Raw genomic sequence first — 199,274 nt, forward strand, 5'->3', positions numbered from 1 at the left:
ACTCGGGTCGAGGCGACGGTCGACGATGCCGAGGAGATCACAGAAGCCCCGGCGGCGGCCACGCAACGATTCGCGGGAGCGCTGGCTGGTCGACTGGTCACCCGATTTCTCGATGGGGACGCTGCCCTCCTCGGGACGGTCACGGAACTCCCACATACGCAGCGCCGGTTCCTCCCCGTCCCGGGCTGTGACTGCAGTGAGACGCCGAGCCGTACCCTCAGCGACGGTCGCCAGACAGCCCCCGACAGCGAGGCGCTATCGCGGGCGGAACTGGGCCTCGACGACCGGGTCGGGATCGCCACGGAGGTCGGCGAAGTCGAGTCGTTCCCCGCCCCGTACTACCTGTCGACGCTTGCCGACACCGCCGGTTTCAGCGACGTGTCGGCCGCCGCCAAGGCTGCCGGTGTCGCTATCGACTGGGACACGGCGTTCATGAAAGCGCTTGGCGAGAACTACGAGCGGTACGCGGCCGGCGTCTACCGAGACGGGAATCTGCGGCACGGGACAGTCGGCGATGTTCCGGATGCCGTCGCACCCGACGCGTTCGTCAGGGACGAAGCCGAATGGGACGACTCGACGGCGCTTCCCTGGGTCCCGGCCGAAAATCTGCTGACCGACGAACGGCGGTCGCTTCCCGCCGAAACCGTCCACTATCCGCCGCCATCGGACGCCGTCAGACCGGCAACGACGACCGGGCTGGGGCTCGGAAACACCGTCACAGAGGCACTGCTGACCGGGCTGTACGAGGTCATCGAGCGCGACGCCGCGATGCTGTCGTGGTACTCGACGTTCGAGCCGCTTCGAGTTGCCGTCGACGACCACGAGCGGTACGACACGCTCCTGCGGCGCGCGGCGTCCGAGGGGCTCGACGTGACGGCGCTGTTACTGACACAGGACGTGGACGTGCCGGTCATCACCGTCGCACTGGAACAGGACGAGTGGCCTCGCTTCGCACTCGGCACCGATGCGGATCTGGACCCGGGTACGGCCGCCGTCGGTGCGCTGGAAGAGGCGCTCCAGAACTGGATGGAACTCGACAGCATGGGTCCCGAGGCGGCCATGGACGCACAGGGTGCAATCGGGCGCTACGCCGAATCACCCGGCGAGGGGGCCGACCTGACGGCCACCGAGACGGCGGTCCCGCTGGACTCGCTCGGCCCCGACGCAGACCTCTCCGGCGAGGCGGAGCTAGAGACGTTGTGTGACCGGGCAGCTGACGCAGGACTCACGCCCTACGGAGCGCGGCTGACGACGCGCGACCTCGAACAGCTCGGATTCGAGGCGGTCCGCGTCGTCTGTCCGTCGGCAGAGCCGCTGTTCTTCGGTGATTCGTTCTTCGGCGAGCGGGCCGAATCCGTGCCTGCTGACCTGGGCTTCGAGCCGCGGCTCGACAGGGAGCATCATCCGTTCCCGTAGCAACAGCCGACGAGCGAGAGTCAGATACCGGACAGTCCGTATTCAGATGCCGAACGTCGCCCGCAGCATGTCCCGCGTCCCCGGCCCGAGGCCGACTGCGGTAACAGCGATGAGCAACAGCAGTGCGTACCGCGGGCTGTCGTCGATAAACTCCTGGTTGAACAGCGAAACGACCAGCGAGGCGACGGCGAGCTTAACAATCAAGAACGGCCACGACGTGCCGATAGCAGCAGTCAGACCGGCAGACTGGAGAGATTCGGTGGCTTCAATGATGAATGCGTTGGCCGGGTGTTTCGGGTAGTACGTCAGCGGGACGTTGAGCGCATCGAGCCAGTCGGCCAGCAGGACGTTCGCGACGCCGTCGATGGCGTGGCCCCAGATGACCAGCAAGCCGATATAGCCGGTTCCGTCGTTCAGCGCCGGTCGATAGGACTCGAACAGGCGGTACAGACCGTACGACAACGCCGACGCCAGTGCGACAGTCGTGATGAGGACCGACGGGTACAGCGTCGCGTACTCGCGTGTGAGCGCGACAACCGTAAGATAGAGCAGCGTCACGGCGACGAAAATGCTACCAACAGCGCCGGTCGTCCGGTAGTAGCTGTCGACGACGCCGCGCTGTTCGAGGTCCACACAGACGACGAGGACGAGCAGCGTCAGCAGGAACACCGTGCCGTAAATAACGGGACTGATGATGAGTGAACTCAGCGGGTACTCGACGATAGGTGAGACGCCGGCATCGACCGCGCGGTCGGTTGCATCCTCGACAGTCCGCAACGCGCCGCCGAGCAGCATGAACGGCACGAACGCGAAGTAGAGCTTCGGGTCCTCGGCGATGTCCAGTCGCTCGAGGAGGAAGTAGACGCCGACGAGCATATACACCAGAATCAACATGTAGCCGATCTCGGAGACGATAGTGTATCCCGGCTCGGCGATGAGCCGTCCCTCCTGAATAGCCGCCCTACAGCCATCGTACAGCGGTTGTGGCCCGGATGCAGTCATCTCGGCACAGCTGGCCGCCTTGGCGTCCGCGTACACTGGCCCCCAGAAGTACTGCCAGAGGAACCGATCCCAGACAGCCTTTGGAGCAGCCATGACAGCTCCGACCGCAACGAGGAGGACGGCAACGAAAGAGCCCACCCAGAGCTGGCCGGGCCCGTACTCATCGACGGCTCGCTCGAACGTTTCCATGGCCGAGTGACCGGTGGCAGGCGGTTTTAGCGTTCCGGTCCCATGTGCGTGGAGCGGACTTCCGCGAGCCAGACGCGGCGCGGTTTGATGGCGAAACTGTGTTCAATCCTCAGCGAGTGCCTCGTTGCCGGCCGCCACGAAGGCCTCGTGTGCCTCGCCGTTGGAGGCGACGACGGAATCGCTGTCGTGGGTCCAGGGCTCGCCATCGAGGTCAGTGACCGTGCCGCCAGCCCGTCTGACCATATGGACGCCAGCGAGCGTGTCCCAGGGGGCCATCGGGCGCGTGCAAACGAGCCCTTCGAGCGCCCCGTCGGCAACGTGTGCCAGCGTGGCCTGGAACGAACCCAGACGCCGAATGTCGCCGAAGCGGTCGCCGACAGCGCTACACAGCCGACCGAACTCGTCCCTGTCGTCGCGGTCCCACCAGCCGACAGGAGCCACGGCGAACGTCTCCGGGTCGGTTCGACCACTTACCGACAGTTCGGTCCCGTCTCGTGTCACACTTTCGGGGCCGGCGGCGTAGAGGTCGCCATAGGAGGGGAGATAGGTCACCGATGCGACCGGCTCGCCGTCGACAACTGCGCTGACGACCGTTCCCCACAGACGCATCCCACGGACGTAGTTCGCCGTCCCGTCGATTGGGTCGATGACCCACACAGAGCCGCTATTTGGGATGCTATCGACCGCTTCAGGCTCGGAGTCAACGTCCGGGCCAGCTAACGTTGAGAGGTCTTCCTCACAGAGGAACCGGTCACGGGGGAACTCCGCTCGAATCGTGGCGACGACTTGCCGCTGGGCGTCGCGGTCCGTCTCCGTGACGAGATCGTTTTTGTTGGCCTTCGATTCGACACTGAGGTCGCCCCGGAACTGCTCCCGGGCCACGACACCGCCAGCACGGGCCGCTCGCTCGGCGACCGCCGCCCGGTGGCTTGCATCTGTCATACCTGACGCTGGACCTCCCTTGTTCAAACCATCTCGCCTTCCAGCAAAACAGGGCCGACGGCCAGCGATGGGTTACTCTTCTTCGACAGCCTCGTCAACAGCGTCGAGAATGGCTTCAGCGATGTCCCGCGCCTCATTGGGCGTGTACAGGACCTGGTTCCCCAGTGACTGTTCAATACGGACGTAGCCGTCGTCGTCCTCAATGGAGAAAAACGCTGTATTCTCCAGCGGTGGCACATGCAGGCTCGCCCCCTCGGACTGATCTGTGGCCATGTTATCGTTTAGCACATAGGACGGCTTAAATCTACGGCTCTGGACAACAGCGGCCGTCCAGTTACAAATATTAATAATCAGACCCCAACGGCTTATACTCAGTCCAGATATGTACGTATATGGCATCGATACGTGGGGCACTTCGGTTCAGCAAGGACATCTCGGTTATCATGCTTTTGGGAGTCGTCTACGTCCTTGGGCTGAGCGTCGCAACGCTGATCAGTGCATCGGAGGAGCGACTGCCTCGGATACACGCTGTTGGTGGCGAGATACGGAGTCGGCTTCGTCGCCCAGTGTGAGACGCTCAGCAACCATGACACCAAAGCCACCGACCGGCACATGGAATCAGGTGGCTGTACCCGCAGCGTGTCTACTTGAATTGACGCATTTTCCCGATTACAGACTATCCGAGACAGTTTCTCAGTGCCTGTCGTAGTAGTTTCCCGGTGTAGTTCGACATTCACAAACGTGGATTCCTGTTGACAGCCCCTGTTTTATCACCTTGCTTGAATTATCCGGCGGTGAACCCGCGGAGACATAGTCTACTAGTCTGATAGATATCTGCTTCACAACGTACATTAGTGCGTGAATAATGTGCTTTATTGATAGATGGCACGCCACACTGTGGTCATGGGTCGAAGAAATCGTGTACATTCAGAGGAGGAGAGGGGTTCTCATGAGAACTATTGTTATTAATGATGGATTATCCTACCCGACAGCTTTATTATACGCTGCTTTGACATGACACTCTGTGTGGAGGCCGTGCGGTACATATCAGAAATTCGGCATTGAACTCAGATAAAATGGGGCCTACTAGCCGTATTCATCGAAAGCCGCCCAGGGGAGTGGAGAGTGTATGCTACCAGACGCACCAGCGATAGCCGAGGTACGGGAATGACGATACAAGCAAATCAGGCAAATCAAGCGGGTCAGCAGGGGATCACGAAGACTGTAGACGAGTTTCTCGTCACGCCGGAGAGCGAAGTCACGCCGGTTTTGAGCGTCGTGATGCCCACCCTCAACGAGGAGAAAGGAATCGTCGAATGTATTGATCGGATCAAGACAGCGATCTCGGAGTTACGTGTGCCGACCGAGATCATCGTGAGCGACAGTTCGACCGACGCGACTCCGGAGTTAGCTCGCGAACGGGGTGCGACAGTCGTGACACCTGATGAACCGGGCTATGGCTATGCGTATCGCTACGCGTTCGACAAGGCACGGGGAGAGTACATTGCGATGGGCGATGCTGACACGACGTACGATTTCGAGATGATTCCCCAGCTCCTCGAACCGGTCCAGAACGGCGACGCGGACATCTGTATGGGGAGCCGACTGGAGGGCGAGATCCGGGACGGGTCGATGCCGCCACTCCACAAATACGTCGGAAACCCGCTGTTGACGCGGTTCCTGAACACGTTCTATGGAGCCGGTGTAAGCGATGCACACAGCGGCTTCCGTGTGTTCACCAAGGACGCGCTCGAAACGCTAGAGCTAGAGACGACCGGGATGGAGTTCGCCAGCGAGATGATTATGGAGGCCGGCGCGAACGACCTCACCATCGAAGAAGTCCCGATTATCTACCACGAGCGGGAAGGCGAGGAAACACTCGACAGTTTCAGTGACGGCTGGCGGCACGTCCGGTTCATGCTCGTGAACGCGCCGGACTACCTGTTTTCGTATCCGGCTCTGTTGCTAGTATCGGTCGGGGCAGTGTTGATGTCGCTATCAATCGCTCGGCTGTCGATCGGTGGCGTCAACTTCGGCATACAGACGATGGTCGGCGGGTCGTTGCTGGCAATCGTCGGGTATCAGGTCTGGACGCTCGCGCTGTTCAGTTCCATCGCCGCGAACCCGATAAACAAGCCCGAGGGTGTGCTTGTCGGCATGATACGGGAGCGGTTCCAGTTGGAGCACGGCGCGTCCATCGGCATTCTCGCGGCTGCAGTCGGCGTTCTGTACCTCGGGAGCGTGTTCGGACAGTGGCTGCTCGCCGGCGAGGCGGCGTTACCGTCAGCTACAGCGACCCTTCTGGCCTCGACAGTCGTGGTGCTGGGGCTACAGACAGTGTTCGGGTCGTTCTTCATGAGTATGCTAGCAGACAGCAGCTAACCGTTGACTGTCGCTTTAGCGGGATTGGTCAGTTCTGCGTACACCTGCTAGGGCACGTTCCGTTCTCGACGCAGTCGATGTCGGGCTGTGTTCGGTTCTCGGCAACGAACTGCCACTCGTTTCGGCCTACACTGTCGGTGCCGTTGGAATAGGAAAGTTGTCTGTACAGCCCGTTGTAGTTCATCACGCTGTCGTACTCTGTCTGGGAGTAGCGCTCCTCGTCGATACCGTCCTGATGGGCGTCGAGCCCCATCGCGTGCCCGAATTCGTGCATGAACAGCGAAGCGGTGATCTTCGGTGAATCGAACCGCTCCATCGCCGCGATTTCAGGTCGGCCCGCGCCGACGAAGTAGTCGTCTCCGTTGTAGGCGACGTCGTCGGTTAGCAGGACGTAGTAGTAGCCGTCAGCACGGTGCTCGGAGTGGTTGGCCCGGAAGTCATAGATGTCGTTCCCGGCACCAGTACGGGATTTCGAGTGTACTGTCCCGTTGGCCGAGAGGTTCGTATCGTCTGTGACGAGATGGATATCGATCCCGGTGGAGCCGTCGGGGTTCGAAACGGGTGCATTCTCAAACGTCTCGACAATGGATGTCCGGACCGGGTCGCTGAGCGTCGTTGACTGTGTGGAGTCGACTTCGACGTAGATGTCCGTTCGGAGCGGGTCTGCATCCGGAAGAGCCTGCTCACAGCGGACTTCCATGCCGTCCGGATAGCCGTCGCCGTCCGTGTCCGCGTCGGTCGGGTCAGTGCCGTAAACGGAGCGCTCTAGCGAATCCGACAGCCCGTCGCCGTCTGTATCAGTGGCGTTCGAAGCGGCCTGAGCCTGCTGTACGTCCGGAGTATCGGCCCCGCCACCGCTAGCAGTGTTCACCTGCGGCGACGTCCCGGCGACTGGAAACACGACACCGGCGAGAAGCAGCGTCACGAGGACGACGGCACCGACGCGAACCGTCGGCAGGCGACAGAACCAGTTGTTCGCGAGACGGCGGGCGCCAGCTGAGATGTCTGTGAGCATAGTTCTAATATTAATACTGATTCCAATAGCTACATTTAGCTGAGTTCCCGAATTCCGACACAACGTGAACTCAGACCATTCATGACTCAGAATTTTCGAGTGACGGTTAAGTAGATAATCCCCTAAATATCAATATCGATTTCGATACTAGGTGCGGACCTATCTCTGAAGGACTCGGCTGTGTCTGTCGGTATCTTCAATGGGCTCGGTTCAGTAACCGAAGCTAATGCGTGTCACCCGGCGGTTCTGGCTCACGATCACTGCTATCGGTAGTCTCGTCGTGGGTGGTGGGCTGCTCGATGCGCCCCTGTTAGTCGTCGGGGCCGTCGGGCTCGCAGGCTGGCTGCTCGCAATGCAGTTTGCGTTCGTCCGTGGCGTTTCACGACTCGAGGACGAACTCACCGTCAGCCAGTCGCTCGACCGGTCCCGAATACGGACCGACGCCGAAACGAAGTACACTCTCGAAGCATCAGTTGCCGCCGCCGGCGATCACCTGCCGCTCTCCGTCGAGGCAAGGATTCCACTCGCAGCGCGGATGGAAGCGGGTACCTCTCCGGATATCAATCTCGATGCGTCGATGCAGTCCTCGTCGGTGACGCTTCCGCTCACCTGGGAGACTGTTGGCAACTACACCGTTCCCGGAGCCACAGTAACCGTCAGTGACGGCACCGGGCTGTTTACCCAGTCGTTCACGACGGCTCCCGGCCCCGAACTAGCAGTCGAGTCGCCGTCGGTCGGTCCGATTCACGTTGGCCAGAGCGGGAAACAGTTGCTACGCGGTGTCGGCGAGCACGATGCCCGGGGGCGGACGGGTGGCCTGTCAGCTGAGGAGATTCGAAAATATGTCCCGGGTGACGCACTGAAATACGTCGACTGGAAGGCGACTGCCAGACTAGACGAGACGCACGTCCGCAACTACGAGGCTGAGAGTAACCGTAGCGTGGTTCTCGTCCTCGATCACCGGCAGACTCTGCGTGATGGGACACCTGGCGAAACGAAGCTAGATCACCTCAAAGCGGTCGCCGCAGCGTTCCAGCAGCGTGCCGAAACGATCCGTGATCCCCTGGGCTATCTCACTATTGACGACGCGGGCGTGACGGAATCGAGAATCCCTCTGGCGAGAACCGAGGCCTACAGGTCGTGCCGGCATCGGATCAACGACCTCGACACCGAAACTGAGACGTCGGCAACAGCTACCACGAAAGCGGCTCACACCGGCAGGATGACAGGGACGGTGAACCCGACGGCGGACACACAATCACCGATGGAAACGACGTTGCTCGCGTATCGAGATGCCGCCGGATCAAAACGACACCTTCCCAACCAGCCGCTGTACAACGGGCTCCAGGCGGCACCACACGAGATACGCAGCGCGAACCTGCTGGTCATCTGTACCGACGACAGCAACCCGAGTGAACTACGGAACGCGGTTGGACTGGCGAGACGCAACGCAACGGAGGTCGTCGTGTTTATGGCCCCATCAGTAGCCTTCGATACGGACCTCCTCACCGATCTCGATACCGCATACGAACGGTATCGAACCTTCGATCAGTTCCGGCGTGAACTGAACGAGGTCGATTCGGTGACAGCCTACGAGGTTGGGTCCCCGGACCAGATCTCGGCTATTCTGTCCGGCAGCCCAGCGAACACAGACCGGAGGGAGTACGCATGAGCGTCGCACTGAAAACGGCACGCTCGCGCCGATCACTACCCACCGTGCTCGGCCTGCTGGGCATCGTCGTGGCCACAGGCGGACTCGTCTGGGGCGGGTCGGTATGGCTTGGTTTCGTCGGTGTTGTCCTCGGCGGTCTCTACCTGTCCAGTACACCCGTTCTCGCGGTCGTGCTCGGACAGGTAGCGCTCGTCACAGTCGATACACCATCACTGCTACCGCTCGTCCTCGTCGAAGGTGGCCTGTTCCTTGCGTTGCTTTCGGTAACTATCGAGACACCCGACAGGCGAGTCGCCGGCAGCCTCGTCGCACTTGTCGTTCCGCTGCTCGGCAGTCTCGCCTGGCTGTCGCTCTGGCGCTGGGACTTGGCCCCCCTCAGCGTCGGGGCCACCGTGGTCATCGGAATTGCCATCGTCGGCTATCTCTTCCATCGCTATCTGCTGATAGAACTCGACATCGTGACTGAAGACGCAGCTTCGGACCGTGATTTCCTATGAGCCAACCCGAGCCTACGCAACTGGACGCATCAGCCGATGACAGCACCCAACAGACGGATATTGTACGGGACCGCCAGACACTCGAAGCAGAGTTGGAAGTGTTACGGGAGGAGAACCGCCGGTTGCGCGACTCCTACGCGCATGCGAAGCGGGCAACGTTCAGACGGACCGCAGTGGGCTTCTTTGCGGTCGGTGGACTATCCCTCATAGCAGCGTTCCTCTTTCCAGCCCTGCAGACCATCTTCGTCGCGTTCGCAGGAACCGGTGTGTTTGCCGGCATCGTCACGTTCTATCTCACTCCCGAGCGGTTCGTCTCGGCGTCGGTCAGTGACACGGTGTTCGACACGTTGGCCGATGTCGAACAGCACCTCGTCAGCGAACTGGAACTCCAGACCGAGACGGTGTATGTCCCAACGGCATCCCGTCCGGAGACGAATGCGCGCCTGTTCGTCCCCCAGCACGTCGAGTACGCGGTGCCCGATCCAGAGCAGGTGGGAGAACTGTTCGTTACGAGCGGTGCCGAGGCGGAACAGGGCATATCGCTTCCCCCGACTGGAGACCGTCTGTACACCGAGTTCGAACAAACGATATCCGGCAAATTCGGTAACGATCCCGATGCAATAGCGGCACAACTGACCGCAGCCCTGTCCGAGCAGTTCGAACTCGTCGAGGACACAACAATCGAAATCGATGGCGGGAACCGAACTGCTTCTATTGCCGTCGACAATCCCGCGTTCGGCGACATTCACCAGCTAGATCACCCAGTGGTGTCCTTGCTCGCGGTGGGGTTTGCCACGGGACTTGATCAACCGGTTACTGTCGATACGCGCGATGACGACCGGTTCAGCGGTGTCGTGACCGTTTCGTGGAACGCACTCGAACAACCATCGGCGCACTCCAATGGCGCGGCGACCCGAGAACGAGAGACGACACCAGCCCCGGAAAACAGCTAACTGCGGTCCAGTCGCTACTCGAACTTCCGTTTCGTTCCGCCGTCGCCGACCGCTGTCTCGACACCCGTACTGTGGTCGGTGTCGGACCCGGGCGGCGTAATCGACTGTAGGATTTCTTCGATAACCGTTTCGGCGCTGATCTGGCTTAGTTCGGCATCGCTGTTCATAATGAGACGATGCTGCAACACCGGCAGCGCCATCTCTTTGACGTCGTCCGGAATGACGTACTCCCGGCCGTTCAGACGAGCGACTGCTTTGGCCGTATTCTGCAGGGCGATTGTCGCCCGCGGTGAGGCCCCGTGAACGACGTTTCGGTGGTCCCGTGTCGCGCCGACGATAGCGAGAATGTACTCCTTGATGCTGTCTTCGATATGCGTCTCGGGGACGACTGACCGGGCGTCCAGAAGTTCGCTCCGGGAGATAACCTGCGAGATAGAGTCCGCGTCAAGCGTCGGGTTCGCGTCGAATCGGTCGAGGATCGCGCGCTCCTCCTCGGAGTTGGGAATCTCGGTGACGAGTTTCATCTGAAACCGGTCGCGCTGGGCCTCCGGGAGTTTGAACGTCCCTTCCATCTCAAGGGGGTTCATGGTCGCAACGACCGTAAACGGCGTCGGGAGTTCGAGCGTCGACCCTTCAATGGAAACCTGTCCCTCCTGCATCGCTTCGAGGAGTGCGCTCTGTGTTTTCGGCGGGGCGCGGTTGATCTCGTCGGCGATGACCAGATTGGTAAACACGGGGCCTTTCTGCAGCTCGAACTCGCCGTTTCGCTGGTGATACACCGTTGTTCCGGTGATATCCGCAGGGAGGAGGTCGGGCGTCATCTGGACCCGGGAGTGCTGGAGATCCGTCGCGTTGGCGACGAGCGTGGCGATCGTCGTTTTCGCGACACCGGGGACCCCCTCCAGAAGCACATGACCGCGTGTAAGCATGGCGACAGTAATGTGTCGGAGAACTTCCTCGTTACCGATAAGAACGGTCTCCGTCTCCTCCTTGAGACGGTCGTACAGCACCGACGGATCAGTCATTGCGTTGACGTTCGGCCCGCTGTTTAATAATGGCTTCCGTTACTCGCTCTACCTGTGCGGTCTCCCAGTCTGGATGGCGGGCTCTGAGATACTTCTCAACGCCATCCCGGGAGAGGTTCGGGTCCGACTCGCGGCCACTGTATTCCCGGAGGCGATCCCGGAGATGCTCGTCGAGACGGCGGTCGTACGCGAGCAGCGCCCCGACCAGCACGACGCCACAGAGCAGTAACAGCGCGTCTGACCGCTGGACGGCCAGGACGGCAGCGGCCACAGGCGGGACGCTACTGGCGTGTGAGTAGTCCAGCAGTGCGTCGTCGTGGCTGGCGACGAGGTTCCGAACGAACCGTCGGTTGTCACCGCGTTCGAGCATCGCGTTCACGAAGATGCTCGGATCACCGACGGCAATGACACGGCCGTCGCCGACCGATTCGCTCGTGACAACGGGTCGGGACGCTAACTGCTCCTCGCCGTCGAGTTCGCCGTTGCCGTTGGTGTCGAGGTAGGCGTATTCGGAGGTGTTGACGAGCGTCGTCGCGTTTCCGGCTCTGACAGTCGTCCCGTAGTTGAGGACGACAGTATCGACGCCGGCAGTCTCCGGATAGTCGCCGGCAGGCGTCGCTTCCGGGAGCGAGGAGTTACGGTAGTAATTTCGGTTGTCGTACACCGGGCGACCGTCAAAACGCGCGTCAGCACCGACGGCAGCGAGCAGGGCATTCCCTTGTGGGCGGTAATCCTCGGCAACGACGAGTGTCCCGCCGCTTCGGACGAACTCCGCGAGCCGTGTGCGCTCGCTCGACGAGTACGGCTCCGTCGGCGAGAGAACGACCGCAACAGTGCTGTTCGCACCGGTCATCGGATACTGACTCACGTTCGTTCCGACAGTCACGTTTGCACCGGCGTCAGCTGCGACGTTTCGGAGTTCACCTGCCCCGTCCCACTGGGAGTTGTACGCACCGAACGCTGCTGAGGACGTACTCGCGGCGTAGACGACTGCGATGATCGTGAGGGCGGTGTAGGCGGCCAGCAGGAGCTGCGGGAGAGTGAGCGACGGTAGCCAGGAGTCCTCGGAGAGCGGTGTCAGCGCCATCAGACCAGCCCCGGCGGTAGAATATCGAGGATCCGTTTGATGACCACGTAGGCAAAGCCCACCAGTCCGATCCCGATGAGCCACCAGAGCCGCCGTCGCCAGTGCGGCGACACGGCCTGCGGTGCGACCAGTTCGACAGTGACGAGAAACCCGATCAGCGAGACGACGAAAAACAGCTCCAACGTCAGCGCATCCAGGAGGGACAACACGAGGATGGTACCAAGCACCCACATGAGATGCCCGTAGATGAACTGCTGGCGCTGTCGGGTCGCCATGGTACGGCGTTCTGCTCGGTAGACAGTCAAAGTTCCGACCGACGGCTGCTGACTGAGCCATGAGGCAACGGCTAACATAGCAGTTCAGTCGTCGCTAGGCTGTCTCTCGTCGACCGACTCCTCGTCGGGCGTCCGCGTTCGGTCGCCGCTCGGGAGCAACGACACCGGCGACGCCGTCAGGTACGGCACCGTTGCGACGAGGGCACCGAACAGGGCGAGCGAGACGCCGCCGGCAAATATCGCTGCGAGGATGGTCGGCGGCGTCCGCGCGGAGAGGCGAAAACCGAAGAAGACGAGCCAGCCAGCCCGCTCCAGCAGCTGTAACGCGACGATCGACAGACCGAGAGCGAGGCCAGTCGCTGGGATCGCGATACGGGCAATATCGCCCAAAATCGTCCGCAGGACCCGCCACTGCGTCGCGCCGGTCGAGCGGTGGATGCCGATAGCCTGCCGACGCGCGTGGACTCCCTGTGCGAAGGTCGCCGTGGTACTGCCGACGGTACTCAGCGCCGAGAGGACGACGAGGACGCCGAGGATCAACTGGACGTTCCCGAACACGCCCTCGACGGAGCGCTCGATGGGCGTTCCGGACGCGTACGACCCGCTACTTGCTACCGCGGATGCCAGCCGACGGTCCCCGGTCACCTCGTACTCCGCTGTGGAGAGGGTGGTCCCGTTGGCCGTCACTCGGTAGGTGTACGTTCCGGGCTGGCTTCGTCCGCCGTCCGGGGAGAACCGCGTCTGTGTGACGTTGCCGGGCGGCATGTAGACGGTCCGGTTCCGGGAGACACCGGGGCCGACGACGCGCACGTCACGGGTGATCGGCTCCTGCCAGGGGTTTGCGAGCCCGATCCTGAGGGTTGGTGTCGTCAGGACCGACCCCGAAGACGGCGATATCGACAACTCCCCGTACAGTTCCCGCTCGGTACCACGGACGATCTGGATGTCGTGTGTCGCCGTCTGGTCGCCCGAACGAGCTGTTATCGTGTAGTTCCCCGGCTCGCGTGGCAGGGGAACGACAGCGACACCGCTCGATCCAGTTCTGAGCGACGGCCCGTTCACCGTGACGGTAGCGTTCGAAACGCGGTCTCCGGTTTTCGTGACGACAGGAACTGAGAGCCCCGACCCGGGCGGGGCCTGTGACGGTAGCTGGCTCGGAATCTCGATGGCGTCCGGCGAGACAACGGTCACAGAATGGGTGTACTCCCCGGCAGTGGCGTTTGCAGTCCCCAGTTCCGACGCGGTAAAGGAGACAGTCCCGGTCCGCTCTTGCCCCGGCGGGACTGCGACCGTCGTCGTTCGCTGTTCGCCCCGATACCGGACTGTGACCTCCCGGTCCGCCCGCTCGTTGCCGACGTTTCGGACGGCGACGGAGAGGTTGACAGCGTCACCTTTCGTGACACGTCCCGGACCCGATAGCCCCGTCACGACAGTGCCCGACTGGTTGGCAGCGACGCCGTCGGCGTCGTCGATCTCGGACACCGGCCCCTTCACGCGAATCATGTGGACCTGTCCCGGCCCGGTCGCCAGGTCGGCCGCGGAGTCGAGCGGCAGAACGAGCAGGTCATCGAGCGTTCTGGGGGCGTCGTACTGCCCGACGACGGTGACCCGGCGAACGCCGGGCTTGACGCTCCCGCTGACGGTCAGTTCGTCACCGACTTCGACATCGAGCGTCCGCGCGAGGTCGCTCCCGATGACGGCCTCGTCGTGCCGCTGTGGTCGCTGGCCTTCGACCAGCGTGGCCCCGGTGACGTTCGCGAAGGCGTCGTACTCCGCCCCGTGGGCCATGTACGGTTGGCCGTCCGAAACCTGGGCGTAGATGATTTCCGGGCTGGCCGGCGTCCCGTCGGCCCGCAGGGCTGCGGCGTACTCAGCGTCGAGGCGACTGTTCAGCGGATGGGGCGCGCCGGCTTCGGTGATAGTCCCGGAGCCGCCCGCCGCACCGCCGAGCGGGGACGCGAGGCCAGCCAGTGAGACGACGAGCAGGAACGTGATTCCGAAGACGGTCAGCGTCGCCGCCGTCGGCACGACCGAGCGCCACGACAGGAACGTCGGTGCGACCCAGTTTCGGACCCTCGCAAGCGTCGACTGCTCGGACTGGCCGGACCGGGCATGACGGCTCCCGAGCGAGGCCGGCGGGCGGGTCGCCGCGGGGTAGGCCGCGAGCGCGCCGGCAGCGAGGCCCATCAAGACGAAGATTCCGGCGACGCCACCGACGACGGTTGCGCTCTGGCCCGTGACGGTAACGTCGAGTGCGATGGGGAGACCGACGTAGATCGCGACGTTGACCAGCGCCTTGATGAGGATCAGTCCGACGGCGTAGCCCAGCACCACGCCGGTCGTCACGAGGAGGCCGGCTCGAAGCGTAAACAGGAGTCCCACGCGCCACCCTGGTGCGCCGGTCGAGCGGATGACCCGTATCGCGTCGAGGCGGTCGCGGACGCTCATCCGCGTGACGTTGTAGACGACGATGAGGACCAACAGCCCGCCGGCGGCCGCCGCGATGCCCAGCGCCCAGAGCACCTGCTCTAAACCGCCGAGGACGTACAGGAGCGCGCTGACCAGCGGTGCCCCTTCACTTGGGAGGCTTCCCAGCCCGGTCCCGCTCGGACTGTGGTCGATGACGAAGTAACCGGTGACGCCGACCTGCTGTGCGGTCGAGGCGTTCGTCGCGTACCACTGATTGGAGAGGAACGTCGTCCCCCGCTCCTGTGGGACAACGGTGAGCGAGACGGTACCGTCTGACCCGCTGACCGTTCGGGTCCGCTGCTGAGAGACCGGTCCCCGGCCGTCAACGCCGTCCGGAATCGTCGGTAATCGCCCCTCTTGCCACTGGGCCGACCCCTCGATGAGCACCCTGGGCGTATCGGGTGGTATACCGATAAGACGAACGTCAGTCTCGTTTACAGTCGCCGTCGCTGTCGGGAGCACGGTGACATCACCACCGGTCTCGGGCGGGCCGTTACCCGCGTCGTGATAGGTGACCGTCCCGGAGTTCGCGAGCGGCTCGGCGAACGTTTCCGAGTACGTGATTGCGGTGAACAACAGCAGAACCGTACCGATGAGAAACGCGGCCGTCACGGCGACGACGACGACGGTGAGCCGGTCCCGTCTGGACCAGCGAAACAGGAGGGCGTTTCTGTATCCCATCGGTTCGTTAGTTCGTCTCCGTGGACGGGCTCGCGTTCGGCGTCGAGGCGGTATCGGAGACGAGCGTGCCGCCGCGGATGAACAGCCGTTCGTCGAACCGCTGGGCCAGTTGCGGGTCGTGGCTGATGACGACGAGGGCGGTTTCCGTCGATTCCTTCATGCTGAACAGGAGGGTCAGCACCGACTCGGCGGTGTCCGGGTCTAGCTGTCCGGTCGGTTCGTCGGCGAGGACGATCTCGGGGCGGTTCGCGAGCGCCCGTGCGATGGCGACCCGCTGTTTCTCGCCCCCGCTCAGCGTCGCGGGGTACTGGTGTTCGAGCCCGGCGATACCGAGGCGGTCGAACAGCGTGTCCAGCCAGTCTGGGTCGCGGTCGCCTGCGTGTTCCTGCGGGAGCGACGCGTTCTCACGGGCGGTCAGGTCACCGATGAGCTGGAAGTCCTGGAAGACGAACCCGAGCGTCGTCCGCCGCAGGCTGGCGCGCTGGCGTTCGGACAGGGTACTCGCGTCCCGGCCGTCGATCTCCAGCCGGCCGCTAGACGGGGACTCTAGCAGCCCGAGGACGTTGAACAGCGTCGACTTGCCGGCCCCGCTAGGACCCTGAACGAGCATCGCCGCGTCGGACCCGACCGTGATCGAGACGCCGTCGAGAATCTTGGTGCCCCGTCGTGTGACACACAACTCCGAGCCGACGAGGACGGGGTCAGTCATTGTCGGCCTTTCTGCCGGCCCCGTATTGTATGCCACGGTTACATACCCGGGAGAAGTGAAGATTGGAGGGATCATCGAACCGGGTCCGTTCAGAACCCGTCAGCAACTCGTTCGGTTCCCGCCGGGCCGAACGAGGTACACGGAGTCGAGGCCGCGCGTGTCATAGACCACGTCGTTCTCGTAGCGCCACTCCGCCAGCGCCGCGGGCGTGGTCTTCTCGCTCGCTGCCGGGAACAGGTGCGCCCCTGTCGTCCCCCACGACGCCCGCGACAGCGTCGGGCAGTTGGGTTCCGTCCCACCACCGAGCCACCGGGCGGTCGGCTGGTACGTTCCGTTGGACGCGCCCGGATAGTACAGATCGACGATACGGCTGAACGGGTGGTCGGACGCCCACTGCTCGTCGACGTGGTCCGCGGTAAACGTCGCGGCCGCGAACTGCGATTCGGTCGCCCCGGTCGGGAACGCGAGCGTGTCGAGATTGACGAAGGCGATAGGCATCGTCGCAACTGCGGCGACCACGACGACGACGGTCAGGACTGTTGCGAGTCGGTGGCTGTGAGTCTTCGGCGTTCCAAGCCCGCCGTCCGGCGACGGCGACCACCGGTAGGCGACCGACGCGACGCCGATGCCGGCGAGGACGAACACGGGCAGGTGGACGAACGTCTGGCCCCGGAGCGCAGTCCCGTAGTACTCCGGCGTCAGCGAGGCGGTCAGCGAGAAGTACACGATGACAATCGGCGCCAGCAGCAACGCCAGTACGACCGGGCCGATCAGCCGGCGGTCGCGGCTCGCAAGCGGGAGGCCGACGACCGCAAACACCACCGGGACGGCGAAGGCCGCGACGAGCACCAAGAGGCCGGCCGGCGTGGTCTGTGTCCCGGGAAACACGGTCTGTACCGCGTTCGCACCCAGCGTCAGGAACCAGAGGCCGACCGCGCCGCCGATGGTCACCCGCTGCAGGCGACCGCTCGTCTGCTGGAACCAGACCAGTGTCGCCACCAGGACGACTACCCAGGCCAAGAAGAGCCCCGGATACGCGCTGACGCGGTCGACGTACGGGACCTCCAGAAGCGAGCGTTCTGCGATCCGGTAGTACCCCCACATGTACACCCAGAAGCCCGCGACGGCGACGAGCGCAGTGACGGCGTCACGACGCGACGGAATCCTGGCGAGATGGGCGGCTAGCACCCCCGTGAGTACCAGCGCAGCGATGAGCGAGCTGAACGTATGCAAGAGCGGGAAGGCAGCGAACAGCACGACCACAACTGCGCCCCATCGACGCCCGTATCGCTCCGTCGTGAGCAACCGATGGACGGCAATCGCAAACAGCGGCAGCAAGAGAAACGCCAGCGCTTCCTCATCCGTTTGTCCGGTCCGCCGGAGATAGATGCCTTCCACCGCGAGCCCCATCCCGACCACGCCCATCGCCAGCGTCGTCCGCGAGTGACGCCACCGACTCGACTGTGCGAGGCGTTTGACCAGCGCCATCGCCGTCAGGCAGGACGCTGCACCGGTGACCGCGACGACCGGCTGGGCGACGTACAGCGGCCGCTCACCGGTGAGTGCGCCGACGACCGTCAGGACAGCGGTAAACACGATGTTGTCCGCACGGAACCGCGTGAGGGGAAACGCCCCCGTTTCGAGCGTGTCCCTGGCCAGAGCGACGTAGCCGAATCCGTCTAGCGTCGAGGGCAGCGGTGTCCAGTGGAGCGTCGTCAACCGGGCCGCGACTGCCACGGCCAGCACAGCCACGATGAGCAGCAGTCGCCCCTTCCGGCCGTCACTCATTGGCGGGTCCTACAGCGGGTGGGTGTAAGATAGTTACCGCATTTCGACGGGCGACTCGGGAGCCCTGACAGTCTCTCGGTCTACTGCTAGCCCTGTTGGAAATCCGGGATTGCTGCCAGGCTCTAGACACACCCGGAGTGTCCATGACGATTAGCAGTCACTGGTCCCCGTTCGACTTGATCTTGCGGGCACGTTCGACGGCTGCCTCCGCGCGTGACGGATCAACCGATGTCGGTGCGAACGCCGCCGTCTCGAAGGCTTCGACCACCGTTTCGATATCCGCCATCCGTTCCTCGGGAACGCCGTGCTCCTGGCTCTGCTGGAGGAGTTCCCAGTGTGTCGCCCCCTCGTCAATACCGTTTTTCACCGCTAGCTCATCGTGGACTGCGGTGTACGCTACCATCGTTGCGGCATCGTAGTCCCCGCTATCCAGATACGTATCGACGCGGTCCGCAAACGTCGGACTCGTCGCGTTCGATGGCGTCGTCGCCTGGTCGGATCCACTCATCGATACCTCAGTTGCCTCCACCGAGGAAGTCGTGTTCACCTGGGATTGGCGGCGCCGCGACACGATAAACCAAGCCCCGACGACAACTGCAAGCGCTACCCCGCCGCCCAGGACGGGCAGCCAGCTGTATCCGATGATCCCGTTCCCAAAGGCTACTTCTGGGTTCTCGTCAGAGCCGAACAGTATCGCTACCAGGGTATCGATAAGCAGATCGCTATCCGAATCGGAGCCGACCGGTGGGTTGCCGCCGCCGGCTCCTGCGGCCAGCGTTGTCGTTGCGGTCGCGTTACCGAGGTTCGAACTCGGTTCGTCGTACGTGGCAGTAACGGTAACTGTCTCGTTGTTCTGCGGATATTCGAGGACGGTCTGGAACGACCCGTTCCGGTTCGTCTCGACGAGTTGGGTGCCGCCAGCACCGACCTGCAGGCGTACCGGGCGACCCGCGACAGGGTCCCCGGCAACGGTCTGGAGTTGCCCCCTGGCAAGGGCCCCATCATCCGTGCGTGACGCACTCACGGAGAGGGTCGTCTGAGTCTCGACGACGACAACAGGGGTCTCCGACTGGACGCCCGCAATCGCTCGGTTTTCGTACGGAACCCGAGCGACAACTACACGCTCACCGTCGTTTACCGACGCTGGGGCTCGGGTCGATGCTGTCGCCGTTCCGTTCGGTCCGGTCGTCGTTCGTGCAACGACAGTATCACCAACGGTGAACTCGACCGGTACCCCGTCGACACCTCTCGACTCGACTGTCACGGACGCCGTCGCGTTGAGTCGGTCGCCGTACCCTACCGTACCCGGTGCGATTTCGCTCGTCGCGTTCGGCGTCACCTGTTTCACGTCAATCGTGAACGTGGTGTCGTCGGACAGGTACACCGAGTCGGCATCCGGAACGTACTCGATCGGGATGGACTGTGACCCGAGTCTGGCTGAGCGTGGCCGGTACTGGGTTTCGAACACACCGCTGGAATCAGTTCGAACAGTTTGTGTCCGGTTCCCGACCCTGAGTTCGACCGCCTCGTCTGCGATGACCGAGCCGTTCTCAGTCCGTATCCGGCCGGAGACCGTTCCGGGATCGCTGAACGATGCAGTCGAGTCTATCGCCTGGACCGTGAGCGTCGTCCCGACGAGTGTCTCTTCGCGGATAACCGCCTGCGTCGTCGTAATGTTCTCTGTCGTCTCGTTGATCTCGGTCTGTCCCGAAGAGAGGTCGACAGACGTTGTGTTCTCTATCCGTTCGAAGTTCCGGTTCAGTTCTCGGCTCCTGTCGCTGATGTTCGACGCCGTTCGCTCCATCGCACGCGCAGTGATGCGAGCCTCGCGTTCGTTACCGCGCTCGCGTGCCGCCTGATACGCCGTATATTGCTGGCGGTACCGCTGTACCTCGTTCGTGAGATTCCGCTGGTTCTCGCGCGCGGCCTCGAACTCTCTCGCGGCGGTGTCGTCCGTATCCGACGACGTGTCACCGGCAACGTCGACGTACTGCTCCAGACGCTTGTCGTAGTCGTCGCCGAGGACGCTCTGCGCTTGCTCGTACTGTTCGTTCGATAGCGCGATGCTGCTGTTCTCCAGCCGCCCCCCCATCGTCCGAGCCAACCAGGCGGCCGTTTCATCGCCGTACTCGCCGTCCGACACCGAATCCGGGTTTTCCTGTTGCGTCTCGTTGTCGTCCGTCGGTGTCTCCACCTGCCGGTTCAGAGCCGGACCCCCATCGTCGGTCCCCATCGCTGCCACCCCACCAGCGCCCGCTGTAAGTCCAAGTATTGTCAGGGTGACGAACACGGCCCACGACTGGCTCCGGAACACACCGAGTTATTCCGCTGGGTTGATAAAATGCGTTCGGTTGGCTCATCGGAGACAGTTGCAGTCGTGTACTGAGACAGAAAGCGACGCAATCAGCTATTTTTTTACCGTGCCGACATGACTCATTGCCAATGGCTGAAACCCAGACGTGGAAACTACTCTTGCCACGTCAACTCCGCCACCTCCCGGCCGATCTGGCAGGCGTTATCGGCGTGGTGATTCTGACGAATCTGGCTGCCCTGCTGCCGGTCATCTCCGACACGCCGGTCCGCATCGTCATCGGGCTCGTGTTTGTCCTCTTCATTCCCGGCTATGCGTTCATCGCAGCGCTGTTTCCGGAGGCCGGGAGCGGCCCCACGGCCGACGACGAGACCGTTTCGGATCCCCGGGCCGACGGAATCGACGGTATCGAACGGGTCGCGCTCTCGTTCGGACTCAGTATCGCCCTCGTTCCCTTGGTCGGCCTGGTGTTGAATTTCACGCCGTGGGGCATCCGTCTGCTCCCGATTCTCGTGTCGCTCAGCGGGCTGACGCTCGTGTTGACCGCTGTCGCGGCTGTTCGACGCTGGGCGGTACCCGCTGACGAACGGTTTCGCGTCCCGTATCGCGCGTGGCTCAGTGCCGGCCGTGAAGAGTTGTTCTCGCCGGCCTCGCGGACGGACGCGGTCCTGAACGTGCTGTTGGTCCTGAGCATCCTGCTTGCGGCCGCCAGCGTCGGCTACGCGGTCACAGTACCAAAGGACGGCGAGCGGTTCAGCGAGTTCTACCTGCTGACCGAAGACGAAGACGGGGAACTCGTCGCTGACGGCTATCCGACGGAGTTTCAACAGGGCGAGGGTCGCTCGTTGATCATCGGTATCGGGAATCAGGAACACGAACGGAGTGAGTACACCGTAATCGCCGAGTTACAACGCGTCGAACGCGTCGGCAACGAGACCCGGGTTCGGGAACGATCGGAACTGCGGCGCTTCCAGCCGACGCTGGGACACAACGAGACCTGGCACCGTCAGCACGAGGTGACGCCCGAGATGACTGGGGAGGGGCTTCGGCTCCAGTACCTGCTGTACCGCGGGTCACCACCTGAGACCGTGGACCAATCGACTGCGTACCGGGAAGTCCACCTCTGGGTGAACGTAACCGGCTGACCCAGGTTCTCGTAGCGAGCAGCGCTCCCCCAGGTAAAACAGGGACCGACTTACTGCCCATTCTTTTGGGATCTAACCCGGCAAACAGCTTTTCCTTGCCTGGATCATTGGTTTCACCGTGTACCCCGCAGGCCACTTCCTCCTCGCAGCCGTTCCGCTGACGGTATACACGGTGGCTCGGTGGCATCACCTCCCGTCTGGGCCGATGGTACTGCTCTTGCTTGTTGCGACGCAACTCCCGGACGTAATCGACAAGCCGCTCGCGTGGACGTTCGCTATTCTTCCGAGCGGGCGCATGCTGGCCCATTCGCTGGTCGTCTCGCTACCCGTCCTCACCATCCTTGTACTGCTGGCTGCACGTCAGGGCTACGGGCGGTACGCAGTGGTGTTTTCCGCCGGCTACCTCTCACACATCGCCGGCGACTTCTATCCGATTGTGCGACTCGGGACGGACTACTACTTCTTTCCGAACCTGTTCTGGCCGCTGTTGTCGGCAACCCCCGATAGAACGCCGTCGTTTGCGGCGCATTCGCCCGACAGCCTGCTCTCGCTTGCCGTCCCCCTGGTCGTCTTCGGACTGGCCATCAGCTACAGCCTCGTGACGGTGTACCGGAGATACGAGCAGGTCCCAGCCGAAATACCACAACGGTAAGCCGTTCGCGGCCGACGGTCGTTGCCACTGAAGCAGTGGGTCTCAAGCGGCGGATTTCGGGCTCCCCGTCAGATATCGAAGCTACTGTTCCCGCCCATAGGGATCGCAGAGTGAAGCTGAAACGCCTGTCTCAAACCGGTGTCGCCGATTCGATCGGTGCTTCGCCGCAGCTGACACAGATATACTCTTCGTCGACGGTGAGCACGACCGGTGAGTTACACTTGATGCACTTGATTTTCGCCGCACGGGATGGCTTTGCGTAGTCCCCCATTGTATGTACCTTACATAGCAATGTTATATGTAAAATAACATAAAATTACCCCTTTCAGCAATATTGTATCCGCAGCCGCTAGGAGGGGATAACTCAGTTATGCAGGAAAGCTAGCTCCAGTTAGGTACACAACAGGAGAGAAATTCGTCAGAGAAAGAGATTCATCAGAGAATAGACAAATGCCGCGTAAACTGTGGAAGTTCCTCAGTCCCGACGTGCCAGGAATCCAGCGCCTAGCAATGCTAGCACCGCGACGAGGACGGTGAAACCGGGGCCGCTCGAACTCGTGGTCTCGACCGAGCCCTCCGTTCCGGTTGTGCCTGTCTCGTCGGGTTGCTGTGCCCCACCACCTGCGGTCGTGGCTGCTTCCGTTGGCACCTCTCCGTCTTCAGTCTCGACTGTCTCAGTGTCGTCGGTGTCGGTCGTAGCTTCGTCCTCAGTGTCTTCTTCAGTCCCCTCGGTATCGGAGTCGTCGTTCCCACTATCGTCATCGCTATCTCCGCTATCGCTGTCATCGCTCCCGTTATTGTTGTCGTCGTTGTCGTTGTTGTCGTTGTCGCCGTCACCGTTGTTGCCATCACTTCCGTCGTCGCCGCCGCCGTTGTTGCCATCACTCCCGTCGTCGCTATCGTCATCATCGTCGCCGGAATCGGTTTCGTTCGACTGTGATAGCGTGACTGTCCCGGTCGCGGAGTTGATATCGTTTGAGTCTTCGCCAACAGCGACGTGAACGTACGTGTACGTCCCGTTTGGCCAGGAGTCGAGTGTTTCGACGTCGACGGTGGTATCGGAGGCACCGGAGACCGTCGTCGACGAGGCGTGCATCACGTCATCACCGGTCGAATCCGGCGATGCTTCGGAGAGAACGAACCCGAACAGCCCGATCAGTCCCGCTGACGGCATCGCTCCTGCTGCCGTCGAGTCCTCACCGGTGAGGGTAGCGTCATCGTCGGCCGACGAGACGCCGTTGACGCCGTCGAAGGAGTTCTCGACCGTGACCTGGTCTTCCGAGAAATTCTCATCGATTTCGCCGGTCACACGGACGGTGCTCGTCCGCTGTTGGAGTTCGTCCTCGTCGAGTAGCAACACAGCGTGCGTGACAGAGTCGTCCTCCAGTTCGGTCTCGATATCGAGCGAGACGTTATCGCCAGCGGTGATATCGTCGGAGGTCGCATCGACCGTGGACGGGCTTTCCTGAACCAGCGTCTGTTCGACGCCGACGACGGTCACGTTCCCATCAGTCGAGACGTTGTTGTCCGAAACAGACAGGCCCTGTCCGTCATCGACAGTGACCAGAACGAAGCCGTAGGCACCACCCGAGGCAGGTGTGTACGACGTTTCGAGTACACCGTTGTCATCTATCGAACCGACACCCTCCGCGTCGTCTAGCAGTTCGACCGAGTTAGCGTTGGAGTCGTTCGTAAAGATACTAGCTAGATCAGTTCTGACGCTTCCCTCACTAAACCCGGCCGAAGATGGGTTTTCGGAGAGTCTGACAGCGAGTAGTTGCGCCTCGTCGCCGGCAAGTCCAGTCGTTCCGGCTCCGGTCGTTGATTCGAACGTCAGATCAACTGATTCGCCCGTTTCGTGAATCGTGTACTCCTCCCTGTTGAGGGGAACGTCACCGGTCTGAGCAGACTCGATGTTGATATACGTCTCCGGGGCTGCTATCGCCGTTGGGCCGCTGGAGGACGTCCGAAGCGGGAGCAGCGACCGTTCCCAGACATCCACGTTTTCCGTCACCGCTGTCGTTTGCCCTTCATCGACTGGCGTTGCCGCCGCCGACGTTACCGACAGGGGGGCGGCTAACACCAGCAGCACTGTCATCGCACAAATTACAGTGCGTTTTCCGTTTGTTGTTTTATACATTACTGAATTTTTTCGGAGGGGCGCGGTATAATTCTTATGCAGTGACATTCGACGCTACACAGTGTCATATGACGGTTACAAAACACGTACCCACTGTCTGGGGATTTTGCAGCGCGACTCGTGAGTCGTGTCTCGGCAAACTACCCTACTCGTATTTATGACAGGTCCCCGGTTTGACGCATTCCTTATAGTAAATGCTCGACAGCGGACCCGGGTTTAACAGCAATCGGCCAACAGTCGGCCGTGTCATCGAGTAGAATCTGCACACGTCGGCGCACAAAGAGGTGCTGTGTTCGGTGGACACCACCAGTAAAGGCCGCCCGATCAGTTACTCTACGTTCTCTTCGTCGTCCCCAGCATCACTCGGTCCGCCAGCGTTGTCCGGGGGACCGCCACCGTTGCCCGGGCCACCACCGTTATCAGGGCCGCCGCCCGGACTCACTGCCACCGTGCCGGTATCCGAGTTGAGAGTCCCGGTTTCGTTACCGACTGCGACGTGGACGTACTGATACGCACCGTTCGGCCAGGAATCCAGGGTCTGGACCGTCACGTTGGCGTCAGCGTCACCGCTGACAATCGTTGCAGAGGCATGGATAACGTCCCCGCCAGCGTCCGATTCGGCCTCGGAAACCACCGTGCCGAACAGCCCCTGCAACCCGATTGCAGGTATCGACTGGTTCTCGGAGAGGTTGAAACTCCCCAGTCCAGTGTTGCTCTCAACCGTCCCAACACCGCTGATGTTATCGAAAGAATTCTCGACGGTGATCTGGTCAGCCGAGAAGCTCTCGTTCAGCTCGCCCGACACAGTCACCGTGCTCGACTGCCGCTGGAGTTCGCCCTGTCGGACCAGCAGGACCGCGTGGGTGGCGTTTTCGTCTTCCATCTCAGTGTCGACAGCCAGCGTAACGTTGTCGCCGGGGTTGACCGGGTTCTGGGTCCGCTCGACGTTCGAGGCGTTGTCCTGCACCACGGCCTGTTCGACACCGACGACGGTCACGTTCCCGTTGACGGAGACGTTACCGTCCGATACCGATAGCCCCTCATCGCCCTCGTCGACAGTCACCAGAACGAAGCCGTATACGCCGCCCGATTCGGGGGTGTAGGACGCCTGCAGTTCGCCATCCTCGTCTATCGTGCCGACGTCTTCCGCGTCATCGAGTAGCTCCGACGACGTAGTGTCCGAGTTATTTGCGAAGACATCTTCGAGAGAAGCGCGGGAGATGTTACTGGCGTTTGCCCCTGCCGTAGTCGGTGCTTCATCCAACTTGACAGCCAGCAGTTGCGCCTCGTCGCCGGCAAGTGCTCTCGTTCCGGCACCGATTCTGGGTTCGAAGGACATATTTATCGACTCGTTGCGCTCGTGGATCGTCATCGTCTGCTTGTTGAGCGGCAAGTCGCCAGTCGCAGCTGATTCGACGTTGAGGAACGTCCGCGGTGCCACTATCGTGGTCGGCCCTTCTGACGTCGTTCTGAGCGTGAGCGGGGACCGGTCCCACACGTCGACGTTTTCGGTCACCGAGAGCGACTGGCTCTCAGCGACGGGGGTTGCCTCAACAGTGGTCGTCACTGATAACGGACCAGCGAGTATCAACGCGACTGCCATGACGAAGATGACAGTCGGCTTTATTATTGGTGTTTTTACCATTACTGAAATATTACTGAAGGCTGTGGTATATTTCTTGTGCAGTGATACTATTCTGAAGCCTTTAGAAGCCTTCTAGACCGATATAGTATATGAACTGAGATATAATTGGTTATTTTCTTGTAGTTATGAGTTTTTGATATATATCCACAAATAAGATGGTAACTAACCGATGCTAAAAGAGTCTAGATAATGTCTCAGTAACTGTAGCCCGCGTTTAGAGCGGTACTTACTGAACTGATCTGGGCAATTCACGGGAGAGCCAGCTTCATCGGGGAGGTGTCACAGGGTGCCGCATCGCTGAGACACGTCTCTAGCAGATCGGTTCGGAGAATTGCGAGGGAAGATCGCTCCGTGCGAGTCTTCCGGCACCGGTCGGCCGTCGTCTTCAGAGCGAGACACCATCGGGGTCGATGGCGTACTCGCGACCGTGACGATGGCCGCTCACTGTTTGCGAGGGACCGCGTCGGTCCAACAGTGCGAGGGAAGGGATTTGAACTACGCGGAGACGGGCAACCGCCCCGCCTTCTCTCGTTCAAACCCTTCCGTGTGCATCCTTCGGCGCCGCGTTGTGCGGCCCCTATACGATGCGAGGGAAGGGATTTGAACCCTTGGACCCCTACGGGAGCGGATCTTGAGTCCGCCGCCGTTTCCTGGCTTGGCTACCCTCGCACGCGTAGTGCATTCGGTACACATGGCGGTACGGTATAAATGTCGTACGGAAGCGACTCAGAGCCGGTGGGACACTGTGTCAGTAATTGAAAGCGTTTGCGTACTGGCCGCACTGCCGCCGCGCGATCAGGTGTGCATTGCGTTCCAATGGCGACTGTCGCCGATAGAACCGGTGGTTTGACCCACCGTGAACCAGTAGCGTAGGCATGGACGACCACACGCGCGACCCGACCGTCGAGGCCCCCGACGGGAACCCTTCGGGCTGGCGAACCGACGGTCAATGGGAACACGAGACGCTCAGGCGGGCCGTCGTCCACGGCGTCCGTCTGTACAACTCCGGGGAGTTCCACGAATCACACGACTGTTTCGAGGACGAATGGTACAACTACGGCCGCGGGAACACGGAGAGCAAATTCCTCCACGGGATGGTGCAGGTCGCCGCCGGCGCGTACAAGCACTTCGACTTCGAGGACGACGACGGGATGCGGTCGCTGTTTCGCACATCGCTGCAGTACTTCCGTGGCGTCCCTAACGACTACTACGGCGTCGACCTGTTAGATGTGCGGACGACGGTGACGAACGCGCTGTCGGACCCGTCAGCGCTCCAGGGCTGGCAGATCCGTCTCGACGGCGAGTGCCCGACGTGTCGCCCGGAGGACATCGAGTTCGCGGAGTCGCTCGAACATTGACCGAATCCGGATAATTCTAAAGGCTGGAAGCGTTAGCACGGACAGATGCGAATCGAGCAACTGGGAGACGGGGCTCCGGAGGTGGCCGTCGTGGGGAGCATCCACGGCGACGAACCGTGCGGTCGGGACGGCATCGAAGCCGTCCTTGCCGACCCGCCGGAGGTCGAGCGACCGGTCAAGTTCATCATCGCGAACGAGGCCGCCCTCGACGCAAACAAGCGATATCTCGATACGGACCTCAACCGATCGTTCCCAGGCGACGCTGACAGCGAGTCCCACGAGACACGGCTGGCCGCGGCTCTCGCCGCAGAACTCCACGACTGTACCGTGCTTTCGCTGCACTCCACACAGTCCTACGACGGAATGTTCGCCCTCGTCGACGATCTCACGCCGGAAATGGCGGCACTCTGTAGCGCCCTCTCCGTGGACGCCGTCGTTCAGACGAAAGGCGCAAACGAGGGGCGATTGTTCGCGACGGTGGACTCAGTCGTCGAAGTCGAATGTGGCTATCAGGGCTCCGCGGAAGCCGCCGAGAACGCGGAGCAGGTCATCCGGGAGTTCCTCGCTGCCACTGGAGTCACCACCGAGTCACCGCCACAACGGGAGACGCCACTGCCAGTGTTCCAGCTTGGCGAGCCGATTCCGAAGGCAGCAGCAGAACAGTACGAGGTGTTCGTCCGGAACTTCGAGCCAGTGCCAGAGGGGGACCCTGTGGCAGCAGCCGACGACGAAACTGTCGTCGCGGAGGAGGCCTTCCACCCGGTGTTGCTCTCAGCCTACGGCTACGAGGACGTGTTCGGCTTTACCGCGGATCGGATCGGGATGCTTGACTGAGACGGGTTTGCCGCGGGGTTTCGGTCCGGTCGTGACTTCACCGTCGGATTAGGCATCATTCTGGGCGACGACTTCGTACGAGGTGTACTCGATCTTGTCCGGGTCGAGTAGTTCGTCCTCACAGCATGAGAGATGCGGGAACAGCACGAACTGTTCTTAGAGGGGTATCTGTGGGGCGGTGGGTTCTGGGAGGAATCGTACTACGTTGGGACGGCAGGCGACGTTTCGACCGACACGATTGAGCTATCGTCCTGTTCGTCTTCGGCCCCGTTTTTACAGAGGAGGTGCACAGAGGAGGTATGCACGAACGCGCTGCGGAATTCGCGGACCGGGCCCGTGACCGATACGGAATCGACCTCGATGTCTCGGAGTTCGAGTCGGGAACGGAAACAGCCGCAGCGGCCGCCGAGGCCATCGGCTGCGAGACGGCCGCCATCGCGTCGACCATCGTCGTCGCACTCGCAGGCAGTAATCGCGACGGTGACCTCGTCGCCGCAATCACGAGCGGTGCGAACCGCCTTGACCTTGACGCGGTCGCGAACCACTACGGTGCAGAAACCGCGTCGATGGCCGACCCGGGCGACATTCGGAGCGTCGTCGGCTGGAGCATCGGCGGCGTCCCCCCGATCTGTCACGATACGGCCCTCCCGATCACGGTCGACCCGACGCTCGCCGAGTACGACGTCGTCCACGCTGCCGCCGGCACACCGAGCGCGGTGTTTGCAGTCGAACCGGACCGGTTGGTGGACCTCGCCAACGCCGACGTCGTCGACCTCACAGAGTAGCGCCGACGGTGCGGCCATCCATCGTGTCAGGCTTGTTGGCACTCAGACCGAGGATCGAGTCCTGGCCGTGGAACCGGCCGTCAGTACTCGGGGCAACGGCCGACAGACGGACGAAACATAGCAGGAGCGTTTGTATCGCCAGCTGCGATGACAGATCACGAACATACAGAAGAGGTTTACAACCGCAGATGAAACCGAGAAGACGCTACTATGCCCTCCAAGCAAGCCGTTAGTAGCCTCGGGAGTCTACTCGCCGTACTCGGACTCTCCGGGGTCGCAACAGCACAGCCTACAGCCCCGGGTGGAGGTCTTAGCCCGGCGCTCGAAGTCGTTCTCCGATTCGGTGTCGGGTTCGTCATTCTTGCAGTATTAGGTGCTGCAGCCGCCGCTATCGGCCCGAAGTATACGACTAACGCCGTGCGGGAGATTCAGAACGATCTCGGCGGCGCAATCGGCTGGGGAGTTCTCGTCGGCATTTTCCTCCCCATCGGGCTGGTGATACTCGCGCTGACGGTTATCGGCGCTCTGATCTCGATCCCCGGGCTGCTTCTCATCGGCATCCTGGGTATCATCGGTACCGGCATTACTGCCGTCTGGGTCGGGAACTCGGTTATCGGCGATGACGGGACAGTGAGCGCAACAGATGGCGTCGCTGGCGGACTGTTACTGGCCGTCCCGTTCGCAATTCCGGTCGTCGGTGGCCTCCTCCTCAACCTCATAACGCTCGTCGGCCTCGGTGTCGTCGGCCGCGGGCTGTACGAGGACTGGACGGACTGAGCGAGTTTCTCGCCCACCGTTCAGCGGTTTCTCTCTGTTGCTGACGAGTGGGTCAACTGGTACCGGGACAGCCGAGTTCGTAGGGGTCGTCGTACACCTCCGGTGGTACCGAGATTTTGGTCGGTTCGTCGAAGTCAGTGTATCTGAGCGTAATTGTCGCGGTTGCGGTCGCGCCTCGCTGTGAGATTTTTAGTCGGAGTTCCGATTTTACTGGCTGGTTCGTTTCCGGGTCGAGCCAGAGTCGCGCCGTCGCGTTCTCGAGCGAGCCGCGGTTGAGCGCCATGTCGCCAGCCTGTCGGCGATTCATCAGTGACTCGATAGTCTCGGCGCTCGGGGACGCCGTGACGAGGACAGTCCGGTTGCCGTCGAGCGTCTCGTTGCCCCGCCAGTAGACGTTCGAGCGTTCGAAGAGCAGTACTTGCCGATGGAGCGGTGTCGCGGTTGCCCACGGCTCGGAGCGCGAAACGTTCTCGACGCCGTAGCCGTCCCAGGGTTCCTGACAGCCCTGGTACGCTTTGTACCCGTCGACATAGGACTCAACCGTTTGGTCTTGTGTCCGCGTCGTCGCTTGCATCCGTTTTTCCGAGACGTTCACCGCACCCTCACCATCGACTCGCACGGTCCGTGACTGCTCACCGTCAGACGCAGTTACGTGCATATCCATTCCGAATCGGTACGCTTCGACGGCGGCGACAGTGCTGTTCGCCTCCTCGACGGCCGCGACGGCGCGTTCGTCGCTCGGCGGCGGACTATCACCCACGAATGTGCCACAGCCAGCGAAGAGGGCAACGAAGCAGACGGCGAGGACCAATCGTCGCATACGATACCGTCGTTCCCCGTCGGTCTAAAATATCATGGATCCGACTGGTGAGAGCCCTCAAAACAATCTGAAGTCGAGTTGGGTCTGCAGGTCCGCTACTAGAATGTACGCCGCCAGTGCGAGAACGAGCACGGAAAACCCGGTCCAGAGGTGGAGATTCACTGCACCCTCGCCGACCCACTGCGGGACTGCCGGGCGCATAACGGGCCGCTGGAGCGGCCAGAGCAAGTCCGACGACACGTACGGGTCCGGGCGAAGGAGCTGTCGGTTATCAGCCACCAGATGTGAGAGATGGGCGAACGCGAACGCCGCCCCAAGTCTAGTCCGATCCGTTCGGACCGCATAGGCGACGACGGCAATCGAGAGCGGAATCGCGAACGGAAGCGAGTGCATAAACACCCGTCCAGAGGGAATCAAATGGAGTTCGTACGCCAGTGGCTTGTCGATGAGATCCGGGAACTGGCTGCCGAAGAACGTCACTGCCAGTAAGTGAAGCGTTGGGAGCTGTCGATCGCGGAGAAGGGCGTATACTGCGACGGGAAGGAGGGCGATGATGAAATGTTCGATTGGGAGGACCATTCTCTGACTCGGTAGTAGTGCTACGTTGATGTGGGAGGAAATACCTTGTGTGGGAGAGAAGTCTGCGTGTCGCATGGCATTCTCTTAACGAACAGCCAGTGCGCCCGTGGTAGTGATTCCCCACCGTGTCGAGTGCGTTCCAATTGATTCATACGGACCTCGTGGGAAGCGGTACTCTATCGCTCTCCTACCCAGTCGCCGTCTCGTCGAGTGTCTCGAATGTCCCCTGTATTGGTATCTGAACCCGGGACACACGACGTAGCGTAGTACTGCAATCACAACCTTGTCGCAGAATAGCAGACCCCTCAGCCACCTCCACGACAGTACACAGTCGTCCGAATAGATATATTCACAGAAAGTCATACACAAATGCCGAGTAAAACAATTAATCTCAAAGAGGAAACGTACGAGCGGTTGCGTCGTAAGAAAGGCGAAGGTGAGAGCTTTAGCGACGTTATTGATCGTATCCTTACCGAAGAGGAACATCCACTGTATGGATTGGTCGGGTTGGCAGAAGATGACGAAGTAGCGCAGATTCAAGAGAAATCCCGCTCATTCCGTGATGATGTCGATAGACGCATCAACGATGAGAGCCAGATTGAACAGTGATTCTCGATGTATGCTTTTTGACTGATTTACTCGCTGAGGACGCCGGAGCAGTTGCAAAACTCGATGAGATCTCCGATGAACTACTTGTTGTCCAACCCTAGTCTATACCGACGTCGGGATCGGTATCGACCCAACGACAACGACTGGCCAACAGTTCGATGAGATTCTCGACGACAGTCCGTTAGTGCCATACGATAGTGAAGCTGCGCGTCGTGCCGTGGACGTTCAACGTGATCTTGCTCGCTCCGGGGAACAGATTGGTGCTGTCGAGGCAATGATCGCGGGGATTGCTGTTGGCCGTGATGAACCGGACGACCTCGTATCGAGGACAGCTCAGTGACTCCGATCAAGATGCTGTTGTACTTCCTTGAAAATACCCATGTGGCCTACCGTTTTGCTGATTGTCTCGATACAGGGAGTGGATTCGCAGCAAGAGCGTACTCGTAGTACCGTCCTCCAACGTCGTCTGTATCCTACTCAACCCAACTGGTGATTCCCAGCATGGCGAGCTCGTGTAGGTAACCTTGCATCCACCGAGGGAAGAGTGCACCTGTCACCGCCCGGTGGTGAATGACGTCGTACCGCGCTCGAATCGCTCGTGTCCGGACTGTCGTATCGCTTCCCTCGTGAGCTCTCATATGGACTACGCGGCTGCTGCCGTGGGTGGTGCTTTGGGGTGGATCTGCCGTTGGTACAGGTGTGCTGGTCCTGCCTGACTGGCGGAAAGCTTGTCCCGGACACACCTGATACCGAGTGTACTGGCTGGTTGTCATTGTCTGTCCGATAGATTCTCGTCTCAGACACACCCCACACCGAGTGAAAGATCGGATCTCCACAGCGTCTCTGATGAGCGGCAAGTAAGCGGGTTTCGGGACGAAAAGCGGACTGAGACAAAAGCCGTGAAGTTGCGGGTTGCATCGAATATGCAACCCGACTGCGTTTTATAATAGTCCACAAATGGATCTCGCAGGCACGCACCAAGTACCGAGTGTACTGACCGCTGATCGTCGTTGACAGAGAGATACTCGTCATGAGCGGATCATGAGCCGAACGTAAGCTGTGTATTCTCGGCCAGTCGTTCGGCGTTTACTGTAAGTAGACGCTGCGCCAGTGGTGAAATGAGGGTAAGGTACTCCGATCTAGATATAGTCCATCGTGGACTGCATGCCTTCCCGCGCGTGACTTCAAGTAGCCTAGTGTGGGCAGTAGGCGATTACACTCGGTAGTGGGTGTGTGAAACTCCACTCAGACATATATAAACATATGTGAAAAGCTACTAAAATGGTTTTAGACCGATTTTACTAAACTTCACTCGTTGCTTGGTCGCTACATTTATCATACAGGGACGGATTTGATAGAGTAAATAATGTCAGACTCAGATGAGGATGATAATATCTTCAAAACCGGCGGAATATTTGCTAACAGGGAACTGGTACGCGTCGGCCACGTCCCCGATCTGGAGCGAGTCGTTGGGCGGGACGACGAAGTCAGCGCTATCGGGCAAGCACTCGGTCCAGCAACGGTCGGCGGCCCACCGGAGAGTACGATCATATACGGCAAGACCGGAACCGGAAAGTCACTCGTTGCGAGGTGTGTGTCTCGTGAGGCTCACTTCGAGGCACAGGCAAACGATATCTCGTTTCAGCAGGCGTACGTCGACTGCTCCGATTATCAGACCGACGCAAAGGCAAGCCGGGAGATGGCACGCAAACTAGTGGCGAGCCTCGACGCAGATATCGACGTCCCGCGTGTCGGGATCGGAGCCGCCGACTACCGTGACATCACCTGGGACCTACTTGAGGAGTACAACATTAACTCACTGGTCGTCATTCTCGATGAAATCGACAAGTTAGACGATGATGAACTGTTACGCAGCCTCTCTCGGGCTCGCGAGAGCGGGAAGGCAGAGACACACGTCGGCGCCATCTGCATCAGTAACAAGATCGAATATCGCGAGCGCTTGAGCGAACGCATCGACTCAAGTCTGCAGGAGAACGAACTCGTCTTTGACCCCTACGATGCTGGTCAGTTACGAGCAATCTTGGACAACCGGACGGATGCCTTCGAACCGGACGTGTTGGAGCACGATGTGATCCCAAAGGTCGCTGCCCTCTCAGCCAAAGAACACGGGGATGCACGGAAAGCGATCGATACGCTATACGAAGCTGGTCGTCTCGCTGAGAAACAGGGGACGGAGACAGTCACAGTCTCGCACGTCGATGACGCCGTCCAACGAGCGGAGGTGAACCGCTTCGAGAAACTCGTGCGTGGGACGACGCCGCATGTGAAATACATCCTCCGAGCGCTGGCGCTACTTACCGTCGACAACCCAGCTCAGGAAGCTTTTCGAACTCATCAGATCTATACGCTTTATTTAAAGGTCGCTGAGCAGGCTGGAGCGGATCCACTCTCCGAGGATCGCGTGTACCGGCTGCTGAAAGAACAGTCGTTTCTCGGGGTGACTGAGTCGAATCACACAGGGGGTGGACAGGGTGAAGGGAGCTACCTGGAACATCGACTGCTTCGGGATCCAGAGGTTGTCATCCAAGCCATTGAGAGCTCAGCGAAGGGCGGGGACCCATGACGATGTTTCACTCGTTACGAGGTGTGTGGGTCGGCTTCGATATTAAACCGCAGAGGGGAGCCAAAGCGCAGTTCCGTTTCCGCTAGAGTTCATGTTACCACGACCCGTCAATAGCTCGCTGATAGACGGTTTCGGCCTGATCTGCAACCGCATCCCAGTCGTATTGCTGCGCACGTTCGACGGGATCCGTCGCTGGGCGGTCACCACCTAAAACATCGTCGAGTGTTTCTGTGAGGGAGTCAACAGTAGGATCAACGAGGAAGCCCGCACCATCGATGACTTCGTCCGCTGCCGAATCCGGGTGGTCAGCAGCAATCACGGTGCAGTCGGCGGCCATCGCCTCGACAAAGGTAATTCCGAATCCCTCTCTCGTTGAGGGAGACGCGAATATGTCTGCAGCCCGCATATGGCCGAGAACATCCTCGTACTCTTCAAGAAAGCCTAACATCGAAACGCGGTCGGCGTGTTCCAGTGATTCGCGTTTGGTATCCAGCCGGTCACGCTCCGGGCCGTCACCGATGATCCCCAGCGTGACGTCATGCCTGTCGGCGACTGCATCGAATGCCTCTAGCAGAATGTCGACGTTCTTGTGCTCGATCAGTCGACCTGCGAAGACGATGTCGTAGCCGGTGTCGGGGCGGGGGGCCGTCTGGACCTGCTCGGTATCGAGCCCGTTTGGCACGACCTCGATATGCTCGCGATTCGGGCCGATGTCAGCGAGGTTGTCCGCTGTGATGCCCGAGACCGCGATCGGATGCTGGGGCGTCTTGGCAGTGAGTTGTTCGACGAGTTTGCCACCCGGAGCGAGCGGGCCAAGGTACTCCTCCCAGTAGTCGCCCCAGACCTCGTGCCAGGTCGTGACCACTGGTGTGCTAGTCCCGAGGCTAGCAAGCTTCGTCGAGAGTACTGGAAAATACGGGAAGACGCTAGCGATCGCGAGGTCGTGTTCATCGTCGCTGAGACGGCGACGGAGCGGAGGGAGTGCGCGAGCCGCAAAGTCGATGGCTTCCGTGATGGACCGGCGATCGTCTTCGTAGAGCTCTGCTTCTGGGGCAACTGCACGGAGGGTCATTCCCTTGTGGGTGATCTCTGTTGGGCCGTCCCAGAAATGTCGGCCGTAGATGGTGATGTCGTGGCCCTCGTCGGCGAGGCGGGTGCCGATTTCGTGGATGCGTTTCTCAGCGCCGCCTTTCACATAGGGAAATATCACATTACTGATAAAAGCGACATCCATCGTAAGGTAGCCGTATCGTCACGGGGCGGCATCTTGAACGCAGCGTTTCAAGAGTGCCGTTCAGTTTGTCACATTCCGGTCTTGATAAGGGACAAGTAGAGTACTCTTTCCGAAACCACACAGTTGGTTGGATCAAACAACTAAACAAAGCCAGCCTACACGAGTGCTTTGCCGACCCACGGAACTGATGGTTTGTTTCGCTAATTGGTCACCTGATATTCAGGACACAATAACTACTAGCTTCGGAAGAATAAAATCATATCCGGAGAAAAGATCGGATACATGACTGCTTCCCCGCGGAATATCATCCTGCTTTCTGCGGATGCACTTCGTGCTGACCACCTCTCCTGTTATGGCTACCACCGTGAGACTTCACCTGTACTTGATGAGTTTGCTGAGGAGAGTATTCGGTTCACAAATGCTTATAGCGCTAGTTCACACACACGCGAAGCGGTCCCTGCACTGTTGACCGGGGAGTACCCCGATGTGGCAATCAACGATAGCTACCGGCTTGCAACGGAGACAATCGCTTCCCAGCTTTCGGAAGCTGGATTCGCTACTGGCGGATTCCATTCCAATCCATTCGTCTCGAGAGCATATGGATTCGATCAGGGCTTCGATACGTTTGACGACGATCTTCATTTCGGCCAGCACAAACTCGTCGCTCTGGCCCAACGCGCACTTGACAAACTACGAAATCGCCATTATGCTCGAGCCGAAGAGATCAACGAGCGGTCACTGTCGTGGATTGATTCGCTGGATTCTGACGAGCCGTTCTTCCTCTGGAACCACTACATGGACACCCATGGACCGTACGAGCCGCCAGGTGAGTACGCGACGCTGTATGCAGACAAGGAATTGTCTGGCCGCGACGCCCAGTCGCTGTATCAGCGTGCCATTGACGAGCCGGAATCGATCACCGAGGAAGAACGTCAGCTGTTGATTGATCTGTACGACGCTGAAATCCGTTACAACGACGAGTATATCGGTGAGTTCCTGAAGGAACTCCAAAGTCGGAGTTTGCTGGAGGAGTCGCTATTGGTGGTCACGGCTGATCACGGGGATGCGTTCGGTGAGCACGGGTACTACGAGCACCCACGGTACTTGCACGATGAGATAACGCACGTCCCACTGTTCGTTCGAGAACCCGAAGGAACTGATAAAACGGTAGAGACACCGGTAAGCACGTTAGATATTGTGAGTACATTCAAACGGATCGTCGGGCAAGATATTGATTCCAGGCGTGTCTCATTGCTAGACCAATTGGGTGTTGACCGAACGGTATTTCTCCAAGCCCGTGGTGAAGACGAACACAGCCACATTCGCCGATACGCGCTTCGGACACAGGAAGGTTCCTGCTTCTGTGAACGGGATCGGGGGAGTGGTTCGATTGAGTTCAGGGAGTGTTCGAACCGCTCACTCCGTGAGGATCTTGAAGCACACGTTACCGAACGAGTTCATCTCGAAAGTGACGGAAATGCGGCTAACGAAGACGAAGTAGATGAGGAAATTGAAAGGCGATTAGAAGCACTAGGATATAAAAAATAATATGAAGATACTTGTTCTATCTCGTGAATTCCCACCTTATGTTTTAGGAGGGATTTCATATCATCTACGAAGCCTATACAATGAAATTGTTAATAAAGGCCATGAAGTTACTGTTTTAACAGGAAAATGTCCTCAATCATGGGATTCCGCAGGGGATACCGTATCAAACACAATCAATACGGAATCAATTCAATTTGGATTACGAGAAGGATATTATGTATTATATCCCTTGGCTCTCAGAAAATATCTCATCTCTTATGACACAACCCGTTTTGACGTTGCTATTACTCATACTCCATTACCATACAAAATATCAAATATACCAATGATAACTAAATATCATGACTGTATTGCAGAAACAAGGCAATATATGAGATCAAATCTGTCACTGTCAGAAAAAGTAGGAGATTCGATTTTGCACCCTCTTAGAACATATATCAACCAAAAATCACTGAGTAAGACAAGACACGCTATCTTTAATAGTGAAATTAATAGAAAAGGTTGGGTAGAAAATTACAGATATGATGGTTCTTATTCAGTTATTCACAATGGTGTCGATACTAGCACCTTTTATCCAGAAGAGAATAATGATCATAAAGATTATGTACTGTTTGTTGGCACATCTGAACAAAAAGGATTAACTTCAGTCATAGAGTATGCTAATAGAGAGCACCGCCCAGTGCATGTTGTAGGAGATATTCAAATAAACCATTCAAATATTGTTTGTCACGGACGAGTATCACAAGAAGAGCTTCGAAAGATCTATTCTGGTGCTGTAACTACAATTCATCCGGCTAAATTCGAATCGTTTGGAAATGCGGTTTTAGAATCTTTGGCCTGCGGAACACCGGTTATTACCACACCCTTCTGTGGGGCTTCAGAAATAATAACTCCAGAGACGGGAGTCGTCACTGAAGATATTAAATCAGGGGTGGAAAAAAGTATTACATTTGATTCAAAAGATTGCATATCGGTAGCACATAAATATACTTGGAATTTTGTAGCAGACCGAACTATAAAAGCAGTCCAGAACGTTATATAGAATACATGAAATTATTAGTGGTCACACCAGATTTCCCACCAAATGGTGGCGGTATTGGTAACCTTGCATATAATTATGCTAAATTTTCTTCATTTGATGTGGACATACTAACTAACAAAGAGACAAAAAACTCACCAGACATTCCTGGCACTGATATTCACAGAGTTTCTTTAACAGGTATATCCGGTATCATTAGATGTCAGATATTTATTTATAATAACTCTGATAAGTACGATATGGTGTATTTTGTACATCCATTTCAGTCTATTTCCGGTGTAATACAAAATATGAAATACATCGTTCAGACACATGGAAATGAACTTTTAGCACCTAATCCAAGACAACAAATTATGAAACAGGTAATTAAGTTGGGACTTCAAGAGTCTTCCGGTATTATTTCTAACAGCCAATGGACACAAAAAAAAGTATCAGAATTAGGGATTTCACATCAAAAAGTAATTCAAATACCCCCAGGAGTCCCTCCAAACTATGATAGTATTTCCAACGAGTCGCAGATAAGATCCCAATATAATCTATCTGAAGAGGAACCAATATTACTAACAGTCGGCCGCTTAGTTGAACGAAAAGGACATGAAATCGTAATTGAGGCGATTAAAGATTTAGATGTGAATTATTTCATTTGTGGGTCAGGTAGAATGGAAAATCAACTTAAGCAATTAGTAGAATCGGAAGAGATGAATGATAAAGTGTATTTTGAGGGATATGTTCCCGAAGAGCAACTTCCAGAATACTATGCAGCTGCAGATCTTTTTGTTATGCCAAGCAAATATCTAGTTGAGACAGGTGCAGTAGAAGGATTTGGTATTGTGTTCCTTGAAGCCAATTCTTTTGGTCTACCAGTGATTGGAGCAGATACAGGAGGAATCCCCTCTGCTATTAATCATCGAGAAACGGGATTAGTGGTTCAACCAACAGCAACAGAAATAAACGAAGCGATCAAAACGTTGCTCAATGATAGTGCCTTTTACTCTGAGCTCTCTCAAAATGCAAAGAATTGGGCAAGGAAGCACCATTGGGATAAAATAGGAGAAACTATTGACCAGTTCATAATGAAGAATTATAACCCAAGCAACAATGATAAAATCATATCAGAACATGAATAAGTATGTGGATTCTTGGTTAACCCTTTTTAATGAAGAGTTAGAAATGAAGGTGAAATATGACTGATAGAGCGTTAGTATCAATAATAATACCAACATACAACAGCCAAAATACTATAGCGTTTTGTCTAGAATCTATAAAATCTCAAACCTACGAACCAATTGAGGTTATAGTTGTAGATGGTGGTAGTGAAGATAGAACAGTTGAAATTTGTGAAAATTATAGTGTTAGTGTCATTGAAACAGACTTAGGGATGGCAGCTTCTCGTGTCAAGGGGGCAGAGATCTCAAAAGGTGAGTTCTTATTACATGTGGATTCCGATATGGAGTTATCTCAACATGTAGTGCAAGAATGTGTTAATAGTATGGATTCTTATGATGCATTGATTATACCAGAGGTTAACACGGGAGAAACTTACTGGGCAAAATGCACAGATGTTGGAAAAAAAGTATCACGTCAAAAAAATGTAGGACATCTTAGATTTTTATCGAATGAATTATATTTTAAACTTGGCGGACATAATCCTAAATTATTATATAAAGAGGATTTAGAGTTTCATATGTTGGTAGAGTCTTCAGGTGAAAATATAGGACATATCTCAAGTGAAATTCAACATCATTTGGGTAAAACTAGGTTGATAGATTTATTCAATCATAGATTAAAATACATGAGATCAATCGACCAATATAAGAAGAATCGGAGGGTTGAATATACCCCTTCAAATGATGGAAATTGTTCAACATGGGAAGTTATCATTGAGGATATGAGAAATCGGCCTAAATTAGTAGTCGGATATATTTTTATATCGTTTATTACTGCAATTATAAGTAATTATTATAAATTTAAATTTAATTATTGGAATTATAGTTGATATTTGATTAGATCATAACGTACTGCAATGATTTCATATACTTTGAAGTATTGTTAGGAGGAAGTATAATTGAGATGGACATTAACCCCCGCAAAATCGAAGAGAAGCTACCAAAATTTGTGAGGGATAGAGTTACACCCTTTTATTTCAAATATAAATCTATAGAGGCAGACAGAGAATATACTCCACCTAGTCGTACCCTATCTCAGAAAGACAAGGCACCCGATCATATCCTACTCATTGTTGTTGACGCACTTCGACCAGAGCAAAAATTAGATATTGATTTAGAATTCACAACCGGTGTGACGGCTGGAACTTGGACGTTTCCTTCAGTAACAAGTATAGCTACAGGACTGCTACCGAATGAACATGGTTCTGTGGCCCACACTCATCCAAATGACGAAGAATATGCAATGCCAAAACAAACCACATCGCATCTAATACTCCCAAGAGATCTAGACGCTGCAGGCTATGATACTTATGCTGGCTGCTCATTCATGACACCATTCCTAGCACTACGTGGAGCATTCCAAACACATCACGTTTATGATGATGAGTCTGCTAAGAAAGTGCTTGATCAATACCGATATTGGCGAAGTTCACGTGATCAATCATTTGGATATATCCACTTAGGCGACTTGCACGCACCAATTGAACCCCCAAAAGAATATATTAAAGAGTATGATATCGATATGTCACTTCCCGGGCTTTCCAAAATTCATGCATATAAAACGGATTTTGACCCAAATGATGAGGAATGTAAATACTATCGAGATCATAAGCTTCGACTATATCGTGCAGCTGCCGATTATATTAGCGATCAACTTCGACCCCTCATTTCCGAATATAAAGACGATACTGCGATTATTCTCGTCGGAGACCACGGAGAAAGTCTTTGGGAACATCAGAAATATGACCGTCAAATCAGCGATTCACGACCTAATTACTGCTTTGGACACGGTGGTACACCCTTTGATAAACTAGCCAGAGTTCCTATTGGAGTGTCTGGTAAGGTACCTGCGCCGACAGGTGGTTGGGCCTCACTTATTGATATAGCTCCAACTATAACTAATTTAGCAGTTGACAATATTGAGTACTCTGGCTATAACTGGCAATCGCAGATCCCTGAAAACCGTGCTGTAATTTGTGAAGCCACTCGCTATGGTGTCGAACGAAAGGCTGTCTACATGGGAGAGAATAAAATCATCCGCTCAGAAGCAGATGATGTCTCACTTAAGGCGACGGTTTCCTCTGAAGGAGAGTCATTTGAAGAACTTAGTGATGAACTTACTACAAAACTCATTCAAAAGTTACCTACCGATTGGGATAATAGTAATCAAAAGGCCAATACAAGTACAATGGTCCAGCAACAATTAGAAGCACTCGGCTACCATTAGATTAATATTCTTTCGGAAGAGCATGGTGCATCACAAAGCTCTACTAGCTAATCCGATCAGTGTCATTTTTCAGTTATGAAAATTTCTCAATGCGATATATCTCCGCTTAATGAAATGGAACTTCGTTTTCGGCAGTAATTAGCCATCAATGTGATGGTTCAGCCACTAACCCCAAGCGTACTCAATTAATGCTATCAGTAGTACCGGTCTTCAAGTGACCAATTCGCCGGGATCGCCCGAAACACTGTGAGAAATATAGAATTTCACCGGTATATATACTGATGGCTTCTTTAAATGACCACAGCCAGCGGCAACGTTCGCCACAACCGGGCAGTAATATCGTAATTGGACTCATCTCTAGCAAACAGTCATCTCAATCAACTTTGTGTGGTACTGTGAATGTCCTGTGATACTCTAACAACAGTCTGCCCGGTAACGAAATCTATATCTCTTTTGAACCACGTTTGACAGATGGATTAGTATGGAGTATAGTTTTTATATTGGCCTTATCCTCACTACTACGGTACTGACATGCCTTTTTGCTGCTCGGGAGGAGTTTTTTCGTGCGGGGGTTGCTGGCTGCACAACACTCGCCTTCGCCCGCGCAGCACAACTCGCAGGAGCCGGGCTTGCGTACTGGCATGACTCACATTATTACTTAGCCTCAGCCCGAGCGGTTGCCATCACCGGCCACCTTGACCGTCCACAATCGTTACAGTGGATTGAATTAAAAGGTTATTTTGGCTGGCCAGATATCCAAATTCTCGCTACAACCATACACGAGATTACCACAATATCTATGCACACGCTACGCTATGTCATCCCAATCTTATTTGTTTGTCTTACGTTCCTCTTTCTCTGGTTTACATATGGCCAATTTGCTGGATGGGGTGCCGGGTGTATTGCATCACTGGGGACACTTATGCTTGATCCATTTTTCCGGTATTTTGTTCAGTTTCACGGCCAATCTATTGGGGTCACATTTGGCTCACTCTTCCTTGGGACAGTAATATTTGTGACGCTTCGCCAACAAATGTCACCAACCACTTATTTTCGGTATCTCATACTGTTCAGCGTAGTTTCGCTTGGCTTCCTATTCAGCCACCGGTTTTCGATCCTCATTATCGGCGTTGCATTGCTCGGGTCATACGTTACCGGGGATATTCTCACTCAACTTTCTGAACGTATCCTTGAGGATTCTCGTGGAGGGTATTATATTCCTGGAGCAGCTCTTCCTGCTGCTCTGTTATTTGGGGTTTACGTCATCTATCGTGGTGAGGAGTTTTTTGTGTGGGGCATAGCACAACTTACCCAAGTTACTGATGTCGGTGGAAGTGGACCTACACAAACAACTGGACGAAGTTGGATTGATTATCCACCACTTGTCCTTAAGGCGCTCGTCCCGGCACTGTCGCTTATCGGAGTCTGGGCCATAATTAAAGATCGTCTTACTGCCCGGCCGTGGTTAACACTGGCATGTACCTTCGGGGCAATTACCATCCCATTCACCATTGCTAACCCCCGTGGCGTCTCACGCATTATCTTATTCGTCTATATTTTCATCGGCGGCCTGTGCTCTGTTTCAGTCGCTGTGGCGTTAGACTCACAACGCGAGTGGGTTGAGTGGGGTATCCCTGCAATCATCACTTTGATTGTGTTGTTAGGGACACTTGGAGGGTCAGTCCCTGGTCTGGTCGACCACTCAACTAATCTTGGGAACGATCCGTTCCAGAATACTCCGCCAATCCAGAGTCAGGCCCCGGCTGCTGGAGAGTTCATTGACGAATACAAAATTGAGCGTATTGAAGCAGGGTTTTGGGGCCGCGTTGTAGCGACGCGATATGGCAAAGTCCCAATCCCGGTCGTTGATGGGGTGCGGTACAACAACGTCCCGTATTTCGTGTACGATAGCGCACGCGAAACTCCGCCAGATGGATCACTTGTGTATACGAACGGACGGATAGAAATTGTCCGTAGGAGTGGCAACAATGTCTGAACACAGCGTACTTCGTGACTATTGGCCAGTATATTTCACTGCATTACTGCTTGGCGGGAGTGCAGCCCTGTTGGAGTTCTTCATAGTACCAGAGTATACAGCTATTGTCGCCATTTTAATTGCAGGGTTACTTATGACGCTGCTTAGTGAGTTATTCTGAAGAGTCAGTGATGTAGGTATGTTGAGGAAACCGCAACAGGTGCAAGATCGACGGTTCTTAGGTAATTTTGTGATGCCCGTTCAAGATCAGTGAGAAAGGGATCAGCCGCGGCATCTCTTGACGACAGTCAATCGAGTTACGGTCAACAAGTGTATTCTGAAACTCTTGATCAATAAGACGATTACCGTTGGTATCCTGGTTGGTCCAACAAAGAGACCTAAATCAGTTATGTAGTGGCTGAACACATCAATTTCAAGAACCAACCATGGGTCAACAGTAAGTAGGGCTAGTTCTGTATGGCTATATCGACCTTATTTTGTCAACTCCGACCCGCGAGGTATACTATATTAGATATGGTAATCCAAAAGATTATTTTGGTATTACCTTACGTAATAATTTTTTATCATCCTCAGTCAAGTCTCCTGAAAAGAACAAAACTAAGAAGCTGATTGCTATCGAGAAAATTCCGATTGTAGATAAAAAGACAAATTCTATCACAAGTGAATAAACATTTGTTATATGGATAACAATACTCGTGAATGTCATTCCACCAACCATCATTTTTAATCCTGAATAGTTTACTACTGAAATATTATGGTAATAATAGAGATCTACAGACTTAATAATATTCATGATTAAGTAACCAACCAAAGAAGCGGTAGCAGCCCCGAGTAAACCATGAGAGGGTATCAAAACTATATTCAGCACAATATTTGCAATGACCGCAGTTGAATTATAATAGAGTACCTTCTTAGATTTTCCAAAACCCAAGAGAGCTTGGCCATTTGGGCCAACAATAGCATCTACAAAAAAACCAACACTTATTATAGCTAACATTGGGCGAATTGTTGAGACAGAATAATCAGTTCCAAATAATAGAATCAAGAAATTAGGCCTCATCAATAATATTAAAAAAGCAGGAGTTGTACAGGTGAGTATCCATTTTGTAGTTTGACCATACATTTGAGGTATTTTACTGTTCATATCTTGGGAATCGAGTTCTGATATTTTGGGAAAGAGCAAAAAAGAGAAAGCTGAGTGGAATAGCCCAAGTAGCATTGCTATTGTCATCCCTACTTCGTATACTCCTACAGAGTATGGAGACATGAAGTATCCAATTAAAACTCGATCTATTCTGGTCAAAAGAATATATACTGATGATGAAATTGCTAAGGGCAAACTGAAGGTAACCATACTTTTGATGTCAACGTCCCTAGTGTATGCAAATGATATTCCAGATTTGTATAATAATATAATTCCGAAAATAACTGTGAAAATGTATGCTAACAAAATTCCACCAATAACTGACTGACCACTCCCTATTACGAGTGCAGCACCAACCCCTAAAATCAACCGCGATAATGGCTGAAACACCTGTGAAAAGCCGGTATATCTTTTAGTATCCATTATACCATGAAGACCACCTTTGATTATTTTTGTTAGTGAATGGAAAGGAATACAAAAAAGGAATAAAATAAAGAAAACATTGGAAATTTTGTTGTCAAACAATAGTGTTCGAATTGGTTTGAGAAATAAAAGAAATATAAAAACGATCATCACAGAAGCTAAGCCTACCAAAATAACAGATATAAAGATATATGTTCCTTTCTCATCTGTATCGTTAGTTGCTGAAACATATTTTACTACCCCTTCATTCAGGCCGAGAACAGTTGGAATTGATAGAATTCCAAAGAGAGAGGTTGCAAGCATTATTGACCCAAATACGTTGCCTGGTAAATAGTTTGCAAGTGAGATCTTAAAAATAAAGCCAGATAACATACTCAGGGCAGTACCTACTAAAATAATAAGTCCAGAGCTACCTATTTCAGAAGCATCAGTTTCAGCCATTATTATCTATTTTTAAATATCGCAGCTAAACTGCTTCATTAAAATTGGTGGTCTCAATATCGGATAGTGAATATTTATAGACCCCCCGATTCTTGTAATATATATTTTCAAACAATTCTACATCCTGCTCTAACAGTGTGCTAAGTATCCCAACATGCAGACGGTCAGTATATACCTTTTCAGCATTTTCAACTAGTGTGATAAATTCTCTAAATGTATTTTCAGATTTGTCGCTGACATCACAGAATACGACATTATCACTGTTAGATGCTATATGTTCTTTCATTGATTCCGGAATGATTCCTTCACGATCACCACGAAAGGCTAAGAGAGTATATTCACTATCAAACTCTTCTACTGTCTTTTTATGATACTCCAATAGATCGTCTCTTGTTAGATAAAAAGCAGTATCTGATGATTTGTAAATGTTAATGTTATTTGGAAGATCGAAATTATTCAGCAAAGAATAGCTATAACTTTCACGACAAAATAGGTCGATTTTTTGATCAAGGTTATCACAGATATCATCAAAGTCTGTATCACTAAACCAGTATGTCTGTGGTCCAACAATCAGATGGGTGTTTGGATAGGTGTTTACAATATTTCTAAATAGATCAAGACTAATACCCCAAAGATCACTAAAATTACCTCCACCATGTATATATATGACATCTGGATCATCCAATGAAGTGATTTTTATGGGGTTCTGATCCAACTTATTAGTAATAATGTCTATTGCCCTTCGACCTTTGGCAGGCCAACTATTTCTTAATTCTTGAATATAATTCATAGAAGAATATTCAATATTAAAACTATCAAGCCTTTTTTTAGCCCCCATATAAATCAAAGTATCACCATGATTTCCGCCAGGTTCTATTAACTCAAGTTTATCTTCTGCGTGCTCCTCCAAGGCCTCATCTAGTTTTGAAGTTTTCACAGAATCTATTGTCATATGAACACTCGGTTTTCATTTTTTCTTCTAGCTACTTAATCTTCAATGTTTTGATGGTATCTAACTACAGTGTTTATTAAAGTACAATCAACTAAGGCAGCTAAATCTATCTATAGTTATAATGAATAGTTCAGATGTGACGGAAGATTATATATTCAGGGCGTTCAGAAGAATATCAGCTGTAATGGCTATATTCAGATGATTAGTACATATATCACATATGATGTTTTGTGGAAATATCCATTCAACTCTCCTTTGACGCCTCTGACTCTACCAACAGCAAATCACGAGCTAGCACACACACATCATCAAACTCAGCACCGGCGGGCTCACAGTAGGGATGGCTGGGACACTCAGTGTATGGAAAGTGGCATCAGTGACACCTTGCTCCCAGCATACGCGCCCTTCGACGGAACATTGGCCTGAATCGGCGCGGGCTGATCTCGACAGCCCGAACGCCGTCTTGATGCACAGCACAGTCTAGCGTTTGCCCGCTTTGTCTGACGTTGGTAATCCGGTACCGGGTGCCGGTGTTCTGATTGAGACACTGGTTCCAATACGGACAACAGATTTGGTCGGCAGACGAGTTCCTTCGACAAGCGGGGCCACTGAGTTGGGGATATCAGTCTGATGCAACCGGGTCAACGATTCTGTCGAGCGTGAACAACTGCAGATCAACACGGTCAGCCGCTGCGTCTCGAACAGATTGCGTAAAGCCGCTCCGTGCGAACAGCGCATACTCGTGTTCTGCTTCACCGCTATCAGGGCCCCATCGAATCTCATCTGTATGGCTTTCAAGCGAGGCGAGTGCACTGTAATCGAGAGGCGCAGACGTGAACTTACACTCACCTGTGACCATCGTTCCATCAGCATCGATCCCAACCACATCTACCTCGTACTCATTGTACCACCAACGGCCGATATCGGTGAACAGCAGATTGGGATAGAGATCTGGGAGGATGTCCTGGCAGCGATGTTCGAACACCTGACTCACGAAGTCTGCCAGTTCGGGTTCGATGACCGTCTCGTAGGCGTCGGCACCCAATCGCTCGTAGCGATCGTCGTTCCCATAGACGAACCGGAACCAGAACCTGAACAACGGATCGAGAATCCGGTACCGCCCGCGGCGTGACTTCGTTTTGTCCTCCGTCACCGGAACCTCACGTTCGACTAGGCGCAGTCGCTCCAGTTTCTGCGTGTACGTCGATATCTGTTTGCCATCAATCCCGACTGTCTGTGCAATCTCGTTCGATGTGGTGTTCCCGGCGGCAATCGCTTTCAGGATGGCGAAGTATCGATTCGGCTCCGTCAGCTCAGTGCGGAGCACGTACTCCGGCTCGTCGTGCAGGAATCCCTGTCGTGACAACAAGGACTTCCGAATGACTGTCCCGAGGTCATCATCGAGATCGATACCGTCCAGATAGTACGGTGTCCCGCCAAACACACCCCAGGCAAGCAGCGTTTGTTCAGGCGTATAGCTCTCAGGGAAAAACGTCCGTACGGCCGCTAAGTCAAGCTGTCGGAGATCGATCTTCTCGGTGAACCGGCCATACAGCGGACTGTTCCCGAGGAGGGTCGCTTCTTCCATCATACTGATCGAAGATCCCACGAGCACGACCGTCACGCCAGTGTCCCGTACCTCCTGGTCCCAGAGTCGCTGGATGACCGACGGGAGGCTCTCGTCGGCGTCAATCAGGTAGGGGAATTCATCCAGCACTATGACTGCATCCTGGGCAGCAAGATACGCGAGCAACGATTCCCACTCGCTCTCGATTCGGTCAATCCCCGGAAACGACTCAGACGCCACATCCACGAACGCGTCCAATTGTATCTGGCGAGTTGTTTCTGTAGCCTGGTACAGGACGGCGTCATCGCGATCTGTCAGTGACTCCCTGACGAGTTCGGTTTTTCCGAGTCGCCGACGTCCAAAAAGTACGACCATGTCAGCGTCGTCCGACTCGTAGCAATCTCGAAGCCGACTGAGTTCAGCCGCCCGGTCAACGAATCGTTCCATATCCTCTGACTGGCGTCCACCCAAGTAAAACTCTCGGATAGCCTAATCCAGAATAGCCTAATCCAGAATAGCCTAATTGGATTCTGAGATCCGTTCTGGAAATCTGGCCAACACGTCCAGAACTGCATCTCGTCTCGTCATAACGAGAATCTGACAGATCTTAAACGACAATAGGGCCTTCATCCTGTTTAGTAAGTATGGATAACACAATATGAATTGTACTCAAGGAGGTACTCAGCTATTCCCCGGGAGCTTCCAATTCAACCAGCGTCAAATCCCGATCTAGCATACAGTAATCATGCGGCGGGTCGCCGATAATCTCGTCAATCTGATATTCCTCGTCAAAATCAGCACCGGCAGGCTCACAGTAGGGATGGCTGGGACACTCGGTGTGTGGACAGGGACCCATCAGCGAGGCCTTGCTTCCAGCATACGCGCCCTTCGAGGGCACGTTCGCCTGAATCGGTGCGGGCTCAACCTCGACAGCGCGAACACCATCTTGGTGCACAGCACAGTCTAGCGTTTGGCCGCTCTGTCTGACGCTGGTAATCCGGTAGCGGTTCCCTGCCGTAAGATTCAGACATTGGTCGCGGTAGGGACAGCCCGCACAGCCGCTGGCTTCGCCGCGGTAGACGAACTCCTCGCCGGCCTCGGCGAGGCGCGTCCCGACGAGCGTGACAGTAGTCATGCGTGCCTATAGACGATGAGCACGGTAAAGCATCATGCTCGACCGGTCAGTTCGTCGAGTTTGTCCAGATACGCCTCGCGGGGTACCTGATACAGCGAGCGGTAGTCCAGTTCGCCGTCGGCAAACCGAGTTGCCAAATCGACAGCGCCCTCGACGGCAGCGTCGCGGCGCTCGTAGGAATCGGCGTCGCGCTCAACGTCGGGCTCAAGATAGAAGGTGACGTACCAGCTCTCTCCGGTCCGGTCAGCGCCGGGGCGGCGGGTCCGTTTCCCGCGCGTGAGATAGATGGTCGGGAGGCACGGCGCCGGGAACTGCTCGGAGTCGAAGATGTCCGGGCGGTACGCGAGGATGAGCTTGTCGTCGGTTTCGTTCCACACCGTCCAGTCTTCGGGAAGGGCCGACAGGTCCATACCGTCGAATTGGCGCGGACCGGCAAGAATCCGCTGGTCCGTCCCGAAATCCGCCGGGCCCGGATACCGACAATCGTGCTGACGGCAGCAGCGTCGATACGTCGAGCCGCAATATCGCGTGGGATGTTCTCAGTGGCCAATCAAACCAGCAACAGATTCACATCAATCCAGCGCTAAACACTGGCCGACACACCGAAGAGAACAGTTGACAACCGACACAGTATATAAACCCAACTCGAAATCAACGATGCACGGTAACATACATATGGCCCACCATCCCCGTGTTCGGCCTATCGCAGCGTCGGAATTTATCGGCGGTATACCCACAAGAGGGCAAAGTTCTTATACGAACAGAGTTCGTACGGTAAATAGTATCGGAAACAGTTCCACACTGTCTCCCGTTACCACAGCAGGTCGGAGCAGTCCCCGTGTTCCGCCCGGCAGGTCAGCCATGGAAGGGCACACGCGTCACCCTGCAGCGAAGGGTGATTCGGCGGCTGTACGCGGTCACATCTGCAGCGGACAGCACCGACGACGAGTAGCCACACAGCCCCGGGACCGTCCCGCAACAGTCGGTGGTCGCCTGCAGCCACGACGAACTACTGAGATAGCATGAGCAAGAACAAAGAGACACTCGAAGCGCTGAGCAAGGAGTACCGTGACACGATACCGGCGGACCTCCGGAAGACGAACACGTTCGACTGGTATCTACAACAGTTGTACGACGAACCGACGATCGCCCGCAACGCCCACCAGCGCGTGGCGGACATGTTCGACTACTACGGCAAGACCTACGACGAGGAGGCCGGCGTGGTCGAATACGAACTGGCGAGCGAGGACCCGCTCAACGACGGCGAGAACACCTTCTACGGGCGGGTCATCCACGAGGCAATCCACGAGTTCGTCAACAAGGTCAAATCCGGCGCTCGCGGCCTTGGCCCCGAGAAGCGCATCAAACTCCTCCTGGGGCCGGTCGGGTCGGGCAAGTCCGACTTCGACCGCCAGGTCCGGCGCTACTTCGAGGACTACACCAGCCGGGACGATGGGCGGATGTACACCTTCCGCTGGACGAACCTCTGTGACGTCATCCACGACCAGGACCCTGCCGACGACGTGGTCCGGTCGCCGATGAACCAGGACCCGCTCGTGCTCCTCCCACAGGAGCAGCGGGACAAGGTCATCAAGGACATCAACGAGGCCCTCGATGCGCCTTACACCATCCGGAACGAGCAGTCGCTTGACCCCGCCTCGGAGTTCTACATGGACCGGCTGCTGGCCGAGTACGACGACGACCTCCAGTCCGTTCTGGAGAACCACATCGAGATCATCCGCTTCGTCGCGGACGAGAACCAGCGCCGCGGTATCGAGACGTTCGAGCCCAAAGACAAGAAGAACCAGGACGAGACGGAGCTCACCGGCGACGTCAACTACTCGAAGATCGCCATCTACGGCGAGAGCGACCCGCGGGCGTTCGATTACTCCGGGGCGTTCTGTAACGCCAACCGCGGGATATTCTCCGGTGAGGAGCTGCTGAAGCTCCAGCGGGAGTTCCTCTATGACTTCCTCCATGCCAGTCAAGAACAGACAATCAAGCCCAAGAACAACCCCCGAATCGACATCGACCAGGTCATCGTCGGCCGGACGAACATGCCCGAGTACCGGGACAAGAAGGGTGACGAGAAGATGGAGGCGTTCAACGACCGGACCAAGCGCATCGACTTCCCGTACGTCCTCCAGTACGCGGCCGAAGCTCAGATCTATGAGAAGATGCTGCGCAACGCCGACCTGCCGGACATCCAGGTCGAGCCCCACACGCTAGAGATGGCAGGCCTGTTCGGCGTCCTCACCCGTATCGAAGAGCCGGACAACGAGTCCATCGACCTCGTCCAGAAGGCCAAGGCCTACAACGGCGAAATCGACGAAGCCGACGACGTCGACGTGAAGAAACTCCGCGAGGAGGCCGAGAAGATGGCCGACATCGGCGAGGGGATGGACGGCGTCTCCCCGCGGTTCATCGGCGACGAGATCGCCGAGGCCATCATGGACTCGATGCACCGGAGCCGGGACTTCCTCTCGCCGCTGACGACGTTCAACCACCTCGAAGGCAACCTCGAAAACCACGGCTCCATCGACGAGGAGTCGTTCAGCAAGTACTACCGCTTCCTCGAACTCGTCCGCGAGGAGTACAAGGAGCGGGCCATCGAGGACGTGCGCCACGCGCTGGCCTACGACATGGACGAGATCCAGCGCCAGGGCGAGAAGTACATGGACCACGTCATGGCCTACATCGACGACGCGACCGTCGAGGACGAACTCACCGGCCGCGAACAGGAGCCGGACGAGCAGTTCCTGCGCTCCGTCGAGGAGAAATTGAACCTCCCCGAGGACCGCAAGGACGACTTCCGGCAGGAAGTGTCGAACTGGGTGTCCCGGCGCGCCCGCGAGGGTGACACGTTCAATCCACAGGACAACGACCGCCTGCGCCGCGCCCTCGAACGCAAGCTCTGGGAAGACAAGAAACACAACATCAACTTCTCCGCGCTGGTCTCCAGCTCGGAGATGGACGACGAGGAGCGCAATCAGTGGGTCGACGCCCTCATCGAGCAGGGCTACTCCGAGGAGGGCGCCAAGGAAGTCCTCGAGTTCGCCGGCGCGGAGGTCGCCAAAAGCGAGATGGAAGAGTAATGACCGGCGAGGAGTACATCGACCGCGCGGACGAGTCACTCGACGCCGCCTACGAGGCCCCGATGAGCCTCGCGGAGTACGTCGACACCGTCCTCGAAACGCCCCAGGTCGCGGCGCATGCCTCGAAGTACCTGCTCGACGCCATCGAAGCGGCGGGCACGCGGATGGTCATCGAGGAAGGCGAGGAGAAGGAGCGCTACCGCTTCTTCGACGATCCGTACAACGACGGCGAGCACGCCATCCTCGGTAACACCGAGGTCCTGAACGCGTTCGTCGACGACCTCCGCTCTATCGCGGCGGGTCGCGGCAAAGACGAGAAGATCATCTGGCTCGAAGGGCCGACAGCCACGGGGAAATCCGAACTGAAGCGCTGTCTCATCAACGGCCTTCGGGAGTACTCGAAGACGCCCGAAGGCCGGCGCTACACCGTCGAGTGGAACGTCGCCGGGGCCGGCGGCAGCGCCACCAGCATGACCTACGGGAACGCAGCCGTCGAGGACGAGGACGACTGGTACGAGAGTCCCGTCCAGGCCCACCCGCTGACGGTGTTCCCCGACGACGTCCGTGCGGACCTGCTCGCCGAGGTCAATGAACGCCTCGACGACCACATCCCAATCCGCGTCGACGGCGAACTCGACCCGTTCTCCCGCGAGGCCTACGACTTCCTCGAAGAGCAGTACCGCCGACAGGGCGAGACGGACCTGTTCTCGGCGGTCACTCAGCCGTCCCACCTCCGGGTGAAGAACTTTGTCGTCGACGTGGGCCACGGCATCGGCATCCTCCACTCCGAGGACGAGGGGACGCCAAAGGAGCGACTCGTCGGCTCGTGGATGCACGGGATGCTCCGCGAACTCGATTCGCGGGGCCGGAAGAACCCGCAGGCGTTCAGCTACGACGGCGTCCTCTCGCAGGGCAACGGCCTGCTGACCGTCGTCGAGGACGCCGCCCAGCACGCCGACCTGCTCCAGAAGCTGCTGAACGTGCCCGACGAGTCCCACGTCAAACTCGACAAGGGAATCGGGATGGACGTGGACACGCAGCTCATCATCATCTCGAACCCGGACTTGGAGGCCCAGCTGAACAAGCACGCTGACCGCGAGGGCCAGGACCCGCTGAAGGCGCTCAAGCGGCGACTGGACAAACACGAGTTCACGTACCTGACGAACCTCTCGCTCGAAGCCCAGCTCCTGCGGCGGGAACTGACCAACGAGACGCAGGTGTGGGACCCCGAGACCTGGGACGAACTGGAGACGTGGATCCAGGAGCCCCTGACCATCTCGGTCCGTGACCAAGTCGAGACGGCGACCGACAAGGAGCTGGCCCCACACACAATCGAGTCCGCGGCGCTGTACGCCGTCGTCTCGCGGCTCGATAGCGCCGAAATCCCGACCGGGCTGGACCTCGTCGACAAGGCCCTGCTGTTCGACCGGGGCTACCTGATGGAGGGCGACGAGCGCGTCGACATCGAGGACTACGACCTGGAGACCACCGCCGAGGACGGCGACCACGGCATCCCGGTCACCTACGTCCGAGATATCGTCGCCGACCTGCTGCACGAACCACAGGACCGCCACCATCCCGACCTCCCGGTCGAACACGTTCTGATGCCCCGAGACGTGCTCAACGCCGTCGCCGAGGGACTGGTGGATGCCCCCGTGTTCTCCACTGGTGAGGCTACCGAGTACGAGGAGCGTGTTGTGACTGTCAAGAACTACATCTTCGGCCAGCAGGAACAGGACGTGCTCGACGCGATGATGCGGGACAAGCGCGTCGACGAGGCGACCGTCGAAGAGTACATCGAACAGGTCTACGCCTGGGAGTCCGACGACCAAATCGAAAACGAGCGGGGCGAACTCGTCGACCCGGACCCGCTGAAGATGAAGGTGTTCGAGATCGAACACCTGGGCCGCTTCGACGAGAAGAACTACGACGGCAACGAGCCCGACCACGCCGTCGAGCAGTTCCGCACCGACAAAATCATCACCGCCCTGAACCGCCACGCGTGGCAGCGCCGCGACGAGGAGTTCCGCGTCGGCGACGTCAACCCCAAGGAGATTCCGGTCATCAACACCGTCCTCGGGAGCTACGACTGGGACGACATCCAGCGGACCTACGCGGACTTCGAGCCCGGGCAGTGGGACAACCCCCCGTCCGGCACCGAGACGGCCCGCCTCAAGGACAAGACGCTGGATAACATGGTAGAGATGTTCGACTACACGCCGGCGTCGGCCGAACTGACGAGCCGTCACGTTATGAGCCAGGTGAGTTACAGATGGGACTGAAAGACGACCTCGAGCGGTACCGCGACGTGGGCGAGGAGCGCCGACAGGACCTCGCCGAGTTCATCCAGTACGGCGACCTCGGCCAGTCACGCGGGGACTCGGTCCGCATCCCGATCAAGATCGTCGATCTGCCCGAGTTCGAGTACGACCAGCGCGACCAGGGCGGCGTCGGCCAGGGCGAAGGCGCCGAACCGGGCGACCCGGTCGGCCAGCCACAACCCCAGCCCGGCGACGGCGACGGTGACGAGGACGGCGAACCCGGCGAGGAGGGCGGCGAACACGAGTACTACGAGATGGACCCCGAGGAGTTCGCCGAGGAACTCGACGAGCAACTGGGGCTCGACCTCGAACCGAAGGGCAAGAAAGTCATCGAGGAGAAGGAGGGCGACTTTACCGATATCACCCGAACCGGCCCCTCCTCGACACTCGACTTCGAGCGGCTGTTCAAGAAAGGGCTCAAGCGGAAGCTCGCGATGGACTTCGACGAGGACTACGTCCGCGAGGCGCTCAAAGTCGACGGCTGGGGCCCTGCCACCGTCTACGAGTGGACTCGCGAGCAGAATATGCCCGTCTCGAAGGCGTGGATCGACGACGCCTACGAGGAACTGCCCGACGACGAGAAAGGCGTCTGGGACTCCATCGAGGAGATGGAGGACAACGTCGAGAAGGTCGAGACGTCCCAGCGCATCCGCCGGGAGGGCGTCGACCAGATCCCCTTCCGCCGCGAGGACGAGCGCTACCGCTACCCCGAGATCGTCGAGGAGCGCGAGAAGAACGTCGTCGTCGTGAACATCCGGGACGTCTCCGGGTCGATGCGCCAGAAGAAGCGGGAACTCGTCGAGCGGACGTTCACGCCGCTTGACTGGTATCTCACGGGCAAGTACGACAACGCCGAGTTCGTCTACATTGCCCACGACGCCGACGCCTGGGAAGTCGAGCGCGACGAGTTCTTCGGCATCCGTTCGGGCGGGGGCACCCGCATCTCCAGCGCGTACGAACTCGCGGCGGAGATCTTAGAGGAGGAGTACCCCTGGAGCGAGTGGAACCGCTACGTGTTCGCGGCGGGCGACAGCGAGAACTCCTCGAACGACACCGAGGAGAAAGTCATCCCGCTGATGGAACAGATCCCGGCGAACCTCCACGCCTACGTGGAGACCCAGCCGAGCGGGAACGCAATCAACGCCACCCACGCCGAGGAGGTCGAACGCTCCTTCCGCGACGCCGACAACGTCGCGGTCGCGTACGTCTCCTCGCCGGAGGACGTGGTCGATGCCATCTACGACATACTCAGTACGGAGGACCAATGAACGACGACAGATTCGCGAAACAGCGCGTCGCCGACGAACTCGACGAACCGGTCGAAGAGGCCGGTAACCTCGCCAGAAAGCTCGGGCTGAAACCGTACCCGGTGAACTACTGGATCGTCGACTACGACGAGATGAACGAACTCATCGCCTACGGCGGGTTCCAGCAGCGGTACCCGCACTGGCGCTGGGGGATGCAGTACGACCGTCAGCAGAAGCAGGGCCAGTTCCTCGGCGGCAAAGCCTTCGAAATCGTCAACAACGACGACCCGGCCCACGCGTTCTTACAGGAGTCGAACACGCTGGCCGACCAGAAGGCCGTCATCACCCACGTCGAGGCCCACGCGGACTTCTTCGCCAACAACGAGTGGTTCCGGATGTTCACCGACGGCTCCTCCCGGACGACGACCGACGAATCCGGCGAGGACCGCCGCCGCGGGCCCGATGCCGCCGGGATGCTCGCCCGCCACGGCGACACCATTCAGGAGTACATGCAGGACCCCGACATCGAGCGGGCCGAGGTCGAGCGGTTCATCGACCACGTTCTCTGTCTGGAGGACAACATCGACCAGCACGTCCCGTACAGCCCGGTCGAGACGGTCCCCGAGGAGTTCCAAGACATCGAAGGGGCAGACGTGACCGACCAGCTGGAGGACCTGGACCTCTCCGAGGAGGTCAAGCGTCAGGTGTTCGACGACGAGTGGCTCGACGCCCAGCGCGACGACGACGAGAACGTCTCGTTCCCCGCCGAACCGGAGAAGGACGTGCTCGGCTTCCTCCGGAAACACGGCATGCAGTACGACGAAGACGCCGAACGCGCCACTGAGATGGACGACTGGCAGAAGGAGCTGCTGGAACTGCTTCGTCGGGAGGCCTACTACTTCGCGCCACAGAAAATGACGAAGGTGATGAACGAGGGGTGGGCCTCCTACTGGGAATCCATCATGATGACCGGCGAGCGGTTCGCCGGCGACGACGAGTTCATCCTCTACTCCGACCACATGTCGAAGGTGCTGGGGTCGGGCGGGCTCAACCCCTACAGCCTCGGCCTGGAGATCTGGGAGTACGTCGAGAACACGGAGAACCGCCGGGAGGTCATCGAGCGCCTGCTCCGCGTCGAGGGCATCACCTGGCGGAACTTCGACGAAAGCGTCGACTACGAGACGGTGCAGGACCACCTGCAACCGCCGGCGTGGCTCACCGACGTTCCGGGCCACCTCGACGACCTCGACCCCGAGGACCCCCGCGTCGATAGCGACGGGCTGGCGGCGGCCCGCGACGGCGAGTTCGACGTGGAACAGTACCCCTGGAAAGTCCTGACCTACGAGGGGCTGGCCCAGCGGCACTACTCGCTGGTCAAGCCCCAGTACCGCGGCTTCGTCTCCCGAGTCGGGCAGGAGGAACTGGAGCGGACCGCCCGCTACATGTTCGACGACTCGCGCTACGACAGCGTCGAAGACGCACTCGACGACGTGGACTACACCCGCGGCTGGGAGCGCATGCGCGAGATCCGGGAGAGCCACAACGACGTGACGTTCCTCGATGAGTTTCTCACCCAGGAGTTCGTCGACGACAACGACTACTTCACTTACGAGTACACGCACGCCTCCGGCGACTACCGCGTGACCTCGACGGACCACGAGGACGTCAAGAAGAAGCTGATGCTGCAGTTCACCAACTTCGGGAAGCCAACCGTCGTCGTCGAGGACGGTAACTACCAGAACCGAAACGAACTGCTGTTGGCCCACCAGTACAACGGCGTGATGCTCGACATCGGCCAAGCCAAGGAAGTCCTGAAGCGGACCTTCGAACTCTGGGGCCGCCCGGTGAACCTTCTGACCATCGTCAAGGAGTTCGACGACCACGACGTGGAGGTCGCCAAGCGCCGCGACCGCGAACCCGAACCAGAAGAGGTCGGCAAGCGCATCCGCTACGACGGCGACGAAGTGACTGTCACCGATGTCGACTGGTCCGAGGTCGAACACCTCACAGCAACTGACATCGACTACAACACCAAGCCGGACGAGTGGCTTGCCTGAAGCGCGGAGTTTGAACGAGGCCGGGTTTTCCGACCTGTGACGCTGAGCGTAGCGGTACGCTTGAGTCCCGTCCGCTCGTGGGCGGAGATATGCCAACGAATCGGTTCACTGTCGCGACTGACGACCAGCTCTCGGTAGTCGACATCACCGAGCGAGTCAGGGACGTGATTCCCGAAGACGCCGAGGGGACCTGCACCGTATTCGTCCGTCACACTACCACGGGCGTCACGGTCAACGAGGCCGAGCCGCGGCTACTCGGCGACCTCGGTGACGCACTCGGCGACCTCGTCCCGGACAGCGGATGGGACCACGACGAACTGGACGGCAACGCGGACGCACACGTCCGGGCGATGCTCGTCGGGCCGAGCGAGACGATTCCCGTCCGCGACGGAGGGCTCGATATGGGGACGTGGCAGTCCGTGCTGCTCGTCGACTGTGATGGTCCGCGCGAGCGGGCCGTTGACGTGGTCGTCACGGACTGAGGCGGCGACAGCAGTACTTGCGACCATCAGTCAGGCTACCTCGACCTGCTGCTCGCCGTATATCTCTGCGAGTTTCTCGCGGTACGCGCTGCGGATGTTGCGGCGCTTCTTTTTCATCGACGGCGTGAGCAAGTCGTTCTCGGCGGTCCACTCCCGGGAGACGAGCGCGAACGACTTGATCCGCTCGACGCGTTCGAGTTCCTCGTTGACCGCGTCGACGGCAGTCTGGACCCACGCGTGGACGCGTTCGTCCTCGACCAGCGCTTCGTGGTCGTCGGGGAGGTCGACGCCCTCGCGGTCGGCCCACCGGCGGAGTTCCTCGAAGTTCGGGACGATTATCGCGCCGACGAACTTCTGGTCGTCGCCGACGACCATGACCTGATCGACCCGGTCGCTCGTCGCGAACTGGTCTTCGATGGGCTGTGGCGCGACGTTTTTCCCCGTCGAGAGGACGAGCAGTTCCTTGAGGCGGTCGTGATAGATGAGGAAGTCGTCGTCGGTCCGTTCGACGATGTCGCCGGTGCGGAACCACTGGGTGCCGTCGATTTCGGTGAAGGCCCGCGTCGTCGCGTCGGGCGCGTTCCAGTACCCCTGCGTGACGTTCGGGCCGTCGACGAGTAGTTCGCCCACGTCGCCAGTGACGTCGTCGAACTCGCTGGCGTCGACGACGCCGGTATCGATGTGAACGTCGACCTCTGTCAGCGGAGCACCCAGGGTTCCGGGACGGACGTCCTCCGGCGGGTTCACCGTCAGAACCGGTGAGGTCTCAGTGAGACCGTACCCTTCGAGTATCGTCAGTCCCATCCCGAGGAACGTCTCACAGAGCGTTTTCGAGAGGCTCCCGCCGCCGCTGACCATGAACTCGATGTTCCCGCCGAGCCGTTCTTTGACAGTGCTGTAGACGAGGCGGTCAGCGAGCGAGTGTTTCGCAGTGAGTATCGGTCCCGGGTCGTCAGTCCGAGCGTAGTCGCGGGCCACGTCCATCGACCAGTCGAAAATCCGCTTTTTGAGCGGGGACTCGCTGGCCTGCGTTCGCATATTGTCGAAAATACGCTCGTAGACTCTGGGGACGCTCAGTCCGGTCATCGGCTCGACAGTCTGGAGGTCGTCGGCCAGCGTATCCGGGCTTTCGGCGTAGCTCACAGCCGCGCCGGAGGCGTACATGAAGAAGTGGCCCGCGAGGCGCTCGAAGACGTGCGCCAGGGGGAGGAACGCTATCGACCGCGTCTCGGCGGTGACGGTCGGCAGGTCCGAAGACTTGTCGGGCCGTGGCCCGATTCGCCTGCGGGCCTGATTGACGTTCGCTCGGAAGTTGCGGTGGGTGAGTTGGACCCCTTTCGGCTGGCCCGTCGTCCCGGAGGTGTAGATCAGACTCGCCAGATCGTCGGGGTCGCGGTCGTCCAGCCAGGACTGGTACGCCGACTCGCTGAACGTCTCCTCGCCGCGCCTGTACACTGTTTCGAGTGTGTACACGTCCTCGCGGTCCACGTCAGTGTCGTCCATGACGACGATGAACGAGAGCGACAGGTCGTCCTCGATAGCCAGGACACGGTCCAGCATCTCGGCGTTCTCCACGACGACGGCGCTCGCCTCCGGGTCCGAGAGGAGATACTGCACCTGTTTCGGCGAGGAATCCGTGTACACGGTCGTCACCACCCCGCCCGCAGACAGAACGGCAAAGTCGCTCAGCGCCCACTCCATCCGCGTGTCGGCCAGAATACCGACCCGGGCGTCCGGGCCGACACCGAGGTCACGGAACCCTGCGGCCAGGTATTTGACCAGGTGATGCATCCGCTCGTAGCTGATCTCGGCGTAGTCGCCGTCGGGAGCCGCCGGTATCACGTCGTCAGTCAGTGACCGATCGTAGACGCCACCCTTGTACAGTTGGGCGGTCGTGTCGGCGTTCCGGACCGCGCTTGCGGCAAACATTTCGCCCAGCGTGTCGTCGCCGATGACGTCATCAGTGTGCGCTTCCTCGGCCGTCCGCCAGTCAGAGTGATTGCCCGCAGTCATGTCATACCGCAGTGTTCACTAGGCCAGCCCAAATATGTGCAGGATGTTAACACTCAATTGGTTTGTCGGAGTTGATTCCGTCAACGGTTTTGGAAGAAGGGGCGACGAGTGGCAACCTGTCGCACCAAAGCTTTGTCATGAGAGCGAGATAGCCATCACATGGTCGTCTCGACGGAACCAGCCTGGGGTGATGCCGTGGAGCAGTTCGTCAAAGAGTACGAGAGCGCCATCGTGTACGCCGATATCGAGCAAGAGACAGTCCTGCACGAGGGAGCGGTTCGCGTCCTCGCAAACGGCTGGGTCGAACTACCCACGGGGCGACTCCTCTCACCAGACGCAGTCCACCACATCGATGCGCAGGTGGACTGAAAAGAGCGTGCGAGTTTGCCAGCGAAGGGATGCACCCGAACGGCCGGAGTCGCGGGTGCGCACCCGGAAAGCGGTACACCGTCCGGAAGACAGTTAGAACAGACGTGTTACTGCCACTCTAGTCGGCAGTCCTCGTTGCAAAAGTGGGCGGTTTCGACGCTGCCGTCTTCTATCCATGTGATGACGCGGTGTGTCACTTCGTTAGCGATAGCGTCGCCGCAGGTAGCACACACCGGTGCCTCGTCCTCGTCGATATTCTCGTGGTGATCTGATGTCGGGTCGACCATCTTAGTTGAGAGTGTCTTTCACGCCACTTAATCCCACATACTTGCACTGAACGTCACGAACGTACACGAATGTCGAATCGGTTACAGAAGGCTAGCTACACGTAGTTACCGCAAACAGACGCTCGATAGAAGATGCCCGCTATCGGTCTCGCGTGACGGATTCGCCGGGGATAGTCGTCGCGCCCGACGAGAGGACGACGCCGGCGTTCAGACTGGTGTTGATGGCCGTTTTCGCGCCGTCTCCCGCGACGACGCCGAACTTCCGCCGCCCCGTCGAGACGCGGTCGCCTTTCACCGTCATCCGGACCGGGTCGCCGTCGTGGCGGAGGTTCGCCACCTGCGTTCCCGCGCCGAAGTTGACCTCACGGCCGATGACGCTGTCACCGACATAGGAGACGTGGGGCACGTTCGAATCGGCCATCAACACCGTGTTCTTGAGTTCGACGCCGTGGCCGACGTGGGTATCCTCCCCCAGGAGGGTCGCCCCGCGGACGTAGGCGTTCGGGCCGACGTGTGCGCCCGAGCGGACCAGCGCCGGTCCCTCGATGACGACGCCGGGTTCGACGACTGCGCCCTCCTCGACGACGACTTCGCCACGCAGGTCGGCGTCGCCCCGCACCTCGCCGTCGAGTCGGCGGTCCAGTTGGCCCAGTTTCCACTCGTTGGCCGCAAGCAGTTCCCAGGGACGGCCCACATCCAGCCAGCGGTCGACCTCGACGGCGGTGACCGTCGATTCCTCGATGACTTTCGCGAGCACGTCCGTTATTTCACGCTCCCCGCGGTCGCTGAGCGGCACGTCCAGCCAGTCCCGCGCTTCCGCCGGGAAGACGTACGCCCCGGCGTTGGCCAGGTCCGTCGGCGGGTCGGCCGGTTTCTCGACGATGCCGGTGATGGTGTCGCCCTCGGTCGACAGCACGCCGTAGCTCGTCGGATCGTCGACGCGATAGGCGGCGACCGACGGCGCGGCGTCGAAGAGGCCGCTGAGACTCGCAGCGTCGTAGAGGTTGTCGCCGTTGAGGACTGCGAAGGGGCCGTCGAGGTGCTCCCTCGCAGCGGCCACCGCGTCGGCGGTCCCCAGTTGCTCCTCCTGAACGGCGAAGCTGACCGGGACGCCGTTGTACTCGTCGCCGAAGTACGAGCGGACCGCCTCGGCCTCGTAGCCGACGACGAAGATGAGTTCGTCGGCCCCCGCCTGGATTGCCGTGTCGGCGGTGTGTGCCACCAGCGGCCGGTCCGCGACCGGGAGCATCGGCTTCGGTGTGTGGTCTGTCAACGGCCGCATACGCGTCCCCTGGCCTGCCGCGAGTACGACTGCTTGCATGGTCGGTCCGTTGCTCGGACCCGAAAAATACCTACCGCTGTTGACTCGTTCGGGAGGCGGATTAGCGAGAAGTCACGCTGCTTCGGTCGTGGGGAAAACCGTATCTACACCTATTCCACGGCCTCGAACGTCCACTCCGCCCCGAATGGCGTCGTCCGGTAGTCCCACCGCCTGTCCGCGTCCGGTTCCGTCACCAGTTCGATGGTTCTGGTTTCCCCAGCGGGAATCCGCTGCGTGTAGGGGCCATCAGAGTCAATGTACCACGTATCTGCGGAATAGCCAGCAAGTATGCCTGGTTCCTCGGGTGTCTTGAACTCGAAGATGGACTTGAACATCCCTGCGCTGTCGCCCACGTTCTCGACCTCCATCTCGACTATCGCTTCATCGCCCGTGACGTCCTCCGGCGGAACGTCGATGTTCGCCAGTTCGAACTCGGGGAAGCCACCGGGCGACTGAAGCGGGATTTCGATATCAGCGACTGCACTCCCTTCTGCGAGATTTATGCCGAACGTGAGGTCGTCGATCTTGGCCTTCGGGACAGCGTAAATCAGATGGCCGCTGTAGGTCTGCCCTGGGTTGATGTTCTCCCCGGCTGCGTTCGTCCCGTCACGACCTGCGGCCGACTCGCTCACGAAGCTCGATTCGGGAACGACAAAGTCGTCTTTCGACACCGTCTTCGCCTCGCCAGTTCCGTTCTCGAACGTCACGCTCAGAATCAGGAGGATATTATCTGAGACCGTTTCGCGAATGGCATGGACAGTGTTATCGCCCAAAGCCCGTTCGCCAGAGGGGAGCTCGTAGGTGATCATCTGTTCGTAGGACATATCAGACACTGTGGCCTGAACGCCGCTCGCAAGCTCGATGGTTTCCCCAGTGCTCCCCCGCTTCGGGAGGACCGACACGGTTGATGTGACCGTATCGTCGACGGCGTAGAAGTCCGACGACGGTTCAAACGCCCACGCGCCGGCGTACTCGGCGTCGACACGATAGCTATGCGAGACTTCTTCGCCGGACGCCAGTCCGTCAGCGTTGACTGTGACTGTCTGTGGCTCAGTGTCAGCTGCTTCCGAATGGACGAACTCTATGGTTGCATTCCCGGATATCGGCTCACCACCGACGTTGACGGCAGTCACGTCACCCTCGATGGTGTCACCGAACGCGACCTCCTTTGGCCCATTCACGGAGAGCAGTTTCAGCCGTGCCGGTGCCTCCTGATCTACTTCATACGTTGGTTCCGGCGTTGGTGTCGACTCACTGGTTCCGTCTCCGCCGTCTCCGTCTCCCCCGTCGCTCCCACTACATCCTGCGAGGCTGAGTGCAGCGATGCTGCTTCCGATCGTACGTACGTATGTTCGCCGTTTCATATACTACTGGCTTCATATACATATATAAATATGTGTTCTTTTATCCACATAACTGTCAAATATTAATACACAGAGCGACGATACTGCGAAGCTCGGAGGTTGAATTCGCGGCTACGTACGGGCCGGTCAGAATATTGACGCGTCGAACAGCGGGCACAGCAGCCGCTCACTGGTTTGTTTACGACAGTAATGTGCTCGGTCAGGGATTTGAACCCTGGTCCTCGGCTCGAAAGGCCAAGATGATTGGCCGGACTACACCAACCGAGCGTACTCTTGCGTTCCGGGTGCACCAATTTAACCCCATCGAAATAGACGCTACCTGTGGATGCGTACCACTCACAGAGATACCCCGGTGTGGTGACAGGTGCCATCACACTTTATTCGGCCGACCGACTGTTCCCCTGATATGACCCTCAATTCGTTCATCAAGAGCAACTTTCTGGCTGGGCTCGTTCTCGTCGGGCCGCTCGTGGCAACCATCGCCATCGTCCGTATCATCCTGGGGTGGGTCGGTGGATTCCTTGACCCGCTCATCCGCGGGACGCGGCTGGCAACGGTGACGGCGAACAACGTTCTGCTCGCACAACTGCTGACGCTCTCGGTTATCGTCGCACTCATTACGGTTCTCGGATACCTCGCCCAACGGAGCGTCGGCCAGCACCTCTTCGGGAAGACGGGGCAGCTAGTCACGTTCGTACCCGTCGTCCGGACAATTTACGGAAGCATTCGACAGATGACCACCTCTGTGGTCAATCGGCAGTCGGACTTCGAGTCCGTCGTGTACGTGGAGTATCCCCGCGAAGGCGTCTACCAGTTGGGTCTGAAAACAGGGACGAGCCCCACAGACGTTTCCGAAGCGGCCGGCGAGAGCGCGTCGAGTGTGTTCATCCCCGGAAGTCCCAATCCCACGCAGGGGATGCTCGTGATGGTTCCCGAGAGTCAGACCTACGAGTCCGAACTCAGTGTCCGGGCGGCCATCCGCCTGCTGATGACGACCGGCATGGCCCAGTCCGACGACATCATCCGGCTCGACGAAACAGAGGTCGGCGGCGGAGCGACCGGCCAGCAGGTAGAGTAGTCCCAGCAGTAAAAACGGCCGACGGTCTGCGCGCTTACTTCCCTTCGAAGTTCGGCTCCCCGTCACCCATGAACGCGTTGATGCCCTCCATCACGTCGTCGGTCCCGATGAGATGACCGAAAGCCTGTGATTCGACTTCGAGGCCGGCATCGATGTCGTCGCGGCCGGCGAGCATCGCGCGCTTGGTGAGTTTCTGTGCGACCGGCGGGCCGGCGGCCATGTCTTTGGCCAGTTCGAGTGCGTGCTCGTGGAGGGCGTCGTTGTCGACGACCTCGTTGATGAAGCCGTATTCGGCCATCTCGTCGGCGTCGTAGCGGTCGCCCGTGAAGATAATCTCCTTGGCGCGGCCCTCGCCGACGATGCGGGCGAGGCGCTGCGTGCCGCCCCAGCCCGGCAGGAGGCCGAGGTTGTGTTCGGGCTGGCCCAGTTCGGAGCGCTCCGAGGCCACGCGGAGGTCGGCACAGGTCGCCAGTTCCATCCCGCCGCCCAGCGCGTAGCCATCGATCCCGGCGACGACCGGCATCGAGCACTCTTCGAGCTTCCCGAAGGTCTGCTGGCCCTTGCGGGAGAGTTCGATGGCGTCCAGCGGCGTCGCGTTCGAGGCCATCGCCTGCACGTCTGCCCCGGCGGAGAACGCCTTGTCGCCGGCCCCAGTTAGCAGAATGGCACGCACCTCGTCGTCGTCTTCGAGCAGGTCGACGGCGTCGGCGAGGTCGTCCATCAGCTCAGGGCTGACGGTGTTCATCCGGTGTGGGCGGTCGAGTTCGATGTGACCGACCATATCACCGGGATATTCGACGGTGACATTATCGAACTCGGCGTCGCCCTCGTCTTCGCTGCCGTAGAAGCCACCTTCCGCCGAGGCCTCTCGGAGGCCGTCAGAGACAGCATAGCGCTCCGCGCCGGCCTTCTCGTGGGTTTCTTCAAGTGTGTCGACAAGCGTCTCCAGACCAGTCTTGTCGGCTATCTTCGCGGGACCGTCCGGGAAGCCGCCGCCGAGCTGGACGGCCTGATCGATGTCCGCAACCGGGGCCACGTCGTTCTCGACGAGCTTCCCGACCTCGTTTGCCATCACGGCGACGAGGCGGTGCTCGACGTCTTCGCGGCCGGCGTCGGTCGGAATGTCGACGCCGCCGTTCTCGTAGTCGTAGAAGCCTTTGCCGGTCTTCTTCCCGAGTTCCTCGTTCTCGACTTTTTCCTCGAGCAGGGGACACGGGGCGTAGGGCTCGCCCAGCACTTCGTGCATATATTCGAGGACGTGGAGGCCGACGTCGTTACCCACCTGGTCGGAGAGCTCGAACGACCCCATCGGCAGGCCCATGTCGAACTTCGTCGTCGAGTCCACCTCGGCGATGGTCGCTTCCTCGCCGTGGACGAGCCACGCGGCCTCGTTCATCAGCGGGACGAGGATGCGGTTGACGATGAACCCCGGTGAGTCCTTGCGGACGCGGACCGGCGTTTTGTCGAAGTCTTCGGCGAGCGCCCCGATGGCGTCCAGCGTCTCGTCGCTGGAGTGTGCGCCGGAGATGACCTCGACCAGCTGCATCCGGACCGGCGGATTGAAGAAGTGCATCCCACAGAACTGCTCGGGGCGCTCGGTCACTTCCGACAGCTCCGTGATGGAGAGGCTGGACGTGTTCGTGGCGAAGATGGCGTCCTCGGGCGCGTGTTCTTCGACCTCCGTGTACACGTCCTTCTTGATCTCCATTTTCTCCGGCACGGCCTCGATGACCACGTCGACGTCGCTGACCGCTTCCTCGACGTCGACAAGCGGCGTCACGCGGTCCAGTGCCGCGTCGGCCTCGTCTTGCGTGAGCTGGTCTCGCTCGGCCAGCTTGTTCAGCGACCATTCGATGTTGTCGTAGCCGTCCTCGACGAACTCGTCTTTGATGTCCCGCATCCGCACGTCGTAGCCTGCGATGGCGGCCACTTCGGTGATTCCATGGCCCATGTTCCCGGCACCGAGCACGGCGATAGTGTCAATATCCTCGAAATCCATGACATATCGTTCCACTGCCGGCCGAGGCTTCAACGTTTCTCTCATTAGAAAACCACTCTCAAGTTTATTTCGGATTACAAACCATTAATGCATTTCACGTCAACACACCACATATGGACTTCGAACTGACAGAAGAGCAGCGACAGATACAGGACGAGATCGCCCGGTTCGCGGAAAACGAAATCAAGCCCGTCGCGACCGAGTACGACACGGAAGAGAAGTTCCCTCGAGAGATCGTCGAGAAGGCCGCTGAGATGGGGCTGACAGGCGCGAACATCCCGATGGAGTACGGTGGCGCAGGCTACGACACGCTGACCAACGCTATCATCGCCGAGGAGCTGTTCGCAGCCGACCCCGGTATCGGTCTGAGCATCCAGTCGGCCGCGTTCGGTGCTGACGCCCTCATCGGGTTCGGCTCAGAGGCCCAGAAAGAGGAGTACTTAGAGCCCGTTGCCACGGGCGACGCCATCATGGGTGCGGCCATCTCCGAACCCGACACCGGCTCGGACGTGTCGTCGGTGTCGACACAGGCGCGCAAGGAGGGCGACGAGTGGGTCATCAACGGCAACAAGATGTGGATCACCAACGGCTCGGTCGGCGACTACTTCGTCGTCCTCTGTGAGACCGACCCCGACGCGGAGGGGCGGTACAACGGCTTCTCCCAGATTCTCGTCGAATCCGACCGCGACGGGTTCGAGGCAGAGAAGATTACGGGGAAGCTCGGCATCCGTGCGTCGGACACGGCAGAACTCATCCTCAACGACGTGCGCGTCCCCGAGGACAACCTCGTCGGCACGCGCGGGGCCGGCTTCCTCCAGATAATGCAGTTCTTCGACGAGACCCGAACTGGCGTGGCCGCCCAGGGCGTCGGTATCGCCCGCGGAGCCGCCGAGCGCGCCCTGGCGTACGCCCAGGACCGCGAGCAGTTCGGCCAGTCCATCTCGGAGTTCCAGGCCATCCAGCACAAGCTCGCCGAGATGTTCACCGAGATCGAGGCGGCGCGCCAGCTCACGTACAAGTCCGCCTGGAGTGTCGACAACGCCGACGACCAGCTCACACAGCTCGCGTCGATGGCCAAGGAGAAGGCTTCCAGGGTCGCCGTCGAGACGGCCGACGAGGCCGTCCAGATTCACGGCGGCGCCGGCTACGTCAACGACTTCGACGTCGAGCGCTTCTACCGCGACGCCAAGATCACCCAGATCTACGAGGGGACGACCGAGATCCAGAAGAACATCATCGCTCGGGAGCTGCTCGGGAAAGGCATGACCTGAGCAGTAGTCGCAGCGGGAGCTCACCAGTGGACATTCCATTCATTCCAGCCGGTACGCCGGGTTCTCCAATCACTGCTTTTTAAGCTACCGAGCGACGTAGTTGGACCAACCATGGGCGACCGAGTCCCACGTCGCGCTACTCGCCCGCTTCGGACCGCGATCAGTTGCCGCTCTTCCCGTTGCTGTTGTCGTCCCCAGTAACTCCCGTCCAGTGGTTCGGACCGCGACCGACAGTCTCGTGCGCAGACGACACGCTCTCCCCACAACACACACCATGTTTGACCGACTGAAAGCGGATATCCGTACAGCACTCGCAAAGGACCCGGCAGCGACGAGCGCCGTGGAGGTCGCACTCACGTACCCCGGCCTGCATGCCATCTGGGCCTATCGCGTCGCCCACTGGCTCTGGGCGAACGACCGGACGCTGCTCGCCAGGCTCGTCTCCCACGTCACGCGGTTCCTGACCGGCGTCGAAATCCACCCCGCCGCAGACATCGGCGAGCGCGTGTTCATCGACCACGGGATGGGTATCGTCATCGGCGAGACGGCCGAGATCGGCGACGACGTGCTCCTGTACCACGGGGTGACGCTCGGCGGAACGTCAATGCGTCGGGAGAAGCGCCACCCGACAGTCGAGGACGGTGCGACCATCGGCGCTGACGCGTCGATAATGGGGCCGATAACCGTCGGCGAGAACGCCTCCGTCGGCGCTGGCGCTGTCGTCGTCGACGACGTGGCCCCGGACACGACAGTCGTCGGCAACCCGGCGGAGCCAGTCGGCGCGGCTGGTGTCGCCTCACCACCGCCCGACCCGATCATCGCCGACGGCTGACGGCGACAGACACGTTCTTTTCGGTCGAGCCAGTATCACAGCGCAATGAGTGACTCGCCACACGAGGCGTTACGTGCGGACCCAGACATCGGGCCGCTGGTCGAGACACACGGCGAACTCACGCTCGACCCGTCGTCGGACCTGTTCGAACGGCTCGTCGTCTCGATTCTCCGCCAGCAGGTGTCCATGGCCTCGGCCGCCGCGACACGAGAACGGCTGTTCGACGCCGTCACCGTGACGCCCGAGGGCATCAGGGATGCTGACAACGACCTCCTCCGGGACGCCGGCCTCTCCAGACAGAAGACCCGCTACGTCAACGAGGTCGCCGACGCGTTTCTGGAACACGGCTACTCGCTGGAAACGTTCGAGGACGCCGCCGACGAGGAAATCCACGAGGAACTGACCGCCATCACGGGCGTCGGCGACTGGACCGCGAACATGCAACTCCTGTTTGCCTTCGGCCGCGAGGACGTGTTCCCGGTCGGCGACCTCGGCATCCGCAAGGGATTCGAGGCCGTCGTCGGCGACGGGTACAGCCGCGCGGAGATGCGGGAGTACGCCGAGCGCTGGTCACCGTACCGCAGTTACGCGAGCCTGTATCTGTGGCGGGCCAGCGAGGACATCGCCGAGAGCGTCGCGGAAGTGAGTGAGGACTGAGCCGGTTCGGAAGCTGGTACCGGCTCGTCGCTACTCTTCGCTCTGTTCCTCTTCCTCGGTGTCCACTTCCGATTCGTCGTCCGCGCGGCGATTCACGTCGACCTGGTAGTGTTTGAGGATGTCCCGCCCGAGCAAGAGTGGGTAGTCCATGTGCCCGCGGTCTTCGACGCTGGCCGTGACGGTGTGCTGGGTCCCGCCGACGCCGACGACGAGGTCGACGACCGGGCGTGACCGACCGGACTTGAGACTCCCGGATTTGATCTTCACGATGTCGAGAATCGGCCCCGTTCCGATTTCCGCGGCGAGCTTGGCGTCGATACTGGTCCGGGTCGCGCCGGTGTCTGACTTCGCGAGGACGGACTTGGTCCCCTGCGTTCCGGTGACGACGACTTCCTCGATGTAGCCGACGACGACGTTCTCCTGTGCTTTCGGCTGTGGCTTCTTCGGCGTGCACGCGGGCTTTGAGTCGTCGAGCCGGTCGGAGAGCCGTTCGACGGTTTCCTCGTCGACGCTTCCGCCGGCCCGCTCGATAGCGAGCTGAGCGATGTAGGGGGCGGGACTGACGCCGCTGGCCTTGAACAGGCCGCGGAACCCGGCGGTGGGGTTCACTTCGAGCACGTAGTAGCCGTCGTCGCTCTGGACGATGTCGACGCCGGCGTAGTCCAGGCCGATGGCCTCGACCGAATCGAGCGCGATCTCCCTGACGCGCTCGGGGAGTTCGCCGGTCATGTCTTCGACCTCGCCGCCGAGCGCGACGTTCGTCCGCCACTCGCCTTCGGGCGCGTAGCGGTTCATCGCGCCGACGATCTGGTCACCGACGACGTACACGCGGAGGTCGTGGTGGCGCTTCTCGTCGTGTTCCATGTACTCCTGTAAGAAGGCGTAGCGGCCGCCGACCTGTGCGTTGACCTGGTTTTCCAGATCGACCATCCACGTCCCGCCGCCGTGGGTACCAATGGCCGTCTTGTACACTGCGCGGTCACCGAACCGGTCCCGCTCCTCGTTCAGCAGGTCGCTCGACAGGGCGAGCAGCGCGTCCGGGACCGGGACGCCGGCGTCGGCCAGCGCGGCGGCGCTGGCGAACTTGTGCAGGGCCGTCGTCGCCGCCATCGGTTCGTTCAACGTCGGTGCGAGCCGACTGATAGTCATCCCGAGCCCGATCCCTTCCGCGGGGTGTTCGTTGCTGGAGAGCAACAGACGGTTCGCGACCACGTCGACATTGGGTTCGAGTGTCATCTCGCCGTCGGTAACGCTGATCGCGGTGTTTTCGGTGCGAAGCCACTCCGTGTCGTAGCCCATCTCGTCGACCGCGTTCAGGATGGCCTTCGACTCCTTGCTGGAGTGGAGGCTGAGAACGCCAACTGTGATATCCTGGTCGCTCATGCTGTCGTCTTCTGTCGGGCACAGTATAGATGTACGGATACTCGCTTGTCCCGGAGGGGTTTTAGCCGCCGACTCTCGTTGTGATGGCATGGAAGAGGCCAAGCCGTTCACCTTCGACGGCGGCCGCGTCAAGCCGGGGGAAACCCGCAACGTTCGCTACACGGTCAGCGAGACGTATCTGGGGGACGCCGTCCGGATGCCGGTTACCATCGTCAACGGCAAGCGGCCCGGTCCGACAGTGTTTCTCACCGCGGCTGCACACGGCGACGAACTCAACGGTATCGAGGTCGTCCGGGAGGTGGCCCACGAATGGAACCACGACGGACTCGCGGGGACGCTGATCTGTCTGCCGGTGCTGAACGTCCCAGCGTTTCTGGCACAGGAGCGATATCTGCCGATCTACGACCGGGACCTGAACCGTTCGTTCCCCGGCAACCCCGAATCGACGAGCGCGAAACGGATGGCCCACGAGATCTTCCGGAACTTCCTGGCCCCGTGTGACGTGGGCCTCGACTTCCACACGTCCACGCGCGGGCGGACGAACATGCTCCACGTCCGGGCGAACATGGACGACCCCGAGGTCGCGCGGGTCGCGAACGCCTTCTCGTCGAACGTCATCATCTCCTCGGAGGGTCCGTCGGGGTCGCTCCGACGGGAGCTGAGCGATGCGGGCGTCCCGACGATCACGATAGAGATGGGCGAAGCCCACCGTTTCCAGCGGCCGCTCATCGACTCGGCCCTGGAGAGCGTTCGGTCGGTGCTCGCGGAGTTCGGCCTCCGAGACTCTGATACGGTCCGGTGGCCGGGCTGGCGGACAGTCATCGACGACAGCGGCGAGAAAACCTGGATCCGTGCGGACTCGGGCGGCCTGGTAGAGATGCACTACGACCGCGGCGACCTGGTGTACGAAGACGACGTGATATGTACGATCACGAACCCGTTCAAGACGGAGAACACGCTGATGCGTGCGCCGTTTACCGGCCTGTTGGTCGGCATCCTCGAGAACCCACTGGTGTACCCCGGCAACCCCCTCTGCCATCTGGTCCGACTTGACGACCGGACACAGCGGGCTATCGAGTGGAACCGACGATTGGACGACGACGATTGGTAACTGTGGAGTAGTCAATTGACGAACGTCTTCGGGCGGGATTCCGGCGATACGCGTCCGCTGTAGAAACTACTATCTGTCCCCGGACTAACCCCCCAGTGTATGAGTCAGTCTTACAATCGCGGCACCGTCGAGGACTTCGGACGGTGGCGGGAGTTCACGGCCGGGATGTGGGCCTGGATCTTCCACAAGTTCACCGGCTGGGTACTCGTGGGCTACCTGTTCACCCACATCGCGGTGCTGAGCACTGCAGTCGGCGTCGATCCGGCGAGCGCGCAGGCAGGCAGCGACCTCTACACCAGCACGATCAGCGGCCTCGAATCGCTGCTTATCGTCCGGTTCCTCGAAGTCGGTCTGCTGGCCGTCGCCGTCTTCCACATCCTCAACGGCATCCGATTGCTGATGGTTGACCTGGGTGTGGGGCTGGAATCGCAAGACAAGAGCTTCTACGCGTCGCTCCTGTTGACGGGCGCTATCGTCGTCGCCAGCGTGCCGACGTTCCTCGGGGGGAAGCTAGCCTGATGGCTGAACACTACTCCTCCTTCGACCGTGGCGGGCGTCGCTGGCTGTTCCAGCGGCTGACGGCAGTGTTCCTCGTCGGCGTGCTCGCGTTCCACTTCATGCTGTTGCACTTCGTGAACCACGCCGCCGACCTCACCTTCCTGGGTACGCAGGCCCGAATGAACCGACCCTGGTATCTCATCACGATGTGGCTGTTCCTCGTCACCGCCACGTTCCACGGCGTCAACGGCGTGTACAACGCGCTGGTCAACCAGGGGCTCACCGGCTCCCGGAAGAACGCAGTCAAGTACCTGCTCGGCATCGCCGGCATCCTGCTCATCGTGCAGGGGACCCGCGTGTCGCTGGCCATGACAACCCTCGTCTGAACTATGAGTACGCAAATCGAACAACAGGAGACCGAGACGGAGGCCGACGAAGAGACAGAGCCCGAGGTCGAATCCCCGGGCGACCGTCGGCGCGCACAGCGAGACGAACGACAGGCACAGGAGCAGGCCCAGCGGGAAGTCGAAGAGGAGACGCTCGACGACGAGGACACGATTACGCTGAAAGTGTTCCGTTACGACCCCGAAGTCGAGGGGAAGCAGGAACCTCGCTTCGACGACTTCCGCGTGCCGTTCCACAAGGGGATGACCATCCTCGATGCGCTCATCTACGCGCGGGACCACTACGACTCCTCGCTGACCTTCCGACACTCCTGCCGGCAGGCCGTCTGTGGCTCGGACGCGCTGTTCGTCAACGGGCGACAGCGCCTCGGCTGTAAGACGCAGATATCGGAGCTTGACGACCCCATCCGCATCGAGCCGCTGCCCCACCAGGAGGTCGTGAAGGACCTCGTCGTCGACATGGAGCACTTCTACGACCAGATGGAGGCCGTTGAGCCGTACTTCGACGCCGACGAGACGCCCGACGACAAGCTCGAAGAGCAGCGCCAGACCCGGGAGAACCGCGAGAAGGTCAAGATGTCCACGCGGTGTATCTGGTGTGGTGCGTGCATGTCCTCGTGTAACATCGCCGCCGGCGACAACGAGTACCTCGGCCCCGCCGCCATCAACAAGGCCTACCGCTTCGCGATGGACGAGCGCGAGGGCGAGAACCGCAAGCAGGAGCGCCTGCGCATCATCGAACAGGAACACGGCGTCTGGCGCTGCCAGACCCAGTTCTCCTGTACCGAAGTGTGTCCGAAGGACATCCCGCTAACCGAACATATCCAGGAGCTCAAGCGGGAAGCGGTCAAGAACAACCTGAAGTTTTGGTAACGCGATTCGACTGGCTAGTTTTCAGGTTCGCGTTCGGAGTCCGACAGCGGCAGCGAATGTGAGTCGAGCCGAATAGCTACAGCGGTCTATACCCGCGCGCGGAACTGGGTGAGATGGGTTTTGGAGGGGATCACAGGCACGAGCGCAGAACTCAGTTCAGCTATCGCGGCAGATGAACTCGAATCGCGCACCGCCGCTTTCGCTGTCAGTCGCGATGACCTCCCAGTTGTGTGCGTCGACGATCTGTTCGACGATGCAGAGGCCGAATCCGGTCCCCTCATCGGCCGTCGAGTAGCCGGGTTCGAACAGGTCCGCGGTGCCGTCGGAAAAGCCCGTCCCGTCGTCCGTGACGTAGAACCCCCACGATTCCGTCCCGACAGTGACAGTCACGTCGTCGCCACCGTGTTCGATAGCGTTCCGAAAGAGGTTCTCGAGTAGTTCCAGCATCGCCCCCTCGTCGGCTTTGATGCTGTCGGCGGCCTCAGTTTCCAGCGTCGCGTCCTGTGTGTCGACCATCGACCAGGCCCGTTGCGAGAGGGTGCTGAGGTCGACTGTCTCGATCTCCTCCGGGTCGACGCCCTGTTTGGCGAGCACGAGCAAGTCGTCGATGAGCGTGTACATCCGGTCGATGCTCCGTTCGGCGCGCTCGAAGTGCGCGTCTTCCCCTGTCTCACGCGCGAGTTCGAGCGAGCCATCGAGGACGTCCAGCGGGTTCCGTAGGTCGTGACTAATCGCGTCCGAGAACCGCTCGAGGCGCTGGTTCTGTCGCTCGAGTTCCTGTTCGCGCTGTTTCCGCTCGGAGATGTCGCGAGTCGTCACGACGACGTGGTCTTCCAGCGGGCCGCTCTCGACCTGCTGGCCGCGGGACTCCGCCCAGATCCAGTCGCCGTCTGCGTGGCGATAGCGGTGTTCGATGACGGCGATATACCCCGGGTCGTCTATCATCTGGCCGAACTCGGTGAGCGCGTTCGAGAGGTCGTCCGGATGCACGTACTCGAAGAGGTCCGAGTCCTGCATTTCGTCTTGGTCGTAGCCGAGGACGCGTTCCACGGACGGACTGATGTACTCGACATTGCCTTGCTCGTCGAACACAGTGAGCACGTCGGAGGTGTGGGTGACGAACTGGTGAAACCGGGCCTCGAAGCGCGGTCGGTCGCTGACGTCGCGGGAGGTGAACACCAGGCAATCGCGGTCTGTCTCGGTGTCCGATGAGACGATGGTTTCGAGCCAGACCCAGTCGCCATCGGCGTTCCGGAACCGGTACTCGGCCCCGTCGTCGTCCCGTTCGCCCGCAAGCGTGGCAAGAACGCGATCCGTGTCCTCCGGGTGGACGAGATCCAGCCAGTTCGTGCCGACGAGCGACGCCATATCGTACCCTAACACGCGTTCGATCGCTGGGCTCACAAACCGTATTATCAGTTCGCCATCAGTAACTGTCAGTACTGATGGTGCCTCGGCTAACACCGCTTCGAAGTCATCAGTTGACGTGAGATACTGGTCTGGCATCAGGTTTGAGACGGGTCAGCGCCCGTAGTGGGACTATCCGTCGGGTCTAGTATCAGTAGTTGGTTCCTAAGTATTCACAGCGCGTGATATAATTCCATCGGATAGGTCAAGAATGCAGTCTCCCTGACAAGACGTCCCGATATCAGGAGCGAGATGCAACCCACTAGTGGAGCCATACTCGGTAACGCAACAGGGAGGCTTAAGTTTGGCTAATCCTAAGCCGAAACCACGCCAAGAGACACTCTCACAATGTACGAACACGATGTCATCGTGGTCGGCGCGGGTGGCGCTGGCCTCAGGGCGGCTATTGCAGCGGACGAAGAGGGTGCAGATGTGGCCCTCGTGACCAAGCTCCATCCAGTTCGGAGCCACACTGGTGCCGCGGAGGGTGGAATCAACGCCGCCCTTCAGGAAGGGGACTCCTGGGACCTCCACGCGTACGACACGATGAAGGGGTCAGACTATCTCGGCGACGCCCCTGCCATCGACACCTTCGCCAAGGACGCCCCGGAAGAGGTCATCCAGCTCGAACACTGGGGGATGCCCTTCTCCCGCGAGGACGACGGCCGCGTCTCCCAGCGGCCGTTCGGTGGCCTCTCCTATCCGCGGACGACGTACGCCGGTGCCGAGACCGGTCACCACCTGCTGCACACGATGTACGAGCAGGCGGTCAAGCGCGGCATCGAGGTGTACGACGAGTGGTACGTGACCCAGCTCGCGGTCACTGACCACGACGACCCCGAGGACCGCGTCTGTCACGGCTGTGTCGCCTACGACATCAAGTCCGGCGAGATTCAGGGCTTCCGCGCGAACAACGGCGTGATTCTCGCAACCGGCGGACTGGGCCAGGCCTTCGACCACACCACGAACGCCGTCGCCAACACCGGCGACGGCTGTGCGATGGCCTACCGCGCCGGCGTCCCGATGGAGGACATGGAGATGATCCAGTTCCACCCGACCACGCTGCCATCGACGGGCGTCCTCATCTCCGAAGGGGTCCGCGGCGAGGGTGGGATCCTCTACAACGACGACGAGGAGCGGTTCATGTTCGAGCACGGCTACGCCAACAACGAGGGGGAACTGGCCTCCCGTGACGTGGTCGCGCGTGCCGAACTGACTGAAGTCAACGAGGGCCGCGGCGTCGAGGACGAGTACGTCGATCTCGACATGCGCCACCTCGGCGAAGAGCGCATTCTCGACCGCCTGGAGAACATCCTCCACCTCGCGGAGGACTTCGAGGGCGTCGACGGCCTCGACGAGCCGATGCCGGTCAAGCCCGGCCAGCACTACGCCATGGGCGGCATCGAGTGCGACGAGAACGGCGAGACGTGCATCGACGGCCTCTACGCGGCCGGCGAGACGGCGTGTGTCTCGCTACACGGCGCGAACCGGCTCGGGGGTAACGCCCTGCCGGAACTGCTCGTGTTCGGGGCCCGCGCCGGCCACCACGCCGCCGGCAAGGACATGAAGACCGCCGAGATCCAGACCGGCCCCTCCGCCAAGAGCGAGCCCGGCGACGTGCAACCGCCGGTCGAACCCGGTGCCATCGACGCCAGCAGCGACGACGTCGCCGCCGACGGGGCGGCTGTCGAGCCAAAGGCGGTCCTCGAAAGCACCGTCGAGCAGGAGCGCCAGCGCGTCGAGACCCTCATCGAATCCGACGGCATCAACCACGCCGAGGTCCGGGCCGACGTCCAGGAGACGATGACCGAGAACGTCAACGTGTTCCGGACCGAAGCGGGTCTGGAGAAGGCCCTTCAGGACCTCCGGACGGCGCGCAAGGAGTACGAGAACGTCGCCGTCGAAGACCCGTCCCGGACCTACAACACGGACCTCATCCACACTATCGAGACCCGCAACATCCTCGACGTGGCAGAGGCCATCACGCTCGGCGCGCTCGCACGCGAGGAGTTCCGTGGCGCACACTGGCGTGCGGAGCACCAAGAACGCAAGGACGACGAGTGGATCAAGCACACGATGCTCGCCTGGAACGAGGGTACCCCCGAACTCTACTACAAGCCCGTCATCCTCGAAGGCGACGAGGAGACCTACGAGCCGAAAGTCCGGTCGTACTGACGACCTGACCACCGGCGACGATATCTGTTTCTGCGAGTTTCAGGGTGCGCCGACGAGGACGAACGTGCTCTCTGTGTCGCCGTTGTGAATCGTTCGCTCCGCTTCCGGCGGGAGACTGATCGCATCGCCAGCAGCGAGGGCCACATCTTCGCCGTCAACCTCGACAGTCGCTTCTCCCTCGATAAGGACGTACACCTCCTCGTGGCCCTCGTCGGCGTGGTCGTGCGGTTTGCCGGTCCAGCCGGGGTCACAGTCCAGCACAGTGACGCCGACCTGCTCACAGTCCAGCGGGTCCCGGAGGAAGTGCATCGCATCGGCGACCGGTTCCACGTCGGTATAGTTGACTTTCGTGTAGCTCACAGACACGGGTGTCGCCGGCCAACGCAAAATAAGTTGTTGTTACCCCAACAGGACACAGTGACGTACGCGAAACCCGATCCGTCCGGAAGCCGCTGCTGGGGACATGGAGACCGGCGCAAGCGCAGCCAGCGGGAGGCGTCGGCTCGCGGAAACACCCGGAATCATCACTTACTTGGTTGTCAGGAGCGTATTATAGATAGCTTGGAAGGGTGGCTCAGTGGTAGAGCGCTACCGACCAACATGCCAGAATCGGTTGGTGGTTACCCCGCAAAGGGCTCCGCGTGGTTCGACTCCCGCCCCTTCCATTTTCCGTCGGTTCGTCGTGAGCGGAGTAGCCGGCGCCGTGTGTGCCACACTGGCAAGTCGGATCTGACAGTTGAGCTGCCTGGAACTACCGTAGTGGGGGTGACTATGAGCTATCGGGTACGAAAACCGTCGGTGTGGAAGCCGACGCCTCACCAGAAGTGGAAAGGTAAGGAATGTGGGGGTGGGGGGTGGGGTGGTGCGGCACCAGTGTGGTGCCTATTGTGAGAGATGGGGGGAGATGTATAAAAAGCCATTGCTGCAATTATCATAGTTGATATCAGGGTGGGATGCTGTTGCCGGATTCCACACTACTGCGTAGAGAATTGGCGGAGAACCAACGGGATGACACTTGTCCCGGCAGTTACTTGTGGGTAAACAACACGACGTTCCCGTCGTTGATAGTCGTACAGAGGTCCATCTCGAAATCGAGATTGAGGGAGGTGAACTCCTGCTTGCAGACGACCATATCGTCGAACGGTTCTTCACAGGATGGACAGGCCACAGCCGTCGTGTTCTGGTAGGAAGCGATCGCCTCGTTGTCCTCGCGCGGGGTCAACGACGAGAGGAGTTCGTCAAAATCGTCCATGTTCGGGGAACCGCGGCCGTGCGGTATAAATCATGCGCCGCCCCAGCACCAAGATATTAAAGTTGACTTGTGATAATACAACTACAATGACTTCACCCGGTGGCGGAACACGCTTTGCGCTCGTCGCAGGAACGACCGAAACCGCGGGTCGGGCGGGGATTAGCGCCGCCGGAGCCGACCCCGAACTGATGTCGGTAACGCCCGCGGCAGACGCGGAGTTAGTGACCTACGGCACGCCAGTTCGGACGAGTGTGACACCGGTCAGTCCGAGCGGCTGTCCGACGCCGGCGCTGGTGACACGAGCCGTCCGGGACGTCCTGGGATTTGACGTCACAGTCGTCGACGGCGGACTGGCCGAGAAAACGGGGGCGCCGACAGTCTCCGTCGGGGCACGCCCGGGAAAGGACATCGCGGAGCAGGACCCGGTGTCGACAGCCCATGGAGCGTTCGCAGCCGCCCGACAACTCGGCCACGAGCTCCCGGCCGACGAGTTGTATCTGGGCGAAACCATTCCCGGCGGGACGACGACAGCCCTCGGGGTCTTTCGAGCGCTGGGCGAACCGGGAATGGTCTCCTCGTCGCTGCCGGAGAACCCGACCGAACAGAAGGAGAAACTGGTCGCCGAGGGCCTGCAGGCCAGTTCGCTGTCACCGGGCGACGCCGCAAACGAACCGAAGCGGGCCGTCCGCCGGATGGGTGACCCCGTCCTGGCAACGCTCGCTGGGCTGACCGCCGGAGCCGTCGAGAGCGATACCGCCGTAACGCTTGCCGGCGGCAGTCAGTGCGTCGCCGTCGCCGCGCTGGTCCGCCACGGCGGCTACGAGGGACCGCTTGGACTCGCGACGACGAGCTACGTGGCCGACGACGACAGCGCCGACGTGCGGGCGTCGGCTGACCGACTCGACCTCGACCTGACAGTAACGGACCCCGGCTTCGACCAGAGCGATCACGTCGCGATGGAGCGGTTCGTGGCCGGCGAGGCCAAGGAGGGGGTCGGCATGGGCGGCGCGCTGGCGCTCGCCGACCGCGCCGGCATCCCGATGGCGGAGGTTCGCGACCGCTTCGCGGCCATCTACGACGACCTGATCGGCGACGCGCCCACAGCGACGGCCGAGGAGGGAACGTGACGATGGAGGGGGTCGTCCTCGCCGGTACGAGCTCCGGCGTCGGCAAGACCGTCGCGACGCTGGCTACCCTGACAGCGCTCGAAGACGCCGGGTATCAGCCCCAGCCGGCCAAGGCCGGCCCGGACTTCATCGACCCGAGCCACCACGAGGCGCTCGCCGACACGCCCTCGCGAACGCTCGACCCCTGGCTCGCGGGCGAGGACGGGATGCGCCGGACCTACTGGCGCGGCGCGGGCGACATCTGCGTCGTGGAGGGCGTGATGGGCCTCTACGACGGGAGCAAGACGTCGACGGCAGCGGTCGCCGAGGGGCTGGACCTCCCGGTCGTTCTGGTCGTCGATGCGAAAGCCGGCATGGAGAGCGTCGCCGCGACGGCGCTGGGGTTCGCGCAGTACGCCGACCGCATCGGTGTCGACATCGAGGTGGCTGGCATCCTCGCACAGCGCGCCCACGGCGGCCGACACGCCGACGGCATCAGGGACGCGCTCCCCGAGGGCCTCACCTACTTCGGTCGGATTCCGCCGATGTCGGACCTAGATATTCCGGACCGCCATCTCGGGCTACACATGGGCTCGGAGGCCGGGCTCGACCGCGACGCGCTCTCGACGGCGGCGGAGACCATCGATATCGAACAGCTGGTCGACGTGGCACGGGAGCCACCGGAAGTCGCAGCTGCGGAGACGAAGAGTGACGGTTCGGCGGCCGACCGCCGCGTCGCCGTCGCACAGGACAGCGCGTTCTGTTTCACTTATCCCTCGGTGCTCGAACGGCTGCGGTCCGAGGCGGCCGTCGAGCCGTTCTCCCCGGTCGCCGGTGACTCGGTGCCCGACGCCGACGCGATATATCTGCCCGGCGGCTATCCGGAACTCCACGGAGAGTCGCTCGAAACCGGCGGCACACTCGACGAGATAGCCCGTCGTGCCGCCGACGGCGTCCCGGTCTACGGCGAGTGCGGCGGCCTGATGGCGCTGTCGGAGTCGCTGACGACGACCGACGGCGACACCTACGAGATGGCTGGCGTCCTCCCAGCAGAAATCGAGATGCAGGACCGGTATCAGGCGCTCGACCACGTAGAGCTAGCGGCGCAGTCAGACACCGTTACGGCTGCCGCCGGGAAACGACTCCGCGGACACGAGTTCCACTACTCCGCTGCGACCCTCGGCAGCGACGCGTCGTTCGCCTTCGACATGGTTCGGGGCGACGGCATCGACGGCGAACACGACGGGCTCACGGAATACAACACCGTTGGCACGTACTGCCACTGCCACGGAGAGAGCGGCGCGTTCGACCGTCTGCTGGCAGTACCCTCGAAGGATATCTGACGCGGTGCCCCACCGTCGGACGCGTGGCTGACTGCCCGCAACCTTTTTTTCGACAGACAGCGTCGTTCTGATAATGAACGAGTTGCGCGACCTGCTCGGAGACCTGGTCGCAGACGTCGACGCCGTGTTCCTGTTTTCCCCGAACGCGTCGTTCTTCGAGGAGTTCGACGACGTTGACGAGGAAATCGTCGTCGTCGGCCCGGAGAACACCCTCGATGCGGAGCCGTTCGTCGAACTACCGATTGATTTCACTGACCTCGAAGGCCGTCTCCGCTTTGGTATCGAGGGCGCACTGGAGCAGGGCATCGTCGACGAGGGCGACGAGGTGCTCTGCGTGACAGAGGTGCTTGATGGGGCCGAGAACACGCTCGTGCGGGTCCAGACCAACGACTTCTCGCCCTCCGGCGTGTACGACATGTTCGTCAACTCCAGGGCGGACGCGAGCGTCGTTCGCGACGTCTTCGAGGTCGCTATCGAACTGGGGAAGAAAGGCCAGAAGGGCAAGCCAGTCGGCGCCCTGTTCGTCGTCGGCGACGCCGGCAAGGTGATGAACAAGTCCCGGCCGCTGTCGTACAACCCCTTCGAGAAATCGCACGTCCACGTCGGCGACCCCATCGTCAACGTGATGCTCAAGGAGTTCTCGCGGCTCGACGGCGCCTTCGTCATCTCGGACGCCGGCAAGATCGTCTCCGCGTATCGGTACCTCGAACCCTCCGCGGAAGGGGTCGACATCCCCAAGGGACTCGGCGCTCGGCACATGGCGGCCGGCGCGGTCACCCGTGACACCATGGCGACGGCTATCGTTCTCTCGGAGAGCGACGGGCTCGTACGGGCGTTCAAGGGCGGGGAACTGGTCCTCGAAATCGACCCCGAGGAGTACTGAGGATGCAGTTTGGTTTCGACTGGGCCACGATCATCCGGCAGGTGTTCTCGCCCCAGGGGACGTTCGTCTTTTCGCTCGTGGTACTGGCGGTGGGCATCGTTCTCGGCTATCTCGTCTGGCGCTCGTCCCGCCGGTTCATGCGCGAACTCGGTGTGCCGGAAGCGGTGGAGGGCACACCATTCGAGCGGACGGCAAGGGGGCTCGGAACGTCGACTGTCGGCATCGTCTCGAACCTTGCGGCGCTGTTCATCTACATCACGACGGTCACCGCCGTCCTCAACATCGCACAACTGACCGACCCAGAACTGTACTGGGCTCGCTTCACCTCGTTCCTCCCCGACCTGTTTATCGCCCTGTTCGCCGTTATCATCGGCCTCATTGCGGGCGATAAGGCCAAGCTCGTCGTCTCCGAGCGACTGCGCAGCGTCAAGATGCCGGAGGCGACGGTGCTACCCGAACTCGTCAAGTACAGCATCTTCTATCTGGCAGTGCTCATCGCGCTCGGGCAACTGGGCGTCGAGACCCTCGCCCTGCTCATTCTCCTCGGAGCGTACGCGTTCGGGCTGGTGTTCGTCTGCGGGCTGGCGCTGAAAGACATCCTGCAGGCCGGTGCGGCCGGTCTCTACCTCTTGCTGACAGAGCCATACAGCATCGGCGACGAGATCGTCATCGGCGACCAGAGCGGCATCGTTCAGGAGGTGGATATCCTCGTCACGCGTATCGAGAGCGACGGCGAGGAGTACATCATCCCGAACAAGCGTGTGTTCAATACAGGCATCGTCCGTATCCGGAGCTAAGCGGAGTTACGTTCCGTCAGTCGCCGCGTCGTCCTCGCCGAGCGGTTCGGCCGGGACGCCGGCGACGGTCGTTTCTGGGGGCACATCGTCTGCTACGAGCGAATTCGCCGCAACCTGTGCGCCCGCCCCAATCTCGACGCCGGGAAGGACGATTGCGCCCGCCCCGATCATCGCCCGTTCTCCGACGACGACCTCACCGGTGCGGTACTCGTCCTGCAGGAACTCGTGACACAGCAGCGTCGCGTCGTAGCCGATGATGGCGTGGTCCTCGACAGTGATGAGTTCCGGCCAGAACACGTCCGGCGTCGACTCCAGACCCCAGGCGACGCCGTCGCCGACGGTAACACCGAGCCGCGAGAGCAGCCAGTTCTTCAGCCGGAGGCTCGGCGAGATACGACAGACGAGGATGACGACGTAGTTGACCATCACCCGGAGCGGGTGTTTGGCGTCCGGCCACGGGAACAGCGAGTTGTGCGGGCCGGGCGTCGGGTGCTGGGTCAGGCCGTCGTGTCGTGGACCACTCACGTCCGTCGTGTACGGGGCCGCGGTAATCAAACCCGTCGGCTCGCCGGCAGTCAACGCGTCCAGAACGTCGGTGTCAGCAGTACCAGCACGGGGACGATTTCGATTCGGCCGACCCACATCAGCAGTATCATCAGCACCTTGCTCGACCGGGCAAAGCCCTCGTAGGTCCCGTAGGGGCCGGCCTGTCCGAACGCCGGCCCGATGTTGAAGAACATCGACGCGGCGGCGCTGAGCGCCTCGAACTCAGTTATCGGTGCGCCCGCCCGCTCGCCGTCGGCCACGAGCAGGACAGTACCGAGTATAAAAAACACCAGCGCGACCAGCGTGTACGCATACACGTCGCGGACGGTGTCCTCATCGACGATTTCCCGTCCCAGTCGGACCGGGCGGACACTCCAACGGTGGGCCGAGACGTTCAGGTCCCGCCAGAAAGACTTGGTGACGATGAGCCAGCGTAGCGTCTTGATAGAGCAGGTGGTGCTCCCGGCCATCCCGCCGATGAACATCATCACGAAGAGGACGTTCTTCGCGCCGGCCGACCAGGTGTTGAAATCCGTCGAGGCGTAGCCCGTCGTCGTGATTATCGCAGCGGTCTGGAAGACAGCGTGGCGAACCGTCGCCCCGACGCCGCCGGTGAATCCCTGGTCGAGCACGAGCAGGCCGCCGATGAGCAGAGTACCGACCCCGAGAATCCCCAGGTAGAAGTGGAACTCCTCGCTGTTGCGCAGACGGTCGGTATTGCCCCGAACCAGTGCGTACAGCAGGATGAAGTTCGTCGCGCCGACAATCATGAACAGCGTCACCGCCCACTGGACGGCCGGCGAGAACGCGCCGATGCTCTCGGCCCGCGGGGAGAAGCCGGCCGTCGCGATGGCCGTGAAGGCGTGGGCGACTGCGTCGAAAAGCGTCATCTCCGGCGCGAGGCCGCTCGCACCCAGCGCGAATAGAATCGCCGCTGCGGCGGCTGTCAGGCCCAGGTACAGCAGGCCGAGGATGCGCGCGGTGTCGCCGATATCGGGGGTGAGCTTCGTGACGTTCTCCGTCCGCGTCTCGGTCTCCATGAGCTGTGCGCCGGCAACCGAGAGCCGCGAGAGCACTGCTGTCGCAAGGAGGAGGACGCCCAGCCCGCCGAGCCACTGGAGGACCTGCCGCCACATCAGCAGTGCCTGCGAGTGGATGTCGAAGTCCCGGATGACCGTCGCGCCCGTGGTGGTGATGCCGCTCATCCCCTCGAACAGGGCGTTGACCGGGCTGGCGAACACGCCCGTCCCCTCGATGTACAGCGGTATCGCGCCGACGACAGCGATGGACAGCCACGTCAGCGAGACAATCAGAAACGCCTCGCGGTCCTCGATGCGGTCGCGCTGGAGGCGAGCGAGCGCCGTACCGACGCCCAGCGTAATCGCTATCGTGGCCAGATACGGGACCGGTGACTCCCCGTAGATGACGGCGACCAGAACAGGAATCGTCAGCGGGACGGCCAACCACTGCAAAATGGCACCGAGGACGTTCAGCGACGACCGGACATCGACAGTGGTCAGCGCCACCGGCGCTCACCGCCCGGGGGGTCGCCGCCGCGTGACCGGTGACGCTGCCACCACGCGCTCAGTCCGCGCCGCCGCGGATGTCGTTCATATGGTCGATACGCTGCTGGACGAGGTCGGCCGTGCCGATGTCGTGGCGGACCCGAAGCCCCTCCGTGCCGGCCCGCTGGAGTGATGCCTCAGCGATGGCCTCTGCGTCGCCAATCGTTTCGGCCAGGCCGACGACGGCGTAGGAGCGCGACGTGGTCGTGTAGATGCCGTCCTCGCGGTCGTCGACGCTGGCGTAAAACAGCAGCGCCTCCGGGGCCGTCTCCGCGTCGTCGCCGGACTGCTCGCGGTGGTCCTGCACGACTTCCGCGATGACGTCGTCGTCGATGGTCACCTTCGCACCGGCGTCGGGATCGGTCGGGTAGCCGTCCGGGACGGCGTACTTGCAGACGGTCGCCATCGGGCGGAAAGAGAGTTGTGGCAGCGGCTCCTCGTCGCGTGCGGCGGTCAGTACGTCGAGGAAGTCTGTGTTGAGCACCGGCAGCGTGTTCATCGCCTCGGGGTCGCCGAAACGGGCGTTGAACTCCACGACCCGCGGCCCGGTCTCGGTGAGCATGAACTGGCCGTAGAGAACACCTTTGTAGCCCTCAAGCGCGTCGACGGTCGCCCGGAGCACGTCGACGGCGTCCATGTAGTCATCCTCGTCCATGAACGGGAGGTGGAGGCTGGAGTCCGAATAGCTCCCCATCCCGCCGGTGTTCGGCCCTTCGTCGCCCTCGTAGGCGCGCTTGTGGTCCTGCACCGCCGGCGTGACGCGCAGTTGGCCGTTCGCGACGAACGCCTGGACGGTAAACTCCTCGCCGACGAGACGCTCTTCGAGGACGACGCGGTCGTAGTCGGAGCTCCGGAGATACTCCTTTGCCTCCTCGGCGGTACACTGGTCGCCGATGACACGGACGCCCTTGCCGCCGGTGAGGCCGGCGGGCTTGACCGCGAGGTCGCCGTCGTACTCGTCGATGTACTCGCAGGCGGCGTCCATGTCCTCGAACGTCTCGAAGTCCGGGCAGCCGGGGATGTCGTGCTCCCGCATGAACCGCCGCTGGAACGCCTTGTCCGTCTCGATGCGAGCCTCCGCCTCCTGTGGCCCGAAGGTGTAGACGCCGGCGTCGTCCAGCGCGTCGGCGACCCCGGCTGCAAGGGCCGCCTCGGGGCCGATGACGGCCAGCGTGGCGTCGACCTCCCGAGCGTAGGTCGTCACGGCCTTCGGATTGGTCGTGTCGAGTGCCTCGAAGCCGTCGGCGAGGGCGACGATGCCCGGGTTTCGGTTGCCGGCACAGGCGTACAGCTCCCCCGGTGAGTCCGCGAGCGAGCGCGCAATCGCGTGTTCCCGGCCGCCGCCACCCACGAGCAGCACTGTCTCTGACATACCCGAAGGCCGGATGGGCTCTCACGTAAGTATTGTCTTTTCGCCGGTTTTCGCTGACTGCGACGGTCGTTTCTATATCGGAAGCACTGGCGTGTACGGTCCGCCGGACCGAGACCGGGAACTACTTTGTCCACCCTTGTGACGGACGGGTGCATGCCCTCTGGCCCCTTCATCGACTCCGCCACAGGAGACGTAAACACGGCTCAGATTATCTCAGAGGCCGTTCCGCTCGCGAAACTCATCGGCGTGTTCGTCGCGGGGAGCCTCGTTCCCTACGCCATCGTGTTCTTCGGCTCGGAGAGTTCCGCACTGGGTGCATTACTGGCCCTACTCGGGGATTTTATCCTCGCCGTCGGAGCCGGCGTCGTTCTCATGTATGTCATCGCCCGTGGCATCCAACTGGCTGGCGAGTGAGGCACCGCTGCCGGCGTCGCGTTCCTTTTCACCGCGGCGCTCCCAGCCAGAGGTATGAGCGACGCCACGGACCCGACGGCCCGAAACCGACTCGACGAGGCGGAGAGTCCGTATCTCCGCCAGCATGCGGACAACCCCGTCAACTGGCAGCCCTGGGACGAAACGGCCCTGGAAGCCGCCAAAGAGCGGGGCGTGCCCATCTTCCTGTCCATCGGTTACGCGGCGTGTCACTGGTGTCACGTCATGGAGGAGGAGAGCTTCGAGAACGAGGCCATCGCCGAGCAACTCAACGAGAACTTCGTCCCGATAAAGGTCGACCGCGAGGAACGTCCGGACCTCGATTCGGTGTACATGAGCATCTGCCAGCAGGTGACCGGCGGCGGTGGCTGGCCGCTGTCGGCCTGGCTCACGCCCGAGGGCGAGCCGTTCTACGTCGGGACCTACTTCCCGCCCGAGGAGAAGCGCGGCCAGCCGGGCTTTGGCGACCTGCTCCAGCGCCTCGCGGACTCGTGGGCGGACCCCGAACAGCGCGAGGAGATGGAGAACCGCGCCCGGCAGTGGACCGAGGCCATCGAGAGCGACCTCGAAGCGACGCCGGCCAACCCAGAGGACCCAGCGGAGGATATCATCCAGACCGCCGGAACCATCGCCCACCGCGGCGCGGACCGGCAGGACGGCGGCTGGGGCTCCGGCGGACCGAAGTTCCCCCAGAACGGACGGCTGCACGCACTGCTGCGAGCCTATTCCGATGGTGGTCAGGAGGACCACCTGAACGTCGTTCAGGAGACGCTGGACGTGATGGCCGACCGGGGGCTGTACGACCACGTCGGCGGCGGCTTCCACCGCTACGCGACGGACCAGCAGTGGGCCGTCCCGCACTTCGAGAAGATGCTGTACGACAACGCCGAGATCCCGCGGGCCTTCCTCGCCGGCTACCAGGCCATCGGCTCGGAGCGCTACGCGTCGGTCGTCCGGGAGACCTTCGAGTTCGTTCAGCGCGAACTGCAACACCCCGACGGGGGCTTTTTCAGTACGCTGGATGCCGAAAGTATCCCACCTGAAGATCCGGATGGCGACAGCGAGGAAGGGCTGTTCTACGTCTGGACGCCCGAGCAGGTCCACGACGCCGTCGACGACGAGACTGACGCTGACATCTTCTGTGACTACTACGGCGTCACTGAGCCGGGCAACTTCGAGGGGGCGACGGTGCTCGCCGTCCGGAAGCCGGTGTCGGTGCTGGCCGAAGAATACGAGCGAAGCGAGGACGAAATCACGGCGGGCCTCCAGCGCGCCCTAAACGAGACCTTCGAAGCCCGAACGGACCGGCCGCGACCGGCCCGTGACGAGAAGATCCTGGCCGGCTGGAACGGCCTGATGATCCGGGCGCTCGCTGAGGGCGCTATCGTGCTGGACGACGCCTACGCTGACGTGGCCGCCGACGCCCTCTCGTTCGTCCGGGAGCACCTGTGGGACGAAGACGAAAACCGGCTCAATCGCCGGTACAAGGACGGCGACATGGCCATCGACGGCTATCTGGAGGACTACGCGTTCCTCGGCCGCGGCGCGCTGACGCTGTTCGAGGCGACCGGCGACGTGGACCATCTCGCGTTCGCGATGGACCTTGGCCAGGCCATCACGGAGGCCTTCTGGGACGACGACGAGGGCACGCTGTTTTTCACGCCGACCGGCGGCGAATCACTGGTCGCGCGGCCGCAGGAACTGACCGACCAGTCGACGCCCTCCAGTACCGGCGTCGCCGTCGACCTCCTGCTGTCGCTGTCACATTTCAGCGACGACGACCGCTTCGAGGAGGTCGCCGAGCGGGTCCTCCGGACCCACGCCGACCGCGTCTCCTCGAACCCCCTCCAGCACGCCTCGCTCACGCTGGCGACGGACACCTACGAGCAGGGCGCGCTGGAGCTGACGCTGGTCGGCGACCAGTCCGATTATCCGAGCGTGTGGACCGAAACCCTCGCCGAGCGCTACGTTCCGCGCCGCCTGCTGGCTCACCGACCGGCCGACGAGGGCCGGTTCGAGCAGTGGCTCGACGCGCTGGAACTGGACGAATCGCCGCCGATCTGGGCCGGCCGCGAGCAGATCGACGACGAGCCGACGGTGTACGCCTGCCGGAACTTCGCCTGTTCGCCGCCGAAACACGATCTCGGGACGGCGTTAGACTGGGGCGCAACGGCCGACGAAGCAGAGTAACCTCACGCCATCGCGTCTTCGATCTGGTCGGCGAGCGACACCGCGATGGGGACCGGCTCTTCCTCGACGAAGCGGGCTATCTCCTCGCCGTCGTGTTCGACGACGACGGTCGGGATGAGTTCGATGTCGTACTCCTCGACATGTGGGCCGGTCTTCGAGCCGTCGTCTTCCTTCTCGACGGGGTAGTGGTGAATCTGGGCGTCCGGGATATGGGCGGCTTTCAGGGCCGCCCCGAAGTCGGGGAGCTGGGCCCGGCAGTCCTTGCACCAGTCGCCGCCCCATATCTTGTACTCGAATTCGTCAGCGTAGCGTGTGAGAACGTCGACGGTGTCGGAGTAGGCGTCTTCGACCCACACCGGATTCGGCTCCATGGTTTCGAGCGTCTGACTCATGGCTGGCTGTATGTATTCAGGGGGCTTGAAATCCCCGGCCGTAGATTTTGCGCTTCAGACGCGCTCCAACCGTTAAATCGTCGTTTCAGTCGATAGCGAGGCAGACGCGCTAGCGGTCGACTGTCGCAGTCGTCCGAATATCCCGCGAGGACCGGCCGATTTCGACTGTGTAGGTCCCGGTATCGACTGTCCAGCCGGAATCCGTGTCGTACCGCGAAAACGCCAGATCGTCCAATGTCAGTTCCACCGTCTGTCGTTCGCCGGCGTCCAACTGCACGGCTTCGAACCCGGCGAGTTCGCGCTCCGGGCGGTCGGCGACAGCCGCGGACGGCGGTCGGACGTAAGCCTGGACGACCTCTCGGCCCGGCCTGTCGGCGACGTTCTCGACGGGGACTGCGACTGCCTGCTCGCCTGTGGTTTCGGCCTCGCCGTATTCGAACGTCGCGTACGAGTGGCCGTGGCCGAACGGATAGGTCGGGTCCACGTCCGCGTCGTCGAAGTGCCGGTAGCCGACGAACACGCCCTCGTCGTAGTGGACTTCGTCGTCAACGCCGGGGTAGCGGCGGTCGCTCCCCGCGGTCGGGTACTCGCTTTCCGGGGCGAAGGTGACCGGGAGTCGGCCGCTCGGGTCGCGGTCGCCGTAGAGGACGGCGGCCACCGCGTCGCCGTCCGCCTGGCCGGGGTACCACTGTTCGAGGACCGCGGCCACGTCCTCCCGCCACGGAAGTTCTACGGGGCCGCCGGACCTGATGACGACCACGGTGTTCTCGTTGGCCGCGGCGACGGCCGAAACGAGTTCGTCCTGCTGGCCCGGCAGCGCCAGCGATTCGCGGTCCCGCGCCTCCGTCGTCGCGTCGCGGACGAACACCACGGCGACATCAGCGTTCTCGGCGGCCGTGACAGCGTCGTCGAGCGACGGCTCCCGGTCGGCTGTGTCGCCAGCCGCACCGTCGGCTTCGTCGTCCTCGCCGACGAACGGCAGGAGGTCGAACAGCGAGACGGAGTCGATTCGCGGCACGCCGAACGCCGACGAGACCGCTCCCTCGGCGCGAGAGTCGATCCCGTCGACCGGGGTAACCGAGTGGACCGGCGTCGTCTCAGAGGACCCGCCACCGCCCAGTTTCGGCTCGTCGATGTTCGGCCCGATGACGGCCACGTCCGCCCCGTCATCCAGCGGCAGGACGCCGTCGTTGTCGAGCAACACGGTTCCGCGGGCCGCCACGTCCGCGGCGATATCCCGGTGCCGCTGGCTGTCGAGTTCGCCCGCCAGCGCGTCGCTGCTTTCACCGGCTTCGGCAGCAGTCCGATTACTGTCCAGCCGCTCGAATCGGTCCATCTGGCCGAGAATCCGCCGAACCATGTCGTCCAGCCGGCCGGCCGTGACTTCGCCGCCGTCGATGGCATCGGCGAGCGGGTCGCCGAACAGGCCCGCCCGCGTTGCGTCCGGGATGCCGTCGGGCCACTCGAACTCCTCGTCGCCATCCGCGGTGTCGCTGTCGGCGGCTTCCGCTGCGCCGGGGGCCGCCACGCCGGGCATCTCCAGGTCCATGCCTGCATTCGCCGCGCCGACGGTACTCTCCAGTCCGTACCAGTCCGAGACGACGTAGCCGTCGAACCCCCACTCGCCTTTGAGCACGTCTCCGACGAGGCGCTCGTGGTCACTCATGTGCGTGCCGTTCACGCGGTTATACGCCGTCATCACCGAACCGACGCCGGCGTCGACGGCCGCGCGGAACGGCGGGAGATACAGCTCCCGGAGCGTGCGCTCGTCCACTTCGGCGCTAACGGTCGTGCGGTGTGTCTCCTGGTTGTTCGCGACGAAGTGTTTCACCGTCGCAACGACATCAGCGGACTGGATGCCGTCGATGAGGCCGGCCCCGACAACGCCGGCGTGGACGGGGTCCTCGGAAAGATACTCGAAGTTGCGACCGCAGTGTGGAACACGAATGATGTTCACGCCCGGCGCGAGCAGCGCGTCCTGTCCGAGCGCCACCGCTTCGCGGCCCATCGCCGCGCCCTGTCGCCGAGCCAGGTCGGGGTCGAACGTCGCCGCGGTCGCAATCGACGCCGGAAAGGCGGTCGCACACTGTCCTTCGGCTCGGATGCCCAGCGGCCCGTCGACGAGGCGAAACGGCGGAATCCCGGCCGCCTCGACGCCAGAGATGTATCCCGTCGCTGTGCCTTCCGGGTCGGTTGCGCCGCGAACGAGGGCGAGTTTCTGTTCGCGGGACAGCCGGGCGAGTACCGCACCAATGTGGTCGTCGTCAGCCATATCGCAGTTCACAGCCGAGCGGGCCTTATACTGTCGGCTGCTCAGGACGTCGTCTCAGACAGCTGTGTCGGCTTTGTTTCGAGCCCCGAGATAACGAGTTTCGCGCCGCCAGGCTGGCTCTCCGTCATCTCGACGTCCCACCCGTGGGACTCGACGACGTGCTGGACGATGGCCAGTCCGAGGCCGGTTCCCGACTCGGAACTGGTGACGCCGTGCGTGAATATCTCTTCTCGTTCCTCGGGCGGCACGCCGGGGCCGTTGTCGCTGATCGTGAACCCGTCCGGGGTGGCGTCAACGCGTATCGTTACCCCCGCGCCGCCGTGTCCCACACTGTCGTCGGCCCCCGTCCGACTGCTCGTGGAACCATGTTCCACACTGTTCCGGAACACGTTCTCGAACAGTTGGAGGAGCTGGTCGCGGTCCCCGACGATCACCCTGTCGCCGTCGATTCGCAGGGTCGCCTCGCCGGTGTCGACGTGGCCCCAGGCCGCCTTCGCCAGCGCCGAGAGCTGTAGCTCGACCCTGTCGGTCGTCTTTTCGTCGCGGGCGAAGGCGAGTACTTCGTCGATGAGGCTACTCATCCGGTCGTGGGCCTCCTCGACACGGTCGAACTCCTCGGGGTCGTTTCGTTCCCGGGCCAGCGCCAGTCGACCAGAGGCCACGTTCAGCGGGTTCCGCAAGTCGTGGGAGAGGACAGCGGCGAACTGGTCGAGTTGCTGGTTCCGGCGTTCGAGTTCCCGCTCGCGCTCTTTTTGCTCGGTGATTTCGTGAATGAGAAACACCCGCCCGACCAGCGCGTCGTGGGAGTCATACAGCGGGGTGAGTTGGACGTCGAAAAACCGGTCGCGCTGCTCGATGACGGCCTGCGTTTCCTCGGCGTCGTCGTTCAGACCGCGGTACTTTTCGAGTAGCTCGGGCGACGTTTCGAGCGCGTCGTCGACGGACTGCCCGACGATAGTTTCGTCTCCGAGCAGTTTCCGGCCGACGTCGTTGGCCTCGATTATCGTATCGTCCGTATCGACGACGAACACGGCGCTGTTGAGGGACTCGACGACCTCCCGGTAGGCGACCGGCGAGATGTCAAGCAGTCGCCCTTTGAAAAACGCCCACGAGAGGATCATCCCGGTCCCTGCCAACAGCAGTGGCGTGAGTTCGATTCGGGTGCTGGCGAAGATGCTGACGACGCTCCCGAACCACGGGAGCACGATAGCCAGTAGGACGGCGTACACCTGCTTTCCGTAGAGGTCCCCCGAGTTGAGCGCGTAGTGAATGATGAGCGCGCTCGAAACAGCGATGAGGATATAGGAGTACACGAGATGGCCCCAGAACACCGGCCCGCCAACGATTTCCCAGCCGTATATACCCGTTTCCGTTGGGCCGGATACAGTGTATATCAGCCCGTCAGGGCCGGTGAACAGCGCAGTAAAGAACGTGATTGGCTCGATACTCAGGAGTGCGTAGGTCCACCGATTGAGATAGCGGGCGCGGTCGGTGTAGGCCAGCGCGAACACGAACAACCCGGCTATCGCGGGCATCACGCCGACGTACAGGCCGTACGCGAAGAGGAGGGCCACGTCGGTCCCGCGTGTCAAGACGCCGACTGCGACACAGAGGTCCCATATCGAGAGCCCGGCGAGCAGAACAGAGAGCGCGGTCCCGCCGGGAGAGTCACGCTGGCTCCACGCGTACACCGACAGCGTCCCGAGGACAACGGCCACAATAAGCAGGGAAAAGGCATATGCAACGAGCAGCGTGGCCATTGACGTATAATCCGGCCCTGCGAGTAAATGGGTTCCGCCCAGTTCGAGGGATTTACCCACTCGCTCGGCATACCGGCGGGTATGCCTGTCGACAAGCAGGAGTTCGACGAGATACTGTCGTTCGAGCTCCACGAACCCGCGGACATTCTCGACGCCGACAAACTGTACACCATCCCGGAAATCGCCCGCCTCCTGCAGGGCCTCCCGGCGGACGCCGAACTCAGCGAGGCCAACGAGTCGGTGTTCATCGACTGGGCCATCCCGTGGATGATCTTCAATCAGGACGACCTCGTCATCGCCGACCCGCAGGACGACGACGTCGTCGGGCTGTACGGCCTCGCTGAGTCATGAAGCTCCTCGTTGCCGGCAGCGACCGGGTCGACGCGGGCAAGACCACGTTCAGCGTCGGCCTCCTGGAACGAACCAGCGCTCAGGGGTTCAAGCCCAGAGCGGGCAACAACTACTGGTTCGACCACGACGACTATCAGCGAGCGACAAACGAGGGGCGGCTGTACGGCAAGGACGCCAAGCGCCTCGCGGCCGCGTCACCGAGCGATGTCGCACCGGAAGAGATCAATCCGATTCACCGCCTCTGGCACCCCTCACCGGGAGCCGAGACGGGCCTGCTCGGCAAGGAAAACCAGCAGTTCGTCGTCGACCGGGTCGGCCGTCCGAGTTCTGAAACCGGGGTCGAATACGTCGTCAACGGGACCGTCGACCTGCCGGAGTCCGTTGCCGAACGACTCCCGGTTGCCAACGCGCCACGGGTCACCTCAGTCGCCGATTTCAACGACCTGATGCGGGTGATGCACGTCGAGGCACTGGAGTCACTCGCCGCAGACATCGAGACGACGGACCGGGCGGTCGTCGAGTCCTACGGCGACGTGGCCCGGCCGCTGTCGGGCATCGAACCGGACGCCGTGGCCGTCGTCGAGCCGGGACGAGCACGCATCTACGACGGCGACCGGTACAGCAAGGCCTGTCAAATCGCCACCGGTGGTCCCGGCGACGGCCAACTGGAGGAACGGGTGCCGAACGTCGTCGACCTTATCGAGCAGGTCGCCGCGGTGCGCCTGCCCGCGCTCGACAGCGAGCAGCGCGGTGACCCGGCGGCTGTCGCCGATGCGTACGATCACGCCTACGACGCGCTGCTGGCCTGTGCGTTCGACTAAAACTATCGCTCAGCCGCAGCCTCAGAACTTCGCGGCCTGCAGGGCCAGTTCGATGTCCTGGTACGGCGCGTCGGTGACGCTCGGCCCGTGGCCAGTGTGCATCTCCTGTAGGTCCTCGTCGACAACCGACAGCACCCGCTCGATACTGTCGACGAGCAGACTACGGTCGCCTTCGTCGAGGTCGGTCCGGCCGAAGCTCCCGTTGGCGAATACGAGGTCGCCGGCGAACAGGACGCCGGCTTCGTCCGAGTAGAAGCAGAGGTGGTCGTTCTTGTGGCCGGGCGTGTGTAGCGCTTGGTAGTCGTGGTCGCCCAACTGTATCGTTCCGTCGTCGGCGATGGCGTGCTCGACGCCGTCCTGGTCCGTGTCGTAGCCGTACACCGGCACGTCGAAGGCGTCGACGACGCTGTCGAGGTTCTCGACGTGGTCGTAGTGGGTGTGGGTGACCGCGACAGCGTCGATGTCGTCGACGTGTTCTTCGACGGCCGACACCACGTCGAACTCGTTGCCGACGTCGACCAGAACGGTTCGGTCCCCGGTGACGAGGAACACGTTGCTCGTGAAGGCCTGCTGTCCACGGGCGAGGTTTCGAATCATTACCCGCCTATTGGCCGTCGTCCCGGATGTGGGTATCGTTCTGTCACCGGCCGAGACACGCTGCACGCCCGCACCCACAGGGCTATGTACGTGGATATGCAAACGGGGGATAGTAGAACATTATGTCAGATTCGGACCTACCTGTGGTGCTTATCGTCGAAGACGAACCAGATGTTGCCGAGACGTACAAACTGTGGCTGCAACAGGAGTACGAGGTCCGCATGGCACAGAACGGCGACGAGGGCCTGGAGCAACTGGACGCGGATGTCGACGTCGTGCTGCTCGACCGGATGATGCCCGGGCTCTCCGGGGACGAAGTGCTGGAGCGTATTCGCGAGCGGAAGCTGGGCTGTCGGGTGGCGATGGTCACCGCCGTCGAGCCGGACTTCGATATTCTGGAGATGGGCTTTGACGCATACCTCTCGAAGCCGATCCGGAGCGAACAGCTCCACGAGACGGTCGACAATCTACTCGACCGCTCTGAGTACGACTCTCTGCTGCAGGAGTACTACGCGCTCGTCGAGAAGCAAGCGACGCTGGAAGCGACGAAATCGAGCGCAGAGCTGGCGGAGAGCGACCAGTACGACGAACTGACCCAGAGAGTCGCGGAGATGCGAGACGACCTCTCGGAGACACTCGGTGGCATCGAAGACGACTCCGATTTCATCGCAACGCTTCGCGGACTGAGCGACGATGAAGACAACTGAGCGACAAACAATGTATGATCTCACCTCAGTACTAGAGTTCGATGCGCTCAGTGAGGTCCGGCCAGGGTCCAGCATCCTGATCTCCGGCCCAGCAATGAGCGGGAAGGAACGACTCGCATACGATATTCTCGCCGATGGTCTGCGAAAGGACGACGGCGCAGTGGTCGTGACGACCGGTGACGGCGCGGGGAGCGTCGTCGAAGAGTTCCGGTCGCTCGTGCCCGACCTCGACGACTCCCAGCTCGGTGTCATCGACTGCCGGGGCGAAGGTGGCACGGACGAGGCGGCAATCGGCAACGCCCACGCCCACCACGTCTCTTCGCCCGGTGATCTCACCGGCATCGGTATCGGCATCACGAAGGCGCTGGAGGGGCTGCACAACGCCGGCAACGAACAGGGCCGTCTGGCTCTCGTCTCGCTGTCGACGATGCTTACCTACACGGACAAGAAGACCGTGTTCAAGTTCTGTCACGTGCTGTCCTCGCGGCTGGACTCCGCGGGCTACATTGGCGTGTTTACCATCGACTCGGGAGCCCACGACGACCAGACACTGCAGGTCATCAAGCAGGCGTTCGACGGGATGATCGACGTGCGCGACGCCGAGGGCGGCGGCCGCGAGGCCCGCGTGCTCGGCCTCGCCGGCGAGCCGACCGACTGGCAGGACATCTGAGTACGTCGCCATCCGCAGGCGGTCCGAACCCCGTGTCGGTCCGGGAAGGAAGTATTTTGCCGCTCCGGTTCACCCACCCGATATGGACGTAAAGCTGCTCGAAGCGACAGACGACCCCGAGGATCTCATCTGCAAGGCTGCACGCAACGACTACAGCGACACCTCCGTCGGCAGCCAGTCGTTCGAAGCGACAATGGCTGAGGTCGACGGGGATACCCTTGACGATAAAAAGGAGACGCTCATCGGCCACCTGCTCGACCACGGCCACTTCGGCCCGTTCGAGCACGCGCAGGCGACCTTCGCCGTGGAGGGCGTCTCCCGCTCCTGTATGGCCCAGATCACCCGCCACCGACACGTCTCCTTCGACGTGCAGTCGATGCGGTACGTCTCCTTCGACGACGTGGACCCCGAAGCCGTCCGCGAGGGCGAACTGGTCGTGACGCCGCCGTCCGCGACGGACCCGGACTGGATCGGCCGGAACCAGCAGAAAGCGAGCGTCTCCGACGAGGAGTTCGAGAAGCGCACGGAAATATTCAAAGACACCATCGAACAGGCGGTCGAATCGTACCAGGAGCTGCTCGAACTGGGAATGCCGCCGGAAGACGCTCGGTTCGTGCTGCCAATCGGCACCAAGGTGAACATCGTGATGTCGATGAACGCCCGGATGCTGATGCACGTCGCGGACATGCGAGCCGCGGCGGACGCACAGTGGGAGATCAGAGAGATGACCGAGGAGATGCTCGACCTGGCGGCCGACTGGTGTCCCAAGACCTTCGACTACTACGAGCGGGAGATGAAGGGACGCAAGAACCGGCTCGCACCCTGACAGATCCGGCACTTCTCGCGGTGGTTCAGAACAGCTGTCTCCGGTCGCGGGCATCGACAATTGTTGAATCGACCTTGATACTCACAACGGCAATAGCGAGACACGAGCCGTTTTGTTGCGTCAACGACCGGATCTCAGAGTATCAAAAGACGAAACGAGTACGACACATTCATTACCGCACATCCTAGATAAACAATTGTGTCTTACGAGGTTGAACGTCCCACCCGTCGGTCGGGCACTGCGTCTGATGTGATGTGTGCTGTCGACGATGTCGACGGCCAGCAGCGGTTCGTCATCGCCGATATTGCCCACGATGACATCTGGATTTCGATGGTAGCGGACGAGACCTGTACACTTACAGCCTGGCGATAGCGGGCCACCACCGGCTGTGACGGATTCTTGTAGATAGCTCCGGATCGTGCCGACCTCTGGGTCGACACAGACCGGGAAATCGCTCAAACAGTCCGTATGAAAAGTTTTTGTTGACCGCTCTGTGACGTAGGAGTATGGAATACGACGACATGCTCGACCGGGCGATGGAGGAGACGCCCGAGATTGACGGCACAAGCGAGCGGTTCGAGGTCCCCGATCCAGACGTCCGACAGGAAGGGAACGTCACCGTCTACGAGAACTTCCAGTCGACGTGTTCCCGACTCGGACGCGAGGACGACCATGTGATGAAGTTCCTCCAGAACGACCTCGGGACGAGCGGCCACATCGACGAGAGCGGTCGAGCGCGCCTGACCGGCGAGTTCGATGCCGACCGTATCGAGGCGTCCATCGACGAATACGTCGACGAGTTCGTGCTCTGCTCGGAGTGTGGCCTGCCGGACACGCAACTGGAACGGGAACAGGGCGCGCTACTGCTCCGCTGTGAGGCGTGTGGCGCACGCTCGGCGACGAGCGAGTAGTTACTGCAGCCCTTTCAGCGTCTGCAAGTCGTTTTCCGTGCGGGTGAAAACGGCGAGCCGATGGCTCGCGTGACAGTTCGGGCAGTGGAACGTCGTGTCGTGTCGCGGCAAGTCTGTCGGCGTCGACTCCCAGTCTTTCTTACACTCAGGACAGAGCAATCGAACGTACGCTTCCTCCATGTATGTTACTCACACACATATTCAACGATAAAAAGCCTTGGCGTCTCCCCATTAGTCTGCCTTCACCCGGGCGTCAGGCCGGAAGGTCCTCGGCTTCGAGGAGTTCCTTGTACCGGTTTCGAATAGTCACTTCGGAGATGTCGGCGACGTCGCTGACTTGACTCTGTGTGACCTTCTCGTTGGTCAGCAACGCGGCGGCGTAGACGGCCGCTGCGGCGATGCCGACCGGCGATTTGCCGGAGAGCATCCCCGACTGGCGAGCACCTTCGATGAGGTCCCGTGCCTGCCGCTGGGTCTCCTCGCTGAGTCCGAGGTCGGAGATGAACCGCGGGAGGTAGTGTTCCGGGTCCGCCGGCTGGACTTCGAGGCTGAGTTCCCGGACGATGTATCGGTAGGTCCGCGTGAGTTCCATTTTTTCGACGCGGGAGACACGGGCCATCTCGTCCAGTGACCGGGGGTTTCCGGCCATGCGAGCGGCCGCGTACAGCGCGGACGTCGCGACGCCCTCGATAGAGCGTCCCGGGAGCAGGTCGTCACCGAGCGCGCGGCGGTAGATGACGCTGGCCGTCTCGCGGACGTTCTGGGGGAGCCCGAGCGCGGAGGCCATCCGGTCGATTTCACCGAGGGCCTGCTTGAGATTGCGCTCCTTGGAGTCACGGGTACGGAACCGCTCGTTCCAGGTCCGGAGCCGCTGCATCTTCTGGCGCTGCTCGCTGGAGAGGGAACGTCCGTAGGCGTCCTTGTTCTGCCAGCCGATGTTGGTCGAGAGGCCCTTGTCGTGCATCATGTTCGTCGTCGGCGCGCCGACGCGGGACTTGCGGTCCTTCTCTGCGGAGTTGAACGCCCGCCACTCCGGCCCGTGGTCGATCTCGTCCTCTTCGACGACCAGCCCACAGTCCTCACAGACTGTTTCGCCGTGTTCGGAGTCCGTAACGACGTTACCACTACATTCGGGACAGGACTCTACGGCTTCCTGCTCTGTCGGTTCGGATATTTGCTCGTCTCGTTCTCGTGTGCTCGTCCGCGTTGGTGATTCACTCATGATTGGGAGTTCTGTTCTGCCGGGTGCAGAAATTTTAAGACTGTTTGGGGAAACTGTCTTACCCTATAGTTAGTCCGTAAAGTATATAAATCTTTCGCCAAATTTCCGCGGGAACCGCCGGACAGCGGAGTGATAGGGTATGACATGGCCCGCCGTACGGCTATATAATCTTGGTGGTTATCGCCGCCGTCCGTGCACAACGCATAAATGGGGGGCTGCACCCCCGTGTGACTCCATGTGTGCTCCGTCGAACGACCAGGCCTCACCTCGATACGACCGCTCCTGATCGGTCGGGGGCGGGTGGGTCCCGGAATTACCGGGTCAGCGGGAGTCACCGTGTGGTTCCGCACATCGTGGGGGAGTGATGAGATATAAAAAGCGATGTTACCAGCCGATACATTTTACTTACAATTACATACCAGATACGTACATCCATGCGACGACAGAGCTCATTTGAGGGATGCCGCGGCAACCGCTCAATCGAGCGAGATCCAGGCCAGAAACAGCAGCCCTCCGAGCTCCAGTATCGCGACGAACGTCATCACGCGACCGGCGACGGGGCGATGGTTCGCAACAGTACGGCGATCTGCGGGTCAAGCACGCAGTAGGCGAACAGGCAGTACTCGGCGAACAACGGGTATTTATCGGTCAGTTCGGAGTTTCAGACAGTGAACAGGTGTCCCTCGGTCGGAACGTCGAAGAGTCCGATGCGTGCGCCCGCGTCCAGCCACGCATGCCCGTACGAGAACGATGCCAGCGCGTTTACGAGGTCGTCGTCGTCTCTGAAGTGGCGACCGTCCGCCAGATACGCCGCCGCCATCTCTTCACACTCCAGAGCGGCGTCGTGCATCGGCGTCCCTTCAGGTGGCGCGACTGATGCCGCGTCAAGTGCCTCCGCGAGCAGTCCCTCGTAGCGGTCGGTCTTCTCTTCGAGATCTGCGGCCATACCCTCAGCGAACGGTGGCAGCGGCCTAAGCGTGTCGTCCCGATGCGAGTTCGGCGCACGACAACACAAGCTAAATACGGCCCGGTAGTCTAACTTGGCTAATGACAGAACCGGTCGAACACCGACGACTCATCGTCGCTGGCACGGGCGCAGCGGGACTGACAGCGGCAATCTATGCAGCCAGAAGCAACAACGACCCACTCGTTCTGGAAGGCGACGAACCGGGCGGCCAGCTCACGCTGACCAGCGAAGTCGAGAACTTCCCCGGCTTCCCCGAGGGGCTCTCCGGTCCGGACCTCATCAACAACATGAAAGAGCAGGCCGAGCGGTTCGGCACCGAGCTGAAACACGGCATCGTCGCCGACATCGACGACAGCGAGCGGCCGTTCCGCGTGGAACTGTCGAACGGCGACGTCTACACCTGCGACGCCTTCATCGCCGCCTCCGGAGCCAGCGCCCGGACGCTGGGCGTCCCCGGCGAGGACGAGCTGATGGGCTACGGCGTCTCGACGTGTGCCACCTGCGACGGCGCGTTCTTCCGCGGCGAGGACATGCTCGTCGTCGGCGGCGGCGACGCGGCCATGGAGGAGGCCCACTTCCTCACGAAGTTTGCCGACACCGTCTACATCGCCCACCGCCGCGAGGAGTTCCGTGCCGAGGACTACTGGATCGACCGCGTCCAGAAGAAGGTCGACGAGGGCGAGATCGAGATCATGCGGAACACCGAACTGCTGGAGATGCACGGCTCGCCCGAGGATGGCGTCGACCACGTCACCCTCGCACAGAACGACGAGGGCCATCCCAGCGAGAAGCTCGACGACGACGGGACCGAGACCTTCGACTTCGACGTGGGCGCTGTCTTCATCGCCATCGGCCACACGCCCAACACGGAGTACCTCGAAGACACCGGCGTCGAACTGGACGATACCGGCTACATCCAGACCCACGGCGGCACCGGCGGCGACCAGACCGCCACCGACGTCGACGGTATCTTCGGTGCCGGCGACGTGGTCGACTACCACTACCAGCAGGCCGTCACCGCCGCCGGAATGGGCTGTAAGGCCGCCATCGACGCCGACGAGTACCTCGAATCTGAGGCCGAGGCCGCCGCTGACACCGAGTCCGAAGCCGCTGCGGAAGCCGACGACTGACGGCCAACCGAACGTTCTGGTGTTTCGTTCCCACATCCACAGACCCTTTAGGATAGCCCCCGGAGTCGATGGCATGGCAACTGACACTGTCACGCTGACTATCGACGACGGCGAGGAAAGCGACGAACTCACAGTCCCGAGCGAACTCGTTGACATCCTCCGAGAGTCGCCGGACGAGACGGACCCGCAGGTCGTCGGCGACATCGCGATGTTCGGCATGACCCAGCGGATTCACAGCGCCGTCCACCACGCCCAGGGCGAACCGGACGAGCAGATCGTCGCGCTCGAAGAAGAGACGAGCGAACTGTTCGAGGAGCGCTTCGGGCAGTCCTTCGCCGAGCTGACGGGCCACGACCACTAACTTCCGGCTGACTCAGTTTCTAGAACTGCCAGTGGAGGACGATGCCGTCGTCGACCCGTTCGACGCCGGCCAGCTCCGGCTCCGGGAAGTCCTCGATGAAGCCGTCGCCGTCGGCCAGCGTCGGCGCGTCCCGGCCGCCGATGACCTTCGGGCCGATATAGGCGAACAGTTCGTCGACCAGTGCCTCCTCCAGCAGGCCGAAGATGAGTTCGCCGCCGCCTTCGACCATGAGCTGGTCGATACCGTCGCCCTCCAGTTTCGCAAGCGTCGTCGTCAGGTCGACCTGGTCCTGACCGGCGGCGATGACGTACGCGCCGGCGTCTTCCATCTCTTCGATGAAGTCCGGCGGCGCGGCTTCGCTGACGAGGAGGTAGGTCTGGGCGCGGCCGTCCAGCACTGTCGCATCCGGCGGCGTTCGGATGCGGGAATCGGCGACGACGCGTGCGGGGTTTTCCGGCTCGCCGCGATCGGCTCGGGCGGCGCGGCGGTCGGCGTCGTCGACGGTCAGTGAGGGGTCGTCAGCGAGAATCGTACCGACGCCGACCATCACCGCGTCGCTGTCAGCTCGAAGCTGGTCGACGCGGTCGAAGTCGTCCGGGCCGGAGATAGCGATCTGTTCGCGGCGGCGGGAGGAGAGCTTCCCGTCGACACTCATGGCGGCGTTGACGACGACGTGCATACTCGTTCGTGCCGGCGACACGTCAAACGGCTTTTGGGTTACAGTCAGGAGGACGTTGTTTCGGGGCGCTTCGACAGCTTCCGGACGTCGAGTTTCTTCACGGTGCCGTCGGCGGTTTGCAGCTTCAGCACCGTCTTTTTCAGTACGAGTTCCTCGACGTCGAGCGTCGTCTCCGTGCTCCAGCCCCGGAGCCTGACCATCCCCTCCTCGTCGATTTCGAGGAACGTGCGGGGCTTGCGCTGGGACCCCATCGTCCACTCCTCGTCGCCGACGGAGAGTTCCTGCCCGCCGCTTTTCGCCCAGCGGAACACGCAGGCGAACTGCTCGCGGGGCTCGTCACCGCGATCGTGGTCGACGCGGGTCCACTGCTCGAAGTCGACGCCGAAGTGGGCCGCCCACAGCTCCAGATACTCGAAATCGAACTTCTTCTTGCCGTCGTTGTTCCGACCGCTCCGCCAGATGACGTGGGACTCTGACGGCTTCGACCCGAACATGCTACCCATAGTCAGGCCCCCGGGCGGCTGCCGTCATTATTTAATATGATACCATGATTCGCGACCGGTCTAGTATCGCTAATGACGTACTTTTTGGCCGTTTGAAACGTCCCAACACAGTCAGCGCACATACCGTGAGAGATTACAGTATCACAAATAAGAATTGTGGGCGATTTTGCCCGGACGTGAGACACCGTCGCTCGTACGGCCGGCCGAAAACGCTTTTGAGTGCTCCCGTCGAACCGTCAGTCGATGTCTCTCGAAGACCATGCCGAGGAGCTCGCCTCCGACCTCGGTGTTGACAAAGAGGAGGTCACACGCGACCTGGAAAACCTCGTGAACTACTCCGTCCCGATGGACGAGGCCAAGCAGAGCCTCAGACGGAAGTACGGCGACGGCGGCTCGGGCGGCGACGGCACGCCGTCGAGCAAGGCCATCAGCGAGGTGTCGACCGACGACTCGAACGTGACGGTCACCGCGGTGGTGCTCACGTCGGGTCGTCGCTCCATCCAGTACAACGGGGAACAGCACGTCATCCGCGAGGGCGAACTCGCCGACGAGACGGGGAAGATATCCTACACGGCCTGGGACGGCTTCTCGGGCGACCTCCAGCCCGGCCAGACCGTCCGGCTCGGCAACGCCGGTGTCCGCGAGTGGGACGGCCAGCCGGAGCTCAATCTGGGCGACAGCACCGACCCCGAGGTCGTCGACGAGACGCTCGACATCGACTACGATGTCGGCGGCCGCGCCACGCTGCAGGACCTCGCACCGGGTGACCGCGGCATCACTGTCGAGGTACAGGTCCTCGAATGTGAACAGAAAGTCATCGACGGCCGCGACGGCGAGACGACGATTCTCAGCGGCGTCCTCGGCGACGAGAGCGGCCGGCTCCCGTTCACCGACTGGGAGCCTCACGACGAAATCGAGGAGGGGGCGTCCGTGCGCCTCGAAGAGACGTTCGTCCGCGAGTTCCGCGGCGCACCCTCGGTGAACGTCTCCGAGTTCTCGGCGGTGACCGCGCTTGACCGCACTGTCGAAGTCACCGAAGACGCGCCGCGGCTATCGATCCGCGAGGCCGTCGAGAGCGGCGGGCTGTTCGACGTGGAACTGGCCGGCAACGTCATCGAGGTGCGGGACGGCTCCGGCCTCATCGAGCGCTGTCCGGAGTGTGGCCGCGTCATCCAGAACGGCCAGTGTCGATCCCACGGCGCGGTCGAGGGCGAGGACGACCTGCGGACGAAGGCCATCCTCGACGACGGGACCGACACTGTCACCGCAGTACTTGATGACGAACTGACCGCCCGCGTGTACGGCGGCGACCTCGACGACGCCCGCGAACACGCCCGCGACGCGATGGACAAGGAAGTAGTCGCCGACCGCATCGGCGACCGCATCGTCGGCCGCGAGTACGTCGTCCGCGGGTCGCTGTCGGTCGACGAGTACGGCGCTAACCTCACCGCCTCGACCTTCGTCGAGGCCGACGACGACCCGGCGACGCGTGCGCGGACCCTCCTACAGGAGGCAGACGCATGAGCGAATCCGGCGACAGCGGCCCCGGCCGCCGGGAGGTCGCCCATCGGCTGTTCGCCGCGGAGTTCGACGACGCCGACTTCTCGTACTCCGAATCCGACGAGGAACGCGCGCCGAACTACGTCGTCACGCCGACCGGCGCGCGAGTCAACCGCCTGTTCCTCGTCGGCGTCCTCACCGAACTCGAACAGGTCAACGACGACGTGCTCCGTGCCCGCGTCGTGGACCCGACCGGCCCGTTCGTCGTCTACGCCGGGCAGTACCAACCCGACGAACTGGCCTTCCTCGAAGCCGCCGACCCGCCGATGTTCGTCGCCGTCACGGGCAAGGCCCGCACCTTCCAGCCCGACGACAGCGACCGGGTGTTCACCTCGGTCCGGCCCGAGAGTATCAGCGAGGTCGACGCGGACACGCGGGATCGGTGGGTCGTTCAGGCCGCCGAACAGACCGTCTCGCGCATCGGCCGGATGGCCAGCGCGAAACAGGCCGGCCTGGCCGGCGACGAACTCAGGCTCGCGCTGCTCGACCAGGGCATCGACGAGAGCGCCGCGGCCGGCATCACGCTCGCACTGGACCACTACGGCACGACCGGCGATTACCTCGACGCGCTCCGAACGACGGCGCTCGACGCCGCTCGCGTCGTCGCTGGCGACACGGACGAAGCGGAAGGATTGTCGCTGTCGCCGGACGACGGGACCGACGACCCGATTCCACTGCTCGCCTCCCTCGACCTCGATACTGACGTTTCCACGCCGGAGACGACGACGGACGAGACAGGTATGGACACGATGGCCGACGAACCGGCAGCAGAGTCGGAAGTCAGTGAGTCTACCACGGAAACGACGACGGAGACGACGGCAGACGAGCCTGCAGCAGAGCCATCGATGGAGACGGCATCCGATGACGCCACGGCCGAAACGACAATCGACGAGGAACCGACAGTCTCGGAAACGCCGTCTGGTTCGGAATCCGAAACCGTAGCGAACGAACCTGAAACGTCGACGACTGCGTCCGCAAGCGAACCGGAGCCGTCGTCTGGAGCCGAGGGCGACCTGACCGACGACACGTTTGGAGACGGCGAGTCGGGTACCGACACAGCCGAACCGGAGGCGACCACGTCGACGGCCGCTGACACCGGCACAGCGGAGGCGGACGAGGACCTCGGCGAGTTCGATCCGGAGTTCGAACTGGACGAGGACGAGCGCGAGGAGATCGAGCAGGAGTACGGCACTGCCTTCCAGACGGGGACCGAGGTCGACGAGCCCGGCGAAGCCGGCATCGAGACGCCGGACCCCGACGAGGAGGTGCCCGCCGAGGCGGACACGGGCACGGAAGTCGACAGCGAGCCGGAGACGGAGCCCGCCTCCGCAACCGAATCAGAGCCAGCGTCGGAGTCGGAACCGGAGGTAGCGACAGAAACAGCACCGTCGACTGAAGAGGACACTTCGTCGTCCGCAGCAGAGACGACCGCAGAACCGGCGGCCGAAAGTGACGAGGATGACGACAGCGGCGCGGAGCCAGCCGAGGACGTTGACCTCGAAGACGCCGTCATGGAGGTCATGGAGGACCTCGACGACGGCAGCGGGGCCGACCGCGAGGAACTGCTGGCAGCGGTCGTCGACCGCTACGGGGCCGACGCCGACGCGGTTGACGACGCCATTCAGGACGCTCTGATGGGCGGTCGGTGTTACGAGCCCGACGACGGCAAGCTCACACCGATATAAAACCGACGGCGGTTCACAGCCGGTTCCGAGACCGACTCGGAACCGAGCCGCGGTGCTTTTCTCGCCAGACGGCCAACACAGGATCGATGCGTGTTGAACCGCTGCCCGGCGCTCCAGCGGCCACCGTCGATACTGACGGGGAGCGACTGCTGGCGGTGGCCGATTACCACGCCGGCATCGAAGCGGGGCTCAGATACGAGGGCGTCGAACTCCAGTCGGCCGCCGAGGACCGCCGCGAGCGGTTGCTGACGTGTCTGGACCGCGCCCGTGCCGACCGGCTGGTGGTCATTGGCGACCTGGGCAACGCCATCGGCGACCCGTTCGACGACGAGCGGGCGGAACTCGCGGCGCTGTTCGACGCCCTCGACGTGCCCGTGACGCTGGTGAAAGGGAACCACGACGGCAGCCTGGAGCCGGTTCTGGCCGACCTCGACGCCGATATCGAGGTGACGCCGGGACACGGGACCCGCATTGGTTCGGTCGGGTTCGCCCACGGCCACACCTGGCCCGCACCGGACGTGCTCGAAGCCGACGTTCTCTGTGTCGGCCACGAACACCCTGTCGTTCGACTTGAGGACAGTGTCGGCGGCGCACAGAAAGAGCGGGCCTGGCTCCGCGGCTCACTGGCGACTGATCCCTTTGCCGAGCAGTTCGACCAGCCGGTCGACGACGCGCCGGATATCGTCGTCTTTCCTGCCTTCAACGACCGCTCCGGGGGGACGTGGGTCAACGTCGACGGCCAGGAGTTCCTGGCTCCGTTCCTGCCCGAGGGCATGACGGATGCCGAGGCGTTCCTGCTCGACGGCACGCGGTTAGGGGCCTACCAGCGGGTCTGAGCGGGACACAACCTTGGAGTGGTTTTCGATGTGTGGCTCAAATTCCCGGTAAATGTGTGATAGATAAAACAGCAGGCCGGAGGGTAGGAGTGGCAGCCGTCTCCTTTAGACGTCGCCGTTGATGATGTCCGCGATGTGCTGGCGGTCAAACATCTGTTCGCTCTCCGGAACGGACTCACCGGGTTCAGGGGGGGAACCGAAGATATCCGGATAAATCTGTTTTGCCGTAAGCTCGATCTGAAAGAGATTGAAAATCGGCCCCTGAGTCGTCGTCCCACCGAGATACACCCGGTCGTTCTGAGCAGCCGTGATGTTTTTCCCAATCGGGTGGCTGCTGAGCGCTAAGAACTTCTCAGAACGGCCACCGGGACTAACCCACTCGTGATTGTAGATGACCACGTCAGGATCAGTTTCGACCATCGCCTCCATGGAGAAACTTCCCGAACCGTCCGCGAGTTCCATATCTTCAAACGCCCCATTCGCACCCAGAGGTCGAGTATGCGCTTTCCCCCATCCCGGACCGTTCAGCTTGTGACGTCGGAAGGTGTCTTTTGTTGGACTGTAAGTTACAAGCGCAACTAGCGGCCGGTCTTTCTGTGGCGGTAGTTCCGCCTGTATCTCCGCCACCATTTTATTCCGAACGCGAGTTAGCGCCTGACTTCTCTGACGTACCTGATATACCTGTGCGAACTTGTCAAGGAGTTCCCAGAGTGAATAATATCTATATGGTTGGTCTCCTTGATATCCGTGAGCACGGCTGTACCAGTTGTTGAAGAACGGAGCGACGTTTCGCTCGACTTCGTCAATAGCAGCTTGCGACAAAGAGTTCGTTTGCGTTCGAAAGACTGGATCGATGTGATGGACATCGGCATCCAACTCGTATAACAGCTCCTTGGAGAACGACCCACCCAGAAGTTGTGTAAGGTCGCCTGTCTCGAATTCGACACCCGGCAACTCGTCATAAAATCCAGTGTAGTACTCCTCGGGATATCCGAGGGTGATAATTCGGTCCTGCTGACCAAGAGCAACAAGATGGTCGGCAACATTGTTGGAGATCAGGACCGCTGTTTCAGGGACACTATCGAACTCCACTGTTCCGACTGGGGCCATCCTCACCGAGTACGAGTCGCCCGCCGTGGATGTCGTGGCTCCTGTTACGGTATTGGTCGGTGTTGACGCCTCTGTGGTCGGCGTGTCATCTACCCCTGCGTTCTGACTTGCAGCACAGCCTGCAAACAAACCGCTAGTGGCGATCACACCGCTATACTTCAGGTACTCCCGTCGAGTCGTTCTCTCGTGGCTGTTATCGTCGCACGGCATATATTTTAGGCTAGCCTAAAAAGACTTAGTCTCTTCTGTTCTAGCTGTCTGGAAAGATTACAATCGAGACCAAGTAGATAGAACCCCTTCGCATGTCATTGCTTCCGTTGTCCCAACCAGCCCACAAATTCTATTTCTATTCAGATTCACTGGGAGGTCGCGAGGAATGATATCTGGAGTGTGTTCGGATGGCGAGACAGTGGCTCCAATCCGAAACACTTCTTCAAGTAGTTCTGCCGTCGGGATCTCCTCGGGCACGAACCGGTCCGTCTCTGAGTGCGACCATTCGGTCGGCGGAGCGTGCCGCCTGTGTAATATCAAAGTTCACCCAATTTCTCCTTCTTTCGCATCAGATAGAGGAAGTACGGTCCCCCGATAAGACCGGTTACAATACCAACCGGAATCTGAACAGGACTTAGCGCTAAACGAGCACCGACGTCGGCAGCCACCATCATTGCCGGTCCGGCGAAGACACAGCCGATAATGAGTTTCTTGTACTCACTTCCGACAATGTTGCGAACTACGTGTGGAACGATCAGTCCGACAAACCCGACTAACCCCGCTACAGTGATACTTGCAGCGGCCGAAAGCACCGCTATACCTGCCATCGCAAACCGAACTCTTTCAACGTTCATTCCGAGAGATCCTGCCGTATCCTCTCCGAGCAAGAGTACGTTGAGCTGGCGAGAACTGACCAGCGAGAGCAGAATACAGATTCCGGTAAACGGCAACGCCATCCGGACCTGTGCCCACCCCGCTCCAACCAGAGAGCCCTTGGTCCACTGCATCGCGGACTGAATTATTGTGATGTCCTCCGCGAAAAAGAACAGTCCAGATTGAACTGAGCCGAATATTGTCCCGACGATAGTCCCCGCCAGTATTAGACGCACCGGTGAAGTCCCGTTTTTCCATGCGATCGCGTAGACAAGCAAGAACGCACCGGCACCACCAACCGCGGCGAATATTGGTAGCAACATGAGCATTCCCGGGAAGACGACCAGTACAACGAGGATCATCAGCCCCGCACCCGAAGAAACGCCGAGGATGAATGGACTGGCCAGCTCGTTTCTCGTGATTGCCTGGAATATCGCTCCCGAAACGCCGAGGTTCATCCCGACGAGGATAGCAACGAACACGCGCGGCAGCCGACCGTTCCAGATAATCGACTCACTGTTGCTCAAACCATGCACAGGTTCCCCGAAAAAGAGTGATTTCATGACTTCAAAATTGAACAGTATATCTGGGTCAAGTACAGTTTGCCAGGCCTGTGAAACCGTCATTTTGTACGCGCCGAAGGTGACCTGAGCAAGTCCACACGCCAGGATGATGAGAACACTTCCAAGACAAACCGTAGCTAACTGCCCGTCTACCCACCAGAGCCATCTCTCCCGGCGACTGGCTGGGCCCGACCCGGTTGAAGTCTCAGTAGCCATGACGACACCCCTTTCTCGGCCGCGAAACAACCTGAATGATAGTACAGTCCATATCTTTAGGGTTGCCTAAATAGTTCATATGCCTTGCGGATTTAGGCCAACCAAAAGGAACGGTAGTTCGTCATCGGCGCGCCAGAAGGCCTGGACATCAACAGCTCTGATCAGAGATGGCCAGTCTACAGTGAGACACACTTAGTCGTCGTTCGCTTACAGTGCGTGTGTCGAACCAGCCGTTTCGGCATTGCTACCCCTGACTGAGCGACGGATCTCTCCCGTGGCTCGCCGATAGGGAGTGGTGCCGCTCTGTTGCAGCACCGGACCCCGCGTACTTTCCCACGGTCACTCCGTCCAGAACGGACAGAAATCGAACGGTTCGTCGAGATACATACTCTGAATCTACGGAGAAATAGTTCGATGGTCGCCTATCTCCCGAGGCTGTGGGGGACATCTGGACTCGGTTACGTCTCTGAAAGGTCCGCTTCGAGTTCGTCGACCAGTTCGGTGTTGCCGAGGAACGTCGGCGTCCGGTCGTGGATACCGTCCGGTTCGACGTCGAGTAGGGACTGCGAGCCGTCGCTTGAGGCCCCGCCGGCCGCCTCGACGAGGTACGCGAGCGGCGCTGACTCGAAGTGGACCCGGAGCTTGCCGTGTGGATACCCCGTCGTCGCCGGATATCCGAACAGCCCCCCGTACTCAAGCACCTGCGCCAGATCGGCGACAGTCGCCCCGCCGTAGCGGAGCTTCAGGTCCCGCTCGAAGGCCTGGGCGATGTCGTTGAACTCGTCGCTGCGCTCGCCGGTCTTGCCCGCCAGCCCGACCACTGTCGGCTCCGCCGGCAGTTCGAACTGGCCCCAGCGCTCGCTGTGACCGTCCCGGAGGAGGTGCTCCTGAACGACATCGCGGTCGGACCGTGCGATTGTCAGCGTCGTGTACGGGCCGTACAGTACCATCAGCGACGCAACCATCGAGCGCCCGCTCGCCGGCAGTTCGGCGTCGTAGACCCCGATTATCGTCCCAACGGAGTTGTTCGAGGCGAGGTTCGAGGAGCCATCGAGCGGGTCGATAGCGATACTGTAGCCCTCGCCGCAGTCGACCACGTCGCTGCGCTCCTCGCTCGCGTACGCGCCGATACCGTCGATGTGTGCGAGCGCGTCGAAAAACAGGTCGTCGGCCCACACGTCGCCACCGACCTGTTGCTCCCCGCTCGGGTTCTCGCCGGCCGACCTGTTGGCGTAGTTCGCCAGGTTCCCGCTGACGTAATGTGCCGTATCCTTCACCGCCCGTTCGATCTCGTCGAGCGTGTTCACGGTACATCACCGACCGCAGTTGTACAGGCGTCAGTCATGGTCGACATATCCCATGGCAACGACATAAGGCTGTACCCGGCGCTCCCCTGCAACGCGGACAGCGCCTCGATTTGTGACCGCGTGCGAGAAGGGGTGACACAACGTGTTTAACCCGGAGTAGTCGCTAGAGAGGGGCGATGACTGACGGGGTCGCTCGCGGCGATGACGCCTTTACCGCACTCGGTCCGGCCGTCCGCAGTGCGCTCTCCGAGCGCGGCTTCACGACGCCGACCGACCCCCAGCGGAAGGCGATTCCGACCCTGGCCGCCGGCCGGGACGCGCTGGTGGTCGCCCCCACCGGAACAGGAAAGACGGAGACGGCGATGTTGCCCGTCTTCGACGCACTGGCCGAATCCGAAGACCGATTCGGCATCGGCGCGCTGTATATCACGCCGCTGCGGGCACTCAATCGCGATATGCGCCAGCGCCTCGACTGGTGGGGCGAGACGCTCGGCCTCGAAGTCGACGTCCGCCACGGCGACACGACGGACTACCAGCGCCAGAAGCAGGCCGACGACCCGCCGGACGTGCTCGTGACCACCCCCGAGACGCTCCAGGCGATGCTCACCGGGTCGAAGCTTCGGACGGCGCTCGAAGACGTGAACCACGTCGTCATCGACGAGGTCCACGAACTCGCCGCGGCCAAGCGGGGTGCGCAGTTGACAGTCGGCCTCGAACGGCTCCATGAACTGTCCGGGCAGTTCCAGCGTATTGGTCTTTCGGCGACCGTCGGTGACCCACACGAGGTCGGCCGGTTTCTCACCGGCGGGCGGACGTGTGCCATCAGAGAGGTCGACATCGGCAGCCGGCTGGACATCGAGGTGGTCCGGCCTCAGATCACCGACCGCGACGAGGAACTGTCGAGCACGCTCGTCACCGATGCAGGAACGGCCAGCCACGTCCGCTACATCGCGGACCTCATCGACGAGAACGAATCGGTCTTGCTGTTTGTCAACACTCGACAAACAGCGGAGGCGCTTGGCTCGCGGTTCAAAGAGTTGGGAACCGATCTCGGCGTCCACCACGGCTCGCTGTCGAAGGAGGCTCGCATCGACGTGGAGGACCGGTTCAAGGCCGGCGACCTCGACGCCCTGCTGTGTACCTCCTCGATGGAACTGGGCATCGACGTGGGCCACGTCGACCACGTCGTCCAGTACGGCAGCCCCCGGCAGGTGTCCCGCCTCGTCCAGCGGGTCGGCCGCGCCGGCCACCGCCGCGACCTCGTCTCCTCGGGAACGGTCGTCACGACAGACACCGACGATACGCTGGAGGCGCTGGCGATAGCGAGACAGGCCGAAGCCGGCGATGTCGAACCCGCCGAGATCCACGACGGGAGCCTCGACACGGTCGCCAACCAGATCGCCGGGCTGGTGATGGACACCGGCGAAATCCGGGCGATGCGCGCCTTCGAGATACTGACCCGCGCGTACCCGTTCCGGGACCTCGACGAGGCCCAGTTCAAGCAGGTCATCGAGGAACTCGCGGCGAACAACGTCATCTGGCTGGACGAGGACCGAGACACCCTGGAGAAGCGCCGCGGGACCTGGCAGTACTTCTATCAGAACCTCTCGATGATCCCTGACGAGGCCACCTACGACGTGGAGGACGTGGCCTCGGGCCAACAGGTCGGGACCCTCGATGAGAAATTCGTCGTCAACTTCGCCACGCCCGGCGAGGTGTTCGTCCAGCGCGGGGAAATGTGGCGCATCACGAACATCGACGAAGAAGAGGAGGTAGTGACCGTCTCGCCTATCGAGGACCCCGCCGGCGAGGTGCCCTCCTGGGTCGGCCAGGAGATTCCCGTTCCGAGGGCCGTCGCCGCGGAGGTCGGCGAACTCCGTCGCGTGGCCGGCCGGCAGCTCCAAGACGGCGCGGACACCGACGCCGTCGCCAGGGACGTGGCGACTCGCTACGCCGCCGGCCCGGAGACCGTCGCCGAGGGACTTTCGCAGGTCGAGAAGCACGAGGGGCCGATTCCGGACGACACGACCATTCTGGTGGAGTTCCACGGCCGGGAGGTCATCGTCAACGCCTGCTACGGACACAAGATCAACGAGACGCTGGGGCGAATCCTCTCGGCGCTGCTCGGTCAGCGAGCGGGCGAATCAGTCGCGATGGAGGTCGACCCCTACCGGATTACGCTGGAGGTCCCGCGCCGGATCACCGCCGGCGATGTCATCGAAGTCATCGAGGACACCGACCCCGACCACCTCCCGGCGCTGATCGAACTCAGCCTCAAGAACGCCGACGCGCTGAAGTTCAAGCTCGCGCAGGTGGCGACGAAGTTCGGGTCGCTCAAGCGCTGGCGGGGCCGCGGGTCGACTGACTTCGGCCGCGACCGCCTGCTGGCAGCGCTTGAGGACACGCCGATGTACGACGAAGCCCTGCGCGAGGTGCGCCACGAGGACCTCGCTATCGAGGCGACGGCCGATCTCCTCCGAGACATCCAGCGCGGCGACGTCACGCTCGAAACCGTCGGCGAGCACACGCCCATCGGGACCGGTGGCAGTTCCTCCGGGCGGGAACTCCTCTCACCGGAGAACGCCGACGCGAGCGTCATCAAGACCGTCAAGGAGCGCATCCAGAGCGACCGCGTCATCCTCATGTGCCTGCACTGCAAGGACTGGGACCGCAAGCAGCAGGTCAAGCGCGTGCGGGAGCAGCCGACCTGTCCGCAGTGTGGGTCCACCCGCATCGCCGCGCTGAATCCCTGGGCCGAGGAGGTCATTTCGGCGGTCCGGACCGACGACAAGGACGACGAGCAGGAGAAGATGACCGAGCGGGCCTACCGCTCGGCCTCGCTGGTCCAGAGCCACGGGAAGCGAGCGGTGGTCGCGCTGGCCGCCCGCGGCGTCGGGCCGCACAACGCCGCCCGCATCATCAACCGCCTGCGTGAGGACGAAGACGAGTTCTACCGGGACATCCTCCGGCAAGAGCGGGAGTACGCGCGCACGCAGTCGTTCTGGGGTTGAGGGCGGCAACGTACGCCAGCGGGCTAACTCAGTTCCCGAATCGCTTCCGCGAGTCGTGGCTCGATAGCGTCAGGCTCCGGTGCTTCTATCGTGAGTCTCGTGTGTCGCTCGTCGGCGTCGGTCACCTCCGAGAGCAGGCCGGCGCTGCGGTCGACCTCCAGGTACACCGTGAGCCCGTCGTCGTCGAACACCGGGACGATCTCGACCTCGTCGACCTGATCGGAGAACTCGCCGCGCTGTGGTCGGAACTCGAACTCCTGGGCGAAGTTCGCAGAGGTAGTGAACAGACTGCCAGCCGTCGCCTCACAGGCCGAGGCGTGGAGCGAGAAGCCGAGCGAATCCAGCGCGTCGAACACCGCTTGCGTGCGGTGTGTCGGTTCGACTTCGATGTAATCCTCGTCGCCGGGGTCGACCGCCATCGAGATGTCGAGGCCGGTCTCGATTTCGACGGCCGTCGAGCGCGTAGTCACCGGCGTCTCCCGGGGAATCTCGATAGTGGTCTCGAAGCGTCGTTCTTCGCCTGCTTCGATAGTGAACGGCTCGGTGAGTTGCCACTGGTCGATGATGGCGTCCTTGTACCCTTCGTCGGACTTGTATTCGGTTTCCAGCGCGAAGTAGACCGCGTCGACGTCCTGATCCGTCGACCCGCCCTCGACGTGGACCTCGGCCGGGACGGATTCGCCGGCTCTGACGGTATCCGTCGGCAGAATCGTGTCTACTGTGGCCGAGCCGATGCCGATTCTGGAGAGCACGTCTTTCATTGGTGTTGTGTAATTCGACCGTCACAGAGTATAAAGTTCAGGGAGTGACGCTATCGAAAGAATGGGGTTACGAGAGTGCCCGGGCACGTCCGGCACCGGGCTGAGAGAGCCAGTTGGGACCGTTTCACCCTGACATAGCCGTTTGGAGCCGTCGGTTCCACAGCGAACGCAACCGATCAGTCGTCTGATATACGCTGACCTATCATGACGACTCCAGCCGTGTTGCCGTCCAAGTCGGTCAGAGAGCGGCCGCTGAACTCATACGTACGGCGGTGCCCGCCGTTGGTGAGTAGGTCGGCCGTAACGGTAGCTCGCCCGGGACCGAGAGACCGATCGACCGCGTCGGTAATCGCTTCGCGCTCGGCTTCGGGAAACAGGTCGGTGATCGGCAGCCCTTCGGCTGCTTGTCCGGTGTGGCCTGTAAGCTCACCCGCCCGTTCGTTGCAGTGCTCGATGTGCCCATCTGTACTGAGGACGAACAGTGGATGCTCCAGCGCATCGAGTGCTTGCTGGATGACCGCACGCTCTTCCAGCAGTTCCTGCTCACGGTTGTGTCGCTCGGTGATGTCAGTGAACGCAACGACCAGTTGTTCGACCTGGCCGTTCGAAATTATCGGCGTAGTACTGACCTCGTGGATGACTTTCCCGACCGGGTGGTCCAGTGTCAGCGTATATTCGATTGTCTCGCGCGTGATGACGCACTTCCGATACGCGCCAGCAATCTTCTGACTGTTTTTTTCGCCGAGTGCTTCCAGTGGAGTCTTGCCGATAAGCTCCGACTCCATAAGATCAGTAAACTCAAGCACTCGTGAGTTGCATCGCCGGAATCGAAACCCGTCTTCTTCGACATCAACGAGGAGGAGTCCGTTCCGCGTGTTCTCGAAGACAGCGGCGTACTCTTCTCTGGTCTGCTGCAACTGTTTTTCTGAGCGATACTGCGTGACAACATTATTGATCCGGTTGGCCAGTAGCTCGTACTGCTCGGTCCCGGATTGTTTTTGTAAGTAGTCGGTTGCACCGGCAGAGATAGCGTCGCTGGCGACTGCTTCGCTCCCCCGTCCGGTAAATAAAATAAACGGCAGTGTCTGGTGCTCTTCCCGAACAGCGTGCAGAAACTCAAGCCCATCCATCTCGGGCATCTCAAAGTCAGAAACGATACAATCGGGGAGGGTATCGTCGAGATACTGGAGCCCCTCGGCGGCACTTGTCGCAGTCTCGACGGTAAACCGGTCGTCTTTTCGTTCGAGCAGTTCGGCCGTCAGCTGCGCGAATCCTTGTTCATCATCTACATGTAGAATGCCAACGTCCCCCATATACATCCACAGGGACGGAATGGATTATTTCTTTCCATAGTTCACATCGAACGGGCAACAGAATGGTTACTGCGGCGACGGTGAATTCAACCATCTGAGTCGCTCTGAAGGGTGTGTAGCCATCGAACGGTCCGGTTACCTATGAGAGCTAGAGGGGAAAGTAGCCGGACCACTCAAAGCGCTCGGCGTGCAATGGGGGATATGACCGAGTGGCGCGATGCGTCGGACCCCGCCTGCCCGGAGTGTGGCGAGCCGCTGGAACCCACAGCGATGGCCTGCCCACACTGTGACGCGTCGTTACTCACCGACGAACAGACTGAGATGCTTGACGAACGCCTGACCGAGACGCTTGAGTCGATGGACTCCGGTGCGCCGACGTGGGCAGTCACGCTCACAGGGCTTTCGCTCGGTATCGCCATTGCGCCGCTCGTGCTGTACGCCGTCGTCATCCTCGTCGGCGATCTCTCGCTTCCCGTGGCCGTGGGTGTCCTGCTGGCCGGCTGGCTCGGTCCGGCCGCGTATCTCTCGCGGCTCCGCAACCCCAGCGAGGTGCTTGCCCGCGGGCTGTATCTCGTCGTCGCCGGTGTGGCCGTCGTCGTGCTCGCAGTCGGCTACGAAGTGCTCCTGTCGGATGGCCCATCAGTCGTCTCCGAACAGACCGCGCTCGTGTCGCTCGGTCTTGCGATTCCGGCGGCGCTGGGCGCACTCATCGCGCGCCGTGCAGCCCGTCGGGCTGACCGGCAGGCCCGCGGGGAGCCGGGGCCGCTGCACGAGCGCTTCGGTATCGACGACGACGAGCCCGACAACTGAAAACGCCTAAGCGGGCCGCCGTTGTCCACCCGTGCATGCGACTGGAGGAGTACTGGGGCATCGGCCCGAAGACGTCAGAGCTGCTCACCGAGGAGCTGGGCGTCGAGCGGGCCATCGAGGCCATCGAGTCGGCGGACACACGAGCGCTAACCACGGCCGGCCTCTCCCGGGGGCGAGCGACGCGCATCCTCCGGCGGGCGACCGGGGCCGAGTCGATGGACCTGCTCGCCACCAGAGATACCCGCGACGTGTACAAGGAACTGCTCGACCTCGCCGAGGAGTACGCGGTCACCGAGGACGCGGCGGACAGCATCCGCGTGCTGACGCCGCTGCCGACCCGCGAGGCCATGGACGAGCGGCTGGACGACGTGCTCGAAGCGCGGGACACCTGGGCCGACCTCTCCGAAGGAGACCAGCGGGCCGTCCTCGACGCGTTCGACGCCTACGACGCCGACGGGGGCGAACTGGCCGCGGTCGACGTGGCGCTGGCGCTCCGGGACACCGGCATCGAGAGCGGCGTGTTCGAGCCACTGGCGACCCTCGACGGCGAGTCACTGACGGCTGGCCGGGCGGCGCTCGCCGGCCTCGCGGGCGACGGCGAGTCCGTCGGCGAAGGGGCCGACGAGGAACTCGACCGCCTGCGCGATCAGCTTGGGCAAATCGAAGACCTCGCAGCAGCCTCGATGGAGGTCGTCGAGGCCGTTCAGGAGGGCGCACGGCGGCCCGACGAGTTCCAGGACGCGCTCGTTCGCCACGTCACGAGCGAGACAGGCATCGACGCCGCAAGGGTCCGCGACGCGATGCCCCGCGAAGCGACCGACGCACGGGATTTCGTCGACGTGGCGCTCCGGAAACTCCGTAGCACGCTCCGAAGCGACGTGCAAGAGCGCGAGGGGGCGGTCGCCGACCGGCTGGAGGACGACCTCGCGGACGCCCGCGAGGACATCGACGCCGCCGTCGCGGCGGTGGACGACATCGCGTTCTCGGTGTCGCTCGCCCGCTTCGCCATCGCCTTCGATCTGACGCGGCCCACCTTCGTCGAGGACCGCAAGACAATCGCGGTCAAGCGAGCCCGGAACCTCACCATCGCCGACGTGGAGAGCGTCCAGCCGGTCACCTACGCCATCGGCGACCACACGCTGGACCTGGATCGGGCGAACCAGCCGCCAAGCGGCGACCGGGTGGCTGTCCTGACCGGCGCGAACTCCGGCGGGAAGACGACGCTGCTGGAGACGCTGTGTCAGGTGCAACTGCTCGCACAGATGGGGCTGCCAGTCCCCGCCGAGACCGCCGAGGTGGGCATCGTCGACACCGTCGTGTTCCACCGCCGGCACGCCTCGTTCAACGCCGGCGTCCTCGAATCGACGCTGCGGTCGGTTGTGCCGCCGCTGACCGAGAGCGACCGGACGCTGATGCTCGTCGACGAGTTCGAGGCCATCACCGAACCCGGCTCCGCCGCCGACCTCCTCCACGGGCTCGTGACGCTGACCGTCGACCGCGACGCGCTGGGTGTGTTCGTCACCCACCTCGCGGACGACCTCGAACCGCTGCCCACCGAAGCCCGCGTCGACGGCATCTTCGCCGAAGGGCTGAATCAGGACCTCGACCTGCAGGTCGACTATCAGCCCCGCTTTGGCACGGTCGGGAAGTCCACACCGGAGTTCATCGTCTCCCGGCTGGTCGCGAACGCCACGGACCCCGTCGAGCGCAACGGGTTCGAGACGCTTGCCACAGCTGTCGGCGAAGAAGCGGTCCAGCGGACGCTCTCGGACGCGCTCTGGACCGACGAGTAGCGCAGTTACGACAGCGAACCGCCGACGACTTGCTCCGCCCCTTCGACCGCCTCGGCGACGTTGTCCAGCAGCCGCCGTACCTCCCGGCGGTTGTACCACCTGATAAGCGGCGCGAGGAGAACCTCCGGGAGTGGCCCGGGGACCTCGTACTCGGCCGCGTATGTGAGCCGCGTGCCCCCGCGCTCCGGTTCGAACCGCCAGGCTATCCGGCCCGTCAGGTCGCCGCTCATCTCGTAAACGATACGCTCGGGCGGCTTGTACGTCGAGGCACGGACCTCACCGGTGAAGGTGATTCCGAACATTTTGTACTCGTACGCAGCGCGGTTTCCGCTGTTTGGCAGCCGCTCGATGCGTTCGGCGCGGGTAAGGCTCGGCGTGACGGCCGCCTGGTTCGACGGCTCGTCCATGAACGTGAACACTGTCTCGACTGGTGCATCGAGCCAGCGGTCGTCGGACGTATGGACCGTCATGTGTCCTGCTTCGCACTCCAGTATCTTACACGCTCGGCCACACAGTGACAACAGACCAGTCTGGGGGTCAGGAACTAGTGCGACCGGTCCCGGCGGCTACAGCCGACGGGTACGGCGTGACTGTGCTCGGCTCTTCGAGTCGCGTCGCCGCCTACCGATGACAGCGGCGAGATATATTCGATGCATGGGTGTGGACTTCCCGGCAGGAGTTGAACCTGCGCCGGGCGAGAGCCCGGGTCCGGTTGGGATATTCGGGAAGACGGGAGAGAGTGGAGGGCTGCGCTTACGCGTCACCGGTCACGTCGACGCAGTTGACTGCCATCACGCCGAACCCCGCTTGCAGGAGTTCGGTGCGGCCGTCGGCAGTGTTCCGTTCGTCGTCGACCCGCAGTGTCAGCGACACATCGGCGTCGACCCGGATGTCGGTCCAAGTGGGACGCACGCTTGTCACACGGTCAACGGCCACGTCTTCGACGCCGTCGACGGCCGCAAGGACGCCGGCGACACCGGCTTCGAGGGTCTCGGACCCGCCACGCGGAACGCGCAGTGATACGTCGGCCGATACCTCGGTCGGGGGAGTCGCCTGCAGCGACATAACGCCGACGGCCGGAGTCGAACCGGGCCGGGAGGGCACTCACCAATCGAGTCGCGTCGGTCAGGGACTGCGCGGGCGGCGGGCGCGTACGTCCGGCCCGGAGCGGCCGGTACAGGATTCCCACACCGGCACGATGGGGAACCCGAGAGCTGGACAGCAAGGTGGCTACACGATACGGTAGGGGTAACAGGGGCGATGGCGGCACGCCGAGAGGCCACACTGTGCGGTGCAGGCCTCGCAGACGGACCAGCCGAGCAGGAGGCAAAGCCCCACCGCTCGACAGTAAGCCCGGTCGAATCGCCGCCGCAGTGCGGCGTCCGTGAGTGGGACGCCGGTCCCACGGCAGCGAACCAGTCTATGGTGCCACGGGCGGAATTTTCACCGAGCGGGTGTCCGCAGTGGCCCGTTCCCCAATAAGGGATGCGTACTCGACCGTAGCGTCAAGGCTACGTTCGATAGCCGACCGCCCGCTGTAGAGCCAGCGAGCGAACGACGTTGGCGCGGGAACGGGAATTGCGTAGGTCATGGGTCACCACGTCGGTGAATGCGACGTATCTGTAACCTGAACCGGTGATATATTAAATCTGTTTCAGACATGGTACCAAATGACAAGCCTTTGAGCGGTCGCCGGCACAACAGCACGGCTTCAGTCGGCCGCTGCTGGTTGCTGCGTCGCAGTCGGTCCCTCGGCACTCGCCTCGCTGTATGTGGCTGTTCCCGCCAGCGTCCGCGTGGAGTTCCCCACGACGAGCAGGCTGCTGGCTGTCATCGCCAGGGCCGCGAACAGTGGGTTCAGGACGCCAAGCAACGCGAGCGGGAGCGCCACGGCGTTGTAACAGAACGCCCACGCGAGGTTCTGTCGGACCCGCGTGCGAGTTGCGGCCGTCACGGCGAACATGTCAGGAACGGCGCGCAGGTCGTCTGTTGTGACGACCGCGTCGGCCGCATCGGCGGCCAGTGACGTGCCTGACGCCATAGCGATGCCGACGTCGGCGGCAGCCAGGGCCGGGGCGTCGTTACTCCCGTCGCCGACCATCGCGACAGTCCCGCGGGACTGCAGTCGCTCGACGACTTCGGCTTTCGCCTCCGGCGGCACCCCGGCGAACACTTCGTCGACGCCGTCGTGGCGCTCGAACGGGACGGCGGCCTCCGGGCGGTCGCCCGTGATGACGACGACATCGCGGTCACGGGCGAGCGTCGAGACGACCGACTCCCAGTGCGGGCGGAGCCTGTCCCCCGCAACGAGTACATCCCGTGCCTCGCCGTCCCAGCCGACGAGCGCCGGGACGCGCCCGTTATCGGTCGCACGTTCACACCGGGTCCGGAGGCCGGCGGGCACGTCAAACCCGAGGTCGTCGAACAGCGCTTGCGTCCCGACGACAACCCGGTCCCCGTCGACCGTCGCACTGACGCCCTGACCAGGGTGTTGCTCGAACTCGGAGACAGTCACGTCGGGGACCGACACGGCGTCCGTCACCGCTTCGGCGATGGGATGCTCCGCGAACTGCTCGACCGCGGCCGCCTTGGCCATCGCCCGCTCGTCGGCCTGCTCCAGCAGTTCCATCTCGCCCGTCGTCAGCGTCCCCGTCTTGTCGAAGGCGACCACGTCCGCGTCGGTCGCCGTCTCGAACACCGCGTCGCCGGTGACGACGGTTCCGCCGTCCAGCGCCCGACGGATGCCGGCCGCGGTTGCCAGCGGCGTCGCCAGCCCCAGCGCGCAGGGACAGGAGACCACGAGTACAGCCAGCCCGGTCAGCATCGCGTCCGTGGGTGTCGCTCCGGCGACGAGGTGCCCGCCGGTGGCGAGCACAGCCAGGACGACCACCAGCGGGACGAAGACGGCGGCGATGCGGTCGACCAGCCGCTGGACGCCGCCGCGCGTGCTCTGGACCTCCCACAACAGGTTCGTCAGCCGGTCGACGGTGCTCTCGGCGTCCGGCCCGACCCGGACGACGACGCCGCCCTGCGTAACCAGGGACCCGCCGATGACCTCGTCGCCGTCCGTCTTCCGGACGGCTAGCGACTCGCCGGTCACGAGCGACTCGTCGACGGCAGCGGTCCCTTCCACGACGGTGCCGTCGACCGGGACGCGATCCCCGGACCGGACGACGACTTCGTCGCCGGCCGACAGCGCCCCCACGTCGACCTCCTCGTGGCCCCCATCGGTGCGTCGCCGGGCGCTATCGGCCCGCTGTGTCGTGAACTCCGTGAGGCGGTCCAGCGCGCGCCGCCGAACCCGGTCCTGATAGTAGTCGCCGACCGAGACGGCCATCACGATGACCGTCGCCACGTCGAAGTACACCTCTGTATGTCCCAAAATGACGGCGACAACGCTGTACAGGAAAGCGGTCACGGCAGCCATCGCCACCAGCAGGTCCATGTTCGGCCGGCCGGCCCGGAGGCTGACGTAGGCCCCGCGAAGCAACGGCCACCCGGTGTACCCGACCACAACACCGGTCATCACGGCCATGTTCCACAGCAGGTAGTCCCCCGCCTGCCCCGCCGGGTCGAACAGCAACAGCGACGGGTCGACACCGAGGTAGGCCGGGTAGAGAAAGAGGATGTACCACAGCATCGTCATCATCCCGAAGAAGCCACCGACGATGAGACGCCCCTCCAGTTCGTACTCGTCGTCGGTCTCCGTGGCCTGCAGACTGGCGTCGTAGCCGGTGCCGGCGACCGCGTCCGCGAGGTCCGTCTCCGAGAGCGCGTCGGCGTCGTAGGTGAGTTTCATCGTCCCCGTCGGATAGCTGGCCGATGCGGCAGCGACGCCGTCGTGGTCCGTGGCCCGCGCTTCCAGAAACGTCTCGCAGGTCGCACAGTGCATCCCGTCGACAGAGAGGAACGCCGTCTCGCCGTCGGCGTCGTCCGGGTCGGGTCCAGTGTCGGCCGCGTCGCGGGTCTCCGTCGCCGGGTCGTCGAGCGTCCGCGCGACTTCCAGACAGCCGCGACAGCAGAACGTCCCCTCGACCGCGTCGTCGGTGACCGGGGCATCGACCGGCAGGTCACAGAGCGTACAGTGGGTCATGTCCAGGGCATCGGCAGGGGTGGTTTCGGGATAGCGATACCGAACGCCGCCAGCCCGTTCGACAGCGGGACGAGCGCGAGCGCGATGAAGACGACCCCGAGCACCCGGTGTAGCGTCGCGCGATGGCCCGGCGACAGCGTGCCGAAGGCGGTCCCGTAGGCGAACACCAGCGGGAACGTCCCGAGGCCGAGTGCGGCCAGCGAAAGCCCGCCGGTGAGCGCGGAGCCCGTCGCGAACGCATACAAGAACGCCGGGTAGAGCAACGGACAGGGGAGCAGCCCGTGCATCGCGCCCAGCGCGACCATCCCCGGACCGTCGACCCACCGGTCGACTCTGGCGACGAGCGACGCGGAGAGGCGCTGGAACAGGTTCCCGACCAGCGGCAGCGACCGGGCGACATCGACGGCGCGCCCACGCGAGAGATACCCGATACCGACAGTGATGATCGCGAGGCCGACGAAAACCCCGACGGCTCCACGGACAGCGGTCCCGAGGCGTGCTAAGCCGGCCACGTCGTACAGAACGCTGCCAGCAGCGCCAAGCACCGTCCCGACGAGCGCGTAGCTCAGTGTCCGACCGGCGTTGAACAGCGCGTGCTGACGTATCTCGTGGCCGGACACCGGCCCGCCGTCGTCAAGTCTATCGGCGTAGGTGGTGACTAACGGCCCGCACATCCCGAGGCAGTGGACGCTGCCGACGAGTCCCAGCCCGACGAACGCCGCGAGGCCGGCCGTCTCACCGGAACTCAGCCCCGCCGTCCCGAACTGCATATCAGACGGTACTCGACTCGGTTGGTTTTGTCATCCAGAACAGGCTGCCGGCGATGATGACGACGCTGACCAGCGAGAGCGCGACGATGGAGCGTCCGGTTCCCTGCATGTAGTACGCGACCGGCGCGAGCCCGAGCAGCGCCAGCAACGTCACGAGCCGAGGGCTTGACGCAGACATATCTGGCCGTACGTTAGAGGGATTATAAAAAGAAACGGGTCGTTCCTGCCGGCTGAAAACACCATCAGGGGTTTTTTTAGGTAATCTGCTATTCTCCCAGATATGGTACGGCACGAAGCTAGAAGCAGCCAGCTGCCAGATTCGCACGACGCGGTGGGGGTGCGACGATGGCGCTGAGTCGGCGACAGTTCGTCGGTGCCGCAGCCGGGACGGCGGCGCTGGCCGCGACCGGCACGGCGACAGCACAGGAGGAACCGGACTACGGCGGCTGGTTCGACGACGTGTCGAACTACGACGGGACCGCCGACAAGCGAGGCCAAGACACTGTTACAATCACCGTCGGCGCGCAGGGCAACAACGGCGCGTTCGCATTCGACCCGCCGGCAGTGATGGTCAGCCCGGGCACAGAGGTCGTCTGGGAGTGGAACGGCGAAGGCGGCGGCCACAACGTCGTCTCCGACGGCGACGGCCCGCTCGACTCCGGGGGCGCGGTCAGCGAAGCCGGCACGACCTACAGCCACACCTTCGAGTCGGAGGGGATGTTCAAGTACGTCTGTGTCCCCCACGAATCGCTCGGTATGAAAGGCGCAGTCGTCGTTCGGCCCGGCGGCTCCGGCGGCAGTGACTCCGGCGGCCAACAGCAACAGGGGCCGCCCGAGAACCCCGATTACGGCGGCTGGTTCGACGACGTTTCCAACTACGACGGAACGACGGTCGACAGAACCGACGCCGATAGCGTCGAGATATCGGTCGGTGCACAGGGTAACAACGGCGCGTTCGCCTTCGACCCGCCTGCGGTTCGGGTGACGCCCGGCACCGAAGTGACGTGGACCTGGACCGGCGAAGGCGGCGGCCACAACGTCGTTTCCGACGGCGACGGCCCACTTGACTCGGGCGACCCCGTCAGCGAATCCGGGACCACCTACAGCCATACCTTCGAAGAGACGGGTGTGTACAAGTACGTCTGTACGCCCCACGCATCGCTCGGCATGAAGGGTGCGGTCGTTGTCGGCGGCCCACTTGATGGCGGCAGTGGTGGCAGTGGCGGCGGAAGCGGACAGGAAGGCGGCGGTATCGAACTCTCCGGCCCGCAGTGGCTCCTTTCAGGCTCGGTCCTACTGGCGTTCTTCTCACCGCTGTTGTTCGCGGTTGCGATGCGACGCCGCCAGAACGGGCGGCCACCACAGACGGGTGAGGGTGGCGAGCTACGGCGGGCGAGCGGCCCGGAACCTGTTGAAGAAGCCGCTGAAACTGAACCGGCCGTCGAGCTTGGCCACGACGAGTACGACCCGAAGGGAACGGCGGCGCTGGTCGCGTTCTACTTCGTGCTCATCGCCCTGCTATGGGTGTTCATGTACTTCGTCGAGTTCCTCGGCCGTGTCTCAATAATCGGGTGATATCATGCAGGTTCATAGATTCGAAAAAGTCTGGCTCGGTGCAGCGCTACTGCTCATCGTCGGGTTCATCGCAACTATCGCCTACGGCTCGGTCGGCGTTGGCGTCGGGATGGTCGACGATACGGGCGGACAGATCAGCGCAGAAGCGGTACAGAACGGTAACACTGACACCCAGTTCGACGACCCCGGTGTCGTCAAAGAGGACGGGCAGTACGTCGTGTACGTCGTCGCCCGGCAGTTCCAGTTCGTTCCCGGGACCGGGGACACGCCGATCCGTGTGCCCGCGGGTGCGAACGTCACGTTCAAAGTAACCAGTGCGGACGTGACACACGGGTTCTCCGTGGTTGAAACCAACATCAACACGATGGTCATCCCGGGACAGGTCTCGGAAGTCTCGGCCCGGTTCAACGAGCCCGGCACCTACGGACTCGTCTGTCACGAATACTGCGGGGCGGCCCATCACACGATGGGTGGCTCCGTCGAAGTCGTCCCGCCGGAGGAGTACGATATGCAGCAAGAGAACATCGACCAGTCCGCAGATGACGCACAGGCTCAGGAGGAGGCGGATCAGTAATGGTGTTCGTCGACTCCTATCCGAAAACGTCGAAGCTCGTCCGTAGCGAGTTCCTCGTCTCGTTCATCGCGCTCGGAATCGGTGCGCTGTTCGGCGTCATCCAGGCGCTCCATCGGACCGGCGTGTTCCGGGGCTTCGTCAGTTCAGCCGATTACTACACGATTCTGACGGGCCACGGCGTCCTGCTGGCGCTCGTGTTTACCACGTTCTTCATCGCGGGACTGTTCACATGGGCTGTCGCTAACAGCCTCGAACGCGAGCTGCCACATCGCATCGCCTGGTCGGCCTTCTGGATAATGCTCACGGGGACGGTGCTTGCGGCCGTGTCCATCATCGGCGGCATCGTTGGCTCGCCGTCGATTCTGGGTCACGACCTCGAAGCGGACGTGCTGTTCACCTTCTACGCCCCGATGAAGGCGCACCCGGCGTTCTACATCGGCGCTGCGCTCATCATCGTCGGCTCGTGGGTCGCCGGCCTCGCGTACTTCAAGTCTCTGTGGGAGTGGCGCTCTGAGAACCCGGGTGAACGCATTCCCCTGCAGACGTTCATGGTCCTGACGACGATGCTGATGTGGTACATCTCCACCATCGGCGTCGCCGTCGAAGTCGTCGCCTTCCTCATTCCGTGGTCGCTCGGACTCATCCAGAACGTCGACCCGCTGCTGACGCGGACGCTGTTCTGGTACTTCGGCCACCCAGTCGTGTACTTCTGGCTCATGCCGGCGTACCTCGTCTGGTACACCATCCTGCCGAAGCTGGCCGGTGGGCGACTGTTCAGTGACCCGCTGGCCCGCGTCGTGTTCGTCGCCTTCCTGCTGCTCTCGACCCCGGTCGGCTTCCACCACCAGTACACCGACCCCGGCATCCCATCGGGATATAAATTCATCGCGATGACGAACACGATGTTCTTGCTGTTGCCCTCGCTGCTGACCGCGTTCACCGTGGTCGCCTCGGTCGAACACGGCGCTCGCCAGCGGGGTGCAAAGGGCTACCTCTCATGGCTTCGAAATCTGCCATGGGGGAAACCGGCCTTCGCCGGCTGTATGCTCGCCGGCCTGATGTTCGCAGCGGGAGGCTTCTCCGGCATGATCAACGCCGGGATGAACATCAACTACCTCATCCACAACACCATCTGGGTGCCCGGCCACTTCCACCTCACCGTCGGGACTGCGTTCGCGCTGACGGCGATGGCCATCAGCTACTGGCTGGTTCCACAGATTACAGGCAAGAAACTCCGACAGCGCACCATCGCCACGCTCCAGCCGTACGTCTGGTTCGTGGGCATGGCGGTGATGTCGAACGCCATGCACCGCGCCGGCCTCGCCGGCATTCCGCGACGGACTGCCGAACCGACGTACGACGAGTTCGCGTTCGAGGGCGTCGCCGGAACGGTCGGCGAAATGCGCATCCAGATAGCAATCGGTGGCTTCCTGCTGTTCGTCGGCGCGGCGATGTTCCTCATCGTCATGGCCGACACCCTGCTCGCTCGCCGCGGCGGGACGCTGTCGGTCAACGGCCACATCCCGGAACCGCTGTCCGGCGCGGACCACAGCCCGCGTATCCTGGACAACTACAAGCTCTGGACGGCGATTGCCCTGCTGCTCATCGCCATCGCCTACGGGCCGCCGCTCGCCAGCATGGTCGCTGATGGACTGTTCGCGCCCGGTAGCCCGCCGATCCCGGTCTAACACAACTTCACTACTCTCTCATCATGTTCGACGACGTCGACGGTCCGGAGCAGAAAACGCTGCTACGACTCCTCATCATCGTTGGAATCGGCTTGCCGATCCTCATCGAGGTCGTTACCTTCGGGAGTATGATGGGGCATCATTTGACCGGGGACACCGGTGGGGAGGCGGTCCCCGAAACGCCGACTGCGGAGCCGGCCGGTGCCGGCGTCGGCGACCCGATTCTGGAATCCGCGAACGTCTCAGCCCGCATCGATGCGGCGTCTGTCGTCACCGCCGACGAGGGGTGGCGGTTCACGCTCACGGTGAACGTGACGAACACCGGGTCAGACCCCGCGGCAGTTCGTCTCGACAGCGTCACCACCCGCAGCGGCGAGACGATTGCGGAATCCGCGAGCACCGGACAGCTACCAGTGAATCAGACTGACGACGTGACCAAGTCGTGGCTACTGCCCCCCGGCGAACGGCCGGACACCGTCTCTGTAACGGTGCTAGTGTATCCGGACGGGGGCTCGGTACAATCGACGCAATACACCGTTGCGCTCGGTGACATCCCCGTTTCGAACCGCTGACCGTCTCACCCGTCCACGGGGTCGCCACAGGACGGGCAGGCGGTAGCGTCGGGCGGGAGCGACTCGCCGCACTCGCCGCAGTACGACTGTCCGGCGTCGCGGCCGCCCGGCGTGAAGACGGACGTATCGTCCATCCATGCCTCGTCTGTCGCCGAGGCAGCCTCATTCGAACTGTCCGTCCCGGCCGTCTCCGATTCCGTTTCTGTACCGCTGTCGTCGACCGGCGTCTCCGGTTCCGCGTCGTCGTCCGACGGCTGCGCGTTGTCCTGTTCCGATCCGTGAGCGGGCGGTTCCGCCGCCGGGACCTCGTCGGGCGAAAACACTCGGGTCCCGGTGTGTCCCGGTGGCTCCTCGTCGCTGTCAGCATCTTCGGTGTCGGTCCCCGCTCCAGTCTGTTCCCGGGAGTCCGGTGCGGCGTCCACAGCCCGTTCGGTAGTCGGACTCTCGTCGCCGTTTTGTGAGCCGCCGACCGGTGGCATGATAGGGAACCGCTGGTCCGGACGGCGCTGCGGGTTCGAAAGCGGCGCACGGATTCGAACGACGGTTCCAGCGAGCAATTGGAACAGGAGGTACGCGCTCGCCAGCACGCCGGGGACGGCGATGAACAGAGGTGTGGCTTGCGATGGCTGTACGCCCGTCAGTTGCAGCGCCGTCTCCGCCACGGGACCGACGCCCGCCCGCGCCAGCCACAGGGACAGCGACGACGACACGCCGGGTGCGACGACCGGCTGTGTCAGCCACCCAGTCCCGAGAGCAGCGGCGCTTACGAACACCAGCAGCGACAGGAGTGGTGGGGCCGAGAGCGTGTACACGCGGTGTCCGTAGGCGACGGTCCGGACGACGAGATGCACCGTCCCGAACAGTGCAACTACCGTGAGCAGACGTTGCTGGCCGAGCGTGACACTGAGCAACAGGCAGCCCAGAAGCACACTGCCGGGGATAGCGAGCAACAGGCTTGGATGGTCCAACCGGTACGCGTCGGCGAGGTTGCCGTAGCTGTTCCGAAGCCGTCGGTTGACGAGGACAACGGTCGCCAGCGACGGACCGAGGAGCCAGAGACCGGCGGCGAGTACAGTGCGTAGCGAGATAGTCCGGCCAGCAAGTGTCACAAGAACAGTACCTTCGAGCCATGGGAACTGCGCCAACAGCAGCCCCGTCGCGAGCACCCAGCCACCGTAGACGAGCCATGCCAGACCCACACCCACAAATAGCCAGGTTTCAGTTCGCAGTAGTGCGGCGGACTCGCGGAGTTCCAACCCCAGTCGACCACGCTCCATCAGCCTGATATTTCCCGACCGACCGCTTAACTGTGGGTGGTCACGCCGCCCGAATTGTCATCGTGGCGACGCCCGACAGTTCGAGTTCGTCGCCCGGTTGGATCGGTTCCCGGTCGCCTTTCTGCAACTGGGTCTCGTTCAGCCGCGTCGGGTTGTCCCCGAGGTCAACCAGATAGTACCCTTCCGGCTGGCGGTCGAACCGGACGTGTTCGCGGTGGATCCGAACCGCTTCGTCTTCCGGTCGCCCGGCGTCCAATAGTGCCGCCCGGATCTCCCGGCCGATGCGGTCTCCATCTTCGATGGTGATGTCACGCCCCTCGACCGAGAGGACGAGTTTGTCCGGTACCGCCGCGTCGTCGGTGGACTGTGACGCGAGTGTGTCGACGGCGTTGCCCGTGGCTGCTGACTCACTCTCCGTCTCGTCGGCGGTCGACGACCCTGTCGAGTCAGCCGTCGGCGTGTCGCTCTCGCCGCGATGCGCGTCCAAGTCCTCCCCACAGTTGACACAGAAGCTGGCATCGTCGTCGACAGCGGTGTCGCAGGACGGGCACGCGTCGAGCGAGCCGTCGTCGCCCGGTGTGATATCCTGTACGTCGGCACCGCAGGCGACACAGAAATTCGCGTCGGCGTCGAGTTCACGGTCACAGTCCGGACAGGAAATCGTCGTCGCGTCGTCATCTGTCTCCGAGGTGTCGTTGGATGTCTCGGCGTCCGCATCGGAGTCACTGCTGGGCTGGTCCGGGGTTTCGTCGGCCTCGTCAGGTTCTTCCGCAGCGTTCGGCTCGGTTCCGTTTTCCGCCTCGGTGTCGGCTTCAGGCTCGTGTTCCGTCGTATCCGCCGTATCCGCCGTCTCCGCCGTCCCCACCGTCTCGTCTCCGGCCTCGGCTGCCCCAGTATCCGAGGCTCCATCCACCGATGCTTCGTCGTCGCTATCATCGGCGACAGTGTGCCCATCCGGGGCGTCGGCTTCGCCGCTAGCCCCCATCGACCGGCCATCCGTCGGGTCCGCCTCGTCCGTGCCTTCCGGTATCAGGTCGGCGTCGTCCGGCACCCCATCGTCGGTGTCAAAATCAGCAGCGCTTTCGTCAGTGTGTTGCCACTCACCACAGTCCGGGTTTGTGCACCATCCGCCCGCGACTGTCGGATCAAAGTCCTCGTCGCATATGGGGCATTTTACCGTGCGGTCGGATTCAGGCATGGGTTTCGTTAGAGACTATAGAGTCGAGAAATAAAATACTTGTCCCACGAAACTTTCTCTCTACTCGTCTGTCATAATAACGGTATCCCGTTCGGAAATGTCGAGATCAGGGTCGATATCTCGAACTGGCATCCCGCCGCTTTCCGGTGTTTCCGGAAGCGCACTGTCGGCAAACAGGAGCACGGAGATGTTGTCCTTCCCGCCGCGGTCGTTTGCCAGCGACACGAACTCCCGACTCGCCGCGTCGAGGGACGCTGCATCGAGGACCACGTCACGGATCTCGTCGTCGGTGACGGCCGCTTCGCGGATACGCTCGGCCACTGAATCGGCGTGGTCCGAATCGACGTACTCCTCGTACAGTTCCGGCGCGTCGGTCTGTGCGTCGATGAGTCCGTCGCTGGTCGCCAACACCGTGTCCTCCGCGTACAGCCTGACCGTTCGCGTGTCCACCCCGACAGTCGCCTCGTCGGGGTCCTCGTAGCCGGACCCGCCCAGCGCGCGGGTGATCTCGTTCCCGTTCGGGTGGACGTGTGCCTCGACGGGGTCGATTTCGTCGTTGTCGACCCATTCCTGAACGACGGCGTGATCTCTGGTCAGCGGTGAAATCGTCTCGCGGGCGCTGTTGACGACGTAGGCCCGGCTATCACCGACCCAGCCGTAGTGGAGTTTGCCGTCGGCGTAGATGCCCGCGACGACCGTCGTGTAGGATTGGGTCCCGGTCTCGTTTGCGTACCGGATGATCTCGCGGTGGGCCGCCGTAATCGCCTCCGCCACGGCAGTTTCGAGTTCCCGCTCTCCGGGCGGGTCCGGAAGGACATCACGGGCCACGTCGACATCGAAGCCACCGGGATAGCTCCGAGCCGTCCGGATCGCCACGGGAGCAAGCTGTTCAGCCACGATAGTGGTCGTAATGTACGACGCAATGTCTCCGGCGTCGTGTCCGCCAGCCCCGTCGGCGACCACGAACACGCCGGCCGAGCGGTTCATCGGGTGTCCGCTGTCATCAGCGCCGGACGTATCCGCGTCCTCAGCGTCGGCTGTGTCCGTGTCGTCATCGGCATCCGCCGCCTCAGTATCAGATGGTTCGTCTGGCGCGTCCGCTGTCTCGTCGCCGTCCGCTGTGGCCGTGTTCTGCGACTGCGGTCTGTCTTGCCCGCGGTAGCCGTCCCGATGGCCCTCCTCGAACACCGTCAGAGAGACGCTGTCCTCGTTGATGCCCTGTCCTCGCTTCCGCTCGCCGATGTCGTAGTTCGTGCTGTATCTCATGACTCCTCCGGATGGAACTCGAACGTGACCCCGTAGGTCGGATGGACCAGCGACACCAGGTCGCCGTCGGTGAGTGTCACCGACTCGGGTGGAACGTCGCCGTGTCTGTCGGTCGGGTCCTCGCCCTCGGAGCGCAGACGGTTGCGTCCGGGTTCGGAGAGGACCCGCTGCCAACCGGCCCCTTTCTGGACGAACGTCCCGTTGAGGCTCCGGTCGTGGAGGGACCACTCGCCGTCCTCGATATCGAACTGTACCTGCACCGAGGAGATGTACTCCCCCTGCGGGTCTTCGATTGTTATCGATGCCGGGGGACCGCTCGCGCCCTGTCGCCCGATAGTGTCGCCCGGTTCGACGGTGAACTGCCTATCAGCCTGGATGTACGTCACCGACGCCGTCGCGGGCGGCGTTGGATCGCGCCGTTCGAGGACCTCCTTGAGGACCGTCGCGTTCCGGTATCGGTCGCGGTAATGTGACTGTGTGGCCCGTTCGACGATTTCGGCCAGATAATCGTCGCAGTCTGCCCCGAACGCCTGCGGGTTCACGCCGTCTTTCTTCGGGACGCTCCCCTTGAGCAAGAATAGGAGTATCTTCCCGATGGAATACACGTCCGACCAGGGACCCTGCCGAACGTCGGTGCGGCTGGCCTCGGCGACTTCGCGGGGCTTGAACGGCCCCAGAATCGTCGTCCCGGTGTTCCCCGAAGAAGGGTCCCCGGAGGCGTCGAAGCCCGTCGCGGTGTTGAAATCGATCAGTGTGGGCGTGATGTCGGGCGTGAGCATCACGTTCTCCGGTTTCAGGTCCCGGTAGACGATCTCGTTCTCGTGGAGAAACCCCATCGCGTCACAGAGGTCGATGCCGATCTGGCGGACCTGCTCGCTGTCGTCGATCGGGCCGTGCTGGTCGATGACTTCGTCGAGTTCGATGCCGTCGACGATCAGCTGGACGACCAGAAACGGAACGTCACGCTCCGTGACCTGGTCGTAGTAGTCCATCACGTTCTCATGACCGCCGGCCCGGCGGATGCGCTCCAGTGAGCCGACCTCCTTTTTAAAATACTCCTCGATGATGTCGGGGTCGTTCTGGGATTCGGTGTAGTTGGGGTACTTGACGGCGACCGACTCGCCTGTCTCGGTGTCTCTGGCGCGGAACGCCTTCGCGAACCCTCCCTTGCCGAGGAATTCCTCGAGTTCGTACTGGCCGGCGATGACATCACCGCTCTCAGGTTCCCAGTTCATGGATCACCCGTTTCTCCGGCCAGTGGCAGCCCTGCCGACACTGCAGGTCGTTGCGGTCACTTCTGGATGCCCTCGTCAGTGACGATCTTCGTCGCCTTGTTCTGTTCCTTGCGTCCGCCCTCCATCACGATACGCGTCTCCCGCTCGGCTGTCTGGACGGCCTCGGTGTCCTCGCCGTGGATACGCGTCATTCGCTCCAGTTGGGTCTGGGCTTCGGCGACGTTGCCCTTGCCGAGTTCCGTCTTGATAACGGTCTGTCGGTGGTCCACGTCGACCTGTTCGTTGTGCTCGGCCAGTTTCGCCTCGTCGTCGGTGTAGTCGACGGTGATCGATTCCCGCGTCGTCTCGCCGCCAGCGTGCAGCGTGACATCCGCCACGGACACGGCGTCTTGCGGGTCGTTGGCCGGCGCGTGTATCTTCAGCACGACTCGCTGGGTCTCCCGCTCAAGCAGGTCGGGCAGCGGCACGACAGCCGCGTTGTCCTCCCAGTTGGGGTCTACAGACTGAGTCTGTGGCAGCGAACGGTACACTTCGCTCACCTCGACGCCGTCGGCCACGTCGAGTTCGAGACGGGCGTCGGGAGCGACGACGGTCCCGGCCTCCTCGACTGCGTCGCCGAAGAACGACTCGATGTCACCGGCGGCGTCCAGGTGTGTCCATTCGCCGCGGGCGACGGTACCGAGCGTCCGAATGGTTTCCTCGCGGTAGTCGCTCCCGATACCAGCCGCCTTGATTCTGATGCCCTCGGTGTCGATTTCGCGTGCTAGCGTCCCGAACGCTTCCGGGTCGTGGGAGTTGTCCTTCCCATCAGAGAGGAGCAGGACCCGCCGAGCCGTGTTGTCGTCTGTCGGCAGATCCTGCAGGGACGCCTTCGCTTCCAGCAGGCCGCTGTACATATCGGTGCCCCCGCCAGCGGAGATGTCAGCGACCGCGTCCACTGCCGTTTCACGCGAAATAGTCCCCCACCGGGTCGGTGCAAGAACCGTCGTGACCTCGTTGTCGAAGGCGATGATCGAGATGTAATCGTCCTCGTCGAGTAGCCCGAACACCCATTCAGCGCCAGCGCGGGCCTGTTCGATGTCTTCGCCGGCCATCGATCCACTCGCGTCGATACAGAGAGCAATCTGTCGCGTGGGTGGCTCCTCCAACCGTCCGGGCTCGACTTCGATTTCAGCGGTCAGTTTCGCCCCGCCCGTCGGCACGTAGGGTCGGTTGACCTCGCTCACGACAGTAGCGGTCATACTGGTAGATGGGTCGTACGGAGTAATTATATGTTTCCCTCAAATCGAGGGAAAAAAGTTCCAACCGCTACCTGGACCGGTAGCCTGTAGTTACTAGCTACCCCCCGGTAGTAGGAACAATCTACGTCGCCTGTCACGCTGGCTCGACTCGGCTGCCGACCCAGAGAAGGGTTCCGAGCAGTGCCACGACAGTGATCGGGAGGAGCCACTGGAACAGCGAGAGAAGCCCAGCGCTCGCCTGCACGCCGACGACGAGCAGGATAGTGGGGCCACAGCAGGCGAATCCGGAGAGCAGTCCCGGCAACCCCGACACAGCCCCTGCACCCGGGCCGAGACGGCAGGCCGATGGGCCGCGCCACGCGACGACAGAGACAGCGAGGTTGAGTCCGACCAGCGATGCCAGGACGGCACCGAGAAGCACGTTCAGCGGCGAGACGAGTAGTTCGACTGGGCCGACGACGACCAGTGCAATCGGTTCCCACTGAAACGGCCCGACCTGCCGGAACGCACGGGTAAGCGGGTTACTGACGACAGAAACCTCGTAGCCGGCTGGGCCGAAACCGAGGTGTCTGAGACCAGCGAGGTACAGCAGGAAGTACGCCAGTCCAGACACACCCAGAAGCAACTGACCGTCGCGGCGGGTGAGCGCTCCCCGGACCGCAACCGCAGTGTGCCGAAGCAAGCGTTCGATGCGAGCGGACACACTGGCCCCGTCGGCTACACTATCAGTCGACATACGCACTCCCCGGATAGAAGCCGGCCCAGGCGAACCACATGGCGTCGAAGGCCAGCGAGCGGTCCAGCGGAAGGGAATCGGCCTCGTGTGTGGTCCCGTCGAGCGTGTAGCCGTCGTCCGCCGCCTCGACCGCCGCTGACTCCGGGTTCGCGTACACGTAGCCCGTTGTGAGGTCGGTGTCGGCGACGGCGACGTACGGCGTGTCGCCGATGTTGCCGGTCAACACGCGCTGGTTCAGTAACGTCTCCTTGTCGAAGGCCACCGTCCCCGTCTCCGTCCGGGTCCCGATGACGACGGCCTTTGGGTGTGCGCGGCTGTCGCCCTGCAGCGGCTCAAACAGCGTCCGAGTGCTCGAATAGTAGCCGCGTTTCTCGTTGTACTGGCCGTATGGATCAGTGCCGTAGCGCCGCGAGAAGCCGGTATCCTCGGTCAGAACGGTCGTTTCCGGATAGGTACTGGACCAGCGGTCCCACGTCGTCCAAGTGACCCGGAACTCCCGCAACGACTCGCCAGTTAGTGGGCCTGTAATTGCCGTCGCGAGCATCTGTGGCCACCAGCTGTCGGTGCCCCGGTCGTACATCGTCAGGTTCGAGTTCACCAGTCGACCGGAGACGCCGAACTCCACCGGGCCGCGCTCAAAGCCCTGTGCGGTGCCCGTCAGCGGACAGTACGTCACAGCGACGGGGTCGCCGGCGACGGTGTCGTTCACGATTTCGTGGTGGACGAGAATGTACTGCGGATAGGCTTTCGCCTCCCCGTCGCGGACCACGCCGAACACCGGGTCGTCCGGAGCCAGTATCTCTGGAGGCGTCTCGGCGAACGTCGGGTCGTCGATGGACGGAATACCGTCTTTACGAACGCCGCCGCTGACGATCTTCTCTTCGAGCGTCCCGATCTCGTAGTCTAGATGCAGGCGACCATCAGCCGTCGGTGGCTTCGACCCGTCACCTCGATCGGTGGCCGTCGATGGCGTCCCGATTCCGCTGCCGGACCCGGCCACTGAACTCGGCCCAGTAGTCGAGCCGTCATCTCCCGCGCAGCCTGCGCCGCCGAGTGTCACACCGGCTCCAACCGTCGCGAGAAGCCGTCGGCGGGAAAGGTCCATGCCATGTGTAGTCTTTCCAATCACTAAGTCTCGCGGTGAGGGGCCGGTAACTCCCTGTTGGCACGCTCAGCGAGGCTATCTCGGTGTACGAACCAACGCTCGGACTGCCTAATTGACGAGGGTGGCGGCCAGCGACGAGACGTACGCCAGTTCGTCCTCGTTCACGCCGTGGCCCATCCCCTCATAGATGCGTTCCTCCACGTCCCCGTTCAGTTGCTCGAAGACCGAGGCCGTGACGTGAACGCGCTCTTCGGGGATATGCGGATCGACGTCGCTACAGCCCAGGAACACCGGCGTTTCCTCGATGTCGCCCTCGTACTCGCTCTCGTCGATGGTCTCGCCGATGAGGCCACCACTGAGAGCCACGAGCCCGCCGTAGCGCTGCGGGTTACGGGCGACGAACTCGCTCGCGAGACAGGCCCCCTGGGAGAAGCCCAGGACGAGCACACGATCGGTTGGTATCCCGGCTTCCTCGGCCTTCGTGACGGCGTCCTCGATAGCCTGCAGTCCCGATGTCCGCCCGGGTTCGTTCTGCTCGACCGGCGAGAGGAAGGAGTTAGGGTACCAGGTGTTCCGCGCGGCCTGTGGGGCGAGCAACGCCAGCCCGTCCTGTTGGAACTCTGCCCCCATCTGGACGATGCTCCGGGCAGTCGCACCCCGGCCGTGGACCAGCACTGCCGCCGCGCTCGCCTCCGATAGCGCGGTTCCCGCGGTCACGAGTTGCTGGCCCTGATGAGGGCCGCTCATCGCTCTCCTCCCGGTCGCCGGCTGTACCCTGTCATGCCCGTGCAGTCGGTTTCTCTTCCCGTTCGCCCGCCTGCCGTAGGCAGCCACCGTGTCGTGTGCATACCCCAGATAGCGCACGAAGACACTTGACTTGGCACATCGGTCAATCGGTCGAGATATTCCGTGTTCAGGCCCGCAATCGGAGTTCGATGTCGCCACCGTCGCGCACCGTGAGACCAGTATCGGTTTCGGAGACAGCATAGTCGGACCGACGGAGGCATTTGGTCCATACCGATGGAGACATATACAGCCCATAATCTTGGGAACCAACCGTAGACACCCGTACCGAACACGACGACGTGTTTAGGGAAATGGTAAAATTTAGTGTAAAATACATAGAATATACTTCGCACCGCGAATTATGCATAAACTATTACGTATTACTGGCAGAGACGTGTGTTAACCTTCATCAGAGTAGTACTATAACCTTCGAGTTGTTACCTTGGGTTGACTATGAAAAAGCAGGAGCTCATCCACCTTCACGGCCTGCTTGCACAGGTACAGAACCACTACGAAGCCGAATCCGGGACAGAAGTGGACCACGACGAATACGAGGAACTGGGCGTCAAGCCGACATCGATTCACAAGTCGAAAACAGACCACAAGGCCGCTGTCTTTGCGATTGCTGACGGTATTGCCTCCGAGATGGCTGACGAGACCAAAGAGCCTGTTTCTGCCGCCGCGGACTAACAGTTCTCCGTCGTTTCTACGCAGTTCTCCCGACGAGCAATGCCATTAGTGGCTGTATAACGGCTGTCGGATACATATCATAGACAGAATACGTCGAGGGTGTTGAACAGAGACAGCCCTGTTGCTCGGTGGCTGGGCTTACTCGTCGATTAATTCCTCGAACTCGGGTAATACGTCGTCCGAGTCGTCGGCCTCAGCTGTCGACTCTGTCGACGAAGACTCGTCGTCCGTCGTTTCGGCAGACTCCTCCGGGATCTCCTCGATTTCGAGCACGTCGAGCGGGATGTTCTCGAGCCGTTGCCCGATCTCCTTGCGGGCGATTCTGGCGGCGTGTTCGTCCCGTTCGACGTTGAACACGGTCATCTCCAGTTCGAGTGCGACGAGACTCTCATCGGCCGCGAGAAAAGCCGGTTCCAGTGTCTCGCCGCAGTGCGGGCAGTGCCGGTCGCCCATGTTGATCTCGACGTAGTTGAGGTCGGGGTTCAGCATTTCCCCCGTCTTCGAGATGGCGATGCGAACTGCCTCGTCCGCAGATGCCACGTCGTACACTGGGACTGCGGCCTCGACAACAACTCGGCAATTCATGCTAGTATGTTTGTTTCCCAATATAATGAAGGTTAGCCCTGAAACAGGCATCACCTCTCGCCCCATATATCGTGGTATAGAGAGTCAGAAAGCCCCGTTGAGCCGCACAGACACAAGTGAGAGAAAACGTTACGACGGCGAAAAGCAGTGACAGCTCAGACGGATATGAGCGTCCGCTATAGTAACAATTGAAACGATTTACACACTGATCGCACTGCCGTCGTGCGATCAGGTGTGCATTGACTTTCAATGGCTACTATAGTCGATAGAGACTCCAACCCGTGCGAGCGGAACTCGTAACGCCATTACCTCCGGGTCCGTACACACGGACAATGGAACAGGGCGTCATCGACGTCGGGTCGCTGGCCGGCGGTATCGACCTCCAGGCAACTGTCGAGAGCGGGCAGTCCTACCTCTGGAACCGGGAGGACGGCGAAATGTACCAGCGCGACGGGGCAACCGGGGGCGACGCGTGGTACTGGACGACAGTCCGCCGAGACGGGTCACCAGCAGTCATCCGCGTCCGGCAGCGGGACGGTGTCCTCGAATGGGAGTCCACGATCGACGCCGAGGCGGACCTCAAGCGACTCCTGCGGCTTGAGGACGATCTATCCGCGATTCGGACGACTGCACCGGCCGACGACGTGGTCCAGTCAGCCTACGATAGGTTCTGGGGGATGCGTCTCGTTCAGGACCCACCGTTTGGCTCCCTCATCTCGTTCATTTGCTCGGCCCAGATGCGCGTGGCTCGGATACACAGTATGCAACAGGCGCTCCGTGACGCGTTCGGCGAGACGGTCGAGTTCGACGGGCGGACGTACAACGCCTATCCGACGCCGTCAGCGTTGGCCGAAACGACCGAAGAACGCCTCCGGGACCTCGGGCTGGGCTATCGAGCGCCGTACGTCCAGCGCACCGCGGAGATGGTCGCAGGCGGCGAGGCCGACCCCGAGGAAGCCGTCGGCCTCGACTACGAGGACGCCAGGGAGTCGCTCACCCGCTTCGTCGGCGTCGGCGACAAGGTCGCGGACTGCGTGTTGCTGTTCTCGCTTGACTACCTCGAAGCGGTCCCGCTAGACACCTGGATCCGGTCGACTATCGAGGAGTACTACCCGGAGTGTGAGCGAGGGAACTACACCGACACGTCCCGGGCCATCCGGGCCGCGCTCGGCGGCGAGTACGCCGGCTACACGCAGACCTACTTGTTCCATTATCTCCGGACGGGCAGCGACGAAAACTGACGCGGGTGGTGGAAGGCGACAGTATAACGGAGTCCGCCGGCAAACCCTCGGACATGGCTCGCACGCGAGCACATGTGTTCGTCTCCGGTCGTGTCCAGGGCGTCTATTACAGAGCGACCACGCGGGAGCGCGCACAGGACCAGGGGGTCGACGGGTGGGTCCGGAACCTCGACGACGGCCGCGTCGAAGCGGTGTTCGAGGGCCCAGAAGCCGACGTGGAAGCGATGGTCGAGTTCTGCTACGAGGGGAGCGAACGCGCGAACGTGACCGACGTCGAAATCGAGTACGAGGAGCCGGAGGGCATCGACGGCTTCGAGGTCCGCTGGTAAACCGCCGTCCCGTAGCATTACTTCACTGGCGAACGAACCCGTGAGCATGCTCACCGGCTCCGAAATGGGTGTCATCGACGAGAACGCCGCCGCACTCGGCGTCCCGCGCAAACAGTTGATGGAGTCGTCCGGCCATGCCGTCGCCCGGGCGGTCCGTTCCCTCGCGGACCCCGGCAACCGGGTCACCATCGTCGCCGGGCGGGGGAACAACGGCGGGGACGCGCTCGTCACCGCCCGCTTTCTCGACGACTACGACCTCCGCGTCCTGTTGCTTGGCCGCCCGAACGCGATCTCGACATCAATATCCAGAGAGAACTGGGAGGCGCTCCAGAGCGCTGAGTATCCCACAGAAACAGTCAAAGATTCTACGGCGTTCGACCTCGGAACTCCCGATATCGTTGTCGATGCAATGCTGGGAACCGGTGTCGCCGGCGACCTCCGGGAACCCGAGGCGACGGCTGCGGCGGCAATGAACGAGAGCGACGCGACCGTCCTCTCGGTCGATGTCCCGTCCGGCCTCGACGCCGAGACGGGACGGTTGGCCGACAACGCTGTCGACGCCGACCACGTCGTCACGTTCCACGACACGAAGCCCGGACTCCCAGACCTTGAGGTGCCAGTTACCGTCGCCGACATCGGCATCCCCGACGCGGCGGAGCTGTTCGTCGAGCGGGGCGACCTCACCCGACTCGAACGGGACCCCGCCAGCCACAAGGGTGACAACGGCGAAGTACTGGTCGTCGGGGGCGGTCCCTACACCGGCGCGCCGGCGCTGTCGGCCCAGGCCGCGCTCAGAGCGGGTGCAGACCTCGTCCGGGTCGCCTGTCCGGAGGTCGTCGCGCGGGAAATCCAGTCCTACAGCGAGAACCTCATCCTGCGACCGTTCGACGGGGACCACCTCGCGCCACCCCACGTCGACAGCCTCGCCGAACTGGCGGCGGAGCACGACACGCTGATCGTCGGACCAGGGCTCGGGGACGCCGACGCGACGCTGGAAGCGGTCGCGGACCTGCTGTCCGGGTTCGAGGGGACGGCCGTCGTCGACGCCGACGCCCTGTCTGTGGTTCCGGACATCGAAACGGACGCGGAACTCGTCTGTACGCCCCACCAGGGCGAACTTCGCGGGATGGGTGGTGAGACATCGGAGGACTGGCGGGAGCGGGCGGACCTCGTGGAGTCCTTCGCATCGGAGGTCGGCCAGACACTGCTGGTCAAAGGGCCGTACGACGTCGTCTCCGACGGCGAGCGGACCCGCGTCAGCCGTACCGGCAATCCGGGGATGACGGTCGGCGGCACCGGCGACGTGCTCGCGGGCGTGACGGGCGCGCTCGCCTGCATTCAGGACCCGATCGACGCGGCCGCCATCGCCGCCTACACCGTCGGCACGGTCGGCGACCGGGTCGTCGACGACCGCGGCTACGGACTGGTCGCAACAGACCTGCTAGACGAGATACCGAGCGTGCTGTGGCAGCGCGAAGCAGAAACGTAACCTCCGCAGTCAGGCTGACGCACCGACCAGCTCCCCGGCTTTCGCCCGGGACTGCTCGATGATCGCCGGCCGCGCCTCGAACTCGATGACCACCTGGTCGCCGTAGTCGACCGTCTCGACGCTGGCGTGGTCGTGAATCCACGAGACGAGGCTCATCGTGTCGTCGGTCATCGGGAGCACGAGCCGTTCGCGCTCGTAGTCCGGCAGTTCGTGGTCGATGCGGTCCGCCAGGTCGTCGATGTTGAGTCCCTGTTTGGCGCTGACGGCGACGGGGTTCGGGGCCAGCGACGAGAGTGCGTCTCGCTTGCGACGGACCTCCTCGTCGTCGACCATATCGGTCTTGTTGAGGACCGTGACGATGGGTGCCTCGTTGCGCTCGTACAGCGTGTCGTGGCTCGTCACCAGTTTCTCCCGGATTTCCTCGACCGACTCGGAGACGTCGACGACGAGCAGGACGAGGTCGGCGTGGTACACCGACCCCAGCGTCGACTTGAACGACTCGACGAGCCAGTGCGGGAGGTCCTGGATGAACCCGACGGTGTCGGTGACAAGCACCTCGCGCTTGCCGACCGCCGCGCGGCGGGTGGTCGTGCCGAGCGTCGTGAACAGACGGTCCTCGCTCTCGGCCGTGGTATCGAGGTCGGGATGCAAGTCATCGTTCTCGTCGACGTCGAGGTCGTCCGCGAGGCGGCGCAGGAGCGTCGACTTCCCGGCGTTGGTGTAGCCGGCCAGCGCGACGAGGTCGAAGCCGGACTCGCGGCGCTGTTCCCGGCGGTGCCGCTCGGTCTCCTCGATGGATTCCAGTTCGTCCCGGATGTTGGCGATCTGCTTTTTGATGTCTTCTTCGCGGGACTCGTCGTACTCGCCGAGGCCCATGAACCCCGGCCGCTCGTCGCGTTTGGCCAGGCTCGCCTTGGCCTCGGCGCGCGGGAGTTCGTAGCGCAGTTCCGCGAGTTCGACCTGGAGCTGGGCTTTCCGCGTCTGGGCCCGCTGGCCGAAGATTTCGAGGATGAGCCGGAAGCGGTCGATGACGCGCACCCGCTCGGGGAGTTCGTTTCCGATGTTGTACGTCTGGTACGGGCCGAGCTGATTGTCGAAGATCACGACGGCGGCCCCTTCGCGAGCGACCGCGTTGCTCAATCGCGTGACCTTCCCCTCGCCGAGGTGGTACGCCGGGTCCTCCGTTCTGGTCTGTGTGATCTCGTCGACGACCTCGTAGCCGGCCGCCCGAGCGAGGTCCCGGATCTCTTCGGTGTCGGCGGTGCCACTGTCGACGCGCTTCGCGATGACCGCCCGTTCCGTGGTGTGTGTCGCCGTCACTCGTTGGAAAACTACGGCGTCCGATTATTTAACCCCCCGGGAGGGACTCACACTCTTCCGGGGGTCGGTGGTTGGCCGGTAAAATGGCAGATACTGAGCGATTCCTGCAGCCGGCTGGCGAAACTAACGACTTCGATACCCGCTCGAAGGCTGAAATGCAGCCAGCAAAGCGGTAGCGGTCAGTCCGGCTTATTCGAGATCGAAGCGGTCGAGCTTCATGACCTTGTTCCATGTGTCCACGAAATCGTGGACGAGCTTCTCTTCCGCGTCGGCAGAGCCGTAGACTTCCGAGATTGCCCGGAGCCGGTCGTTCGAGCCGAAGACGAGGTCGATGCGTGTGGCTTCCCACTTGACCTCGCCGGTGTCACGGTCGAGCCCTTTGTAGACGTGTTCGGAGTCCGACGCCGGCTCCCACTCCGTGCCCATGTCGAGCAGGTTCACGAAGAAGTCGTTGGTCAGCGTCCCCGGTTCGTCGGTGAAGACGCCGAGGTCGGTGTCCTTGTAGTTCGCACCGATCGAACGCATCCCGCCGATCAGGGCCGTCAGTTCCGAGGCCGTCAGGTTCAGCAGGTCCGCGTTGTCGACAAGCACTTCCTCCGCCGGTCGTGTGATGTCGTCCTGGATGTAGTTCCTGGCCCCGTCGACTTTCGGCTTGAGAGCATCGAAGGAGGCGGCGTCGGTGTGTTCCGGCCCGGCGTCGACTCGTCCGGGCTCGAATGGAATCTCGACATCGTAGCCGGCGTTCGCTGCCGCCTGTTCGACGGCCGCGTTGCCGCCCAGCACGATCAGGTCAGCGAGCGAGACCTGCGTCCCGTCGGAGCGCGAGTCGTTGAACTCCGTCTGGATGTTTTCGAGCGTCCCCAGAACCGTCTCCAGTTGCTCCGGCTCGTTGACTTCCCAGTTTTTCTGGGGTTCGAGTCGGAGGCGTGCGCCGTTGGCGCCGCCGCGCTTGTCGCTGTCGCGGTAGGTCGATGCCGACGCCCACGCGGTCTTGACGAGCTGGGAGAGAGAGAGGTCCGAGTCGAGGATTTCGGCCTTGAGATCGGCGATTTCCTCGTCTCCGATCAGGTTGTAGTCAGCGTCCGGGAGCGGGTCCTGCCAGATCATCTCCTCGTCAGGAACCTCCGGACCGAGGAACCGCTCAGGCGGCCCCATGTCGCGGTGGGTCAGCTTGTACCAGGCCTTCGCGAAGTTCATCCCGAACTCCATCGGGTTCTCCTGGAAGGTTTCCATGACCTCTCGGTAGTCCGGATCCCGCTTCAGGGCGATGTCCGTCGTGAGCATCATCGGCGTCTGCTTTTCGTCCGGGTCGTGGGCGTCCGGCACGCTGTTTTTCAGCTCCTCGCTCTTGGGTGCCCACTGCCACGCGCCGCCGGGACCCTTCTCCGGCTCCCACTCGTAGTCGAGCAGGTTGTTGATGTATCCCATGTCCCACTCGGTCGGCGACTGGGTCCACGGCCCTTCGATACCGCTCGTGATCATCTCGCCGCCTTTGCTGTTCCCGTTCTCGTTTTGCCAGCCGAGGCCCTGCTGCTCGATGGGGGCCGCTTCGGGCTCGGGACCGAGGTTCTCCTCGGGGTCGTCAGCGCCGTGGACTTTGCCGAACGTGTGTCCGCCGGCGATGAGTGCGGCCGTCTCCTTGTCGTTCATCGCCATCCGGTCGAACGTCTGCCGGATGTTCTTCGCCGACGCCTCCGGATCAGGGTTGCCGTCCGGTCCTTCCGGATTCACGTAGATGAGGCCCATCACGGAGGCACCGAGCCCTTCTTCGATTTCGCCGGGCTCGTCGAAGCGCTCCTGGGTTTCCATCTCGTCTTCCGGTCCCCAGTTGACAGCCTTGTCCTCCTCAAAGGCGTCCTCGCGGCCGCCGGCGTAGCCGAACGTCTTGAATCCCATCGACTCGATGGCGACGTTCCCTGCGAGGATCATCAGGTCGGCCCATGAGATCTTTTTGCCGTACTTCTGCTTGATCGGCAGGAGCAGCCGTCGCGCCTTGTCGAGGTTCGCGTTGTCCGGCCAGCTGTTGATAGGTGCAAAGCGCTGTCGGCCGCCAGCCGCGCCACCGCGACCGTCGGCGGTCCGGTACGTCCCGGCGCTGTGCCAGGCCATCCGGATGAACAGCGGGCCGTAGTGGCCGTAGTCGGCCGGCCACCAGTCCTGCGATGACGTCATCAGCTCTTCCAGATCCGACTTCACCGCTTCGAGGTCGAGCTTCTGGAACTCCTCCGCATAATCAAAGTCGTCCTCCATCGGGCCGACGTCCCGGGCGTTCTGGTCGAGAATCTCCAGATTCAGCTTGTTTGGCCACCAGTCCTGATTAGATTTCGGTCGCTTCGAACGTCCGCCTTCGGCACCGCTCATATCGGAATTCGGTGTTTCTGCCATCTTAACAGTAAGTAAGATTCGTCGGTAGCATACAAATCTTTGGATATGAGTAAAGAAATGGCATCGTGTGAAAAATATCGCCCCGAATTCTTTGGGACACCGGGTCGCAACGACGCCCCGTTGCTGTGGCGGAAGCGGTGTATAAAAGCGGAAGCGCCAGAGGGAGCACAAAGGATTTAAAAACAGGCGGTCAGGTACGCGGTATGGGTGAGTTCGTACTCCAACTAGATGGGTTGGGCCTCCAGCAGATGGGCCTCGAATTCGGTGGCGGCGGCCTTATCGGCGGGATCATCGGGTTCGCCGCCAAGAAGGTCGCAAAGCTCATTGCCGTCATCATCGGCATCGAGCTGGCACTGTTCAAGTTCCTCGAGACGCGTGGCATCCTCCAAGTGAACTGGGACGCGATAGGTGGGGCCGCACAGAACGCGACCGGCACCGCCGGGAACGCGGCGTCGGCGCAACCGCCGTCCTGGGTCACGTCGCTGCTCTCGGCGCTGCCGGTCAGCGCTGGTTTCACTGCCGGGTTCTTGGTCGGCTTCAAGAAAGGGTAACGCGACGCCGCGGCGTTAGCGCGTACTGATGTCGTCTTCGTCTTTGATGATGCGAGTTTCCGCTTCGCCGCTCGTGTGTTCGTTCACCACGTCGTAGAAGTCGTTTTGCAGGCCGGCCGGGAACGTCATGACGCCGACCCACGAGCCGTCGGACTGCCACTCCTCGCGTTCGAGGTCGCCGAACTGCCGGATCTGTGCCTGGGCGCTCCCGGCGTAGTCCGCGGGGACCTGCACGGCGACGGTGACCTCGTCGAACCGGATCGGGATGACCGGCCGGAGCGCATCGAGGGCGTCGTCGACCTGCGCCTCGACGGGTTCCATCGGGTCGACTCTGAAGTCCGTCTCTTCGAGCGCGGATTCGATGCGCTCCGGCGGGTGCGGCGCGTCGTCCATCTGTGGGTTAACCGCGTTGCGCGTGATCCGCTGGATGAGCTGTTTGTGCTTTTGTTCCTGCATCTCGCGGCGCTGGTCGGCCGTGATCTGTATCTCCCCCCGCTTGATGACTTCGGGGATGATGGCCATCGGATCAGTGGTGTCAAACACCTCTTCGAGCATATTCTCGGGCGGTCGGTCCCCCCGCGAGGCGTCCTCGAACACGTCCTCCGCGGCGATAACGTCCTCGAGATCGCCGTCGAAGTCATCACGTTTTATCGCTAGCGCCGCGTCCGGATCCACCAGTACCTCGAACCGCTGGCCGTGGGATTCGAGGCGCGCCGTCACCGCCTCGTCAAGCGATATCATACCCGTCGGTAGCAGTGGGCCAGTTAAAGGCCTTACTGCGTAGTCGAACAGAAAAGAACCCAGTCGCCCGCGGAGGCCGTCGGAAGCGTTACTCTTCCTCGGTGTCTTCCTCGTCCGCGTCCTCGTCGTCGCCGGTGTCGAGCAGGTCGGCCTCCGCGAGATGGGTCTCCTTCTCCTCGTCGGTCAGCTGGCCGAACGTCTCCGTTTCGACGTCGACCGTGGCGACGCCGATGCCTTCCGGCGTCAGTCCGTCCTCGTTGACCGACGCGAGGGCGGCCAGCGCGAGGTCGACGCCGTCGGCGAGGTCCATCCCTTCGTCGTAGTGTTCTTCGAGGTAGTCCCGGATGTCGCCGCGGTCGGCCCCGACAGCGAGGGCCTTCCACTCGTAGGGCGTCCCGGAGGGGTCGGTCTCGAACAGGCGCGGCTCGCCGTTGACGATGCCACCGATGATGAGCGCGACGCCGAACGGGCGCGCGCCGCCGACCTGCGTGTACTGCTGGATGTAGTCGGTGATTTCCTTGGTGAGGGTTTCGACGCCGACCGGCTCGCCGTAGCGCAACTGGTTCACCTGCGCCTGACGGCGGGCGAAGTCGATGAGCTGTCGGGCGTCGGCGACGTGGCCGGCCGAGGCGATACCGATGTGGTCGTCGGCCTTGTGGATCTTTTCGACCGAGGAGCGCTCCATCAGCGGCGACCGGATGCGCTTGTCCACGGCCAGAACGACGCCGTCGCTCGTTCTGACGCCGATGCTTGCTGTGCCGCGTTTGACCGCTTCGCGGGCGTACTCGACCTGGTAGAGGCGTCCGTCCGGCGAGAAGATAGTGATCCCGCGGTCGTAGGCCTGCTGTTGGTTTTGTCCCTGCATAGTTATCGGAAATCGAGTGCTGTCGCGCCGACGAACGCGCCGCCGGAGGCCGCTTCGACATCGTAGCGCGGAGGTCGAACAGTAGCGCTCCGGTCTGCGTTCTCGAACACGACGTGTCTCTGTTCAGTGGCTTCCGGCGGCCCGCGTATATACTTTTCTTCACAGGCGCGCACGGTGCCGCTAATCCCCCGGACGCGGACCCGAACCTCGTCGTCGTCGATGCTGTCGACACAGGCCAGCGCGGCCCGGGCCGGGTCCGTCTGGCCGCGTCTGGTCCGGACGATGGCCTCGGCCGTGCCGTCGTAATCGTGGAACTGGAGGACGGTCATGTCCGTCTCGGCGCTGCCGGTGTCGCCCAGCAGGTTCTGGGCGGCGTACCACACCGCCCGCTGGAACGCCCGACGGTCGAGCGACGCCGTCGGCCACGTCTCGACGCCGACGGCGAGGTAGCGCCACCGCGGCCGGAGATGTTTCGGGAGGTGTTTCATACGCCAGCGTTGGGGCGGAGGACAATGAGCGGTGTGGTGTGGCGATCGGTCAGGATGTCGATAGTGGGGCTACTGCCCGTCATCGTTGACGGCGTCTACGTCGCCTTCCAGTCGGACGCCCGGTTCGATGACAGCGTCGCTCTGGCGCTCGCGGTTGCGCTCCGCGACTCGGCCCCACTCCGCCAATCCCTCGCGGACGGTGTCGGCGTCGAAGCCGACGGTCTTCCCGACCGCGATGAGATCCCGCGGTGCGCGAATCTGGAGATGGTTACTCGGCGACGCCGAGACGACGAACGGTGCGCCGGCGTCCTCGACCAGTTCCCTGAGCTTCCGGAGTTCCTTGATAGCCCGGACGCGAGTGCCGCCGGAGGCCCGGAGCACCGGGCCGAAGTCGAACTCGACGCGGACGCCGTTGTCGGCCGCCGCGTTCGCCAGGACGTGGTTGAAATCGCCGTCCTCGCGCATCGGGTGGGCGAGCACGTCGACGGTCGGTTGCTCGACCGCGAACCGGTTGATGCGGCGGTCGCCGCCGTGGACGACGACGACCGTCCGGTCGCTCCGGTAGTTCCCGACGAAGCCGCTCGCTCGCGAGGGGTCGTCCGCCCGGACCTCGACACCGGCCGCGACGTCGATGTCGTACGCGTCGCTGATGGCGTCGGCGTCGTAGTCCGCCTGCACGTCGCCGTGGTTCCTGACGACGATGCCGTCGTAGCCCGAATCGGCGGCCGTCAGCGCGTGCCGGGCGACGGTGCTGTCACCGTCAGGGTGGGCGTAGACGGCCTCGTACATCACAACTCCTCTAAGAGTTCGCGGGCGTTAGCGACGGCTTTCTCCCGCTTTGCGGGGTAGGCCTCGACTTTCGCCCGGAGCGTGATGCCGTCGCCGCGCTCGACGTCGCCGCCGAACGCGGCCTGTTTGTCGAAGGTGAGAAAGAACGAACAGTTGTCGTCGACCCGGTCGTCCAGTTCCGCACGCACCGCGTCGATATCCGGCGCTGACGCGACCTGCGTGAGTACGTGCCGGATGTCGTCAGCGTTCTCGACGCGAGCCGAGAGGACGACGATCCGGTCGCCGTAGTGCCCCTCGCTCTGTGCGCGCTCGATAGGGTAGTCCTCCGGGAGGAACGTCCGGAGCGCTCCCTCGACACGCTTGTCGTCCTCTGTCGCGTAGCAGAAGGTCCGGAGGTCGACGTAGTGGAACGGAACCGACGACATCGAGGCCCTACTCGTCCTCGGCGGCTTCGAGGTTGTCCTCGGGGACGCCCTGCTCCTGTCCGTCCTCGAAGGAAACCGTGTAGTTGGCGTCGCCGAACATCGTCTCGACGACCTGCGTGATGGTGCCTTCCTCGCCGTCGTAGTCGCTGTGCTCGTCGTGGAGAATAACGCTGTCGTCCTCTTCGAATGCCATACCGTGCGGTACTCGGTGGCTCGTCAAAAAGGGACTGATTCGGATTTGCTCGGCCCAGTCGCGGACGTGGTGGGAAAATGTCCCTGTGACACGGCCCAGATCTGACAATCAGGACAGCGACAAACCTCGATCAGCCCAAAGCCAGGGGTACGCTGATCAGGGCTGACCGATCTTGTTGTTCCCTGTCGCTTCCGTTGCGAAAGGCATGGCCATGATTAGACTTGTCTAAATATTTCCTTAGATAAGTAGAATTAAGTGTCAGATCATTCTACAGTCACATGCGTTCCGTCAACCACGGAACGCAAAGGCGTACAGATCGAGTGGGTAGAACAATCCGTCAGGTCGTCGAAACAGCCAATGAGTTCCTGCTACACGGGAGCGTGGCTATCCTTGTTCGGGCCTCTTCCCGTGTTTGGCTGCGAGTGAGTCGGACCAGACGTGTATCCGCGTCTGCAGCTTCTCCACCGGTGTCAGTGGCACAACGGATTCGGTTGCGAAACCCCCTGAGATACGCCACGGCAGCCGATACGTCACAACAACTGTTATGGGACTCTCTCGACTAACTATCGACATGATCAGTCCACCGCTCTCCCCCGTCAAGACGGTTGTTTCGTCGAGGTGTCAGACACAGATAGGACACAGATGACGAGCGTCGACGACCTGTGGTACCTCTCCGACGGGGCGTGTCAGACCGCCGAGCAGACGTATCACCAGCTCCGGGAGCAGTACAGCGGCTACGTCGAGTTCACGCGCCACCGTAACGTCCCGCGGAATCGGTTCCGGGACGTGGCCGCTGTCGCTCGGGACCACGGCGCACCGTACGGGGCGCACACGCTCGCCTACCGGCCCACTGGTGAACTCCTGCTCGTCCGCCACGAGGGTGTCGATATGTGGGTTCTGCCCGGCGGCGAACTCGATGCCGACGAGTCCTTTCAGGAGGCCGCACTGCGGGAGTTAGGCGAGGAAAGCGGTATCGAAGCGACCATCGAGGGACTGGGGATGCTCGGACGGGTCGAGTTCTATTGTGACGGCAACATGGCCTGGGGCGTCCTTCCGGTGTACGAGGCGCGAGCGGAGACGACCGACGTCGCCGTCGACGACCCGGACCACGAAATCAGCGAGGCGCGATGGTTCGACGAGCTGCCGGCCGATACGCGCGACCGCGAGGAGATTCTACAGTGGCGCGGACAGCGGTTCGGCGGCGGGGCGTAACCCGCCGACACCCAACGCATTACTCCGGCCCGAACGACTGGCCTTCGCGAGCGTCGGCGTTCATCCGCCGGATGGTCGCGCGGGCGTTGCTGGCGTCGTACCCGAACAGCACGGTCTCGGCGTACTCCTCGGCCACCTCGACGGCCTTCGAGAGGTCGTCGACGTCCACGTCGACGGCGTACAGTTCGATGCTGAACGGGGTCGTGAGTCGGTCCTGCCAGCCCTTTGCGAGAATCTCTAGCCAGTAAGTCGTCGAGTACGCCATGTCGTAGATGGGGACGACGAACTCGTCGACGTACTCGGCGATGTCGTCCACGGCGACGCCCGAGCGGGCTTCGAGGTGGCCGGGATAGGGGTCAGGATACAGCGTGAGGTACATCTCACCGGGCACGCGCTCGCGAGCCTCGGCGACGAACTCCGTGATGACGTTACTGCGCCAGGCCGACCAGTCATCGAACTCGCTGTCGGCGAAACGTTGCTCGCAGCGGTCACAGTGGCAGTACTCGTCCCGGGGGAAGCCCACGTCGTCGAGGCGAACGTCCTCGTTGACGGCCGCCGCCTCCTCGATGATGTCGAGCAGGCCCTCGCGGTAGCGGTCGTGGGTCGGGCAGACGTACGTCCAGTCGAAGTAGGGCTGGTTCCGGGTCGCCGGCGTCCCCTCGTCGTCGAACGCGAGCAGGTCCTCCTCGCTCTCGACCGCGTTGTCGCCGAAACAGGACACCATGTTCACCGCGCCGGCAATCGGTTCGACAGCGCGGCCGGTCACGTCCTTGACCTCGTAGAACGCCCGGTCGAATTCGGACCACTCCGTCTCCTCCTCGTTACGGGTGACAACGCCGTACATGCACGCTGGTACGGCCGTTCGCCGGGTAAGGGTTCGGAAAGCGACGGCGCTGTCGCTGACAGCGCAGAGACCGAGAGAATACTGCCGGCCATCGGGATACCCCACCCGTACGACGCCGTTGAGGACCAGTAGGCAGGGCGGCCGACAGTAGATTCAGAGGGCGATACAGTCGATTCGCGCAGCCTTACCGCTTGACGTAGTACGCGAGGGCAAGTGCCATGACCGCGACAAGGGCGATGACTTTCTTTTGCATCGTTTCAATAAACGAACACCGATTATAAAGAACTATCGCCGTGCTAATCGTCGGCACGCCCCTCTGTATCAGCGGGCATATCGGCGTCAGGGCCGGGGATATCGGCCTCGTCGTGGGTACCGACGGGCGGCCGGTTTACCTCCGCCGCTGACGACTCTTCGAGGGCAGTCCGGTCGTCAACGTCAGCCTCGATCGTCTCCATCTCACCGTCTTCCCGCGCGTCCTGGTCGATCCGCATCGAACAGAACTCCACGCCGCACATCGAGCAAAAGCGCGCCTCTTTGTAGTTGTCACCGGGGAGCGTCTGGTCGTGGTACTCGCGGGCGCGGTCGGGATCTAGCGCCAGGTCGAACTGCTCGCGCCAGTCGAAGGCGTACCGGGCTTCCGAGAGCGCGTCGTCCCAGTCCTGCGCCCCCTCGCGGCCGTTTGCCACGTCGGCGGCGTGAGCGGCGATGCGATAGGCTGCAAGCCCGTCCCGCACGTCGGACTTCTCCGGGAGGCCGAGATGCTCTTTGGGAGTCACGTAGCAGAGCATCGCCGCACCAGCACGGCCCGCCTCCGTCGCGCCGATGGCGCTCGTGATGTGGTCGTAGCCCGGCGCAACGTCGGTCACGAGCGGGCCGAGGACGTAGAAGGGCGCGCCGTCACAGACCTCTTGCTGACGTTCGACCTGCCCGGCGACCTGATCCATCGGGACGTGGCCCGGCCCTTCGACCATCACCTGCACGTCGTGTTCCCAGGCGGTCCGCGTGAGTTCCCCGAGCGTGTCAAGTTCGGCGAACTGCGCGTCGTCGCCGGCGTCGGCGAGACAGCCCGGCCGGAGGCCGTCGCCGAGGCTGAAGGTCACGTCGTACTCGCGGAATATCTCGCAGATGGCCTCGAATTTCGTGTACAGCGGGTTCTCCATGCCGTTCTCCTCGATCCACTGGGCGAGGATAGAGCCGCCGCGGGAGACGATACCCGTTTTCCGGCCGTCGGTCAGCGGCAGGTGTTCCATCCGGACGCCGGCGTGGATGGTCATGTAGTCGACGCCCTGCTTCGCCTGCTTCTCGATAACGTCAAGCAGCAGTTCGTGGGTGATCTCGCTCGGGTCGCTGGCGCGCTTGACCGCCTCGTAGATGGGGACCGTGCCGATGGGGACCGGCGAATGCTCGACGTTGGCCGACCGTATTGCGTCGAGGTTACTCCCAGTCGAGAGGTCCATCACCGTGTCCGCGCCGTAGTGGACAGCGGTGTGGAGCTTCTCCAGTTCGCCCTCGATATCGCTCGTCTCCTCGCTGTTGCCGATGTTTGCGTTGACTTTCGTCGCGAACTCCCGCCCGATAATCATCGGGTCCAGTGAGTCGTGACCGACGTTTGCGGGAATCACCGCCTGGCCATCGGCGACTTGCTGGCGGACGAACTCCGGTTCGACACCTTCGCGCTCTGCGACTCGCGCCATCGCCTCGGTGACGGTCCCGTTCCGGGCCGCTGCTAGCTGCGTCATAATCACTAGGTTATACTACTTGATTATAAAACTGCGGTGATCGGTCGCGGTAAAGAGACCCTGTCAATACTGGGACCGACCCCAACACCGATGTACGCGAACAGGAAATAGACGAACAATGGCCCGCCGGACCCGCCGCGCAGTACTCACGGCGCTGGGGAGTGGTATCGCTGCAACGGCAGGCTGTGGGGCGTTCGGTCGGGAGCGGGTGGACGTGCTGGTCGCAGGGAGTTTACAAAAGGCGGCCAGTGAGACGCTACAAACCCAAACAGACGTGGAGGTCGCTGTCGAAGCCCGCGGCTCTGTTCAGGCCGCGCGTCTGGTCGCCGGCGGGAAGCGCGACCCGGCTATCGTCGCGCTGGCGGATCCGACCCTGTTCGACCGGGTCATGAACACCGCCTGGCACGCCGTGGTCGCCAGCAACGAGATGGTGTTGGCGTACAACCCTCAGACGGGCGGCGGGACGCGCGTCGCGGAGGCGGACCCGTGGTACGTCCCGCTCCGGGGGGACAGTGTCTCACTGGGCCGCACCGACCCGACGCTCGACCCGCTTGGCTACCGGACGCTGTTCGTGCTGGCCCTCGCAGCCGACTACTACGACGAACCCGGCCTAGCTGAGGCGGTTCTCTCGCCGGACCAGACCTATCCGGAGACGCAACTGCTCGCGCAGTTCGAGACGGGAGCCGTCAACGCCGCGTTCGTCTACCGGAGCATGGCAATGGAGCGGGACTACCCGTTCCGGGAGTTCCCAGCCGAAATACACCTTGGCGACCCCGCGCACGCCGAGCAGTATCGGACCACCAGCTACGAACTGCCAAACGGCACGGCAGTCGCCGGCAACCCAATCGAGTACGGAGCCGTCCGCCGTGACGAACAAGAAGCGACGCGTACAGCCTTTGAGACAGTCCTGTCCGGCGACTGGCTCACACCACACGGATTTACCGTCCGTCAGGCGTATCCTCGACTAGTGGGAGATGTCCCGAGTACTGTCACGCGGTGAGACCAGGGCCGGCCACACGGTCGGCGTGCGCGAACTCGTGCCCGTCCTGGGAGCGGTGCTGCTCCTGTATTTCGTCGTGCCGGTGCTGGTGCTCGTGCTCACGTACTCCCCGGCAGCACTGCTGACAAGTCTGACTGAAACGTACGTCATCAACGCCGCGATTACCTCCCTCGTCGCCGCGCTCGGCAGTACCACCATCGCCGTCGTGTTCGGCCTGCCGCTGGCCTACTGGCTCTCGAAGAACACCGGCGCGCTGGCGACCGCCGCGATGGGGGTCGTCGTCCTGCCGCTCGTCCTTCCACCGATCGTCAGCGGGATGTTGCTGTTGACCGTCGTCGGCCCGAACGGACTCGGCGGCCTCACAGACCTGGCGCTGACGCGGTCGCTGCTGGGGGTCGTCGCCGCCCAGACGTTCGTCGCGTCGCCGTTCTTCGTCGTCACCGCCAAGGCCGCCTTCGACGGCATCGACGACCACCTCGAAGAGGCGTCGCGGTCGCTGGGCCGTGACTGGGTCGGGACGATGCGCTCGGTGACGGTGCCGCTCGCAAAGCCCGGCCTGCTCGCCGGTCTCGTGCTGACCTTCGCCCGTGCGATGGGCGAGTTCGGCGCGACGATGATGCTGGCGTACTACCCGCGGACGCTGCCGGTCCAGATCTGGGCCTCGTTCATTTCGGACGGACTGGACGCGGCGCTTCCCGTGGCAGTGGTCCTGCTGAGCGTCGCGCTCGGGACGCTGCTGATAGTCCATGCGCTCCGGGCGACGCCGTGGCGGTAGCAGTCGGTATCGTGAAAACAGCGCCGCCGACTCACCGCTCGTGTGCCCAGAACTCCTCGTCGACGGTGACTTCTTTCTTGAACAGCGGCACCTCCTCCTTGAGACGGTTGATGCCGTCTTCGACAGCACCGAACGCCTCGCCCCGGTGGCCGGCCAGGATGACGACGAAGACGATGTCCTCGCCAGCGTCGACTACCCCGGTCTTGTGGTGCAGGCGAACCGCGTGGACGCCGTCCCGCGCTTCGAGGTCCCGCCGGAGCGCGGCCATTTTCTCGGCAGCGACCTCGTCATAGCGCTCGAACTCCAGAAGCTCCGTCGGCTGGTCCTCCGGTCCCTCCCGTGCGCGGACGCGCCCGGTGAAGGTCGCAATCGCGCCGGAGTAGACCTCGTCCGGGTCCCGCTTTACGTCCGCCACGAGCGTCTCCAGCGTGATGTAGGGGTCCCGTTCCTCCATCGCCGCGACGATGTCGTCGAGATCGGCGTCCGCGCCGTGGGGTGCGCGATGCACGACGGGGTCGGCGACCTCGCGGTCGGCCAGAACGACCTTCGGGATGCTCGCGTCCGAATATCCCTCGACAAGTGCGTAGTCGTAATCGGGCGCGAGCGCGTCCAGCGTCTCATCGAGCGTTCGGGATTCGCCCGTCGCGTACCACTCGCCGTCGTCGGTAAGCGCGACCGTCTCGGCCGCGCCGGCGTCGCGGTGGCGAGCCGTGTCTTTCCCGTCCGTGTCGACGTCCGGGGGGTGCGTGCAGTGTTTGACCGTCGCGACACGTCCGGACCCGGAGAGCCGCTGGGTCAGCCGCTCGACCAGCGTGGTCTTCCCCGACTCGGAATGGCCGACGATACCGAGGACTTGCATGCACACCGGTAACAGGGCGACGTAGATAGACCTTTTTCATAGGAGCGGCGAAGGTGCCGCCGGTAGCTGCTCTTCACCGGTCGACGGTCTTCTCGACCACGCGGATGTCTTCGATGGCCGTCGCGGGGTACTCGCCGTCCTCGTCTTTCTCGTTTGCCTTCACCATGTCCCAGACGACGTTGAGGCCGGTCGTCACGCCCTCCAGCGCCTCCATCTCGCAGCCGGTCTTGCCGACCGTCTCGACGGCGACCGTGATTTCGACGGCCTCGTCGCCGACGGTGAACTCGACTTCGACGTTCGTGATGGGAATCTGGTGGCACATCGGCACTGTCTCCCAGGTGTGTTTGACCGCCTGAATCGCGCCGATGCGGGCCGTCGTCAGCACGTCGCCTTTCTCCACCTCGTCGGCATCGATGGCCGCCAGCGTGGATTCTGTGAGCCGAATCTGTCCGCGCGCGACCGCGCGGCGCTGGCTCTCGGCCTTCTCGCCCACATCGACCATCTGTGCGTCCCCGTCCTCGTCGACGTGCGTGAACTCCTCGGGCATGCGTCCCTGTAGCCGACGCCGGCCCAAAACCGTGCGGGTCCGCGTTACCGACGGACGAGGCCGAGTAGGTGGCCCACCGCTGGCGCGACGAGTTTCTCCGCGCCCGTCCGAGCGGCGTTCTCGCTCCCGGGCAGACAGAACACCAGTCGGTCGTCGACAACGCCGGCGGTTGCCCGCGAGGCCATCGCCATCGGCCCGACCTCCTCGTAGGAGAGCCAGCGGAACAGCTCGCCGAAGCCGGGAATCGGCCGGTCGAACAGCGGTTCGATGGCGTCGACGGTCACGTCGTCGGGCGTGAGTCCGGTCCCGCCGGTCGTCAGGACGACGTCGACGCCGTCATCCAGCAGGTCGGCGACGGCGTCCTCGATTGCATCCGTCTCGTCGGCGACGAGGCGGCGCTCGACGATTTCGTGGCCCGCGTCCTCGCAGGCCGTGGCGATGATGTCGCCCGCCGGGTCGTCGTCCAGCGTTCGCGAGGTCGAGACCGTGAGGACCCCTATTTCAACCCCTTCGGCGTCGTGGGCGTGATGATCGTCGTAGTCGTGCTCCCCATGACTGTGGTCGTGGTCACTGTCATGGCCGTGCTCTCCGTGTTCGTGGCCCGCCTCGCTGTCGCTGGCTGCCTCGTCATGGTCGTGTCCCATACCCGAAACGACAGTCGGCGGAGAAATATACCCTCGGCTGTCTGGCCGGTGACCGGCGGTCGGACGGCGGCCCCGGCACCGCACCAAGCCAGGTCTGGGCTGAGAGGACAGCGGCTTACTCGTAGTACGGCAGGCGCTCGACGACCTCCGCGAAGGCCACGTTCTCGCGGACCTGCTCCATCTCGACGCGGAGGCGCTCCCCGACATCTGCGTCAGAGACGATGACGACGTACCCGCCGTCGATACGCGCGACGCCGTCGCCTTTGTCGCCGATGTTTTCGATCTCGACCACGCGCGTTTCACCCTCGGCAACTGGCGGGGACGACGGTGCGAACTCCGGTTCCCTGCTCCGCCCGTCGGACCGGGAATCGGACTGGGTCTCAGACTTAGATTGGGAATTGGACTGAGGCTCGGGCTCCGATTGGGAATTAGAGCGAGGCTCGGGACTGGAATGAGACTGTGGCTGGGGAGTGGGTGCCGCAGCCGCCGACTGGAACAGTGCGATCCGGTACAGCGTCTCGGGGGCCAGCGTTCCCAGTTCGACTTCTTGTTTCGGAATCTCGACCACGTACGAGTCGTTCTGCTCCTCGACGGAAGCCGTAAAGAGACAGTGAAGATCTGAATCGGTCGCCATTAGTATAATTGGTTCAGCTAGCACCGGAACTGCATTGATTCTGGTGTTTTCGATCCGCCGGGCCGACCGCTGCTGGAAGGGGTGACAGACAGGCTGTGCACGCCCGCTATCGAGCGATCCGTCGGGCAGAACTCGGGGTTACTCGAACTCGAACAGCCGACGGAGCTCGCGCTCGATGGCGTCGGTGAACGCCGACAGCACTGTGTCGAACGTCGCTTCGTCGCCCGGCAGAGACTGTGCACGCGCCGCAGTGTCGTCGGGCAGCCGGATGCTGAACGCCCCGTCCCCCTCGTACACCGGCTCGCTCTCGCTGAGAATCTGCCGGTCGATCCCGCGAAGGACCTCGGAATCGTACTGCCCGTGTAGCTCCTGGTACGCGTTCGAATACGCCGTTTCGAGCTCCTCGAAGTAGTGGACGTACTTCTCGTCGAACTTCTCGGCGTCGAACTCGGTCATAGATGCAGTGTCGCCGGGGCGAGGGTAAAGGGTTCCGTGCCTCAGAGATGGATTTCCCAGCCGAAACGGCTGCAGCGTCAGTCGGCATCAATGCGGTCGGATTCGGGCTCCGCCGGTCGAGGGTCTATCGGCCACGACCGGACGCCGCTTACCACTCCCCCGTGCCTCCGATTTCACCGTCGAATCGAGTGAAAAACTCGTCCATAAATTCCCGACGAGTCCGACCGAGACGGCGGCCGGGGTGGGTGTACAGCATATCTAGGCGTTCTCGGGCCCATTCCCGAAGCAGCGTGATATCCGGATGATCCGACGATTCGAGGTCAGTATCTGACGTGTCATCGATGACAGCGTATTTCTTACCCGTCCGCCCAGATCGCTCGCCGACGATACAGGCCAGTCGGACGAGTCCGCGTGCCCCGGCAGCGTCCAGTTTGTCCGCATCGAAGAGGAGTTTCGCCTCCAGCGTTCTCGGCTCCGGAGAACTCGCGCGGATACTGTGTGCTCGGATACAGTGTTTGACACAGTCGATTCGGTCGGGTTCCACGTCTTCAGCCGCGAGTAGCTGTGCGGCTTCCGCCGTGGCCCATTCGTCGTGGTCATCGATTTCACCGGCCCGCTCCCGGGGCCGACCAATATCGTGGAGCCACGCCGACGCGGCAAGGACATCCCGGTCGACCGAGCCGTCGCAGTGGCCCGCGAGCCGAAGCGCGACGTCTCGGACTCGCTTGGCGTGAAACTGGTCGTGCGCTGGGAGGGCGTCTTCGTAGTACGGGACCGACAGTGTTCGAGCGAGGGGACCAAGTTCCTGTGTCATTGGCGGCGGTGGCACCTCGCGTGCCGGCTGGAATAACTGCTGTGAAATGCCTCTGTATCGCTGACATGAAGCGGAGCGGTCCCACTCAGCGGGAGTCAAGCAGGTCGTCGAGGAGTTTCCGCTGGGCGGCGGCGAGATGTTCGGTGAACGTCGAGGTGGAGATGTCAAGCGCTTCGGCCACGTCGCCGGCAGTCGCATCGCGCGGATGCTCGAAGTACCCCATCTGGTGGGCCTGGCTCAGCACCTCGCGCTGGCGATTGGTCAGTTTCGCGCGGTCGAGCACGACCGGCTGATCCGTCTCCGTGGACGTGTCTTCGAGTAGCCGCCGTAGTTTGACAGTCTCGCCTTCCGACTGGAGGTCGGCAACGATATCCCGCAGAGTCGGCATATCGTCGACGAGAAACGTGACAACGATGGATTCGGTATCCGCCGTGAACTTCTGGACGACACAGCCGGCCGCTTCGATACGTTCACAGACACAACCCTGTTCGGCCGCCCGGGACACCTGGAAGACGTGTCGCTGGTCGTAAGCGAAGACATGGTCCACATTCGGGAGTTCGCTCTGTAGCGCTCCCGGGTGGTCATCACCGCCCTTGAGCGTGAACTCTTCGAGGACGCGGTCGGCATCACCATTCGTTGCGCTCCGAGAGACCGACGACACTGACCACTCCTCGTCAGCGTGTGGCTGTACTTGACAGGACCGAGGACCGAACACTTCGACCTCGGCGAGCATTCGGCCCGACATACACGGTAGATGTGCCGGCTTCCATAAGAAAGGGCAGGCGAACATGTTCGTATAAAAAACCGCCATATAATGGGCCTAAGATGTCGGGCTGGCAGTTCATCCGGGTTCTGGGACAAACCCCGAACACAGCGACACAGCGCAGCCGTTCGAATCGCTGGCGAACCGAGATAACACAAGATTATGAGACGCAACACGATACTCATCGGTCTGTTGATAACAGCGGTGTTGCTGCCGATGTGGTACGTCGCCTTGCACGGCGAGCCACCGTCGGAAGAAATCGCTATCGACGAGAGCGTCAGCGACATCCGGCCGCTCGAAAGCCCAGTAGAGACGCCGAACAAGCTGTCACCGAGCCAGGTCGGTGTCGTCGTCTGGGTCGCCCTGTTCGGTCTCGTGGGCGTGTTGACGGCCGCCCACCAGTTCATGAACAGGGCGGTCCGGCCGCCTGACGACGCCGAGCCGGTCACCGACGGCGGGACCGTCTCGCTGCCGTGGCTCAACACGGAGCACCGCTGGGTTGTCGAGTACCACGACGCCTCGGACGCCATAGAGGGACTCGTCGCCATGAGCGGGCTGACAGTCCTGTCTATCGTCTTCGCGGCGCTGTTCACCGGCGAGTACCTCACGCTCGCCCGCACCCAGTACTTCGGGCTGTACGCGACCGGGATGTTCCTCTCGCTCGCGCTCTCGACGGTCGCGTACTACGCCTGGTTCATGCCACACGTCGAAGTCGCCGAAATCAGGGGGCACGAATGATAGACTATCCGAAACCCGATGACGACGACGAGGAACAGGGCGACGACTGCTCGTGTGACGGGGCCACCGGTACATCTCCCACACTGTATGGGGACGCCCGCGCGGAACTCCGCCGCCGGGACTTCGCGAAGTTCCTCGCGACCGTCGGCGGCCTGACCGCCGTCGCCAGCCTCACCGCGCCGCTTGCCAGCACCACGCAGGTGTTCGAGCGGGGATACAACGGGCCGGTGTACTCCGACGGCATCCACCTCGTCGACAGCGAAGGCGAGCGCATCACGGAGAGCCGGCTCTCCGAGGGCGAGCACATGACCGTCTTTCCGGAGCCCCGACCCGGCATCGAGGACGCACCGACGCTGCTGGTGCGCTACGCCGAGTCCGACTACGGCAGCGACATCTCAGAGGGGTTCACCGTCAACGGCTACGCCGCCTTCTCGAAGGTGTGTACCCACGCCGGCTGTATGGTATCGGACCGGGAGGAGGACCTGGTCGTCTGTCCCTGCCACTTCGGGAAGTTCAACGTTCTGGAAGGGGCGGCGGTCAGCGGCGGCCCGCCGGGGCGACCGCTCCCACAGCTTCCGATTACGGTGACAAGCGACGGATTCCTCGTCGCTACTGGGGACTTTGAGGGGCCAGTCGGTCCCGGAGGTGGATAATGTCCCGCGCCAAAGCCGTCTACGACTGGTTCGACACCCGCCTCGACCTGGAGAACGGCCAGACGTTCCTGGGCAAGGCGTTCCCGGCCGAGGACTCGTTCCTGCTGGGCGAGGTGGCGCTGTTCTGTTTCCTCCTCCTGATCCTGTCGGGGGTCTTCCTCGGGTTCTTCTTCGAGCCCTCGACCTCCGACGTGGAGTACGACGGCAGCGTCCAGAAGTTCCAGGGCGAGGAGATGCCCGAAGCGTTCGTCTCGGTGTTGCACATCACCTACGACGTGCCCTTCGGGATGTTCATCCGCCGGCTCCATCACTGGGCGGCCCACCTCTTCGTCGCCTCGATAGGGTTGCACATGTTACGGGTGTTTTTCACCGGTGCGTACCGCAACCCGCGGGAGCCGAACTGGATCGTCGGCACCGGTCTGGCGGCCCTCTCGATGGGCGCGGCCTACACCGGCTACGCCCTGCCGTTCGACGAGTTCGCCGCCACAGCCACGAGCATCGGCTACAACCTCACGATATCAATACCATTGGCAGGTGATTTCCTCGGCCAGGTGGTGTTCGGGGGTGAGTTCCCCTCGTCCGCCACGATTCCGCGGCTGTACTTCCTGCACGTCCTCGTGATACCGGCGGCCATCGCCGTGGGCCTGGCCGTCCACATGGCCATCCTCATCAGGCAGAAACACACCGAAGCCCCGCGGGACGGTGACGTGACGGCCGGCCGCCAGACTGTCGACGAGGACGACGACGACATCATCATCGGCCTGCCCGCGTTCCCGAACCAGGCTGCGGTGTCGGCAGTCGTGTTCTTCGTCACTGCGGCGACGCTATCGGCGCTTGCGGGCCTGCTCCCGGTCCACAACGTCGCCGAGTACGGCCCGAACGACCCCGCGGCCACGCCGGCGCTCATCATGCCGGACTGGTTCCTGATGTGGGTGTACGGCTTCCTGAAGCTCCTGCCACAGATCAGCTTCAACATCGGCCCGGCCCACATCAACGGGGAGTTCGTCGGCGGCATCGTCCTCCCGGGGCTGGTGTTTGCCGCGGTCGCCCTCTGGCCGTTCATCGACCGGACGGAGCCCACACACTTCACCGCGGACCCGCTGGACCGGGCCTGGCAGACCGGTGTGGGCGTGGCCGCCGTCGCGTTCATCATGATCGCCTCGATTGCGGGGATGAACAACATCCTCGCGGACCAGGTGCTCGGAACGACGACGAACGTGGTCAACCCCATCCTGACGGCCGCGTTGCTCGTCGTCCCGCCCGTCTTCGGCGGCATCACGTACCTGCTGTTGCGCGACGGCGAGCCCGCGCCATCACAGGAGGGCGACGTAGCCGCGGACGGCGGCGCAGTAGACGAGAGAACGGCTAGCACCGAATCGGAGGAGGACGGATGACTGCGAGCGTCAAACTGACTGCGCGGCAGTATCGCCTGCTGGATACGACGAGCAAGCTGGTCGGCCTCGTGCTGGTCGCCGCCGGCCTCGAAGTCGGCGGCAGCACGCCGACCGGCATCGCGCTGGCTATCGTCGGGGCTGCCTGCGCGACTGCGACAGTGTTCATCACCAATGAGTAGAAACGACCTGACCGACGACGAAACGGACAGTGCGGGAATCAGTCGCCGCGACTTCGTGCGCGGCCTCGGCGCCGCGTCGCTGCTTGGCGCGACGGGGCTGTCCTTCGCCGACGACGGCATGGACGGCCTCGAAGCGGTGGACGATCCCATCGGGTCGTATCCGTATCGGGACTGGGAGGACCTCTACCGCGACGAGTGGGACTGGGACTCCGTCGCCCGCTCGACCCACAGCGTCAACTGCACCGGTTCGTGCTCGTGGAACGTCTACGTCAAGGACGGCCAGGTCTGGCGCGAGGAACAGGCCGGCGACTACCCGACGTTCGACGAGAGCCTTCCGGACCCGAACCCGCGCGGGTGTCAGAAGGGGGCCTGCTACACGGACTACGTCAACGCGGACCAGCGCGTGCTCCACCCGCTCCGCCGCACGGGCGACCGCGGCGAGGGCCAGTGGGAACGGATTAGCTGGGACGAGGCACTGACCGAAATCGCCGACCACGTCATTGACGAGGTACAGGCGGGCCGGTACGACGCGATTTCGGGATTCACGCCGATTCCGGCGATGTCACCGGTTTCTTTCGCGAGCGGAAGCCGTCTCGTCAATCTGCTGGGGGGCGTCTCGCACAGCTTCTATGACTGGTACTCGGACCTGCCGCCGGGCCAGCCGATCACGTGGGGCACCCAGACGGACAACGCCGAATCCGCCGACTGGCACAACTCGGACTACATCATCGCCTGGGGGTCGAACATCAACGTCACGCGCATCCCCGACGCGAAGTACTTCCTCGACGCCGGCTACGAGGGCGCAAAGCGAGTCGGCATCTTCACCGACTACTCCCAGACGGCCATCCACACCGACGAGTGGCTCTCGCCCCACGGCGGCAGCGACACCGCGCTCGCGCTGGGGATGGCCCAGACCATCGTCGACGAGGGACTGCACGACGAGGAACACCTCAAAGAGCAGACCGACATGCCGCTGCTCGTTCGGGAGGACACCGGGAAATTCCTCCGGGCCAGCGAGGTCGGTCTCGCCGAGGACGCCGACGACCCGGACAAGGTGTTCGTCATGGTCGACGCCGACGGCACCCTCCGTCGTGCGCCTGGCTCGCTGGGTGAGCGGGACGGACAGAAAGATTACTCCGCAAGTATCGAACTCGACTTCGACCCGCAACTGTCGGTCGAGCGCAGCGTCGACACCGACGAGGGCAGCGTCGCAGTCCGGTCGGTCTGGGAGAACCTCACCGACGAACTCAGTCAGTACACGCCGGAAGTCGTCCACGAGGAGACCGGCGTCGGTACGAACACCTACCAGCGGGTCGCCCGCGAGTTCGCCGAAGCCGACGCCGCCAAAATCATCCACGGCAAGGGCGTCAACGACTGGTACCACAACGACCTGGGCAACCGCGCCATCCAGTTGCTCGTGACGCTGACGGGGAACCTCGGCGACCCCGGCACCGGACTGGACCACTACGTGGGCCAGGAGAAAATCTGGTCGTTCCACGGCTGGAAGGTGCTCTCGTTCCCGACCGGGAACGTCCGCGGCGTCCCGACGACGCTGTGGACCTACTTCCATGCCGGCATCCTCGACAACACGGACCCGGACACCGCCGAGAAGATACGCGAGTCCATCGACAAGGGGTGGATGCCGGTCTACCCCGAGGAGCGCGAGGACGGGAACCGACCGGACCCGTCCACGATGTTCGTCTGGCGCGGGAACTACTTCAATCAGGCCAAGGGCAACGTCGCCCTCGAAGAACAGCTCTGGCCCAAACTCGACCTCGTCGTCGACATCAACTTCCGGATGGACTCGACGGCGATGTACTCAGACATCGTCCTGCCGGCGGCCAGCCACTACGAGAAGTACGACCTCTCGGAGACGGACATGCACACCTACGTGCATCCGTTCACGCCAGCTGTCGAGCCGCTCGGCGAGGCCAAGACCGACTGGGAGATATTCCGCCTGATCGCGGAGAAAATACAGGAGCGCGCCCAGGAGCGCGATGTCGAGCCCATCGAGGATCGCAAGTTCGACCGGACCATCGACCTCACGACCATCTACGACGACTACGTCCGCGACTGGGAAACCGGCGAGGAAGGAGGGCTCGTCGAAGACAGAGCCGCGGCGGAGTTCATCCTCGAACACTCCGAGGAGACCAACCCCGAGGGCAGCGACGAGCAGATAACCTTCGACGACATCGACGAGCAGCCACAGCGGTTCCTCACCGCCGGCGACCACTGGAGTTCGGACATCAAGGACGGCGAGGCGTACGTCCCGTGGCAGGACTACGTCCACGACAAGAACCCCTGGCCGACCTTCACCGGCCGCCAGCAGTACTACATTGACCACGACTGGTACCTCGAACTCGGCGAGGAACTCCCGACCCACAAGGAGGGGCCCGAAAACACCGGCGGCGACTACCCGCTGTCGTACAACACGCCCCACGGTCGGTGGTCCATCCACTCGACGTGGCGCGACGACACCAAGATGCTCAGGCTCCAGCGCGGCGAGCCCGTAGTGTATCTGAACCCCGAGGACGCCGAAGAGCGCGGCATCGAGGACGGCGACACCGTGGAGGTGTACAACGACCTCGGGAGCGTCGAGGTGCAGGCGAAGATCTACCCCTCCAGCGAACCGGGGACGATCCGCCACTTCTTCTCCTGGGAGAAGTTCCAGTACCCCGACCGGGACAACTTCAACACGCTCGTCCCGATGTACATGAAGCCGACCCAGCTGGTCCAGTACCCGGAAGACACCGGGGAACACCTGTACTTCTTCCCGAACTACTGGGGGCCGACCGGGGTCAACAGCGACGTGCGCGTCGATGTCCGACCGAGCGGAGGTGACACCGAATGAGTACCGACCAACAGGACGATCAGGGCGAAGAGGACACGCTGGTCAACGTCGCCGACGGCGTCGACCACCAGGTCGCGATGGTGATGGACCTGAACAAGTGCATCGGCTGCCAGACGTGTACCATCGCCTGCAAGAACCTCTGGACGGAGGACGGCGGCAGCGAGTACATGTACTGGAACAACGTCGAGACCAAGCCCGGCGAGGGCTACCCGCGGGGCTGGGAGGACTCCGGCGGCGGCTGGGAGTCGAGCGAGCACTCGGACCGCTCGCCCGGCGAGATTCCCGACGAAGAGGACTACGGCCGCGCCTGGGAGTTCAACCACGAGGAGATCATGTACGAGGGCAGCGACGAGCCGCTGCGGCCCCGCGACGGCGCGGAGTGGGGGCCGAACTGGGACGAGGACCAGGGGGCCGGCGAGTACCCCAACAGCTACTACTTCTACCTCCCGCGCATCTGCAACCACTGCACCCATCCCTCCTGTGTCGAGGCCTGCCCGCGCTCGGCGCTGTACAAGCGCCAGGAGGACGGCATCGTCCTCGTCGACCAGGACCGCTGCCGGGGCTACCGCTACTGCGTCGAGGGGTGTCCGTACAAGAAGGTGTACTACAACACTGTCTCGAAGAAATCCGAGAAGTGCATCTTCTGTTACCCCCGCATCGAAGGGGAAGGCCCCGACGGGGAGACGTTCGCCCCGGCCTGTGCTGAGGAGTGCCCGCCACAGCTCCGCTTGGTCGGCTTCCTCGACGACGAGGAGGGACCGATTCACAAGCTCGTCAACGAGTACGAAGTGGCCCTGCCGCTCCATCCGGAGTTCCGCACGCAGCCCAACGTCTACTACATCCCGCCCTTCGCCCCCGGCCAGCACACGGAGGACGGGGAGACGGTCGACATCGACCGGATTCCCCGGCAGTACCTCCGGAACCTGTTCGGCGACGGCGTCGACGAGGCGCTCGACACTATCGACGCCCACCGACAGCGCGTCCGACAGGGCGGTGACAGCGAACTAATGGAACTGCTTCAGGACAAGAACCCGGCCAAACAGTACCGACTGGAGGTGTTCGACGATGAGTGAGCACCGCGAACGAACGTCGAGCTCGGAAGACCTGCGGTCTTCCGGCGTTCGAACGAGCGAGCGTAGTGAGCGAGTTCGAATCCGCTGGCGAATACGCCAGCGGTGTTCGACGATGAGTAGCGAGCCGCTACGCGGCTCGGAAACGCGAGCGGGCGATGCCCGCGAGCGGTCCCAGTTGGCCGCCCCTGAGCGTGCTCAGGGGGTGGTCAACGATGACTGACCACCGACGCACGCTCATACTCACGGCGGTGCTGGCGGGGCTCATCGTCGTCTCGACGGTGGCCGCGCCGATGGTGAGCGCCCGGCCAGCACACGAGATTCCGGTTTCGGAGGTATCGACGGCCGACCTCGCCGAACCGAGTGCCGACGGCTGGGCGGAGGTCCCGGCCTCGGACGTGCCGCTTTCGAGCGCCCCGAGTAGCGTCCCGAACGCTGATGACACGTCAATCGAGACGGTCGACGTCCAGGCCGTCCGGACCGACGAACGGCTGTACGTCCGCCTAGAGTGGCACGACGCGACCCGGGACATGAACGCCAGCGCCACGCGGGAGTTCGCCGACGCGGTCGCGGTCCAGTTCCCGGCGAACACGAGTTCTCGGCCGCCGATAGCGATGGGCGGCCCGGACAACCGCGTCAACGTCTGGTACTGGAGCGGATCGACCGGGACGCAAGAACTGCTGGCCGGCGGCGCTGGCTCGACCACGCCGTTCGAGAACCCGACCGTCCAGGCGAACGCGAGTCACAGCGGCACCGGCGGCAACGCCACCTGGACGGTGGTGTACTCGCGCCAGCTTGACGCGCCGAGCGAGAACCGGACCGACCTGCGGACCGACGGCGACCTCGACGTGGCCTTCGCCGTCTGGAACGGCTCTAACGGCGAGCGGTCCGGCCAGAAGGCGGTCAGCGAGTGGCACTACTACCCGTTCAGCGGCGGCCCGCAAGGACCGCCCTACGAGACGCTGCTGTGGACCCTCGCCGGCATCGCCATCGTCGCCGTCGTCGGCGTCACCAGCTTCGGCATCTACCGCACGCGGGGGGCCGAGTAATGGCGACCACGCCAACCGACCCGATGGACGACCTCGACGAGGACGCGGCCGCCCGGGGTGCGGTGTACGCGACGCTCGCCAAGGCGTTCGAGTACCCCGAGGAGTCGTTCCACAGCGCGGCGGCCGATGGGACGCTGGAAGCCGATTTGAGAGCCTGTCTCGACCGGACGGGCCTTGACGTACCCGTCCCGTCGCTCACCACCGACGACGACTACGAGACGCTCGCGGCCCGCTACAACGACATCTTCGAACTCGGCTACAGCGAGTACACGGACCGGACCGACGGCTCGCTGGAAGCGGAGGGGCCGCCGGTCCCGCTGTACGAGTCCAAATACCGGCCGGACCACTCCTGGAACGACGTGAACCTCGACCTCTCGCGGGCCTACAGCCACTACGGCCTGGAAATCGACCAGGACGAGCGGGACAACCACGACGCGCTGACCTACGAACTGGAGTTCGCGGGCTACCTGGCCCGCCGTGAAGCCGCCGTCGGCGAGGACGCCGCAATCGCTCGGCTGGACTTCCACGACCGCCACCTCGGCCATGCGGCCGCGGGCGTCGCGGACCGACTGGCAGACGAGCCCGGGACCGACATCTACGGCGGCTTCGGCGAACTGCTGGAGGCGTTCGTCCGCGCCGACCGCAACGACCTCGCGGAACGGTTGGAGGACCAGCGATGACGGCGGCGCTACAGCAACGAGTCAGACCGCTGCTGCACGGCGGGAGCCACTCGCTGGCGAACCTGGCAGTCGGCGCTGCGGCCGTCGCGGTCGCCGCCCGGTACTTCGCCGTCCTGTTCGTCAACGCACCGGGGTACGCGGGCCTCCCGGTCTCGCCTGGCCTGGCGACAGGGGTGTCCACGGCCGTCGTCGCCGCCGCGGCTATCGCCGTCGCCGTCACCGACGCCGACCCGCTCACCGGCATCGGCCTGCTGTTCGTCGGCGTGTTCGGCCTGCTGTCGCTGCTCAGTAGCGCAGCGGCGCTCCCGGCGGCCGCCGCCGTCGTCCTCGGAACGGCGACCGTCGCCGCCGTCGCGGGACGCCATCTGGACCTCGTCTCGGCCGCCGCAGTCGCCCTGCTCGTCGCGGCGCTGAGTATCGGGCTGGCCAGCGGCGTCGGCGGCTGGACGGGCCTCCGACCGGCGGCCTCGACCGTGGCGCTGCTCGGGATCGCGTCGATGCCGGCGTTCGCCGCGACGGACTGGCGCTCGCTGTCGACGGCGGACTGGGGCGCAGTAATCGGGGGACTGGCCGCCTTCACCGTCGTCTTTGCCGTCGGTCGCGCCGTCCCGTTCGTCACCGGCGCGGTCACGCTCACCGGGACCGGCGTCGTCGGGACGAGCCTGCCGGTCGTCGCGCTGGCGGTCGCCGGTGCGGTGACGGCGGCCAGCGCGGCCAGCCGAACGCGGCGATGGCCGCTGCTCGCCGGCGTCGCGCTGGTCGCGTTCGCGGGCGTCCCGGCGTCGATCCCGCGTGCGCTCCCGTTCGCGCTCGGCATCGCCGTCCTCACTGCACAGGAGGGCCAGCGATGACGGGCTGTCACGACGACGACGAGTTCGAGAAGCACCTCGAAGAGGACCCGGACCCGCAACTGGACCCCGAGCGCAGTCCGGGCCTGCACACCGACATCGAAGCGCTCGAAGACATCGAAGTATCCCGCGAGGACGTGACCATCGGCGAGGCGACGCCCGAAGAGCTGGCCGCCAGCGACACCGAGCCCGTCGAGGGCGACGCGGTGGCGTCGCTGCTGTCCGACATCGAACACGGGGAAAAGACCGACCGCCGCCGCGCCGCCCTCGAACTCAAAGACCGCGCGTCCACCGACGAAATCGTGGCGGCGCTGGCCCGCGCTGCGACGACCGACGACGACAGCGACGTGCGCCAGTTCGCCGTCGAGGCGCTGACGGCCCACGGCGGCGAGCGGGCCGCAGCGGTGGCAGTGGAACTGCTTTCCGACCCCGACCCGTGGGTCCGGGCGGAGGCCGTCGTCACGCTCGACAACGTCGACCGCGAGGCCCACGAGGACGACATCGAAGACGCAGTCCACGACGACCACCACGCGGTCCGGCGCAACGCGGCCATCTCGCTGTTCAAGCTTCGCGGTGAGGAAATGGCCGACCTGCTGTTAGAACAGAGCCGCGACGACAGCGAGCGGGTCCGCGAATGGGCCGCCCACATGCTCGGCGGCGTCGACGAGGACCGCGCCCGCGAGCGACTGCGCGAACTCACCGACGACCCGGCCACCGTGGTCCGCCAGACCGCCGAGCGGTCCCTCGACGTGGACCCCGGACGGTTCCGGCGGCAGTTCGGCGGTGCGCTGGAGAACGACGCCCGACTGCTGCCCGGCGAAGACAGACTCAATCGGATGCCCGACCTCTGACGATGACTGACGGAACGCCCACCACACTGACCGACCGCATCGAAGCCGCACTGCGAGACGTGCGCGATCCGAACGCCGACCTCTCCGTGTTCGACGCGGGCTTCGTCGAGAACATCGACGCGGCCGACGGTGAGGTGACTATCGAGGCCGACCTGACCGCGCTGGACGGCGGGACGAGTACCCAGGTCGTCCAGGCGATGCTCCACGCAGTCGACGACGTGGACGGCGTCGACAGCGTCCACGTCGAACGGACGACGCCAACGAGCGAGGGCCAGGCCGGCGTCGAGTCCTTCGACCACGTCGTGGCCGTCGCCAGCGCGAAGGGCGGCGTCGGCAAGTCGACGGTGGCCACGCATCTCGCCTGTGCGCTGGCCGCCGACAACGACGTGGCGCTGTTCGACGCCGACATCCACGGGCCGAACGTCCCCGAACTGCTGGAGGTGAGCGGCCCGGTCCACTCCAGCGAGGAGGGCGACCCGCTCCCCGTCCGAGCGGGCGACATAGACGTGATGAGCGTCGGCCTGATGGAGAGCGGCGCGCCGCTGGCCTGGCGCGGGGCGATGGCCCACGACGCGCTCGACGACCTCTTCGAGAACACCGCCTGGCGCAACGACGAGGTACTGGTGCTTGACCTGCCACCGGGGACGGGCGACGTGGTGCTGACGACGCTGCAGGAGGTCCCCGTCGACGGCGTGGTCGTCGTGACGACGCCGTTTCACGCCAGCGTCAGCGACACCAGCCGGACGGTCGAACTGTTCCGCGACAACGACGTGCCGGTGCTCGGCACCGTCGTCAACATGGCGGAGTACGTCTGTGACTGCTGTGGCGAACCGAACGACCTGTTCACTGGTGACGCGCTTTCGGACCTCGATGCCGACGTGCTGGCCGAACTCCCGTTCTCGCACGACCTGCAGGAAACGCCAGCGCCCGGCGACGTGCCCAGCGCGGTCAGCGATTTGGGGGATGCCGTGGAATCGGCCCTCGACACAGCCGGTGAGGTGGGCGTCGATCCGACCGCCGATATCCGGGGCCTGCCGCCACAGGAACGCAAGGATCTGGTTCGAGAGCAGTTCACCGCACTGGACAGCGACGAGTCGTTCGTCCTCGTCAGCGACCGCGACCCGACGCCAGTCGGGCAGTTCCTGGGCCGACTCGCCGAGGCTCCACGAGAAGCTTTCGACCCGTTCGAGGTCCGCCGAGCGACACCGTCCGTCTGGGTACTGGAGACGGTCAAGCCGTGAGTACGGTCGCTGGCAGTCGACAGTGACAGCAAGTCCCACGCCTCACGGACAGGACTAAAGGCATAATTGTCCGCACCCGTAGTAGTAGCATAATGACCGCGAAACTCGTGACAGCGGGTCGACTCGCCCGGGGTCGCTCACGCGCCGTGCCCCAGCGGGCCGGAGGGGTAACGTGACCGACCCGTTTGCGGTGATGAACGCTATCGGGCTGGTCGGGTTCGCGTTCGTCGGCGCGGCGAAGGCTGTCGAGGAGCGCTACGACGTATTCGGCGTCACGGTCGTCGGCGTGATGACGGCGCTGGGTGGCGGGACGACGCGGGACCTGCTGTTGAACCGCGTTCCGAACTCCCTGCAGTCGCCCGGCGAAGTCACCCTGTCGCTCCTCGGCGTCGCCGCGGCCGTTTTGCTCGTGCATTTCCTCGACGACGGCCACCAGCATCCGGTCGTCCTGACGGCCGACGCCATCGGGCTGGCGGCGTTCACGACCACCGGAGCGCTGCTGGGCCATCAGGCCGGCCTCCCGGTGTTTGCCGTCGTCGCGCTGGCGACGGTCAACGCGGCCGGCGGCGGCGCGATATCGGACCTACTGCTGGGCCGGACGCCGTTCATCCTCCGCGAGGACTTCTACGCGTCCTGTGCCGTCATCGGCGGCCTCGCCTTCTGGGCGCTGGCACAGCTAGGCGTGGCGGCCGGTGCGGCATCGGCCGGGTGCGCGCTCGCGGTGCTGTTGGCCCGAGGGCTGGGCATCGGTCGCGGGTGGTCGCTCCCGACGGTCCAGGCGTGGGAACGACGCGACGCACAGTAGGACCGCGCCGCCGCTCCGGGTTCTCGTCTGTCATGCCCCGCTCTCCTGCATCCGCTGGGCTTCGTCGCTGTGACCGACTGTGCGACCGCTGCGGGAGCTGTCTCTCGTACTCGTCGCGATACTGGTCGCTGACGGCGCACACGACTCTGGGGGCGTATTGTCTGCGAAGATGGGTGAGGAGACAGTCGGCCGCCGCGACGAACCCGATCAGTGCCCCGCAGGTCCGCTATTGCCCGAGCACCTCCCGGGTCGTGGCTGCCAGTGACGCGTAGAACGCTTCGCGCGTCTCTGCCTCGACGTGGCCGAGGAACTCGTCAGCCCACGCATCAAGATGCTCCGCACGGAACTGGGCAAGCCGTTCGTCGAGACCCGCTTCTGCCAGATAGGCGGCGAACTCCAGTTCGGTCGCAATGTGGTCCGGGAGGTCCGGATGGTCAGCCGCAGGCTGGACGCCGAACTCCCGGTACCAGCGCACGACAGCCATCGTAGCTGGTCCCTTGACCGGGCCGAGTTCGTCCGGGTCGTCGCCGTCGCGATAGACGCTCTCGTAGGGTGGACACGGTGGCCCTTCCGGCCCAATAAACAGCCGGGTGTACTCGGCGCTGAGACGGCGAAGGTCAACCGAGCCAACGTCGCCGACTACCGGGACCAGTTCGCCGGTCTCGACGGCTTCGACCAGCTGTTCGGTCGGTTCCCGCCAGCATTCGGCGAGGACGGCGTAGGTCGCCGCGACATCCGAGCGGAATCCGTCGCTGTCTGTGCCGCGCTCGGCTGCTCGCTCACGCTTGGCGGGAGCGTCAGTCTGTCTGTTCATTGTCGCTCCTGTCGACCGCCGTCAGTCGCGTACGACTCCGGTCTCTCGACTCGCTGAATCGGCACGTATTTCAGGCCGAGCGTGACGATGAGTGCGCCGAAGGCGACGATACCGAGGGTGACAGCCACTTCGACCAGCGTCGGGGTGTAGGCCCCCGCAGTCGCCCAGATGTCTGTCGTGATGCCGGCATACTCCCCACCGGTCGAGATACCCGGTGGGAGGGCGATGTTAGCGACTTCGTATCCCGTGAACACCAGCCGGATCCCCTCGAACATCGTGCCGAAGACCGCGAGGAGGCTCGCGGTGAAGATGACCGACACGCGCTTCCGAAGCGATGGAATCATCAGCATGACGAGCGGGACTGCCCCGCCGACGACGGTCCAGAGCCAGAAGTAGACGGACTCGCCGATGAGGAAGCTGCTGGTGATGGCCCAGAACTCGAAGTGGTTCGCCCAGGCGTGGGGCAGTCGCTCGGCCGCGAGCAAGTACACTACGTGAAGCGCGAGGAAAATGCCGAGTATCTTCCCGAGACTCGTGAGTTCCTCGCGGTCGACCTCGTAGTTCGTGAGCCGGTCTGCGAGTACCGACACGACCAGCAACAGTCCGAGCCCGGAGACGAGCGCCTTGGCGATGAACACCGGTGCGACGAGGGGACTGAACCAGTCGCCCCGACCGATCTGCGTCGCGAAAATCCACCCGGTCACCGAGTGGAGTGCGACCGCGGTCGGGAGAGCGAGTGCTGCGGTCCAGAACATGAGCGTGCGGTCACGCTCGCGCCCAGCGTCGGTATCAGCAACGCCCAGTGCGAGTCGCGACCCGCGGGCGGCCAGATCGCGGCGGGTCAGCAGCCATAGATACCAGAGGTTTAGCACGCCATAGAGGATGACGATACCGAAGTCCCACACCATCGGCGAGCGGAAGTCCGGCGAGGTGAAAAACTGGTAGAGTCGCTCGGGCCGACCGATGTCCGGGAGGATGAGCAGACCCGCGACGGTGATACAGGCGAGACTGACCAGCACGCCGAGCCGTGCGAACCCCTCGTAGCGGTGTGAATGGAAGAACTTCGGTGCACTGGAGATGATGAGTCCCCCGGCAGACAGCCCGACGAACAGGACGAACATCATGATGTACAGTCCCCACGAGAAGACGTTGCGCATCCCCGTGGCGACAAGCCCAGTGGTGAGTTGGTAGCCCCAGGCTGCCAGTCCAGCGACCATGATGGCCGCGAGCAGACCGAGCCACAGCTTTCCTTTCGTCCCGAAGGCCGGAATCGCGATCCGTGACGAGTCAGCGGCCATCAGTCATCACCTCCGGACCCCACTGCCGGGACGTGTGGATCTGCATCACTCTCGATGGAGTGGTGGCTGCCACCCGAGTCGCCACTGTCGCTTCCGTCGGCGTCAGACGGCACGTCCTCGGCTCCATCGGACCACGGAGAAACATCGTCGAGTTCGCTCTCCATTTTATCCGACGTCTGCGGCCGACCGGGACTCATCTCGCCGCTGATGTAGTGCGTCTTCGGGTCCGTCCCGCGGTCTTCGAGGAGCTGGTCCGTCTCGTACTCGTTGATGTACTTCGAGACGGTACTCCCCTCGTCGTCGAGGTCGCCGAAGATGCGTGCGTCGGCCGGGCAGTTGACGACACAGGCCGGGTCGAGTCCCTCGTCGACGCGGTGGCTACAGAACGTACACTTCTCGACGACGCCCTGTGGCCGGGCGGCAACGTCGCCCGTCCCCTCCTCGGGCATCTGCTCGGGTTCGTCCCAGTTGAACACCCGTGCGTTGTACGGGCAGGCGGCCATACAGTAGCGACAGCCGATGCACTTGTCGTAGTCGATTTCGACGATCCCGTCGTCCCGGGTGTACGTCGCGTTGACCGGACAGACCTTCACACAGGGCGCGTTTTCGCAGTGTTGGCACGCCGTCGGCTGGTACTCCATGTCCAGCGAGCCACTGCCGCCGTCTTCGGGATAGCCACCGGACGGGGTGTCAATCTTGTCGCCGCCCTCCGTCAGGACGCGGTTCCAGAACTGCCCCATCGGGACGTTGTTCTCCTGTTTACACGACACTGCGCATGCCTGACAGCCGATACACCGCTCCTGGTCGATTACTAGGCCGTAGTTCGTCATTGTTAGTCACCTCCTGCGCGCGGTGCGTCGGCACCGGCCCCGCGCGGGTTATCGGCTTCGTACTTGTCCGTATCGACGTCATCGGGGGCCGGTTCGACTTCGACACGGACGTCGTAGAACGCCATCGTCTGGCCGACCTCGCTGACCTCGTTGTGCGTGAGGTCGTTGTGGTGGCCCGCGACGTAGTCGCGTGCCCACCATCCCTGGTCAGTGTTTACCAGCCCCGGCTGGAACGCCTCGTTGTACTTCGCCTTCACGATCATCTCGCCGCGGTCGTTGTGCACTCGGACGTACTCGCCGTCCTCGATGCCGCGGGCCTTCGCGTCCGTCGGGTGGATGTCCAGCTGTGGTTCGGGGTTGACCTCACGCACCCAGTTCAGCATCTCGTACTGCGAGTGGATGCGGAACCGGCTGTGCTTCTGCATGAACATCAGCGGGTACTCGTCGGCCTTTTCGTAGTCGTCGGCTGTCCGGTCTTCGAGCGGTCGAGGAACGTCGAACGTCACGCCCTCCTCGCTCGGGGCGTCGTCGTCGTACATCTTGATTCGCCCCGTCTCAGTGGGGAACGCATCGGTGTACTTGACGATGGGGACGCTCTCTTTCTTCTGTGTTCCCTGCTCGAACAGCGTGTCGAAGTCGATATCGTCGTCTCGGCCGGCGAGTTCCCGGAGCATTTCGCGTTTCGTCTCCGGGAACCGGTCGCCAAAGCCGAGCCGCTCCGCGAGCCCGCGGATCGCGTAGTAGTCGTCTCTGGCCTCCCACAGCGGTTCCTGTACCTTGTGTCGGTAGCTGATGTGTGGATGGGACCCCCAGCTGGACGTGATATCCTCCTGTTCGAACCAGTGTGGAACCGGGAGGATGATGTCCGCGTGCTGGACCGTATCCGTGTGGTGCATGTCCGCGACCACGTACATCTCAAGGCTTCTGATGGCCTCTCTGAACCGCTGCCGGTCCGGGAACTGGTTGCCCATCATGTTCGACTCGATCGAGTAGACGGCCCTGACCTTGTGCGGGTCACCGTCGAGTATCGCGTCTGGGTATTCGGGGAAGAACAGCGACGGTCCGGGGTCAGCGTCCTCCGGCGCGCTCCAGCCACCGGTACTGAGCGTCGCACCGCCGGAGTGATGGGCGTGGATGTTTCCGTGCCGACCGTAGTCACCGGTCAGTGCCATGAGCATCGCGTAGGTCTGGCCGAAGATGTGCCCGTGTTTGTACCGCCCGATCGCGTAGCTGGGGGCGATGCCACCGGGGCCGCGAGTCGCCAGCCATCGGACTGCAGTGCGGATGTTTTCCGCGTCGACACCGGTCTTCGCCGCGACTTTCGATGGCGCGTAGTCGGCCACGTGGTCACGGAGTCTGGTCAGTGCCGTCTCGCATTCGATGCCGTCAACGGTGTACTCCCCGAAGAGCGCATACGGGCCACCGGTCTCCGGTTCGAGTTCGACCGGCGTCGTACTGCCCTGTTCGACGGCGACGACCTGGTTCTCGCCGCCGTCTTCGAAGACGTCGCTCGCCTTGAGCAACTCCCCGGTGTCCGTGCGGATCAGCGCCGGCGCGGTCGTCCGTTTCCGGAGGAAGTCCTCGTCGTACGTCTCGTCCTCGAAGACGGTGTGCATCATCGCAAGGGCGAGATGCACGTCTTTCCCGGGTTTGACCGGGAGCCACAGGTCGGCTTTCGACGCTGTCGTCGTGTACACCGGGTCAACCACGACGAGCTTCGCCCCGCTCTCGACGGCGTCGAGAACCTTCGAGGCGTCCATCTGGAACTGGCTGGCGAAGAGGTCCGACCCCCAGACGATGATGGTGTTCGCGTTCTCCCAGTCCTCCGCCTCGTTCGTCGGCGGAAGGAAGAAGCCGGTCCCAGTGACCCGGTTGAATCCACGACCGACGTTGGCGTCGATGCCCCAGGCTGACTGGGTCGAACCGAACAGGGAGGCCAGTCGATTGAACGCCGTGCTGGACTGGCCGTAGTTCCCCGACCCCGCGTGGAAGAGGACGCTCTCCGCGCCGTGGGCTGCTTTCAGCGACTGCATCTTGTCGGCGACGAGGTCGAGTGCCTCGTCCCAGGAGACGCGCTCGAACTCGGCGTCCGGACCGCGTCCGTCGGGGTTTGGCTCGTCGGGCGACCAGTCTGTGCGCTTCATCGGGTACTTCAGTCTCGTCGGGTCGTACACACGCTGGGTGTGTGAGAGGCCGAGCACACAGGCCCGCTTGTACTGCTCGTCTTCCGGCGGATGTGGCTCGACCTTCTTCACCTGGCCGTCGCGGACGTGGACGTCGATGGGACACTTCCCGCGACAGTTCGGTGAGCAGACGGTCTGGATGACCTCGTTTTGCCCGACGTAGCTCTCGATACCGGAGTCGCGGTTGGACGGCCCGGTTCCGTCTCCGCGTTCGACCAGCGTCTGGAAGAACCCGCCCCCGCCAAGACCGAGGGCAGCAGCCGCTCCGCTGGCTTTCAGTACGTCACGTCGGTAAACGCCGTCGTCGTCAGTCATCGTCGAATCCCTCAGGTTTGGTCGGCCGCTCGTCTTCACCGAACTCTGCCAGTAGCTCCTCGTGATACTTCTCGTGGAATTCGGCGTCGCTCAGTTCTCCGTTCGAGACACGAATCGCGTCACGAGCCATCCGTAGCCCCAAATCAGTGTCGTACTCGACGCCGTCAAGCATCGCTGCTGCTTCGTCTTCCCACTCATCAATCGGCGTCAACCGCGGCTGCTGTGGGTCATTCATGGCTCTAGTTACCGGTTACCCTCGAAACTCGGTAGGGAGAGCGCTGTATTGTGAAGGGATTTAAATACGGAGGGAGTGTCACCGGGAGTCTCTGTCGCTGCCAGTGCGTCCAGCCCGAAAAGGCGAGTCTACGGGTCGAAGGCGGCCGTCGCGAGTTTCGATTCGACGGCGTTCAGGCGTTGAGAGAGGGCGGATTTCGAGATGTCGAGCGTGGCCGCGAGTTCGTCGAGGGTCGTCTGCCGGGGCGTCTGATAGTACCCTTCGTCCACTGCGAGTATCGCCGCTTCCCGCTGTTTTGTCGTGAGACAGGCGAGGTCGACTGTAGTGGGCTCCGACTCGGTCGCGTCGTCCTGTCGGGATGTCAGCCGTCGCAGACGCACTCGTTTCGCGGCCGATTCCAACTGGTCGACTAGCTCGCTGATGACGCTTCGGTCTGAGACGTACGTCTCGATGAAAAGCGAGTCACCGTCTACGCGCCGGGTTCGTGGGACACACCCGACCTCGCTAAAGGCGAGACAGAGACAGGCGTCCCCGACCTGGTTTGTCGAGTGGAGAACCCGCTCGGTACCGGCCTCGTCGGTGACAGTCACCTCCGCGTGACAGACGCCGTCGTCGATCTGGTTCTGAGCGTTCTCGATGTCTGCATCCGGATCCGAAAGGGGGCACGAACAGTCATCGGGCAGTTCAATTTCGAACAGAACCTTGAGGGTTCGTTCTTTCGCGGTCCCCGATGTCGCCCCTGTAGGCCCGCTTTCGGAGTGTCCCATTCTGATTGTCACTCGACTATCTGCAGTTAAATGCATTTTGTCATCGCCGCCGAAATCCGCAGACTGCGGGCGTATTCTACCTGTTCTTCTATGTGGAGAATGGAGCCTCCCGAAGCCGCGGCGGCGTCACTCATTGCGTCGGTGACAGCGTTCGTCTGTTATCGGAGGATCGAAAATAACCGCCTGTACTGCTGTGCTGGGCCATAGTCGTCGATGAGTCGGCCGAGAGACACCGCCGTCAGGTGCACGTACAGTGGTGTCACTAGAGTCACAAGATAAATGCCGCCTCCACCTGATACACAGACAATGGTCCTCTCGGACGTTTTGCTTGCCCCCCTGGGACTGGCGGCTCTCCTCCTGGCGGTGCCGATAGTGGTGCTGTATCTCATCCGACCGGACCCGCAGGAACTCACGCTGCCGACGTACCAGTTTCTCGTCGCCGGAGAACGCCAGCAGTCAGCGACGCCGTTTCTCGAACGGATCTCGCGGAGCCTCCTCCTGCTGTTGCAGGTGCTTGTCGTGCTGGTGCTGGCGGTCGGGCTGGCGACGCCGTACGTCACCGTTTCCGAGCGAGCGACGGTCGAGGAGACGGTCATCGTCGTCGACACCAGCGCGTCCATGGGGACCGACGCCGACGGCCAGACGCGCTTCCAGCGGGCCGTCGCAACCGCCCGTGAGGAGGTGACAGGGACGACCTCCATCGTCACCACGACCAACGGTGGCGAGGTGGTGCTCCAGCGTGGGACGCCGACGGCGGCGCAGGGGACGCTGGACGGGCTCAGCCCGACGGACGCGCCGGGAGCGCTCAGCGGCGCTATCTCGCAGGCGGCGTCGCTCGCCGGCGAGAACGCCAGAATCGTCGTCCTGAGCGACTTCGCGGGCGAGGAGTGGACCACTGCGGTCACCACGGCGCGGGGGCGCGGCCTCTCCGTCGACCTCCAGCAGTTCGACGGTGGGGGCGACGCGAACGTCGGGTTCATCGACCGGCGGTTCTCCGGCTCGGCGGTGACGCTGTCGGTGAAAAACTACGGCGACTCGACCGTCACCCGGACCGTCCGGCTCGGCAACACCCAGCGAGAACTGCAGCTCGGACCCGACGACGTTGGCTCGGTGACGATGCCGGTCCCGGCCGGCGGGAGCGAGGCCCGGCTCAGCCCGGGCGACAGTTTCGCGACTGACGACAGCGTCTACGTCGCTGCACCGGCGGACGCGGCTGTCGACGTACTGGTGCTGACAAACGACCGGAACCGGTACCTGACCACCGCGCTGTCGGTCGTCGACCGGGTGAACGTGACGGTCAGGCAGCCGCCGACGACCATTCAGAATAACTACGACGTCATCCTGTACAGCAACGTCGACCAGAGTTCACTGTTGCCCGGCAACGTCGAAAGCGGGCGCGAACTGGTCGAAGACGGTGGCGGCGTGGCGGTACTGGCACAGGACGACCTCCCACAGCGGTACCGGGACCTTCTCCTCATCGAGCCCGGCGAGACCCGGGCGGGCGCGACAGTGGGCCAGACGGCACAGACACAGCTCACCCGTGGCATCGACTTCCAGCCCCCGGACGAGTACATCTCCGGCTCGCTGCGCTCCGGGTCGGCCCAGGTGCAACTGGGCGACGGGACGCCGCTCATCGCGACCGAGGACCGGAACGGCGGCCGCGTCATGTACTACGGCTACATCGAGGACCGGTCCAGTTTCAAGTTCAACTACCAGTACCCCGTGTTCTGGAAGCGGGCGGTGTATTACCTCGCGGACAGGGAACAGCTCCCGGCGCTGAACCACGAGACCGGTGAGACCGTCCGGTTCGGTAACACCACCGTCGAGGGGCCGGCCGGCCCTGTCTCCGGGAACTCGGTCCCGCTCCAGCGGGCCGGCCTCTACCGGAGCGAGAGTCGACAGGTGAGCGCGTCGCTGCTTGACGAGGGCGAGTCAAACACCAACGTCGAAGCGCTCGACCGGCGCTCCGGGACGGCCGGGAACCTCACCCGGACCGAACAGCGGTCGGTGCCACAGCCGCTGACCGAGTACTTCGCGCTGGGCGGGCTGATACTTGCGCTGGCCGAGGTCGGCTATCTGCGCCGACGGGGTGATCTCTGATGGCGGTTTCCTACACCCTCGCGGAGGGACTCACCGTCGGCGTCGAGCACCTGTGGCCGCTACTCGTCTTGCCGGTCGCCGTCGGCCTCCTCGCGTATCTCGTCCGGCGTGGCGATGGCGGGCCGCGGTCGGCCTCGAACCGGAGCCGCCGGCTCCTGCTCGCCAGCCGTGTGCTCATCGTCTGCCTGCTCGTGCTGGGCGCGATGGAACCGTACACCGTCCAGACCCGCGAGACGCCGGGCGAGCCGGGCGTGACACTGCTGACAGACGAATCCGCGAGCATGGGTATCTACCCGAACACGACCGACGAGCTGGTACAGGACATCGAGGGCGAGGGGATTCCGGTGACGCGAGCGACAATCGGTAGCGGGTCGAACTCGCGGATCGGCGACGGCGTGGCGGCAAATCTCCAAGCAAACGGGACAGTCGTCGTCGTCTCCGACGGCCGCGTCACGGAGGGCCGGAGCCTGGCGACGGCCGGCGAGGACGCCGCCGGGCTCAACGCGACTGTCCACAGCGTCACCCCGCAGTCGCCACGAACAGAGCGAGCCGTGGCGATAGCGGGGCCGTCGACGGTGAGCCGCGGCGTCCAGTCACAGTACACCGTCTCGATGCAGGGTGTGAACGTCCTCGAACCCGTCCCCGTGGAGGTAACTATCGACGGTGAGACCGCGACTGAAGGAGAGCTCCGGCCGGACGGCACGCTCACCGTCGACCACACGTTCGAGGAAACCGGGTCACACCGCGTGACGGCGACGCTGTCCGGCAACGACGAGTACGCGCGAAACGACGTGTTCTACAAGAGCGTCCGCGTCGTCGAACAGCCCGACGTGCTGTACGTCTCACAGGGCGAGTATCCCCTGCGGAACTACCTCGACTCGCTGTACAACGTCTCGACGGCCTCGTCGGTCCCGGCGGACCTCGACGACTACTCGGCTGTCGTCATGCAGGACACGCCATCGGGCAATATCGGGAACGCCACCGCACTGCAGGACTTCGTCATCAACGGCGGCGGACTGGTCGTCGCGGGCGGCGACAACGCCTACGAGAACGGCGGCTACGAAACGTCGTCGGTGGCCTCGATGCTCCCGGTCCGCGTCGGGAACGCCACCGGCGGCGAGTCGAACATCGTCATCCTCGTCGACGTCTCCGGCAGCGCCGAGAGCGGCCTCGCGATACAGAAAGCCGTCGCGCTGGACGTGCTCGACCAGCTCGGCGACGAGAACCAGGTCGGCGTCGTCGCGTTCAACCACAACGCGTACCGCGTCTCGGAGATGCAGGCGCTCGGGCAGAACCGGGCGGAAACCGAAGACAAGATCCGACGGCTGGAAAGCGGCGGCGCGACGGACATCGCCGTCGGGCTTCAGGGGGCCGACGAACTCTTGGGTGACCGCGAAGGGACGATCATCCTGCTGAGTGACGGCCAGGACCGGCTCGGCCCGCCGGCGGCCGTCGCCAATCAACTGGGCCGTGAGGGGACGCGCGTCGTCTCGGTCGGCGTCGGCAAGCGCGTGGGCGTCGCGACGATGCGCCAGATCGCAAGCGAGTCCGGCGGCTCGTACTTCGCCGCCGACGAGACCGAGCGGCTGCGGCTCCTCTTTGGCGGCTCCTCGCGGCGCTACCAGGGGGAGAACCTCACCATCGTCACGGAGGACACGTTCATCACCTCCGGCGTCGAATTGACAGCCAACCCCGGGCAGGCCAACAATGTCCGCATCAAGCCCGGGGCCGACTACCAGGTCGCCACCGCAGACGGGAAGCCGGCCATCGCCTCCTGGCGGTTCGGGCTGGGCCGCGTGGTCTCGATCACCGCCTACGATTCGGACAACACGATGGGCGGCCTGCTCGACCGGCCGGACTCGCTGGTCGTCACGAAGTCCGTCAACTACGCCGTGGGCGATCCAATGCGCACGCAAACCGGTGTCACAGCGGTCGACGATGCCCGCGTGGGGAGTCCGACGACGCTGACCTACCAGGGTGATAGCCGCCCGGACGCGGCGAACATGTCCTTCCGCCAGGTCGGCGACGGCCGGTATCGCGGCGAGTTTACACCTCGGGAAGCAGGGTATCAGACCGCACTCGACACCGAGTACGCGGCGAACTACCCCGTCGAGTACGCGTCCTTCGGCCCGAGTGACAGCCTCGATGCGCTCGTCGAAACGACGGGCGGGCAGACCTTCAGCCCGGCCCAGGGCGAACAGATAGCCAGAGAGGCGCGCCAGAAGTCCACCCGGGTCCGGACCGTTCGGGACACCTGGGACTGGCTCGCCTTGCTCGGCGCGCTCCTGCTGTTCACCGGCGAGGTGGTCGCCCGGCGTGTTCAAGTGTACCGCGGTCGCACCTCTCTGGAGAGTGGTCTCCCGTGAGCGCGATCGGCCGCCGGATTAACCTCGGGCTTGTGGTGTTCGTCGTCCTCTCGATGGTCGGTACCGGCGGAACGACGGTGCTGTACCAGGACTCCGCGAGCGAGCTTCGCTCGCAGAATCAGGAGCTCAGACAGGAAAACGCCGAGCTTCGGGGGAACCTAGACGACACCAGGAGCGAACTGGAATCCACACAAACCCGTGTCGACGAACTCCAGGAGCAGTTGGAGACGCGGTCGGAAGACGTCGATCAAGTCGCAACCAATCTGAATCAGACGGAGTCGCAGTTGAACGCCACGGAAAGCCAGTTGGCAGAGACCCGGCAGTCGCTCCGCCAGAGCGAGGGCCGCGTCGATGAACTGGAGGGGACAGTCGACGACCTTCGGGACGAGCGCGACACTCTCGAGGACGAAGTCGATGACCTCGAAACGACAATCGGCGATCTGGAGGCGGATAATGAGGAGTTAGAGGACGAACGCAACGAACTGGAGGAGCAGGTATCCGACCTGCAGGACGATATCGACAGCCTGGAATCGCGGATCGACACCCTCGAAAGCGAGATCAATGAACTCGAAAATCAGAACGAAGCGCTGAGAGACGATATCGAGACCATCTGTAACAGGATGGAGACACCGGACCCGACCTGCGAGGACTACTGATGGACGACCCCGACACAGATACCGGAGAAAACGGCGACGAAGAGCCGCCTGAAAACGGACGGGCACAGGCACGCGAACGCATGGCCGACGCCATCGCCGAGGTCAGACGCGAGGGCAAGAAGGCGGCGTTCATCTACGCCATCGTCGACGCGGTGTTGGTCTTTCTCCTGGTGAACATCTTCCTGACTGTCCTCTCGCCGACTGAACTCCCGACACAGCTGTCAGTTCCGACGGCGGTGACGGACCCGGTCGGGGCGGCTGTCGGCCGCTCGATACCTGCGCTATCGTTCCCGACGGGCGCAGTCGTCGGCATTGTCGTCGGCGCGCTCTGGTTCGTCGGCGAGTATCTGTACCGGGTCCGACAGCCACTCGTCGAGCAGTTCGAGGCGGCGAACGCGAACGTCACCGACGCGCTCCGAACGGCGCGGGACGCGGTCGAGGACGGGGCTGAAACGCGGATGGCGACCCGGCTCTACGAGGACGTGCTTGCGGGCCTGAAACGGAGTTCGAGCGTCGCCCTCGTCGACAGCCGGCGGCTTATCGGGACGCTCATCGTCATCGTCCTGCTGAGCCTGGCGACGGTCCAAGTGGCTGTCGTCGACATCGGCCTACTCGACCGCGACCCGGTCGAGACGGAGTCGCCGAACGACCGGCCCAGCGAGTACGAGGGGCTCGAAGACGGCGACGCGATACTCGGCGACAGCGAGGACGTGCAGGCGGGCGACGAGAACCTCACCGCCGAGATTGATTCGACGGGCGGCGACGAGGAAATCGACCGGAGCCAGTCGTTCCCGTCGTCGTCGGACACCGGGGGGCCGGGAAGTGGAAGTGGCACAGTCGACAGCCAGCAGGCCGGGTTCGCCGGCCAGGAAGACGTCGAGGACGCGGACCTCATCCGCGAGTACAATCTCAGGATCCGAGAGCAAGACACGGACGACGAGGACACCGACCCATGAGCTCAGAGCACGACATCGACGAACTACAGCAGAAGATCGCGAACGCACGCGAACAGATCGGCACGCGGATCGTCGGTCAGGAGGAGGTACTGGAGCAACTGCTCATCTGTATCCTGGCCGACGGCAACGCCCTGCTCGAATCGAACCCGGGACTGGGGAAGACGACGATGGTCCGGACCGTCGCGGAGGTGACCGACCTCCAGTTCTCCCGCATTCAGAACACGCCCGACCTGATGCCCTCCGACATCACGGGGACCGAGATCATCCGCGAAACCGACAGCGGCCGCGAGTTCGTCTTCGAGAAAGGGCCGGTGTTCGCCAACGTCGTGCTGGCCGACGAGATCAACCGCGCGACGCCGAAGACACAGGCCGCGCTGCTGGAAGCGATGCAGGAGAAACAGGTGACCGCCGCGGGCGAGACCTACGAACTGCCGCGGCCGTTCTTTATCCTGGCGACACAGAACCCCATCGACCAGTCGGGGACCTACGCGCTCCCGGAGGCCCAGACCGACCGCTTCATGCTGAAACTGCTGGTCGACTACCCCGACTACGAGGAAGAGCGGACCATCGTCGACATGTACACCGCCGGCGCGGAGCAGGTCCCCGTCAAGCGCTCGCTCACCCGCCCAGAGATACAGAAAATCCAGCAACTGGTCCGCGAAATGCCCATCGCCGACGACCTGCGCGACCGGGCGGTCCAGCTCGTGCGCCGGACGCGCGAGGCCGACGACATCGAGTTCGGGGCCAGTCCGCGGGCGAGCATGGCGCTCGTCCAGACGGCGAAGGCACGGGCGTTCCTCCACGGCCGCTCGCACGTCACGGGCGAGGATATCGAGGCGCTGGCCGCGCCCGTCCTCCGGCACCGGATTATCGTGGACTTCCGGGCCGAGCGGGCGGGCCGGACGGCGGACGACCTCATCGCGGACCTGCTGGAATGAGTCACCCGACGCACGCAATCTGGCGGGCGGACCCGTGGGAGGGACAGCCGTGACTATCGAACCGGATTTTCTGGACGAACTCGGCCGGTTTACCGCCGCGCTGAACCGCCAGACGACCTCGATTCGACAGGGCGATCAGCAGTCCCCGCGAGTCGGCGAGGGGCTCACGTTCAGCGACTACCGTCGCTACTCGCCCGGGGACGACACGCGCCGCATCGACTGGAAACTGTTCGCCCGGACGGAGGAGTACTTCATCAAGCAGTACGAGGAAGAGCGGAGCCTGACCGTCCACCTGCTCGTCGACACGAGCGCGTCGATGGACTACGGCGACGCGGCGAGTCACAAGTTCGAGTACGCCGCCAAGCTCGGGCTCGGCTTCGCCTACCTCACTGCCGAGGAGAACAACGACTTCCAGTTCTGTACGTTCCGCGACCGGGTGAACCGGATCGACACTGGACAATCGAACCGGGGAGAACTCCTCTCGCTCATCGACCAGTTGAACGAGGTAACGCCCGACGGGACGGCCGATTTCGAATCCGCGCTGGAGGCCTACGCCGAACGCATCCGCTCGCGCTCGCTCGTCGTCGTGTTCAGCGACTGCTTGGCCGAGCCGGAGCAACTCGAATCGGGCATCGCCGCGCTCGCACGCAACGACGCCGACGTGCTGCTGGTCCGCGTGGTCGCCCCAGCAGAACGGGACCCCGGCGTCGTCGGCGACGTGCTGTTCGCCGACCCCGAAAGCGACGAGACGCGCCGGTCGTATTTCAGCGGCTCGCTGGCCGAAACGTACCAGTCGCGGCTCGACGCACACATCGATTCGGTATCGAATCGCGTCACTGCACTCGGCGCGGACCACGTACTGGTCGATACCGGCGAAGACTACTTCGACTCGTTTGCGAGCATCTGGTTACAGTAGCCAGACGGCGGCAGGGTCGGCTTACTCCGCGAGGATGTGTGCCGGCAGGTCGTCGCGGATGATTGTATCGCAGTACTCACAGCGGACGCCGTCGTCGCCGACGGCGAAGCGCGAGTCGACGGGTTCGGCTTCGGTCGTGATGCAGTTGTGGTTCGGACACTCGAGGACGCCCTCGACGACCGAGGGCCGCTCGACGCGGCGCTTCTCGACGACATCGTAGTCACGGATGATGTTGATCGTCGCCGCGGGGGCGATGAGCGAGAGCACGTCGACCTCGTCCTGGGAGAGTTCGCGGCCCTCGACTTTGACGACATCTTTGTGCCCCAGACGGTCGGAAGGCATGTTCATCGCGACGGAGACGGAGTCACCGCTGGTCCCGTCGATACCCAAGATTGCGAGGACGTTCAGCGCCTGCCCGCCCGCGATGTGGTCGATGACGGTGCCGTTCTGGATCTTCGAGACGCGGAGTTGCTGGTCGTTGTCGCTCATTGGTCGCCTCCGAGCATCAGGTCGAGCAGCGCCATCCGTACGGGGACGCCGTTGTGGGCCTGCTGGAAGTACTGTGCGTGGGTGGTCTCGTCGACGTCGTGGGCGATCTCGTCGACGCGCGGGAGCGGGTGCATCACGGTCAGGTCGTCCTTGGCCGCGTCCAGCGTGTCGGCGTCGATCTGGTACTGGCCGGCGACTTCGCGGTACTCGCTCTCGTCGGGGAACCGCTCGGCCTGGATACGTGTCACGTAGAGCACGTCCAGGTCGGGGAGAATCTCGTCGAGGTCGGTGTGCTCGCGGATGCCCGCGCCGGCCTCGTGGAGGTCGTACCGGACCGACCGCGGAAGCTGGAGTGACTCGGGGCTGATGAAGTGCTGCCTGGCGTCGACGGTCGTGAGCGCGTGGGCCAGCGAGTGGACCGTCCGACCGTACTTCAGGTCGCCCATGATGCCGATAGTCAGGTCCTCAAAGCCCGCGTTCTCACGGATCGTGTAGAGGTCGAGCAGCGTCTGTGTCGGGTGCTGACCGGCCCCGTCGCCGGCGTTGACGAGCGGCACGTCGACGAACTCGCTCGCCATCTTCGCGGAGCCCTCCATGGGGTGCCGGAGCACGAGCGCGTCGGTGTACCCCTCGACGACGCGGACAGTGTCGGCCAGTGACTCGCCTTTCTTCACGCTGGAGGACTCGACAGAGCCCATGTCGACGATGTCGCCGCCGAGGCGTTTCATCGCCGTAGTGAAGCTCATCTTCGTCCGGGTGCTCGGCTCGAAAAAGAGGAGGCCAAGCAGCGTGTCGCTGTGCCGGTCCGCGAACGCTCCCGGGTCAGCCGCGATGTCGGCCGCGTGGTCGAGCACCGTCTCGATGTCGCCCCGCGAGAGTTGTTTCGCGCTGATGATGTGGTCGTGCCGCATTTCACTCGATACCGCGCTCCGGACGGTCTTGAATCCCCCGACACGGGAATTGAACGGTCACTTACATCGTCAGGTTCGGCTTCGGGAACATCGTCGCTGGGTTCGAAAGCAAGGCCAGAGGGAGCGTAGCGGCCAAAATAACACGACGAGGCGCCTCGTCAGGGATTGCTCTGCCAGACGTCGACGCGGGGCTCGGTGTATGCCTTGCCGACGATGTCGGGGAGACCGTCGCCATCGAGGTCGACGACCTTCGCTTCGTGGGTGGGGATGCCGGTTCCCAGTTCTTTCTGCTCGAAGTTCCCCGCCCCGTCGTTGTGGAACACGAACTGTCGCGGTTCGTGTCCGTCCTCTAGCCCCATTTCCGCGACGAAGATGTCGGGATTGCCGTCGCCGTCGAAGTCCGCTACGTCGAGGCTGTGCGGGTTCGAGAGGTCGTCGTGCAGCAGCGTCAGGTCCCACTCTGGCGGGTCAAACACGCCCAGCCTGGCCGGGCGGTCGTCGAGATACGGTTCGTCGCCCTCGACGAGAATTATTTCCAGGTCCCCATCGCCGTCGACGTCCTCGATAGCGACGCGGGTACACTGCCAGTCCTCGGCGATAGACTCCCGGTCCCAGCCGTCGGTCGTCCGATGGAAGACGTTGGGGCCGGCGATGATTTCGACCTCGCCGTCCCCGTCGACATCCTCGACGGCGACGCCCTCGACGTCGATATCCTCGGCGACAACGTGTCGGTTCGCCACCGGCCACGGTTCACGCGTTGGGTCCTCAGGGATATCGTAGTAGAACACCGTTTCGGACTCCTGAGACAGCCCGACGACCTCGTTCTGTCCGTCGCCGTCCACGTCCGCCACCGCGGTGTCGTGATACTTCTCGAAGTCGTCGGTGATGAGCCGGCGCGTCCACTGCTTTCGCGGGTCGTCCGGTATTTCGAACCACCACAGCTTGTGCTGGTGAATGTTCTGGCCGGCGACCATGTCCGGGCGGCCGTTCCCCGTTATATCGCCAAGCGAGCCACCGACGGAGAGTTCGGGTGCGCTGGCGACGTCGTGGCGCTCCCAGCCGGGGTTTTCGTACCAGAACACGTTCGTCTGGAGCCAGCGGGCCAGCGGCCCCATGCCGAACACGGACAACAAGTCGACTGACGTATCGACCAGCGGGAACTGGACCTCGTGCTCGTCGCCGAGCGCCCCGACGATGACGTCCGGTCGACCGTTTCCCGTGAGGTCGGTCGTGAGACAGAAGCTCATCGTGCTCGCCGGCGGCGAGGCTTCGATGCGCTCGTGATGGAGGTTCATGTCCCAGCCGTTCGGGTGTATCGCTATTGTTATGGCCGGGCTAACACCGACCAACGGCGATCAAGAACTCGTAGCAGGAATCCGTGTGGGACTCCGCGAAGAGCCACTTCCGTCGAGGAGGCGCTCCAGCGTGGCCGCCCCGTGATCGATCTTCGCTTCCGGGTCGCTGTCGAGTTCGTTCTCGTATATCACCCAGTCGACGCCGGCGTCAGTCGCGGCGTCCAGAACCGCGTCCATATCCACGAGCCCATCTCCGTGTGGGACATCCTCGTAGCCCTGCAACGGTCCAGCCGAGGCTACGTCCCGGAGGTGTACCATATCGATACGGTCGCCACAGAGTGAGAAGAGCACGGTCGGGTCGTAGCCGGCTTCGCGGATTTCTGCGACCTCCGGTTCAAACGTGACTTCCGCCGGAGCGGTCCGAGCGACGAGATTCCACATGGGAGTCTCGTTCGGTATCGTCGCCGATTCGGGTGCCCGAAGTCTATTCAGCAACTGGTGTGTATACCGCCCGACGGCTTCGGGTATTGGCGTTTCCTCGACGATTTTGCCCGCCGCGTCCGGAAGGAAGGGGTGGAACGCCCGCCGACCGGTATGATACCCGAGGCACATGTCACGCTCTTCGAGGCGGGCCGCTGCGTCGCGGAATCGGTGGGAGAGCGAACGGACATCGCTCCGGGTTCGAAGCGCGGACGCCGGGAGATGTGGGACAACGAGTGTGTCACATCCCACTGTTCGACACCGAACCAGCAGGTCTGATTCGCCGTCCAGCGCAGCCTCGATTTCAGGGAGGTCTGTGTGGACGGCGACTGGTTCGAGGTCGGCGTCATCGAGTGCCGCTGCGACGTCTTCGGGCGGTTCCTCGTGGAACCGGTCGGCGAATTCGACCCCGTCGTAGCCGGCGGCGCTGACACGCCGGACGATTGTAGGGAGTGGCTCGGGTAGGGTACGGATGCTGTATAGCTGAAGGGCCGTGTTCGGTCTACTATCCATACACCCCGTAGTGGTGTCTCAGGTATTGTTACACACTCGTTATTAAGACACATGGAAACGAGTTCGAACGGGGCAATTGTCGGGACCATCGCCACCGAAAGCAGAGACCTGCTACGGCCAGGGAAGTCCAGCATATAACGACCGTATAAAAGTAGGCAACGGCCAACCGACGTAAGTCAGTCCTTCCAGCCCAGTTCGGCTGTCAATGTCCTCGACTCCAGTACAAGGATTCAAAACCGATAGACGGTCCATCCACAGTATGCTCGCAATCGCTGGCGGCAAGGGTGGCTGTGGCAAAACGACCATCGCCCTCGGTGTCGGTCAGGCACTGGGGACGCCAACCAGACGGTCGCTGGTCGTGGACACCGACCGCGACATGCCGAACCTCCACCGCCGCGCTGGCGTCGATCCGACGCCCGGAATCGCTGATATCACGGTCTCGGCTGAGCCGACCACGGTTGCCAAGCGCGCCACGGCCGTCGAGAACGTCGACGTACTCCCCTGTCAGGACGCAACCGAAGCCGCTGTCGACAATGCCATCGGCACACTGCCCCAACGTGATCGCCCGGTGGTACTCGACTGTCCGGCCGGCGCTGGCCCGGACGCCGCCCGGCCGCTGCGAGCGGCTGACAGGACGGTGCTCGTGAGTGCACCAACCCGCCAGAGCCTCACCGACGCAGCCAAGACGGCGGCGATGGCCCGTGCGCTCGATGCACCGCCCGTGCTCACGGTCCTCGTCGGCAGCGACGGGTCCGTAGACCCATCCCGACTGCTGTCCTGCCCAGAGACGGTTCACGTTCCGTCGGTGTCGAAGCCGCTGGAATCGGACCGGGCAGCGGCAAAATACGTCGAGATAGCGAACGTTCTCGCCAAGCGGAATACTTAATCTCGTGGCTAAATAATTTCTCAGTGGTATGGCCAACCGGTTGCGAACGGGCATCGATGTCCTCGACAGAAAGCTCGACGGAGGCATCCCTGCCGGGAGTATCGTCGTGCTCTCTGCCCAGCCGGCCAGCCAGGCGGAGCTGTTCCTCTACGAACTCACCGCCACGCGCGGGACGCTGTGGCTGTCGCTCGACCGGACCGCCGAGTCGGTCATCGCGAGCATCGAGCAGACGCCGGCCAACACCGGGGACCCGACGGTGCGGCACATCTCCGGCGAAGCGCCCCTTGACAACGCCGGTAAGCTCGTCTCGGCGCTCCCGGAAACCTCGAACCTCATCGTCGACCCGCTGGACGTGCTGGAAGCACAGGAGCCACACTCGCGCTTTCGCGCGTTCATGAACGACCTGCAGAACCACATCGTCAACACCGGGAGCCTCGCTATCGTCCACTGTCTCGATGGCCGAGACGTGCCACCGCTTCGGGATACGACCGAGCACTTCGCTGACGTGGTGTTCCAGCTCAACACCACGACGACCGGTGACGAGGTGGAAAACCGCCTCGCGATTCCGAAGTTCCGCGGCGGGCGAGCTCCCACCGACATCATCAAACTCAATCTCGTCGAAGAGGTCAGCATCGACACCAGCCGCGACATCGCCTGAGACGGATTCTATTCGCGGCCGGGCTGTAGTTCTCTGTCCGTCGAGCCGAACTCCGTACCCACGAGTATCAACAGGAACAGTCCGAGACCGACGCCGACGCCGGCTGCCAGTCCAAGCCCGGCGCTGCCAGTCAGCACAACCGTGCCGACACCGAAGGCGATTCCGGGCGGGAGCGCGAGCAGTAGCGGGTACATCAGCGATACTCGCATGGGTAGTGATGACGTGTCGTGGATATAACCGTTCTCCCGTCTGTGCCGTCAGAAAGTGGCAGTCGCTACCGCTCGGAACCGCAAAAGCGCTCGCTGGCGCTTATCACTCAAGAATCGCTCGGCGTGCTCGCGGCGCAGTTACTCTTCGGCGCCTTCGATCTCTTCGACGATCTCTTCGGCGTCCACGTCAGCGTCTTCCAGCGCGTCTTCGATGTCAGCGCCGCCGGCACCGCCCATGCCGCCCATCATGCCGGGCATGCCCATGCCGCCGCCACCGATCTCTTCCTGCACGATGATGCGGTCGATGTCGAGCAGCTGGGTGAGCTGCTGTGCGATCTGCTGTTTGCCCATCATCCACTGCTGGTTCATCGTCAGCTGCGGCGTCGCCTCGATGTAGAGCGTCTCCTTCTCGACTTCGACGGTTTCGTACTCGGGCTCGGACTCCTCGTCCTCGTCTTCGTCGTCTTCGCTTTCGACGAGCTGTTCTTCCTCGACGGTGTCGGTCTCGAACCACACGTCGAGCTCCATGTCGAGCATCATCTGGATGATGCCCTGGGCCTTCTCCTCGCGGTCCGTGACCTCTTCGAGGATTTCGTAGTCGTACTCGACGTCCTCGCCGGCCAGCGGGTGGTTGAAGTCCACTCGTGCGCGGCCGCCGATGATGGTCTCGATATGGCCGTGCTCGCCCTCGATGTCGACGTGCGCGCCGGGGTAGCGGTCGTCCTCCGGAATCTTGTCCTTCGAGACCGTCCGGACCTCTTCCTCGTCGTATTCCCCGAAGGCGTCGGCGGCGGCGACAGTCACGTCGCCCTCGTCGCCGACCTCCTTCCCGTAGATGTCCTGCTCGACGTCCGGGAAGATGTGGTTCTCACCCAGCACGATGGTACGTGGGCCGAACTCCTGCTGTTCGGTGTCGATACCGTCGTCCTCGGCGACTTCCTCGTCAGTCGTGTCGACAAGCTGGCCGCCATCGACGGTGCGGGCGGTGTAGGCGAGCTTGACGACATCGCCCTTCTGGAGTCCCTCCGCTTGCTCTTCTTCGTCTGCGGTTTCCGCATCGACTTCAGTCTCAGACTCGTTGCTCATACCCTGTTCGTCAGTCGTGGCACTCTTAAGGACAACGTTTCCCGGTCAGTAGCAGTCGAGCAACTTCGGAAGTGGCCGACTAGTACTCGCTTTCAGCCAACAGTCGGTCGAACTTCTCGCGGTCGATGTTCCGGCCTGAAACGGGAAGGACAACCGTCTCACCCCGGAGTTCGTCGCCAGCCTCTATCGCTGCGGCGACAGCCGTCGCGCAGGCCCCCTCCATGACGATGCGGTCCGTCTCGAACAGGCGTGCCACGGCGTCCGCGATGGCGTCCTCAGATACGAGACGGAAATCCGAGAGCCCCTTCTGGAGTATGCCGGTCGGGAGTGCGAACGGCACCCGGGTCGCGACGCCCTCAGCGATGGTGTCGACGCTGTCGAGGGCCTCCAACGTCTCCTCCTGCCAAGCGCGGTACACCGCGGGTGCGCCCGCGGCCTGCACACCGACGACAGCGGCGTCGGTCATCGCCCCGAGCGTGATGCAGTACCCGGCCGCGGCGGTGCCGCCGCCGACGGGGCAGAACACGCGGTCGACATCGGGCCGTTCGTCGAGGATTTCGAGGCCCGCCGTGCCGACGCCGGCGAGCAACTTCGGTTCGTTGCCGGAGTGGACGTAGCGCGCCTCGCGCTGGGTCGCCAAGTCCTCGATGTGTTCGCGGGCCTCGTCGTAGTCCTCGCCGTGTTGAACGACCTCCGCGCCCAGTTGCTCCAGCGCATCGACCTTTCCGGCGTTGGCTTCCCTCGGGACACCGATGGTGACTGGCACGTCGAACTCGCGTCCGGCCCAGGCGATAGACTGGCCGTGGTTCCCCGTGCTCGCGGCGAGCAGTCCGGCGTCCCTGAACTCCTCGTCGAGGGACGCGACGAGGTTCACACCGCCGCGGACTTTGAACGCCCCGGTCGGGAGCGTGTCTTCCCGCTTGAGCAGGACATCCGCGTTGAGGGCATCTGAGAGGGCTTCGCTGCGGACTAAGGGCGTCTCTGGGAGGTGCTGCCGGATGCGTTGTCGCGCGTGCGCGACCGTAGCAACTGTCGGCGGCGTCAGGTCGTGGTACGGAAAGAGGGTCGTCTCGTCCGGGGAGTCGATCGGTTCGTAGCGACCGGCCATACTACTACCCGGGAGAGCAGACACAGTAAATGGCGCGGTCGACGGGAGCGTTTTTCAGCGACCCGGCCCAGCCCCTCAGTATGTACGAAGTCGAGGTGAAAGTGCCAGCGGACATCGAGGCTGTCGCGGAGCGACTCGACGAACTCGGGGCCGAGCAGGTCGATACGGTGATACAGACGGACACGTACTACGACGCCCCCCATCGGGATTTCGCCGAGACGGACGAGGCGTTCCGGGTCCGTCGCGAGACCAGAAAGGGGGAGACGAACGCGAAAGTTACCTACAAGGGGCCGCTCCTCGAAGCGGAGTCGAAGAGCCGAGAGGAGTTCGAAACAGGCGTCGAAGACGGCGACGACATCGACGCTATCGTCCAGCACCTCGGCTTCGAGCCCGCGGCGACCGTCCGGAAGAACCGCCGGGTGTACGAGGTCCGAGAATACGACGTCACGCTCGACGCTGTCGACGACGTCGGCGAGTTCGTCGAAGTCGAACGGGAGACCGACGGCGACATCGAACCCGTTCGAGAGGGGGCCTACGAGGTGCTTCAGGACCTCAGTCTGGACCCCAGCGACCAGCAGCGGACCTCCTATCTCGGTATGCTACTTAGCGATGCGAACGAGTAATCATTCCGCTATTATCTGTTCCCGTAAGTTATAGAACCCGGCCAGACGAAGTCGAGGCAATGACCGAGCGGAACATCCACGTCCAACCTGCGAGCGGGCTCGCCGTCGAAGATCAGGACATCGAAGTCGTAGAGCGCAAGGGTATCGGCCATCCGGACTCCATCTGTGACGGCATCGCGGAGACAGTGTCGCGTGCGCTGGCACAGACGTACATCGACCGGTTCGGCACAGTCTTGCACTACAACACCGACGAGACACAACTCGTCGCCGGCACTGCCGCCCCCGCGTACGGCGGCGGCGAAGTGCTTGAGCCGATCTACATTCTGGTCGTCGGCCGAGCGACGAAGAAGTTCGACGGCGAGCGCATCCCGGCCGAGAGTATTGCCCTCCAGGCCGCACGCGACTACCTCGACGAGCAGTTCCCCCACCTCGACCTCGGCTCCGATGTCATCGTCGACGTCCAGTTCGGCGAAGGGTCGGGCGACCTCCAGACCGTGTTCGGCGAGGAAGCAGCAATTCCGATGGCGAACGATACCAGCTACGGCGTCGGCCACGCTCCGCTGACAGAAACTGAAAAGATCGTTCTCAACACCGAGGAGACATTGACCGGCGAGTACGCCGAGTCCAACCCGGTCGTCGGCCAGGACGTGAAGGTAATGGGCAAGCGCGAGGGCGATCACATCGACGTGACCGTGGCCGTTGCGATGGTCGACGAACACGTTCCGGACCTCGACGCGTACAAAACCGCCGTTTCAGACGTTCAAGCGTTCGTCACCGACCTCGCCGAGGAGTACACTGACCGGGACGTCACGGTCCACGTCAACACGGCCGACGATTACGACGCCGAGTCCATCTATCTCACGACCACCGGGACCAGCGCCGAGCAGGGCGACGACGGCTCCGTTGGCCGCGGGAACCGCGCGAACGGCCTCATCACGCCGAACCGCCCGATGAGCATGGAAGCGACGTCCGGCAAGAACCCCGTCAACCACATCGGAAAGATATACAACCTCCTCTCGACGGAGATCGCACAGTCCGTCGCAAGCGAGGTCGACGGCATCCGACAGGTCCAGATGCGCCTGCTCTCACAGATCGGCTCACCGATCGACGAGCCCCACGTCGCCGACGCGACGGTCATCACCGAGGACGGTGTCGCGGTCGGCGACGTCGAAGCAGATATCCAGGCCACAATCGACGACGAACTCGCTGACGTGACCGACATCACGCGGCAGGTCATCGACGGCAACCTCTCGACGTTCTGAGGCGGCGAGGCGACACCCCTTTACTCGCCGGTAGTCAACTCGCGGGCATGCATCCACCGGACGCCGATAGCGTGCTCCTCCGCCACGGCGAACTCGGCGTCAAGAGCGATCAGGTCCGCCGGAAGATGGAGGGGCAACTGGCGGACAACCTCCGAGCGATGCTCGACGCGCGCGGCTTGTCAGGAGACATCGAACAGCGCCGGAACCGGCTGTTCGTCCACACTGACCACCCGGAGGGCGTGACCGCAGCCGCGGCCGACACGTTCGGCGTCACCTCCGCCTCGGCGGTCACGACTGTCGACCCGACGCTGTCCGCAATCGAAGATGCACTGGCCGCGACCGCGCGGGAGCAGTACGACGGCGGCGCTTTCGCTGTCAACGCCCGTCGAGCGGGGCCAGCAGAGGCACACCCCTTTTCGAGCACGGACATCGAGTCCGACGGTGGCACCGCCGTCTGGGAGGCAATCGAGGGACTGGGCGGCGATCCCGCTGTCGACCTCGACAACCCCGATTTCGAGCTGTTCGTCGAGTGTCGCGCCGACGAGGCCTACGTCTTCTGTGAGAAACGTGCGGGACCCGGTGGCCTCCCGCTCGGGACCCAGCGCCCCGTGGTCGCCCTCGTCAGCGGCGGCATCGACTCGCCCGTCGCCGCCTGGAAGCTGATGAAACGCGGCGCACCCGTGCTCCCCGTCTACGTCGACCTGGGAGACTACGGCGGCCCCGACCACCGGGCTCGAGCCGTCTCGACTGTCGAAACGCTCGCCTCGTACGCGCCCGGACACGACCTGTCGCTGTCCGTAATCGACGCCGGTGACGTCGTCACCGAGCTTTCTCGGGACCTCGGGTCGCTCCGAATGCTCGTTCTCCGCCGGTTCATGCTCGCAGTCGCCGACGCTATCGCGAACGAATGTGACGCCGTCGGCATCGTCACCGGCGAAGCAATCGGGCAGAAGTCCAGCCAGACGAGCGCGAACATCGCCGTCACGGACGCCGCGACTACGCTCCCGGTACACCGACCGAACCTCACCGTCGACAAGTCCGAGATAACCAACCACGCACGGGCCATCGGGACCTTTCAGGACTCGACGATCGACACGGGCTGTAATCGCGTCGCGCCATCACATCCGGAAACCAACGCCTCGCTGGAAGCCGTTCGGGTAGCCGAACCCGACGACCTGTTCGAGCGCGCCGAAGCCTGTGCCCGGGACCGCGCCGTCGTCCCCATCGAAAGCTAAATTTCCGGGGCGGGCCAGGGTTGAGCCATGACGCAGGTCTGTCTCGTCGGGAGCGAGGGCGTGAATCTCCGGTACGAACTCCTCTCGCGCGAGACCGCGCGGAACGCACTCGCCACCTACGACCTGCAGGAACCGTTCGCGAATACCGTCGCCGTCGACACCGTAAGCCTCGGGGCAGCAGTAGCGCTGCTCAACGATTTGAACTGGTATCTCGTCCGCTTCGCCGACGCCGCGTTCGTTCGTGATCCGTCAATTAGTGAGACGGAATGGCTCTCCCGGGACCTCGCCGCGTCAATCCGGGACGACGACGTTGCGCCCGAAGATACCGGTCGCTTTCTCAAGGTGTACGGTATTGTCGAACCGGACGTGACCAGCGAATCTAATGCCGAAGGCTCGTCGGAAGGAGAGTCGGAGCCAACGCCCGACACACAGGCCATGGAGACCGAGCGTCCACCCGAGCTTGTCGAGCCGATGCTTCTGACGCGGACCGGAGACACGATTCCCGAGTACGACCTTCGAGACGTGGACGACACGCTCATCGTCAGGGTGACCGAATCGGAGTTCGGGGCCTGATTCGGGCCACACCGCGCGCGCAGAACAGACCGGGCTCAGTCGAACATCCCGGTCGACATATACCGCTCCCCACTGTCCCAGTAGACTGTGACCACGAGCGGGTCGTCGACGCCGTCCGCGACGAGTTGTTCGGCTACCTCTCGCGCGGCGAGGTTCGACGCACCCGAGGACTGGCCGACGAGGATACCCTCCTCGTGGGCGAGTCGCCGGCACTCGTCTTCCGCGTCCGGGAGCTCGACCGTCAGCACGTCGTCCAGCAGATCGGTGTCTAAGTTGTCGCTGACGAAGCCCGGCCCCATTCCCTGGAAGCTATCCTTGCCAGTTCCCGGTTCCATCCCCGAGAGGACGGCGTTGTCCGCTGGTTCGACGGCGACGATGTCCATCTCTGGGAACGCTTCGCGCAGTCGACGACCCGTCCCGGTGATTGTGCCGCCGGTTCCGACGCCGGCCACCAGCGCGTCTACCGTCCGGTCGCCGATCTGTTCGATAATCTCCTCACCCGTGGTCTCGTAATGTGCCTTCGGGTTCGCCGGGTTGTCGAACTGCCGCAACTGGACGTAGTCGTCGCGCTCACTCAGCTCGTCCGCGCGCTCTTTCGCGTCGGAGATGTCGCCCTCGACGAGCTCTATCTCCGCACCGTAGGCCTTCATTATCTGGCGACGCTCGGGAGACTTCGAGGACGGCATCACCAGCACAACGTCGTACCCCTTCGTCGATCCGACCATCGCCATGCCGATGCCGGTGTTGCCACTCGTCGGTTCGACCAGTGTATCACCCGGTTCGAGCGAGCCGTTTCGCTCGGCGTCATCGATCATGTACTTCGCCGGCCGGTCCTTGGCGGAGCCGCCGGGATTGAACGACTCGATCTTCGCTGCAACGGTTGCCCCCTCCGGCGCGCGTACCGAGACCAGCGGGGACCCGATTGTATCGAGAATAGAGTCTTTCATCGCCGCCGGCTACGCGGCCCCGACTTAAACGCCTACTGAAGGTGCCAAACTGTTCGTGGACTCACGACCCGCGGCAGGACTTTCCGACGTCAACGACAGCTCACGAGATCATGTTGATGTCGTCGACCGGCAGGACCGAGTAATCGACAGACAGCGTATCCTTCGTCGCCCGGACTTTGCCGACGAACGCGGAGATGTCCTCCAGTTGGCCTTCCAGCACGAACAACTCCATACAGTACCGGTCCCCGACGTGGCTGTGGAAGTTCGACGCGACGATAGATTCGTGATCGTGGCGCAGATGCATCATCTTCTCCTCGACAGTCGTCGTCTCGTAGTCAAACAGGACTGTGACGACTGCCATTAGTTCGCGGTCCTCCAGTCGCTTGTCCTCGAACTCGCCCATCAGGTTCCGGACTGCCTCCCGTACGACTTCGCTGCGACCCGTATATCCGTGTTCGTCCGCGAACGTATCGATTCGCTCCTCCAGTTCGTCCGGCATCGAGATACTAACAACGCCCATGTATTAACTCGATGCCGTTGGAGTATTAATAGTTCATATCTGCCCGCACAGGCTGGAAACACTCCGGATAGCGCTGCCGCTAGCTCGTATCTTGTAAACGACGAACGACTGGCTTGGTGAGCTGACAGCTCTCGGTTTGTACAAATACAGAACGCCCACTCGGGAGAGATGTCTCTCCCGAGTGGGCTGTGAAAGGTATGAATGGTGGCGGCGAACCGGATTTCCCAGAGGCTCGCGCACTCCAGTACTCCCCGGAACGCTGGCGGGCTTATCTTCCGTGTTCGGGATGGGTACGGGAGGCAACCCCGCCG

The 199,274-nt window shown here is 62.3% G+C and carries 186 protein-coding genes, 3 tRNA genes, 1 rRNA gene and 1 pseudogene (1 of these 191 cut by a window edge); 94 read left to right on the forward strand and 97 right to left on the reverse strand.

Going from position 1 to position 199,274, the window contains the following annotated elements; genetic code table 11:
* Positions 1-1,416: the 3' portion of a YcaO-like family protein gene (locus VI340_RS07330; RefSeq protein WP_336358100.1), read on the forward strand. Its footprint begins 294 nt before the window's first position; 1,416 of the gene's 1,710 nt are visible here — the last part of the coding sequence; the start codon falls outside the window, past its left edge; it ends in the stop codon at positions 1,414-1,416.
* Positions 1,417-1,458: 42 nt separating this feature from the next.
* On the opposite strand, the gene VI340_RS07335 is transcribed toward VI340_RS07330, so the two are convergent.
* From VI340_RS07335 to VI340_RS07345, 3 genes are all read right to left on the reverse strand, one after another.
* Positions 1,459-2,607, reverse strand: a complete 1,149-nt coding sequence (locus VI340_RS07335) for a DUF63 family protein (protein WP_336358101.1) — start codon at positions 2,605-2,607, stop codon at positions 1,459-1,461.
* Between the two features lie 102 nt (positions 2,608-2,709).
* Positions 2,710-3,549 (reverse strand): inositol monophosphatase family protein, encoded by an 840-nt coding sequence (locus tag VI340_RS07340; RefSeq protein ID WP_336358102.1) that lies wholly within the window; start codon positions 3,547-3,549, stop codon positions 2,710-2,712.
* 72 nt (positions 3,550-3,621) lie between these two features.
* The gene (locus VI340_RS07345; RefSeq protein ID WP_004518094.1) at positions 3,622-3,822 is read right to left on the reverse strand and encodes a hypothetical protein; all 201 of its coding nucleotides are present in this window, start codon (positions 3,820-3,822) and stop codon (positions 3,622-3,624) included.
* 894 nt (positions 3,823-4,716) lie between these two features.
* Here VI340_RS07345 and VI340_RS07350 point away from each other — a divergent pair.
* On the forward strand, positions 4,717-5,931 hold the full coding sequence (locus VI340_RS07350) for a glycosyltransferase family 2 protein (protein WP_008309008.1): 1,215 nt from the start codon (positions 4,717-4,719) through the stop codon (positions 5,929-5,931).
* A 28-nt stretch (positions 5,932-5,959) separates the two neighbouring features.
* Here the strand turns inward: VI340_RS07350 and VI340_RS07355 are convergent, their stop codons facing one another.
* Positions 5,960-6,946 carry a hypothetical protein gene (locus VI340_RS07355; protein WP_336358103.1) on the reverse strand — a complete coding sequence of 329 codons (987 nt, stop codon included), beginning with the start codon at positions 6,944-6,946 and terminating at the stop codon, positions 5,960-5,962.
* Positions 6,947-7,172: 226 nt separating this feature from the next.
* On the opposite strand from VI340_RS07355, the gene VI340_RS07360 reads away from it, so the two are divergent.
* Genes VI340_RS07360 through VI340_RS07370 form a run of 3 tightly spaced genes read left to right on the forward strand, consistent with a single transcriptional unit; the run spans position 7,173 to position 10,068 of the window.
* Positions 7,173-8,618 carry a DUF58 domain-containing protein gene (locus tag VI340_RS07360; RefSeq protein WP_336358104.1) on the forward strand — a complete coding sequence of 482 codons (1,446 nt, stop codon included), beginning with the start codon at positions 7,173-7,175 and terminating at the stop codon, positions 8,616-8,618.
* The gene (locus VI340_RS07365) at positions 8,615-9,115 is read left to right on the forward strand and encodes a hypothetical protein (protein ID WP_336358105.1); all 501 of its coding nucleotides are present in this window, start codon (positions 8,615-8,617) and stop codon (positions 9,113-9,115) included. The genes VI340_RS07360 and VI340_RS07365 overlap by 4 nt, the downstream gene beginning before the upstream one ends.
* Positions 9,112-10,068: a hypothetical protein gene (locus tag VI340_RS07370; RefSeq protein WP_336358106.1), complete on the forward strand. Its 957-nt coding sequence runs from the start codon at positions 9,112-9,114 to the stop codon at positions 10,066-10,068. The genes VI340_RS07365 and VI340_RS07370 overlap by 4 nt, the downstream gene beginning before the upstream one ends.
* 14 nt (positions 10,069-10,082) lie before the next feature.
* On the opposite strand, the gene VI340_RS07375 is transcribed toward VI340_RS07370, so the two are convergent.
* From VI340_RS07375 to VI340_RS07405, 7 genes are all read right to left on the reverse strand, one after another.
* A complete protein-coding gene (locus VI340_RS07375) occupies positions 10,083-11,093 on the reverse strand; it encodes an AAA family ATPase (RefSeq protein ID WP_336358107.1) in 1,011 nt (336 codons plus the stop codon).
* Positions 11,086-12,180 (reverse strand): DUF4350 domain-containing protein, encoded by a 1,095-nt coding sequence (locus VI340_RS07380; RefSeq protein WP_008308997.1) that lies wholly within the window; start codon positions 12,178-12,180, stop codon positions 11,086-11,088. Before VI340_RS07380 ends, VI340_RS07375 begins: the two co-directional genes overlap by 8 nt.
* Complete coding sequence (locus VI340_RS07385; RefSeq protein ID WP_336358108.1) at positions 12,180-12,455, reverse strand: hypothetical protein; 276 nt, start codon at positions 12,453-12,455, stop codon at positions 12,180-12,182. The genes VI340_RS07380 and VI340_RS07385 overlap by 1 nt, the downstream gene beginning before the upstream one ends.
* Positions 12,456-12,539: 84 nt before the next feature.
* On the reverse strand, positions 12,540-15,605 hold the full coding sequence (locus VI340_RS07390; protein ID WP_336358109.1) for an FtsX-like permease family protein: 3,066 nt from the start codon (positions 15,603-15,605) through the stop codon (positions 12,540-12,542).
* 7 nt (positions 15,606-15,612) lie between these two features.
* Positions 15,613-16,314, reverse strand: a complete 702-nt coding sequence (locus VI340_RS07395) for an ABC transporter ATP-binding protein (RefSeq protein WP_336358110.1) — start codon at positions 16,312-16,314, stop codon at positions 15,613-15,615.
* A gap of 99 nt (positions 16,315-16,413) precedes the next feature.
* Entirely contained in the window at positions 16,414-18,102 is a 1,689-nt protein-coding gene (locus VI340_RS07400) for a sodium:phosphate symporter (protein ID WP_336358111.1), read from the reverse strand.
* Between the two features lie 157 nt (positions 18,103-18,259).
* Positions 18,260-20,335 carry a hypothetical protein gene (locus tag VI340_RS07405; RefSeq protein ID WP_336358188.1) on the reverse strand — a complete coding sequence of 692 codons (2,076 nt, stop codon included), beginning with the start codon at positions 20,333-20,335 and terminating at the stop codon, positions 18,260-18,262.
* Between the two features lie 209 nt (positions 20,336-20,544).
* Here VI340_RS07405 and VI340_RS07410 point away from each other — a divergent pair, with 209 nt between their 5' ends.
* Positions 20,545-21,558 (forward strand): DUF1616 domain-containing protein, encoded by a 1,014-nt coding sequence (locus VI340_RS07410; RefSeq protein WP_336358112.1) that lies wholly within the window; start codon positions 20,545-20,547, stop codon positions 21,556-21,558.
* A 118-nt stretch (positions 21,559-21,676) separates the two neighbouring features.
* Positions 21,677-22,210: a metal-dependent hydrolase gene (locus VI340_RS07415; protein ID WP_239642276.1), complete on the forward strand. Its 534-nt coding sequence runs from the start codon at positions 21,677-21,679 to the stop codon at positions 22,208-22,210.
* Positions 22,211-22,685: 475 nt separating this feature from the next.
* Here the strand turns inward: VI340_RS07415 and VI340_RS07420 are convergent, their stop codons facing one another.
* The 3 genes from VI340_RS07420 to VI340_RS07430 form a co-directional block, all read right to left on the reverse strand.
* A complete protein-coding gene (locus VI340_RS07420) occupies positions 22,686-24,350 on the reverse strand; it encodes a PGF-CTERM sorting domain-containing protein (protein WP_336358113.1) in 1,665 nt (554 codons plus the stop codon).
* A gap of 328 nt (positions 24,351-24,678) precedes the next feature.
* The gene (locus VI340_RS07425) at positions 24,679-25,953 is read right to left on the reverse strand and encodes a hypothetical protein (protein ID WP_008308983.1); all 1,275 of its coding nucleotides are present in this window, start codon (positions 25,951-25,953) and stop codon (positions 24,679-24,681) included.
* A 627-nt stretch (positions 25,954-26,580) separates the two neighbouring features.
* A tRNA-Leu gene (locus VI340_RS07430) sits at positions 26,581-26,664 on the reverse strand.
* Between the two features lie 206 nt (positions 26,665-26,870).
* Here VI340_RS07430 and VI340_RS07435 point away from each other — a divergent pair.
* The 5 genes and pseudogenes from VI340_RS07435 to VI340_RS07455 all read left to right on the forward strand — a co-directional run bounded on the left by VI340_RS07435 (position 26,871) and on the right by VI340_RS07455 (position 29,749).
* Entirely contained in the window at positions 26,871-27,353 is a 483-nt protein-coding gene (locus tag VI340_RS07435; protein WP_008308981.1) for a DUF309 domain-containing protein, read from the forward strand.
* Between the two features lie 45 nt (positions 27,354-27,398).
* Positions 27,399-28,187 carry a succinylglutamate desuccinylase/aspartoacylase domain-containing protein gene (locus tag VI340_RS07440; protein ID WP_336358114.1) on the forward strand — a complete coding sequence of 263 codons (789 nt, stop codon included), beginning with the start codon at positions 27,399-27,401 and terminating at the stop codon, positions 28,185-28,187.
* 129 nt (positions 28,188-28,316) lie between these two features.
* Positions 28,317-28,430: pseudogene (locus tag VI340_RS07445) on the forward strand (transposase); the annotation flags it as partial.
* Positions 28,431-28,486: 56 nt separating this feature from the next.
* Positions 28,487-28,972, forward strand: a complete 486-nt coding sequence (locus tag VI340_RS07450; RefSeq protein ID WP_336358115.1) for a YbaK/EbsC family protein — start codon at positions 28,487-28,489, stop codon at positions 28,970-28,972.
* Between the two features lie 210 nt (positions 28,973-29,182).
* On the forward strand, positions 29,183-29,749 hold the full coding sequence (locus VI340_RS07455) for a hypothetical protein (RefSeq protein WP_014040472.1): 567 nt from the start codon (positions 29,183-29,185) through the stop codon (positions 29,747-29,749).
* A gap of 52 nt (positions 29,750-29,801) precedes the next feature.
* Here VI340_RS07455 and VI340_RS07460 read toward each other — a convergent pair whose 3' ends face one another.
* Together VI340_RS07460 and VI340_RS07465 are read right to left on the reverse strand one after the other, a co-directional pair.
* A complete protein-coding gene (locus tag VI340_RS07460) occupies positions 29,802-30,569 on the reverse strand; it encodes a hypothetical protein (RefSeq protein WP_008308976.1) in 768 nt (255 codons plus the stop codon).
* Between the two features lie 57 nt (positions 30,570-30,626).
* Positions 30,627-31,148, reverse strand: a complete 522-nt coding sequence (locus VI340_RS07465; protein ID WP_008308975.1) for a metal-dependent hydrolase — start codon at positions 31,146-31,148, stop codon at positions 30,627-30,629.
* A gap of 369 nt (positions 31,149-31,517) precedes the next feature.
* On the opposite strand from VI340_RS07465, the gene VI340_RS07470 reads away from it, so the two are divergent.
* Together VI340_RS07470 and VI340_RS07475 are read left to right on the forward strand one after the other, a co-directional pair.
* Complete coding sequence (locus tag VI340_RS07470; RefSeq protein WP_008308973.1) at positions 31,518-31,757, forward strand: antitoxin VapB family protein; 240 nt, start codon at positions 31,518-31,520, stop codon at positions 31,755-31,757.
* 1,366 nt (positions 31,758-33,123) lie between these two features.
* Entirely contained in the window at positions 33,124-34,341 is a 1,218-nt protein-coding gene (locus VI340_RS07475) for a Cdc6/Cdc18 family protein (protein ID WP_008308971.1), read from the forward strand.
* Positions 34,342-34,435: 94 nt separating this feature from the next.
* Here VI340_RS07475 and VI340_RS07480 read toward each other — a convergent pair whose 3' ends face one another.
* The gene (locus tag VI340_RS07480) at positions 34,436-35,575 is read right to left on the reverse strand and encodes a glycosyltransferase family 4 protein (RefSeq protein ID WP_336358116.1); all 1,140 of its coding nucleotides are present in this window, start codon (positions 35,573-35,575) and stop codon (positions 34,436-34,438) included.
* Positions 35,576-35,857: 282 nt separating this feature from the next.
* Here VI340_RS07480 and VI340_RS07485 point away from each other — a divergent pair, with 282 nt between their 5' ends.
* The 6 genes from VI340_RS07485 to VI340_RS07510 all read left to right on the forward strand — a co-directional run bounded on the left by VI340_RS07485 (position 35,858) and on the right by VI340_RS07510 (position 43,551).
* Entirely contained in the window at positions 35,858-37,123 is a 1,266-nt protein-coding gene (locus tag VI340_RS07485) for a sulfatase (RefSeq protein WP_336358117.1), read from the forward strand.
* Between the two features lies 1 nt (position 37,124).
* Positions 37,125-38,165 carry a glycosyltransferase family 4 protein gene (locus tag VI340_RS07490; protein WP_336358118.1) on the forward strand — a complete coding sequence of 347 codons (1,041 nt, stop codon included), beginning with the start codon at positions 37,125-37,127 and terminating at the stop codon, positions 38,163-38,165.
* A gap of 5 nt (positions 38,166-38,170) precedes the next feature.
* The gene (locus VI340_RS07495) at positions 38,171-39,289 is read left to right on the forward strand and encodes a glycosyltransferase family 4 protein (protein WP_336358119.1); all 1,119 of its coding nucleotides are present in this window, start codon (positions 38,171-38,173) and stop codon (positions 39,287-39,289) included.
* A 56-nt stretch (positions 39,290-39,345) separates the two neighbouring features.
* A complete protein-coding gene (locus tag VI340_RS07500; protein ID WP_336358120.1) occupies positions 39,346-40,158 on the forward strand; it encodes a glycosyltransferase family 2 protein in 813 nt (270 codons plus the stop codon).
* Between the two features lie 74 nt (positions 40,159-40,232).
* Complete coding sequence (locus VI340_RS07505; RefSeq protein ID WP_336358121.1) at positions 40,233-41,555, forward strand: sulfatase-like hydrolase/transferase; 1,323 nt, start codon at positions 40,233-40,235, stop codon at positions 41,553-41,555.
* A gap of 481 nt (positions 41,556-42,036) precedes the next feature.
* A complete protein-coding gene (locus tag VI340_RS07510; protein WP_336358122.1) occupies positions 42,037-43,551 on the forward strand; it encodes a hypothetical protein in 1,515 nt (504 codons plus the stop codon).
* Positions 43,552-44,080: 529 nt separating this feature from the next.
* On the opposite strand, the gene VI340_RS07515 is transcribed toward VI340_RS07510, so the two are convergent.
* The 6 genes from VI340_RS07515 to VI340_RS07540 form a co-directional block, all read right to left on the reverse strand.
* Positions 44,081-45,559 carry a flippase gene (locus tag VI340_RS07515; protein ID WP_336358123.1) on the reverse strand — a complete coding sequence of 493 codons (1,479 nt, stop codon included), beginning with the start codon at positions 45,557-45,559 and terminating at the stop codon, positions 44,081-44,083.
* Between the two features lie 25 nt (positions 45,560-45,584).
* Entirely contained in the window at positions 45,585-46,511 is a 927-nt protein-coding gene (locus VI340_RS07520) for a polysaccharide pyruvyl transferase family protein (protein ID WP_336358124.1), read from the reverse strand.
* Between the two features lie 373 nt (positions 46,512-46,884).
* Entirely contained in the window at positions 46,885-47,082 is a 198-nt protein-coding gene (locus tag VI340_RS19840) for a UPF0179 family protein (RefSeq protein WP_442905118.1), read from the reverse strand.
* 51 nt (positions 47,083-47,133) lie between these two features.
* Positions 47,134-48,525 (reverse strand): ATP-binding protein, encoded by a 1,392-nt coding sequence (locus VI340_RS07530; RefSeq protein WP_336358125.1) that lies wholly within the window; start codon positions 48,523-48,525, stop codon positions 47,134-47,136.
* A gap of 238 nt (positions 48,526-48,763) precedes the next feature.
* Positions 48,764-49,213: a UPF0179 family protein gene (locus VI340_RS07535; protein ID WP_336358126.1), complete on the reverse strand. Its 450-nt coding sequence runs from the start codon at positions 49,211-49,213 to the stop codon at positions 48,764-48,766.
* Positions 49,214-49,245: 32 nt separating this feature from the next.
* On the reverse strand, positions 49,246-49,623 hold the full coding sequence (locus VI340_RS07540) for a DUF5820 family protein (protein WP_336358127.1): 378 nt from the start codon (positions 49,621-49,623) through the stop codon (positions 49,246-49,248).
* A gap of 612 nt (positions 49,624-50,235) precedes the next feature.
* Here VI340_RS07540 and VI340_RS07545 point away from each other — a divergent pair.
* The 5 genes from VI340_RS07545 (at position 50,236) to VI340_RS07565 (ending at position 58,415) form a co-directional block, all read left to right on the forward strand.
* Complete coding sequence (locus tag VI340_RS07545; protein ID WP_336358128.1) at positions 50,236-52,308, forward strand: PrkA family serine protein kinase; 2,073 nt, start codon at positions 50,236-50,238, stop codon at positions 52,306-52,308.
* On the forward strand, positions 52,308-54,590 hold the full coding sequence (locus VI340_RS07550) for a PrkA family serine protein kinase (RefSeq protein WP_336358129.1): 2,283 nt from the start codon (positions 52,308-52,310) through the stop codon (positions 54,588-54,590). The genes VI340_RS07545 and VI340_RS07550 overlap by 1 nt, the downstream gene beginning before the upstream one ends.
* Positions 54,581-55,897 (forward strand): YeaH/YhbH family protein, encoded by a 1,317-nt coding sequence (locus tag VI340_RS07555; RefSeq protein WP_008308953.1) that lies wholly within the window; start codon positions 54,581-54,583, stop codon positions 55,895-55,897. The genes VI340_RS07550 and VI340_RS07555 overlap by 10 nt, the downstream gene beginning before the upstream one ends.
* Positions 55,894-57,933, forward strand: coding sequence for a SpoVR family protein (locus VI340_RS07560; protein WP_336358130.1), 2,040 nt, complete (start codon positions 55,894-55,896; stop codon positions 57,931-57,933). Before VI340_RS07555 ends, VI340_RS07560 begins: the two co-directional genes overlap by 4 nt.
* Before the next feature lie 89 nt (positions 57,934-58,022).
* A complete protein-coding gene (locus tag VI340_RS07565) occupies positions 58,023-58,415 on the forward strand; it encodes a secondary thiamine-phosphate synthase enzyme YjbQ (RefSeq protein ID WP_008308949.1) in 393 nt (130 codons plus the stop codon).
* A gap of 30 nt (positions 58,416-58,445) precedes the next feature.
* On the opposite strand, the gene VI340_RS07570 is transcribed toward VI340_RS07565, so the two are convergent.
* Positions 58,446-60,428 carry an AMP-dependent synthetase/ligase gene (locus tag VI340_RS07570; protein WP_336358131.1) on the reverse strand — a complete coding sequence of 661 codons (1,983 nt, stop codon included), beginning with the start codon at positions 60,426-60,428 and terminating at the stop codon, positions 58,446-58,448.
* Between the two features lie 159 nt (positions 60,429-60,587).
* Between VI340_RS07570 and VI340_RS07575 the strand changes: the two genes are divergently transcribed.
* The gene (locus VI340_RS07575) at positions 60,588-60,797 is read left to right on the forward strand and encodes a hypothetical protein (protein WP_008308946.1); all 210 of its coding nucleotides are present in this window, start codon (positions 60,588-60,590) and stop codon (positions 60,795-60,797) included.
* Between the two features lie 107 nt (positions 60,798-60,904).
* On the opposite strand, the gene VI340_RS07580 is transcribed toward VI340_RS07575, so the two are convergent.
* The 4 genes from VI340_RS07580 to VI340_RS07595 all read right to left on the reverse strand — a co-directional run bounded on the left by VI340_RS07580 (position 60,905) and on the right by VI340_RS07595 (position 64,036).
* Positions 60,905-61,084, reverse strand: coding sequence for a DUF7576 family protein (locus VI340_RS07580; protein ID WP_336358132.1), 180 nt, complete (start codon positions 61,082-61,084; stop codon positions 60,905-60,907).
* A 139-nt stretch (positions 61,085-61,223) separates the two neighbouring features.
* The gene (glmU, locus tag VI340_RS07585; RefSeq protein WP_008308943.1) at positions 61,224-62,405 is read right to left on the reverse strand and encodes a bifunctional sugar-1-phosphate nucleotidylyltransferase/acetyltransferase; all 1,182 of its coding nucleotides are present in this window, start codon (positions 62,403-62,405) and stop codon (positions 61,224-61,226) included.
* A 110-nt stretch (positions 62,406-62,515) separates the two neighbouring features.
* Positions 62,516-63,769 carry a DUF4352 domain-containing protein gene (locus VI340_RS07590; RefSeq protein ID WP_336358133.1) on the reverse strand — a complete coding sequence of 418 codons (1,254 nt, stop codon included), beginning with the start codon at positions 63,767-63,769 and terminating at the stop codon, positions 62,516-62,518.
* A gap of 192 nt (positions 63,770-63,961) precedes the next feature.
* Positions 63,962-64,036, reverse strand: a tRNA-Glu gene (locus VI340_RS07595).
* Positions 64,037-64,175: 139 nt separating this feature from the next.
* Between VI340_RS07595 and VI340_RS07600 the strand changes: the two genes are divergently transcribed.
* Entirely contained in the window at positions 64,176-64,847 is a 672-nt protein-coding gene (locus VI340_RS07600) for a DUF502 domain-containing protein (protein ID WP_008308939.1), read from the forward strand.
* Between the two features lie 34 nt (positions 64,848-64,881).
* On the opposite strand, the gene VI340_RS07605 is transcribed toward VI340_RS07600, so the two are convergent.
* A complete protein-coding gene (locus VI340_RS07605; protein WP_336358134.1) occupies positions 64,882-66,846 on the reverse strand; it encodes a 3-hydroxyacyl-CoA dehydrogenase/enoyl-CoA hydratase family protein in 1,965 nt (654 codons plus the stop codon).
* Between the two features lie 113 nt (positions 66,847-66,959).
* Between VI340_RS07605 and VI340_RS07610 the strand changes: the two genes are divergently transcribed.
* From VI340_RS07610 to VI340_RS07620, 3 genes are all read left to right on the forward strand, one after another.
* Positions 66,960-68,117, forward strand: a complete 1,158-nt coding sequence (locus VI340_RS07610) for an acyl-CoA dehydrogenase family protein (RefSeq protein WP_336358135.1) — start codon at positions 66,960-66,962, stop codon at positions 68,115-68,117.
* 274 nt (positions 68,118-68,391) lie between these two features.
* Complete coding sequence (gene cysE, locus VI340_RS07615) at positions 68,392-68,949, forward strand: serine O-acetyltransferase (protein ID WP_336358136.1); 558 nt, start codon at positions 68,392-68,394, stop codon at positions 68,947-68,949.
* A gap of 45 nt (positions 68,950-68,994) precedes the next feature.
* Positions 68,995-69,606 (forward strand): DNA-3-methyladenine glycosylase family protein, encoded by a 612-nt coding sequence (locus VI340_RS07620; protein WP_008308931.1) that lies wholly within the window; start codon positions 68,995-68,997, stop codon positions 69,604-69,606.
* A 30-nt stretch (positions 69,607-69,636) separates the two neighbouring features.
* On the opposite strand, the gene VI340_RS07625 is transcribed toward VI340_RS07620, so the two are convergent.
* Complete coding sequence (locus VI340_RS07625; protein WP_336358137.1) at positions 69,637-70,989, reverse strand: RimK family alpha-L-glutamate ligase; 1,353 nt, start codon at positions 70,987-70,989, stop codon at positions 69,637-69,639.
* A gap of 88 nt (positions 70,990-71,077) precedes the next feature.
* Between VI340_RS07625 and VI340_RS07630 the strand changes: the two genes are divergently transcribed.
* The 4 genes from VI340_RS07630 (at position 71,078) to VI340_RS07645 (ending at position 73,875) form a co-directional block, all read left to right on the forward strand.
* Positions 71,078-72,100, forward strand: coding sequence for a succinylglutamate desuccinylase/aspartoacylase family protein (locus VI340_RS07630; protein WP_336358138.1), 1,023 nt, complete (start codon positions 71,078-71,080; stop codon positions 72,098-72,100).
* A 99-nt stretch (positions 72,101-72,199) separates the two neighbouring features.
* Positions 72,200-72,619, forward strand: coding sequence for a succinate dehydrogenase, cytochrome b556 subunit (gene sdhC / locus VI340_RS07635; RefSeq protein ID WP_008308928.1), 420 nt, complete (start codon positions 72,200-72,202; stop codon positions 72,617-72,619).
* Complete coding sequence (locus VI340_RS07640; protein WP_008308927.1) at positions 72,619-72,984, forward strand: succinate dehydrogenase hydrophobic membrane anchor subunit; 366 nt, start codon at positions 72,619-72,621, stop codon at positions 72,982-72,984. The genes sdhC and VI340_RS07640 overlap by 1 nt, the downstream gene beginning before the upstream one ends.
* Positions 72,985-72,987: 3 nt before the next feature.
* A complete protein-coding gene (locus VI340_RS07645; protein WP_004592520.1) occupies positions 72,988-73,875 on the forward strand; it encodes a succinate dehydrogenase/fumarate reductase iron-sulfur subunit in 888 nt (295 codons plus the stop codon).
* A 156-nt stretch (positions 73,876-74,031) separates the two neighbouring features.
* On the opposite strand, the gene VI340_RS07650 is transcribed toward VI340_RS07645, so the two are convergent.
* On the reverse strand, positions 74,032-75,381 hold the full coding sequence (locus tag VI340_RS07650; RefSeq protein ID WP_336358139.1) for a PAS domain S-box protein: 1,350 nt from the start codon (positions 75,379-75,381) through the stop codon (positions 74,032-74,034).
* A gap of 249 nt (positions 75,382-75,630) precedes the next feature.
* Here VI340_RS07650 and VI340_RS07655 point away from each other — a divergent pair, with 249 nt between their 5' ends.
* Positions 75,631-77,457 carry an FAD-binding protein gene (locus tag VI340_RS07655; RefSeq protein WP_336358140.1) on the forward strand — a complete coding sequence of 609 codons (1,827 nt, stop codon included), beginning with the start codon at positions 75,631-75,633 and terminating at the stop codon, positions 77,455-77,457.
* 39 nt (positions 77,458-77,496) lie between these two features.
* Here the strand turns inward: VI340_RS07655 and VI340_RS07660 are convergent, their stop codons facing one another.
* Entirely contained in the window at positions 77,497-77,817 is a 321-nt protein-coding gene (locus VI340_RS07660; protein ID WP_008308924.1) for a cupin domain-containing protein, read from the reverse strand.
* Positions 77,818-78,020: 203 nt separating this feature from the next.
* Here VI340_RS07660 and VI340_RS07665 point away from each other — a divergent pair.
* Positions 78,021-78,122: transfer RNA gene (locus tag VI340_RS07665), tRNA-OTHER, on the forward strand.
* Between the two features lie 362 nt (positions 78,123-78,484).
* Here the strand turns inward: VI340_RS07665 and VI340_RS07670 are convergent.
* Positions 78,485-78,709, reverse strand: a complete 225-nt coding sequence (locus tag VI340_RS07670) for a DUF7385 family protein (RefSeq protein WP_004592515.1) — start codon at positions 78,707-78,709, stop codon at positions 78,485-78,487.
* 86 nt (positions 78,710-78,795) lie between these two features.
* Here VI340_RS07670 and VI340_RS07675 point away from each other — a divergent pair, with 86 nt between their 5' ends.
* From VI340_RS07675 to VI340_RS07690, 4 genes are all read left to right on the forward strand, one after another.
* Positions 78,796-79,836, forward strand: a complete 1,041-nt coding sequence (locus VI340_RS07675) for a nicotinate-nucleotide--dimethylbenzimidazole phosphoribosyltransferase (protein WP_336358141.1) — start codon at positions 78,796-78,798, stop codon at positions 79,834-79,836.
* A 2-nt stretch (positions 79,837-79,838) separates the two neighbouring features.
* Positions 79,839-81,158, forward strand: a complete 1,320-nt coding sequence (locus VI340_RS07680; RefSeq protein ID WP_336358142.1) for a cobyrinic acid a,c-diamide synthase — start codon at positions 79,839-79,841, stop codon at positions 81,156-81,158.
* A 73-nt stretch (positions 81,159-81,231) separates the two neighbouring features.
* Positions 81,232-82,041, forward strand: coding sequence for a diadenylate cyclase DacZ (dacZ, locus tag VI340_RS07685; protein ID WP_004960990.1), 810 nt, complete (start codon positions 81,232-81,234; stop codon positions 82,039-82,041).
* Positions 82,042-82,043: 2 nt separating this feature from the next.
* Positions 82,044-82,838, forward strand: a complete 795-nt coding sequence (locus tag VI340_RS07690; RefSeq protein WP_008308916.1) for a mechanosensitive ion channel domain-containing protein — start codon at positions 82,044-82,046, stop codon at positions 82,836-82,838.
* A gap of 6 nt (positions 82,839-82,844) precedes the next feature.
* Here the strand turns inward: VI340_RS07690 and VI340_RS07695 are convergent, their stop codons facing one another.
* From VI340_RS07695 to purD, 3 genes are read right to left on the reverse strand one after another with little or no spacing between them, the layout of a single operon-like run.
* Complete coding sequence (locus VI340_RS07695; RefSeq protein WP_193363405.1) at positions 82,845-83,393, reverse strand: acyltransferase; 549 nt, start codon at positions 83,391-83,393, stop codon at positions 82,845-82,847.
* Positions 83,394-83,413: 20 nt separating this feature from the next.
* Complete coding sequence (locus VI340_RS07700) at positions 83,414-84,910, reverse strand: TrkH family potassium uptake protein (RefSeq protein ID WP_336358143.1); 1,497 nt, start codon at positions 84,908-84,910, stop codon at positions 83,414-83,416.
* 58 nt (positions 84,911-84,968) lie between these two features.
* A complete protein-coding gene (purD, locus tag VI340_RS07705) occupies positions 84,969-86,321 on the reverse strand; it encodes a phosphoribosylamine--glycine ligase (protein WP_008308910.1) in 1,353 nt (450 codons plus the stop codon).
* Between the two features lie 153 nt (positions 86,322-86,474).
* Here purD and VI340_RS07710 point away from each other — a divergent pair, with 153 nt between their 5' ends.
* On the forward strand, positions 86,475-86,735 hold the full coding sequence (locus VI340_RS07710) for a hypothetical protein (RefSeq protein ID WP_336358144.1): 261 nt from the start codon (positions 86,475-86,477) through the stop codon (positions 86,733-86,735).
* Positions 86,736-86,789: 54 nt separating this feature from the next.
* Entirely contained in the window at positions 86,790-88,943 is a 2,154-nt protein-coding gene (locus VI340_RS07715; protein ID WP_336358145.1) for a thioredoxin domain-containing protein, read from the forward strand.
* Between the two features lie 2 nt (positions 88,944-88,945).
* On the opposite strand, the gene VI340_RS07720 is transcribed toward VI340_RS07715, so the two are convergent.
* From VI340_RS07720 to VI340_RS07730, 3 genes are all read right to left on the reverse strand, one after another.
* The gene (locus VI340_RS07720) at positions 88,946-89,335 is read right to left on the reverse strand and encodes a thioredoxin family protein (RefSeq protein ID WP_336358146.1); all 390 of its coding nucleotides are present in this window, start codon (positions 89,333-89,335) and stop codon (positions 88,946-88,948) included.
* Between the two features lie 109 nt (positions 89,336-89,444).
* Entirely contained in the window at positions 89,445-91,607 is a 2,163-nt protein-coding gene (locus tag VI340_RS07725; protein ID WP_336358147.1) for a beta-glucosidase family protein, read from the reverse strand.
* A gap of 41 nt (positions 91,608-91,648) precedes the next feature.
* The gene (locus VI340_RS07730; RefSeq protein ID WP_336358148.1) at positions 91,649-93,367 is read right to left on the reverse strand and encodes a histidine kinase N-terminal 7TM domain-containing protein; all 1,719 of its coding nucleotides are present in this window, start codon (positions 93,365-93,367) and stop codon (positions 91,649-91,651) included.
* Between the two features lie 27 nt (positions 93,368-93,394).
* Here VI340_RS07730 and VI340_RS07735 point away from each other — a divergent pair, with 27 nt between their 5' ends.
* Complete coding sequence (locus VI340_RS07735; RefSeq protein ID WP_080504296.1) at positions 93,395-93,718, forward strand: DUF5827 family protein; 324 nt, start codon at positions 93,395-93,397, stop codon at positions 93,716-93,718.
* A complete protein-coding gene (locus tag VI340_RS07740) occupies positions 93,715-94,539 on the forward strand; it encodes an ATPase (RefSeq protein ID WP_336358149.1) in 825 nt (274 codons plus the stop codon). The genes VI340_RS07735 and VI340_RS07740 overlap by 4 nt, the downstream gene beginning before the upstream one ends.
* Before the next feature lie 21 nt (positions 94,540-94,560).
* Here VI340_RS07740 and VI340_RS07745 read toward each other — a convergent pair whose 3' ends face one another.
* Complete coding sequence (locus VI340_RS07745) at positions 94,561-95,136, reverse strand: MBL fold metallo-hydrolase (RefSeq protein WP_008308900.1); 576 nt, start codon at positions 95,134-95,136, stop codon at positions 94,561-94,563.
* A 122-nt stretch (positions 95,137-95,258) separates the two neighbouring features.
* Between VI340_RS07745 and VI340_RS07750 the strand changes: the two genes are divergently transcribed.
* From VI340_RS07750 to VI340_RS07770, 5 genes are all read left to right on the forward strand, one after another.
* Positions 95,259-95,843 carry a response regulator transcription factor gene (locus tag VI340_RS07750; protein ID WP_023843291.1) on the forward strand — a complete coding sequence of 195 codons (585 nt, stop codon included), beginning with the start codon at positions 95,259-95,261 and terminating at the stop codon, positions 95,841-95,843.
* A gap of 10 nt (positions 95,844-95,853) precedes the next feature.
* Complete coding sequence (locus tag VI340_RS07755; protein ID WP_008308898.1) at positions 95,854-96,513, forward strand: RAD55 family ATPase; 660 nt, start codon at positions 95,854-95,856, stop codon at positions 96,511-96,513.
* Between the two features lie 82 nt (positions 96,514-96,595).
* A complete protein-coding gene (gene thyX / locus VI340_RS07760; RefSeq protein ID WP_008308896.1) occupies positions 96,596-97,339 on the forward strand; it encodes an FAD-dependent thymidylate synthase in 744 nt (247 codons plus the stop codon).
* A gap of 198 nt (positions 97,340-97,537) precedes the next feature.
* Positions 97,538-97,711, forward strand: coding sequence for a DUF7556 family protein (locus VI340_RS07765; RefSeq protein ID WP_155120743.1), 174 nt, complete (start codon positions 97,538-97,540; stop codon positions 97,709-97,711).
* 134 nt (positions 97,712-97,845) lie between these two features.
* The gene (locus tag VI340_RS07770) at positions 97,846-98,250 is read left to right on the forward strand and encodes a translation initiation factor IF-2 subunit beta (protein WP_014040534.1); all 405 of its coding nucleotides are present in this window, start codon (positions 97,846-97,848) and stop codon (positions 98,248-98,250) included.
* On the opposite strand, the gene VI340_RS07775 is transcribed toward VI340_RS07770, so the two are convergent.
* From VI340_RS07775 to VI340_RS07785, 3 genes are all read right to left on the reverse strand, one after another.
* Complete coding sequence (locus tag VI340_RS07775; protein WP_004515550.1) at positions 98,251-98,430, reverse strand: DUF7836 family putative zinc-binding protein; 180 nt, start codon at positions 98,428-98,430, stop codon at positions 98,251-98,253.
* 73 nt (positions 98,431-98,503) lie between these two features.
* Positions 98,504-99,472: a transcription initiation factor IIB gene (locus VI340_RS07780; RefSeq protein WP_008308888.1), complete on the reverse strand. Its 969-nt coding sequence runs from the start codon at positions 99,470-99,472 to the stop codon at positions 98,504-98,506.
* A gap of 661 nt (positions 99,473-100,133) precedes the next feature.
* A complete protein-coding gene (locus VI340_RS07785; RefSeq protein ID WP_008308886.1) occupies positions 100,134-100,418 on the reverse strand; it encodes a DUF357 domain-containing protein in 285 nt (94 codons plus the stop codon).
* Positions 100,419-100,519: 101 nt separating this feature from the next.
* Between VI340_RS07785 and VI340_RS07790 the strand changes: the two genes are divergently transcribed.
* Both VI340_RS07790 and VI340_RS07795 read left to right on the forward strand, forming a co-directional pair.
* Positions 100,520-101,569, forward strand: a complete 1,050-nt coding sequence (locus VI340_RS07790; RefSeq protein ID WP_008308884.1) for an NAD(P)/FAD-dependent oxidoreductase — start codon at positions 100,520-100,522, stop codon at positions 101,567-101,569.
* 73 nt (positions 101,570-101,642) lie between these two features.
* Positions 101,643-101,930, forward strand: a complete 288-nt coding sequence (locus VI340_RS07795; protein WP_008308882.1) for a DUF7545 family protein — start codon at positions 101,643-101,645, stop codon at positions 101,928-101,930.
* A 19-nt stretch (positions 101,931-101,949) separates the two neighbouring features.
* Here VI340_RS07795 and VI340_RS07800 read toward each other — a convergent pair whose 3' ends face one another.
* Both VI340_RS07800 and VI340_RS07805 read right to left on the reverse strand, forming a co-directional pair.
* Positions 101,950-102,609 (reverse strand): 2,5-diamino-6-(ribosylamino)-4(3H)-pyrimidinone 5'-phosphate reductase, encoded by a 660-nt coding sequence (locus tag VI340_RS07800; RefSeq protein ID WP_336358150.1) that lies wholly within the window; start codon positions 102,607-102,609, stop codon positions 101,950-101,952.
* Positions 102,610-102,653: 44 nt separating this feature from the next.
* Positions 102,654-103,112, reverse strand: coding sequence for a hypothetical protein (locus VI340_RS07805; protein WP_336358151.1), 459 nt, complete (start codon positions 103,110-103,112; stop codon positions 102,654-102,656).
* 243 nt (positions 103,113-103,355) lie between these two features.
* Here VI340_RS07805 and VI340_RS07810 point away from each other — a divergent pair, with 243 nt between their 5' ends.
* From VI340_RS07810 to VI340_RS07820, 3 genes are all read left to right on the forward strand, one after another.
* Positions 103,356-104,636 carry a Single-stranded DNA binding protein gene (locus VI340_RS07810; RefSeq protein WP_336358152.1) on the forward strand — a complete coding sequence of 427 codons (1,281 nt, stop codon included), beginning with the start codon at positions 103,356-103,358 and terminating at the stop codon, positions 104,634-104,636.
* Complete coding sequence (locus VI340_RS07815) at positions 104,633-106,357, forward strand: hypothetical protein (RefSeq protein WP_336358153.1); 1,725 nt, start codon at positions 104,633-104,635, stop codon at positions 106,355-106,357. The genes VI340_RS07810 and VI340_RS07815 overlap by 4 nt, the downstream gene beginning before the upstream one ends.
* 86 nt (positions 106,358-106,443) lie before the next feature.
* Positions 106,444-107,193: a metallophosphoesterase gene (locus VI340_RS07820; RefSeq protein ID WP_336358154.1), complete on the forward strand. Its 750-nt coding sequence runs from the start codon at positions 106,444-106,446 to the stop codon at positions 107,191-107,193.
* 105 nt (positions 107,194-107,298) lie between these two features.
* On the opposite strand, the gene VI340_RS07825 is transcribed toward VI340_RS07820, so the two are convergent.
* The 3 genes from VI340_RS07825 to VI340_RS07835 form a co-directional block, all read right to left on the reverse strand.
* Positions 107,299-108,513 (reverse strand): ABC transporter substrate-binding protein, encoded by a 1,215-nt coding sequence (locus VI340_RS07825; RefSeq protein ID WP_336358155.1) that lies wholly within the window; start codon positions 108,511-108,513, stop codon positions 107,299-107,301.
* Positions 108,514-108,830: 317 nt separating this feature from the next.
* Complete coding sequence (locus VI340_RS07830) at positions 108,831-109,946, reverse strand: FecCD family ABC transporter permease (RefSeq protein ID WP_336358156.1); 1,116 nt, start codon at positions 109,944-109,946, stop codon at positions 108,831-108,833.
* A 458-nt stretch (positions 109,947-110,404) separates the two neighbouring features.
* Complete coding sequence (locus tag VI340_RS07835) at positions 110,405-111,253, reverse strand: class 1 fructose-bisphosphatase (protein WP_008308872.1); 849 nt, start codon at positions 111,251-111,253, stop codon at positions 110,405-110,407.
* Positions 111,254-111,429: 176 nt separating this feature from the next.
* Here VI340_RS07835 and VI340_RS07840 point away from each other — a divergent pair, with 176 nt between their 5' ends.
* Complete coding sequence (locus VI340_RS07840; protein WP_008308871.1) at positions 111,430-114,264, forward strand: DEAD/DEAH box helicase; 2,835 nt, start codon at positions 111,430-111,432, stop codon at positions 114,262-114,264.
* Positions 114,265-114,287: 23 nt separating this feature from the next.
* On the opposite strand, the gene VI340_RS07845 is transcribed toward VI340_RS07840, so the two are convergent.
* Together VI340_RS07845 and VI340_RS07850 are read right to left on the reverse strand one after the other, a co-directional pair.
* Positions 114,288-115,025 carry a sporulation protein gene (locus tag VI340_RS07845; RefSeq protein ID WP_008308870.1) on the reverse strand — a complete coding sequence of 246 codons (738 nt, stop codon included), beginning with the start codon at positions 115,023-115,025 and terminating at the stop codon, positions 114,288-114,290.
* 176 nt (positions 115,026-115,201) lie between these two features.
* Positions 115,202-116,338 (reverse strand): PAS domain-containing response regulator, encoded by a 1,137-nt coding sequence (locus VI340_RS07850; RefSeq protein ID WP_336358157.1) that lies wholly within the window; start codon positions 116,336-116,338, stop codon positions 115,202-115,204.
* Between the two features lie 201 nt (positions 116,339-116,539).
* Between VI340_RS07850 and VI340_RS07855 the strand changes: the two genes are divergently transcribed.
* Both VI340_RS07855 and VI340_RS07860 read left to right on the forward strand, forming a co-directional pair.
* Positions 116,540-117,148, forward strand: a complete 609-nt coding sequence (locus tag VI340_RS07855; RefSeq protein WP_049942876.1) for a zinc ribbon domain-containing protein — start codon at positions 116,540-116,542, stop codon at positions 117,146-117,148.
* A 35-nt stretch (positions 117,149-117,183) separates the two neighbouring features.
* Positions 117,184-118,941 (forward strand): MutS-related protein, encoded by a 1,758-nt coding sequence (locus tag VI340_RS07860; RefSeq protein ID WP_336358158.1) that lies wholly within the window; start codon positions 117,184-117,186, stop codon positions 118,939-118,941.
* A gap of 5 nt (positions 118,942-118,946) precedes the next feature.
* On the opposite strand, the gene VI340_RS07865 is transcribed toward VI340_RS07860, so the two are convergent.
* The 5 genes from VI340_RS07865 to VI340_RS07885 form a co-directional block, all read right to left on the reverse strand.
* Positions 118,947-119,411, reverse strand: a complete 465-nt coding sequence (locus VI340_RS07865; RefSeq protein ID WP_336358159.1) for an SRPBCC family protein — start codon at positions 119,409-119,411, stop codon at positions 118,947-118,949.
* Positions 119,412-119,694: 283 nt separating this feature from the next.
* A complete protein-coding gene (locus tag VI340_RS07870) occupies positions 119,695-120,006 on the reverse strand; it encodes a hypothetical protein (RefSeq protein WP_004960882.1) in 312 nt (103 codons plus the stop codon).
* A 646-nt stretch (positions 120,007-120,652) separates the two neighbouring features.
* Positions 120,653-123,034, reverse strand: a complete 2,382-nt coding sequence (locus VI340_RS07875) for a heavy metal translocating P-type ATPase (RefSeq protein ID WP_336358160.1) — start codon at positions 123,032-123,034, stop codon at positions 120,653-120,655.
* Positions 123,031-123,804 (reverse strand): sulfite exporter TauE/SafE family protein, encoded by a 774-nt coding sequence (locus VI340_RS07880; protein WP_008308858.1) that lies wholly within the window; start codon positions 123,802-123,804, stop codon positions 123,031-123,033. The genes VI340_RS07875 and VI340_RS07880 overlap by 4 nt, the downstream gene beginning before the upstream one ends.
* A gap of 1 nt (position 123,805) precedes the next feature.
* Positions 123,806-123,982, reverse strand: coding sequence for a hypothetical protein (locus VI340_RS07885; RefSeq protein ID WP_008308856.1), 177 nt, complete (start codon positions 123,980-123,982; stop codon positions 123,806-123,808).
* A 167-nt stretch (positions 123,983-124,149) separates the two neighbouring features.
* Here VI340_RS07885 and VI340_RS07890 point away from each other — a divergent pair, with 167 nt between their 5' ends.
* The 4 genes from VI340_RS07890 to VI340_RS07905 are packed head-to-tail and all read left to right on the forward strand — an operon-like array spanning position 124,150 to position 128,213.
* Positions 124,150-125,379 carry a halocyanin domain-containing protein gene (locus VI340_RS07890; protein ID WP_008308854.1) on the forward strand — a complete coding sequence of 410 codons (1,230 nt, stop codon included), beginning with the start codon at positions 124,150-124,152 and terminating at the stop codon, positions 125,377-125,379.
* A gap of 4 nt (positions 125,380-125,383) precedes the next feature.
* Positions 125,384-125,953, forward strand: coding sequence for a cytochrome c oxidase subunit II (locus VI340_RS07895; protein ID WP_008308852.1), 570 nt, complete (start codon positions 125,384-125,386; stop codon positions 125,951-125,953).
* Positions 125,953-127,641: a b(o/a)3-type cytochrome-c oxidase subunit 1 gene (locus VI340_RS07900; RefSeq protein WP_008308850.1), complete on the forward strand. Its 1,689-nt coding sequence runs from the start codon at positions 125,953-125,955 to the stop codon at positions 127,639-127,641. Before VI340_RS07895 ends, VI340_RS07900 begins: the two co-directional genes overlap by 1 nt.
* A gap of 23 nt (positions 127,642-127,664) precedes the next feature.
* A complete protein-coding gene (locus VI340_RS07905) occupies positions 127,665-128,213 on the forward strand; it encodes a hypothetical protein (RefSeq protein ID WP_008308848.1) in 549 nt (182 codons plus the stop codon).
* A gap of 5 nt (positions 128,214-128,218) precedes the next feature.
* On the opposite strand, the gene VI340_RS07910 is transcribed toward VI340_RS07905, so the two are convergent.
* From VI340_RS07910 to VI340_RS07945, 8 genes are all read right to left on the reverse strand, one after another.
* A complete protein-coding gene (locus VI340_RS07910; protein ID WP_336358161.1) occupies positions 128,219-129,490 on the reverse strand; it encodes a zinc ribbon domain-containing protein in 1,272 nt (423 codons plus the stop codon).
* A 40-nt stretch (positions 129,491-129,530) separates the two neighbouring features.
* Entirely contained in the window at positions 129,531-130,688 is a 1,158-nt protein-coding gene (locus tag VI340_RS07915; RefSeq protein ID WP_336358162.1) for a double zinc ribbon domain-containing protein, read from the reverse strand.
* 60 nt (positions 130,689-130,748) lie between these two features.
* Positions 130,749-131,954, reverse strand: coding sequence for a PP2C family protein-serine/threonine phosphatase (locus VI340_RS07920; RefSeq protein ID WP_336330539.1), 1,206 nt, complete (start codon positions 131,952-131,954; stop codon positions 130,749-130,751).
* The gene (locus VI340_RS07925; RefSeq protein WP_008308844.1) at positions 131,951-133,189 is read right to left on the reverse strand and encodes a serine/threonine protein kinase; all 1,239 of its coding nucleotides are present in this window, start codon (positions 133,187-133,189) and stop codon (positions 131,951-131,953) included. The genes VI340_RS07920 and VI340_RS07925 overlap by 4 nt, the downstream gene beginning before the upstream one ends.
* 56 nt (positions 133,190-133,245) lie before the next feature.
* Positions 133,246-134,430, reverse strand: coding sequence for a vWA domain-containing protein (locus VI340_RS07930; RefSeq protein WP_008308843.1), 1,185 nt, complete (start codon positions 134,428-134,430; stop codon positions 133,246-133,248).
* A 133-nt stretch (positions 134,431-134,563) separates the two neighbouring features.
* Complete coding sequence (locus VI340_RS07935; protein ID WP_049942874.1) at positions 134,564-135,166, reverse strand: hypothetical protein; 603 nt, start codon at positions 135,164-135,166, stop codon at positions 134,564-134,566.
* On the reverse strand, positions 135,156-136,271 hold the full coding sequence (locus tag VI340_RS07940; protein ID WP_008308841.1) for a DUF3179 domain-containing protein: 1,116 nt from the start codon (positions 136,269-136,271) through the stop codon (positions 135,156-135,158). Before VI340_RS07940 ends, VI340_RS07935 begins: the two co-directional genes overlap by 11 nt.
* A 108-nt stretch (positions 136,272-136,379) precedes the next feature.
* Complete coding sequence (locus tag VI340_RS07945) at positions 136,380-137,018, reverse strand: alpha/beta hydrolase (protein ID WP_336358163.1); 639 nt, start codon at positions 137,016-137,018, stop codon at positions 136,380-136,382.
* 492 nt (positions 137,019-137,510) lie between these two features.
* On the opposite strand from VI340_RS07945, the gene VI340_RS07950 reads away from it, so the two are divergent.
* Positions 137,511-137,747, forward strand: coding sequence for a UPF0058 family protein (locus VI340_RS07950; RefSeq protein ID WP_004592453.1), 237 nt, complete (start codon positions 137,511-137,513; stop codon positions 137,745-137,747).
* A 138-nt stretch (positions 137,748-137,885) separates the two neighbouring features.
* On the opposite strand, the gene VI340_RS07955 is transcribed toward VI340_RS07950, so the two are convergent.
* Positions 137,886-138,332 carry a DUF555 domain-containing protein gene (locus VI340_RS07955; RefSeq protein WP_008308836.1) on the reverse strand — a complete coding sequence of 149 codons (447 nt, stop codon included), beginning with the start codon at positions 138,330-138,332 and terminating at the stop codon, positions 137,886-137,888.
* A 332-nt stretch (positions 138,333-138,664) separates the two neighbouring features.
* Here VI340_RS07955 and VI340_RS07960 point away from each other — a divergent pair, with 332 nt between their 5' ends.
* From VI340_RS07960 to VI340_RS07970, 3 genes are read left to right on the forward strand one after another with little or no spacing between them, the layout of a single operon-like run.
* Entirely contained in the window at positions 138,665-139,573 is a 909-nt protein-coding gene (locus VI340_RS07960; RefSeq protein WP_008308834.1) for a DNA-3-methyladenine glycosylase family protein, read from the forward strand.
* 53 nt (positions 139,574-139,626) lie between these two features.
* Positions 139,627-139,902, forward strand: coding sequence for an acylphosphatase (locus VI340_RS07965; protein WP_336330535.1), 276 nt, complete (start codon positions 139,627-139,629; stop codon positions 139,900-139,902).
* Positions 139,903-139,948: 46 nt separating this feature from the next.
* Positions 139,949-141,391, forward strand: coding sequence for an NAD(P)H-hydrate dehydratase (locus VI340_RS07970; protein ID WP_336358164.1), 1,443 nt, complete (start codon positions 139,949-139,951; stop codon positions 141,389-141,391).
* A 9-nt stretch (positions 141,392-141,400) separates the two neighbouring features.
* On the opposite strand, the gene hflX is transcribed toward VI340_RS07970, so the two are convergent.
* Positions 141,401-142,711, reverse strand: coding sequence for a GTPase HflX (gene hflX / locus VI340_RS07975; RefSeq protein ID WP_008308826.1), 1,311 nt, complete (start codon positions 142,709-142,711; stop codon positions 141,401-141,403).
* A 189-nt stretch (positions 142,712-142,900) separates the two neighbouring features.
* Positions 142,901-145,096, reverse strand: coding sequence for a catalase/peroxidase HPI (gene katG / locus VI340_RS07980; protein ID WP_336358165.1), 2,196 nt, complete (start codon positions 145,094-145,096; stop codon positions 142,901-142,903).
* 203 nt (positions 145,097-145,299) lie between these two features.
* Between katG and VI340_RS07985 the strand changes: the two genes are divergently transcribed.
* Positions 145,300-145,647, forward strand: coding sequence for an FUN14 domain-containing protein (locus tag VI340_RS07985; protein WP_008308823.1), 348 nt, complete (start codon positions 145,300-145,302; stop codon positions 145,645-145,647).
* A gap of 15 nt (positions 145,648-145,662) precedes the next feature.
* Here the strand turns inward: VI340_RS07985 and VI340_RS07990 are convergent, their stop codons facing one another.
* The 6 genes from VI340_RS07990 to VI340_RS08015 form a co-directional block, all read right to left on the reverse strand.
* A complete protein-coding gene (locus VI340_RS07990) occupies positions 145,663-146,388 on the reverse strand; it encodes a ribosome assembly factor SBDS (protein WP_008308822.1) in 726 nt (241 codons plus the stop codon).
* Positions 146,389-146,476: 88 nt separating this feature from the next.
* The gene (gene psmA, locus VI340_RS07995; RefSeq protein WP_336330532.1) at positions 146,477-147,253 is read right to left on the reverse strand and encodes an archaeal proteasome endopeptidase complex subunit alpha; all 777 of its coding nucleotides are present in this window, start codon (positions 147,251-147,253) and stop codon (positions 146,477-146,479) included.
* A 2-nt stretch (positions 147,254-147,255) separates the two neighbouring features.
* The gene (locus VI340_RS08000) at positions 147,256-147,741 is read right to left on the reverse strand and encodes an Rpp14/Pop5 family protein (RefSeq protein ID WP_008308818.1); all 486 of its coding nucleotides are present in this window, start codon (positions 147,739-147,741) and stop codon (positions 147,256-147,258) included.
* A 69-nt stretch (positions 147,742-147,810) separates the two neighbouring features.
* Complete coding sequence (locus tag VI340_RS08005; RefSeq protein WP_336358166.1) at positions 147,811-148,530, reverse strand: RNase P subunit p30 family protein; 720 nt, start codon at positions 148,528-148,530, stop codon at positions 147,811-147,813.
* Positions 148,530-148,955, reverse strand: coding sequence for an RNA-binding protein (locus tag VI340_RS08010; protein ID WP_008308815.1), 426 nt, complete (start codon positions 148,953-148,955; stop codon positions 148,530-148,532). Before VI340_RS08010 ends, VI340_RS08005 begins: the two co-directional genes overlap by 1 nt.
* 7 nt (positions 148,956-148,962) lie before the next feature.
* Positions 148,963-149,148: a hypothetical protein gene (locus VI340_RS08015; protein WP_004515500.1), complete on the reverse strand. Its 186-nt coding sequence runs from the start codon at positions 149,146-149,148 to the stop codon at positions 148,963-148,965.
* Between the two features lie 642 nt (positions 149,149-149,790).
* Here VI340_RS08015 and VI340_RS08020 point away from each other — a divergent pair.
* Complete coding sequence (locus VI340_RS08020) at positions 149,791-150,360, forward strand: NUDIX hydrolase (protein WP_008308807.1); 570 nt, start codon at positions 149,791-149,793, stop codon at positions 150,358-150,360.
* Positions 150,361-150,379: 19 nt separating this feature from the next.
* Here VI340_RS08020 and VI340_RS08025 read toward each other — a convergent pair whose 3' ends face one another.
* Together VI340_RS08025 and thiC are read right to left on the reverse strand one after the other, a co-directional pair.
* Positions 150,380-151,204 carry a hypothetical protein gene (locus tag VI340_RS08025; protein WP_008308805.1) on the reverse strand — a complete coding sequence of 275 codons (825 nt, stop codon included), beginning with the start codon at positions 151,202-151,204 and terminating at the stop codon, positions 150,380-150,382.
* 296 nt (positions 151,205-151,500) lie between these two features.
* Positions 151,501-152,943, reverse strand: a complete 1,443-nt coding sequence (gene thiC / locus VI340_RS08030) for a phosphomethylpyrimidine synthase ThiC (RefSeq protein ID WP_336358167.1) — start codon at positions 152,941-152,943, stop codon at positions 151,501-151,503.
* A 118-nt stretch (positions 152,944-153,061) separates the two neighbouring features.
* Between thiC and VI340_RS08035 the strand changes: the two genes are divergently transcribed.
* Positions 153,062-153,943 (forward strand): extracellular solute-binding protein, encoded by an 882-nt coding sequence (locus VI340_RS08035; RefSeq protein WP_008308801.1) that lies wholly within the window; start codon positions 153,062-153,064, stop codon positions 153,941-153,943.
* Positions 153,918-154,718, forward strand: a complete 801-nt coding sequence (locus tag VI340_RS08040; RefSeq protein WP_008308799.1) for an ABC transporter permease — start codon at positions 153,918-153,920, stop codon at positions 154,716-154,718. The genes VI340_RS08035 and VI340_RS08040 overlap by 26 nt, the downstream gene beginning before the upstream one ends.
* A 31-nt stretch (positions 154,719-154,749) precedes the next feature.
* On the opposite strand, the gene VI340_RS08045 is transcribed toward VI340_RS08040, so the two are convergent.
* The 7 genes from VI340_RS08045 to VI340_RS08075 all read right to left on the reverse strand — a co-directional run bounded on the left by VI340_RS08045 (position 154,750) and on the right by VI340_RS08075 (position 159,417).
* Positions 154,750-155,577 (reverse strand): molybdopterin synthase, encoded by an 828-nt coding sequence (locus VI340_RS08045; protein ID WP_336358168.1) that lies wholly within the window; start codon positions 155,575-155,577, stop codon positions 154,750-154,752.
* Positions 155,578-155,650: 73 nt separating this feature from the next.
* Entirely contained in the window at positions 155,651-156,124 is a 474-nt protein-coding gene (gene moaC, locus VI340_RS08050; RefSeq protein ID WP_336358169.1) for a cyclic pyranopterin monophosphate synthase MoaC, read from the reverse strand.
* 44 nt (positions 156,125-156,168) lie between these two features.
* Positions 156,169-156,768 (reverse strand): MogA/MoaB family molybdenum cofactor biosynthesis protein, encoded by a 600-nt coding sequence (locus VI340_RS08055; protein WP_336358170.1) that lies wholly within the window; start codon positions 156,766-156,768, stop codon positions 156,169-156,171.
* Positions 156,769-156,883: 115 nt separating this feature from the next.
* Positions 156,884-157,402, reverse strand: a complete 519-nt coding sequence (locus tag VI340_RS08060; protein ID WP_336358171.1) for a TRAM domain-containing protein — start codon at positions 157,400-157,402, stop codon at positions 156,884-156,886.
* Between the two features lie 138 nt (positions 157,403-157,540).
* The gene (locus VI340_RS08065) at positions 157,541-157,858 is read right to left on the reverse strand and encodes a DUF5783 family protein (protein WP_008308793.1); all 318 of its coding nucleotides are present in this window, start codon (positions 157,856-157,858) and stop codon (positions 157,541-157,543) included.
* 148 nt (positions 157,859-158,006) lie between these two features.
* The gene (locus tag VI340_RS08070; RefSeq protein WP_336358172.1) at positions 158,007-158,672 is read right to left on the reverse strand and encodes an HD domain-containing protein; all 666 of its coding nucleotides are present in this window, start codon (positions 158,670-158,672) and stop codon (positions 158,007-158,009) included.
* Between the two features lie 85 nt (positions 158,673-158,757).
* The gene (locus tag VI340_RS08075) at positions 158,758-159,417 is read right to left on the reverse strand and encodes a helix-turn-helix domain-containing protein (protein ID WP_336358173.1); all 660 of its coding nucleotides are present in this window, start codon (positions 159,415-159,417) and stop codon (positions 158,758-158,760) included.
* A 180-nt stretch (positions 159,418-159,597) separates the two neighbouring features.
* Between VI340_RS08075 and VI340_RS08080 the strand changes: the two genes are divergently transcribed.
* From VI340_RS08080 to VI340_RS08140, 13 genes are all read left to right on the forward strand, one after another.
* Positions 159,598-160,173 carry a hypothetical protein gene (locus tag VI340_RS08080; RefSeq protein WP_007190101.1) on the forward strand — a complete coding sequence of 192 codons (576 nt, stop codon included), beginning with the start codon at positions 159,598-159,600 and terminating at the stop codon, positions 160,171-160,173.
* Positions 160,170-160,826 carry a QcrA and Rieske domain-containing protein gene (locus VI340_RS08085; RefSeq protein WP_008308784.1) on the forward strand — a complete coding sequence of 219 codons (657 nt, stop codon included), beginning with the start codon at positions 160,170-160,172 and terminating at the stop codon, positions 160,824-160,826. Before VI340_RS08080 ends, VI340_RS08085 begins: the two co-directional genes overlap by 4 nt.
* A complete protein-coding gene (locus VI340_RS08090) occupies positions 160,826-162,220 on the forward strand; it encodes a cytochrome b (RefSeq protein WP_336358174.1) in 1,395 nt (464 codons plus the stop codon). The genes VI340_RS08085 and VI340_RS08090 overlap by 1 nt, the downstream gene beginning before the upstream one ends.
* The gene (locus VI340_RS08095; RefSeq protein WP_336330521.1) at positions 162,217-162,399 is read left to right on the forward strand and encodes a hypothetical protein; all 183 of its coding nucleotides are present in this window, start codon (positions 162,217-162,219) and stop codon (positions 162,397-162,399) included. Before VI340_RS08090 ends, VI340_RS08095 begins: the two co-directional genes overlap by 4 nt.
* Positions 162,392-165,250, forward strand: a complete 2,859-nt coding sequence (locus VI340_RS08100) for a molybdopterin-dependent oxidoreductase (protein ID WP_008308778.1) — start codon at positions 162,392-162,394, stop codon at positions 165,248-165,250. The genes VI340_RS08095 and VI340_RS08100 overlap by 8 nt, the downstream gene beginning before the upstream one ends.
* Positions 165,247-166,323 carry a 4Fe-4S dicluster domain-containing protein gene (locus VI340_RS08105; protein WP_336358175.1) on the forward strand — a complete coding sequence of 359 codons (1,077 nt, stop codon included), beginning with the start codon at positions 165,247-165,249 and terminating at the stop codon, positions 166,321-166,323. The genes VI340_RS08100 and VI340_RS08105 overlap by 4 nt, the downstream gene beginning before the upstream one ends.
* Positions 166,316-166,543, forward strand: a complete 228-nt coding sequence (locus VI340_RS08110) for a hypothetical protein (RefSeq protein ID WP_336330518.1) — start codon at positions 166,316-166,318, stop codon at positions 166,541-166,543. The genes VI340_RS08105 and VI340_RS08110 overlap by 8 nt, the downstream gene beginning before the upstream one ends.
* Positions 166,536-167,369, forward strand: coding sequence for an ethylbenzene dehydrogenase-related protein (locus VI340_RS08115; RefSeq protein ID WP_008308773.1), 834 nt, complete (start codon positions 166,536-166,538; stop codon positions 167,367-167,369). The genes VI340_RS08110 and VI340_RS08115 overlap by 8 nt, the downstream gene beginning before the upstream one ends.
* Positions 167,369-168,049 (forward strand): molecular chaperone TorD family protein, encoded by a 681-nt coding sequence (locus tag VI340_RS08120; RefSeq protein ID WP_008308772.1) that lies wholly within the window; start codon positions 167,369-167,371, stop codon positions 168,047-168,049. Before VI340_RS08115 ends, VI340_RS08120 begins: the two co-directional genes overlap by 1 nt.
* On the forward strand, positions 168,046-168,900 hold the full coding sequence (locus VI340_RS08125) for a hypothetical protein (protein WP_008308770.1): 855 nt from the start codon (positions 168,046-168,048) through the stop codon (positions 168,898-168,900). The genes VI340_RS08120 and VI340_RS08125 overlap by 4 nt, the downstream gene beginning before the upstream one ends.
* On the forward strand, positions 168,897-169,748 hold the full coding sequence (locus VI340_RS08130) for a HEAT repeat domain-containing protein (RefSeq protein WP_336358176.1): 852 nt from the start codon (positions 168,897-168,899) through the stop codon (positions 169,746-169,748). The genes VI340_RS08125 and VI340_RS08130 overlap by 4 nt, the downstream gene beginning before the upstream one ends.
* A gap of 2 nt (positions 169,749-169,750) precedes the next feature.
* Positions 169,751-170,989: a P-loop NTPase gene (locus tag VI340_RS08135; RefSeq protein WP_336330516.1), complete on the forward strand. Its 1,239-nt coding sequence runs from the start codon at positions 169,751-169,753 to the stop codon at positions 170,987-170,989.
* Positions 170,990-171,161: 172 nt separating this feature from the next.
* Positions 171,162-171,794 (forward strand): trimeric intracellular cation channel family protein, encoded by a 633-nt coding sequence (locus tag VI340_RS08140; protein ID WP_336330515.1) that lies wholly within the window; start codon positions 171,162-171,164, stop codon positions 171,792-171,794.
* A 226-nt stretch (positions 171,795-172,020) separates the two neighbouring features.
* Here VI340_RS08140 and VI340_RS08145 read toward each other — a convergent pair whose 3' ends face one another.
* The 6 genes from VI340_RS08145 to VI340_RS08170 all read right to left on the reverse strand — a co-directional run bounded on the left by VI340_RS08145 (position 172,021) and on the right by VI340_RS08170 (position 178,236).
* Positions 172,021-172,608 (reverse strand): TorD/DmsD family molecular chaperone, encoded by a 588-nt coding sequence (locus VI340_RS08145; RefSeq protein ID WP_336330514.1) that lies wholly within the window; start codon positions 172,606-172,608, stop codon positions 172,021-172,023.
* Positions 172,605-173,906 (reverse strand): NrfD/PsrC family molybdoenzyme membrane anchor subunit, encoded by a 1,302-nt coding sequence (gene nrfD / locus VI340_RS08150; protein ID WP_008308765.1) that lies wholly within the window; start codon positions 173,904-173,906, stop codon positions 172,605-172,607. Before nrfD ends, VI340_RS08145 begins: the two co-directional genes overlap by 4 nt.
* Positions 173,906-174,736: a sulfate reduction electron transfer complex DsrMKJOP subunit DsrO gene (dsrO, locus tag VI340_RS08155; protein ID WP_008308764.1), complete on the reverse strand. Its 831-nt coding sequence runs from the start codon at positions 174,734-174,736 to the stop codon at positions 173,906-173,908. Before dsrO ends, nrfD begins: the two co-directional genes overlap by 1 nt.
* Positions 174,737-174,738: 2 nt before the next feature.
* The gene (locus VI340_RS08160; RefSeq protein ID WP_336330513.1) at positions 174,739-177,234 is read right to left on the reverse strand and encodes a molybdopterin-dependent oxidoreductase; all 2,496 of its coding nucleotides are present in this window, start codon (positions 177,232-177,234) and stop codon (positions 174,739-174,741) included.
* Positions 177,227-177,469, reverse strand: a complete 243-nt coding sequence (locus tag VI340_RS08165) for a 4Fe-4S ferredoxin N-terminal domain-containing protein (RefSeq protein WP_008308761.1) — start codon at positions 177,467-177,469, stop codon at positions 177,227-177,229. Before VI340_RS08165 ends, VI340_RS08160 begins: the two co-directional genes overlap by 8 nt.
* 128 nt (positions 177,470-177,597) lie before the next feature.
* Positions 177,598-178,236 (reverse strand): helix-turn-helix domain-containing protein, encoded by a 639-nt coding sequence (locus VI340_RS08170; protein ID WP_336330512.1) that lies wholly within the window; start codon positions 178,234-178,236, stop codon positions 177,598-177,600.
* Between the two features lie 306 nt (positions 178,237-178,542).
* Between VI340_RS08170 and VI340_RS08175 the strand changes: the two genes are divergently transcribed.
* From VI340_RS08175 to VI340_RS08200, 6 genes are read left to right on the forward strand one after another with little or no spacing between them, the layout of a single operon-like run.
* Complete coding sequence (locus VI340_RS08175) at positions 178,543-180,336, forward strand: VWA domain-containing protein (protein WP_336358177.1); 1,794 nt, start codon at positions 178,543-178,545, stop codon at positions 180,334-180,336.
* The gene (locus VI340_RS08180) at positions 180,336-182,702 is read left to right on the forward strand and encodes a VWA domain-containing protein (protein ID WP_008308756.1); all 2,367 of its coding nucleotides are present in this window, start codon (positions 180,336-180,338) and stop codon (positions 182,700-182,702) included. Before VI340_RS08175 ends, VI340_RS08180 begins: the two co-directional genes overlap by 1 nt.
* Entirely contained in the window at positions 182,699-183,358 is a 660-nt protein-coding gene (locus VI340_RS08185) for a coiled-coil domain-containing protein (RefSeq protein ID WP_008308755.1), read from the forward strand. The genes VI340_RS08180 and VI340_RS08185 overlap by 4 nt, the downstream gene beginning before the upstream one ends.
* Positions 183,358-184,314 carry a DUF7502 family protein gene (locus VI340_RS08190; protein WP_008308753.1) on the forward strand — a complete coding sequence of 319 codons (957 nt, stop codon included), beginning with the start codon at positions 183,358-183,360 and terminating at the stop codon, positions 184,312-184,314. Before VI340_RS08185 ends, VI340_RS08190 begins: the two co-directional genes overlap by 1 nt.
* Positions 184,311-185,252 (forward strand): AAA family ATPase, encoded by a 942-nt coding sequence (locus tag VI340_RS08195; RefSeq protein WP_336358178.1) that lies wholly within the window; start codon positions 184,311-184,313, stop codon positions 185,250-185,252. Before VI340_RS08190 ends, VI340_RS08195 begins: the two co-directional genes overlap by 4 nt.
* A gap of 49 nt (positions 185,253-185,301) precedes the next feature.
* On the forward strand, positions 185,302-186,168 hold the full coding sequence (locus VI340_RS08200) for a DUF58 domain-containing protein (RefSeq protein ID WP_008308749.1): 867 nt from the start codon (positions 185,302-185,304) through the stop codon (positions 186,166-186,168).
* 21 nt (positions 186,169-186,189) lie between these two features.
* Here VI340_RS08200 and pyrI read toward each other — a convergent pair whose 3' ends face one another.
* The 4 genes from pyrI to VI340_RS08220 form a co-directional block, all read right to left on the reverse strand.
* A complete protein-coding gene (gene pyrI, locus VI340_RS08205) occupies positions 186,190-186,657 on the reverse strand; it encodes an aspartate carbamoyltransferase regulatory subunit (protein WP_008308747.1) in 468 nt (155 codons plus the stop codon).
* The gene (gene pyrB, locus VI340_RS08210) at positions 186,654-187,568 is read right to left on the reverse strand and encodes an aspartate carbamoyltransferase (RefSeq protein ID WP_008308746.1); all 915 of its coding nucleotides are present in this window, start codon (positions 187,566-187,568) and stop codon (positions 186,654-186,656) included. The genes pyrI and pyrB overlap by 4 nt, the downstream gene beginning before the upstream one ends.
* A gap of 158 nt (positions 187,569-187,726) precedes the next feature.
* Positions 187,727-188,863 carry an FG-GAP repeat domain-containing protein gene (locus tag VI340_RS08215; protein ID WP_008308744.1) on the reverse strand — a complete coding sequence of 379 codons (1,137 nt, stop codon included), beginning with the start codon at positions 188,861-188,863 and terminating at the stop codon, positions 187,727-187,729.
* Positions 188,864-188,923: 60 nt separating this feature from the next.
* On the reverse strand, positions 188,924-189,856 hold the full coding sequence (locus VI340_RS08220) for a sugar phosphate isomerase/epimerase family protein (RefSeq protein ID WP_336358179.1): 933 nt from the start codon (positions 189,854-189,856) through the stop codon (positions 188,924-188,926).
* Between the two features lie 259 nt (positions 189,857-190,115).
* On the opposite strand from VI340_RS08220, the gene VI340_RS08225 reads away from it, so the two are divergent.
* Both VI340_RS08225 and VI340_RS08230 read left to right on the forward strand, forming a co-directional pair.
* Positions 190,116-190,742, forward strand: coding sequence for a MinD/ParA family ATP-binding protein (locus VI340_RS08225; RefSeq protein WP_008308741.1), 627 nt, complete (start codon positions 190,116-190,118; stop codon positions 190,740-190,742).
* A 28-nt stretch (positions 190,743-190,770) separates the two neighbouring features.
* Positions 190,771-191,400 carry an RAD55 family ATPase gene (locus tag VI340_RS08230; RefSeq protein ID WP_004515458.1) on the forward strand — a complete coding sequence of 210 codons (630 nt, stop codon included), beginning with the start codon at positions 190,771-190,773 and terminating at the stop codon, positions 191,398-191,400.
* Between the two features lie 8 nt (positions 191,401-191,408).
* Here the strand turns inward: VI340_RS08230 and VI340_RS08235 are convergent, their stop codons facing one another.
* From VI340_RS08235 to VI340_RS08245, 3 genes are all read right to left on the reverse strand, one after another.
* Positions 191,409-191,609 (reverse strand): hypothetical protein, encoded by a 201-nt coding sequence (locus VI340_RS08235; protein ID WP_008308737.1) that lies wholly within the window; start codon positions 191,607-191,609, stop codon positions 191,409-191,411.
* A 138-nt stretch (positions 191,610-191,747) separates the two neighbouring features.
* The gene (locus tag VI340_RS08240; protein ID WP_336358180.1) at positions 191,748-192,695 is read right to left on the reverse strand and encodes an FKBP-type peptidyl-prolyl cis-trans isomerase; all 948 of its coding nucleotides are present in this window, start codon (positions 192,693-192,695) and stop codon (positions 191,748-191,750) included.
* A 79-nt stretch (positions 192,696-192,774) separates the two neighbouring features.
* The gene (locus VI340_RS08245) at positions 192,775-193,803 is read right to left on the reverse strand and encodes a threonine ammonia-lyase (RefSeq protein ID WP_008308733.1); all 1,029 of its coding nucleotides are present in this window, start codon (positions 193,801-193,803) and stop codon (positions 192,775-192,777) included.
* Between the two features lie 80 nt (positions 193,804-193,883).
* Between VI340_RS08245 and cyaB the strand changes: the two genes are divergently transcribed.
* The 4 genes from cyaB to VI340_RS08265 are packed head-to-tail and all read left to right on the forward strand — an operon-like array spanning position 193,884 to position 197,496.
* Positions 193,884-194,426, forward strand: coding sequence for a class IV adenylate cyclase (gene cyaB, locus VI340_RS08250; RefSeq protein WP_008308731.1), 543 nt, complete (start codon positions 193,884-193,886; stop codon positions 194,424-194,426).
* 59 nt (positions 194,427-194,485) lie between these two features.
* Entirely contained in the window at positions 194,486-195,688 is a 1,203-nt protein-coding gene (locus tag VI340_RS08255) for a methionine adenosyltransferase (RefSeq protein WP_008308729.1), read from the forward strand.
* A 47-nt stretch (positions 195,689-195,735) separates the two neighbouring features.
* Positions 195,736-196,923 carry a tRNA sulfurtransferase gene (locus VI340_RS08260; protein ID WP_008308727.1) on the forward strand — a complete coding sequence of 396 codons (1,188 nt, stop codon included), beginning with the start codon at positions 195,736-195,738 and terminating at the stop codon, positions 196,921-196,923.
* 27 nt (positions 196,924-196,950) lie between these two features.
* On the forward strand, positions 196,951-197,496 hold the full coding sequence (locus tag VI340_RS08265) for a DUF5804 family protein (RefSeq protein WP_008308724.1): 546 nt from the start codon (positions 196,951-196,953) through the stop codon (positions 197,494-197,496).
* 35 nt (positions 197,497-197,531) lie between these two features.
* On the opposite strand, the gene VI340_RS08270 is transcribed toward VI340_RS08265, so the two are convergent.
* The 3 genes from VI340_RS08270 to rrf form a co-directional block, all read right to left on the reverse strand.
* A complete protein-coding gene (locus VI340_RS08270) occupies positions 197,532-198,443 on the reverse strand; it encodes a PLP-dependent cysteine synthase family protein (RefSeq protein ID WP_336330505.1) in 912 nt (303 codons plus the stop codon).
* A 100-nt stretch (positions 198,444-198,543) separates the two neighbouring features.
* Complete coding sequence (locus VI340_RS08275; protein WP_008308722.1) at positions 198,544-198,963, reverse strand: CopG family ribbon-helix-helix protein; 420 nt, start codon at positions 198,961-198,963, stop codon at positions 198,544-198,546.
* A gap of 202 nt (positions 198,964-199,165) precedes the next feature.
* Positions 199,166-199,274, reverse strand: a 5S ribosomal RNA gene (gene rrf, locus VI340_RS08280); the annotation flags it as partial.

Origin of the sequence: Haloarcula sp. CGMCC 1.6347, from assembly GCF_037078395.1 — an archaeon.
Classification (GTDB): Archaea; Halobacteriota; Halobacteria; order Halobacteriales; family Haloarculaceae; genus Haloarcula; species Haloarcula amylolytica.

Bases quoted from the DNA above. Each gene is read 5' to 3' on its own strand.
- VI340_RS07335 (WP_336358101.1), bottom strand. From the start codon at position 2,607: ATGGAAACGTTCGAGCGAGCCGTCGATGAGTACGGGCCCGGCCAGCTC.
- VI340_RS07340 (WP_336358102.1), bottom strand. From the start codon at position 3,549: ATGACAGATGCAAGCCACCGGGCGGCGGTCGCCGAGCGAGCGGCCCGT.
- VI340_RS07345 (WP_004518094.1), bottom strand. From the start codon at position 3,822: ATGGCCACAGATCAGTCCGAGGGGGCGAGCCTGCATGTGCCACCGCTG.
- VI340_RS07350 (WP_008309008.1), top strand. From the start codon at position 4,717: ATGACGATACAAGCAAATCAGGCAAATCAAGCGGGTCAGCAGGGGATC.
- VI340_RS07355 (WP_336358103.1), bottom strand. From the start codon at position 6,946: ATGCTCACAGACATCTCAGCTGGCGCCCGCCGTCTCGCGAACAACTGG.
- VI340_RS07360 (WP_336358104.1), top strand. From the start codon at position 7,173: ATGCGTGTCACCCGGCGGTTCTGGCTCACGATCACTGCTATCGGTAGT.
- VI340_RS07365 (WP_336358105.1), top strand. From the start codon at position 8,615: ATGAGCGTCGCACTGAAAACGGCACGCTCGCGCCGATCACTACCCACC.
- VI340_RS07370 (WP_336358106.1), top strand. From the start codon at position 9,112: ATGAGCCAACCCGAGCCTACGCAACTGGACGCATCAGCCGATGACAGC.
- VI340_RS07375 (WP_336358107.1), bottom strand. From the start codon at position 11,093: ATGACTGATCCGTCGGTGCTGTACGACCGTCTCAAGGAGGAGACGGAG.
- VI340_RS07380 (WP_008308997.1), bottom strand. From the start codon at position 12,180: ATGGCGCTGACACCGCTCTCCGAGGACTCCTGGCTACCGTCGCTCACT.
- VI340_RS07385 (WP_336358108.1), bottom strand. From the start codon at position 12,455: ATGGCGACCCGACAGCGCCAGCAGTTCATCTACGGGCATCTCATGTGG.
- VI340_RS07390 (WP_336358109.1), bottom strand. From the start codon at position 15,605: ATGGGATACAGAAACGCCCTCCTGTTTCGCTGGTCCAGACGGGACCGG.
- VI340_RS07395 (WP_336358110.1), bottom strand. From the start codon at position 16,314: ATGACTGACCCCGTCCTCGTCGGCTCGGAGTTGTGTGTCACACGACGG.
- VI340_RS07400 (WP_336358111.1), bottom strand. From the start codon at position 18,102: ATGAGTGACGGCCGGAAGGGGCGACTGCTGCTCATCGTGGCTGTGCTG.
- VI340_RS07405 (WP_336358188.1), bottom strand. From the start codon at position 20,335: ATGGGGACCGACGATGGGGGTCCGGCTCTGAACCGGCAGGTGGAGACA.
- VI340_RS07410 (WP_336358112.1), top strand. From the start codon at position 20,545: ATGGCTGAAACCCAGACGTGGAAACTACTCTTGCCACGTCAACTCCGC.
- VI340_RS07420 (WP_336358113.1), bottom strand. From the start codon at position 24,350: ATGTATAAAACAACAAACGGAAAACGCACTGTAATTTGTGCGATGACA.
- VI340_RS07425 (WP_008308983.1), bottom strand. From the start codon at position 25,953: ATGGCAGTCGCGTTGATACTCGCTGGTCCGTTATCAGTGACGACCACT.
- VI340_RS07435 (WP_008308981.1), top strand. From the start codon at position 26,871: ATGGACGACCACACGCGCGACCCGACCGTCGAGGCCCCCGACGGGAAC.
- VI340_RS07440 (WP_336358114.1), top strand. From the start codon at position 27,399: ATGCGAATCGAGCAACTGGGAGACGGGGCTCCGGAGGTGGCCGTCGTG.
- VI340_RS07450 (WP_336358115.1), top strand. From the start codon at position 28,487: ATGCACGAACGCGCTGCGGAATTCGCGGACCGGGCCCGTGACCGATAC.
- VI340_RS07455 (WP_014040472.1), top strand. From the start codon at position 29,183: ATGCCCTCCAAGCAAGCCGTTAGTAGCCTCGGGAGTCTACTCGCCGTA.
- VI340_RS07460 (WP_008308976.1), bottom strand. From the start codon at position 30,569: ATGCGACGATTGGTCCTCGCCGTCTGCTTCGTTGCCCTCTTCGCTGGC.
- VI340_RS07465 (WP_008308975.1), bottom strand. From the start codon at position 31,148: ATGGTCCTCCCAATCGAACATTTCATCATCGCCCTCCTTCCCGTCGCA.
- VI340_RS07470 (WP_008308973.1), top strand. From the start codon at position 31,518: ATGCCGAGTAAAACAATTAATCTCAAAGAGGAAACGTACGAGCGGTTG.
- VI340_RS07475 (WP_008308971.1), top strand. From the start codon at position 33,124: ATGTCAGACTCAGATGAGGATGATAATATCTTCAAAACCGGCGGAATA.
- VI340_RS07480 (WP_336358116.1), bottom strand. From the start codon at position 35,575: ATGGATGTCGCTTTTATCAGTAATGTGATATTTCCCTATGTGAAAGGC.
- VI340_RS07485 (WP_336358117.1), top strand. From the start codon at position 35,858: ATGACTGCTTCCCCGCGGAATATCATCCTGCTTTCTGCGGATGCACTT.
- VI340_RS07490 (WP_336358118.1), top strand. From the start codon at position 37,125: ATGAAGATACTTGTTCTATCTCGTGAATTCCCACCTTATGTTTTAGGA.
- VI340_RS07495 (WP_336358119.1), top strand. From the start codon at position 38,171: ATGAAATTATTAGTGGTCACACCAGATTTCCCACCAAATGGTGGCGGT.
- VI340_RS07500 (WP_336358120.1), top strand. From the start codon at position 39,346: ATGACTGATAGAGCGTTAGTATCAATAATAATACCAACATACAACAGC.
- VI340_RS07505 (WP_336358121.1), top strand. From the start codon at position 40,233: ATGGACATTAACCCCCGCAAAATCGAAGAGAAGCTACCAAAATTTGTG.
- VI340_RS07510 (WP_336358122.1), top strand. From the start codon at position 42,037: ATGGAGTATAGTTTTTATATTGGCCTTATCCTCACTACTACGGTACTG.
- VI340_RS07515 (WP_336358123.1), bottom strand. From the start codon at position 45,559: ATGGCTGAAACTGATGCTTCTGAAATAGGTAGCTCTGGACTTATTATT.
- VI340_RS07520 (WP_336358124.1), bottom strand. From the start codon at position 46,511: ATGACAATAGATTCTGTGAAAACTTCAAAACTAGATGAGGCCTTGGAG.
- VI340_RS07530 (WP_336358125.1), bottom strand. From the start codon at position 48,525: ATGGAACGATTCGTTGACCGGGCGGCTGAACTCAGTCGGCTTCGAGAT.
- VI340_RS07535 (WP_336358126.1), bottom strand. From the start codon at position 49,213: ATGACTACTGTCACGCTCGTCGGGACGCGCCTCGCCGAGGCCGGCGAG.
- VI340_RS07540 (WP_336358127.1), bottom strand. From the start codon at position 49,623: ATGGACCTGTCGGCCCTTCCCGAAGACTGGACGGTGTGGAACGAAACC.
- VI340_RS07545 (WP_336358128.1), top strand. From the start codon at position 50,236: ATGAGCAAGAACAAAGAGACACTCGAAGCGCTGAGCAAGGAGTACCGT.
- VI340_RS07550 (WP_336358129.1), top strand. From the start codon at position 52,308: ATGACCGGCGAGGAGTACATCGACCGCGCGGACGAGTCACTCGACGCC.
- VI340_RS07555 (WP_008308953.1), top strand. From the start codon at position 54,581: ATGGGACTGAAAGACGACCTCGAGCGGTACCGCGACGTGGGCGAGGAG.
- VI340_RS07560 (WP_336358130.1), top strand. From the start codon at position 55,894: ATGAACGACGACAGATTCGCGAAACAGCGCGTCGCCGACGAACTCGAC.
- VI340_RS07565 (WP_008308949.1), top strand. From the start codon at position 58,023: ATGCCAACGAATCGGTTCACTGTCGCGACTGACGACCAGCTCTCGGTA.
- VI340_RS07570 (WP_336358131.1), bottom strand. From the start codon at position 60,428: ATGACTGCGGGCAATCACTCTGACTGGCGGACGGCCGAGGAAGCGCAC.
- VI340_RS07575 (WP_008308946.1), top strand. From the start codon at position 60,588: ATGGTCGTCTCGACGGAACCAGCCTGGGGTGATGCCGTGGAGCAGTTC.
- VI340_RS07580 (WP_336358132.1), bottom strand. From the start codon at position 61,084: ATGGTCGACCCGACATCAGATCACCACGAGAATATCGACGAGGACGAG.
- glmU (WP_008308943.1), bottom strand. From the start codon at position 62,405: ATGCAAGCAGTCGTACTCGCGGCAGGCCAGGGGACGCGTATGCGGCCG.
- VI340_RS07590 (WP_336358133.1), bottom strand. From the start codon at position 63,769: ATGAAACGGCGAACATACGTACGTACGATCGGAAGCAGCATCGCTGCA.
- VI340_RS07600 (WP_008308939.1), top strand. From the start codon at position 64,176: ATGACCCTCAATTCGTTCATCAAGAGCAACTTTCTGGCTGGGCTCGTT.
- VI340_RS07605 (WP_336358134.1), bottom strand. From the start codon at position 66,846: ATGGATTTCGAGGATATTGACACTATCGCCGTGCTCGGTGCCGGGAAC.
- VI340_RS07610 (WP_336358135.1), top strand. From the start codon at position 66,960: ATGGACTTCGAACTGACAGAAGAGCAGCGACAGATACAGGACGAGATC.
- cysE (WP_336358136.1), top strand. From the start codon at position 68,392: ATGTTTGACCGACTGAAAGCGGATATCCGTACAGCACTCGCAAAGGAC.
- VI340_RS07620 (WP_008308931.1), top strand. From the start codon at position 68,995: ATGAGTGACTCGCCACACGAGGCGTTACGTGCGGACCCAGACATCGGG.
- VI340_RS07625 (WP_336358137.1), bottom strand. From the start codon at position 70,989: ATGAGCGACCAGGATATCACAGTTGGCGTTCTCAGCCTCCACTCCAGC.
- VI340_RS07630 (WP_336358138.1), top strand. From the start codon at position 71,078: ATGGAAGAGGCCAAGCCGTTCACCTTCGACGGCGGCCGCGTCAAGCCG.
- sdhC (WP_008308928.1), top strand. From the start codon at position 72,200: ATGAGTCAGTCTTACAATCGCGGCACCGTCGAGGACTTCGGACGGTGG.
- VI340_RS07640 (WP_008308927.1), top strand. From the start codon at position 72,619: ATGGCTGAACACTACTCCTCCTTCGACCGTGGCGGGCGTCGCTGGCTG.
- VI340_RS07645 (WP_004592520.1), top strand. From the start codon at position 72,988: ATGAGTACGCAAATCGAACAACAGGAGACCGAGACGGAGGCCGACGAA.
- VI340_RS07650 (WP_336358139.1), bottom strand. From the start codon at position 75,381: ATGCCAGACCAGTATCTCACGTCAACTGATGACTTCGAAGCGGTGTTA.
- VI340_RS07655 (WP_336358140.1), top strand. From the start codon at position 75,631: ATGTACGAACACGATGTCATCGTGGTCGGCGCGGGTGGCGCTGGCCTC.
- VI340_RS07670 (WP_004592515.1), bottom strand. From the start codon at position 78,709: ATGGACGATTTTGACGAACTCCTCTCGTCGTTGACCCCGCGCGAGGAC.
- VI340_RS07675 (WP_336358141.1), top strand. From the start codon at position 78,796: ATGACTTCACCCGGTGGCGGAACACGCTTTGCGCTCGTCGCAGGAACG.
- VI340_RS07680 (WP_336358142.1), top strand. From the start codon at position 79,839: ATGGAGGGGGTCGTCCTCGCCGGTACGAGCTCCGGCGTCGGCAAGACC.
- dacZ (WP_004960990.1), top strand. From the start codon at position 81,232: ATGAACGAGTTGCGCGACCTGCTCGGAGACCTGGTCGCAGACGTCGAC.
- VI340_RS07690 (WP_008308916.1), top strand. From the start codon at position 82,044: ATGCAGTTTGGTTTCGACTGGGCCACGATCATCCGGCAGGTGTTCTCG.
- purD (WP_008308910.1), bottom strand. From the start codon at position 86,321: ATGTCAGAGACAGTGCTGCTCGTGGGTGGCGGCGGCCGGGAACACGCG.
- VI340_RS07710 (WP_336358144.1), top strand. From the start codon at position 86,475: ATGCCCTCTGGCCCCTTCATCGACTCCGCCACAGGAGACGTAAACACG.
- VI340_RS07715 (WP_336358145.1), top strand. From the start codon at position 86,790: ATGAGCGACGCCACGGACCCGACGGCCCGAAACCGACTCGACGAGGCG.
- VI340_RS07720 (WP_336358146.1), bottom strand. From the start codon at position 89,335: ATGAGTCAGACGCTCGAAACCATGGAGCCGAATCCGGTGTGGGTCGAA.
- VI340_RS07725 (WP_336358147.1), bottom strand. From the start codon at position 91,607: ATGGCTGACGACGACCACATTGGTGCGGTACTCGCCCGGCTGTCCCGC.
- VI340_RS07730 (WP_336358148.1), bottom strand. From the start codon at position 93,367: ATGGCCACGCTGCTCGTTGCATATGCCTTTTCCCTGCTTATTGTGGCC.
- VI340_RS07735 (WP_080504296.1), top strand. From the start codon at position 93,395: ATGGGTTCCGCCCAGTTCGAGGGATTTACCCACTCGCTCGGCATACCG.
- VI340_RS07740 (WP_336358149.1), top strand. From the start codon at position 93,715: ATGAAGCTCCTCGTTGCCGGCAGCGACCGGGTCGACGCGGGCAAGACC.
- VI340_RS07745 (WP_008308900.1), bottom strand. From the start codon at position 95,136: ATGATTCGAAACCTCGCCCGTGGACAGCAGGCCTTCACGAGCAACGTG.
- VI340_RS07750 (WP_023843291.1), top strand. From the start codon at position 95,259: ATGTCAGATTCGGACCTACCTGTGGTGCTTATCGTCGAAGACGAACCA.
- VI340_RS07755 (WP_008308898.1), top strand. From the start codon at position 95,854: ATGTATGATCTCACCTCAGTACTAGAGTTCGATGCGCTCAGTGAGGTC.
- thyX (WP_008308896.1), top strand. From the start codon at position 96,596: ATGGACGTAAAGCTGCTCGAAGCGACAGACGACCCCGAGGATCTCATC.
- VI340_RS07770 (WP_014040534.1), top strand. From the start codon at position 97,846: ATGGAATACGACGACATGCTCGACCGGGCGATGGAGGAGACGCCCGAG.
- VI340_RS07775 (WP_004515550.1), bottom strand. From the start codon at position 98,430: ATGGAGGAAGCGTACGTTCGATTGCTCTGTCCTGAGTGTAAGAAAGAC.
- VI340_RS07780 (WP_008308888.1), bottom strand. From the start codon at position 99,472: ATGAGTGAATCACCAACGCGGACGAGCACACGAGAACGAGACGAGCAA.
- VI340_RS07785 (WP_008308886.1), bottom strand. From the start codon at position 100,418: ATGGCCGCAGATCTCGAAGAGAAGACCGACCGCTACGAGGGACTGCTC.
- VI340_RS07790 (WP_008308884.1), top strand. From the start codon at position 100,520: ATGACAGAACCGGTCGAACACCGACGACTCATCGTCGCTGGCACGGGC.
- VI340_RS07795 (WP_008308882.1), top strand. From the start codon at position 101,643: ATGGCAACTGACACTGTCACGCTGACTATCGACGACGGCGAGGAAAGC.
- VI340_RS07800 (WP_336358150.1), bottom strand. From the start codon at position 102,609: ATGCACGTCGTCGTCAACGCCGCCATGAGTGTCGACGGGAAGCTCTCC.
- VI340_RS07805 (WP_336358151.1), bottom strand. From the start codon at position 103,112: ATGGGTAGCATGTTCGGGTCGAAGCCGTCAGAGTCCCACGTCATCTGG.
- VI340_RS07810 (WP_336358152.1), top strand. From the start codon at position 103,356: ATGTCTCTCGAAGACCATGCCGAGGAGCTCGCCTCCGACCTCGGTGTT.
- VI340_RS07815 (WP_336358153.1), top strand. From the start codon at position 104,633: ATGAGCGAATCCGGCGACAGCGGCCCCGGCCGCCGGGAGGTCGCCCAT.
- VI340_RS07820 (WP_336358154.1), top strand. From the start codon at position 106,444: ATGCGTGTTGAACCGCTGCCCGGCGCTCCAGCGGCCACCGTCGATACT.
- VI340_RS07825 (WP_336358155.1), bottom strand. From the start codon at position 108,513: ATGCCGTGCGACGATAACAGCCACGAGAGAACGACTCGACGGGAGTAC.
- VI340_RS07830 (WP_336358156.1), bottom strand. From the start codon at position 109,946: ATGGCTACTGAGACTTCAACCGGGTCGGGCCCAGCCAGTCGCCGGGAG.
- VI340_RS07840 (WP_008308871.1), top strand. From the start codon at position 111,430: ATGACTGACGGGGTCGCTCGCGGCGATGACGCCTTTACCGCACTCGGT.
- VI340_RS07845 (WP_008308870.1), bottom strand. From the start codon at position 115,025: ATGAAAGACGTGCTCTCCAGAATCGGCATCGGCTCGGCCACAGTAGAC.
- VI340_RS07850 (WP_336358157.1), bottom strand. From the start codon at position 116,338: ATGGGGGACGTTGGCATTCTACATGTAGATGATGAACAAGGATTCGCG.
- VI340_RS07855 (WP_049942876.1), top strand. From the start codon at position 116,540: ATGACCGAGTGGCGCGATGCGTCGGACCCCGCCTGCCCGGAGTGTGGC.
- VI340_RS07860 (WP_336358158.1), top strand. From the start codon at position 117,184: ATGCGACTGGAGGAGTACTGGGGCATCGGCCCGAAGACGTCAGAGCTG.
- VI340_RS07865 (WP_336358159.1), bottom strand. From the start codon at position 119,411: ATGACGGTCCATACGTCCGACGACCGCTGGCTCGATGCACCAGTCGAG.
- VI340_RS07870 (WP_004960882.1), bottom strand. From the start codon at position 120,006: ATGTCGCTGCAGGCGACTCCCCCGACCGAGGTATCGGCCGACGTATCA.
- VI340_RS07875 (WP_336358160.1), bottom strand. From the start codon at position 123,034: ATGACCCACTGTACGCTCTGTGACCTGCCGGTCGATGCCCCGGTCACC.
- VI340_RS07880 (WP_008308858.1), bottom strand. From the start codon at position 123,804: ATGCAGTTCGGGACGGCGGGGCTGAGTTCCGGTGAGACGGCCGGCCTC.
- VI340_RS07885 (WP_008308856.1), bottom strand. From the start codon at position 123,982: ATGTCTGCGTCAAGCCCTCGGCTCGTGACGTTGCTGGCGCTGCTCGGG.
- VI340_RS07890 (WP_008308854.1), top strand. From the start codon at position 124,150: ATGGCGCTGAGTCGGCGACAGTTCGTCGGTGCCGCAGCCGGGACGGCG.
- VI340_RS07895 (WP_008308852.1), top strand. From the start codon at position 125,384: ATGCAGGTTCATAGATTCGAAAAAGTCTGGCTCGGTGCAGCGCTACTG.
- VI340_RS07900 (WP_008308850.1), top strand. From the start codon at position 125,953: ATGGTGTTCGTCGACTCCTATCCGAAAACGTCGAAGCTCGTCCGTAGC.
- VI340_RS07905 (WP_008308848.1), top strand. From the start codon at position 127,665: ATGTTCGACGACGTCGACGGTCCGGAGCAGAAAACGCTGCTACGACTC.
- VI340_RS07910 (WP_336358161.1), bottom strand. From the start codon at position 129,490: ATGGAGCGTGGTCGACTGGGGTTGGAACTCCGCGAGTCCGCCGCACTA.
- VI340_RS07915 (WP_336358162.1), bottom strand. From the start codon at position 130,688: ATGCCTGAATCCGACCGCACGGTAAAATGCCCCATATGCGACGAGGAC.
- VI340_RS07920 (WP_336330539.1), bottom strand. From the start codon at position 131,954: ATGAGATACAGCACGAACTACGACATCGGCGAGCGGAAGCGAGGACAG.
- VI340_RS07925 (WP_008308844.1), bottom strand. From the start codon at position 133,189: ATGAACTGGGAACCTGAGAGCGGTGATGTCATCGCCGGCCAGTACGAA.
- VI340_RS07930 (WP_008308843.1), bottom strand. From the start codon at position 134,430: ATGACCGCTACTGTCGTGAGCGAGGTCAACCGACCCTACGTGCCGACG.
- VI340_RS07935 (WP_049942874.1), bottom strand. From the start codon at position 135,166: ATGTCGACTGATAGTGTAGCCGACGGGGCCAGTGTGTCCGCTCGCATC.
- VI340_RS07940 (WP_008308841.1), bottom strand. From the start codon at position 136,271: ATGGACCTTTCCCGCCGACGGCTTCTCGCGACGGTTGGAGCCGGTGTG.
- VI340_RS07945 (WP_336358163.1), bottom strand. From the start codon at position 137,018: ATGAGCGGCCCTCATCAGGGCCAGCAACTCGTGACCGCGGGAACCGCG.
- VI340_RS07950 (WP_004592453.1), top strand. From the start codon at position 137,511: ATGAAAAAGCAGGAGCTCATCCACCTTCACGGCCTGCTTGCACAGGTA.
- VI340_RS07955 (WP_008308836.1), bottom strand. From the start codon at position 138,332: ATGAATTGCCGAGTTGTTGTCGAGGCCGCAGTCCCAGTGTACGACGTG.
- VI340_RS07960 (WP_008308834.1), top strand. From the start codon at position 138,665: ATGGAACAGGGCGTCATCGACGTCGGGTCGCTGGCCGGCGGTATCGAC.
- VI340_RS07965 (WP_336330535.1), top strand. From the start codon at position 139,627: ATGGCTCGCACGCGAGCACATGTGTTCGTCTCCGGTCGTGTCCAGGGC.
- VI340_RS07970 (WP_336358164.1), top strand. From the start codon at position 139,949: ATGCTCACCGGCTCCGAAATGGGTGTCATCGACGAGAACGCCGCCGCA.
- katG (WP_336358165.1), bottom strand. From the start codon at position 145,096: ATGGCAGAAACACCGAATTCCGATATGAGCGGTGCCGAAGGCGGACGT.
- VI340_RS07985 (WP_008308823.1), top strand. From the start codon at position 145,300: ATGGGTGAGTTCGTACTCCAACTAGATGGGTTGGGCCTCCAGCAGATG.
- VI340_RS07990 (WP_008308822.1), bottom strand. From the start codon at position 146,388: ATGATATCGCTTGACGAGGCGGTGACGGCGCGCCTCGAATCCCACGGC.
- psmA (WP_336330532.1), bottom strand. From the start codon at position 147,253: ATGCAGGGACAAAACCAACAGCAGGCCTACGACCGCGGGATCACTATC.
- VI340_RS08000 (WP_008308818.1), bottom strand. From the start codon at position 147,741: ATGAAACACCTCCCGAAACATCTCCGGCCGCGGTGGCGCTACCTCGCC.
- VI340_RS08005 (WP_336358166.1), bottom strand. From the start codon at position 148,530: ATGTACGAGGCCGTCTACGCCCACCCTGACGGTGACAGCACCGTCGCC.
- VI340_RS08010 (WP_008308815.1), bottom strand. From the start codon at position 148,955: ATGTCGTCGGTTCCGTTCCACTACGTCGACCTCCGGACCTTCTGCTAC.
- VI340_RS08015 (WP_004515500.1), bottom strand. From the start codon at position 149,148: ATGGCATTCGAAGAGGACGACAGCGTTATTCTCCACGACGAGCACAGC.
- VI340_RS08020 (WP_008308807.1), top strand. From the start codon at position 149,791: ATGACGAGCGTCGACGACCTGTGGTACCTCTCCGACGGGGCGTGTCAG.
- VI340_RS08025 (WP_008308805.1), bottom strand. From the start codon at position 151,204: ATGTACGGCGTTGTCACCCGTAACGAGGAGGAGACGGAGTGGTCCGAA.
- thiC (WP_336358167.1), bottom strand. From the start codon at position 152,943: ATGACGCAGCTAGCAGCGGCCCGGAACGGGACCGTCACCGAGGCGATG.
- VI340_RS08035 (WP_008308801.1), top strand. From the start codon at position 153,062: ATGGCCCGCCGGACCCGCCGCGCAGTACTCACGGCGCTGGGGAGTGGT.
- VI340_RS08040 (WP_008308799.1), top strand. From the start codon at position 153,918: ATGTCCCGAGTACTGTCACGCGGTGAGACCAGGGCCGGCCACACGGTC.
- VI340_RS08045 (WP_336358168.1), bottom strand. From the start codon at position 155,577: ATGCAAGTCCTCGGTATCGTCGGCCATTCCGAGTCGGGGAAGACCACG.
- moaC (WP_336358169.1), bottom strand. From the start codon at position 156,124: ATGCCCGAGGAGTTCACGCACGTCGACGAGGACGGGGACGCACAGATG.
- VI340_RS08055 (WP_336358170.1), bottom strand. From the start codon at position 156,768: ATGGGACACGACCATGACGAGGCAGCCAGCGACAGCGAGGCGGGCCAC.
- VI340_RS08060 (WP_336358171.1), bottom strand. From the start codon at position 157,402: ATGGCGACCGATTCAGATCTTCACTGTCTCTTTACGGCTTCCGTCGAG.
- VI340_RS08065 (WP_008308793.1), bottom strand. From the start codon at position 157,858: ATGACCGAGTTCGACGCCGAGAAGTTCGACGAGAAGTACGTCCACTAC.
- VI340_RS08070 (WP_336358172.1), bottom strand. From the start codon at position 158,672: ATGACACAGGAACTTGGTCCCCTCGCTCGAACACTGTCGGTCCCGTAC.
- VI340_RS08075 (WP_336358173.1), bottom strand. From the start codon at position 159,417: ATGTCGGGCCGAATGCTCGCCGAGGTCGAAGTGTTCGGTCCTCGGTCC.
- VI340_RS08080 (WP_007190101.1), top strand. From the start codon at position 159,598: ATGAGACGCAACACGATACTCATCGGTCTGTTGATAACAGCGGTGTTG.
- VI340_RS08085 (WP_008308784.1), top strand. From the start codon at position 160,170: ATGATAGACTATCCGAAACCCGATGACGACGACGAGGAACAGGGCGAC.
- VI340_RS08090 (WP_336358174.1), top strand. From the start codon at position 160,826: ATGTCCCGCGCCAAAGCCGTCTACGACTGGTTCGACACCCGCCTCGAC.
- VI340_RS08095 (WP_336330521.1), top strand. From the start codon at position 162,217: ATGACTGCGAGCGTCAAACTGACTGCGCGGCAGTATCGCCTGCTGGAT.
- VI340_RS08100 (WP_008308778.1), top strand. From the start codon at position 162,392: ATGAGTAGAAACGACCTGACCGACGACGAAACGGACAGTGCGGGAATC.
- VI340_RS08105 (WP_336358175.1), top strand. From the start codon at position 165,247: ATGAGTACCGACCAACAGGACGATCAGGGCGAAGAGGACACGCTGGTC.
- VI340_RS08110 (WP_336330518.1), top strand. From the start codon at position 166,316: ATGAGTGAGCACCGCGAACGAACGTCGAGCTCGGAAGACCTGCGGTCT.
- VI340_RS08115 (WP_008308773.1), top strand. From the start codon at position 166,536: ATGACTGACCACCGACGCACGCTCATACTCACGGCGGTGCTGGCGGGG.
- VI340_RS08120 (WP_008308772.1), top strand. From the start codon at position 167,369: ATGGCGACCACGCCAACCGACCCGATGGACGACCTCGACGAGGACGCG.
- VI340_RS08125 (WP_008308770.1), top strand. From the start codon at position 168,046: ATGACGGCGGCGCTACAGCAACGAGTCAGACCGCTGCTGCACGGCGGG.
- VI340_RS08130 (WP_336358176.1), top strand. From the start codon at position 168,897: ATGACGGGCTGTCACGACGACGACGAGTTCGAGAAGCACCTCGAAGAG.
- VI340_RS08135 (WP_336330516.1), top strand. From the start codon at position 169,751: ATGACTGACGGAACGCCCACCACACTGACCGACCGCATCGAAGCCGCA.
- VI340_RS08145 (WP_336330514.1), bottom strand. From the start codon at position 172,608: ATGAACAGACAGACTGACGCTCCCGCCAAGCGTGAGCGAGCAGCCGAG.
- nrfD (WP_008308765.1), bottom strand. From the start codon at position 173,906: ATGGCCGCTGACTCGTCACGGATCGCGATTCCGGCCTTCGGGACGAAA.
- dsrO (WP_008308764.1), bottom strand. From the start codon at position 174,736: ATGACGAACTACGGCCTAGTAATCGACCAGGAGCGGTGTATCGGCTGT.
- VI340_RS08160 (WP_336330513.1), bottom strand. From the start codon at position 177,234: ATGACTGACGACGACGGCGTTTACCGACGTGACGTACTGAAAGCCAGC.
- VI340_RS08165 (WP_008308761.1), bottom strand. From the start codon at position 177,469: ATGAATGACCCACAGCAGCCGCGGTTGACGCCGATTGATGAGTGGGAA.
- VI340_RS08170 (WP_336330512.1), bottom strand. From the start codon at position 178,236: ATGGGACACTCCGAAAGCGGGCCTACAGGGGCGACATCGGGGACCGCG.
- VI340_RS08175 (WP_336358177.1), top strand. From the start codon at position 178,543: ATGGTCCTCTCGGACGTTTTGCTTGCCCCCCTGGGACTGGCGGCTCTC.
- VI340_RS08180 (WP_008308756.1), top strand. From the start codon at position 180,336: ATGGCGGTTTCCTACACCCTCGCGGAGGGACTCACCGTCGGCGTCGAG.
- VI340_RS08190 (WP_008308753.1), top strand. From the start codon at position 183,358: ATGGACGACCCCGACACAGATACCGGAGAAAACGGCGACGAAGAGCCG.
- VI340_RS08195 (WP_336358178.1), top strand. From the start codon at position 184,311: ATGAGCTCAGAGCACGACATCGACGAACTACAGCAGAAGATCGCGAAC.
- pyrI (WP_008308747.1), bottom strand. From the start codon at position 186,657: ATGAGCGACAACGACCAGCAACTCCGCGTCTCGAAGATCCAGAACGGC.
- pyrB (WP_008308746.1), bottom strand. From the start codon at position 187,568: ATGCGGCACGACCACATCATCAGCGCGAAACAACTCTCGCGGGGCGAC.
- VI340_RS08215 (WP_008308744.1), bottom strand. From the start codon at position 188,863: ATGAACCTCCATCACGAGCGCATCGAAGCCTCGCCGCCGGCGAGCACG.
- VI340_RS08220 (WP_336358179.1), bottom strand. From the start codon at position 189,856: ATGGATAGTAGACCGAACACGGCCCTTCAGCTATACAGCATCCGTACC.
- VI340_RS08225 (WP_008308741.1), top strand. From the start codon at position 190,116: ATGCTCGCAATCGCTGGCGGCAAGGGTGGCTGTGGCAAAACGACCATC.
- VI340_RS08230 (WP_004515458.1), top strand. From the start codon at position 190,771: ATGGCCAACCGGTTGCGAACGGGCATCGATGTCCTCGACAGAAAGCTC.
- VI340_RS08235 (WP_008308737.1), bottom strand. From the start codon at position 191,609: ATGCGAGTATCGCTGATGTACCCGCTACTGCTCGCGCTCCCGCCCGGA.
- VI340_RS08240 (WP_336358180.1), bottom strand. From the start codon at position 192,695: ATGAGCAACGAGTCTGAGACTGAAGTCGATGCGGAAACCGCAGACGAA.
- VI340_RS08245 (WP_008308733.1), bottom strand. From the start codon at position 193,803: ATGGCCGGTCGCTACGAACCGATCGACTCCCCGGACGAGACGACCCTC.
- cyaB (WP_008308731.1), top strand. From the start codon at position 193,884: ATGTACGAAGTCGAGGTGAAAGTGCCAGCGGACATCGAGGCTGTCGCG.
- VI340_RS08255 (WP_008308729.1), top strand. From the start codon at position 194,486: ATGACCGAGCGGAACATCCACGTCCAACCTGCGAGCGGGCTCGCCGTC.
- VI340_RS08260 (WP_008308727.1), top strand. From the start codon at position 195,736: ATGCATCCACCGGACGCCGATAGCGTGCTCCTCCGCCACGGCGAACTC.
- VI340_RS08265 (WP_008308724.1), top strand. From the start codon at position 196,951: ATGACGCAGGTCTGTCTCGTCGGGAGCGAGGGCGTGAATCTCCGGTAC.
- VI340_RS08270 (WP_336330505.1), bottom strand. From the start codon at position 198,443: ATGAAAGACTCTATTCTCGATACAATCGGGTCCCCGCTGGTCTCGGTA.
- VI340_RS08275 (WP_008308722.1), bottom strand. From the start codon at position 198,963: ATGGGCGTTGTTAGTATCTCGATGCCGGACGAACTGGAGGAGCGAATC.